This is a genomic window from Primorskyibacter flagellatus (genome assembly GCF_014638275.1).
Classification (GTDB): Bacteria; Pseudomonadota; Alphaproteobacteria; order Rhodobacterales; family Rhodobacteraceae; genus Pseudooceanicola; species Pseudooceanicola flagellatus_A.
In genome coordinates, this window is the sequence record NZ_BMFJ01000001.1 from 2,486,138 (window position 1) to 2,706,884 (window position 220,747).

Genomic DNA, 220,747 nt, shown 5'->3' on the forward strand with positions numbered 1-220,747 from the left:
GAAGATATTTCCACCACATATTGTGGCCGGGTGCGCATAAATTGCAAAGGAAACGACCGGCACCCACACCGCATCTGCGGAAGGGGCCCGATCAATTCAGGATGTAGGTCGGTTTGCCAGAGGCACGGCGGTATACAGTCGAATCGTAGTAGATGCGCAGCATCTCCGCCTTCAGCCCCTCCTTGTTGCCGACGAGGCTCTGGTCGCGGCAGATCCGGTTGGCGATGGCCTGTGCCGTCGGATAGTCGTAGCCGATCCGCACGAGGTCATCGAGGAAGACCGGTTCAGGGCGATCCCAGATCACCTCTTTCCACGGTCCGCGCCAGCAGCCGACAGTGATGACGTGGCCGGTCTGGAAGACGTAACGGTAGACGAGGCGGGTTTCGTGGGCAGAGACCGCCGGGGCCAGCCCGAGAACGACGGCAGCAGCAATCAGGAGGGACTTCATGGCAATGCCTTTCGATTGTGCGGGCGCGAAGCCGCGCCCGGATCAAACGTTAATTAATGGTTAACGTTCTAGCGCACAGGCTGTCGGAGTGAGATGCGAATTCTGCAATACCGCAATCTTGTCGCGCACGCGGAAACAGTAAGGCCTGTTCGACCAGCACTGTTTCGGATCAGGCGCACGGCGCAGTCTGGCTGACCCTCCGCCCGTTAAAGAACCCGAAGTGTGCCGACTCAGACCGCCTCTGCGGCGAGCGAGTTCGGCCCGCTTTCCGTCACCCGCACGCGCAGGAGTGTGCCCGGCGCGGCGGCGGTCTGCACGTGGACGGCATGCAGGTGGTCCGACTTGCCCGCCATCTGGCCCGGCAGCCGCCCGGCGCGTTCGATCAGCACGCCGACCTCGCGCCCGACCATGGCGTCCTGCGTGGCGCGCTGCTGGCGGGTGATAAGCGCCTGAAGTTCGTGCAGGCGGGCGGTCGACACGTCCTCCGGCACTTGCGGGCGTTCTGCCGCCGGAGTGCCGGGACGCGAGGAATACCTGAAGCTGTAGGCGGCGCCGTAACCGACCTGTTCGATCAGGTTCAGGGTATCGCGGAAATCGGCGTCGGTCTCCTCCGGAAAGCCGGTGATGAAGTCCGAGGTCATCAGGATGTCGGGCCGGGCCGCGCGGATGCGGTCGATCAGCCGGAGATAGCTGTCGCGCGTGTGGGACCGGTTCATGCGCTTGAGGATGCGGTCGGACCCGGACTGCACGGGCAGGTGCAGGTAGGGCATCAGAACCGGGCAGTCGCCATGGGCGGCGATCAGGTCGTCGTCCATGTCGTTCGGGTGGCTGGTGGTATACCGGATGCGGATAAGCCCGTCGATTTCGGCCAGTTCACGGATCAGCCGGGCCAGGGTCCAGTCGCCCCCCTCCGGCCCCTCGCCGTGATAGGCGTTGACGTTCTGGCCGAGCAGGGTGATCTCGCGCACGCCACGGTCAACCAGATCGCGCGCCTCGGCCAGCACGCGGGCGGCAGGGCGGGAGACCTCGGCCCCGCGGGTGTAGGGCACGACGCAGAAGGCGCAGAACTTGTCGCAGCCCTCCTGCACTGTCAGGAAGGCGGTCGGCCCCCGTTTCGCCTTGGGCCGGGCGACAAGGTGGGCAAACTTGTCCTCTTCGGGAAAGTCGGTGTCGATGACCTTCTCGCGCCCCCCCGCGCGCGCCTCCATCTCGGGCAGGCGGTGATAGCTCTGCGGGCCGACGACGAGGTCGACCATGGGCTGGCGGCGCATGATCTCCGCGCCCTCGGCCTGCGCGACGCAGCCGGCGACACCGATCTTGAGGTCGGGCTTCGCATCCTTCAATTCGCGGTAGCGGCCGAGTTCGGAATAGATCTTCTCGGCCGCGCGTTCGCGGATGTGGCAGGTGTTGAGGAGGATCATGTCCGCCTCCTCCGGCGCGCCGACCTCGACGTAGCCGTTGGAGCCAAGCGCCTCGGCCATGCGTTCGCTGTCATAGACGTTCATCTGGCAGCCATAGGTCTTGATGAACAGCTTGCGGGGCGGCGTCATGGGCGGGCTCAATTCGTATCGGGGATCTGGGGCTGGGTAGCCGAAAGCGCCGCCTCTTGCAATGCGGGGCAAAAGACGGGACTCTCCGGGCAGGCAAGACAACCCGGACAAGTTCATGCGTTTCAATACCCTGTCGGCCTTTCTCTCGGCCAAGCCGGAGGCCTTCCTGCGCGGCCCGTCGGCAATGATCTTTGCCGAGGATCCGGTGGAGATCGACAGCACGCTGCGACACCATCTGGACGCCGGATTCCGCTGCGTGGTGCTGCTGGCGCATCCTGAATTCCGGATCGACCCCAGGCTCGACGCGCGGATCGAAAGGGTGGATTACGACCTGACGCGGGGGGAGTCGCTGGAGGCGGCCGTCAACCGGATGATCGCCATCGCGCCGGGCGCCTGGCTTTACTACTGCTACAACGCCGAATACCTGTTCCATCCGTTCTGCGAGACCCGCAGCGTGGGCGAGATGCTGGCCTTCCATACCGAAGAGCGGCGTGATGCCATGCTGACCTACGTGGTCGACCTTTACGCCGGGGACCTCGACGCCGCGCCGGATGCGGTGTCGCTGGAGGACGCCTGGCTGGACAAGTCGGGCTATTACGCGCTGGCCCGCAAGGACGCCGCCAACCACTATCACCCGAAGGAGCGTCAACTGGATTTCTTCGGCGGCCTGCGCTGGCGGTACGAGGAGCACGTGCCCCACAACCGCCGCCGGATCGACCGGATATCCCTGTTCCGGGCGCGGCCGGGGCTGACGCTGTTGCCGGACTTCACCTTCGACGACGAGGAATACAACACCTACGCCTGCAAGTGGCACAACAACCTGACTGCGACGATCTGTTCCTTCCGGGTGGCCAAGGCGCTGAAGCGGAACCCGGGATCTACATACGAGATCGGGAACTTCCGCTGGCACAACTCCGCCCCGTTTGAGTGGCAGTCGCGACAGCTCCTCGACCTCGGGCTGATGGAGCCAGGGCAGTGGTTCTGAGGGCTGAGGGGCCTGAGATCCTCGGATCAAGTCCGACGATGGCCGCAGGAGGCCACCCGTGCGACGGCTCAGTCGAGGTCTTCGACCACGATCCGACTGTCGCCGACTCCGAGGTCTTTCAACGCCTTTACCACATCCTCGATCATCGGCTCGGGGCCGCAGACGTAGAACCTGCCGGTCTTCGGGTCGACGTGATCGGCCAGAAAGGCGCGGTCGATCCTGCGGGTTTCGATCCCGGGCGACGGATCGGGGTCGCCGGTCACCGTGTAGACTGTCTTCAGGCCCGGCATGGCGTCGAAGGTATCGCGCAGGATGATGTCCTTCTCCGTCTTGTTGGAGAAGATCAGCGTACTGCCGGACAGGGTCCCGCGCTCCTCAAGCCGCTGGCGGAGGATGGCGACGAAGGGTGTGACGCCCGCCCCGCCGGCGATGAACCAGCCCGGCCCCTCGTCGCTGATCGCGCCCCAGGGATCGTCGATCAGGATACGGTCGCCGGGCTGCATCCGGCCGATCTGTTCGGTCACGCCGTTGTGGTCGGGATAGGATTTGATGACGAACTGCAGCGTATCCTCACCGGGAAGGGAGACCGGGGTGAAGGGTCGTTTTTCCTCCCGCCAGTTGTCGCGGTCCAGCGCGAGGTCGATGGCCTGGCCGGGGGTGTAGTCAAGGTCGTCGGGCTTCTCGAACCAGAGGCGGTGCGTGTCAGGTGTAACGGGTTCGATCTTTTTCAGGGTCAGGGTACGGGACATCTGCGTTCTCCTTTGGGGAGAACGGGGGCGGCGCGGCTGTGGTTCCCACTTCACCTTGCCCCGAGAGGAGGTGAAGCCGCGCGGGGCGGTGCCACGTCACCCGCGGACTGGTTCCGAGGTTCTCATGCAGTCCCGTACGTCGGCCAGAGGATCCTCGGGTCGGAGACGAGGATGACAGGGCACTGGCGTTCGACGCCGACCCTACAGGTTCTCCGGCTGCGGCATGCCGAGCACGTGGTAGCCGCCATCGACGCGGATGATCTCTCCGGTCGTGTAGGCCCCGGCGTCGGAAGCGAGGTAAACCGCCGTGCCGCCAACCGCCTCGAGCGTGGCATTGGCGCGCAGGGGGGCGTTCGCCTCTGTCTGGCGGAAGGTCTTGCGGGCGCCGGAAATCGCGGCCCCGGCCAGCGTCTTCATCGGGCCGGGAGAGATCGCGTTGACGCGGATCCCGTCCGGGCCGAGGTCGTTGGCGAGGTATCGCACCGCCGCCTCAAGCGCCGCCTTGGCCACGCCCATGACGTTGTAATAGGGTGTCACGCGGGTCGACCCCTGGTAGGTCAAGGTCAGAACGGTGCCGCCGTCCCTCATCAGGGGGGCCGCACGGCGCGACACCTCGATCAGGGAATAGCAGGAGATATCCAGCGAATTCTTGAAGTTGGCGCGCGTCGTGTTGATGAAGCGTCCGGCAAGCTCATCCTTGTTGGAATAGGCGATGGCATGCACGATGAAGTCGATCGTCGGCCATTTCGCCTTGAGCTCCCTGAACCCCCGGTCGAGGGAGGCATCGTCGGTCACATCCATGTCCACGATGAAGTCGCTTCCAAGACTCTGGGCCAGCGGCAGGACACGCTTGCCGAAGGCTTCCCCCTGGTAGGAGAACGCCAGTTCGGCCCCCGCCGCCGCCATGGCCTGCGCGATGCCCCACGCGATGGAGCGGTCGTTCGCCACGCCCATGATGAGCCCGCGTTTGCCCTGCAATTGTCCGGTCATTGGATTATCCGTGATAGCGGCTCAGCAGCATGGACCCGTTGGTCCCGCCGAAGCCGAAGCTGTTGGTCATCACCGTGTCGAGTCCCGCGTTTTCGACGTAAGCCGTTGCGATCTCTGCCGGTTCCAGCGCGGGGTCGAGCGTTTCGACATTGATCGACGGGGTGATGAAATCCTTGTCGAGCATCAGCAGGCAGAAGATCGCCTCGAGCGCGCCCGCCGCCCCCTGGGCATGCCCGGTCATCGACTTGGTGGAGCTGATCGGCGGCGTCGCCTCGTTTCCGAAGACGCGGCGCACGGCCTCCACCTCGCCCACGTCGCCGACGGGAGTGGAGGTGCCATGGGCGTTGATATAGCCGACCGTCCGACCTTCGGGCAGGGTGGACAGCGCGAGGCGCATCGCCCGCTCCCCGCCCTCGCCCGATGGCGCGACCATGTCGTGCCCGTCGGAGGTCGCGGCGTAGCCCGTGACCTCGGCGTAGATCTTCGCGCCGCGGGCCTTGGCATGCTCCAGTTCTTCGAGCACCACGATGCCGCCGCCGCCGGAGATGACAAAGCCGTCCCGATTGGCGTCAAAGGCGCGGGAGGCCTTTTCGGGCGTGTCGTTGTACTTGGAGGACATCGCGCCCATGGCATCGAACAGGCAGGACAGGGTCCAGTCCAGTTCCTCTCCGCCGCCAGCGAACATAACGTCCTGCTTGCCCATCATGATCTGTTCGGCCGCGTTGCCGATGCAGTGCAGTGAGGTCGAGCACGCGGAGGTGATGGAGTAGTTGATGCCCTTGATCTTGAACGCCGTCGACAGGTTCGCCGACACGGTCGAGGACATCGCCTTGGGTACGGCAAACGGCCCGATCCGCTTTGTCGCGCCCGAGGACAGGACCGTCTGGTGCGCCGCGAACATGGCGGAGGTCGAGGGTCCGCCGGATCCGGCGACGACGCCGGTCCGCGGGTTCACTATGTCGGATTCCTCAAGCCCCGCGTCGGCGATGGCCTGCTGCATGGCGATGTAGGAATAGGCGGCGCCGGGGCCCATGAAGCGCAGGGTGCGCTTGTCGATATGTTCGGAGGGGTCGATCTTGAGCGTACCGGCCACGCGCGACCGGAAGCCGTGCTCCGCCATCTCCGGAGAGGCGACGATGCCGGATTTGCCCGCCTTGAGCGACGACAGGACCTCTTCGGCAGTGTTCCCGATCGAGGACACGATGCCCAGACCGGTGACGACGACTCGGCGCATGGCGCCCTCCCCTAACCCTTGGTCAGCTCTCGGACAGAGCGACCTTCATGTCCTTCACCACGTAAATTTCCTCGCCGTCCGCTTCAACCCTGCCGTCGGCGACGCCCATGGTCAGGCGGCGGGTCTGGATCGCCTTGGTGAAATCCACGTGGTAGGTCAGCATCTTGCGGTCGGGCCGCACCATGCCGGTCAGCTTCACCTCGCCGACGCCCAGAGCATAGCCGCGTCCCTGCCAGCCGCGCCAGCCGAGATTGAAGCCGGTCAGCTGCCAGAGCCCGTCAAGGCCAAGGCAGCCGGGCATGATCGGGTTGCCGGGGAAATGGCAGTCAAAGAACCAGAGATCGGGGCGGATGTCGAATTCCGCAACAACATGCCCCTTGCCATGCAGGCCGCCGTCGCCGCTGATGTCGGTGATCCGGTCCATCATCAGCATCGGCGGTTCGGGAAGCTGGGCGTTGCCGGGGCCGAACAGCTCTCCGCGCGCGCATTTCAGCAGATCTTCCCGGTCGAAGCTGGACGGATAGTCGGCCATGCAGGCGGCACCTTTCCCAAGTGGCAAAAACTCCGCCCCCTCTAGCACCCGGGTCCCGCGCCATGCAAGGGCGGGGGTGCAGGCGGACGGAGGGAGGCGTTTCCGCCTCAGTCCCGGAGAGTTCATCGGGCGAATCCGGGCAAAGGCGTTGAAAATCACGGGCCGATGGAAATATAGTGGCCAACGACCGGAGAGAGTGCCCCTATGACCGACACGCTTCAGACCAACGGCTTTGCATGGCTGACCCACGGCGGGCTGCGCCCGACGCGGCAGCGCGCGCTGCTGGCGGAACTGCTGGTCGGCGACGGCAAGAACCGTCACGTCACGGCGGAAAGCCTGTTCGCCGCCGCGCAGGACAGCGGGCAGTCGGTGTCGCTGGCAACGGTCTACAACACGCTGCGCGCCTTCTGCGAGGCGGGGCTGATGCAGGAAATCACGGTGGACGGGTCGAAAAGCTATTTCGACACCAACACCCACGACCATCCGCATTTCTACTGGGAAGACTCCGGTCAGCTGACCGACGCCCCGGCCGAGGAGCTCGAGATCGCCCGCCTGCCCAAGGTGCCCGAGGGTGCGGAACTGTCCAAGGTCGACGTGGTCATCCGCCTGCGCCGCCGCTGATCGTCTCGCCATTCTGACGTCCCGGTTCATCCGGTCCGGCGGTGCCTCCGGCCCGTTCCCGTCCGGCGTGCGCATTTGGAGGGCGCGTTTGCACGGAAACCGGCTTCCCTGAATCGTTCGGGCTGGTATTGTTTCCAACGGAGGTCCAATGCCCTTGAAAGCCTGCATATTCGACGCGTACGGCACCCTATTCGACGTCAGCGCCGCCGCGCGTGAAGCGGCGGGGGAACCCGGTCGCGAACGCCTCGCCTCTGTCTGGCCCGCGCTGGCGGAGGACTGGCGGCGCAAGCAACTGGAATATTCCTGGCTGCGCGCGATCACCGGAGCGCACTGCGATTTCTGGCAGGTCACGCAGGACGGGCTGGACTGGGCGCTTGAGGCGCAGGGTCTGACCGACCCGGCCCTGCGCGACCGCCTGTTGCAGCTTTATCGCGAGCTGTCCGCCTATCCGGAGGTTCCCGCGATGCTGAAAGCGCTTCGCACACAGGGCCGCCGGACCGGCATCCTGTCGAACGGGTCTGAAGGGATGCTGGCGGATGCCGTCCGCTCTGCCGGGATCGGTGATCTGCTGGACGTGGTGCTGTCGGTCGACCGGGTCGGCGTGTTCAAGCCCGCGTCCCGTGTCTACGACCTTGTCGGGCAGGCCCTGTCGCTGGACCCGGGCGAAATTCTTTTTGTTTCATCAAATGGTTGGGATGCGGCTTCGGCCAGGTCCTACGGGTTTTCAACCGCCTGGGTGAACCGGCAGGGCGTCCCGATGGACCGTCTGCCGGGTCAGCCAGATTACGTGCTTTCAGACCTTTCCGGAATTCCAGACATTGAGGACTAACCTTGCCCCATTTCAGTGCCGCCGACGGAACCAAGATATACTACGATGTGACGGGGGACGGCATACCCCTGCTCTGCCTGTCGGGGCTAACGCGCAACGCGCGGGACTTCGATTTCGTTCTGCCGCACCTGTCGGGCTTCCGGGTGATCCGGATGGACTATCGCGGGCGGGGGCGGTCGGACTGGGCCAGCTACCTGAGCTATGACGTCCCGACGGAGGCCACCGACGCGCTGGAACTGCTTGATGTGCTGGGAATCGACAAGGCGGCCGTGCTCGGCACCTCGCGCGGGGGGATCATCGCGATGTACCTCGCCGCGACGGCCGGGGACCGGCTGCGCGGGGTGGCGCTGAACGATGTCGGGCCGGTGATCGAACGCGCGGGGCTGGAGGCGATCAAGACCTACCTCGGGAAGCATCCGCATTATTACACGCACGGCGAATTCGCACAGGCGCGCATGATCGACCCGAAATTCCCCGGCGTGCCGGAGGATCGCTGGATCGCCTATCTTTCCCACACCTCGGTCGAGACGACCACGGGGCTGCGCAACAATTACGACCCGAAGCTGCGCGACGCGGTGGCGCCGGGGTTCGACGCCCCTCAGGCCGATGCCTGGCCGCTGTTCGCCGCGATGGAGGGAATGCCGCTGGCCATCATCCACGGCGCGAATTCGGACCTGCTGAGCGCTGAAACGGTGGCGGAAATGGCCCGCCGCCATCCCGGCGCCATCGTTGCAACCGTCCCGGATCGCGGGCATATCCCTTTCCTGGATGAACCCGAGGCGCTGGCCGCGCTGAGAGCCTGGAAAGAACAGCTTGCATGAACCTCGACATGATCGAAGCCGCCGCCGGGCGCCTTGACGGGCACCTGCGGCGCACCCCTCTTCTGTCTTCGCCCTTTCTGGACGACATCGCCGGGCGGCGGGTCTTCGTGAAGGCCGAATGCCTTCAGCACACCGGCAGCTTCAAGGCGCGCGGGGCCTGGTCGGCGCTGTCGGCGATGGACCCCGACCTGCGGCGCAAGGGCGTCATGGGGTTCTCCTCAGGCAACCATGCGCAGGGTGTGGCGTGGGCGGCGTCGGCGCATGGCGCGCCCTCCGTCATCCTGATGCCCGCCGATGCGCCGGCGCTGAAACGGGCGAACACGGCGGCACTGGGCGCGGAGGTTGTGCTCTATGATCGCGCGACGGAGGACCGGGAGGCGCTTGGCACGACCCTGGCGACAGAGCGCGGGCTGACGCTGGTCAAGCCCTATGACGAACCGCTGGTGATCGCCGGACAGGGCACCGTGGGTCTGGAAATCGCGGCACAGGCGGCAGAGGCGGGTGTGACGGAGGCCGAGGTGCTGGTCTGCTGCGGTGGCGGCGGCCTGACTTCGGGCATCGCGCTGGCACTTGAGGGACATGCGCCGGGCCTGCGCGTTCGGCCCGTGGAGCCGGAGGGGTTCGACGACGTGAAACGCTCTCTCGCCGCCGGATCGATCCAGTCGAACAACCGGATGGACGGGTCGATCTGCGATGCCATCGTGACCCCGCGCCCCGGCGACATCACCTTTCCGATCCTCAGCCGCCTGTGCGGTCCGGGTCTGGCGGTGTCGGATGAAGAGGCGCTGAGGGCCATGGCGCTCGCCTTCCTGCGGCTCAAGCTGGTGGCGGAGCCGGGCGGCGCGGTGGCGCTGGCGGCGGCGCTTCTCCGAACGGAAGAAATCGAGGGCGATACAGTGATCGCGGTCATCTCGGGCGGGAACGTGGATCCGGCGATGTTCAACCGGGCGCTGACCAGCTACGGATCGGCCTGATGTATTTCGAAGATTTCGAGGTCGGATACCGTTTCGAGACACCGGTGCGCGCGCTGAGCGAATCAGAAATCGTGGACTACGCCCGCGTCTACGACCCCCAGCCCTTCCACGTGGACCCGGAGGCCGCCGCGCAATCGATCTACGGCGGGATCATCGCCAGCGGGCTGCAGACCTGCGCCGTCGCCTTCGCGCTGACGCTGAAGGCCGAGGTGTTCAACGAATCCTCAATGGGATCGTCCGGCATGGACCGGATTCGCTGGCTGAAGCCGGTGCGACCGGGCGACCTGATCGGCGTCACCGGAGAGGTGACGGAGGTCACGCGCTCTGCCTCCCGCCCTGACCGGGGGCGGATCGTCATCGACTATACGGTGACGAACCAGACGGGCGAGGTCGTGCTGACCTATGCAATCACACATCTGTTGCGGTGCCGCCCCGGCATTTGATTGACAAAGACAACTATCTTGCGGCACTCTCTCCCGAAACGGAGGGGCCATGCGCACACAGGTTGTCATCATCGGCGGCGGGCCGTCCGGACTGCTGCTGTCGCAGCTTCTGCTGAAGGCGGGCATCGAGTCGGTCGTGCTGGAACGGAAGACGCGGGCGTATGTGCTGTCGCGCATCCGGGCCGGGATCCTCGAACAGGGCATGGTCGGCCTGATGCGCGAGGCGGGTGTTTCGGCGCGGATGGACGCCGAGGGCTTCGTGCATGACGGCACGCTGCTGGCGACCGAGAACACGACCTTCCGCATCGACTTCGCCCGCCACACCGGCACGTCGGTCATGGTCTATGGCCAGACGGAGGTGACGCGCGACCTCTACGACGCGCGGGAGGCGGCGGGCGGTGCGATCGTCTACGAGACCGAAGGCGTCACGATCCATGACCCGAAGACCGACGCGCCTTACGTGACCTATGTCACCGGCGGGACGGAGCACCGGATCGACTGCGACTACATCGCGGGCTGCGACGGGTTCCACGGGGTCAGCCGGGGGACCATCCCGGCTTCGGTGCGACGCGAATACGAGAAGGTCTATCCCTTCGGCTGGCTCGGCATTCTTTCGGAAACGCCGCCGGTGGATGACGAACTGATCTATGCGTCCTCCGAACGGGGGTTCGCGCTGTGTTCGATGCGGAACGCGCATCTGTCGCGCTACTACGTGCAGTGTCCGCTGACCGACACGCCGGAGGACTGGTCGGACGACGCCTTCTGGGACGAACTCAAGCGGCGGATTCCGGAGGAGGCGGCGGAGCGTCTGGTCACCGGCCCATCAATCGAGAGAAGCATCGCGCCGCTCAGGTCCTTCGTGACCGAACCGATGCAATGGGGGCGGCTGTTCCTCTGCGGGGACGCGGCGCATATCGTGCCGCCGACCGGGGCGAAGGGGCTGAACACGGCTGCATCCGACATCCATTACCTCTATCATGCACTTCGGGATCACTATCTCGACGGGTCGGAGGAGGGGATCGCGCGCTATTCCGAACGCGCCCTCGCCCGTGTCTGGAAGGCCGAACGGTTCAGCTGGTGGATGACCACCCTGCTGCACCATTTCCCCGACCAGACGCCGTTCGACCTGAAAATGCAGCAGGCCGAGCTTGCCTTCCTGCGCGACAACGAGGCCGCGCAGAAGGCCATGGCCGAGAACTACGTGGGGCTACCGTACTGATGCAGATCGCAGAACTTGACGGGCTGGCGGTGCATTACCGCGATGAGGGCGACCCGAAGGGGCCGCCGGTGGTGTTTGCCAATTCGCTCGGCACCGACCTGAGGCTCTGGGACAAGGTGATGCCGCTGCTGCCGCAGGGGCTGCGCTATATCCGGTACGACAAGCGCGGGCACGGGCTGACGGAAGGCACGCCGCAGCCCTATTCCATGGGCACGCTGGTGCGCGATGCGGAGCAGCTGATGGACCATCTGGGGGTGAAGGAGGCGCTGTTCGTCGGGCTCTCCATCGGCGGGATGATCGGTCAGGGTCTGGCGGTCAAACGGATGGACCTGGTGCGGTCGCTGGTGATCTCGAACTCGGGCATGAAGATCGGAGTGCCGTCGATGTGGCAGGACCGGATCGACGCGGTAAATGCCTCCGGCATCGAATCGCTGGCCGATGCGGTGATGGAGCGGTGGTTTTCCAAGTCCTTCCGCGCGACGCCGGAACTCACTGCCTGGCGCAACATGCTGGTGCGGCAGACTGCGGACGGCTACGCGGGCTGTTCCGCCGCGATTTCCGGCACCGATTTCTACACGCCGACCTCCGGCCTGCGTCTGCCGGTGCTTGGCATCGCGGGGACGGAGGACGGATCGACGCCGCCCGATCTGGTACGCGAAACCGTCGATCTCGTTCCGGGGTCAAAGTTCGCGCTGATCCGGGGCGCGGGCCATCTGCCCTGCGTGGAGAAACCAGAGGAATACGCCCGCATCCTCACGGATTTCATCAAGGAGACCGGCCATGCCTGACCGCCGCCCCGCAGGGGAAGCCACCAGACGCGCCGTCCTGGGTGAGGCGCATGTGAGCAAGTCGCAGGGCAACGCCACCGATTTCGACCGGGGGTTCGTCGACCTGATCACCGAGGGGGCCTGGGGCACAGTCTGGGCCTCGGACGCGATCACGAAGCGGGAGCGGTCGATGCTGACGCTCGCCCTGCTTGCCGGGCTCGGCAACTTCGAGGAGTTCGAACTGCACCTGCGCGCCACCGTCAACACCGGCGCGACGAAGGAGGACATCCGCGAGGTCCTGCACCACGTCGCGATCTATGCCGGGGTGCCGCGTGCCAACCACGCGTTCAAGCTGGCGCGAGCGATCTACGCGGAACTGGAGGAGACGAAATGACGGATCTCGGACCGCTGATCCCGCGCAACCGGGCGATCCATCCGCCTGCCTATGATGTGGATTACAAGACCTCTGTCCCGCGCAGCCCGCGCTGGTCCCTGCTGTCGATGGAATCGGGCGCGGGAGAGGAGACGGGGCCGACCTTCGGACATTCCGTTCTTGGCCAGTGGGACAACAACCTCGTCATGAACTTCACGCGCGGCAAGGCTCCGGCGATCGGCGAACGGATCCTCGTGCATGGCCGGGTGCTGGACGAAAACGCGCGGCCCGTAACCGGGGCGCTGGTGGAAATCTGGCAGGCCAATGCAGGCGGGCGGTATCGTCACAAGAAGGACACGTACTTCGCCCCGCTGGACCCGAACTTCGGCGGCTGCGGGCGGACGATCACGGATGATCAGGGGTATTACGAATTCCTCACGATCCGCCCCGGTGCCTATCCCTGGCCGAACCGGGGGAATGACTGGCGGCCGATGCATATCCACTTCTCGATCTTCGGGCATTCGTTCGGCCAGCGCCTGATTTCCCAGATGTATTTCGAGGGCGACCCGCTGATCTACCGCTGCCCGATCGCCGCGACGGTGAAGGACCGCAGTCAGCTTGACCGGCTGGTCGCGCCCCTCGACATGGCGAAGGCGCGGCCGATGGATTTCCTTGCCTACAAGTTCGACATCGTGCTGCGCGGCCGGCGCCAGACCATGTTCGAGAACAAGCCGGAGGGGATGTGATGGTGCAGAAACTCGACAGGCTGCAGGAAACCCCGTCGCAGACCGCCGGGCCCTACGTGCATATCGGCTGCATGCCGACCTATGCCGGCAACGGTGGATCCTATGACATCGAGATCGGGGAAAGTCCGATTGCCGAGGGCGCGCAGGGCGAGGTGATCGAGATCACCGGAGAGGTGCGCGATGGCACGGGCTGGGCCCTTCGCGACGCGATGCTGGAAAGCTGGCAGGCGGATGCGTCGGGCCTGTTTCCGGGGCAGGAGGGGGCGGATCCGAAGGTCACGGGCTTCTGCCGGTTCGGTGCGGATGCGGAGACCGGCAAGTTTACCCTGCGCACCGTGAAACCCGGTGCCGTCAAGGCGCGGGGCGGGGCAATGCAGGCCCCGCACATCTCGCTCTGGATCGTTGCGCGGGGGATCAACACGGGCCTCCAGACGCGGATCTATTTCGAGGATGACGACCTCTCCGGCGATCCCCTGCTCAACCGGATCGAACAGAAGAACCGGGCCGGGACGCTGGTTGCGAAGAAGACAGGACCGGGCCAGTATGCCTTCGATGTCGTCCTTCAGGGCGACGGAGAGACGGTGTTTCTGGATATCTGAATGGCCCGAATAATCCTTGTCCACGGCGCCTGCCACGGTGCCTGGTGCTGGCGCGACGTGATCCCTGCGCTTCAGGCGGAGGGGCATGAGGTCACGGCGCTCGACATGCCGGGGCGCGGCGGCGGGGTGGCGGGGCTGACGCTGGCCGATCAGACGGACACGATCCTGTCCGCTTACGAGGGCCGCGCGGTTCTGGTCGGGCATTCGGCGGGCGGGTTTTCCATCTCGGCCGCGGCGGAGGCCGCGCCGGAGCGCGTTTCGCGGCTGATCTTCGTCACGGCGCTGCTGCCGGTGGATGGTGAGGTGCTGGGGCGAAAGATGCAGGGGCTGAAGGGCACGCGCGCTCCGGTCCCGCTGGTGGTGGCCCCGGACCGACTGTCCTACAGTTTCGACCTGAGCAGCGCGGGCGAGGCGCTTTACAACGGTGTGTCTCCAGAGGGAATCGACTGGGCGTTGACGCAGGTCTGCAATGAACCCTCCGATCCGCACCGCGAACCCATCCGCGTCGGTGCGGCCTTCGCGTCGGTGCCGAAGTCCTACGTCATCTGCACGGAGGACCGGATGATCCCGGCGGTGGACCAGGAGGCGATGGCCGCGGGTCTTAGCGACGTCGTGCGGATCGCCACCGGTCATTCGCCCTTCCTGTCGACCCCGGCCGAACTGGCGGGGCACCTGTCGCGGATGGCCGCCTGATGGCCGGGTCGGCGCATGACAGCGCGATCTACGCGCGGCTGTTCGATGCGGGCGAGGCGTCGAAGCTGTTCACCGACACCGCCGAGGTCCGCGCGATGCTGATCGTGGAGGGGGCCTTGGCCAAGGCGCAGGGCGCGCTTGGTATCATCCCGGAGCTTTCGGCGGCCGCGATCCACCGCGCGACGCTGGAAATCACGCTGGACCCCGGCGGGCTTGGCCCTGCGGCGGCGGTGAACGGTGTGCCGGTGCCGGGGCTGGTCGAGGCGTTCCGGAAAGAGATGCAGGCGCCGGAACATGCGCAATACCTGCACTGGGGCGCCACGTCGCAGGACATTGTCGATACCGGGCTGATGCTGCGGCTTCGGCAGTTGCTGGGGCTGGTCGAGGGCAATCTTCGTGAGGTTCTGAAATCCCTGTCCGATCTGGCGGCGGCTCATGCCGACCTGCCCATGGCCGGGCGTACCTACGGACAGTACGCCACGCCGGTCAGCTTCGGATCGGTCGTGGCGCAGTGGGGAAACCCTCTGCTGGACTGTCTGGACGATCTGGAGGGGGTGAATCGGTCCCTCCTCGTGTCGCTCTCCGGGGCCGCCGGGACGGGCAGTGTTTGGGGGGCAAAGGCCCCTGCCCTGCGCGCCGCACTGGCCGAAGGTCTGGGGCTGACCGATCCGGGGCGCAGTTGGCATTCCGACCGGGGGCCGCTGCTGCGGATCACCGGATGGCTGACCGCTGTCGCCGTGGCGCTCGGCAAGATGGGCGAGGATCTGATCCTGATGGCACAGTCCGGCGTGGGAGAGGTGCGGCTTGGTCAGGCGGGCGGGTCGTCGACCATGCCGCAGAAACAGAACCCGGTGCAGCCGTCGGTTCTGGTCGCCGTGGCGCGGCAGGTCATCGGACTGAACGCGACGCTTCAGGGGGCAGGTCTCGCGCGGCAGGAACGCGACGGGGCGGCGTGGTTCACCGAATGGCTGACGGTGCCGCAGCTCTGCCTCTCTGCCGCGACGGCGGCGGAGGTCGCAAAGGCGCTCGCCCCCGGTCTCACCCCGCAGCCGGTGGCGATGCGTGCCGCCTTCGACCAGAGCCAGGGCCTGATGCAGGCGGAGGCGCTGAGCTTCCATCTCTCCGCCCACATGCCCCGGCCCGAGGCGCAGGCAGCGGTGAAGAAACTCTGCAGGCAGGTGATCGCGGAGGGCGGCGATCTAGGCACCGCAGCGCGCGCGGACTTCCCCGGAATCGACCTGTCCCCTGTGTTCGACGGCACCGCGCAGCTTGGCGAAGCTCCCGCCTTCGCTCGGAAATTCGCGGTTCGTGTCCGCAACGCCTGAGCCTTGCGAAATTGCGTTCCGACTGGTGGAATTTCCAGAAGGCATTGCCTATGGTGCCGCGACAGGTTCACGGTCAGCATGACCACGGGAGGATGACATGACCAAGATTCGCGCGGCCGTCTGCCGGGAATACAACACGCCCCTGAAGATCGAGGAGGTCGAACTGCGCGGCCCCGGCATGGGCGAGGTGGAGGTTGAGATCGAGGCGGTGGCGATCTGCCATTCCGATATCTCGTTCCAGCAGGGCGGTTTTGGCGGCGCGCTTCCGGCGGTCTACGGTCACGAGGCAGCGGGCACCGTCCTGTCCGTCGGAACCGGCGTCGTCGGCATCGAGCCTGGCGATTCCGTCTGTGTCACGCTGATCCACGCCTGCGGCCACTGCACCACTTGCCAGTCCGGCAAGCCGACGATCTGCGAAACGCCGCCGGATAACATGGCGGGATCTCCGATCTCCTCGCCCGAAGGCGAACCGATCTACAAGGCGATGGCCTCCGGTGCCTTTGCCGAGCGGGTGGTGGTGGACCAGAGCCAGCTCTGTGTGATTCCGGACGACATCTCCAAGGACGTCGCCTCCCTGATCTCCTGCGGGGTCATCACCGGTGTCGGTGCGGCGGTGTTCTCCGCCGGTCTCGAGGTCGGGCAGGATGTCGTGGTGATCGGCGCGGGCGGCGTCGGGCTGAACGCAATCCAGGGCGCGCTGATTGCCGGGGCGCGCCGGATCATCGCGGTCGACATGCTGGAAAGCAAGCTGGAGGTCGCGAAGGAATTCGGCGCCACCCACACCGTGCTGGCCGAGGGCAAACCGTGGTCCGAGGTGAAGAAGATCCTCGGGCGTGGGGCGGACGCGGTGCTGGTCACGGTCGGCGTCGCGCAGGTCTATGACCAGGCCCCGAAATACCTGGGCTGGGGCGGCAAGGTCGTGATGGTCGGGCTGCCGCATGGCGACAAGGTATCGACCTATTCCCCGCTGCTGATGGCCAACCAGGGCCAGGTCATCGTCGGCTCCAAGATGGGCGACATGGTCATCAAGCGCGACATTCCGTGGATCGTGGACATGTACAAGCAGGGCCGGCTGAAGCTGGACCAGCTGATCTCGGGCCGCTGGACGCTGGACCAGATCAACGAGGCGATCGAGGATACCAAGTCCGGCGCCGCCCGCCGCAACGTCATCATGCTGAAATAGGGACACAGGTGAAGCTCGACAGCTGCGACGTCATCGTTACCGCCCCGCCCGCTCCGGGATGGGGCGGGCATTACTGGATCCTCGTCAAGCTGGTGACGGACACCGGGGTGACGGGCTGGGGCGAATGCTACGCGGCTTCGGTCGGGTCCGAGGCGATGCGCGCGGTGATCGCCGACGTGTTCGACCGGCACATGGCCGGGGAAAACCCCGAGAATATCGAACTGATGTTCCGCCGGGCTTATTCCTCAGGCTTCACGCAGCGCCCGGATCTGACGGTGATGGGCGCGTTCTCGGGGCTCGAAATCGCCTGCTGGGACATCCTCGGCAAGGATCGCGACCGTCCTGTCTGGGCGATGCTGGGCGGGAAGATGAACGACAGGCTGCGCGCCTATTCCTACCTCTACCCCCTAGCCCGGCATCCGGTGGCCGAGTTCTGGAGCTCTCCGGCGATGGCCGCCGAAAGCGCCGTCGACCTGGTGTCGCGCGGCTACACGGCGGTCAAGTTCGATCCGGCGGGCCCCTACACGATCCGCGGCGGGCACATGCCGGCGCTGTCCGACCTGGACCTGTCGGCACGGTTCTGCAAGGCGATCCGGGCGGCGGTCGGTACGAAGGCGGACCTGCTCTTCGGTACGCATGGCCAGTTCACGCCGGACGGGGCGATCCGCATGGCGCAGGCCATCGCCCCCTACGATCCGCTCTGGTTCGAGGAACCGGTGCCGCCCGATGACCTCGACGCCATCGCCGCGGTGCAGGCGGCGACGCCGATCCCGGTGTCGGCGGGCGAGAGGCTGACCACCAAGGCGGAATTCGTCGCGCTGCTCAAGGCCGGCGTGCGCATCCTGCAACCCGCGCTCGGCCGCGCGGGCGGAATATGGGAAGGCAAGAAGATCGCCACCCTCGCCGAGGCGCACGGCGCCCAGATCGCCCCGCATCTCTACGCCGGGCCGGTGGAATGGGCCGCGAACATTCACCTCGCCGTGTCCTGTCCCAACCTGCTGATGATCGAGACCATCGAGACGGATTTCCATACCCGTCTGGTCAAGGGCGCGATCACGGTGGAGGATGGCCATGTCCGCCCGCCCGAGGCCCCCGGTCTCGGCATCGAAGTGGACGAGGATCTGGCCCGCGCGCATCCCTATTCCGGCACCGCATTGCACCTGCAGATGCAGGAGGCGCCCTGCAACTACGCAGAGGACAACCGCTTCCAGGGCGGCGCCCCGCGCGATCCGGCGTGAACTCGCCAAGCACCACCGGCTGTGATAGTATTTTCGTGTAGTAACCCGGGACCCCTGATTTGACCGACGCCGACCTTCACGTTTCCCCCCGAGAAATGGAAGAGAGCGCCCGCGACGCGGCCGCCTTCCTCAAGACGCTCAGTCACGAAGGGCGGCTGATGATCCTCTGCCATCTTGGCGGAGGAGAGCGGTCGGTCGGGGAACTGGAAACCCTGCTCGGCATGCGCCAGGCGGCGGTAAGCCAGATGCTCGCACGCCTCCGGGACGAAGGTTTCGTATCGACGCGGCGGGACGGGAAGACTGTGTACTACAGCCTTGCCGACGAACGGATCACGGCGGTGATCAACCTGCTCTACGGGCTGTTCTGCAAGCCGTCGCAATGACCGCCCCCGCCCTGCCCGCACCGCAGCTGTCCCATGTCTGCGACCTGCATGTGAAACTCGACCCGATCACGGAGATGGGGCCGGGCCGCGCCGGGCACCGACGCATCATCCCGATCATCGGAGGGGACGTCACCGGCCCGCGCCTGACCGGTCGGCTGCTGAACCTCGGGGCAGACTGGCAGACGATCTGGGCGAACGGCGTGGCGGAACTCGACACGCGCTATGCCATGGAAACCCACGACGGCGCGGTGATCGAGATCGTCAACTACGGCTACCGCCACGGCCCGGCAGAGGTCGTCGCGCGGCTCATGGCCGGAGAGATCGTGCCCGCGGACCAGTACTACATGCGCACCCAGGCCCGGCTGGAGACCGGGGATGCGCGGTATGACTGGGTGAACCGGACGGTGTTCATCGGAACCGGCACACGGCAGAAGCTGGGTGTCACGGTATCGCTGTTCGCTGTGGACTAGGGGGCTCTGCCCTGTTCGCGGCGGACCTGGGGCTCCGCCCCGTCGCGCGGGCCGCGCGACTCCCCGGGATATTTCATGCAAGATGAAGGCCTTTTCATCTTGCTCCAAATATCCCCGCCGGAGGCGACGCGGCAGAGCCGCGTCAGGTCATGCGCGACTTCAGGGCCGAGATGTCCCGCACCATCGAAGAGATATCCGTGCCGATTGCGGTGAAGCCGGACCCGAGTGTCCGCAGGCGTTTCGCGAAATCCTCGTTCAGCGTCAGGATGCCCGACGGGACATTGACCGCCTTGAGCCGGGTGAAGGCGTCCTCGATCGCGGCGACGACCTCGGGGTGGGCCTGGTTGCCGGGATGGCCCATGGACCCTGAAAGGTCGGCGGGGCCGATGAAGACCGCGTCGACGCCGTCGGTGGTGCCGATCTCCTCCAGATGCGCAAGGGCGTCGATGGTTTCGACCTGCACGATCAGGCAGAGTTCCTCCTCCGCACGGGTCATGTAGTCCCTGACCATCCCGAAGCGCGAGGCGCGGGTGCCGCCCGCCATGCCGCGCATGCCCCTGGGCGGATAGCGCATGGCGTGCACGGCGGCGGCGGCTTCCTCCGGCGTCTGGACATACGGGATCATCAGGGTCTGCGCGCCCATGTCGAGGTAGCGTTTGATATAGGCCGGGTCGTTGGAGACGGGCCGGACGACGGCGGACACCTCCGGATAGGCGGCGATGGCCTGAAGGGAGTGGTGGACCTGAAAGGCCTCGGTCGTGGTGTGTTCGGTATCGACGACGATCCAGTCGAAGCCGATAGCCGCCAGCGCCTCGGGGACGATCGGTCCGGCAATGGTGTTCCAGAAGCCAAGCTGGTGGCGGCCGTCCTTCAGGGCGGCCTTGAAGCGGTTTCTCGGCAGGTCCATCGGTTTCAGCCTTTCAGAAGGGTCGCGACGCGATGCAGGGCCAGCGCGTAGCCCTGGGTGCCGCAGCCGGCGATGACGGCGTCGGCGCGGGCGCTGACGTAGGAATGGTGGCGGAAGCTTTCGCGCTTGTGCACGTTGGAGATATGCACCTCGATCACCGGGCCGTCGAAGGCGTTCAGCGCATCGAGGATGGCCACGGAAGTGTGGGTGTAGGCCGCCGGGTTGATCACGATGGCGGCGGCTTCGGCGCGGGCCTCATGGATCATCTCGACCAGCGCGCCTTCGTGATTGGACTGGCGGAATTGCGTTTTCAGGCCAAGCGAGGAGGCCGTTTCGGCGCAGAGCCGTTCGACATCGGCAAGGGTTTCGCGGCCGTAGACCTCGGGCTGGCGCTGGCCAAGCAGGTTCAGGTTGGGGCCGTTCAGGATCAGGACGGGCTTCACGGGCATCTCCGGTTGTCTGAGGCGGTGATAGCACGTTTGCCGGGGCGCGCCACGGCTTTGGCATGTGGCTTGCCGGATTGCATCCATGTGGATACACAAGGATGCATGAGCGACGTCATCCCCCTTCCCCGCGACGAGGACGGTTCCATCCGGGGCCGTGTGGTCGCCATGCTGCGCGCAGGCACGCTTGGTCCCGGCGACCGGCTGATGGAGGCGGATCTGGCGGCGCGGTTCCGGACCTCGCGCACTCCGGTACGGGAGGCGCTGCGGCAGCTTGAGGCGGAGGGGCTGGTGTCCCATGTGCCGCGTGTCGGTGCCACGGTACGACGGCTGGATTATTCTGAAGTGGTAGAGCTTTACGAAATGCGCGCGGTCATGGAGGGCACGGCGGCGCGGCTGGCGGCGCGCATGGCCTCGGCCGTGGAACTGGCGGCGCTGGCTGAGGTCAACCTGGCCCTGGCGGAAGCGACCGAGCCCGCGCGGGCGGCGGCGCTGAATCGGGTATTTCACGCCCGCCTGCTGGACGCGGCGCGGAACCGCTTCCTGAGCCAGGCGGCGCTTGGACTTGAACGGACGATGTCGATCCTCGGGCCGTCCACGCTTGGCGATGCAGCGCGGGCGGCGGCGGCGGTGGAGGAACATTCGGCAGTGCTCGACGCCCTTTCGGCGCGGGACGGCGCGCAGGCGGAGGCGCTGATGCGACGGCATATCGAGGGTGCGCAGGCGCAGCGGATGCGGCAGATGACGGCGGGGGCCGGGGCATGACCTGGGATCTGGTGGTGATCGGCGGCGGCAACGCGGCGCTCTGCGCTGCGATCACGGCGGCGGAGGCCGGGTGCCGGGTGATCGTGCTGGAAGGCGCGCCGAAGCCCTATCGCGGGGGCAATTCGCGGCACACGCGGAATTTCCGCTGCATGCATCGCGGGCCGCTGTCGGTGCTGACGGATGAATATGGCGAGGACGAGTATTACGAGGACCTTCTGAAGGTCACCAAGGGCCAGACCGACGAGGCGCTGGCGCGGCTGGCGATCCGGGGGTCGGAGGAGTCGCTGCCATGGATGGAGGCGCATGGCGTCCGGTTCCAGCCTTCACTGTCGGGCACGCTGTCCCTGTCGCGGACCAACGCCTTCTTCCTTGGCGGGGGGAAGGCGCTGGTGAATGCCTATTACGCCTGTGCGGAGGATCTGGGGATCACCGTGGTCTACGAGGCGCAGGTGAGCCATGTAGCCATGGACAATGGTCTGTTCGAAGGCGTGGATGTGGCCGTTGCCGGGGGTCCAATCGAACGGATCGCGGGGCGGGCCTGCGTGATCGCATCGGGCGGGTTCCAGTCGGACGTCGACTGGCTGGCGCGGGCCTGGGGGCCGGCAGCGCGGAACTTCCTGATCCGGGGGACTCCTTACAACCGGGGCGTGGTTCTCAAGGACATGCTGGATCAGGGGGCGGAGAGCGTGGGCGATCCGACGCAGTGCCATGCGGTGGCCATCGACGGGCGGGCCCCGAAGTTCGACGGCGGGATCGTGACCCGGCTGGACTGCGTGCCCTTCTCGGTCGTGGTGAACCGGGACGGGAAACGGTTCTATGACGAGGGCGAGGACGTCTGGCCCAAGCGTTACGCGATCTGGGGGCGGCTGGTCGCGGCACAGCCGGATCAGGTGGCCTATTCGGTGATCGACTCCCGGTCGCTCGACCTGTTCATGCCCTCGGTGTTCCCTCCGGTCGTGGCGGACACGGTAGAGGAACTGGGGGCGAAGCTGGGGATCGACGGATCGGCGCTGGCGGCGACGGTGACAGAGTTCAACGCGGCCTGCCGGGAGGGCGCTTTCCGTCCGCAGGAATTGGACGGGCTGAGCACCGAAGACCTGGACCCGCCCAAGACCAATTGGGCGCGGCCGATCACCGACCCTCCGTTCTACGGCTATTCGCTCCGGCCCGGCGTGACCTTCACCTATCTCGGGCTGAAGGTGGATCGGAATGCGCAGGTGGCGGGGCCGGAAGGCAATTATCCCAATATCTGGGCCGCCGGTGAGACGATGGCGGGCTCGATCCTCGGCCAGGGATATCTGGCCGGGTTCGGCATGACTATCGGCACGGTCTTCGGACGCATCGCGGGACGGGAGGCCGCCGCCTATGTCGCTTGATACCATTCCCGAAGCGCGGCGGCAGATCGAGATCTGCAACGCCTGCCGCTATTGCGAGGGCTATTGCGCGGTCTTTCCCGCAATCACCCGGCAGAAAGCCTTTGCGGACGGGGACATCACGCAGCTGGCGAACCTTTGTCACAACTGCCGGGGCTGCTACTACGCCTGCCAGTATACCGAGCCGCACGAATTCGCCCTGAACCTGCCGCGCGCGCTGGCCGAGGTGCGGACCGAAAGCTGGGAGGACTTTGCCGTGCCTGCCCCGCTGGCGCGTGTGTTCCAGCGGCACGGCGTGGCGTTGGCCGGGCTTCTGGTGCTGGCAGTGGCGGTGATGGTTCTGCTGGCGCGCGGCGGCGGGCGGACGTTCTATGACGTGATCCCGCACGGGGTGCTGGTGGCGATCTTCCTTCCGGCTTTCCTCGCCCCCTTGGCGGTCATCGGGGTGTCACTGCGGCGCTACTGGCGGAAGGTTGGTGGCGGGCCGGTGCGGCTGGCGCATGTGGTATCGGCCGCGCGGTCGGCGGGGCGGATGCGCAATCTAGACGGCGGACAGGGACAGGGCTGCAACTTCGAGAAGGAAGAGCGGTTCTCCAACGCCCGTCGCGCCATGCATCAGGCGGTGATGTGGGGGTTCCTGCTGTGCTTCGCCTCGACCCTTTCGGGGACGGTGCTGCACTACCTCGGCTGGCCCGCGCCTTACGGGCCGTTTTCGGTGCCGAAGCTGTTCGGGGTGCCGGGCGGGCTGCTGCTGACGCTAGGCGCTGTCGGGCTGGCGGCGCTGAAGCCCAAGGGCGACCGCGGGCTTGGCGATCCGGCGGTCTGGGGCGGGGAGATGGCGTTCGTGCTGCTGCTGGCGCTGACCGGCGGGTCGGGCCTGCTGCTTTACGCGGTGACGGGAACGGGACTGGTGGCGCCGGTGTTCGCACTGCACCTCGGCGCGGTGATGACGCTGTTCCTGCTGATGCCCTATTCGAAGATGGTGCACGGGTTCTTCCGGTTCGCCGCCTTGGTGCGGGATGCGCAGGGGCGGTGACTGCGCGGTTTTGGCGGGCGGTGTCGCCCCCTCCCTGGCCCTCCCCCTGACTGGGGGAGGGGAGTGCTTCGAGTGTTGGCTTCGCGCGCCTACCCGCCCCAGGTCGCGCGCAGCACCCGGAGCCAGTTGCCATGCGCCAGCTTGGTCAAAAGCGCCTCTCCGACACCGTGATCCAGCAGGCCCGTGCGCAGGTTCGCCAGCCCGCCGCAGTGGTTCATCCAGTCCGGCACGATCGCCCCGTCGAAGTCCGACCCGAAGGCGACCCCGTCCTCCCCGAGGATCGACAGGAGGTGGTCGAGGTGGCGCAACAGATGCTCCAGCGGGCAGTTGGGGACAAACTTGCCGTCCGGGCGCAGGAAACAGGTGCCGAAATTGATGCCGACCACGCCGCCGGTTTCAGCGATGATCCTCAGTTCCCCCTCGGTCAGGCAGCGGGCGGAGGGAGTCACGGCATGGGCGTTGGAATGGGTGGCGACCAGCGGCGCGTCCGAAATCCCGGCGACGTCGCGCAGGCCCGCCATGTTCAGGTGGCTGAGGTCGATCATGATGCGGCGGCGGTTGCATTCGCGGATTAGCGCCTTGCCGGCCCCGGTCAGCCCCGGCCCGATGTCCGAAGTCGCGGGATAGCGGAAGGGCACGCCATGCCCATAGGCCGTCGGGCGCGACCAGACCGGGCCAAGCGACCTGAGCCCCGCCGCGTACAGGTCGTCGAGTTCGGCAAAGTCCGGACCGATGGCCTCCGCCCCTTCCATGTGCAGGACAGCGGCGAGGGCGGGACCGGGCAGCGCGGCCTCGACCTCCGCCGCGGTGGTGCAGGGAACGATAACACCCAGTTCCGCCAGCCGGTTGAAATGGGCGATACCTTCGCGGACCTTCGTCAGGGCATGGGCGTGGTCGACCGCGGCCGGCAGGGGCAGATCGTAGCTGTCCTGCCGCATCGCCTTCATGTCCATGCCAGGCCCGCCCGGCGTCGGCACGAAGAGAGCGAAAAACCCGCCGCCCAGGCCTCCGGCCTGCGCGCGGGGCAGGTCGATCTGGCCGTTGCGATGGCCGTCGCGCACTTCCTCTGCCGTGACCCGGCCGAGGGTCATCTTCAGCAGCAGGTCATTGTGGCCGTCGAAGAAGGGGATCGTCGCGCCCATGGGTCCGGTCACTTGCCCGCCCTGACGTCCGAGAGGGTCTTGGCGATTGTCAGAGCCTCGGGATCGAGGAAGCAGTGGATCAGCGCGGGCCTGCCCGACTCCGTCGCGCGGTTGAAGGCGGCGGCGAAATCGGCGGTGTCATGCACCGTTTCGGCGTGGCACCCCATTGCGGCGGCCATGGCCGCGAAGTCCGGGTTCTTCAGGTCGGTGGCGGAGACGCGTCCGGGGTATTCCCGCTCCTGATGCATGCGGATCGTGCCGAACATGCCGTTGTCGATGACCAGCACGATGACGGGGATGTCGAACTGCGCCGCCGTCGCCAGTTCCTGCACCGTCATCATGATGTCGCCGTCCCCGGCCACACAGACCGACACCGCCCCGGGCCGCTGCCGTTTCGCCATGATCGCCGCCGGAAGGCCGTAGCCCATGGAGCCGGAGGTCGGAGCCAGCTGGCTGCCGTGATCGCGGAAACGGTAGTGCCGGTTGATCCAGGTGGCGAAGTTGCCCGCCCCGTTGGTGATCGCCGCGTCGGGGCCGAGGGTGTCGCGCAGCCAGCAGATGACCTCTCCCATCTGGAAGCGGCCGGGCAGAGGCAGTGGATCGGTGGACCAGTCGAGATAGTTCTGGCGGCAGGCATCGACCCAGTCGGAGTTGCGTTTCGGCGCGGGCAGGCCGGCGATGGCCTCGACAAAGCCGTCGGCGGTTCCGATCAGGCCGAGGCCAGGCTGGTAGACGCGGCCGACCTCCTCCGGATCGGGGTGGAGATGCACCAGCCGGTCGTCCCCCGGACCGATCGGCAGGAGCGTGTAGTTCTGCGACGGCATCTCCGACAGCCGCCCGCCGAGCAGAAGAAGCAGGTCGGCGTCCCTGATCGCCTTTACCAGCTTCGGGTTCGCGCCGATGGAAAGGTCACCGGCATAGTTCGGATGATCCGCCGGAAAGCTGCCGCCACGGCGGAATTCGACACAGACCGGCAGGGCGTGGCGTTCTGCAAAGCCGATCATCGCGTCGCGGGTCGCGCCGTGCCAGCCGCCGCCGCCAAGGATGACCATAGGGCGTTCCGCCTGTGCCAGCCGCTCGGTGAGGTCGGCTATCCCGGAGGCCGACGGGGTGATCGCGATCGGGGCTGCCTTCGGGGCGTCGGGCACCTCGGCCTCATCGACAAGCATGTCTTCGGGCAGGGCGATCACCACGGGGCCGGGCCGGCCCTGCGTGGCAACCCGGAAGGCGCGGGCGAGCAGTTCGGGGATACGGGCGGCGTCGTCGATCTCGACCGCCCATTTGGCGATGGTGCCGAAGACCTGACCGTAGTCCCATTCCTGGAAGGCTTCGCGGTGCCGCATGTCGCGCGCGACCTGGCCGACGAACAGGATCACCGGCGTGGAATCCTGCGCCGCGACATGGACCCCCGCCATGGCATTGGCCGCGCCGGGGCCGCGGGTGACGAAGCAGATGCCGGGGCGGCCGGTCAATTTGCCGTAGGCTTCGGCCATCATCGCCGCGCCACCTTCCTGCCGGCAGGTCAGCAGATCGACGCCCGATCCGATCAGCGCGTCCAGCACGGAGAGATAGCTTTCCCCCGGCACGCAGGTGGCGCGGTCGACGCCCTGTATCAGCAGCTGGTCGACGAGGATGCGGGCACCGGTGCGGGTCATGTCTGGGGGTCCTTCGATTGGTCGCGCGCACCTTGGCGGGATCGTCGGGAAATGACCAGAGGGCGAGGCGTGTCGGACGCATCGCTGCGCCTTCGTCAGCCATGCACCCCCTCACCTCAGCCCCCATTCCCGTAGACGAGAGGGAGCCCGGCGGGCGTCACTGTCCCTTTCTCTTTGGTTTCGCAAATATCCCGGGAGGGGGAGGCGCGTGAGCGCCGGGGGAGGGCAGCGCCCTCCCCTGCCGACGGTCGGGATCAGACCTCGACCTCGACCTTGCCGATCGGGTGCGAGCAGCAGGCGAGGATCCAGCCGTCCTCGATGTCGTCGTCGGAAATGCCGCCGTTGTGCACCATGTGCACCTCGCCCGACAGCTTGCGCGTCTTGCAGGTGCCGCAGACTCCGAAGGTGCAGCCCGAGGGGATGTTCAGCCCGTTGGCGCGGGCCGCGGCGAGGATCGTGTCGGTCTCCCGCACCTTGGCGGTGACGCCCGACGACGCGAAGACCACCTCGGCCTTGGTGTCGTCGTCCGGGATCACGTCGTCGAGTTCCGGCAGGTCGGAGGCCTTTTCCACCGGCGCCTGGAAGCTTTCCTGATGGTAACGCTCCATGTCGAAACCCAGCCCCGCCAGCGCCTCGCGCACGGCGGTCATGAAGGGTTCGGGGCCGCAGCAGAAGACCTCCCGCTCAAGGTAGTCGGGCGCCATCAGGCCCAGCATCAGCTGGTTGAACTGCCCCTCGAACCCGGTCCAGGGCTTGTAGGGTTCCGGCCCCTCGACCACCCATTTCAGGTGGATGCCGGGGACCCGGGCGGCCATGTGTTCCAGCCGGTCCTTGAAGATGATCTCCGACGGGCGGCGGGCGCAGTTGATGAAGACGATGTCGGGCGCGTCGCCGAGATCCCACATGAAGGTGGTCATCGACATGACGGGCGTGATGCCGGACCCGGCGGAGATGAACAGGTATTTCTCGGCAGGGTGATTGAAGTGGGTGAACAGCCCCGCTGGCGGGAAGGCGCGGAGGCGCACGCCGGGCTTGAGGTTCTCCATCATCCATCTGGTGCCGACCGAATCCGCCTGCGCCTTGGCCGTCACGGTGATCGAGCGGGGCCGCGAGGGGGACGAGGAGAGCGTGTAGGTGCGATGCACCGGCCCGCCCTCAACCGGGATTTCCAGCGTGATGAACTGGCCCGGCAGGTAGTCGAACAGCGCCCCGTCCGCAGACCGGAAGGTGAAGGAGGCCGTGTTGTGGTTCTCGGGCACGACAGTCACGCAGACGAGGTCCTGCGTACCGTCCCAGACGGGGCCGGAGGGGGATGGGATCAGGTCTTTCATGCTCACTCCGCCGCCATGGCTTTCGGGTCGGTGCGTTCCGCCATCGTCCGGCAGTACCAGTCGACGAACTGTATCACGCCGTCCTCGTGGGTCTTGGAATAGGGGCCGGGCTGGTAGGCGGGCGAATTTATGCCCTTCTGGTTGTTCTCCACGACGATTCGGTCCTCATCGTTGGTATGCTCCCAGACCTCGGTCAGGCGCTTGAGGTCGTAATCCACGCCTTCCACCGCGTCCTTGTGGACCAGCCAGGTGGTTGTCACGCGGGTTTCCTGCGGGCCGACCGGGGTGACGCGGAAGGTCAGCGAATGATCCGGCAGGAAGTGGTTCCAGGTGGTCGGGTAGTTGAACATCAGCAGCGTGCCGGAGTCGTTGAAAGGCACGCGCCCCAGCTTTTTCTTCACCGCCAGCTTGCCGTCCATGGTGTAGCTTTCCGCACCGTCAAGCAGCGGCATCCGGGCGATGCGGAACTGCCCGCCGTCGTCCAGCACGAAGCGCGAGGGCGCGCCGGCGGCTTCGTTGCGCTGGAAATGCGCCTCGACCTTCGGGGGGAAATTGCCGTCGGCGGCAACGCCGGAGATCGTCGGGTCTTCGGGATAAGTGCGGCAGAGCGAGGGGTGGTTGCCCGCGCAGTGATAGCACTCGCGATTGTTTTCCCAGACCAGTTTCCAGTTGCCCTTCTCGATGATCGAGGACTGGAAGGCGACCTTGGCATTGGCGAGGTCGTGGATTTCCAGGTAGGGCGTGACCAGCGATGCGAAGGCGTCGAAATCCGGCGCCTCGGCGGCGAGGCAGATGTAGACGAGACCGGCGACCTCGCGGCAGTGCACCGGCTTGAGCCCGTGTTTCGTCGGGTCGAACTCCGGCCCCATGTCGCGCGCCCAGAGCAGGCGGCCGTCCAGTTCGTAGGTCCACTGGTGATAGGGACAGACCAGTTTCGGCACCGTGCCCTTCGCGGCGGAACAGATGACCGAGCCACGGTGGCGGCAGGAGTTGTGGAAGGCGCGGATCACCCCGTCCGCCCCCTTGACGATGATGACCGAATAGCTGCCGACGTCGTAGGTCACGTAGGACCCGGTCTTGACCAGTTCGCAGGCGGGAATGGCGAACAGCCAGTCGCGGTAGAAGATCGTCTCCATGTCCGCGGCAAAAATGTCGGGGTCGGTGTAGAACGGCTGCTGGAGCGCATGGCCGGGGGTCCGCCGCGCGAGAAGCTGGGTGAGTGCGGTCATCGACTGACCTCCTGACGCCCGTTGGTGAACAAGTGCGGGATAGCCGGATCTCCGGGGCACGCGGCGGGGCGAAGCACCGCGGGCCCGTGTCGGGATCCGTCCGCCACCCGCGGATCGACGTCATGGCGGTTCCGGGGCGCGGGCTTGGCCGTCTTCCCTTGCGGGGGCGGCACCTTGTCCGGCGGGGCTCCTCCTCCCGGCGGGGTGCTGCGCGGACGGTCCTACCGTTGCGGGGGCAGCGCCGGGTTCGCACCGGCTTCCCGGAAAGCAGCGCCGAAGCCCTGCCTTGCCTGGGCCGGTGATAGCGATGCGTCCGGACCCAGGATGCGCGATTTGCGACGCAGCAGAAATTGAAAGAGACAAGCGCGGCAAAACTGTGCCCGGCGGACGGGCAGGCGCCGTCGATTCCCGCGAGGGCGTGCCGGAATTTTGGGCGGTGGCGGGCCACCCTGCGCGGCATTGATCCCGGCGCGGCTTTCCCGGAAGGTCGGTAAAGGGCGCTGCCCGCCCGGAACGACATGAAAGGCCCGCCATGCATTACGGCTCCGACCGCCCCGCCATCCTGCCGCACGATCCGTTCAAAGCCATCGTCGCGCCGCGCCCGATCGGCTGGATCGGCACCTTGAATGCCGAGGGGATCCCGAACCTCGCCCCTTATTCGTTTTTCATGCCGCTCGGGAACAATCCGCACATGATCGGCTTTACCAGCGAGGGGATGAAGCATTCGCCCGCCAATGCGCAGGCGCAGGGGGAATTCACCTTCTCTCTCGCGACGGAGCCGTTAAGCCACGCGATGAACGTCTCCTCGGGCGCACATCCGGACGGGGCCAACGAATTCGCCCTCGCCGGACTGACCGAAGGCACGCCGGTCGAAATCCGCACCCCTTTCGTGGCGGAGAGCCCGGCGGCGCTGGAATGCGTGACCGTTTCGGTAGAGCCGCTGAAGGACCGGCACGGCAGGGCGCTGAACCGTTTCCTCGTGATTGGAGAGGTCGTCCGGACCCACATCCGCGACGAATATATCCGCGAAGGGCGCTTCGACACCGCCGCCGCCGCGCCGCTGGCGAGACTGGGCTACCGGGACTACGCGACGACGGATTCGCTCTGGGAACTGGCGCGACCGGACGACTGAGAGGACTGCCCCACGGGGAAGTGGTGACCCCGACAGGATTCGAACCTGTAACCTGCCCCTTAGGAGGGGGCTGCTCTATCCAGTTGAGCCACGGGGTCGGCCGCGGACCTCTTAGCGGACCGGGGCGGGATTGTCATGCCCGCATCCGCCCCGGGGATGACAAATTCGCCGCCCCCCAAAGGTGGCGCACCGGGTGTGCCGGCCTTCACGCTTGATCGGTCCGGCGCTGCGGGTTATCGTTCAAGTCCAATCTACAGGACAATTTTCGTGCCCCCATCCGACCGCCGTCCGCTGACGCTCCGCGATGTATCCGAAGCGTCAGGCGTTTCGGAAATGACTGTCAGCCGGGTGCTGCGCAACCGGGGCGACGTGTCCCCAACGACCCGACAGAAGGTACTGGAGGCCGCGCGCCAGCTTGGCTACGTGCCGAACAAGATCGCCGGCGCACTGGCGAGCCAAAGGGTCAACCTCGTCGCGGTCATCATCCCTTCGATGTCCAACATGGTGTTTCCGGAGGTGATGACCGGGATCAGCCGCGTGCTGGAGGAAACGGAGCTTCAGCCGGTCGTGGGCGTCACGGACTACCTGCCGGAAAAGGAGGAGAAGGTCCTTTACGAGATGCTCTCCTGGCGGCCCTCCGGCGTCATCATCGCGGGGCTGGAGCATTCGGATGCGTCGCGCGCGATGCTGGCGGCAGCCGGGATCCCGGTGATCGAGATCATGGATACGGACGGAACGCCGGTTGATTCCGCCGTCGGGATATCGCACCGCCGCGCGGGCCGGGAGATGGCGAAGGCGATCCTTGCCGCGGGTTATCGGCGGATCGGCTACATGGGCACGCGGCTTGGCCTGGACCACCGCGCGCGCAAGCGGTTCGAGGGATTCACCGAGGCGCTGGCCAAGGGCGGCGTGGAGATCGAGGACCAGGAATTCTATACGAACGGCTCTGCCCTCGGGAAGGGGCGGGAGATGACGGCGGCGATGATGGCGCGGTCTCCGGAACTGGATTTCCTGTATTATTCCAACGATATGATCGGAGCCGGGGGGCTGCTCTGGATGCGCGAACAGGGGTATGACGTGCCCGGCGCGGTCGGCATGGCGGGGTTCAACGACGTTCAGCTTCTGCACGGGCTGCCAAGCAAGCTGGCCACCATGGACAGCTGCCGGCAGGAGATCGGGCGGCGCGCGGCGGAAATCATCCTTGCCCGGCTGAACGGCGAGGACGCGCCTTCGGGCAAGGTGGAACTGACGCCGGTCATCAACCCCGGCGACACGCTGCGCGCGCCCTGAGCCATGGCGCGCCCGGTTCTGGACAATCGCGCCGCGCGGCGGCTGTTCCTGCACCGGCATCTGCTTGGCGAAGCTCCGGCGGGGCCGGGCAAGGGGGAGGACCTTCTGTCTGTCATCCGGGCACTTGGTTTCGTCCAGGTGGATTCGGTCAGCACGGTCGAACGGGCGCATCACATGATCCTGTTCGCCCGCCGTCCCGCCTATCGCCCCAAGGCGCTGGCGCGGCTGATCGAGAAGGACAGGGCGCTGTTCGAGCACTGGACGCACGACGCCTCCATCATCCCGGCGGAGTTCTACCGCTACTGGCACCTGCCGTTCGAACGGTCGCGGGCGAGCCTGACGGAAAAATGGAAGAACTGGCAGGGTGAAGCCTATGTGGACGAGCTTGACAGGGTGCTGGCGCATGTCGGCGATCACGGGCCGGTGCGGTCCTCTGACCTGATCGCGGAGGAGCACCGCGGGCAGTCGGGCGGCTGGTGGAACTGGCATCCTTCAAAGGCTGCGCTGGAGTTCCTGTGGCGGACCGGATCGCTGGCCATTTCGGGGCGTCAGGGATTTCAGAAATTCTATGATCTTCCGGAACGCTGCTATCCCCTGCCCTGCGCCGAAGCGCGGCCAGAGCCTGAAGAGGCGGTCGAATGGTTCTGCCGTGAGGCGCTGAACCGGCTTGGTTTCGCGACCTCGGGAGAGATCGCGGCCTTCTGGGCACATGTCACGCCGGCGGAGGCGAAGGACTGGGTGGCGCGGGCCCTAGCAACGGGCCGGGTGCAGGAGGTCGACGTGATCGGCCACGACGGCAAGGCGCGCCGTTCAGTCGCCTGGCCGGGTGTGGCGGAGGAGGCGGCGGCCTTGCCGGAGGCCCCGGGGCGGGTGCGGGTATTGTCGCCCTTCGACCCGGCGCTGCGCGACAGGAACCGGGCGGAGAGGCTGTTCGGCTTCTTCTATCGCATTGAAATCTTTGTGCCTGCGGAGAAACGCCAATACGGGTACTACGTCTTTCCTATCCTCGAAGGCGAAAGCGTGATCGGGCGGATCGACATGAAATCGGACCGGGAGGCCGGGGTCCTGGAGGTCAGCAAGCTGTGGCTGGAACCGGGGGTGCGGGCGTCGAAAGGGCGGCTGGCGAAACTGGAGGCGGAGCTGGGCCGGATGGCGCGGTTCGTCGATTGCGCAGAGGTCAGGATCGCGCCGGACTGGGTGCAGTAGGCTGATGCCGGAACGAGGGGCGCTGCCCCTCGTGCTCCCCGGGATATTTCCGGCAAGATGAAAGGGGGGCCGTCGCCCCCCGTTTCAGTTATTTCAGCAGGCGGCGACGGCGCGGCCGGTCAGCACCTTTACGAGATGCGCGCGGTATTCGGCAGAACCGTGCAGATCGGAGATCATGTCGTCCGATGGCACCGACAGGCCTTTGATCGCATCGGCGGAGAAGTTGGACGCCAGCGCCTCCTCGGCTTCCTTCCAGCGGAAGACGCCGTTGTTCGAGGCACCCGTCACGCCGACGCCGACCCGGTCGCCGTATTTCGCGACAAACACGCCGGTCAGCGGGAAGCGGGAGGCGGGCTGTTCGAACTTCTGGTAGTTCGAGGCGGCGGGGATCGGGAATTTCACGCCGGTCACGATCTCTCCCTCCTCCAGTGCGGTGGCGAACATGCCCTGGAAGAAGTCATCCGCCGGGATTTCGCGCGCATTGGTCATCACGGTGCCCTGGCAGGCCATGATCGCGGCGGGATAGCAGGCGGAAGGGTCGTTGTTGGCGACCGAACCACCGATGGTGCCGCGGTTGCGGACCGCCGGGTCGCCGATCTTCGCCACGAGAGCGGACAGGCCGGGAAAGGTCGACGCGGTCTCTTTTACGACCGTGGCATGGTTGGTGGCGCCCTTGATCGTGAGGGTTCCTCCATCGGAGGAGACGCCAACGAGGTCCTTGATGCCAAGCAGGCTGACCAGCGTACCGGGCTGGTTCAGGCGCTGTTTCAGCGTCGGGATCAGGGTCTGGCCGCCGGAAAGGGGCTGGGCATCCTCGTCCTTCAGCGCGGCCAGCGCCTCGTCGAGCGTCGCGGGTTTCACGAATTCGAAATTGTACATCTTATCAACTCCCTGAGGTGGAGCGCCGCCCCTGTTGCGGGGCAGCGTAGATCATTTGTTCATGGCCGACCAGACGCGGGACGGCGAGAGCGGCATGTCGATATGCGCAACCGCGTGGCCATTCCGGTTCAGCGCGTCGAGCACCGCGTTTACCAGCGCGGGCGGAGAGCCGATCGCCCCGGCCTCCCCGCAGCCCTTCACGCCAAGCGGGTTGTGCGTGCAGGGGGTCTGGCAGGAGTGGTCCACGGTGATCATCGGCAGGTCCGCCGCGCGGGGCATGGCGTAATCCATGTAGGAAGCGGAGAGGAGCTGGCCGTCCGCGTCGTAGGAGCAGTTCTCAAGCAGCGCCTGACCGATCCCCTGCCCCACGCCGCCCTGCACCTGACCTTCGACGATCATCGGGTTGATGACGTTGCCGAAATCGTCCGCAGCGGTGAAGGAAAGCACGTCGACCTTGCCGGTGTCCTCATCCACCTCGACCTCGCAGATGTAGGTGCCGGAGGGATAAGTGAAGTTGGCCGGGTCGTAGAAGGCCGTCTCCTCAAGCCCCGGTTCAATCTGGTCGAGCGGGTAGTTGTGCGGGACGTAGGCGGCCAGAGTCACATCGCCCCAGTTCAGCGACTTGTCGGTGCCCGCGACGGTGAACTTGCCATCTTTAAGTTCAATATCGCTGTCAGAGGCCTCCATGATATGGGCGGCGATCTTCTTGGCCTTGTTGATGACCTTCTCCGCCGCGCGCACCATGGCCGAACCACCGACCGCGATAGAGCGGGATCCGTAGGTGCCCATGCCCATGGGGGTGTTGGCAGTGTCGCCGTGCACAATCTCAACCTGATCGGCGGAGATGCCGATCATGTCGGCGATGACCTGCGGGAAGGTCGTCTCGTGTCCCTGTCCGTGGCTGTGCGATCCGGTCATGACGACAATTCCGCCGGTCGCGTTGACGCGCACGGTGGCGGATTCGTAGAGCCCGGCGCGGGCACCGAGCTGACCAACGAGGTTGGAGGGCGCGATGCCGCAGGCTTCGATATAGTTCGAAATCCCGAGGCCGCGCAGTTTGCCCTTCGCCTTGGACTCGGCGGCGCGGGCGTCGAAGCCCTTCACGTCCGCCAGCTCCAGCGCCTTGTCGAGCGTGGCGTGGTAGTTGCCGGTGTCGTATTCGACGGCCACCGGGGTGGCATAGGGGAACATGTCCGTCGTGATGAAGTTCTGGCGGCGCAGTTCGGCAGGATCGACACCAAGTTCGCGCGCGGCCTTGTCGATCACGCGTTCCAGCTGAAAGGTCGCCTCGGGCCGGCCGGCGCCGCGATAGGCATCGACGGGAACGGTGTTGGTGAAGACAGCCTTCACGTTCACGTAGACCAGAGGCGTGCGGTAGTTGCCCGCCATCAGCGTGCCATGCAGCCAAGTCGGGACCGAGGGCGCGAAAGTCGACAGGTAGGCACCCATGTTGGCGTAGGTGTCGGTGCGCACGGCGGTGAAGTTATTGTCCGCATCAAGCGCCAGTTCGATCTTCGTCACATGGTCGCGGCCATGGGCATCCGAGATGAAGGCTTCCGACCTGGTGGAGGTCCATTTCACGGGGCGTTTCAGCTGTTTGGCAGCGAAGGTGCAGAAGGCTTCCTCCGCGTAATGGAAGATCTTGGTGCCGAAGCCGCCGCCGACATCCGGGGCCACCACGCGCAGCTTGTGTTCCGGGATGCCGAGCACGAAGGCGCCCATGAGCAGGCGGATCACATGCGGGTTCTGCGAGGTGGTGTAGAGCGTCGACATGCCGTCGTGGGCGGTATAGTCGCCAACAGCCACGCGCGGCTCCATCGGGTTGGCGACGAGGCGGTTGTTCACCAGTTCCAGTGTGGTGACATGGGCGGCCTTGGCGAAGGCCTCCTCGACGGCCGCCTTGTTCTCTTCCACGAAGCCCCAGTCGTAGCAGAGATTCGAGGTCAGGTCGTCATGGACCTTGGTCGCGCCCTGCTCGCAGGCCTTCTTCATGTCGATGACGGCGGGCAGTTCGTCGTAGTCCACGACAATCGCCTCGGCGGCGTCGCGGGCCTCGTCGAGGCTGTCGGCGACCACGGCGGCGATGATCTCACCCACGTGGCGGATCTTGCCCTCGGCCATGATCGGATGCTTGGGTTCCTGCATGGGCTGGCCGTGTTTGTCCGTCACCTGCCAGCCGCAGGGCAGACCGCCGACGCCTTCGAAATCCTTCGCGGTGAAGATGCGGTGCACGCCGGGCATGTCAGCGGCCGAGTCCGTATCGACCGCGTTCAGCGTGGCATGGGCCACGTCGGCGCGCAGGAAGTGGACGTGAAGCTGTTTGGCAAGGTTGATGTCGTCGGTGTAGCGACCGGTTCCGGTCAGAAAACGCAGGTCTTCGCGCCGCTTGGTGCTGGCGCCGATGCCGTCCTTGGGCATGGTCATTCCTCCCTTAGTTCGGGTGCTCTCCCGTGCACCCCACGGTAGTGCCCGCGGCCGGCCCTCCCGCCTGCCGCGTCCCGTCGTCTTATTCGGCGGCGACCGCCGGGACCTCCTGACCGGAGGCCGCGAGGATGGCTTTCACGATGTTGTGGTAGCCGGTGCAGCGGCAGATGTTGCCCTGCAGATGCTCGCGGATTTCGGATTCGCTCGGCTTGGGGTTCACTTCGAGAAGCGAGGCGGCGGCCATTACCATGCCGGGTGTGCAGAATCCGCACTGGAGCCCGTGGTGATCCTGGAATGCCTGCTGAATCACGTTGAGCGAGCCGTCCTTGTTCGCCTGCCCCTCGATCGTGCCGACTGTGGCGCCATCGGCCTCGGCGGCGAACATGGTGCAGGCCTTCACCTGCTTGCCGTCGACATGGACCGTGCAGGCGCCGCACTGACTGGTGTCACAGCCGACATGGGTGCCGGTCAGGCCCAGCTCCTCGCGCAGGAACGTGACGAGAAGCGTGCGCCCCTCGACCTCGCCGGACATGGACTTGCCATTGACCGTCATCGTGACTTTCATCTGTTTCCTCCCGTTGCTGGCCGGTCTTTCCGGCTTGCTGCGTTCAGGACGTGATGCGTTTGAACCAGCCTTTTTTCGGCTGGTCGCCGTCCTGATCTGGTGCGTCGGAGGCATCGTTGCCCTCGACGACATTCTCGAAATTCTCGAAGAACTGGTCGGCCATTTTCTTGGCGAAACCGTCGATGATCCGGCTTCCAAGCTGGGCCAGTTTTCCACCGACCTTTGCCTCGACCTCGTAATGCAGGCGGGTGCCGCCCTCGATCTCTTCCAGCCGGACATTGGCCCCGCCCTTGGCGAAACCGGCCGCGCCGCCCTTGCCCTCGCCCGACAGCGTCAGGCTTTCCGGTTCGTTGAGATTGGAGACAGTGACCGCGCCCTTGAAGGTGGCCTTCACGGGGCCGACCTTCTGCACCACCGTGGCCTCGAACCCGTCGTCCGGAGAGCCGGTGAGTTCCTCGCAGCCCGGCACGCAGGCTTTCAGCACCTCGGGCGACAGCAGTGCGGCGTAGACGGTGGCCCGGTCCGCAGAGATCTCGCGGGAATCAGTCAGTTGCATGGCGGGCCTCCTCTTTGCTCCGACCCTAGCGCGTCGGGGCGCGGGTGCAAACGGAAACCCGCATGGCGGAATTCTGCGGGCCTTCCGGCGAGGTCATTCAAATTGGCAAAGGCGGGCATGCAGAAGTCAAATCTTGTCCTAAGAAATACCTTATTTCGCCTGCATACAGGTCCTTGAAAAATGTACCAGTTTACCGGGAGGCGGATCGCCGAAAGGCGGAGTATCCACAAGATAAAGTGCCGACGACCTTTGAAGTCATATATCTGGGGACGCTCTCCAAGATCGACACGTCCCAAGGGAACGAGATCGCAGAAAGCGCCTCCGCGATCCTGGGCAGCTATGGCAGCGCGGCGGCACCGCTTTATTCCCAGATCCGGACGCTTTCCGCCGTCGATCTGAGCGAGGACGACAACAGCAGCTACGACTTCGACAACGGCGGCGGCTACGACACGTTCCGGATCAACGGCGGGTCGATCCAGTCCTTCGACGGCGCAGCCCGCTACAACATCACGCTGACCTATATCGACGGCACCACCGCCAACGTGCGCGCCTACGTGCTGCAGGATACGGCGGGGCGCAGCTACCTTGTGCCGGAACTGTCCTACAACTCCGATCAGGCGCAGCTCGAGGCCAAGCCGATCGAGTCGCTGATCCTGACCTCCGTCCACAGCAACACGGGCGACGACAACGGCGATCTGGCCGGAAGCCGCTATGCCGCCGATTTCGCAAGCCCGACGGAGGGCACCTCGGGCAGCGACTCCATGTCGCTTGGCTACACGGACGCCAATGGCAACCAGATCACCACCGGGGCCGACTGGATAAACGCCTATGGCGGCAACGATACCGTCAGCGGCGACGGCGGCAGCGACCTGATCTACGGCGGAGCCGGGCATGACGTCGTCTATGGCGGGTCGGGCGGTGACGCGATTCACGGTATGAGCGGGGACGACCAGCTTTTCGGCGGGTCGGGCAACGACAGCCTCACCGGCGGGTCAGGCAATGACACGATCAACGGGGATTCCGGCAACGATACGCTTCAGGGCGGTACCGGCAACGACAGCCTCACCGGCGGTGACGGCAACGACGTCTTCCAGTACCAGCCGGGGGACGGGATCGACACGATCACCGATTTCAACACCGGCAACACCGGCGCGCTTGGCGACGGCAACCTGCTGAACAACGACTACATTCACCTTTACGAATATTACGACAACCTTGCCGAACTGCGCGCGGACTTCGACGACGACGGGATCCTGAACCAGTCGAACTCCGGTACGGTCGACTATTCCAACAACACGCTGTTCGCCGGAGGCGGGTTGGTGTTTCAGGGCGTCGACCGGTCGGCCTTCCGGACCGACAACGTCGGTGTCGCCTGCTTCACTGCCGGGACCCGGATCCGCACTCCGGGCGGAGAGGTACGGATCGAGACGCTGCAGCCGGGCGACCTGGTCGAGACACGCGACAACGGTCCGCAGCCGCTGCGCTGGATCGGCACGACCCGGCTTGGGCAGGCGCGGCTGGACGCGGACGAACGGCTGCGACCGGTGGCGATCAAGTCCTGGGTGCTCGGGTCGCAGCGGGATCTGCTGGTGTCGCGCCAGCACGCCTTTCTGGACGGCACAGGCGGGCGGCTGATCCGCGCGGCGCAGATGCTCAAGGAGAACTGGCGCGGGGTGCGCGCGGCGCAGGGTCGCAAGAAGATCACCTATGTGCATCTGATGTTCGACCGGCACGAACTGGTCTTTGCCGAGGGCATCGCGACCGAAAGCATGTACCCCGGCCCGATGGCGCTTTCGGGCCTGAAGCGGGAATGCCGCGAAGAACTGCTTAATATCTTCCCGCAGCTGACGCTCGTCACGCGTGACGTGCCGCCGGAGCTGCTGTACGGCCCGCCCGTGAGACATATCTCGGGACACGACCGGCCGCACTGACAGACCCGCGCCGGCCCGGCGTCGTTATGCCACTGCCCCGTTTTCCAGTTGTCGAAACCCTTTCGCGAGAGTATGACCGGCGGCGGGACACCCCTCCCCAACGAGGGGCGTATGACTGGAAGGTTACTACCAATGGCGAACAACGCTCCGGCATCGCGGCCGGCAAATCCGCGATTCTCCTCTGGCCCCTGCGCCAAGATCCCCGATTTTGACCTGAACATGCTTTCCGACGCCGCGCTTGGCCGGTCGCATCGCGCTGCCGTCGGCAAGGAAAAGCTGCTCGCCGCGATCGAAGAGACGCGCGACCTGCTTGGCGTGCCGGCCGACTACAAGATCGGCATCGTGCCCGCGTCGGACACCGGCGCCGTGGAAATGGCGATGTGGTCCCTGCTCGGCCCGCGCAAGGCGACGATGCTCGCCTGGGAAAGCTTCGGCTCCGGTTGGGTCACCGACGTGATCAAACAGCTCAAGATCGACGCGGAGAAGATCGAGGCCGGGTATGGCGAGATCGTCGATCTCTCCTCGGTCGATTTCGACACCGACGTGGTCTTCACCTGGAACGGCACGACCTCCGGCGTGCGGGTGCCGAACGGTGACGCGATTCCGGCGGACCGCGCGGGTCTGACGATCTGCGACGCGACCTCTGCGGCCTTCGCGCAGGACCTGCCCTGGGACAAGCTCGATGTCACCACCTTCTCCTGGCAGAAGGTCATGGGTGGCGAGGCGGCACATGGGATGCTGATCCTGTCGCCGCGTGCCGTGGAACGGCTGGAAAGCTACATCCCCGCCTGGCCGATGCCGAAGATCTTCCGCCTGACGAAGGGCGGCAAATTGATCGACGGCATCTTCAAGGGCGAGACGATCAACACGCCCTCCATGCTGGCGGTCGAGGATTACCTCGTCGCCCTGGCCTGGGGCCGCAAGGTCGGCGGGCTGAAGGGCCTGATGGCCCGTGCGGATGCCAATGCCGGCGCGATCTGGGACTTCTGCGAGAGCCGCGACTGGATCGCGAACCTCGCCGTCGATCCGGCGACGCGGTCCAACACCTCCGTCTGCCTGAAGTTCACGGATGCGCGCATCAAGGACGGCGCCGCCTTTGCCAAGGCCGTTGCGAAACGGCTTGAGAAGGAAGGCGTGGCGCTGGATGTCGGCGCTTATCGTGACGCCCCGGCGGGTCTGCGGATCTGGTGTGGCGCGACGGTGGAGACCTCTGACGTCGAGGCGCTGCTGCCGTGGATCGAGTGGGCCTTCGAGGCCGAAATCGCCGCGCAGGTCGAAACCGCGTGACAGGCGCGGTGTCCGTGGTGCCGGGCTGAAGCCCGGCCTACGCACACCGCAGGACATATCTTAGGGCGGGCTTCAGCCCGCCTCCCCCAGACATTCCCATAAGGAGCGCCACCATGGCCCCCAAGGTTCTCATCTCCGACGCGCTGTCGGACGCCGCAGTTCAGATCTTCAAGGATCGCGGCATCGAAGTCGACTTCCAGCCCGCCCTTGGCAAGGACAAGGAAAAGCTGGCTGAGATCATCGGCAATTACGACGGTCTCGCCATCCGGTCCGCCACCAAGGTGACCGCCGCCCTGCTCGAAAAGGCCACCAACCTCAAGGTGATCGGCCGTGCCGGGATCGGCGTCGACAACGTCGACAAGGACGCCGCGTCGAAGAAGGGCGTGATCGTCATGAACACTCCTTTCGGCAACATGATCACCACCGCCGAACATGCCATCGCGATGATGTTCGCCGTGGCGCGGCAGATCCCCGAGGCCTCGGCCTCGACCCATGCCGGGAAATGGGAAAAGTCCAAGTTCATGGGTGTCGAACTCACCGGCAAGGTGCTGGGCGTGATCGGCGCGGGCAATATCGGCGGCATCGTCTGCGACCGGGCGCGCGGGCTGAAGATGAAGGTCATCGCCTACGATCCCTTCCTTGGCGAAGAGAAGGCCGACAAGATGGGCGTGGAGAAGGTCGAACTGGACGACCTGCTCAAGCGTGCCGACTTCATCACCCTGCACGTCCCGATGACCGAGCAGACGAAGAACATTCTGTCGCGCGAGGCGCTGGCCAAGACCAAGCCGGGCGTCCGCATCATCAACTGCGCGCGTGGCGGGCTGGTCGATGAAGAGGCCCTGGCGGAGCTGCTGAAGTCCGGCCATGTCGCAGGCGCGGCCTTCGACGTGTTCTCGCAGGAACCGGCTACCGAAAACGCGCTGTTCAACCTGCCGAACGTCGTCTGCACCCCGCACCTCGGCGCCTCGACCTCCGAAGCGCAGGAGAACGTGGCGCTGCAGGTGGCGGAGCAGATGTCGAACTACCTGATCGACGGCGCGGTCGAGAACGCGCTGAACATGCCGTCCATGACCGCCGAAGAAGCCAAGGTCATGGGTCCGTGGGTGAAGCTTGCCGGTCATCTGGGGTCGTTCATCGGCCAGATGACGGACGAGCCGATCAAGGCCATCAACATCCTCTATGACGGGGTGGTGTCGCAGATGAACCTCGCCGCGCTGAACTGTTCTGTGGTCGCGGGGATCATGAAGAAGTCCAACCCGGACGTGAACCTCGTCTCCGCCCCGGTCGTGGCGAAAGAGCGCGGGATCCAGATCTCCACCACCAATCAGGACAAGTCCGGCGCTTTCGACGGCTACGTCAAGGTGACGGTGGTGACGGAGAAGCGCGAACGCTCCATCGCGGGCACCGTGTTCTCGGATCACAAGCCGCGCTTCATCCAGATCAAGGGCATCAACATCGACGCCGAGGTGGGGAGCCACATGCTCTACACCACGAACGAAGACGTGCCGGGGATCATCGGTACGCTTGGCGGGACGCTTGGCAAGAACGGTGTGAACATCGCGAACTTCACGCTCGGCCGCGCGGCGGCGGGCGGCGAGGCGATTGCATTGCTCTACCTCGACGAGGCGCCGAACCCGGTTGCACTGCAGGAACTGGCCGCCACCGGAGCGTTCCGCCAGATCCAGCCGCTGACCTTCGACGTGGCGTGACAGGGCCGTGACAGGGCCGTGACAGGGGCCTGACACGAGCCCGATACCGCGGGCAAGACCCTCAGGACGCCGCCCGGAGCAATCCGGGCGGCGTTTTTGTTTTCCGGCGTCGTTATTCGGTCCGGGCCGGATCAGGCGGTGCGACCGCGCGTCGCGACGGTGAAGACGAAGATCAGCATCGACAGGATCGTCAGGATCGACCCGATGGCCGCCAGTGCCTCACCACCACCGCTGATGGCGATGGCGATGCCGGGGGCCATGATGACAACGCCGGCCACGGCAAGGGCGAGATGGATTTTCGCCAGCAGCGTTTCGGCTGCGGACGGAACCAGGTGGTAGAAGGTGCCGAACAGGGCCAGCGTGACCCATCCCACCAGGTTCAGGTGCGCATGTGCCGGGGACAGCACGTGGTCGTGGGACATCGACATCTTGATCCCCCAGCCCATGCCGATCAGCGCGCACAGGGCGCCGGACAGGAAAAACAGGAACGGAACGGTTTTCATGGTCGTCTCTCCTCAGTTGCCCAGGGGCGGGCCGGTGAAGCGCAGGTTGAACCTGGCGGCGGATTGTTCGATGGCGGCCATGTCCTCGGGAATGCGGCACTGCTGGCGGGCCATGTCGTAGAAGAACCCCTCGAAGCCGCCGGGGGTCAGGATGACGAGGTGCCGGCAGGGCTTGTCGCCGATCACGCGGTAGGTGTGTTCGACACCGCGCGGCACGAAGACGGTTTCCCCGGCGGAGCGGGTGAACATCTCACCATCGGCCCAGAATTCACAGACGCCGGAGAGCAGCACAAAGATCTCGTCCTCCTTGTCATGCACATGGCGGGGCGGGCTGGCGTTCACCGGCGACAGGGTGTCGACGATGGACATCGCGCCCCCGGAATCGGATGGGGCCATCAGGGTGTGATACCGGACGCCGCCCCATTCGGCAGCGTCCGGGGACAGGGGAAAGAATGACATGGCAATACTCCTTGAATCGCCGATCCCGGGAGGATCGGAATGCTCGGTTGGCCGTAACGGCCTGAAACGGTGACTGTTTCGTCGCCAATTCGCGACGGGTCCAACTTGGCACATCAAAACGAAAAGGAGAAATTGCATAAACATATGATAAGAATCCGTCCCATGAATTTGGCGGCTTTCGATCTGAACCTTCTCAAGGTGCTCGACGCGCTCCTGCGCGAAGGGTCCACCGTGCGTGCAGGGCAGCGGGCCGGGCTGTCGCAGCCCGCGGTGTCGGCGGCCCTGTCGCGGCTTCGCCATGCCCTGAACGATCCGCTTTTCGTGCGCGAGGGACGTGGCCTTGTGCCGACGGATTACGCGCGGTCGCTGGAATCTCCCCTGCGCGCGCTGCTCGAGTCGGCGGAGACAATGCTGGCAGGTCCCGGTGATTTCGATCCGGAGCGTGCCGACATGAACTTCCGCCTGTCGGGCAGCGACTTCTTTGCAGAGATGCTCATGCCGGGTCTGGCCGACCACCTGGGCCGGGCCGCGCCGAACATCCGCGTGCAACTGGTCGACCTGGTACCGGACAGCTATGTCGACACGCTGGACCGGTACATGGTCGACATGGCGCTGATCCCGCGCGGCGACTTTCCCGAATGGGTCGACCACCGGGTGGTGTTCCATTCCGGCTTTACCGCCATTGCCCGGCGCGGCCACCCGGCGCTGGTGGCGGCGGGGGTGGCGGACGGCGACCCGATGCCGATCGACCTGTTCTGCGCCCTGCCCCACGTGCTGTTTTCGCCCGAGGGCAAGCTGTACGCCATGGGGGACGCGGCGCTTGAGCGGTTCGGGCGGCGGCGGCACGTGGCGATGACCCTGCCGGTATTCTCGGGCGTCTACCGCGCGGTGGCCGGCAGTGACCTGATCGCGCTGCTGCCGGAACAACTGGCCGATCACGTCGCAGAACGTGAAGGCCTGACCCGTCATCCGCCGCCGATCCCGGTGGACAAGGCGGCCATCTGCATCGTCTGGCACAAGCGGTCGACCAACGCCCCGCCGCACCGCTGGCTGCGTGAGCAGATTGCGCGGGTCCTCTCCCCGCTCGACACCGGCGCGCCCTGCTAGCCGCTTCCCGTCTGGACTCGCGCCGGCGCACCCCGCATCAAGGCGTCGGGAAAGGCGGGCCGCATGACCATCTACGCAATCGGCGACATCCATGGACAACGGGCCCTGCTGGAACAGGCGCTCGACCGGATCGAGGCGGATGGTGGCGCCGGGGCGGAGGTCGTATTCCTGGGCGATTATACCGACCGCGGGCCGGACAGCCGCGGGGTGATCGACCTGCTGGTCGCGGGCCTGGCAGAGGGGCGGCGGTGGACCTGTCTCATGGGGAACCATGACCGGATGTTCCACCGTTTCGCGACCTCCGGCGTGGCCACGGACGACAATATCAAGTCCGGCGCGCCCTGGACACACGAACGCCTTGGCGGCCTCGCGACCCTTGCGAGCTACGGCATCCGCCGGGCGGAGGAGCGCAGCGCAGCGGACCTCTGGCAGGCGGCCCACGACGCAGTGCCGGAGGCCCACGTCGCCTTCCTCGCCAGCCGTCCGCTGCATGCGGAGCGTGACGGCCTGCTTTTCGTGCATGCGGGGATCCGCCCCGGTCTGGCGCTTCGCGATCAGGTGGAGGACGACCTGATCTGGATCCGCTCTCCCTTCCTGGAACACTCCGCGCCCCATCCCTGGCTGGTCGTGCACGGTCACACGGCGGGCGACGGGATCGAACATGCGGGCAACCGGGTGAACCTGGACGGCGGCGCAGGCTACGGACGCCCGCTGCGAACCGCCTGTTTTGAGGGGGATGCGGTCTTCGAACTCACCCCCTCCGGACGGGTGGCCCTGACCGTGAACGGCTGACCGGGACCCGCACAGGCGGTTTCGCGGGTCGCAAATGCCGGTTTCGCAGGGCGGCAAGCTCGGGTAGAACTCGAACCGCGGCGGCGGCCTGCCGCAGAGGAGCAGGGACAGGGAGACCCCAATGGAAGATATCGTCATTCTCAGCGGCGCGCGCACCGCGATCGGCACCTTCGGCGGGGCGCTGGCCCAGACCACCCCGATCGAGCTGGGCACCGTCGCCGCAAAGGCCGCGCTGGAACGGGCCGGGGTCGCGGGCGAACAGATCGGCCATGTCGCCTATGGCAATGTCATCAACACCGAACCGAAGGACATGTACCTGTCCCGCGTCGCGTCGATGCAGGCGGGTGTGCCGAATTCCACCCCGGCGATGAACGTGAACCGTCTCTGCGGCTCCGGCGTGCAGGCGATCGTGTCGGTCGCGCAGTCGCTGATGCTGGGTGATGCGGACTTCGGCCTTGCGGGCGGGGCGGAGTGCATGTCGCGCTCTCCCTTCATCGTGCCGGACCAGAGATGGGGCGCGAAGATGGGCGACGTCAAATCGCTCGACATGATGCTGGGCGCGCTGAACTGCCCCTTCGGAACCGGCCACATGGGCGTGACGGCGGAAAACGTTTCAAAGGAACATGACATCAGCCGCGAGGCGCAGGACGCCTTTGCGCTGGAAAGCCAGAAGCGCGCCTTTGCGGCCATCGAAGCTGGACGGTTCAAGGACCAGATCGCGCCAGTCATGGTGAAGGTCCGCCGCGACGAGGTGGCCTTCGACACCGACGAACATATCAAGCCCGCGACCACCGCCGAAGGGCTGGCCGGGCTGAAACCCGCTTTTGCGAAGGACGGATCGGTCACCGCGGGCAACGCCTCGGGCATCAACGACGGCGCGGCGGCCGTGGTTCTGGCGCGCGCCTCTGCCGCAGAGAAGGCGGGCCTGAAACCGCGGGCGCGCATCCTCGGCTATGCCCATGCGGGTGTGCGACCCGAGGTCATGGGGATCGGTCCGGTTCCGGCGGTGGAGATGCTGCTCAAGCGGACCGGCCTGTCGGCGGAAGACTTCGACGTCATCGAAAGCAACGAGGCCTTCGCGGCGCAGGCGCTGGCGGTGAACAAGGAACTCGGGCTCGACCCGGCGAAGGTAAACCCGAACGGCGGTGCCATCGCGCTTGGCCACCCGGTCGGGGCAACCGGAGCGATCATCACCGTGAAGGCGCTGTACGAGCTTGAGCGCATCGGCGGCAAACGCGCGCTGATCACGATGTGCATCGGCGGCGGGCAGGGCATCGCCCTCGCCATCGAGGCGCTCTGACGTCAGGCCCGGAGGGCTCTGCCCTCCGGACCACCCGAGATATTTGCAAAACCAAAGAGAAAGGGCTTCTTTGGTTTCGGAAATATCCCGGGGGGAGGCCGCAGGCCGGGGGGCGGAGCCCCCGTGCCGTCACTCCAGCATCACCTGCACGCGGGCCGAACGCCCCGAGGCGTCGATCACGGAGAGTTCCGTGAATCCCTTTCCCAATCCCTCCAGCAGAACATCGCGGCTGCGCCGTCCGGTTTCCACGGGCCGGCCGTTGACCATCCATGTGAAGGGCGGGTGCCCCTCGCGCACGCGGGCGGGGATGGCTCCGGTCGTGGCCAGCACCGCGCCCTCGGGCGGGAAGGCCAGTTCGGGGCGGTCCGGATCGGTGGCATAGCCGTCGCGGGGGCGGAAACGTTTCAGCGGTTCCGGCAGGAGGGCGGCGGCGATCAGCAGGGTTTCCGGCGGCGGCGGAGGCGGCAGGGCCAGGGAGGGCTTGAGGCGACCGAAGGCCTCGAACAGGATCGGCGCGGCGAGGTCCCCGCCGAAGGCGCCGGGGACGGGCGTGCCGTCGGGACGGCCCATCCAGACGCCGATAACATGCGCGCCGTCATAACCGATGGCCCAGGCATCGCGGTGGCCGTAGCTGGTGCCGGTCTTGTAGGCCAGCCGGTTCGCCGGGGCGCCGGGCGGGGGGGCGAGCCCGGCAAGGATGTGCCCGACCTGCCAGGCCGAGGCGCGTGAGAGGACGCGGGATGCGGGGGCTGCGGCCTCCTCGGTCTGCCAGTGCAGCGGTCGAGCTGTGCCGCCGTTGGCGAGACCGGCATACAGCTGGACGAGATCCGTCAGTGTCATGCCAAGGCCGCCGAGCGCCACGGCCAGCCCCGGCACACCTCCGGGCACCTGCGGGTCGGTCCCGGCGCGACGCAGGGCGGCGATCAGGTTGCGCGGACCGACCGCCTCTGTCAGCTGCACGGCCGGAAGGTTCAGGGACAGGCGAAGTGCGTCGGCCACACGGATGTCGCCGCGGAAGATACCGTCGAAATTCTGCGGGCGGTAACCGCCGAAGTCCATCGGCTGGTCCGCGATCATCGTCTCGGGATGCGCGAGACCGGCGTCGAAGGCCAGCCCGTAGATCAGCGGTTTCAGGGTGGAGCCGGGCGAGCGAGGCGCGCGGGTCATGTCGACATAGCCCTGCCCCCGGTCACCGAGGCCCGGGGAACCGACGGAGGCAAGGATCTCTCCGGTCGCATGGTCCGCGACCAGCAGCGCGACGGAGAGCCGGTCGGAGCGCCCCCTGACCGCGCGGGTGGCGAGGGCTTCGAGGCTCTGTTGCAGCGTGGCATCCAGCGCAAGCGTCCGGACCGGCGCGTCCGGGGCTGACTGGCGCGCAGCGTCGGCGAGATGCGGGGCAAGCGCCGGGAAGGGGCGGCGCAGACGGGGGGCGGTGTCGGTCTTCGCGGCAGCCACGGTGGCGTCGTCCAGCACACCGTCGCGGGCCATGCGGTCGAGCACGCGGTCACGGGCGGCAGCCGCCGCGAGGGCATCGCGGTCGGGCCGGCGGGCTTCGGGCGACTGCGGCAGGGCGATCAGCAGCGCGGCCTCCGCCGGGGTCAGGCGCGCGGGTTCCTTGCCGAAATAGGCCAGCGTCGCGGCGCGCAGCCCTTCGAGATTGCCGCCCATGGGTGCGAGGTGCAGGTAGAGGTCGAGGATCCGGTCCTTGCCGACCCGCCGCTCCATGGCCAGCGCCACGCGGATCTGCCGCAGCTTGCCGGCCCATGAGCCGGTGCCGCTGTCCTCAAGCAGTCGGGCGGTCTGCATGGTCAGGGTCGACCCCCCCGACACGATGCGCCCCGCTTTCAGGGACTGCCAGGCGGCGCGGACCAAAGCGCGGGTGTCGACGCCGGGGTGGGTCGCAAAGCGGCGATCCTCATAGGCGCGCAGCATGTCGAGGTAGAGCGGATCGACCTGCGGTGCGGAGGTGCGCAGCCGCCAGCGTCCGTCCGCCACCGTGTAGACGCGGAGCAGCGCGCCATGTCGATCGCGGACCTCGACCGAAGTTTCGGTGACGAGCGGCGGCAGATCGGTCGCTGCGACCCAGTCGTCCAGCCGGTCGCGGGCCAGCGCGGCGGTCCAGAGCGTCAGCACCAGGATCAGCAGGAGGCCCGGCGCGTGTCTAGTCATCGACCCAACCTTCCCAGAGGCCGGGGTAATGGGTAACGAAGCCGGAAGGATGTACGGTCAGATCAGCAGCATAGCCGACGGAGGGCGCGGCATAGGTGACAGTGGAACCGGTGCCGGAATAGATTTGCGACAGGGTCTTCAGATGCGTCATCTCCGGCACCAGCCACGCGGCCGGGGCGGTAACGGGCGCGGTGAGGCTGCGCGGCAGGCGTCGCAGGGGCAGCAGATTGGTCGCGGGGGTAAAACCGAGGTCGAGGTCGGTGTGGTCCTCCGCCTCGGGCTGCGGGGTGCCATTGACGCTCCAACCGCCGGGGGTGCGCTGGATGGACAGTCCGATCTGCGCGTCACGGTAGGTGCCGGTGACGTCCCCCGACAGGGTCGCCCACTCCGGTCCGCAGCGCACGCAGTAGTCCAGCGCGCCTTCGTCCCAGGCGGCGTGCCCGACCAGCATCCAGCCGTTGTCCAGCCGCGACAGGGTGCAGCGGTCGGTGCCGGCCCGGTCCAGCCGCCGCCAGTGGGCGGTGACAGAGGGATGCGTGGTCATTCTCCGATCGTGACCGTCCCGGCATCGGTGCGGGCGCGGTAACGGGGCCGGTACATATCCTCTACCGTCGCGGGCGGGTGGCTGTAGGTGCCGGGTGTGATTGCGCGGACCACATAGGCCAGCGTGAAGGGATCACGCGACCGCCAGTCGATCGCCGTTAGGAAGCGGTCGGAGCGGAATTCGCTGTGCTCCCCGCGTTCCGGCTTCAGCCAGTCGAGGGCCGAGATGTCCCCGGCGCGGAGCAGGTTCGGGTTGTCGATCTCGAACCCCGCGGGCAGCGGGTCGTCGACCATGAGCCGCGCGCCGGTCTCCTCGAACGGTGTCACGGTCAGGACCGTGACCAGCCGCGTGCCGCGTGTCACGCGCGCCGGATCGGCGGGGGCGCCTTCCATCGTGTAGTAGTCGCGGGAGATGGCATAGCCGTAGCCGCCCGCCGCTTCCGGCACCATGGGCACGCCGATGGTGGTCAGGGTGATGTCGGCGGTCTCCGTCCCCTCGTTGCGGATGGCGACGGGGGTTAGGGTCGCGGCTTCGGCGCGGCGGACGAAGGGTCCGGCGACGGGGGCTCCGTCCAGCGTCAGGTTCGCCATGGCCGGATCGGCGATCAGCGACTTCGCGGCCAGCAGCGTCCAGGCGCTTTCCTGCGTGGACATCGGCCCCTCCCGTCCCATCACCCGCGTCACCAGCGCGGTGCGGTCCACGGCGGTGGACCCGGCTTCGACCGCCAGCGACAGGAGCCCCGCGGCGTCCCTTAGAGAGGTGCCGTAATCGGCGCGGTAGGTCTGTGTCTCCGGCGCCTCCGAGGTTTCGGCGAGACGGCGGGCGGCAATGGCGAACATCGCGTCGGCACGGGTCGGGTCGCCGTACATCGCCAGTGCAGCGCCAAGCTGGGCCGCTGCGAGCGGGGTGGCAAAGTCGTCGCCCTTCACATCGGCATAGTAGCGCAGGTCGCCCATGTTGGCCGCACCTTCACGGGCGAGCACCATCAGGGCATAGGCCAGATCCTCGCCGCCGTTATTGATGTCACGCGCGAAGTCGGGGGCGTAGTTCACCCGGTTGCGCAGGTTGTCGAGCGCCATGCGGAAGGCGATCGGGGGGACGGCATGTCCCTCGGCCTGAGCGCGGGACAGGAAATCGGTGACGTAGGCGTCCAGCCAGAAATCGCCGGAATAGGCCCCCCACAGTCCGAAAGCCCCGTTGGAGGCCTGTCGGGTCAGGATCCGGGTGACGGCCTTTTCGATGCGTTCATCGACCTGGCCGGGACCGGCGAGTCCCATGGCCTCGGCGACCGAGGACAGGTAGAGCAGTGGCATCGCCTGGGAGGTCACCTGTTCGGTGCAGCCGTAGGGGTAGCGGTCCAGCGTGGCGAGCAGTTCGGGCGCATCGATACGGGCCAACGGACCGGCAGAAATCACGACCTCTCCACTGCCCGGGCGGAGATTGGCGAAGACGTTCGCATCCAGCGTGAAGGTGTCCCCGGCGGCGAGGGTGAAGCGCCGCGTCGTCGCGGATTCGGGCGTGTTGTCGCGTACCGGCAGGGTCAGGGTGCGCGTCAGCTGGCGACCGCCGGGGGTGGCAAGGGCGACGGTGATGCTATGATCCCCGATGAGGCCGGCGGAAAGTGGCAGGCGGACGGTCTGCGTCTGCTTGTCGGCGAGATCGAGGCCGGAGGGCACGGGGCCGGTCAGGGTCACGCCCTCCGCCACCACGTCCAGCCCGACGCGGCCCGTGGGGCCGGTGGCATGGGTGATCTCCAGGAGAATCGACGACGTGTCGCCGGGTTGCAGGAAGCGTGGCAGCGTGGCGGTCAGGACGACAGGGTCGCGCACCAGCACGTCCGCCTCAGCCGATCCGACGCCGGTGTCGGTCCAGGCGACGGCCATCAGGCGGACAGTTCCGTTGAAGGCGGGCAGGTCGAAAGTGACATCTGCCTTGCCGTCAGGGCCGACTGTCAGCGGGCCGGTGAAGAAGGCGACCAGATCCTCGGTCGGAGGCGGCGACCGGAATTGCGCGCCACCCGACGCATCGCCGCCTGAACGGACATTGCCAAGCGCGCCCTGCGTCGGGTCGATCAGGCGGCCGTAGAGGTCGCGGATCTCCATCCCCAAGCGGCGCTGGCCGAAGTAATGCCCTTCCGGGTCCGGGGTTTCGAAGCCGGTCAGGTTCAGGATGCCGACGTCGACAGCGGCGACGGTGACATAGGCGGTGTCGCCCTCCGCCAAGCCAGGCACTGTGACAGAGGCGGTCAGTGGTCCACGCGGATCGGCGGCGTCCGGCGCGTCGATACGGACCGCAAGCGCCCTGTCGCCGGGATCGACCCCGGCATGGGCGAGGCCCATGGCACGCGTCGGCGCACGGTCCGCCGGTTCGTCCAGCGGGCGGATGACGGAGGCCGTGACATAGGCCCCTGCCCCCCAGTCTGCGGTGACGGGCAGGTCGATGGTGGTCGCGCCTTCGGGCACCTCGACCGCCTTCATGTCGATCAGGCGGTTGGCGATCACGGTGACGATCGCGGTTCCGGCATGGCGCGGAACGATGCGCAGATGTGCGGTGTCGCCCTCGCGGTAGGCGGGTTTGTCCAGCGACAGGTCCAGCATGTCCGGCGTCGTGGTCACGTCGGCGGGGGCATACCAGCCCGCGCTGAACCCTTCGGAGGACGCGGTGTAGGCGCCGTCCGTGCGTTCGACGACGATCTCGTAGCTGCCCCAGTCGGTCGGGGCTGAGACCTCCACCGGATCGGCTCCGAGCGTGGCGGTGCCGGAGGCGATTTCCCTGCGGGTCGTGTAGGGTTCCCAGTTCCAGTCACCGTACTGACGGTACCACTGATAGCGGGTTTCCACTCGGTTGACCCGCCATTCCACCTGCATCGGGACCGGGCCAAGGTCCGGACCGATGGCGGTCAGGGCGAAGGCGGCGGTGCCTCCTTCAGGCACGGCATCCGTGAACAGCGGCTTAATCCCTATGGCGGGGCCGTCGGGGCCGACGACACGTTCGATCCGGCGTTCGACAGGGCGGCCGGAGCCTTCGGCAACGCGGACGGTGGCCGAGAGGGTGAAGGCGGATCCGGTGTTCTCCTCCGCCCGCTCCGGGTCGAGGTCGAGCGTGGCGCGACCCTCCGCATCCGTGCGTCCGCCAAGATAAGCAGCGCGGGTGCGGGTCTCAGCGTCATGGCGACCGAAGACGTAGCCCGGCATGGTGTCGATGCGGCGAGCGGGGGCGAGGCGCAGGTCGCCTTCGATCTCCAGATCCGCGCCGGGGGCGCCGAAGAGGTAGTCCGCCTGAACCTCAAGCTGTGGCAGGTCGGTCAGCGTCAGCGGGCCCTCGGGCAGGTCCAGCGCGACGTCGATGCGTTCGGGCAGGAAATCCTCAACCAGCACCCTTTCCGAGGCGAGCGGCGGCGTGTCCACATCCGCCTTGATGTCGATCCGCCAGCTGCCGCGCGGCACGGTCTGTCCAAGCGGCATGGCAAAGACGTGTCCCCCTGCGGCATCCCGGGTGGAGGTCATGCGGGCGTATTCCACCCCGTCGGGCCGGGTCAGGATGGCGGTCACGGGCAGGCCGTCGATGGCTTTTGCCAACGCGTCGCGGGCCAGGGCGGTGACATGGATCACCTCTCCGGCGCGGTAGGCACCGCGGTCGGTCACAAGAAAGACGTCGACCGGCGGCGCGGGTTCGCGCCCGGCAACACCCCGGTCGGACAGGTCGAAGGCCGGATCCTTCAGCGACAGGAAGGCGAGGTCGTCGCCCATGCGCGCGGTCAGCATCGCCGGGCTGGCCCCGCCGGTACCGCGGGTCAGGCCGGGATCGAAGCGGGCATAGCCGTCGGCGTCGGTGGTTGCGGTGCCGAGCACGCGGTTGGCCTGCCCGATCAGCTCCAGCGTCACGCCGTCGCGCGGGGCCGCGTCGCCGAGGCCACGCAGGAAGACATGCAGCCCGTCGGTGCCCTGCATGGTCGTCAGGCCGAGGTCGGTCATCACGAACCACTGTACGGCCAGCTGGTCCTCGTCCCCGCCGGGCACGGCGGCGGCCAGCGCGTAGGCGCCGGGAGCAAGTCCGTCGAGCGCCTCGCGCATCGGCAGGCGGGTGGTCATGGTGCGGTTGAGTTCGTTGCCGGTTTCCCCCGTGCCGGTCCAGACCTTCTCGGCCACGCCGGACGCAAAGTCGTCGAGGTCCCAACGGTAGAGCCGTTCGCCGAAATAGCCGCTCTGGATCGAGCGCAGAAGATTGCGGTCAGTGACGCGGTAAAGCGTCAGGTCGACGGAATCGAGGTTCACCGTCTCCACCGGCAGGGCGGCCTCTCCGGCGGAGGGCAGAACATAGGCGCGTCCCGGAAAGGCGATCTGGGGGGCACGGTCGCGGACATAGACGCGGATTTCGACGTCCCGGGCGAGGGTTTCGCCACTTTCGGCGGGCAGGCCCTCGCGGAAGGTGACGGTGTAGCGCTGCCCGTGTTCCGCCCCGCGCAGGCAGAGCCGGCTGCCGGAGGGCTCCACGGACATGGACTGATCGGGCAGGCGCACGTAATCGGCATAGTCGACCCCGGCCTTGACCAGCGGCTCGGTGAATTCCGCGCAGATGCGGGGATCGGCGAGGTCGCTGTCGACCTGATGCTCCGCGATCCGGAAGCCGTATTTCGCGATGGCGTCGTCCAGCGCGGCACTGATCGTGTCGCCGGGTTGCAGACGATGTGCCAGCCGCAGTGCCGGGATCGTGTCGCGGCCCCGGTCATTGGCGCGGAGCACGTCGGCCAGAGCGGTCAGGGCGTTGGCCCTCACCGGATCGGTCGGGGCACGCAGGTAGGCGTTGGCGGCAGCGGCCACGGCCCGCTGCCGATAACGGTACTGGTTGTTCCCGGCGATCGGCGCAGCGTCGAGCAGCAGGCGGGCGTAGTCGGCCCACTGGTCGGGCTGGTCGGTCGCCGCGACGATACCGCCCGTCCAGCGCATGGCGTTCAGCGTGTCGCCCTCGGCCCGGCGGGTGCGGACGATCTCCTGCATCTCGGACACGCCATACTGGCCCGCCGGATGGATGGAGCCGATGTCGCGCGCCAGATCGAGTGCCTCGCGGAGGGTGCCCTTCCCGACGAATTCTATCTCTCCGGCCCGGGTCCGGGCCAGTGTCTTCGTCGCGTCGGAGACGGGTTCGATGCGGGCGGAACGGGCCCCGACATAGGGCGTCGTCCCGGTAACCGCGCTTTTCGGAAAACAGGACCCGGCGCGGCTGTTGAAGGTGAAAGCGACGCAGGCGGATTCGGCCACGCAAGCGCTGCGGCAGGCGTCGAAAGTCGTGTCGAACATCTGGCGAAGGTCGGTGCCCGCGAAGTCCTGATCCTGTGTCACCACCATGCGCTTGTCAGGCACCGGCGCGTCCGGGGTCTGCGCCCACGCGGGGCCGGTGAGGGCAGGCATGGCAGAGGTGGCAAGGGCAACGATCAGGGGTATGAAACGGGTCATGAAATCTCCTCCGCCCCGTCGGGGCCTGTTGGCGAGGGTCGCATGGCCGTTCCGCCACTGACAAGGATTCGGTCGGACCCCGGAGCGGGATGCCGCCGGGCCTAACGGATATTTTACCAACATCGCCGAACGTGACCCGAGCAGACGGGAGAGAGTCGATGAGCCTGGCCAACAAGCTTGCGGAGGAACGGCGCGCCCGGCTCGCCGCGGAACGCTTGCTGGAACAGAAACAGGCCGAACTGCATGCCGCCAACCGCAAGCTCGGCCGCCACGCCCGTGCCCTGTCCGAGGAGATCGTTGAAACGCGGGCAGAGGTCCGCACGGTCCGCGACGAAAACCAGCGGGTAAAGCTGGACCTGTCCGCCGCCAACGAAAAGGTGCAACTGGCGGAACGGCGACTCTGGCATTCGATCCGGGCGATCCGCGACGGCTTTGCCTTCTTCGACGCGGATGGCTGCATGATCGCGGCCAACGATTCCTGGCTGGAGGTCTTCGACGGGCTGGAGGAGGTCACCGCCGGGGTCTCCTACGTCCGGTTGCTGCAGCTGGCGACGGAGGAGGGGATCGTCGATACCTCTCCTCTGCCGCCGACGGAGTGGCGGCGAATGATGATGGACAGGTGGCAGACCGCGGATCCCGAACCGACGGTCGTGCGGCTGTGGAACGGGGCGTTCATCCGGCTGATGGACCGGCGCGGACATGACGGCGACCGGGTGTGCCTTGCGCTCAACATCACCGACACGGTGCGCCACGAACGGGTGCTGAAGGAAGCCCGGCGCAAGGCGGAGGCCGCGAACCGCGCCAAGAGTGCCTTCCTCGCCAACATGAGCCACGAGATCCGGACGCCGATGAACGGGGTCGTGGGGATGAGCGAACTGCTCTCCGACACCGACCTGAGCGACGAGCAACGGCTTTACGTCGATACCATCCGCAATTCGGGCGAGGCACTGCTGGTCATTATCAACGACGTGCTCGACTACTCCAAGATCGAGGCGGACAAGCTGGACCTGCATCCGCAACCCTTCGATCTGGAACGCTGCATCCACGAGGTGATGATGCTGCTGCAGCCTGCCGCGCGGGACCGGGGGCTGTCGCTGATGGTGGATTACGACCTGTTCCTCCCGACCGGTTACATAGGCGATCCCGGGCGGGTCCGGCAGGTGCTGACCAACCTGCTTGGCAACGCGGTGAAATTCACGCTTGAGGGGCATGTGCTGATCCGCGTCGTCGGGCTGCCCGATCCGGACGGCGGGCAGGTGCATCTGCACATCACGATCGAGGATACCGGCATCGGAATTCCGCGCGACAAGCTGGACCTGATCTTCGGCGAATTCAGTCAGGTGGAGGACAGCCGCAACCGCAATTTCGAAGGCTCAGGCCTGGGGCTGGCGATCTCACAGCGGCTGGTCGCGCTTATGGGCGGGCGGATCTGGGTGGACAGCGAGGAAGGCACCGGTTCCTCCTTCGGCTTCCAGATCACCCTGCCGCTTGCGGGGGACGAGATACCCGACATGGCGCCGCCGGACCTCTCGGGCTGGCCGGAACGGGTGCTGCTGGTCGACGACCATCCGGTCAACCTGTCGATCCTTGAGAAGCAGATGGAGGTGCTGGGCGCCGACTCCGTCAGCTGCGAGTCGGGGGCGGAGGCGGTCGGGCGGATCGGCGAGGGCTTCGACCTCGTCATCACCGATCACAACATGCCCGGCATGGACGGGCTGGAACTGGCCGAGACGATCCGCGAGCGCGGCCATACCCTGCCCATCCTGTTGCTCTCCTCCTCAAGCCACTACGCGGACAGCGATCCGGCGCGGCGCCACCTGTCTGCGGTGCTGCAGCGGCCCACACCGCGCGCCGACCTGTTCCGTACGCTCGACCACATCCGGGGGGAGGCCGTAGCTGCGTCGCCGCCGCCCGTGCCCGCCCCTGCGCCCGGTCGCCCCTCGGTGCAGGCGCCGGTGATCCTGGCGGCAGAGGACAACGCGACCAACCGGCTGGTGCTGTCCAAGATGCTGGGGGGCGAGACGCTCGACCTGCATTTCGCCGAGAACGGGGCGGAGGCGGTGGAAAGCTGGACCAGCCTGCGGCCCGACCTGATCCTGATGGATATCTCCATGCCCGGCATGGACGGCACCGAAGCGACCCGCCGCATTCGTGCCGCCGAAGCTGACCGCGGCCTGCCCCGCACCCCGATCATCGCCGTCACTGCCCATGTCACGACAGAGGGCGGAGAGGGGTTTCACGGCGCGGACATGGACGGCCAGATCGGCAAGCCGATGCGCAAAGTCGATTTGCTGGCGGTCATCGCGGACTATACCGGCAGGGGTGCCGATCGGGCCGCGGCGGGATGAACCGGTGGCGGCGAACGACCGCGGGCGGGGGCCGAAAGGCTTTCGATTCGCAAACAATGCGGTTAGTATCGGAAACAATCAGAATGACGAACACAGTCAGACACAGGCCGGCAGCCCCCATGCGTACGCACCATCTGGTGACATTCGTGTCGCTCTTCGCCTTATCCACAGTTTCCGTCGGGGCCGCCGAGCCGGTCAGCCGTTCGCTACGCCCCGTGCTGCGTCCGGCGGCGGCAGTCACGCCCGCGGTGGCCAGCGACTTCGACATCAAGGCGATCGCGGCCACCCTGGCGAGCGAGGCGCTGAAAACCGCCGCGCCCGCGCCTGCGCCCACCCCCGCCCGGTCGCTGCGCCCGCGTCTGCGCCCCGCCGGTATCGCGACCGCCCCCGTCACGGCCCCGCCGGTTGAGGAGACCGCGACCGACCCCTCCGGCTTTTCCCGCTGGATCGCCGATTTCCGCCCCCGCGCGCTGTCGCAGGGGATCAGCGCCACCGTCTTCGACCGCACCTTTGCCGAGGTCCGCTACCTGCCGCAGGTCGTAAAGCTGGACCGCAAGCAGTCGGAGTTCACCAAGTCCACCGGAGAGTACCTGGCCAGCGCCGTATCGGACACGCGGGTGACGAACGGCCGCGAAAAGGCCGGGCAGCACGCCCGCACGCTCGATGCGATCGAGGCGAAGTTCGGCGTCGACAAGCGCGTCGTCGCGGCAATCTGGGGGATGGAAAGCGCCTATGGCAGTTTCCGCGGGTCCACCCATATCCCTTCGGCTCTGGCGACGCTGGCCTTCGACGGCCGCCGCGCCAGCTTTTTCGAGGATCAGCTGATCGAGGCGCTGAAGATCCTTCAGCACGGCGACACGGTTCCCGCCGCGATGACGGGAAGCTGGGCCGGGGCCATGGGGCACACGCAGTTCATGCCAACCTCCTACCAGGCCTATGCGGTCGATTTCACCGGCGACGGGAAACGCGACATCTGGTCGGACGACCCGACGGATGCGCTGGCCTCCACCGCCGCCTACCTGGAAAAGATGGGCTGGGAACGGGGCGTGCCCTGGGGCCGGGAGGTCGTGCTGCCCGCTGGCTTCAACTTCACCCTGGCGAGCGGGCCGACGAAGTTCCCCTCCGAATGGGCGCGGCTAGGCGTGCTGCCAGCGGCGGGCGGACCGATCCCGGACTATGGACCGGCCCGGATCCTGCTGCCCGCGGGGGCGAAGGGCGTGGCCTTCCTAGTGTTCCGGAACTTCGACGTGATCAAGCGCTACAACAATTCCGACGCCTACGCGATCGGTGTCGGCCATCTTGGCGACCGGATCGGCGGGGCGGGGGCGCTGCGCGGGTCCTGGCCGGCGGGGGAGCGCGCCCTGAAACGCGCGGAACGTCAGGAACTGCAGAGCCTGCTGACCCAGGCGGGCTATTCCACCGGCGGCGTGGACGGGCGCATCGGCCCCAACACGGTGGAGGCGATCCGCGGCTACCAGAAACGCGTCGGGATGGAACCGGACGGTCACCCCTCCGTGGCGCTGCTGACCCGCCTGCGCGGCTGATCCCGGCCCGTTCATCGCGCAGACCACGGGCTCCCCGACGCTACCCTGGGCACCCCTGCCGGGGCCCGCCTCTCTTCTTGCCAGTCGTATCATTGGGTGGGCGCGTGCCCCGTGCGCGAGGGGCGGCCCACCTGCCCCGGTCCTGCTTCCGTGGCGCGCCCGGTTTCGGCCTCGGGCTGTCCCGCCAGCTGCGCCGCCGCTGCCCGCCGTGACTTCCAGTCGGCGTGGCCGGGCGTCAGGATCTCCCTCAGGAAGGCCACCGGATGCGCGCGGAGCGACAGGCGCATGGCGACAAAATCCTCGACCACCGCCTCTCCCGGCGTCATCTCGGGCAGCAGGGCGGCGGGTTCGGTGATCCCCTCTCCGTCGATGTCGCCGTCGAACAGCGGCAGGGGGGCGCCGGGACGCAGGGCCTTGGCCTCCCAGATCGCGGCGCGGCGGGAGATTCCAAGCGATCCGAAGGCATCCGCCGCCGCCAGCCGTTCGACCTGCGCCGGGGCCACCCCGGCGCGGCGCCAGACATCCCCGACAGAGGTATAGCCGTTGCCGCGTGCGGCAGTGATCCACTCGCATTCCTCCTCGCCCATGCCGCGGATCTGGCGGAAGCCGAGTCGCAGGGCCAGCCGGGGGCCGTCCCGCTCCATCGTGTTGTCCCAGTGGGAGGTATTGATGTCGACCGGCCGGACCTCCACCCCATGCTCGCGGGCGTCGCGGATGATCTGGGAGGGGGCGTAGAACCCCATGGGCTGCGAATTCAGCAGGGCGCAGGCAAAGATGCCGGGGTGGTGCCGCTTGATCCAGCTCGACGCATAGACCAGCAGCGCAAAGCTCGCCGCATGGCTTTCGGGGAAGCCGTAGGAACCGAAGCCCTCGATCTGCGAAAAGCAGCGGCCGGCGAAATCCTCGTCATACCCGTTCTTCGCCATGCCCCGCATGAACCGGGTTCGGAATTCAGACACATTGCCGTGCTTCTTGAACGTCGCGAGGGACCGACGGAGCCTGTCGGCCTCCTCCGGCGTGAAGCCCGCGCCGATGATGGCGATCTGCATCGCCTGCTCCTGAAACAGCGGCACGCCCAGTGTCTTGCCCAGCACCCGGCCGAGGTCGTCGGAAGGGAATTCCACCTTCTCCTCCCCGTTCCGGCGGCGGATATAGGGATGGACCATGTCGCCCTGGATCGGCCCGGGGCGGATAATCGCGACCTCGATCACCAGGTCGTAGAAGCAGCGTGGCCGCATCCGGGGCAGGAAGTTCATCTGGGCGCGACTTTCCACCTGGAAGACTCCGATCGTATCGGCCTTGCAGAGCATGTCGTAGACGCGCGCGTCCTCCTTCGGCACGGTGGCAAGATCGAGCGCCATCCCCTCGTGCCGTGTCAACAGGTCGAAGGCCTTGCGGATGCAGGTCAGCATGCCAAGCGCCAACACGTCGACCTTCAGGATTCCAAGCGTGTCGATGTCATCCTTGTCCCAGCAGATGACTGTGCGATCCTCCATCGTTGCGTTTTCAATCGGGACGAGTTCGTCGAGCCTGCCCTCGGTCATGACGAATCCGCCGACATGCTGGGAAAGATGGCGGGGAAATCCTTCTATTTCGTGAATCAGCGCCATGGTCTGTTTCAGGCGCGGATCGTCCGGGTCGAGTCCGATTTCGCGCATCCTCTGATCCGCCAGACCTCCGGCGGCAAAGAACCCCCAAAGCTGTGATGACAAAGCGGAAATCGTATCCTGCGTCAGGCCCATGGCGCGGCCGACCTCGCGGATCGCACGTTTGCCGCGGTAGTGGATCACGGTCGCGCAGAGCCCCGCGCGATGGCGGCCGTAACGCTGATAGATCCACTGGATCACCTCCTCTCGGCGTTCGTGTTCGAAATCGACGTCGATGTCGGGCGGCTCGTCGCGCGCCTCGGAAACGAATCGCTCGAACACCATGGTGCCGACCTCCGGCGAGACAGAGGTCACGCCAAGCGCGTAGCAGACCACGGAATTGGCGGCGGACCCCCGGCCCTGACACAGGATGTTGTTGGAACGGGCGAAGGCGACTACATCATGTACGGTCAGGAAGTAGGGTTCGTAGTTCAGCTTCGCGATCAGATCGAGCTCATGTCTCAACATGGCGCGGACCCTGTCTGGGGCGCCGTGCGGATAGCGCCAGTCCAGCCCGGCATGGGCGAGTCGGGAGAGCCGCGCGGAGGGGCTCTCTCCTTCCGCGATTTCGCTAGGATATTCGTAACGAAGTTCGTCCAGAGAGAAGGTGAGGCTGCGGGCAAGGTCGATGGCCCGGTCGACCGCGTCCTCGTGCGGCCCCATTATGCGCCGAAGCTCGGCTTCGGAACGCAGGCGCTGTTCGCCGTTCGCCAGCGCGTCGCGTCCGAGGGAATCGACCGTGCGCCCGGTGCGGATCGCGGTCATGACGTCCGCCAGCTTGCGGCGGCGGGCGTGATGCATCACGGGACGGCCGGTGGCAACGGTCGGCAGGCCGAGCCTTCGGGCAAGCATGGCCTGTGTATTCAGACGCGCCGTGTCCTGGCCGTCGTAGGCGGGGGCGAGCGCAAGCGACATCTGCCCGCCAAGGCGGCGCGTCAGGCGGTGCGCCCCCTTCAGCCAGGCACCCGCGCCGCGCGGAGACGTCAGACCCCGTGGCGGGTGCAGAAGAAGGCGGAGCGCGGTCAGGTCTTCGTCCAGCAGGTCGGCGGGGTGCAGGATGCAGTCCCCCTTCTCTGCCCGTCGCTGGCCCAGGGTCAGCAGGCGGCAGAGCCGGGCCCAGCCTGTCCGGGTTTCGGGCAGGGCGGTGATCTCTGTCCCGTCGGACAGGAGCAGGCCTGTGGCGGGGATCAGGCGCGGCGCGCGGGGCCGGGGCGGGACATGGCCCGGCCTGAGCGGCCCCATGGGGCCGTGGGTGTTTTCCCAGTCCTCCCGTTCACGGATGGCGCGGGCGATGTCGCGGGCCTGCTGGTGCGCCCGGACGATGCCGGCGACGGAGTTCACATCGGCAATCGCCAGGCCCGCCATGTCCAGTTCTTCGGCACGGATCATGTAGTCCTCGGGGTGCGACGGCCCGGAGAGAAAGGTGAAGCAGGAGGTGGCGGAAAGCTCTGCGAACATGGCGACTCGCAGTATATTCACGTTTTGTTCTACTTTGAACCGTATCGTGAAGAGTATCAGACGCGGCGAATCGAAAGGAAACCGGCGACGACACGGGACAGGGCAAAGCAAGCGACGGACACGGCCACGACGGAGGGACCGGCCGGGCTGTCGATCCGGTAAGACAGTACAAGTCCTCCAAGCGCGGAAAAGGCGCCGATGGCGATCGCGGCGCCCAGCATAGCTTCGGGCGAGCGTGAAAGCGGCCGGGCGGCGGCCGCGGGGATGACAAGCAAAGCGGTGATCAGAAGGGCACCGACGACCTTGATTGCCAGGGCAACCAGAAGGGCCAGGGCAAGGGTCAGAATGCGCCGGTCACGGTCGGGATTGAGGCCGGAGGACCATGCAAGATCAGGGTTCACGGTGGCGGTCAGAAGGGCCTGCCACCGGGATCCGACAAGAACGGCGATGACGATGGCTCCGGCCCAGATCACCGCAACGTCAGACCAGGAGACGGCGAGAATGTCACCGAAGAGAAAAGCTTCGAGATTGAGCCGTGCACCCGGCAGGAAACTGACGGCGATCAGGCCGATGGCCAGTGCGCCGTGCGACAGGACACCGAGCAGGCTGTCGGTTCCGAGCCCGGACCGGCCGTCCTCAAGCGCCGCCACGACCAGTGCCATGATGACGGCGATGCCGGCGACACCGACATATACGGGAAGGTGCAGCATGAGGGACAGGGCAACTCCGAGAAGTGCGGCGTGAGCGGTCGCATCTCCGAAATAGGCCATGCGGCGCCAGACCACGAATACGCCAAGCCACGGCGCGGTTACGGCGACCCCGACGCCTGCAAGCGCGGCACGGATCATGAAGTCGGCAAAAAGACCGCTCACGGTTCTGACCCCTCGGGAAAGGAACGGGGCGCGACCGGGATCTTCGCCGATGCCTTGCGCGCCGCTCTGGCGCGATCGCCCGCTGCATTTCCGGCCGCGCCGGGCGAGGCGGGATGGACGTCGCCAGCAGGATGGAGCGCGTCATCTCGGTGCGCGACGGAAGGAATACCCGCGTCGGGCACCGCTTGGTCCGTGACAGGAGATTTGCCATGTTCGTAATCCGGGGCGCTGGAGGTCAACGAAGGGCTGCCTTCCGTCGCCGTGCCTTTCCCTGTCGGCGCATCGCCCTGACGGGTATGCGGCGATGGCACGCGCTGACCGTCGCGGCCGGGATATATATCATGGTCGTGATCGCAGCCAGTATGGGCGGCGCCGGACGACATCAACGCGGGCGTTCCGGGACTCTCGCCGATACCCCGAGCCTTCTTACCCAAATTCCCGACATCGGTCTCTGCGACCGGGGCCTGCAGGTCGGGACCGATCCCTGCGCGATGGCTTACGGAACCACGGCCCGGGCCGCCGCTATGCGCATGCTCCGATCCATGAGGCGCATGCTCCCGGAAATGCTCATGCGCGTTATGGTGCCCGGCGTCGTGATCGTGAGAATGGTCGTGGGAATGCCGGTACAGCGCAAGGGCGCCATGCGTCCCGGTACCGAAGAGCGCCCGGTATTCCGGAGCGGAGCGCACGATTTCCGGCGACCCTTCACAACACACGTGCCCGTTAAGGCAAATCACGCGGTCCGAAGCGCTCATCACCACGTGAAGATCATGGCTTACCATGAGAACGGCGACACCGGTTTCGGCCCTGAGATCTGCGATCAGAGCGTAGAAGTCGGCCGAGCCCCGCTGGTCCATGCCCTGTGTCGCCTCGTCCAGGATCAGCAACTGCGGCCGGGCGAGCAGGGCGCGTGCCAGGAGCGCGCGCTGGTACTGCCCGCCGGACAGCCCGGACAGCGGACGGGTCGCGATCCCCCGGATGCCGAGCCGATCCAGCACGCGGTCCCTCTCCTGCCGTTCAGCGCGGCGCGGAAGGTCGAGAAAACGGCTGACGGTCAACGGAAATGTCGGATCCAGCGAAAGCTTCTGTGGCACGTAGCCAAGCCGCAGGCCGTCTGCCCGGGCGATCGTTCCGGCAGAGGGTTGCAAGGCGCCGGTCAGGGACTTCATAAGGGTCGACTTGCCGGACCCGTTCGGACCCACAACTGTCACGATCTCCCCGCCGTCGATCTGAAAATCAACGTGCTGCAGGACGTCAGCGCCCTGATAGCGGACCGACAGTCCGCGGGCTTCGATAAGACGTGTCACGTCGCCGGGCCGTCGGCGCAGGCGGTACAGAGGCCGACCGCCTCGATCGTGGTCTGTTCGACCTGGAAGCCTGCAGGCAGTGGCGGGGGGGCCGAGGGCACCTCTGCCACGGTGCCGCAGTCCCGGCAGATCAGGAAGGCCGCGACGTGGTCCTGCCCCGATGGGTGCGGGCAGGCAATAAAGGCGTTCAGCCGTTCGATCCGATGCGCAAGCCCCTGATCGACTAGGAAACCAAGGGCGCGGTAGGCCACCGGAGGCTTGGAGCCGAGACCTTCGGCATCCAATCTCGAGAGGACATCGTAGGCGCCCATGGGGCGGTGCCCCTCCAGAAGAATCTCCAGAACCCGCCGCCGGACCGGGGTCAGCCGCGCACCGGATTCCGCACATAGAGACTCCGCCGCCGCCATGGCGTCGGAAACACAATGCGCGTGATCGTGTGGCAGGAATTCCCGCGGCGTGGCCTCTGGGTCGGCTTTCGACATCTTGAAGTGTTACTTTGTATCATGTACGGATCGTCGTTACTTTATAACAAACGGACGATCCGATGTACAAGCCGCTTCTCTCGGGCGCTGCGTTCCTGCTGCTCGGCACCTTTTCCGCGCTGGCTGCCCCGCCGAAAGTGATCACCGACATTCCCGCCGTGCATTCCCTTGTTGCACAGGTCATGGCGGGTGCCGGGGCGCCGGAGCTGCTGTTGCCACCGGGGAGTTCGCCGCATGGGCACCAGCTGCGCCCTTCGGAAGCGGGCCTGCTGAGCCAAAGCGAGCTGCTCTTCTGGATCGGACCGGAACAGGCGCCATGGATCGAGAACGCGCTGCACGACATTGCACCCGATACGGAGTCCGTGCCGCTGCTTTCGGTCCCGGGCACGCGTTTGCGGACCGGCGGCCATCATCATGACGACTCCGCGCCGGGATCTGCCCCCCGGGACGGGCATGGCACCGACGAAACCGAGGGTACCCATGATGACGACGACGCGCACGGCCACAGTCACGGAGGTGACCACGCTCAGGGCCAAGCAAACGACCACGCCGGAGAGGCCGGAGGGATGCGGGATGAGGACCACACGGCCGGCGACGGGCATGTGCACGAGGGGATCGACACCCACGCCTGGCTCGACCCGGACAATGCGCGGATCTGGTTGCCCATAATCGCTCAACACCTCTCGGCAGCTGACCCGGAGAACAGCGCGCTTTATGAGGCAAACTCCAAGGCTGCAATACAACGGGTGGCGGCGCTGACTGACCGTATCGCGGGAACCCTGGACGGGCTGGACGGCGGCTACATCGTGTTTCACGACGCCTATGGCTATTTCACAGACCGGTTCGGCCTGCCTCCTGCAGGTGCGATTTCAGGCGGCGATGCGGCCCCTCCCGGTGCGCGGCGGCTGGCGGAGTTGCAGCAGAGCGCCCGTGACAACGACGTGCGTTGCCTGTTCACCGAACCGCAGTTCGACGGGCGCATTTCGGGACGTCTGGCAGAGGCGCTTGGCTTGAAAATTGCGGTGCTGGACCCGGTCGGCGCGACGCTGCCCCCGGGGCCCGACCTTTACGAAGGGTTGCTTACGGGCATCGCGGACAGCCTGCGAACCTGCCTCACCGACTAGGGTCAGCGGATCAGTATCGCCCTGAAATCGTTGACATTCGTGCCAGTAGGTCCGGGCACGAACAGCGCATCGCAGGCGTCGAAGGCGCCCCAGGCGTCATTGGTGGCCAGCGCCTCTGCCGGGTCGACACCGGCGGCCCGGATGGCCGCGCATGTATCGCCGTCGGCAAAGGCACCGGCGTTGTCCTCACTGCCGTCGATTCCGTCCGTATCGGCCGCCAGCGCCGCGATCCCGGCAACGCCTTCCGTGGCAAGAGCGAACGCGAGGAGAAATTCGCTATTGCGGCCACCTCGTCCCTTCTGACGCAGGGTGACGGTGGTCTCGCCGCCCGACAGCAGCAGGCAGGGGCGTTGGAAGGGGCGGTTGTTCCGGGCAATTTCCCGCGCAATGGCGGCATGGGCGCGGGCGATGTCGCGGGCCTCGCCTTCCATCGAATCGGAGAGGATGTGAGTCGGCACGCCACGCGCGGCGGACAGCGCGGCCGCGGCCTCGAGAGAGCGGGCGGCGGAGGCAATGACGTGCACCTCGTTGCGGGAAAAGGCCGGATCGTCGGGCGCGGGCGCGTCCTCGACTGCGGTGGATAGATACCGCGTTATGCTCTCCGGCAGGGTGATATTCCAGGCTCGGATCGCGGCGCGGGCGGTGTCGCGGGTTGCCGGGCCGGGCACGGTCGGGCCGGAGGCGACCTCTGCCGGGTCATCACCGGGAACGTCCGACACCACGAGCGTAACGACGCGGGCCGGGGCGGCGGCAAGCGCCAGACGGCCGCCCTTGACCCGGCTCACCTGCTTGCGGATTGCGTTCATCGCCCCGATCGGCGCGCCGGAGACCAGAAGCGACTCGTTCAGCGCCTGTTCGTCGGCCAGTGTCAGACCCTCGGGCGGGGCGGCCAGCAGGGCGGAGCCGCCGCCGGTGATGAGCGCCACGACAAGGTCGTCTTCCGTCAGGCCCTCCAGCGCGGCGAAGACCTCGCGCGTGGCGGCTTGTCCGGCGGCGTCGGGGACGGGATGCGCGGCCTCGATTACCCTGAGGTGCTGGCAGGGCGCGGCGTAACCGTAACGGGTGACAATCACGCCCGACAGGGGACTTGGCCAGAGCGTCTCGAAAGCGCGGGCAAGCTGCGCGGCGCCCTTTCCCGCACCGATCACCACGGTGCGGCCCTTCGGCGGGTCCGGCAGGTGGCCGGCCAGCGCACGGGCCGGATCTGCGGCGGCGACGGCGGCGTCGAAGAGGTCGGTCAGGAAGGATTTGTCCTCGGGCGTCATGTGGATAGCGTAGTGGACCGGGTGTTGCGCGCAAGGGGCTTCGAACCGGCTTCCGCCCGGATTGCCAAGGCTCCTGCGCAGGCGTAACCTCCGCCCGACCCCAGCCATCAGGAGCCCGCCATGGACGACGCATTCCGCGACAACGACATCTCCCGCATCGTCGAGGCCGACAAGGCGCATGTCTGGCACCACCTGATTCAGCACAAGCCTTTCGAAACGGGCGAGCCGCGCATCATCACCGAGGGCAAGGGCATCCACGTCTGGGACCAGAAGGGTACGCGCCTTCTGGATGCCGTGTCCGGCGGGGTCTGGACCGTCAACGTCGGCTACGGGCGGGAAAGCATCGCCAACGCGGTGCGGGACCAGCTGATAAAGCTCAACTATTTTGCCGGGGCGGCGGGCACGATCCCAGGCGCGGTCTTTGCCGAGAAGCTGATCGACAAGATGCCGGGGCTGACGCGGGTCTACTACTGCAACTCCGGTTCCGAGGCGAACGAGAAGGCCTTCAAGATGATCCGCCAGATCGCGCACAAGCGCTATGGCGGGAAGAAGACCAAGATCCTTTACCGCGACCGCGACTACCACGGCACCACGATCGGCGCGCTTTCGGCCGGCGGTCAGGATCAGCGCAACGCGCAATACGGTCCTTTTGCGCCGGATTTCGTGCGCGTGCCGCATTGCCTTGAATATCGTGCAGGCGATCAGGGCGCGCCGGTGGAGAATTATGGCGAATGGGCCGCCGACCAGATCGAACAGGTGATCCTCGCCGAGGGGCCGGAGACGGTCGGCGGGCTGTGCCTGGAACCGATCACCGCGGGCGGCGGCGTCATCACCCCGCCCGAAGGCTACTGGCCGCGCGTGCAGGAGATCTGCCGCAAGTACGACGTGCTGCTGCATATCGACGAGGTTGTCTGCGGAGTCGGGCGCACAGGCGAATGGTTCGGCTACCAGCACTACGGAATCGAGCCGGACTTCGTCACCATGGCGAAGGGCGTCGCATCGGGCTACGCGGCGATTGCCTGCTGTGTGACGACCGAGCGGGTGTTCGACATGTTCAAGGACAATGCCGACGATCCGATGAACTACTTCCGCGACATCTCCACCTTCGGCGGCTGCACCGCCGGTCCGGCCGCGGCGATCGAGAACATGCGCATCATCGAAGACGAGGGTCTCCTCGCCAACACCAATGCCATGGGCGAACGCCTGCTGGCGAATTTCGAGGCGCTGGCCGAAAAGCACAGGGTCATCGGACAGGTCCGCGGCAAGGGGCTGTTCGCGGGAATCGAACTGGTCGCGGACCGTGCGACACGCGAACCGGCGGATGAAAAGCAATGCGCGAGGATTGTCGCGGAATGTGCGGCGCGCAATGTGATCATCGGGGTCACCAACCGCTCCGTCCCCGGCTACAACAACACCCTGACCTTCAGCCCGGCGCTGATCGTGACCGAGGCCCAGATCGACGAGATTTCGGCCGCGGTGGACCATTCACTGACGGCGGTCTTCGGCTAGAACCGCGGCACCTCTTTGGTCTGACAAATATCCATGGGGGCGATCCGTCCGCAGAACGGGTCGCAGGGGGCAAGCAGCCCCCTGCGCTCTTCAACCGATCGCTGTCAGTCGGCCTTGGCCAGCATCCGGCCCAGAACACGCCCGCCAAGGATATGCAGGTGAAAATGCGGCACCTCCTGCACCCCGTGCGCGCCGGAGTTGGAGATGAACCGCGCCCCCGGCCCGCTGTCAGAAGTCATGCCGGCGTCCGCACAGATCTTCGCCACAGCCCGGTGGAAATCGACAATCTCGGCCTCCGAGGCCTCTGCCGCGAAGTGATCGTAAGTCACGTAGGGCCCCTTGGGGATCACCAGCACATGCACGGGGGCCTGCGGGCGGATGTCATCGAACGCGAGCGTGTGTTCGGTTTCAAGAACGGTCTTGTTGGGGATTTCACCCCGCAGGATCTTCGCGAATATGTTCTGGTCGTCATAGGCATAGGCCATCGGAAACCTCAGTCGTCAAAAAGGTGGGGCAGTTGCGCCAATTGATGCGCGACCTCCGGGGAAACCGCAAGGAACTGCTCCAGCGCGCGGGCGTTCTGTTCGGTGGTCGCCGACTGGCGGATGCGGGTATAGTTGGCGAAGCCGGCGTCGCGGATGCGGTCGGCCTCCATGGTGATCGCGTTGCGCACCGTGGGGATCAGCCGGTCCAGCGCCTCCTCCGGCGTGCGTTCCGAGGCCAGCCCGATACGGCGCGCATGGCCTGCCAGATAGGCTTCGTCCAGATCGCAGTCGATGTGCAGCAGCGTGGTGACCGCGCGGTCGGAACAGAAATCCTGAAGCAGGTCGAGACTGCCCGGATCGAGGCAGATCACCATCCGGCTGGTGCGAAAATATTCGAACAGCATTCGCATGAGTGACCGCCGGTGCCGCGTCCGCTTGGACAGCGACGACTGGATGCCGCCCAGTTCGGGCAGCGGCGTCTCTTCCTCGTGAAACAGGTATTCGACCGCCGGAATCCCTGTCTTTTCGCGGATCGCAGCAACCAGCCGCTTGGCGATGTGCCACTTCTTGCAGATCACGATCAGCAGTTCCCGATCGCGCCCGAGGCTCGCCTCGTTTTCCCAGAACCGGGGGGCAAAGCGGTGGCCGATGCGTCCGCGCCCGGTCAGGAAGGCGAAGAGCGAACGGCCCTCGTTGGAAATGGCGAATTCCGCCGTATCGTCGTTGTAAAGATGGCCGAGCCGGTCCTTGAGCGTCTCCGCCTCCGGGCTGACCTTGCGGGCAAAGAGAAAGTCCTGGCCAAGAAGCAGGTCATAGTGATCGTCGTAGAAGGTGACCGGCATGCCGTAGTCGGTGAACATCAGGAAGGTCGGGGTGCGCGAGCGGATCTCGCTGTCGGGCACGAGGTGGCGCACCAGCGTCTGGAAGAAGGTCTCGTCCGGGATCCAGGTGGTCGAGAAGAAACGGAGCACGTCACGGCGCGCGGCGACGAATTCCATGACCGCCTCCACCGTGCGGCGGCGCAGGCACCACCACTGGCTGCCGATCTGAACCTGGATGTCGGCCGGGATCGCACGTTCCAGGCCAAGGCGACGCTGCCATTCCATGCTCTGATAGAACAGCCACTTGGTCTTTCGCTCGTTGAAGATGTGGCGATAGATCAGCCGCTCTTCCTTGATGCCGGTCTTGATCCAGTCGCTGTGGAAGAAGTCGAAGCTCTCGATATAATCGACCTCCTCGCGGTCGAGGAAGGCATGGGCAAAGCGCGCGGATTTGATCGGCACACAGTCCCCCGACAGCATGTAGAGATGCGTGGCGCGCGGAAACGCCTCGAGCGCCGCAGAGATCGCCTGAAGCGTGGCATCGACAAGAGACCATTCGCCCCAGCCACAGCGGACGCGGCGTCGGGCAAAGGTGACGTTGGGATTGTCGGCCAGCCCGTTGCGGATGATCCGGTAGGAGTCCGCACTGGCCGAGCCATCGAAGTGGATCGCCATGCAATCGCCCGCCGCGGTCAGGCGGTTGGCCTGGGCGATGATCGCGTCGGGATCCTTGTGACACAGAAGTATGTATGCGATCGTCGCCATTTCAGGAACAATAACCAAAACTTAGGCTGCTTTGTCGATAGCCGTGCTTAGCAAGACACGTTGCTAAATCATCTATTTTTTGTTTTCTGTACCGCATAATGTAGGGGGACGGGCAAACCTGCCCCGATTTAGGAGGCTTGAGCAGATGGGTTTTCCCGGCGTCTGGATGACCGAAAGTGAAAGCGTGGTCTACCGCGTCGTTCCCAAATGCGCCTGTTCGACCATCGGCCAGATCATGTTCTATTCCGATCATGGCCGCTTTTACGACGGGGACATCCACGATTCCACCGAGGGTCTGCACAAATGGGCGCAGGACCACAGCCAGCCGGTGATCGAGGCGAACGTTTCCGCACATCGCAGCTACGCCTTCACCTGCGTGCGCAATCCCTACACCCGCATCCTGTCGTCCTTCTTCGACAAGATCTGCGGCATCCAGCGCAACGGCAACCGGTATCGCGGCAACCTCGTCCCCCTTCTGGTGCAGAAATACGGGATTGAGGTCGGCGGCGACGACGGCAAGCAGGAGTTCGACCAGATCAAGAGCTTCCGCCGCTTCCTGCTGTTCGCCCGCGACACCATCCGCTGGCGCCGCCCGATGGAGCCGGACATCCACTGGTCGGCCATGTCGGGCCATATCTCGACTTTCATCCACAACGGCGGGCGCTACGACCAGATCTTCTGGACAGAGGCGTTCAACGACGGGATGCAGCAGGTGCTCGACCATATCGACACGCCGCATCCGATCGTGCTGAACGACATCCCGCGCTTCAACGAAAGCGAAGGCCACGGACCCAAGCGGGCGCATCCGGTGGAGGATTATTTCGACGATCTCTCGATGCATCTGGTTTACGAGATGTACAAGCGCGACTTCGACCTGTTCAAATACGATTTCCATAATCCCGCCAACAAGATGCCGATCGGTGAGATCGACCTCGACGAGGTTCACGCCAAGCTCGGCGAATAACGCCCCGGCTTTCATCTTGCTGAAAATATCCTGGGGGTGCGGGGGCAAGGCCCCCGCTGCCTCCGGCGGGGATATCTGGGGCAAGATGAGGTCTAGCGCGGCAGCTTCGGCGAGGCCTTTTCAAGCTTCAGTTCCGCGTCCGAGAAGCGGAAAGGCGCGCGGACGCCCGGCACACCCTCGGGGTCGATGCGCATGTTCCGGGCGACGACCTGCGGGTCCTCGAAGACCTCGGCCATGTCGTTGATCGGGCCGGCGGGGATGCCCTGCGCCTCGCATTGCTCCAGCAGCGCGGCCTTGGTGAAGCGCAGGCAGGCCTCGGACAGGCGGCGGATCATTTCGGGCCGGTTGGCGACGCGATCGGAGTTGATGAGGTAGTCCGGGTCGTCCTTCATTTCCGGCAGGCCAAGCACGTCGCAGAGGCGGCGGTATTGGGCATCGTTGCCGGTGGCGATGATGATGTGGCCGTCCGCGACCTCGAACACCTGGTAGGGCGTGAGGTTGGGGTGCCAGTTGCCGGTGCGCACCGGCGGGGTGCCGGTGGAGAGGTAGTTCATCGCCTGGTTCGCGGTAACCGAGACCGCAGTGTCCAGCAGTGCCATGTCGATATGCTGGCCGCGTCCCGTCGTGGCGCGCTGGTGCAGCGCGGCGAGGATCGCGGTGGCCGAATAGACGCCGGTGAAGAGGTCGGTGATGGCGACGCCGGCGCGCAGGGGTTCGCCATCGGGTTCGCCGGTCAGGGACATCAGGCCGGACATGCCCTGGATGATATAGTCATAGCCCGCGCGATGCGCATAAGGACCCGTCTGGCCGAAGCCGGTGATGGAGCAGTAGATCAGGCGGGGGTTCACTGCTGCCAGGCTGGCGTAATCGAGGCCGTATTTCGTCAGGCCGCCGACCTTGAAATTCTCGATCAGGATGTCGGCGTCCCGGACGAGGTCGCGGACGATCTGCTGGCCTTCCGGTGTCCGGAAGTCCGCTGTTACGCAGGATTTGCCGCGGTTGCAGGAGTGGTAATAGGCGGCCGTGTGGTCGTCCTCGCGGTCGATGAAGGGGGGACCCCATTTGCGGGTATCGTCGCCTTCGGGGCTTTCGACCTTGATGACCTCCGCGCCGAGGTCGGACAAGGTCTGGCCGGCCCAGGGTCCGGCCAGGATACGGGCGAGTTCGACGACCTTCAGGCCGCCCAGGGGCGTGGCCATCAGCTCTCCAGTTTCTTGTCGAGAATGGCCTTGAGGTCGGCGTAGGACATGTTGGAGTGCTTCTCACCGTCGATCAGGATCGTCGGCGTGGCGGTGATGTCATCCGCCTTGGCGTTTTCCTGGAACCAGGCGACAAGCGCGCGGGCGTTTTCCTCGTCTGCGAGGCAGGCTTCCATCTGGTCGTTCTCAAGCCCTGCGATCCGACCCAGCTTGCGCAGGCGGTCGGCGATGCCCGCCGGGTCGCCGTCGCCGATCCAGTCCTTCTGCTGGTCATAGAGCATGTCGGAGATACCGAAGAACCGCGTCGGTTCGCAGCGGGCTATCATCGCCCCCCAGAGCCCGAACTGGTCGAAATAGACGTCGCGGTAGATGAACTTCACCTTGCCGGTATCGATGTAGTCCGCCTTCAGGTCCTTGTAGACCGTCTTGTGGAAATTGGCGCAGTGCGGGCAGGTGAATGAGGCGTATTCCACGATCGTCACCTTGGCATCGTCACTGCCAAGCGTCATCTCGACGATGCCGGAGGTGTCCACGCCCTCGGCCGCGGCCGGGGTGATGTTGGCGATCGAAGTCTCTCCGGGGCGGCGGGTCGAATACCAGACACCGGCGGCAGCCAGGAGCGCCGCGGCTGTGCCGCTGGCGAGGAGGGTTCTGCGGTCCATGATCGGTCCTTCTTAGCGTTTGTGTTTGCTTATGACATTCCGCGCCAGGGCCTCAAGCGCGGATCTGAGGCCTTCGTCGCCGACGCCGGTGGCCACGTCGCGGGCTTCGGCGATGATTTCGGGGCTCGGCGGCTGTTTTTCGGTCCGCACGGGGCGGGTGGTGAAATCGACCTGCCCCTCGGCAAAGCCGGTGGCGGCGGTCTGCGTCACTCGGATGCGGGCGATGGCGTTGTAGCCATAGACCGCGTTTACCTTTTCGCGCAGCGCTTCCTTCTGCATCTCGACCATTGGGGCAAGCGAGCCGGTCGTCAGCAGCGTCAGGGTGGCGCCAAAGCCCTGCCGGCCATATTTCACATCGACGGGACGGGCCATGGCGGCAAGGTCCCCCGCGATCTCCTCCCAGTGGGTGAGCAGGCGGGTGACGGCGAAGCCCCGGCTTTCCCCGGCCTTGCGGATCCGGTCCTCCAGCAGCTTGGAGGTGCGGGCGAAGCCATATGTGGTCGTGGAGCGACGGGTCATCTTTTGCCTTTGGCGGTTCGGCCCTATCCTATTCGGAAATCGCGCGGGGGCCAGTGCCTCGCGCGGGACATAAACAAAGCGTGACGAGGGGCGATGAGCGGGGCAAGGGCAGAGGATCTGCTGGAGTGGTACGATGTCCACGCACGGGTGCTGCCCTGGCGGGTGCCGCCGGGGGCCGGCCTGCGCGCCGATCCCTATCGGGTCTGGCTGTCCGAGGTCATGTTGCAGCAGACCACCGTGGCCGCCGTGAAGGACTATTTCACGCGGTTCACGACGCTCTGGCCGACCGTGGACGACCTCGCGGCGGCGGAGGATGAGCGGGTCATGGCGGAATGGGCGGGGCTGGGCTACTACGCCCGCGCCCGCAACCTGCTGAAATGCGCGCGGGCGGTGGCGGCGGCGGGCGGGTTTCCGGATACGGAGGCCGGTCTGATGGAATTGCCGGGGATCGGCCCCTACACGGCGGCGGCGATCTCTGCCATCGCCTTCAACCGGCCCTCCGTCGTGATGGACGGGAATGTGGAGCGCGTGATGGCGCGGCTCTTCGATATCCACACCCCGCTGCCCGGCGCGAAACCGGAACTGAAGGCGAAGGCGGCGGCGCTGACTCCGGCGATGCGACCCGGCGACTATGCGCAGGCGGTGATGGATCTGGGCGCGACGATCTGCACGCCGCGCTCGCCCGCCTGCGGGATCTGCCCATGGCGCGCGCCGTGTCTGGCACGGGCACACGGGACGGCGGCCGGTCTGCCCGCGAAGACACCGAAGAAGGCCAAGCCGGTGCGTTTCGGGATCGCCTATGTCGGGCGGACGCCCTCCGGCGAGTGGCTGATGGAACGGCGACCGGAGCAGGGCCTGCTTGGTGGCATGATGGGATGGCCGGGGACCGTCTGGGCGGAGGAAGCACCGGCAGAGGCGCCTCCCCTGTCCGCCGACTGGCGCGATGCGGGGGCTGAGGCGCGGCATACCTTCACGCATTTCCACCTGCGCCTGTTCCTGCGGGTGGCAGAGATCGATCCGGGCCGCGTGCCGGAGGGGCTGCGTCTGGTGCCGGCCTCGGACTTCCGCCCCTCGGACCTGCCGACGGTGATGCGAAAGGCGTTTGACCTGGCGCGCGGGGCGATGGAGACTCCGGGCCAACGCAAGGACGACACATGACTGACAGCCAGCCCCTCACCCTCTCCGGTGCCCTGCCCTTCTGGATGGTCATGGCAAACGTGCCGCTTGCTGTGATGGGCACGCTCTGGGGCGGGCTTTGGCTGCTGCTGCTGCCGGCCTACGGCTTTGTGCTGGTGACGATCCTCGACCGGCTGACCGGGCTGAACGAGGAAAACCCCGACCCGGAGACGGAGGATCAGGCGCTGTTCTGGTATCGCGCGGTGACGCTGGTCTGGGTCCCGGTGCAGGTCGTGCTGGTGTTCTGGATCCTCTGGTACGTGCCGGCGCATCGTCACCTGAACGGGCTGGAGTTGGTCGTGCTGCTGTACGGGGTCGGGATCATGACCGGCGCCTCGGGCATCGTCTATGCGCATGAGCTGATGCACCAGAAAAACCGGACGGAGCGGTGGTTGGGCGATATCCTACTGTCGATGGTGCTGTATTCGCATTTCCGGTCGGAACACCTGCTGGTGCACCACGCTCATGTCGCCACGCCGCGCGATGCGGTCACGGCGCGATACAACGAAAGCTTCTTTCGCTTCTTTCCCCGTGTGCTTGTCGAATGCCCCCGGTCGGCCTGGGCGGCAGAGGTCGCAATGCTGAAACGTCGGGGGCTGTCGGCCCTGGACCGCAGGAACCCGTTCTGGCGCTACGCGGCGCTGCAACTGGGGATGCTTTTGGCCGCGCTGATCCTCGGCGGCTGGATGGGGCTGGCGATGTTCCTGGTGCAGGCGTTCTTTGCGATCTGGATGCTGGAGCTGACGAATTACATCGAACATTACGGGCTGACACGGAAATACCTTGGCAACGGCAAGTTCGAACATGTGAAGCCGCAGCATTCCTGGAACGCCGCGCATCGGGTGTCGAACTGGTTGCTGATCAACCTGCAGCGCCATTCCGACCATCATTACAAGCCGGACCGACGCTTCCCCCTGCTCCAGACCTACGGAGAGGACGAGGCGCCGCAGCTGCCCTACGGCTACCCGCTGATGGCCGCGCTGGCCATGGTGCCGCCGGTCTGGCGGCGGATGATGAACCCTCGGGTGCGGAAGTGGCGGGCGATGTATTACCCGGAGATCACGGATTGGGCGCCGTATCGCAAGGGCAATCACGCCTGATATTCAGGCAGCAATGCCATAATTCTTGCGCGCCGGAGCTAAGCTCATCGAAAAGCGAGTTCAATTCCCGCGATCGCGGGAGATGATATTTAATGTCATTCAACAGAATCAACTTCATGACATTTTATCACAGCAGCCAGGACTTCATTCACAAGGGAGCACATGAAAATGAGACTCGTATCCGCGATCGTGGCCGCCGCAATCGGCCTGTCGGTTGCCAATGCCGCCAAGGCCAAGACCGTCGACATCAATTTCGATGACCTGACTACCGGAACGGAAGTAGGGGCAGCTTACAGCGCCCTCGGCGTCACCTTTTCGAACGCCCTCGTATACACTCCGACGATCAACTCGTCCAAGATCGGCATGACGCTGCCGAACGCGATCTATTCCGTCAACATGGGCGGGAAACCGCAGCAGATCGATCCGATCTCGGCCAGCTTTTCGGTTGCCGCGACATCGGTGACCCTGCGCGGAATTGACATCGGCGCGGGCGGTTTCATCTTCAAGGCGTTCGATGCCGCAGGCACCATGATCGACACGGTCTCCTACGTTGGCACGGGCACCGGACCGGGCGTCTTCAGGGACCTGACCGTAACCGGAGAGGCCATCGCCCGCGTCGATTTTTCCCAGGTCAACCTGGCCGGCGCGGACGGCATCTGGTTCGACAACTTCTCGTTCGACTACACGCCGGTTCCGCTTCCTGCGGGGGCCGTCCTGCTGATCGGCGGTCTTGGCGCACTGGCCGGGTTCCGGAAGCGGGAGGCGGACTGATCTTCACGGATCACCGACAGGACGCCGCGGCGGTGCGGCGTCCTGACGGCATTGCGATTCAACCCCGGCGGCGCATTGCCAACGCGCCCAGACCCGAAATCAGCAGCACGACCCCCGCGGGCAGCGGGACCGGGTCGAGCGACGGGTCGGAGACTTCGGCGGTGAAGCCGATATTCTGGAAGTCGACCTGCCGGTTGGTGCCGGTCAGGAACGCCTTGACCGAGCGGGTGTTCAGCGGAGAGGTCAGCAGGTAATCCTGCGCGGCGATCCCGCCGGCGGACCCTTCGTTCGGAAAGATCGTCTGTGTGCCGATCACCGCGTCCAACGCGTTGTAGAAGGTGAAGTCCACCTGATCGACGCTGTAGTCGTCGGAGGTGTAGTTCCAGAAATGCAGGGTGGTGATGTCGTAGGACACGCCGAAGTCAAAGATCAGCTCGAGCCCGCCACCGACTTCGTTGGCCGTGTACCAGAAGTGGGTGCCTTGATTGTGAAACTCCAGTGCGTCGGCAGACGGCGCGTCGATCACCTTGTCCACGGTGGCTCCGCCATCGAAGGTGTTGTGGAAATCGCCGGGACTGGTGCCCGCGCCGACGGAAACGGAGATGTTGGTGTAGTTGAGGTAGACCGGTGCGGCCGCAACCGGAGCCGCGAGTATGCAGGAAAAAGCCACAATGGCGGGAAATGTTCTCATCGTATCAATCCTTCTGGAGCAATGGGCCGGGGCATCGCCCCGACCGGTCGTGAATCAGCGGCGGCGGAGCGCCAGTCCGGCAAGGCCGCTCAGCAGGAGCAGACCGCCAGCAGGCAGCGGCACGGCGGGGGTGGCAAAACTGTAGACCAGATCGTCCATCTCGAGATTGCCGCTGAGGTTGGTGATCGACAGCGACCAGATCTCCTCTCCTGCCTCGGTCTGGAAGCCGAGAAACCGGTCGATGTTGTAGTTGGGCGACGGCACGGATTCCTGATCGCGGAAGGTCGCGATCTCGATTCCGTTCTTGTCGTAGATCGTCAGCCGGTCCTTGTCGGGTGAAGTGTTGATGATGCCGACCCGGCTCAGCCCGCTGGTGAAGCTGTAGGTCTGGGTCCCGCCCGACGAATAGGCCGCAACGGAGCCGGAAGCCGCCCCGCCGTAGACGGAGGACGAGAAGACCGCGCCCGAAACGGTGAAGTCCGGCAGGTACTGGGTGGAAATGGCGCCGCCGGACCCGAAGCCTTCGAAATCGACAGTCGAGGCGTCGGCTGCAAACCCGAACAAGGTGGGATCGACGCTCGGCAGGGTGGTGAATTTCCCGCCCGTCCCGTCGGCAACATATTCGAAAGTGGTGGCGGCGATGGCAGGCGTGGTGAGTGCAGTCAGCGCCGCAAACGACGCGATACAAATTCTTGAGGTCATCTGAGAGTCCTGAACAAAAAGTTGAATTAAATTGCGCCGATGGTGCCGGGCCAATCGATTCGACTCAAGGTTTGGGACAGAAAAACCGCCTGTTCCGCAAAAAAAAGGCCCCGCCTGGAGGGGCGGGGCACAAGGTTGGCGCCCCCGCAGGCGGAGCGGGGCACCCTGGCAAACTGTTGCGGAAACGGTCGGGCGACCGCCGGATCAGGTCATTTCGGAGCGGATCTGCTGACGCAGAAGGTCGATCGGAATGGTCTGGCCGTCCTTGCGGAAATGCCAGTAGGTCCAGCCATTGCAGGACGGTGCGCCTTCGATATGGGCTCCGACCTGATGGATCGATCCATTGAAGCCGTCGGTCGCCAGCGTGCCGTCGGCGCGGACGCGGGCGGCCTGGCCGCGCTGGTTCACCAGCATCTCGCCCGGACGCAGCATCCCACGCTCGACCAGCTGGCCAAAGGGAACGCGCGGTTCGGCACGTTTGGAGGCGGTGACGGTCAGGGCCTCGCGGTCGAACTTGCGCACCTTGGCGATGCGGGCGGTCGCGACCTCGCGGTAGGCGGCTTCGCGTTCGATCCCGATGAATTCGCGGCCCAGCATCTTGGCCACCGCGCCGGTCGTGCCGGTGCCGAAGAAGGGGTCGAGCACCACGTCGCCGGGGTTGGTCGATCCGATCAGGACCCGGTGCAGCAGCGCTTCGGGCTTCTGTGTGGGGTGCGCCTTTTCGCCCTGCGCGTCCTTCAGGCGTTCGCCGCCGTTGCAGATCGGCAGGACCCAGTCGGAGCGCATCTGGATACCCTCATTCAGGGATTTCAGCGCCTCGTAATTGAAGGTGTACTTGGCCCCTTCGGATTTCGACGCCCAGATCATCGTCTCGTGCGCATTGGTGAACCGCTTGCCACGGAAGTTCGGCATGGGGTTGGACTTGCGCCAGACCACGTCGTTCAGGATCCAGAAGCCCGCGTCCTGCAGCGTCGCGCCGACTCGGAAGATATTGTGATAGGACCCGATGACCCAGATCGCCCCGTTCGGTTTCAGCAGGCGGCGCGCGGCGGCCAGCCAGTCGCGGGTGAACTGGTCATAGGCCGCAAAGCTGTCGAACTGGTCCCAGTGGTCGTCCACGGCGTCGACCTCGGAATTGTCCGGGCGGTGCAACTGGCCCTTGAGCTGAAGGTTGTAGGGCGGATCGGCGAAGATGAGGTCGATCGAGGCTTCGGGCAGAGAATTCATCATCTCCACGCAGTCGCCGGCCAGAATGGTGTTGAGCGGCAGAATCTCTGCCGGTTTGGTCCGAATCGTCATCTTTTGCCTCTGAAGGGTGGGCCGTTAGCCGGCGCTCATTGGATGGTCAAAGGATGATTCAAAGCCGATTCGCGGTCAATTTCTTTTTTGATTCAATGGGTTACTAATCAGGCTTTACACAAGATATTGTGGACCGGTTTGAAGGACGTCCTATGGTGTGGGGTGACACCAAGAGATTGAAGCGCGGAAATATGGCTTTTTGAGGGATAGCCGGCGTTCGCCTCCCAGCCGTAGCCCGGAAACTGTTGCGCCAAATCCCGCATGATCGCGTCGCGGGCGATCTTGGCGGCGATGGAGGCGGCGGCGATGGAAACGGAGCGCGCGTCACCCTTGACCACCGCTGTCGCGGGCAGGGTCAGGCCGCGCGGGATCAGGTTGCCGTCGATCAGAAGGTGATCGGGCGGAACCTTCAGCCCGGCCACAGCCCGCTCCATCGCGAGATGCGAGGCACGGAGGATGTTCAGCGCGTCGATCTCCTCCACACTCGCGTGGGCGATGCAGATCTCGGCGCAGTCCTCCAGCGCCTCGAGCAGGGCAAGGCGGCGCTTTTCGGTCAGCTTCTTTGAATCGTTCAGCCCTTCGGGGATGCGGGCGGGATCAAGGACCACTGCGGCGGCGGTCACGGGACCGGCGAGCGGGCCGCGCCCGACCTCGTCCACCCCGGCAACGCGCGGCAGGCCGCGGGCGATCAGGTCGGTTTCAAGTGCGAAATCGGGGCCGGGCATCTGTTCGGGCGGGGCTTTTGTCATGCCATCGGACTAGCAACCGGACCCGCCGCGCGGAAGGCCGGAAATGAGGAGGGAGGGCGCATAGGCCCTCCCTCCCGCTCGAACCGCCGGGGAATGGATCCGGCGGGCCAAACCTTTCAGCTCAGGCGTTGAAGCCGAACTGGCGCAGGCACTGCGGCGCGTAGTAGAGCCGCGGACCGTTGGCGAAGTTGCGCCGGACGCAGTCGTTCGGGAGCTGCGCGCGGGTGTTGTGCTGGGCGCAGCGGGTGGCGTAGCCCTGTGTCCAGCCGTTCTGACCGCGCACGTTGGTCAGGCATTCGCGGGCGACGATCGGACGGCGGTTGTGCCCGGAATTGATGTGTCCATCGCCCTTGCGGCCGTCATAGCGGCGGTCGTCGTAACGGTTGCCGTGGCGGTAGTACTGCGGTTCGTTGCGGTAGCTGCGCGTGACGGTCTGGTTGTTGCGGTTCTCGGCGGCGAGCGCGGAGCCGATAATGGCGAGCGCGGTGGCGCCGACGATGATCTTCGCGACGTCGCGATCGCCCGCCTGGGCGGTCCCGATGTTGACGGAGGTAATGGCCATGGCGGCGGCGAGAACAGTGGCAATAAGTTTGCGGGTCATGTCTTGGGTGCTCCTGCTGGTGCGTCTTTGGTGGGGGACCGTGTGTGGGGTCCGGAGAGGTACGATCAGACAACTCCCGAGAAGCGAAATCGGGCAATAACGCCACGCTGTTATCGGATAACCATCGCGCCGGACCCCTTTGGTTATTGAATGACAGCACCGGCAGGGGCATGTTCCCGCTCATGACACGCATCCTCCATATCCTCGGCCTATGCGCCGTTTTCCTGGCCGCCCCCGTCGTGGCGCAGGCCGCATGCACTGCCGAATACAAGGCCAAGCAGGACAACCCCCTGCGGCTGCAGCACGGAGAGATGCAGGTGTCGTCCTGCGATCCCTCCGCCGCCGCGGCGGAGGTGCAGGCAAGGCTTGCGCAACAGGGGTGGATCCTGCTCAAGATCGTCTCGCTGAAGGGATGAGCCCTTGGGGATGATCGTTTGACCGCACCTGCCGAAAAGACCGAATTCGCCGCCGACCTGCGGCGTGTCGGCACGCGCGCCGTCGCCATCGGTATCGGCGCCATCGCCGCGCTGCTGGTGATCGGGGGCGTGGTGCTGTTCCTGACGCTGCCCGGCGCCGGCGTGTTCAATGACCGGGTGGAGCGGCTGTTCATCGAGAACGACACGCTGACCGGCGATGCGGAGATCAAGCTGCTGGAGATTCTCGCCCAGTCCGGCACCGCCTTCGCGGAGGTCCTGTCGGGCTATCGCATCGTGATTTTCGTGCTGCTCGTGTTCTCCACCGCCCTGCTGGTCGCCGCACTGGTGTTCCTCGTGATCCTTATCACGCTCAATCGCCGGATGGCGGAGATAGAGCGCTCGGGGATCGAGGTGAACTCCCTCCTCATCAGCCGGGACGAGAAGACAGTCTACCTGAACAACCACGGCTTCAAGCTGACCGACGCAGCGATGGAAACCCTGTCGATCCTTGCCGAGGCACGGATGGACGACGAGATGCTCTCGGGCGCGCAGATCGAGGCGATGATCTCCGGCCGGAAGGTCGAGGATTGCGATGAAGCCGCCGGGGCGACCCGGATCAAGCGGCTGCGCGACACGCTCGGCAATCAGCTGGTATCCGAACTGCTGGTCCGCAACATCGCGCGGCGGGGCTACATGCTGGCCGTCGGCAAGGACGTGATCCGGGTGGTGTGATACAGCGATCCGCCCGGATACAGGCGCGCAGGTCCCTTCCGGGTCATGCAGTATAACTTTCAGCCCCCGCAACGCTTGCACCGAAGTGCCTGACCGGACTACACTTTCTGCAATTCAGGACGCAAGACAAGGCTACCCGGTGCTGGCAGATCAGGCCCGCAGGCTCGAAGACCTCTCTGACCTCGGACAGATCTGGGATGCCGTGCAGCAGACACTCCGCGAAGAGGGAGTCGATTTCGTCATCTACCTGTCGGTGGAAGAGGATTTCTCCCGTCCTCAGCTCTTCACCAATATCCCGGCGATCTACGACGGCTATGCGCCGGAGCGGGACCCGTTTCTCAGCCATTGCTGCCACAGCTATGCGATCACGCCGACCGGGGTGGGGTATCTGGCCGAGCATGACTACCTGCCCGATCCGGCCAAGGCGTTCATCGCCCGGGCCCGCGAGACGGGTTTCCAGACGGGAATGGGGATACCGATGCGGCTGCAGGGCACGTCGCGCTTCGGCGGGTTCAACCTCGGCACGCGGCTCGACCGGGCGGCGTTCGAGGCGCGGCTGCTTCCCCGACGCGAGGAATTCCGGCTCTACTGTCTGCTGGCGCATCGCCGGATCGAGGAAGTGCTGCAGGGGCCGGTTGCGGTCGCTGGCGAATTCCCCCGCAAAATGATTGCCCCGCAGCATCAGGAGATCACCGCGCTGACGCCCCGGGAACGGGAGATCGCCTATCTGGTCGCGCAGGGGTTCAGCCGGAAGGAATGCGCACGACTCTGTTCCATTTCGCAGCATACGGTGTCTGACTACCTCAAGTCGATCTACGGCAAGCTTGGCGTGAACGACCGGGTGCGGCTGGCCCAGGTGTTCCTTTCCGCAGGCGCCACGCCTGATTGACCCCCCCATCCAGGGGGGTGGTTCTCTGGCAGTACGGCGGGCAAAGTTGTGCCCGGCACCGGCAATCCGCCGGACGGCATTCAGCCCGGTTAAGTCCTTTTCAGCACGCGCCTGCCTCCGGCCCGTCCCTTGTGAGTGGGGGACGGGTCGTTTTCGTTTGATCCCGAGGTTTTCCAAGCGGAAAGCCAAGACACGAAAAAGCCGGCCACGGGGCCGGCTTTTCGGTCTAAGTGGTGAGCCGTGCAGGACTGTGCGGGGTGAGGGAAATCAACGGCTTGCGCTGGCGAACCGGAAAATCCCACCCCTTGATTTGATTGGGCTTTTCGGGCCTCTGGCGAACCGTTTCAGGGGCCTTAGAAACCGAAAGGCCGCTGACCGGGCTGGCACCCGCGTCAACGGCCAAATCGAAAAGTTTGCACGGAACGAATACCAGATCGCGCCCGTGATCGCAATCGCGGGAGGGGACGGTGTCTGAGCTTCTGCCCTTTTGCAAGATCAAGCTGCAATACCTTCTTGAGATGGTCACCGACCACGAACTGGACGACAACGCCCTGCGAGTCGCCATCTACCTGGCGCTGGCACATGCCGACCACGAGACCGGCGAGAGCCGCCCCTCGTTCGAGACCATCGGCGCAGCCATCGGCAAGCACGTCAAGTCGGTGAAACGCGCACTGAACAAGGTTGAGGCGGCGGGCTACATGACCGTGGAGCGCGGGACCAATAAGGGGAAATCCTCGCGCTACCGCCCGACCGAAGAGGCCCTGAAACGGGCTACGGATCGCCGCCGGGAGGGGGACAAGGTTGTCCCGCTTGGCCGCGCCAAAGGGGGACAATCCTGTCCGCAAAGCGGGACAGACCTGTCCGACAAAGGGGGACAGGATCGCCCCCCGAACAGAGAACAAGAACTTAGAAAGGAACAGAGGCGCGCGTCTGCACCGGATTTGCCCGATGAAGGGCAATCCGGCGGAACGCGCCCGGACCTGGTGTTTGTCCCGAGGGGTATCTGCTTCGTCCGGGACTGGGATGCGCGGCTGGCCCGGGAAGGGATGACCACGCTGGAACGCAGCTTGCCCCTGTCACCGCACGAGCATCACCTGGGCTTCTGGCTTCCAGCGCGAACACCGGCCCCGGTGGACAGCGCGGAATGGCAGGCGCAGTTGCGTCTTTTGCGGGATGTCATCCGTCAGGCGCAGGACGGCGCATGTGCTGCGCATTTTGCACCCCGCATCGCGTCCTTTGCACCGCGTCAAATGCAGCGTGCATCGCGTCTTCCGCAGGATGTTGCCCCGACCGTGGGGGAGAACCGCCATGCGGTCTGAGGAAACAGCAAGGCGACCCATGTCATACGCTGGCGCTTCTGACACGGGACCTTGCGAGGGGCGGCAAGCCTCCCCTTCGAACCCCACCGGCGCGGGCAAGACCCGCGCAAAGGAGCCGCTGACGGAGACCTTCGTCTTCCGTTGCACGGCCACCGAGAAGGCCCAGCTGCGCGCCAAAGCCGAGGCCGCTGGCCTGCCCGCCGCAACGCTCCTGCGTGAGGCGCTTGGCTTGACCGAGGCGCGCCGTCGCAAGCCCGTGCCGCGCGTCGATCCGGCGCTGGTGCTGGCGGTCGGACGGATCGGCGGCAACCTCAACCAGATCGCGCGCTGGCTGAACCGCGCGATGCAGGTGGGCGCACCGACCTCGACAGCCTGACCGTCGCGCGCCGCCTCTTGGTGATCGAACGCCAGCTTGCCCAAATCCTCGACGAGGCGCGGCGGTGCTGATCAAGTTCTTCCCAAACGGCAAGGGCGCAGGCGCGGGGCCGGTCGGCTACCTCGTGGCCGAGCGCGTGCTGGCCTATGACGGCAACCGCGACTTGGTCCGCGATGCCGACGGCCAGCCCTTAATGGTGACGCGCGATCCCTTGCCCGAGGTCTTGCGCGGCGACCCCAGCCGCACCGAGGCGCTGATCGACGCCAGCCGCCACCAATGGACCTACCGCGCGGGCGTGATCAGCTTCGCCGCCCAGGACGCCCCCTGCGAAGCGCAACAGGCCGAGGTTATGGACGCTTTCGAGAAGCTGGCCTTTGCCGGGCTGGACGGCGAGCAATATGACATGCTCTGGGTTCGTCACAGCCACGAGGACCGCATCGAGATGCACTTCTGCACCCCGCGCCTGGAGCTGACCCCGGGGCGCAGTCTCAATATCGCGCCCCCGGGCTACCAGGACGCCTATGACAGCCTGCGGGACCTGATGAACCAGCGCCACGGCTGGGCCGACCCGATGGAGCTGGAACGCGCCCAGGAGGTGCGCGACACCATCGAGGCCCCGACCCGCGCGCAAGGCCGGGACGAGCTGCATGCGTGGATCCTCGATCAAATATCGATGGGTCTGATCGAGGATCGCGCCAGCATGCTAGATGCCCTTGCCGATGCGGGTTTCGACCTGCCGCGCGTCGGCAAAGCCTACCTGACCGCCCAAGACCCCGACACCGGCGAGCGCGGGCGCCTGAAAGGAGAGATTTTCCATGAAGACTGGCAAGCCGACCCGGCTGAGCGAGAAATTGAACGCGGAACTCGACACGATACGCCAGGACTACGCCGCCTCGATGGCATCCCAGCTGGAGAGCTTCAGGAGCGATTTGACGGCCATTGCGACCGACGCGCGGCGTACCATCAAGAACGATACGCGCCGCTTCCTGAACGAGAACAGGAGCTTGTTCGAGACGCGGACAGAACAGATCAGGCGCTGGCTGACGATCTCGCCTTGGGTGATCTCGGGGATAGTCGTGACGGGGATCGCCTCGATGATGGCCGCGAGCTGGTTTTGGACGTCGCTGCTGACGCGCTCGGAACTGACGGAACTGGGCCTGACGCGGATCGACCAGGGGGAGCAGACCTGGCTGACGCTGGACCCCGACAGGACCGAGCTGAAGACCTGCACACTGGCCGGAACTCCGGTCATCTGCATCAAGATCGAGGAGAGATGAATGACGACGCCCCTGACAGCCTTGGAGCGCGACTTGCTCGCCTGCGTCGAGCGGTTGGTGACGGCCTGCGAAACCTCAGCGCAAGAATTGAGCGTCTTGGAAGCGCGCTCGACGAAGAGGCTGCAAGCCCAGTTGGATGGTATCGCGGGTTGCGCGACGTTGCTCATACGCTCGCAGATCGCGTCAATGCAGGCGTTGCGTGGCTTGCTGAGCGAAGAGGCCACCTACAACGCGTTGGACGCGAAGTTGAACGAGAGCTTGAGCTTAGCGAGGGACGCCGAAGGGAGGCTGAGACGGAGTTAGAGGCGCGGGATCGGGATATGGACCGGGGGCTGACGCATTGAGTTTGAGCCCCTTATTCCCAGGACTTAGAACTCACCGTCGTTATCCGCACTGACTTGGGTATTACTCAGTTATCGGTTTTTGCTTGACTGTTTACATTGGACACAATATCTGTGTCCAATGTAAACAACGAGGTTCGTCCGTGAGTGAGCAAAATGACTTGGTTGGGATCAACGAGATCGCCTCAATGGCAAACGTATCGAGGCAGGCAGTTACCAACTGGCGCTCCCGCTTTCATGACTTCCCAAGCCCAGTGGTTGAGCTAGCGGCCGGTCCAGTTTTCAAGACCACCCAAATACGCTCATGGCTTAGAAGAAGGAAAATCCCGATGGCGCGCGTTATTTCATTGATTAATCTTAAAGGTGGCGTCGCAAAGACAACCACGACTGTAGCGCTAGCCGAAACGCTTGCATCGCAATTCGGCAAAAGAGTGCTTGTGATCGATCTCGACCCACAAACCAATGCGACGACAATCTTGCTTGGGGAAAAAAAGTGGAAAAAGATCAATGAGAAGGGTTGGACGTTGGCAACACTGTTTAAAGACGCCCTCGATCCCGACAACAAATCGTTCGACTTGAAAAAGTCGCTTCAAAAGGGCGTTTCAGACGTGCAGGGGGCTACGACCGTTGACCTTTTGCCCTCAAGCTTGGACTTGATCGATGTGCAGGACAAACTTGCGAGTGCGCCAACTGGTCAGTTTTATTCGGTTACGCCAATTGATTTGTTGCGCCTTGCGGTGAAGCCGATCTTGGACGACTACGATATCGTTTTGATCGATTGCCCGCCCAATCTAGGCATTATCACGCTGAATGGCCTACGTATCTCAGAGGGTTACATAATCCCAACCGTACCAGACGTTCTCTCGACTTATGGTATCCCTCAGATCGTCACCCGTGTGGGCAACTTCTCGAAAGAAGTGGGTGAGGACATTGAGCCTATTGGGATCGTCATCACCAAGTACCAGGAAGCCAGCACCATTCATGTGAACGTATCCCGCGACCTCCGCCGCCGTGGCGATCCCCCTGTTTTTGAAACCGTCGTGCGACAAGCCAATCAAATTGCTGCCTCAGCTGAATTTCAGACTGAGCGCAGAACAATCAAACAGAAATATGGATATGGTGACTTGGCGACACGCTATATCGACTTGGCAAGAGAACTAATCGACCGATTGGATATGGAACAATGAAACTCAAAACGAGGCTCACCAGGTTAGCAGCGGCCATTGCCGAACAAGCATCACGAAACCCAGAATTCGCACAGCAGCTTGAAGAGATTCTAGGATGCAATCCCGTGGCTGGACCGAAATCCAGTACCAAGAGCCAGGGAACTCGCAAGGGAGGAAGGCGCGCGCCAGCTGTAGTCGACCCGGTGGCAATCGCTGAATCTGATCCAACCGGGTTGCGCAACGCACTTGAGCCACTCGAACTAGGTCAACTTCTTGATATTGTAGCAGAATATGGCATGGACCCCGGCAAGCTTGTTATGAAGTGGAAGGATAGAAACAAGGTGATTGAGCGCATCATCGACGTTTCGACATCTCGCGCCACAAAAGGCGACGCATTTCGGTCAGATTGAGCTCTCTAGGCCCTCATTCCACGCGAGGGTCGGTGGACGACGTCGTCATAACCCAAACTAGAAAGAAGGCTAACGCATCATACAGCCTATCCGCACACACGGTTGTGACAGAGCTGGCCGAAACCCTGCGCGGCTGTGAAGAGGTGATCGAGGACGCGGCGCGCGACTTTGCTTTTGACAGGCCACGCGACCTCTGGTGAGCGTGAAGCGTGAGCGAAATCGCCCTCTCTTAGTCGCGTCGAGGCATTTTTCGCAGGAAAATGGCGCTTCTGGCAGTGCAATCACAGCCCGTCCACATTACAAGATCGAGTAAAATAAGATGATACCATGACCCAACTACCCGTCACAGAAATCCCCAAGGACCCAAACCGCTCAACACAAAACGCGGTTTCTCCCTTCCGTTACCCTGGCGGCAAAGGGTTCATGTCGGCTTTCCTGAAGCAGCGCATGTCGAAACTGGACAAGGCGTCAGACAAGGTCTTGGCGGAACCTTTTTGTGGTGGGGCCGGGGCCGCGCTGATCCTCTTGGCCGACGGTGACGCAGATGCGGTGATGCTCAACGACGCCGATCTGCGCATCTTTTCCGCATGGCACGCAATTCTAGAAGAGCCTGAACGCTTTGTAGCAAAGCTGCGCGATGTGCGCCTGGACATGGAAGAGTGGTATCACCATCGCGATCTGGTTTCCGGGTTCTCTGACAATGAATACGACTTCGACGTCGGGTTCTCGACATTTTACATGAACCGCACAACCAGGTCAGGGATCATTTTGAACGCTGGCCCTATCGGTGGATACGATCAGCGCGGGAAATGGAAGCTGGATGCTCGGTTCAATGTCGAGCGCCTCGCCAGCCAAGTGGAATGGCTTGCCACCAACCGATCCCGGATTGAGCTATCGAACATGGACGCATTGTCTTTCATCGACCGAGTACGGCGCAAACCTACATCGGATAACACGCTGTTTTTCATCGACCCTCCGTATGTCAAAGCGGGAGGTCGTCTATATTTCGATGGCATGAGCGAAGCGAAGCACGTCGCTTTGTCCGATATTCTGACGAGTGGAACCGTCAAGCATTGGGTTCTCACCTATGACGATGCGCCTCTGATCCGGCAATTGTACCAATCGCAGAAATGTTCAAATATTTCAGTAAATTACAGCCTTCAATCCAAGCGCCGTGAAAACGAAATACTTGTGGAACCGAGCTACCATTAAGCGAGGGCAGTTGCACGGAAATCATCCAGCCAAGCAAGCACTTGGGGCATGTTCTCCGCTTCGTCCATTTCGACACCACCCCGAGCAAGCGCTTGCCCTAGAACTGCATGCTTAGGCAAGCGGGTCCGATCCAGCAATACTCCGTGCACCTTGCTTTCGTGGTTCCACAGGCCTTCGTCCGCCACTCGGAACGGTAAGAGCGTGGCATAACTCACGTTTCCTCGATGTGCGTCGTCTAGGTAGTTCTGCTCAAATAATTCGGCGTGGGTTCGAACAGACTTCCCCTGCCAATCATGCCCGCTTGCAACCTGAGCGAAATAGAACAGAACCGGAGGAGGGCGCACACCGATTTCCCATGCTATTACGTCTACGCCGCCATCTTTGGCTTTTGGCGGTGCATAACGTCCAGGTTCCTCCCTAGTTAAAAAACCCGCGCCGCGGGCTTCAGCTCGTTTTAGCGTCGCAATGATGTCTGCTCTATCAGCGCGCGGCCAGCCTACGCTAGCCGCACTACCATTGGCCAATCCAGCCATCGCAAGTGTAGAAAGAACTTGAAAAACTCGGTTTCTAAGCTGGGAAATTAAGCCTCCATCCACTGCGAAATCAAACAGGCTATTCTGCGTCAGGTGGGTCGTGATGAGGCAGGTCAGGTAGGGAGTAAACCTGTCATCTTGCCAATCTTCCACCAAGACCAACTCCTCTGCATCTGCTCCCAGACGAAAGGGGTACGCGTTGTCACAGTCTTTGAGCCGAAAATCGACTTCATTTTCGATCCGCTCCCGAACTCTTTCCTTTTCCGCGTCAACTCTTGCGATGTTTCCCGCATCATCATCACCGAGGTCATCATTCTCGTCTTCAGGCTCATCATCCTCAAGGGCTTCAAATTGCTCTTCGATGGCTGCATCAAGCTCGTCCAACCTTGCGGTCCGAAACTCGTTGAAGAAGGCAACCAGTTCCAGCCAGTCCACCAAAACATGGTCCTCGGCGTTCAGGCCGGGTGTCACTACAGGTTCGATCGGCATGCTAGTCTTCAATAGTCTTTTCGAAATCAGCCATTTGGCTATCAACAGTGGCTTTGATTACCTGAATGCGCTTCGATGCCGACGCGATGATCTCTTGAAGCTCAGATTGGGACTCAGGATCGAATCCATCTAGGGTCTCCAGCGCCAATCGAAGTTGACCATTTGCCTCAACAATGTGTTTTGAGAACCTTAAGTCTTTTGGTGTTGCGGTAATCAAAGCATCGTCGAGGTGACTTGTTTGCTCAAGAACCTTGGTTCCAGGCTTTGACTTGAGAACTTCCCGAACTCTACCCAGATCAGGGTTCTGGCTGCGCACCACAGGCTGGATTTCACGCTCTTTCGAGCCATAGAGCCAGGTCAGGACATATCCCAGTTTTTCGTAATGCTCAGGGCTAACAGGGTCCCTTGAAGGGTCTTGATCTCTCTTTGGCCGCGGCATCCCGAGATAGTCTGTGAACTCGCTATAGGACAAGCCTGTGTACAAGTGTGAAAAACTGAACGCTCGCTTGTACCTGTCTTCCATGCGAAAAATGTCGTTCCTCTCAGCCTGCATCAAAACATAGTAGGCCGTGACCATCCTATGAATGGTAGCGTGCTTGTCTCCCATCCGGTTCGCTATCTCAAAAAGCTTCAACGGCTTTTGTTCATTGGCTTGGGAATCCAGCCATCGCGCGGCGAAAGTCGCTTTCGCGAATGCGTCCCATGCTTGAGGTCCGTTGATGTGCTTGAACCCAATTAGTTCTCGAGCATCCGCTTCTTTCTCGACACGGTAGACGAGAATGTTGTCCATGGTGGCCCGAATCTCGTTATCGAAATCTGGCGGGGTCAGTTTTGCGTGCTTTGCCAGCTCTTCATCGCGAAGAGCTTTGAGCGCGGCTAGTCTTCTATTGCCTTCAAGGACAACCAGTTTATCGCCTCGGACGACAACGACTAGCGGTTCGATATTGATGTAACCGCTGGTTCCAATTGATTGCACCAATTCAGACAAATCAGCTGTGCGGGCCAACTCATCCACAATTGCGGCATCAGTATCCTCGTCGGGGCGTTTGTCCGGTGTGAAGCGGGGGTTATTCGTGTCAAAATTCAAGAGTTCGACATCAACCAGCTTCGTTTCTTTAATTCCGACGACCGTGTCCCAGTCCATTTTTGCCTCCAGTCCTACTCCACTGCCTAGTTGGCGCGGGCGAGCAGGTTCATTATGCCTTGTTTATACTTTGTAATTCGTTTCCGCCACACGGGTGTTCGAACGCCTCCAACAGGCGTAGACGACGGCAAAAATAGCGCTCAACTCCGACCGCAAACGCGAAGGCCGGGGCAGTCAGGGCGACAATGCATGCGCAGATTGCCGCGGTCAGGAGCGGAAGCCACGGCATGTTGCCTGCCTCCCAGAACGCAACGAGCGGCCCCCAAGTCATTAGGTATGCCATAGAACTGACGCCCATGATGCTCATCACCGGCCGCGTATAGCGGCCGAGGTCAGCCTGCATCCGCTCAATTGCTGCCAGTTGATGGCGCTGCCATGTCTCGGGTTGCCTCACGTTCATCCTCATTCCCTCAGTAGTTCAATCCATGTGTGGACGTCGTCCATGGCGATTTCCTTCCCTTCCAGAAAGGATCGGTACCAGCGCGCCGCAATCGCCCCGCGCTTCTCGCTTTTCAGTTTTGTCCCGCTGTCTGACAGGTATTTGTCCAGCGCGACTTCGAATTCTTCCAGCGCGGCCAGGTCATGCTCCAGCCGGACGGCCTCGACCCCCAAGAGGATCCAGTTCAGGTCCACCAGGAACTGACGGTGCATCTTGACCAACGCCTCGACCGGGATCGAGCGCTTGCCCAGCTCATAGCTCTGGTAGGCGCGTAGCGAGATTCCGAGAGCTTCAGCCAGTTTCGCCTGCGACATACCCAACTCGTTGCGCGCAATCGCGATGCGCGCGCCGAGGGCACTCAGATAGTCATAGGGACGATCCGCCATTTTCTATAGCAATCCACTTGCGGTTGCGTTCATATGAATGCTATACGCACAAATGAACGTTATTCACCGTGTTTCGTTATCGGACCACCGGACACGAGCACTTTCAACCCGATTCGCACTACCTTATGAAAAGGAGAGGGTTTTGGCACAGGAAAAACTGCTTTCATCGAAAGAGCTGGGTGATCTCGTCGGATTAAGCGCCGCGCAAGTTCGCGCGTTGATGAACGATGGGCGGCTGGAGTTCGTAGAAATTTCCGCGAAAACCAAGCTTCTGACCATGAGCGGCTGGGAGCCGTTCCAGAAGAACGCGACCAGAGTGAAACGCCCGGAAGGCGACCAGCCGCGCTTGCCCTTGGGCGAGCCACAGCATCACAGCCACTGACGGAAAGGGACATCCCATGGCTATGCCCCGCGCGACGCTGACGCAGAGCGAATTGACACGATACCTCAAGGCGTACCGGGATGCAGGCATTCCAGTTGTTCGGTCCGAGATCAGCCGCGATGGGAAGGTCGTGATCTACAGCACCGGGAAGCAGTCCGACGAGGTCAACAACCCATGGGATCGCCCGTGAAACGCCGCAAACAGTTTCCCGGTGCGACGGCATATTTCGACCGGCACCGGAAGCGCCGGTGGCGGTTTCGGAAGGGTGGGTTTTCTGCGGAGTTGGGGAGTGATTACGGGTCCGAGGATTTCGTTCGCCGGTATGAAGACGCGGTCAACGGCCACAAGACGCGTGGGCTGATCGGGGCGGACCGGACCAAACCTTACAGTGTCAGTCAGCTTGTGGCGCTCTGGTATCGGTCGCCCGAGTTCCTCGATCTCGCGCCGAGCACGCAGAAGGTCTATCGCGGAATTGTCGAGAAATTCCGGGAAGAGCATGGCGACAAGCCGGTGCGTTTGATGCGGCGGCGGCATGTGCAGACGATCCTCGCGGAGAAGGCCGAGACACCCACGGCGGCGAACAACCTGCGCAAGCGACTGATCCAGTCGATGGATTTCGCAATCACGTTGGACTGGCGCGGAGACAACCCTGCACGCGCGACGAAGCCGTTCCGTGTGGGCGGTGACGGCTTCCACACCTGGGACGAGGACGAGCTGGCGCAGTTTTTCAAGACCCACAAGCCCGGCACGCTGGCGCATACGGCAGTGACGCTGATGCTCTACACCGGCGCGGCGCGGGTCGATGCGGTGAAGTTAGGGCCGAAGAACGTCCGCAACGGCAAAATCGAGTACCGGCGGCAGAAGACGCAACGGTCTGGCGGTGTTCTGGTGTCCGTGCCGATCCACCCGGACCTGGCGGAGGTTCTGGACAAGTTGCCGAAGGACCGCCCCTTCCTGGCCACCCAGAAAGGCACCATACGTTCCGCCGGTGGGCTGGGCAATCTCATGCAGCGATGGACCGAGGACGCTAAACTGCCCCAATGCTCCGCTCACGGCCTTCGGAAGGCGTGTGCGCGTCGCCTGGCCGAGGCCGGAGCCACGGCGCACGAGATTGGTGCGGTCACTGGCCACAAAACACTGGCCCTCGTGCAACGCTACACCGAGGCCGCAGGCCGCGAAGGCATGACCGATTCCGCGATTGAGAAACTGATCGCCCGCCCGAATGGCGAGCGCAATTTGGCGAACCCTCCCAAAAGGTTCGTCAAATCCGAGACCAACCCCAAGCAGGGAAAGGATAATCTATGAGAAGTGGTGAGCCGTGCAGGATTCGAACCTGCGACCCACTGATTAAAAGTCAGTTGCTCTACCAACTGAGCTAACGGCCCACTAGAGCCGCCCTATTAGATAGGGACCGGCAGGGGGTCAACCCCGTTTTCGGTGAAATTCCGGGGAACTTACGCGGGGTTGCGCACGGGGCATGGCGGGGCGTCCCCCGGCGACGCTTCCAAAACGCCTGCGCCGGGCGTATATGGCGCGGGATGCAGACGCGCGCGATCCCCTCCGCCGGTCTTCCGTTCCGCAAGATGCACGGGGCCGGCAACGATTTCGTCATCCTCGACAGCCGGGGTATGGCGCCCGTCGTCACGCCTGCCCTTGCGCGGGCGATCGGAGACAGGCACCGGGGCGTCGGCTTCGACCAGCTGGCCGAGATACGGGACGGGGAGAATACCGACATCTCGCTCGACTTCTGGAATTCGGACGGGTCGCGCGCCGGGGCCTGCGGGAATGCGACACGCTGCGTGGCGTCGGAGTGGATGGCGGAGACCGGGCGCGACTCGGTCACGATCCGGACCACGCGCGGGGTGCTGCGGGGCGAGATGCGGGGGACGGAGGTCTGGGTGAACATGGGTCCGCCGGTGCTCGACTGGGCGTCGGTACCGCTTGCACGCGACGTGGACCTGCTGCACCTGCCGATCGAGGGCGATCCGGTGGCGGTCGGGATGGGCAATCCGCATGCGGTGTTCTTCGTGGACGACATCGGCGCGGTCGACGTTGCGGCGCGGGGGGCTTCGGTCGAACACGATCCGCTCTATCCGCAGGCGACCAACGTAGAGTTCGTTGAGGTGCGGAGCCGCGACGAGGTGCGGATGCGGGTCTGGGAACGCGGCACGGGAATCACGCTGGCCTGCGGGTCGGGGGCCTGCGCGGTCGCGGTCGCGGCGCATCAGCGCGGGCTGACGGAGCGCCATATCCGCATGGAGGTCGACGGCGGCTGGCTGGAACTCGACTGGCGCGAGGACGGCGTCTGGATGACCGGGCCGGTGGCTCGGGTCTTCGACGGGGTGCTTTCGCCGGAGATCGGGGCATGAGCGCGCCGGTCTTCGCCACGCTCGGCTGCCGCCTGAACGCCTATGAGACCGAGGCGATGAAGGAACTGGCCGAGGCCGCCGGGGTCGAGAACGCCGTGGTGGTCAACACCTGCGCGGTGACGGCGGAAGCAGTGCGCAAGGCGCGGCAGGACATCCGGCGGCTGCGGCGCGAGAATCCGTCGGCGAAGATCATCGTGACCGGCTGCGCGGCTCAAACGGAGCCCGAGACCTTCGCCGCCATGGCCGAGGTCGACCATGTCATCGGCAATACCGAGAAGATGCAGGCCGACACCTGGCGCGGATTTGCGCCCGACCTGATCGGCGAGACGGAGCGCGTGGTCGTCGACGACATCATGTCGGTCACCGAAACGGCAGGACATCTGATCGACGGCTTCGGGCGGCACCGGGCCTATGTCCAGGTGCAGAACGGCTGCGATCATCGCTGCACCTTCTGCATCATCCCCTTCGGGCGGGGCAATTCCCGGTCGGTTCCGGCGGGTGTCGTGGTGGACCAGATCAAGCGGCTGGTGGATCGCGGCTTCAACGAGGTGGTGCTGACCGGGGTAGATCTGACCTCCTGGGGGGCGGACCTTCCTGCCGCGCCGCGGCTCGGCGACCTGGTGCGGCGGATCCTGAAGCTGGTCCCGGATCTGGCGCGGCTGCGGATTTCCTCGATCGATTCGATCGAGGCGGACCCGGCGCTGATGGAGTGCATCGCCACCGAACCGCGCCTGATGCCGCATCTGCACCTGTCACTGCAGGCCGGGGATGACATGATCCTCAAGCGGATGAAGCGGCGGCACCTGCGCGACGACGCGATCCGCTTCTGCGAGGAGGCGCGCGCCCTGCGCCCCGCCATGACCTTCGGCGCGGATATCATCGCCGGCTTCCCGACCGAGACGGAGGCGATGTTCTCCAACTCGCTGAAGCTGGTGGAGGACTGCGGGCTGACCTGGCTGCATGTCTTCCCCTATTCGCCGCGCCCGGGCACCCCGGCGGCGCGGATGCCGCAGGTGCGCGGCCCGGCGATCAAGGAGCGTGCGGCGCGGCTGCGGGCGGCGGGCGACCAGCGGGTGGCGGCGCATCTTGCCGCACAGGTCGGGACAGCGCAGACCGTGCTGACCGAGGGGCCGCGCATGGGCCGGACGGAGCAGTTCGCTGAGGTCCATTTCGCCTCTGACCAGCCGGAGGGGCGTATCATCACGGCCCGGATTACCTCGCATGACGGGAAATCGTTGGCGGCCTGAGGGTGGCCCGGCGTAGGATGGGCGGCGCCGCCGGGTGCCTCCGGCGGGGATATTTCAGGCAAGATGAAAGGTGGAGTCGTGCATCCTAATCCGATGTATCATGTGGGCAGCCGGGAGGACTGGCTGAGTTTCGCGGCAGAGACCGGATTCGGCGTGCTGGCCGTGTCCGACCCGGCGGGGCCGCCCGCCCTGGCGCACGTGCCCTTCGTGATCGACGGCGACCGGGTGGAGATGCACCTGATGCGCTCCAACCCCGTGGCGCGGGCGGCGAAAAGCCCGGTCCCGGCGCGGCTGGCGGTGCAGGGACCCCATGGCTACATCTCTCCGGACTGGTACGGGATGGAACATCAGGTGCCGACCTGGAACTACGTCTCGGTTCATCTGACCGGGCGGCTGGAAGCGCTGCCTCAGGATGATCTGCGCGGCGCGCTGGAACGGCTGTCGGACAGTTTCGAGACGCGGCTGGCGCCCAAGCCGGTCTGGAAAATCGACAAGGTGCCGGAGGAGGTGCTGGCGCGGCTGTTCCGCATCATCCAGCCCTTCGTTCTGCATGTCGAGGACGTGGACGGCACCTGGAAGCTGGCGCAGCACAAGCCGGAGGCCGCGCGGCTGGCGGCGGCGGAGGCGCTGGCGGCAGACGGCTTCGGGTCCGAGGTGGATGCGCTGGCCGCCCTGATGCGGTCGGCTCAGGCGATCTGAGGGGCATGGACAGTGCGGGACGCGCTGACTACGGTTCGCGCGACCCCAAGGGAGGCCCATGTCATGAAGCTGTTCTATTCCCCCGCATCGCCCTTTGTCCGCAAGGTCATGGCCGTGATTCACGAGACCGGGCAGGAGGGGAAGGTGGAGCTTCTGCCGACCTCGACGACGCCCGTGGCGACGGATGCGGCGCTGAAGGCGTCCAACCCGCTTGGCAAGCTGCCCGCGCTGATCCGTGAGGAAGGCCCCGCGATCTACGACAGCCGGGTCATCACGCGCTATCTCAATTCGGTCGGCGGCGGGTCGCTGTACCCCGAGTCGCGAATCTGGGACGTGCTGACGCTGGAGGCGACCGCCGACGGGCTGATGGAGGCCGCCGTGCTGATGATCTACGAGACCCGCGTGCGGCCTGAGGACAAGGTCTTCGATGACTGGATCGAGGCGCAGTGGAGCAAGGCCATGGGTGCGGTTCAGGCGATCAACGACCGCTGGATGGGGCATCTGGCCGGTCCGGTCGACGCGGGGCAGATCGCGGTTGGCTGCGCGCTCGGCTATCTCGACTTCCGGCACGGGGCGCGCGGGTGGCGGGACAGCTGCCCGGACCTGGCGGCCTGGTACGAAAGCTTTGCGCAGCGTCCGTCGATGGCGGCTACCGCGCCGAAGGCATGAGCCTCGGGCAGCCGGTCGCGGAGATCCCGGTGCGGGACCTCGCGACGGCGCGTGCCTGGTATGCCGAGGTTCTGGGATTTGAAACGCGCTGGATTCGGGCGGAGGCCGGGCTGGCCGGCATGGCCCTGGGCGACAGCGTGCTGTTCCTGCGCGAGGTGACGGGGCCGGTCACACCGCTCACCTTCTGGGTCTTTGCCGAGGATGTGGATGCGATGTGCCGCCTTGTGACGGAGCGGGGCGGGGAAATCGTCGATCCGCCGTCCGACAAGCCTTGGGGTATGCGGCAGTTCACCCTGTGGGATCCGCAGGGCCACCTGTTCCACGTCCACCACGATCTCTGACAGGTCGCAGCAGGTCCGCGTCAGAAGCTGAAGCCGACCCCGACGTTCAGGGCATTGGTGAAGATGCGGGTTTCCATCGACCCGCCGCCCGTCAGGTCCGCCTTGTTCTGCGAGGCAGTGAACTGATATTCGCCGAAGACGGACCACTTTTCGTTGATCTCGTACTTGGCGCCGGCGGTCACGCGCGCGGCAGGGCCGGTGTACTGGTAGCCGAAGGTGCGGTTGGTGCCCTCTGTCACGTCGACATGGGGCACGGCGATGCCGACACCGCCGATCACGTAGGGCGTCACCGCCCCGCCCCAGAGCCCCGGCCAACGTTTCGCGACGTTGGCGGTAAGGATGTTCAGACCGTCGGTGAATTCCAGCCGGGTGAAACCCGCGGGCATCTCGGCATTCGGGGCGTAGACCTTGTTGTGGCTGAACTCGAGCCCGTAGCCGATGTTGTTCTGCTGCCACCAGGTGCCGCGCAGGCCATAGTAGGGCGGAGCTTCGAAGCTCTTGCCCTGCCAGCCGATCAGGTTGTCGAAGGCCGTGCCGCCCGAGGACGCGCCCCGGTTGCCCTTGACCCGGCTGTGCGGCGCGGTCTGGTAACCGGTATAAAAGCTGAGCTCGATCTCGGCCGCGGCGGGCGCGGCAGAGAGGGCGGTGAGGCCAAGCGACAGGGCCGCGATGGTTTTCGGGAAGGCTTTCAACACGATCCGGGCTTTCAGTGGTCCACGGCTAGATATAACCTGCCTACACGTTCATCAAGAGAGGCTCAAGCGCGACAGATGATCGCCCCCCTGCCGGACATTCCATTGTATGCTGGACGGGGCGAAAAACCGCCGTTAAACACCGCCTCGGACCGGCAGAGCGCGTGCGCTCGGCCCCAAGATTCATATCTGGCCCGACGGGGCCTAAGGATGGAGCAAACCTCGTGTCCCACGCAGAAGACCACGAAGGCACCCGGAGGGACTTCCTCTATTACGCCACAGCCGGCGCAGGTGCCGTCGCAACCGGGGCGGCCGTCTGGCCGCTTGTGAACCAGATGAACCCCTCCGCCGATGTGCAGGCGCTCGCCTCCATCCGGGTGGACGTGTCGGGCATCGAGCCGGGGACACAGCTGACGGTCAAGTTCCTGGGCAAGCCGGTCTTCATCCGTCACCGGACCGAGGACGAGATCGCGGCGGCCAATGACGTGGACGTCAGCACCCTGCCCGATCCGGATGCCCGCAACGCCAACATCGACGCCGGTTCGCCCGCCACGGACACCAACCGCGCGCTCAAGCCCGAAGGCGAAGAAACCGAGGAATGGCTGGTCATGATGGGCGTGTGCACGCACCTCGGCTGCGTTCCGCTCGGCAACGGCGCCGGTGACTTCGGCGGGTGGTTCTGCCCCTGCCACGGATCGCACTACGATACCGCGGGCCGCATCCGCAAAGGCCCCGCGCCGCAGAACCTGCCCGTTCCGACCGCCCGTTTCGAGGGCACAGAGATCGTTCTGGGCTGAGGGAGAGAACACACATGTCCGGCATTCCCCACGATCATTACGAACCGAAGACCAAGGGCGAGAAGTGGCTCCACTCCCGCCTGCCGGTGCTCGGCCTGCTGTATGATACCCTCTTCATCCCGACGCCCAAGAACCTGAACTGGTGGTGGATCTGGGGCATCGTCCTCGCGTTCTGCCTGGCGCTGCAGATCGTCACCGGAATCGTCCTGGTGATGCATTACACGCCGCATGTCGACATGGCCTTCGCCTCGGTCGAACACATCATGCGCGACGTGCGCGGCGGGCACATGCTGCGCTACCTGCATGCCAACGGCGCCTCGCTGTTCTTCTTCGCCGTCTACATCCACATCTTCCGCGGCCTGTTCTACGGGTCCTACAAGGCCCCGCGCGAAATCACCTGGATCGTCGGCATGATCATCTATCTGCTGATGATGGCCACCGGCTTCATGGGCTACGTGCTGCCCTGGGGTCAGATGTCCTTCTGGGGCGCGACGGTGATCACCGGCCTGTTCGGCGCGATTCCCTTCATCGGCGAGACGCTGCAGACCTTCCTTCTGGGCGGGCCGGCCGTGGACAACGCCACGCTTAACCGGTTCTTCTCGCTCCACTACCTGCTGCCCTTCGTGATCGCGGGCCTCGTGATCGTGCACATCTGGGCGTTCCACTCCACGGGCAACAACAACCCGACCGGGGTGCCGGTCCGTACCGGATCGAAGGAAGAGGCGGAGAAGGACACCCTGCCCTTCTGGCCCTACTTCGTGATCAAGGACCTCGTCGGCCTGGCGATCGTTCTGGTGGTGTTCTTCGCGGTTGTCGGCTTCATGCCGAACTACCTCGGCCACCCGGACAACTATATCGAGGCGAACCCGCTCGCGACCCCCGCGCACATCGTGCCCGAATGGTACTTCCTGCCGTTCTACGCGATCCTGCGTGCCTTCACTGGCGACGTCTGGATCGTGATGTTCCTCAGCTGGATCACCGGCGGGATCATCGACGCCAAGTTCTTCGGCGTGCTGGCGATGTTCGGCGCGATCGCGGTGATGGCGCTGACGCCCTGGCTCGACACCTCCTCGGTGCGGTCGGGCCGGTTCCGGCCGATGTTCAAGTGGTGGTTCTACCTGCTGCTGATCGACTTCGTCGTCCTGATGTGGTGTGGCGCGATGCCGGCGGAACCGCCGTACTCGACCATCTCGCTGATCGGCGCGACCTACTGGTTCGCCTACTTCCTCGTGATCCTGCCGCTGCTTGGCGTGATCGAGAAGCCGCTGCCGCAACCGGCGACGATCGAGGATGACTTCAACGCGCATTACTCCAAGCACGGCGGCACCAAGACCGTCGGCAGCCCTGCCGAATAAGGAAAGGTCAGAGAACATGATCCGCAAGCTCACTCTCTCTGCCCTCGCAGCTCTGGCGCTTGGCGCCGGGGCGGCCCACGCGGCGGGTGACGAGGCCCACATTCACGACGTGGACTTCTCCTTCGAGGGTCCCTTCGGGGCCTTCGACCAGATGCAGCTGCAGCGCGGGCTGCAGGTCTACACGGAGGTCTGCTCGGCCTGCCACGGCCTGCGCTACGTGCCGATCCGCACACTCGGCGACGAGGGCGGCCCCGGGCTGCCCGAAGACCAGGTGCGCGCCTATGCGTCGCAGAACTTCGAAACCTTCGATCCGGAACTGGACGATACCCGCCCGGCGACCCCGGCGGACCATTTCCCGGCCTCCAACCTGGAAAACGCGCCCGACCTGTCGCTGATGGCAAAGGCCCGGGCCGGGTTCCACGGGCCCTACGGACTGGGCATCAACCAGTTCTTCCAGGGCATCGGCGGACCGGAGTACATCGTCAACATCCTGACGGGCTACACCGGCGAGACCAAGGAAGAGGCGGGGACGACCTACTACGGCAACAAGGCCTTCCCCGGTGGCTGGATCGCCATGGCCCCGCCGCTGTCGGACGACCAGGTGACCTTTGCCGACGGCCATGCCGCCGACGTGCACCACATGGCCGAGGACGCCGCCGCCTTCCTGATGTGGGCCGCGGAGCCGCACATGATGGCGCGCAAGCATGCCGGTTTCGTGGCGGTGCTGTTCCTGGCGATCCTGACCGTTCTGCTCTACCTGACGAACAAACGGCTCTGGGCGCCCCATAAGGGCAAGAAGCACGCCTGATCCTTCCGGAACGATTGCGATACCAAAAACCCCGCCGCATCGGCGGGGTTTTTATTTGCGGGTCTGAACCCCTTCCCACACCTCTCCCGAAACGGGGAGCGGGCGTCCCGGGCGCACCGCAGACGCTCCCCTCCCCCTGCAAGAGTGAGGGAGAGGGAGCCCACGGGAAGGGCGAGGAAGTGGGACCAGCGGCGTTCGGCTTAGCCGAGGTAAGACCGCAGCGACTCCGGCGGGTCCGCAAAGAGGGCTCCTGTCGCCACAGGCGCCTCCGCCCTGCCCTCCGCCACGACCGCGGTCAGCCCGGCCATGCGCCGCGCATCCTCCGGATCATGGGTCACCATGATGAGTGTCGCGCCAGCCTCCTCCGCCACCTCGCCGACAAGGTCCAGCATCTCGCGCCGGAGCGCGGGGCCTAGGGCGGAGAAGGGTTCGTCCAGCAGCAGCAGCGGTCTCTGCATGACCAGCACTCGGGCCAGCGCGGCGCGGCTCTGCTGCCCGCCGGAAAGCTGGGCGGGGCGGCGATCCTCCAGTCCGGTCAGCCCGACGCGGGAGAGCGCGTTCGTCACGGCGCCGCGGTCCTCATCGGTCAGGCGCAGGTCGGGTCTCAGGCCGAGGCCGACGTTGCGGGCCACGGAAAGGTGCGGGAACAGGTTGCCGTCCTGGAACAGCATGGCCACGGGGCGTTTTCCGGGCGGCAGCGGGGCGAGGTCCTCTCCCCGCCACAGGACCCGGCCGGAGGCGGGCGCTAGGAATCCGGAAATGGCGGCGAGAAGGGTCGATTTCCCCGCGCCGGAGGGTCCAATCAACGCCAGCCGCGCGCCGGCAGGCAGCGACCAGTCGGCGGTCATACCGAAGTCGCCCTGACGGAGGGTCAGGTTTTCAAGCGTCAGCATGGCGGCCGATCCTGTCGAAAAGGGCAAAGATGCCAAAGCTGAGCGCCACCAGCAACAGCGAGGCGGCCGCAGCCGTCTCCATCCGGTAGGCGCCCATGAGGCGGTAGATCTGCAGCGGAAGTGTCGCGGCATCGGGCGGCGGGAAAAGCGCGATCACGCCGAGGTCCCCCATGGACAGCGCCGCCGCCAGCCCCGCGGCGAAGCCCAGGGGGCGGCGCAGGCGGGGCAGGATCAGGCAGCGCAGGCGGGACCAGCCGGTCAGGTTCAGGCTGTCGGCGAGACGACCCCAGTCGGCCTCTGCCGCGCGCAGGTCGGGGGACAGGGATCGCAGCACGAACGGCAGGGCGGAGGCCGCGTTGACCACGGCGGTGATGGCGAGGACATGATTGCCGGGATAGGTGAAGGGGCGCAGCAGCAGGAACAGCCCGGTGCCGAGCACGAGGGCACTGGCCGCGTGTGTCATCATGCCGATGCTCTCGATCCCGTTCCGACGCGGCAGAGCGAGCGCGAGGCCAAGCAGCACAGACAGGGCCGCCGAGGCCAATGCGACGCCGACGGAGATCAGCGCGGCGGTCCAGATCACCGGCGGCATGTCGGTCAGGCTGCCCGCGCCCTGCGTCAGCAGCATGAGGATCGGCAGGGCGACGAAGACCGTGGTGGCGATCAGCACGGCGGCATCCTGCAGGCGCAGCAAGGGCGAGACCGGCGCGAACACGACCATCCGGTCCAGCCCGGCGCCCGGCCCTTCGGACCGCGACAGGGACAGCGCGGCGGCGGCGGCGAAGGTGACGATGACCAGTTGCAGGGCCGCCAGCGTCGCCGCCTTGCCGAGGTCGAAGTCGAAGGTGAAGGCCTGATAGATGGCGAGTTCTATCGTGGTTGCCGCCGGTCCTCCGCCCAGGATCAGCACGACGGCGAAGCTGGACAGGCAGATGGCAAAGACCACGGCGAGGATGCCGGGGATGCGGGCGCGCAGCATCGGCCATTCGATCAGGCGGAAGACCGTCGCCGGGGGCAGGTCCAGCTGCGCGGCAAGGCGCAGGCGTTCGCCGGGGATTGCCCGCCAGCCGTCCAGCAGCAACCGCACCGCGAGCGGCAGGTTGAAGAAGACATGGGCAAGCAGGACCCCGTGCAGGCCGAAGATGTCGATTGGTCCGCTGCCAACTGCCTCCAACGCGCGGTTGACCAGACCATTGCGTCCGAAGATCGCCAGCAGCCCGGCGATGGCCGCGATGACCGGCAGGATGAAAGGCGCCCCCATGAGCAGGATCAGCGCGTCCCGTCCCGGAAAGCGGCGGCGGGCCAGCGCGCGGGCGACGGGGATCGCCAGCAGCGCGCTGAACAGCGCCGAAAGGGCCGCCTGCAGGACGGTGAAGCGCAGGGCCGACCAGTCGGCGGGCGTCGGCCAGCCCGCGCCCCCGGCACGCCACAGCACGGCGACAAGGGGGGCGAGGACAAGCACGGCGACCGCGAGGGCCGCCGCGCCGCCGATCCTCAGCGCGAGAGAGCCGCGCGCCATTCTTCCAGCGCCGCGTCACGGGTCGCGGGGACCTCTTCGGGCGCGATCAGGAGGGACTGGTCCGGCTGAATGAGCGATCCGAACCCTTCCGGCAGACCATTTTCCGGCATCACCGCGGGATACATCCAGTTGGTCGTCGGGATCACCGACTGCGCCGCATCCGAGACGAGGTAGGCGAGGAACTGTTTCGCCAGATCCGGCTGGTCGGTGCCCGCGACCATCCCGGCGACTTCGATCTGCATGTAGTGGCCTTCCTCGAAGGGCAGGGCGACCTTGGACTGATCCTCCTCCGCGATGATGTGATATGCGGGCGAGGTGGTGTAGGAGAGGACGAGATCGGCCTCCCCGTCGAGGAACATTCCGTAGGCTTCCGACCAGCCGGGGGTGACGGTGACGATGTTGTCCTTCAGCGCGGACCACAGCTCCCCTGCCTCCTCACCGTAGGCGTATTTCACCCAGAGCAGCAGGCCGAGCCCGGGGGTGGAGGAGCGCGGGTCTTGGATCACCACACGCAGGTCGCTGTCGGCGAGGTCCCGGAAGGTCTTCGGCGCAGCGGCGCCGGCGTTGCCGACAAAGGCGAAATAGCCCCAGTCGAAGGGGACGAAGGTGTCGTCCGTCCAGTCCACCGGCAGGTCGAACTCTGCCGAGACGCCGTGCGGGGCGAAGAGGCCGGTGTCGGCGGCGGCGGCGGTCAGATTGGTGTCGAGACCGAGCACCACGTCGGCCTGCGTCCCCTCCCCCTCAAGCCGCAGGCGCGAGAGCAGCGCGGCGCCGTCACCCGCGGTGACCCACTGGAGGTCGCAGCCGCAGTCGGCCTCGAACCCCTGTTCGATCTGCGGGCCCGGCCCCCATTCGGTGGCAAAGCTGTCGTAGGTGTAGATGGTGAGCACGGGTGTCTCGGCCACGGCCTGCGTGGCGAGGATCACACCCGTGGCGGCGATGAGATGCTTCATGGCATCCTCCTCTCTGCTACGGGGCGAAAGGAGGAATGCGGGTGGTGCCCGCGTGACCTTCCCTCCGCCGGTTCTAACCGGTTCAGGTTCTACGGGTTCGCTGGATTGCATCTCAGCCCTTGCGGGCACCCCGAGGTGAGGCCGACGGTAGTGCGGGCGCGGGGGGATGGCAAGGGGGCGCCGTTCGGGGGCGCTGCCCCCCTTGGCCTGCGGCCAATTCCCCCCGGGATATTTCGGGCAAGATGAAAGGGCGGCCTGCCTCGGGCCGCCCTTCGTTTTCAGTGGGGCCGGGCGTATTGGGCGAGGTCGCGTTCCGCCGTTTCGTCCATGTCGAGATCGTCGTCGTCCATCACGCCCGCGTCGGGGTCGTTGAAGACGGCCATGTCGATCTTGCCCTCCTGCTTGCCCACGATGGTGGAGACGACCGCGTCGCCTGTGATGTTCACCGCCGTGCGGATCATGTCCATCAGGCGGTCGACGCCGAGGATCAGGGCGATGCCCTCGATCGGCAGCCCGACCTGGCCGAGCACCATGGTCAGCATGACGAGGCCGACGCCGGGGACCCCTGCCGTGCCAATGGAGGCGAGCACCGCCATGGCGATGACGGTGATGTAGCCGCCTAGGCCAAGGTCGATGCCGTAGACATTGGCGAGGAAGACCGTCGCCACGCCCTGCATGATCGCCGTGCCGTCCATGTTGATCGTCGCACCGAAAGGCACGCAGAAGGACGCGACGGAGTTGTCGACGCCGATCCGCTTGGTCACGGAGCGGAGCGTGACCGGGATGGTGGCGTTCGACGATGCCGTGGAGAAAGCGAAGATCTGGGCCGGGCGCATCTTCTTCATGAAGGTGAAGGGATCGAGGCCCGAGAAGACCTTGAGGATGATCATCAGGGTCACGAAAAGATGCAGGAACAGCGCCGCCACCAGCGTGAGCACATAGGCGAGCACGGGGCCGAAGAGTTCGATGCCCTGTTCGGTGAAGGTCTTGCAGATCAGGCAGAAAACGCCGATCGGGGCGAAGGCCATGACGATGGTGACGACCTTCATCATCACCTCGTTCATGTATTCGCAGGCCTCGATGAAGGGTTTCGACTTTCCGCCCAGCATCAGCACGGCGACGCCGAGGATCACGGTGTAGAAGATGACCTGAAGCATGTCGCCATTGGCGAAGGCGGCCACCGGATTGGTCGGAACGATGGCGGCGAAGACATCCCAGACAGCCGGGGCGTCCTTGCCCTCGATCCCCGAGGTATCCACGCCCGCCATGTCGAAGCCCACACCGGGCCCGACGACAAGGGCCAGCAGGATGGCGATGGAGATCGCGAGGCCGGTGGTGAAGATGTAGAGCACAAGCGAACGCCCGCCGACACGGCCAAGCACGCGGATGTCCCCGATGCCCGTCACGCCGCAGATGAGCGAGAAGAAGACCAGCGGAACGACCAGCATCTTCAGCGCATTGACGAACATCTTGCCGATCATGGCGAATAGCCCGCCGACGATGTGGGTGTTGATGAATGCGCTGTCGATCATGTTGAAGACGACGCCGAGGACGAGCCCCGCCGCCATGCCGATCAAAACCTTGACGGTCAGGGAGGTCTTCCCGCCTCCGTCCGGGGTTGTGGCTGCTTCGGCCATTTTCTCTCTCCTGCTGGTTGTGTGACGCCAGTGTGACACCTGTTTCCCGGATCTCTCAGGCCTAATTGGGTTTTTGGGGCGAATTGGTCGCGAAAAGCCGGAATTGCGCCTCCGAGAGGGATCCGTTAGTCGGTTCGGGACGTTCTCCGAAAGGCCTTTGCCATGTCTCTCAACAGCTTCGGTCATCTGTTCCGGGTCGCCACCTGGGGCGAAAGCCACGGCCCCGCGCTTGGCGCGACGGTGGATGGCTGCCCTCCGGGCGTGGCGGTGGACGAGGCGATGATCCAGCACTGGCTGGACCGGCGGAAACCGGGGCAGAACCGCTACACCACGCAGCGGCAGGAGGCGGATCAGGTGGAGATCCTTTCGGGCGTGTTCGAGGGGAAGACAACCGGCACGCCGGTGCAGCTGATGATCCGCAACACCGACCAGCGGTCGAAGGACTATTCGGAGATCGCGGAAAAATTCCGCCCTGGCCATGCCGATATCACCTACTGGCAGAAATACGGCATCCGGGACTATCGTGGAGGCGGCCGGTCCTCGGCCCGGGAAACCGCGGCCCGGGTGGCGGCCGGCGGGCTGGCGCGGGCGGCCCTTGCGGCGCTGGCACCGGAGGTGAGGATCACCGGCTACATGGTCCAGATGGGGCCGCACCGGATCGATCGGGACCGGTTCGACATGGGCGAGGTCGAGCGGAATTCGTTCTGGGTGCCGGATGCAAAGGCGGCGGAGGACTGGGCGGGATACCTCGACGGTCTCCGCAAGTCGGGCAATTCCGTCGGCGCGGTCATCGAAGTGGTCGCGTCCGGGGTGCCGGCGGGTCTGGGCGCGCCGATCTACGGCAAGCTGGACACGGACCTCGCGGCGGCGATGATGTCGATCAACGCGGTCAAGGGGGTCGAGATCGGCGAAGGCATGGCAGCGGCGGAACTGACCGGCGAGGCGAATGCGGACGAGATTTTCCCCGGAAACGACGGCAAGCCGGTCTATTCGTCGAACCATGCCGGCGGGATCCTCGGCGGGATCTCTACCGGGCAGGACGTCGTGGTGCGGTTCGCGGTCAAGCCGACCTCGTCGATCCTGAAGCCGCGACAGACCATCACCAAGGCGGGACAGGCGACGGAGATCATCACCAAGGGGCGTCACGATCCCTGTGTCGGCATCCGGGCCGTGCCCGTGGGAGAGGCGATGATGGCCTGCGTGATCCTCGACCACCTGCTGCTGCATCGCGGGCAGATCGGCGATGCCGGGGGGCGGATCGGGTAGCGACCTTGCTGGGCGTCCTCTCCATCACGCTGCCCGTCTTTGCGGTCATGGCCGTTGGCTATGTCGCCGTTCGCTACGGGCCGCTGACCTCTGTCACCATGAAATCGCTCGGCGAATTTACCCTGCTGGTCACGCTGCCCTTCGCCCTGTTCACCGCCGTATCGACCCGCAGCTTCGCGGAGGTGGTCAACCCGTCGTACCTGCTGACGCTGGCGGCGGGCGGACTGGCGGCGCAGTTGCTGATGTGGGTGATCGTGCGATTGCAGTCGGTCGGGCCGAAGCGGCGGGCGCTGGCGGTTCTTTCCTCGGCAACGCCGAATACCGCGTTCCTTGGGTTCCCGATCTACCTCATGGTCATTCCGGAGCACGCCGGGCCCGTCCTCGCGATGAACCTGCTGATCGAGAACGTGCTGCTGAACCCGATCGGGCTGATCCTGCTTGGACGGGCGGAGTCGGAGGGAGAGGTCTCCCCGCTGCGGCTCATGGGCCGGATCGGGCTTTCGGTGATCCGCCGGCCGCTGATCATCGGGCTGATGGCCGGGTTTGCGCTGGTCTTGCTGGGCGTGACGCCTCCGGACGGGGTGATCCGGTTCACCGGGCTGCTCGGGCAGGCGGCGGCGCCGATTGCGCTGGTCGTGGTCGGGGGGACGCTGGTCGGGCTGAACCTGAAGGGCGATCTGGGCCTCGCGTCGCAGATGGCTCTGGTCAAGCTGCTGGTTCATCCGGCGCTGGTGATCGGGGCGCTGGCGCTGCTGACCGGCGCGGGGCTGGTCCAGATGGGGCCCGAGCTGCGGACGGGGCTGATCCTGACTGCCTGCCTGCCGACCTTTTCGACGCTGGTGCTGTTCGCGCAGGAGGCTGGGCACGAGGGGCTGGCCTCGATCGCGCTGATGCTCTGCACCTGCCTGTCCTTCGTGACGGTAAACCTGGCGCTACTGCTGCTCGCCGGTTGACCGAATCTTTACCCCGTCCTGTCAAGCTCGTCCCATCCCGGAACGGAGGATGCGGATGCCACGCACAGCCGAACACCGGGCCCTTGGAACAGGGCTCACCTTTGTCGCCGTCATCGCGGGCACGCTTGCCTGGTCGATGGGATGGTTCCCGCTACCTACGTCGCCACCTTTTCACCGGCCCTCTTCCGGCCTTGCTGCGGAGACCCCGGTCCTGAGCACGCCACCTGAGGTCACGGTTTCGCGACTCGTACCGGCGAGGGTGCCGGACGGGTGAGACAATCTCCCAGGCCAAAAAGTCCGACAGAGCCGGTTGAGCGTGTGCTTCCAGTCCGGCGGGTGCAGTTGCCGGTATTCTCGCACTGGTCGGCGCTGACGACCGACGTTCGGCTCAGGCGGTGGCGGCGCTCAGCGCGGTGTCGAGCAGGGCCTTGATCTGGTCCTCTCCGGTCTCCGCCACGAGGCGGCCCAGCTCTGCATCGCCCTTGAGCACGACTAGGGTGGACCGACGGGGGATTTTCAGGCCGCGGGTGAAGTCGGCTTTTCCGTAGGTGTCCCAGTCGACATTGACGAAGGTGATCGCGGTTTCATAAGCGGGATTGGCGGCCTTGAGCTTGGTCAGAACCCTCTCCTGCGCGGCGCATGTGGTGCACCAGCTGGCCTTGAAGTCGACAAAGACGGTACGTCCCTCGGCCAGCATCTTTTCGACCACACCGGGGGCGTAGTCCACGGGCGCTGCGGTCGCGACCTGCGGGAGGGCAATCCCGGCAGCAGCGGCGGTCAGGAGAAAATCTCGGCGGTACATGAGAGGTCCTTTCGGTTCATGGCGGGTGTAAGGTCGGACGTCTGGCGGGTTCAAGGCCGGAAAATAGTTGTGTTTCAGATCGGATACGCAGCGAGAGTCATGCCGGATGAAAGGCGGTGGCGGGCCGAGGCCGGAGTCGGTGCTGCTCGGCCCCTGCCCTTTGCGCAGGGCCGCGTATATGCCACCGCCCGGCCATCACAGGGACACGGAGAGGTCGAGGAGCCAGGCGGGCAGGACCTGAAGCGCCCAGACCTCGGCGAGGTGGTGCAGGCGGAACAGGATGGCGAGGCCGGTCGCCAAGAAGATCGCGCCGAGCAGTGGACGGGACAGGGTCGCGATGCGTCGCATCAGCGTCTGGTGGCGCATCAGCGTCGCCCGGGCCCCATAGCCGAGCGCAAGGATGAGGGTGGAGACACCGGCGGCGAAGGCCAGCATGATCGCGGAGGCCCACCACAGGGACTCGCCCTGGCTGGCGAGGGAGATCGCGCCGCCGAGGGTCGGGCCGACGCAGGGGCTCCAGACTGCGCCAAGCAACAGGCCGCCGAGGAACTGACCGCCCGCGCCGCGGGTTTCGATCCCGGCGATGCGGCTGTCGGCCCCGGCTGCAACGCCCGCGGTGGCGGTCGAGAAGGCCATGGAGAACCGCGGCACCAGCAGGACGGCACCGAAGGCGATCATCATGACAGCCCCGGCGCGCGCAATCGTGTCCGCATCCAGCCCGAGGGCGTAGCCGAAGCCTGCCACGAGGATCCCGAGCGTGACGAAGCTGACCGACATGCCGGCCGCCAGTGCCGCCGGTCCGCGCGGGCTGGCCTGCAGGGCGGAGCCGAGCACGATCGGCAGGACCGGCAGCACGCAGGGATTTATCAGGGTCAGCAGTCCCGCGAGGTATCCGAACACCAGTTCCATGGCCAGCAGGCTTGCCCGCCACGAGGCGCCCCGTCACCTGACGAAGCCGTGAGCCCGGTCACGTCCGCGTCGGACAATGTTTCAGATTCGCGGACCCGGGGCGGGACCGGGCCGCGCAGGCACGGCCCCCGGCTGCTTGGCGATCTGCACCGCGAGAATGCCGAGCGCGATCACCACGGCCCCCACGATGTCGAGAAGGGAGACGGCCTCTCCCAGGACCAGCGCGGCGATGACCACCCCGAAGAAGGGGTTGAGGAAATGGTAGGTCGCCGCCCGGACCGCCCCGATCCGGTTGACCAGAACGAACCATGTCAGCGTCGCCAGCAGGCCGGGGATCAGGGTGGTGTAAAGGAAAGCGAGGACGAGGCGGAGGGACCAGGTGACCTCCCACGTTTCGAAGACCAGCGCGGCGACGGTCAGCGCGGCGCTGCCGACCAGCATCTGAAGCCCGACGATCATCAGCAGGTTGCCGCCCCCGCTGGCGGTCCTGACGGACAGGGTGGCCACGGTCAGCGCCAGCGTTCCGACGATGCAGGCGGCGATGCCGACAGGGTCCGCGCCTCCGGTCAGGCGGCTGCCCATGATGAGCGCGACGCCCCCGATGCCGAGGACGAGGCCGAGGATCGCGAGGGGGCGCAGCCGGTCTCCCAGGACCAGCCATCCCGCGAGACCGACGAAAAGGGGCATGGCGGCGGCGACGATGGCAGCGAGAGAGGCCTCGACTGTCTGCATGGCGAAGAAGAACAGCCCGAGGTAGAGCGCGTTCTGACAGATGCCGAAAATGAAGGTCGACCGCCACTGCGGCCGGGTCAGGTGCCAAGTCTGGCCCATGGCACGGGCGATGACGACACCAAGCACGCCGGAGAGCAGGAACCGTAGGGCAAGCGCGGTGAGCGGCGGCGCCTCTGTCACGATCATCCGGGCCGAGGTGAAGGCCGACGACCACATGAAGGCAAAGGCCAGTCCAAGCCCGAGCGCGCGCAGATCCATCGTGATGTCCCTTTCCGGGCGCCCCAAAGGACAAGGGCCGCCGTTTTCGGGCGACCCTTTCGAATTCCGTTGCCGAGGGCAAGGGCGGACCGGTGACGGTCCTTGCAAGATCAGGCGTTCACGCTGTCCTTCAGCGCCTTCGCGATGGTGACCTTGACGACCTTGTCGGCCGGTTTGGAGATCTGTTCGTTGGTGGCGGGGTTGCGCACCATGCGCTCGGGGCGCTCACGGCAGTAGAACTTGCCCACGCCGGGGATTGCGACGGCACCACCGCCGGCCACTTCCTTGGTGATCACCGATGCCAGCGCGTCGAGTGCTGCGGTTGCGGACTTCTTGTCCGATCCCAGCTCATCGGCCAGAGCGGCCACCAGTTGGGTCTTCGTCAGAGGTTTTGCCATTTCTGGTCTCCTTGGTAGTGCCCGATCAGTTGGGCTTGGTGTCAGGCATTTAACCGGATGTAGTGGAACGACACAAGAAATTGTAAAGCCGTTTGCCCCTTAAAAAGCAGGATTCTCGCGTTTTTTGGCTCACAGGAAGGCCGTTTCGTCGAAAGATCTGAGTTTTCGGCTGTGGATTCGCTCCAGAGGCATGTCGCGAAGCTTCTCCATCGCGCGAATCCCTATCATCAGATGGCGCGAAACCTGTGTCTTGTAGAAGTCGCTGGCCATGCCCGGAAGCTTCAGTTCGCCATGCAGCGGCTTGTCCGAAACGCACAGGAGCGTGCCGTAGGGGACCCGGAAGCGGAAGCCGTTTGCGGCGATTGTGGCGGACTCCATATCTAGTGCCACCGCGCGGGACTGGGACAGTCTCTGAACCGGGCCGGAGGTCTCGCGCAGTTCCCAGTTCCGGTTGTCGAGGCTGGCGACGGTGCCCGTCCGCATGATCCGCTTGAGGTCATAGCCTTCCAGCTGGGTCTCGGCCTCCACCGCCTCTTCCAGCGCGATCTGGATTTCGGCCAGCGCGGGGATCGGCACCCAGACCGGGAGGTCGTCGTCCAGAACCTTGTCCTCGCGCAGGTAGGCGTGGGCCAGGACGAAGTCACCGAGGGACTGGGTGTTCCTGAGCCCGGCGCAGTGCCCGACCATGAGCCAGGCATGGGGACGCAGCACGGCGATGTGGTCCGTCGCGGTCTTGGCGTTGGAGGGGCCGACGCCGATGTTGACCAGCGTGATACCCGCGCCACCTGGCCGTTTCAGGTGGTAGGTCGGCATCTGCGGCATCCGGGGCGAGGGCGGCAGGTCGCCAAGGGGATCGGTGATCTCCGCGTTGCCGGTCGAGACGAACGACGTGTAGCCCGAGGATTTGTCGGCCAGCATCCGGCGGGCGTAGGATTCGAACTCCGACACGTAGAACTGGTAGTTGGTGAACAGCACGTGGTTCTGGAAATGGGCCGGGTCGGTCGCCGTGTAATGCGCGAGCCGGGCGAGCGAATAGTCGACCCGTTGCGCGGTAAACGGGGCCAGCGGCTGCGGTTCGCCGGGCAGCGTGATGTGGGTGCCGTTGACGATATGATCGTTGGTGGTGTTAAGGTCTGGAACGTCGAAGACGTCGCGCAGGGGGAAATCCGCCGCGCCCTCCTGCGGGATTGTGACGTCGTCATTGCGGGCGACGGCGAAGTGCACCGGCATAGGCGTGTCGGACATGCCGACCGTCACCGGGACCTCGTGATTTTCCAGCAGCAGGCCGATCTGCTGTTCGAGGTAATGGCGGAACATGTCGGGCCGGGTGATCGTCGCCGCGTAGGTTCCGGGTGCGGGCACGTGACCGAAGGCAAGGCGGCTGTCGACGTGAGAGAAGGTCGTCGTGGTGATCCGGACCTCGGGGTAGAAGGCGCGGACGCGGCCCTCCGGCCGACCGTCGCGCAGGGCCCGGTTGAAGGCGTCCTGCAGAAATCCGGCTGAAAGATCGTAAAGCTCGTTCAGGCGATCCACGGCGGCGCGGGCGTCCCGGAAGGCTTCGGGCGCGGGGGCGTCGGGGGTCAGGATGGTCATTCGGCTCTCCGGTCCTTTCCGGTCATCTGTTGCCGCAGATGACCGGGAAGGCAAGGGGGCCGTACCGTCAAATAAGGCCTTCGGCGCGGAACAGGGCCTTGAGATCGGTCTCGGGCCGGGCGCCGTAATGCGAAATCACCTCGGCCGCGGCGACACAGCCCATGCGGCCGGAGGTGGCGAGATCGGCGCCGGTGGCCAGCCCGTAGAGGAAGCCGGCGGCGAACTGGTCCCCTGCCCCGGTGGCGTCAACCGGCGTGACCATCTTCACGGGGGCGGAGGCATGGTCGTTGCCCTGCACCAGCACGACGTCATGGCCCGACCGCGTGCAGACGATCAGCCCGGAGTCCCCGGCGGCCTTTTCCAGCGCGGTGGACAGGTCGTCGGTCTGGTAGAGCGACTTCCATTCGTGTTCGTTGCCGATCACGTAGTCGAGTTCCTTCACCAGTTTGCGGAAGTCGTCGCGGTGGCGATCCACGCAGAAGGGATCGGACAGCGCGATCCCCGCCTTGCCGCCGGCGGAGCGGGTCAGACGCGCGGCGGTTTCGAAGGCCTTCTTGCCACCGTCCTTGTCGTAGAGATAGCCCTCGAGGAAGAGGATGCGCGCCTCGTTGCAGACCTCTTCCGGCACATCGGCGGGGCCGACGTTGGAGGAGATGCCGAGGTAGGTGTTCATCGACCTCTCCCCGTCCTTGGAGACGAATATCATGGAGCGGGAGGACGGCAGTTCGCCGCCCTTCACCGGATCGTTGGGGCAGTCCGTTCCGGCGGCGCGGGTTTCCTCGACATAGGCGCGGCCGATCTCGTCATCGCACACCTTGCCGATGAAGGCGGTCTTCAGGCCGAGGTTGCCGCAGCCCGCCATGGTGTTGGCGACCGAACCGCCGGGAACGCGGCGGTGCGTACCCATGGCAGAGAAGAGCATGTCGGAACGCTCCATCTCGATCAGCTGCATGATGCCTTTCTGGATCCCCATTTCGGTCAGGAAGCTGTCCTCCACCGGGGCAATCATGTCCATCACGGCATTGCCGATCGCGATGACGTCATATTTCACAGGGTCTTCTCCTCGTATTCGCAAAGATCGCGGATGATACAGGCCGCGCATTTCGGTTTTCTTGCCACGCAGGTATAGCGTCCGTGCAGGATCAGCCAGTGATGGGCGTGGCGCTGGTATTCCGCCGGAACGTTATCCTCGATGGCGCGCTCCACCGCATCCACGTCCCGGCCCGGCGCGATGCCCGACCGGTTGCCGACGCGAAAGATATGGGTGTCGACCGCCTGCGCCGGGTGGCCCCACCACATGTTCAGCACCACGTTCGCGGTCTTGCGCCCGACCCCCGGCAGGGACTGGAGCGCGGCGCGGGAGGAAGGGACCTCTCCGCCGTACTCGTCCACGAGGATGCGGGCGGTCTTCATGACGTTCTTAGCCTTCTGGCGGTAGAGGCCGATGGTCTTGATATGTTCAAGCAGCCCTTCTTCGCCGAGGGCGAGCATCTTTTCCGGCGTATCCGCGATCCGGAACAGTGCGCGGGTGGCCTTGTTCACGCCGGCATCGGTCGCCTGGGCCGACAGGGCGACGGCGACGACGAGGGTATAGGCGTTGACATGCTCAAGCTCTCCCTTCGGTTCGGGTTCGGCCGCGTGGAAGCGGTGGAAGATCTCCTGAAGGGTCCGATAGGGCAGTTGCTTGGCCATGGCGGGCGTTATTGCGTGGAAAACAGGGGCGGGCAAGCGGTTGGACGGGCATGTGCCCCTGACTGAGCCTTTGACCATGCGGGTGTGCCAAGAGAAACACCTCCGAAACCGCCGCCCTGACCCCGCGATGCGCGGCTCTGCTATCCGCAGGTTCCGGGTCGCGCGGGCGGCAGGGTGGCACTAGATTGGGCCCGAAAGGATCACCGCCATGCAGACCGATACCGAACAGGGCTACCACTACCACGTCATCCGCCGCGCGATCGAAGAGATCGACGCCGCGGACGCCCCCCTGTCGCTGGACGCGCTGGCAGGCCGGATGGGAATGAGCCCGGCGCATTTCCAGCGTGTCTTCTCGGCCTGGGTCGGGGTCAGTCCGAAACGGTTCCAGCAATACCTCGCCCTTGGCCATGCCAAGGCATTGCTGGCGGAACGGTTCTCTACTCTGGAAGCGGCGGCAGGGGCCGGTCTTTCGGGCGGCGGGCGGCTGCACGACCTGTTCCTGAGGTGGGAGGCGATGAGCCCCGGCGATTTCGCGAAGGGCGGCGCGGGGCTGACGATCTGTTACGGCTGGCTCGAGTCGCCATTCGGGGAGGCGCTGGTGATGGGGACGGACAAGGGGCTCTGCGGGATCGGGTTCGTCGGAGAGGCGGGGCGGGACGCGGTATGGACGGATCTTGCCGGGCGCTGGCCGGCCGCCACGCTGATCGAGGACCCGGAGGCGCTGCGCCCTTGGGCGGAAGCCGCCTTCGGACGGACGGGCGAAACCCGTCTGCACATGATCGGCGCCCCGTTCCAGATCAAGGTGTGGGAGGCGCTGCTGCGCATCCCCTCGGGGCAGGTCACGACCTATGGCGAAATCGCGAAGAGCATCGGATCGCCCAAAGCCGTCCGCGCAGTCGGTACCGCGGTCGGGCGCAACCCGGTCAGTTGGCTGATCCCCTGCCACCGTGCCATACGTTCGACCGGGGGTCTGGGCGGTTACCACTGGGGTCTGCCGGTCAAACGCGCCATGCTGGCCTGGGAATCCGCGCGCGCCGAGGGCATCGCGGCGGAGTAGGCCGCACATCGGCGGCGAACCGCTTGGAACTTTTTCGTGATCCGAATGGTTTTGACTAAGTCGCCGGAATATCCGTTCCTGCGCACCTGTGTGAACGACCTATTGAGGCACTTTATGACCCCGACCCTTTCCGCGCCCGCCGGCCGCCGCGTGACCCGCCCGCTGCTTGCGCTGACCGCCACCGCCCTGCTGCTGACAACCGCCTGCACCGAAACGCAGATGAACGACGGCCAGCAGAACACCCGCGCCGGGGTTGCCGGCGGTGCCGCCCTCGGTGCCCTGACCGGGGCCATCGTGTCCAAGGACAAGGGCAAGGGCGCGATCATCGGGGCCACCGTCGGTGCAATCGCCGGGGGAACCTACGGCAGCTATCTCGACAAGCAGGAAGCGGCGCTGCGCGGCCAGCTTGGCAGCAACGTGCAGATCGTGAACACCGGCGACCGGCTGATCGTAACCATGCCGCAGGACATCCTGTTCGCCACCGACAGCGCCTCGCTTCGTCCTGACCTGACCGGAGACCTTGTGGCCGTGGCGCGCAGCCTGAACGAATATCCCGCGACAACCGTGCAGGTGGTCGGCCACACCGACAACACCGGTGCCGCGGCCTACAACCAGCAGCTGTCGGCGCGCCGGGCGAACACCGTCGCCTCCGTGCTGATCCAGAACGGCGTGTCCGCAGGGCGCGTGCAGTCCTTCGGGCGGGGCGAAGACCAGCCGCGCGCATCCAACCTGACGCCGGAAGGCCGGGCGCAGAACCGCCGGGTGGAAATCGTCATCCTGCCGACCGGCTGACCGGCTGACCTGCCGCCAACGGACCGCGCAGCCTGTATACACCCCGCCACAATCCGTGGCGGGGTTTTTGTTTTCATTCATAAATTTCTGGTACGGTGACCGCAATCTAAACGCAATGTCCCCATAGTAAGGACAAAGCCCCCCGGTACACAGGCATTGTCCGGAGACCAAATACAGTGCCAACGCAGTCGCTCTACTTCTTCGATCTCTCGTATATCTCGACGGATGATCCGGACGGGTTCAGCAACAATGGCGGCTACCAGTTCGACCTCAATGTCAACACCGTGACCATCGCGCCGGGCGCGACGGAGACCCCGCTTTCGGTCGACGACGACGATACCTTTTTCGACGACGACGACCTCGGGCAGACGCTGAACGGGCCGCATACCCTGAACGGAACCGGCTATCCCTCGGGCACGATCATCGAATCCGAGTACGTCCTGACCGTCCGCGACAGCGACAACAACGACTACACCCTGCAGTTCATCTCGGTGAACAATGACGCCTTCGACATCGTCGGCTTTGTCATCCAGGGACCGAACCCGCCGTTCGGTGAGGCGCTGACGATCGTCGGGCGGGCCGACAACACGACCGGCACCCATTCCTACGCGACCTCCTCTCCTGCCTGTTTCGCGCCGAACGCCCGGATCGAGACGCCGCGCGGGCATGTGCGGGCGGGGCAACTGCGCGCGGGCGACGAGGTCTGCCTGGCCGACGGCGGTGTGGCGCGGGTGGCACTGGTGCTGAAAAGCCGGGCAGAGGACACGGAGGATCCGGATCGCTGGCCGGTCCGCATCCGAGCCGATGCGCTCGGTCCCGGATGCCCAAAAAACGATGTCGTCCTGTCGCCGCAGCACCGGGTCTACGTGCCGGCGCTGCAGGCGCTGGTGCCCGCGCGGGCGCTGACCTTCCTGCCACGGGTCGGTCCCGTGAAGGACGGGTCGGTGCGCAAACTGGTTCACATCGTGCTGCGGACACATGAGGTGCTGGTAGCCGACGGAATGCCCTGCGAAAGCTTCTGGCCCGGCGCCATGGCGCTGGCGCAGTTGCCGGAGGCCTCACGCCATAGGGTTGCCGCGATCATGGGCCCGGCGCCGGAGCGCGCGGCGCCCTTCCTGAAGGTCCGGCAGGCCATCGCGGCGCTTGGCGATCCGGATGCGCAACCGGCGTCCGGCGCGCTGGCCGCCTGACGGTCAGGACCCCCGGTAGGTCGAAAAGCTGAACGGCGAAAGGAGGAGCGGCACGTGATAATGCGCTTCCGGATCGGACATGCCGAAGCGGATCGGGATGAGGTCGAGGAACAGCGGATCCGCTCCCGCCTGGCCCGTCGCGCGCAGGTAGTCGCCCGCGTGGAACAGCAGTTCGTATGTGCCGGTACGGAAGGCAGAGGCGGGCAGCACCGGCCCCTCCGTCCGCCCGTCGGCATCGGTCACGGTGTCGGCCAGCAGGGTGCGGTCGTCGCCGTCGATCCGGTGCAGCGTCAGCCGCATGCCCTCGGCCGGGCAGCCGCGCGCTGCATCCAGCACATGAGTGGAAAGGTAGCCTTCGGGCATCGCGGGTCTCCGGATTTGGTCTTGCGCCTCGGTGGATTGCGGCATGAGATTGCCCCGCACCCCGGAAGGAGACAAGCCCATGACCCGTTATCCGCGCAATCTGATCGGCTATGGCCCGACGCCTCCGGATGCGGCGTGGCCGGGCGGGGCGAAGATCGCGCTGTCCTTCGTGCTGAATTACGAAGAGGGCGGGGAGAACAATATCCTGCATGGCGATCCGGCGTCCGAGGCCTTCCTGTCCGAGATCATCGGCGCGGTGCCCTTCCAGGGGCAACGGCACTGGAACATGGAGTCGATCTACGAATATGGCGCGCGGGCGGGGTTCTGGCGGCTCCACCGGCTGTTCAGCCGGCTCGGGGTTCCGATCACCGTCTACGGCGTGGCCGAGGCGCTGGCCCGCAGCCCCGAACAGGTTGAGGCGATGCAGGCTGCGGAGTGGGAGATCGCCTCACACGGGCTCAAGTGGATCGAACACAAGGAGATGACCGAGGCGGAGGAGCGTCGCCAGATGGCCGAGGCCGTGCGCCTGCATGAAGAGGTCACCGGCGCGCGCCCGACCGGCTGGTACACCGGGCGCTGTTCGATGAACACCGTGCGCCTGGCGGCGGAAATGGGGTTCGACTGGGTATCGGACGCGATCGACGACGACCTGCCCTACTGGCTGGAGGTCGAGGGCACGGACCGGCATCAGCTGGTCATTCCCTATACGATGGACGCCAATGACATGCGGTTCGCGGTCCCCGCCGGGTTTTCGACCGGGGAGGAATTCTTCACCTACCTCAAGGATTCCTTCGACTGCCTGTATCGGGAGGGTCAGGAAGGCTCGGCCAAGATGATGTCCATCGGCATGCATTGCCGACTGCTTGGCAGGCCGGGGCGGATCGAGGGGCTGCGGCGGTTCCTCGACTACGCGCGTGGCCATGACGGCGTTTGGTTCGCCACGCGGGAGGATATCGCGCGGCACTGGTCTTATGCGCATCCGCCGGCGACGCGGGCGATGGTGCCCTCGCGGATGGAGCGGGACGCGTTCGTCGCGGCCTTCGGGTCGGTCTACGAGCATTCGCCCTGGGTGGCAGAGCGTGCCTTCGCGCTGGAGCTTGGCCCGGCCCATGACCGCCCGGCGGGGCTGGCAAATGCCATGGCGCGGGTCTTCCGGACGGCGACGGAGGAAGAGCGGCTTGCGGTGCTCGTGGCCCACCCCGACCTAGCCGGCAAGCTCGCGGCAGCGAAACGGCTGACCGCGGAAAGCACGGCGGAGCAGGCCTCTGCCGGGCTGGACGCGCTGACGGATGCGGAACGCGCCGCCTTCGAGGCGCACAACACGGCCTATACGGAAAAGTTCGGTTTCCCCTTCATCATCGCGGTGAAAGACAATACGAAGCAGTCGATCATGGCCGCCTTCGAAACCCGGCTGGCCCATGACCGCGCCACGGAGTTCGCCGCCGCCTGCGGCCAGGTCGAACGGATCGCGTGGCACAGGCTGAGGGATCTGCTGGCTTGACGACCGAATACTACACGCCCCATGGCGGACTGCCCGGACAGGGCGAAGAACTTTACGCCCCGGCGCGGTTCACCCCCGCCTACGCGATCATACCGGCCGCCTGCATGAGCGATATCGTGACCTCGGCCCTGCCGGGGTGGGGCAACACGCGGGCCTGGATCCTTGCCCGGCCGCTGTCGGGTTTTGCCGAGACCTTCGCGCAGCTGATCGTGGAGGTCGGCGTGGGCGGCGGATCGAACGATCCGGAACCGTCGAAACGGGGCGAGGGCGTGATCTTCGTCACCGACGGGATCCTGACCCTGCGGGTGGAAGGGGCGGAGCATCGGCTGACGCCCGGCGGCTACGCCTACCTTCCGCCGGGCTGCCAGTGGCAGGTGCGCAACCAGACGGATCATACGGTCAGCTTTCACTGGATCCGCAAGCGCTACATTCCCGCGCCCGGCACCGCCGCGCCCCTGCCCTTCGTCACACATGACCGGCTGCACGACCCGGTGGCCATGCCCGAGACAGAGGGCAAGTGGGCGACGACGCGGTTTGTCGACCCGCTGGACATGCGCCACGACATGCACGTCAACATCGTGACCTTCCAGCCGGGCGGGCGCATTCCCTTTGCCGAGACGCATGTGATGGAACATGGGCTTTACGTGCTGTCGGGCACCGGGCGCTACCTGCTGAATACCGACTGGGTCGATGTCGGACCGGGCGATTTCATGTGGTTGCGCGCCTTCTGCCCGCAGGCCTGTGTGGCGACGGGCAACGCGCCGTTCCGCTATCTGCTTTACAAGGACGTGAACCGGCATCCGAGGCTCGGGATCACATGATCCGGGCGCGTCCCCTCACGGCCGGGGCCTTTGCACCCTTCGGCGACGTGCTGGAGTGCGGGCCGGGAGAGGTGCGGGCGATCAATGCCGGGATGTGCGACCGGTTCCACGACCGGGCGCGGATGGATTTCGGCCCCGGCGGGCGGGCGGGGATCAGCCTGTTCCGCGCGAAACCCCGCGCCCTGCCCTATCGCTGCGATCTGCTGGAGCGGCATCCGGAGGGGTCGCAGGCCTTCATCCCGATGTCGGAGGCCCCCTGGCTTGTCATCGTTGCGCCCGACGACGGCGGGCGACCCGGCGTGCCACTCGCCTTTCTGCCCGCGCCCGGACAGGGCGTGAACCTGCTGCGCAACACCTGGCACGGGGTGCTTACGCCTTTGGCAGAACCGGGGCTGTTCGCGGTGATCGACCGGATCGGGGATACCGCGAACCTGGAAGAATGCTTCCTTGATGAGGCTTTCACTGTAACCTCCTGAGCCAGCCCCTCCGGTCAGAGGGGGGCGCAACGGACAGGACGGGACAATGACGGACACATCACTCGGGACGCCGGAACAGCTTCGCGACCCCAACTATATGCCCCCCATAGGCAAGGCGGTGCCGCTTGGCATTCAGCACGTGCTGGCGATGTTCGCGTCCAACGTCACACCGGCGATCATTGTTGCGGGGGCTGCGGGGTTCGGCTTCGGGTCGGATCAGGGGGCGCTCGGCTTTCCGGACATGACCTACATGATCCAGATGGCGATGCTCTTCGCCGGGATCGCCACGCTGTTCCAGTCCATCGGCTTCGGCCCCGTCGGGGCGCGGCTGCCGATCGTGCAGGGGACGTCTTTCGCGTTCCTGCCGGTGATGATCCCCGCGGTCGCGGGCGGCGGACCCGAGGCAATGGGCGGGCTGATGACCGGCGTGGTCATCGGCGGGATTTTCCACTTCTGCCTCGGCACCTTCATCGGGAAACTGCGCTTTGCGCTGCCGCCGCTGGTCACGGGGCTGATCGTCCTGATGATCGGGCTGGCGCTGCTGAAGGTCGGGATTCAATACGCCGCCGGGGGTGTTCCGCTGCTTGGCAAGCCGGAGTTCGGGTCGCTCGCCATGTGGTTTCCGGCACTGGTGGTGATCGTGGTCTCGCTGGCGCTGAGCTTCTTCGCGAAGGGGCTCTTGTCGGTTGCGGCGGTGCTGGTCGGGCTGGTCGCGGGTTATGTCGTGGCGTTGCTCATGGGGCAGGTGAATTTCGCGAACGTGGGCCGGGCGGCCCTGTTCGACCTGCCGATGCCGTTCAAGTGGGGCCTTGATTTCAACGCGGCGATCATCCTCGGCATGTGCTTCATGGCGGTAATCTCGGCCATCGAGACGGTCGGCGACGTGTCGGGGATCACCAAGGGCGGCGCGGGGCGCGAGGCAACGGATACGGAGATTTCGGGCGCGACCTTCGCGGACGGGCTGGGCACGGCGGTGGCAGGGATCTTCGGCGGGCTGCCCAACACCTCGTTCAGCCAGAATGTCGGCCTGATCTCCATGACCAAGGTGATGAGCCGGGGGGTCGTCACCATCGGCGCGATCTTCCTGATTGTCTGCGGGCTGGTGCCGAAATTCGGCGCCATCGTGTCGACCATCCCGATCAACGTGCTGGGCGGGGCGGTCATCGTCATGTTCGGCATGGTGGCGGCGGCCGGGGTGACGATGCTGTCCGACGTGACGTGGACCCGGCGCAACATGGTGATCTTCGCAATTTCCCTGTCGGTCGGGTTCGGGCTGCAACTGGAGCCGACGGCCTTGCAGCACCTGCCGAACACCGCGCAGATCCTGCTGACCTCGGGCCTGCTGCCCGCGGCGGGTCTGTCGATTGCGCTGAACCTGCTGCTGCCCGACGATCTGGAGTAGGCACGGGTGCGGGGTGCCGGGCTGAGGGCCCGGCCTACCGGAGCGATGCGCGCGTCGCAGACAGGATGTCGTCGGCGAGGCCGGGATCATCTGTCGCGCGGGCCAGCACCAGAGCGCCGACCATGGCGGACAAATGACGCAGCGCCTCGTCGCGCGGTGTGTCCGGCGCGGTCAGTAGGGCCACACTCTCCTCGATTGCACTGGTAAAGGCGGCCCGGACCGGCGCGGGCTGGCGCGGCGCTTCGGAGGCGAGCGCGGCGAAGGCGCATCCCTCGGCCCGCATTCCGGCGTGCTGGGGCGACAGATACCAAGCGGCCAGCGCGGCGGCGGGCGTGATGTCCTTGCCCTGCCCCGCGGTTGCAATCACCCCGGACCATTTCTCGCGGTTGCCGGCCAGCGCGGCTTCGGTCGCCTCGGCTGCCAGTGCCGCCTTGTCCTCGAACTGCTTGTAAAAGCCGCCGTGGGTCAGACCGGCGGCCTTCATCAGGGCAGCGACGCCGATCCCATCATAGCCATTTTCCCGAAAAAGACGCGATGCGGTGTCCACAACACTCTTCCGGTTCTGCTCTGCGACTTCGCGACTGACGCGCATGGTTCGCCCCTTTAAGATTTCGATCATCATCTAATCTTGACGCCATTTAGATTGCAATCATAATCTATATTCGATCCCGAGTCGCAGCGTGCTGTGGCTGTCGGGAGCGGACAGACAGAAAGGATTCCCCATGTCTCTCGATACAAGACCCCCTGCGGACACTGCCTATACCGATGTTGACGGCACCCGGATCGCCTGGCGCAGCCAGGGCGAGGGGCGGCCGCTTCTCATGCTCAACCGGTTCCGCGCCGCGATGGCCGACTGGGATCCTGCACTGATCGACGGGCTTGCGCGCAATCACCGCGTCATCACCTTCGACAGCGCGGGCGTCGGTGCCAGCGACGGTACGGTGCCCGAGACGCTGGAGGGCGCGGCGGACGTGGCCATGGGCCTGGCGCGGGCAATCGGGCTTGAGACTCCGCATGCGCTCGGCTGGTCCATGGGCGGGATGACGGCGCAGATCCTCGCGGCGAAATACGGTGACGGGCTTGGCGGCGTTGTACTGGCGGGCACGACGCCGAGTTTCGCGGTCGATGGCGCCACCCCGGTGCCCGACGAATGGCTGAACGTCGCGACCACCCCCAGCTACACGGTCGATGACATGCTGTTCCTGTTCTACACCGACACGGACGCGGGCCGGCTGGCCGGTCGATCCTCGCTTGCCCGCATCGGCGGCGGAGACCCGGTGGCCGGGGCGACACCCAAGACCACCCTGCAGACGATGGCCGGACAGGGTGTTCCCACGCGGAAGTTCTTTGCCGGAGAGGACGGGGCCTTCCGCATGCTGAAGGACATCAAGGTGCCGGTTCTTGTTGCCAACGGTGACCGCGACCGGGCCTTTGCGGTCGAGAACTCGGTTGCGCTGGCCAAGGCGATCCCGGGGGCGCAGCTGTCAATCTATCCGGACGCGGGCCACGCCTTCCACTTCCAGTACGCGGACAGGTTCGCGGATGAGGTGACGGACTTCCTGAAGGTCGCCTGAGCGGCTGGCGGGGGCGGGATCCGTCGCGTCCGCCCCTACCGCCCCGGAATGTCGCCCCGCTTGGTCCCCGCCCCGGGCCAGCCGTCGATGGCGGCCAGTGCCTCGTCGCTGGTCTCCACGAAACGAAAAAGGTCGAGGTCCTCGCGCGCGATGGTTCCGGCTTCGGCCAGCGCCTCCCAGTTGATGATCTTCTCCCAGAAGGCGCGGCCGAACAGCAGGAAGGGCACGCGCTCCATCCGGCCGGTCTGGATCAGGGTCAGCGCCTCGAACATCTCGTCCAGGGTGCCGAAGCCGCCGGGAAAGACGCAGACGGCGCGGGCGCGCATCAGGAAGTGCATCTTGCGGATCGCGAAATAGTGGAAGTTGAAGCAGAGCCCCGGCGTCACATAGGCGTTCGGCGCCTGTTCATGCGGCAGGACGATGTTCAGCCCGATGGACTGGCCGCCCGCGTCGTCGGCGCCGCGGTTGCCGGCCTCCATCACGCCGGGACCGCCGCCGGTGGCGACGACCCACTCCTTGCCGTAGGTGGCGAGCGAACGTTCGGTGATGCGCCGGGCGAATTCCCGCGCCTCGTCGTAATAGGTCGACAGCTCCGCCAAGGCTGGGGTCTTCGCCGAGTCCTTCATCGCCGGTTCCGGGATGCGCGCGCCGCCGAACAGAACGACAGTGGATTCAATCCCCTTCTCGTCCATCACCATCTGCGGTTTCAGCAGTTCCAGCTGCAGCCGGACGGGGCGCAGTTCCTCGCGAAGCAGGAACTCTCCGTCCGCGAAGGCCAGGCGGTAGGCGGGGGCGCGGGTCTGCGGCGTGTCGGGCACCTCATGCGCGGTGCGGATGTCCGAATGTGCGTCCCGGAAAGAGGTCTGACGCTCGTCGTTCATGGATGGCTCCTTGTGGGGCTTCGCCCCCGACTATAGGGTCGGGGACGATAACCTCCAGACATGGTGAGAAAATGACCCAGTGGCGCGACGCAATTGCCGCAGCGGCGGACCGCATTTCCGGACACGCGCGGGTGACCCCGGCCGGATCGGTGACGATCGACGGGGCCGAGGTGCAGATCAAGTTCGAACAGATGCAGCATACCGGCAGTTTCAAGGTGCGCGGCGCGTTCAACTCGCTCCTGTCCCTGCCGATCCCCGACGCGGGCGTCGTCGCGGCGTCCGGCGGGAACCACGGGGCGGCAGTGGCGCATGCGGCGGCGTCGCTCGGCATCCCGGCGCATATCTTCGTGCCGGAGATGGCCGGACCATCCAAGATCGCCCTGATCGAACGCACCGGCGCGACGCTGCATGTGGTGCCGGGCGCCTATGCGGATGCGCTGGCCGCGGCGCGGGCGCATGAGGCCGAGACGGGGGCCGCCCAGATTCATGCCTATGACGCGGAGGCCACCGTCGCCGGTCAGGGCACCCTGATGCGGGAGTGGGAAGCGCAGGGGCTGGACGCCGACACGGTGCTGATCGGGGTCGGCGGCGGCGGGCTGGTCGGCGGCGCGCTCGCCTGGACAGGGCGGACGCGGAAGATCGTCGCCGTGGAACCGGCGCTGTCCTGCTGTCTGCATTCGGCGCTGTCCGCCGGGGAGCCGGTGGATGTGGAGGTCAGTGGAGTCGCTGCCAACTCTCTCGGCGCGAAACGGGTCGGGCAGATCTGCTTCGACCTGGCGCGCGATCTCGGGACCTCCGTCACGCTGGTCAGGGATGACGCAATCACCCAAGCCCAGCTCTGGGCCTGGCAGGAGCTGCGGCAGATGCTGGAACCCGGCGGCGCGGCGGCGCTCGCCGCGCTGCTCTCGGGGGCCTATGCGCCGCAGCCGGGCGAAAAGGTGGCCGTCCTGCTTTGCGGAGGGAACGTCGCGCCCGATCCGATGACGGCCGGCACTTCGGGCTGACGATTGCACGATGCGCCGGGATGGTGTCTAAGCCCCGGCGACACACGCCACACCAAGGAGGGTCCCGCCCATGTCCAACGCCCAGCTCGAATCCGCCATCGAAGCCGCCTGGGACGCGCGCGACAAGATCACGCCCGCCACCACCGGTGAAACCCGCGAGGCGATCGAAGATACGCTGAACGCCCTCGACTCCGGATCGCTGCGCGTGGCCGAACGCGGCGCGGACGGACAGTGGAGCGTGAACCAGTGGGCCAAGAAGGCGGTACTGCTCGGCTTCCGCATCAAGGACATGGAAACCCAGTCCGGCGGCCCGCAGGGCGGCGGATGGTGGGACAAGGTCGACAGCAAGTTCGCGGGCTGGGGCGACAACCAGTGGAAGGCCGCGGGCTTCCGCGCCGTGCCGAACTGCGTGGTGCGCAAGTCGGCCTATATCGCGAAGAACGTGGTGCTCATGCCCTCCTTCGTGAACCTCGGCGCCTATGTTGACGAAGGCACGATGGTCGACACCTGGGCGACCGTCGGATCCTGTGCGCAGATCGGCAAGGGCGTGCACCTGTCGGGCGGTGTCGGGATCGGCGGCGTGCTGGAACCGATGCAGGCCAATCCGACGATCATCGAGGATAACTGCTTCATCGGCGCCCGGTCCGAGGTGGTCGAGGGCGTGATCGTGCGCGAGGGGTCCGTGCTTGGCATGGGTGTCTTCCTCGGCCAGTCGACCAAGATCGTGAACCGCGAAACCGGAGAGGTCATGTACGGCGAAGTGCCACCCTATTCCGTCGTCGTCTCGGGGTCGATGCCGTCGAAGAACGGCGTGAACCTCTACTGCGCGGTGATCGTGAAGACGGTAGACGCGCAGACACGGTCGAAGACCGGCATCAACGAACTGCTGCGGGACTGAGGCGGCACGGGGATGTCGCCGGACACGCTGGTCTCCTGGCTCGATCTCCTCGGTACCTTCGTCTTCGGTCTGTCCGGTGCGATGCTGGCGGTGCGGCGTGATCTCGACGTCTTCGGGATCGCGGTGCTCTCCGTGGCGGCGGCGCTTTCGGGCGGGCTGATCCGCGACATGGCGCTTGGCGCGACGCCGCCCGCCGCGCTCGCCACGTCCTCCTATCTGCTGGCAGCCCTTGCCGCCGGTGGTGCCGCCATGATCGCCCACCCCCGCATTGAACGGTTCACCAAGCCGGTGATGGTTCTCGACGCGCTCGGTCTCGGGCTGTTTGCCGTCACCGGCGCGCGCAAGGCGCTGGATTACGGGCTTGAGCCGCTGCCCGCCGTTGTGCTTGGCGTGCTCTCGGCGGTCGGGGGCGGTGCGGTGCGCGACATCCTCGTCGCCGAGATCCCGCGCGTGCTGCGGGAGGAGGTCTATGCCCTCGCCGCCCTGCTCGGCGCCGCGATCGTGGTGATCGCCGACCTGGCCGGCCTCGCCCCGACACCCGCCGCCATGGCCGGGGCCTTCGCGGCGGCGGCGATCCGCATCCTCAGCGTCAGGCTGAACTGGAAAGCCCCGAAGGCACCGCGCCGCCGGGACTGATCCGTTTCATCTTGCCAGAAATACTCCCCGCGCGGAGCGCATGGCCCGGCATCAGCCGGGCCACACCTTTCACTCCGCCGGTTTCTTCATCGCGTCCGGCCAGGCGGTCGGATCGGTGTCGAGGTCCGGGAACTTCGCAGGATCGAAGACCGGCCGCTTGATTCCCGCCGACAGCTGCGCGCGGTAGTCGTTGATGATCCTCAGCGCCACCGGGAACAGCATCATCAGCGCCAGCAGGTTCACCACTGCGAGGATGCCCATCATCGGGTCGGAGAAGGAGAAGACGAAGGTCGCCCCCGGTGCCACGGCGCCAAGGAAGACGATGCCCATGATCGCCACCCTCAGCACGTTCAGCGCCATCGGATTGTCGGTCATGAAGGCCAGCGCGTTTTCACCGAGGTAGTAGTTGTACATGATCGACGAGAAGGAGAAGAGGAAGATCGCCGCCGTCAGGTAGTACTGCGCCCAGGCCCCGACGTGATCGACCATGCTCTGCTGCGTCAGCGCCACGCCATCAATGCCTTCGGCGCCCGGCTGGTAGACATCGCCAAGCAGGATGATGAAGGCCGTGCAGGAGCAGATGATGATCGTGTCGATGAAGACCGAAAAGCTCTGCGTGATACCCTGGCTCACCGGATGGCGGACATAGGCCGTTGCCGCGACGTTCGGGGCGGACCCAAGCCCCGCCTCGTTCGAGAAGAGACCGCGGCGCAGGCCCTGCGCGATGGCCGCGCCCATGCCGCCCGCAACCGCTTCGCGGAAGCCGAAGGCGTTGGCGACGATGTCGATGATGACGCCGGGCAGGCTGACGATGTTGATCAGGATGATCAGCAGCGCCATGGCGAGGTAGCCGATCGCCATGACCGGCACGACGATGTCGGCGGCCTTGGCGATGCGGTGGATCCCGCCGAAGACGATGAAGCCGGTCAGCAGGGCCAGCACGATCCCGGTCCAGAGCCGCGGTATGGCCAGCGAATCAAGCGCCGCCCCCGCCACGGTGTTGCCCTGGAAGGCGTTGAACCCGATCGAGAAGGAGGCGATCAGGCAGACTGCGTAGACCACCGCCAGCCAGCGGTAATTCGCGCCGAGCCCGTGGATGATCGACCGGGCCGGTCCGCCGCGATAGTCGCCCTCGGGCGTGGTGCGCTTGTAGAGCTGGGCAAGCGTCGCCTCGATCAGCGCGGAACACATGCCGACCAGCGCGATGGCCCACATCCAGAAGACCGCGCCCGGACCGCCCGCCGTGATCGCCACGGCCACCCCCGCGATGTTGCCGCCGCCGACCCGTCCGCCGACCGACACGAACAGCGCGGCGCGGGCGCTGATCTTGTTCGGATCCGCATCGGGGTCGCCTTTCAGCACCCGGAACATGCGTTTGAAGAAGCGGATCTGCACGAAGCCGCTGGCAATCGTGAAAAAGACGCCAAGGACCACAAGGAACGGGATCAGCGCCCATCCCCATGTCAGGTCATTGATCGCATTGAAGATGACGTCGAGAAATCCCATGTCCCTGTTCCTTTTCGAGGCTCCGGTTTTCCGGTTCGCCGTCCACTGGTCGGAAGGCCATGGGCGACAACCTTTACGCTAGTCCCGGAATTCCCGGTCTGGCAACGGTTTATGCGACCCGACCGTTCTCCTGTCGGAACCCGGAGCGGTTGCGCATCGTTTTCCGACGAATGGACACAATCGGAGACTGAAGATGCAAGGACTTGGATGGATTGCCGCGATCATCGTCGGCGCGCTCGCGGGATGGATCGCGGAAAAGATCATGAAGGCCGATCACGGGCTGCTGACGAACATCGTGCTCGGGATCGTCGGCGCGCTGGTGCTGAACTTCATCCTCGTCGCCGTTCTGGGCGTCGGCACGCTTGGCGGCTGGATCGGCCAGCTGATCATCGGCGTGATTGGTGCCTGCCTGCTGATCTGGGGCTACCGGGCGATACGCCGGACCTGAGGATCGAGGCCGGATTTAATCTTTCCTGGCGGGCTTCTCTCCCACGGGGGCGCCCGCCTTTTTCCAGCCACCGAAGCCGTCGGTGATGTGACTGACGTTTTCCAGTCCCATCTCCTGCGCGGTACGCGCCGACAGGGCCGACCGCCAGCCCGATGCGCAGTAAAACACAAAACGGTTGCCGGTCTGGAACTGCGGCTTGGCGTAGGGGCTTTCCGGATCTATCCAGAATTCCAGCATGCCGCGCGGGCAGTGGAAGGCGCCGGGGATCATTCCGTCACGCTCAAGCTCCCTCGGATCGCGCAGGTCTACGAAGGTCACGCCATCCTGGCCGTGCAGGGCCTTCATCTCCTCTGCCGGGGCGTGGGTGACGACCGCGTTGGCCTCGGCCACCATGTCCTTGATGCGTTTCATGTCGCTCTCCTCGTGCTGGTTGGTGGCGAGAATGGCCCTCGCGGCGGTCATGGGCAAGGGGGGTCGTCTGCACGCCCCCCTTTACTCCGCTCTTTACTCGGCCGACGCGATCTGAGAGCGAGAGCCGGACAATCGAGGGGAACCGCCATGAGCAAGGACAGGAAGGAACCGCGCCGGCAGCAGGTCTTTACCCTGCTGGTCGAGGTCGGGCGCGCGAAGGGCGACGGCCTGCCCGAGGGCAGCACCGGGGCGGCGCTGATGTGCTATGCCAGCGGCGTGGACGAAGCAGAGGCGGTGCGCGAAACGGTGGCGATCCTCAAGCAGGCGGAGATGGCTCCGCTGGACGTGACCGGTTACGGCACCATCGAAGAACGGCTGGCCGAGGGGCACGACATCCCGGACGAGGAGCGCGAGTTGATGGACCGGGCTCTGGAAGAGAATGCCGTCATCGTCGCGCAGGTCACCCCCTTCTTCGGCGATCAGCGCGACATCTGAGCCAGCAGCGCCGCCGCCTCGTAGTCCCTGAGCACCGGGAAGGAGGAAGCCGCGTGGTGCGGCAGGGCGCGGCGCGGAATGGCCGACAGCAGGCTGGCCGCATGCGCTTCGGGCGAGCGTCGGAGAGAGCCGACGTGCAGGCTCTCCATCTCGCATCCGGCGACGGTCAGCTGTTCCTGTTCCGGCAGAAGCAGCTGATGCCAGATCGCGGTATCGGCGGAATCGACGAAATGCCCTGTGGTGGTGGACACGAGGTGCCTTGCCGGGACCAGCACCCTTTCGCGGGCATAAAGGTATTCGACGTCGCTGCCGTCGATCACCACCTTCTTGTTCGCGGCCACGAAGGTATCCGCCGTCAGTCCGAAATAGGGCGCGTGCAACAGCACCGGGCGGAAGGCCCCGCGTGCGGGCAGGCGGGCGCGGATGGTGGCGCGGACCTCCGTCGGGACGCGGCGGCCCTCGACGTTGCGGGCAAGCACCATGTCGCCGGGCCGGATCCGGTCGGTGCGCACCAGACCCTGCGGCGTTTCGATCAGCGCGTTTGCCGCCAGCGCAGGCCGGGGGCCGACCGCGTGCAGGCGGTTGGAGACGGCGAGGTGGTTCACCTCCTCCCCCCAGTGTCCGGCGACCGGAGAGAGCGCGGCGAGGCAGAGCGCGTCGCGCGGCGGGCGGAAGGGGCCGGGAATGTCGCACCAGAGGGGGGAGGCATCGATATCCGGCGCCTCGACCCAGAGCCGTGCGAGTGCGGTGGCAGCGTCCCAGGTCACGGAGATGCGCAGGATTGGCGTCCGGGACAGGCGGGCGATGTCGACGCGGGCCTCGCGCGCGCCCTCGGCTGTGTCGAGCGTCAGCAGGATGGTCGCACCCGGCAGGTGCCGGACCGACATGTCGAAACCGGGGGCCTCGATCCGCAGAAGCACCGTCTCCCGGTCGGGGAGCGCGGCGTAAAGCTCCGTCATCAGGGTACCGGTCGTCAGGACGGGCGACAGATGCGCGGCGCGGGCGAGGGCTTCGCCGATATCCGCCTCCGTCGGCGGGCGGGTGCGGACGGGGCGCAGGGGGGACACGGCGAACCAGCCCAAGCCTCAGCCCCCGGCCCGGCAGCGGGGCAGGCAAAGCCTCTGGCCGCGCTGCATCTGCATACGTCGGTCCGTCACGTTATCTTCCGATCTTCTACCCATTGGCCCGCCGCGGGTTTTCCCGTCGGGGGCAGGCACCGGACCGGTCTGCGCCAGCCTGTGCCTTCGGGAATCGTGGCCAGCCGGCAGCGTGGGGTCAAGATCGGGTTTGAGTCAGCCGTGAACCGGCAGAGAGCTGCCCGGCGTTTGCGCTTTCCCGCGCGGCGGGCTAGCCAAGGGCAGCCCTGCCTTAGGAGAGACGCCCGTGACCACCGACCCCGTAGCCCTGACCGCCGACCTGATCCGCTGCCCCTCTGTCACGCCTGCCGAGGGCGGGGCGCTTGTCCTGCTGGAAGGCCTGCTGTCCGCCGCCGGGTTCACCTGCACGCGGGTCGACCGCAACGGCACCTCCAACCTGTTCGCGAGATGGGGCAACCGGGGGGCAAACCGCAGCTTCGGGTTCAACGGGCATACGGATGTCGTCCCGGTCGGGGACGAGTCCGCGTGGACCGTGCCGCCCTTCGGTGCTGTGGAAAAGGACGGGATGCTCTGGGGGCGCGGGGCGACGGACATGAAGTCGGGCGTGGCGGCCTTTGCCGCGGCCGCGGCGGATTTCGTGACCGAGACTCCGCCGGACGGGGCGGTCATCCTTGCCATCACCGGGGACGAGGAAGGCGACGCGACCGACGGAACCGTCGCGCTGCTCGACTGGATGAAGGAGAACGGGGAGGCGATGACCGACTGTCTGGTTGGCGAGCCGACCTGCCCAGAGATCATGGGCGACATGATGAAGATCGGGCGGCGCGGTTCCATGTCCGCGTGGTTCGACGTGACCGGAGTGCAGGGCCATGCCGCCTATCCGCACCGGGCGAAGAACCCCCTGCCCGCGCTGGCGCGGTTAATGGACCGGCTGGCGAGCCATGAACTGGACAAGGGAACAGACCATTTCGACGCCTCGACCCTTGCCGTGGTGACGATGGACACCGGCAACACGGCGACCAACGTGATCCCTGCCGCCTGCCGGGGGGCGGTGAACATCCGCTTTACGGACGCGCATACCGGGGCGAGCCTGACCGACTGGCTTCAGTCCGAAGCGGATCGCGTGGCGGAGGAATTCGGGGTGAAGGTGGCGATGCGGGTGAAGGTCTCGGGCGAAAGCTTCCTGACGCCGCCGGGGCCTCTGTCCGCGATGGTGGCCAAGGCCGTCAAGGCGGAGACGGGGGTGACGCCCGAGATGTCGACATCCGGCGGGACCTCGGATGCGCGCTTCGTGAAGGATCACTGCCCGGTGGTGGAATTCGGACTGGTCGGCAAGACCATGCATGCGGTGGACGAGAGGGTTCCGGTAGAGGACATCCGCGCGCTCAAGGCGGTCTACACGCGGATCCTGAGGGACTATTTCGCCTGATGCGCCAGCGCCTCGTGGTGATGGTCAAGGAGCCGCGCCCCGGCCGCGTGAAGACCCGGCTGGCGCGCGGGATCGGGACCGTTGCGGCGGCATGGTGGATGCGGCATCAGGTGGCGCGGCTGCTTCGGCGGGTCCGCGATCCCAGGTGGGAGGTCTGGCTGGCGGTGTCGCCGGACCGGGCGCTGCGCAGCGCGGTGTGGCCGGGCGACCTGCCGCGGGTGGCGCAGGGTGGCGGCGATCTTGGCGCGAGGATGGGGCGGATATTTTCCCGGCGCGGCGACCCGAGCGGCAGTCCGACCCTCATCATCGGCTCTGACATTCCTGGTGTAAACCGCGCCCACATCGCCCGCGCCTTCCGCGCCCTCGCGTCCCACGAGGCGGTCATCGGCCCTGCTCCGGACGGCGGCTACTGGGCGATCGGGATCCGCCGCGCGCCGCCTGCTGGAATGTTCGACGGGGTCAGGTGGTCCACCGGACACGCGATGGCCGACACGCTTGCCTCGATCCCCTCTCTGCGCGTCGCCGTCACCGACACGCTGTCGGACGTGGACGAACCCGGGGACCTAAAGATACCCGCCGACCCCTGACCACAGCAGCTTGACCGAGGCGACGACGAGGATCGCGTAGCACACCGCGTAGAGCTTTTTCTGATCCAGCCGGGCGTGCAGCCGCCAGCCCGCCCAGATCGCCAGCGGGATCGTGGGAACGCAGAGCGCCATGAGCACCAGCATCCCCCTGTCCGGCGGCGTGATCAGCAGCCATGGCACCACCTTGGCGATATTGCCGAAGGTGAAGACGATGGAGGTCGTGCCCGCGTACTGCTCTTTCGGCAGGCCGCGACCAAGGAGGTAGACGGCGACCGGCGGACCTCCGGCATGGGCAATCATGGAGGTCGCGCCCGAAGCCGCGCCTGCCGTCAGCGCCAGTCCGGGCCGCGCGGGCCAGCCCTGCGCCGACACGCCGCCGGACAGCCAGAACAGCGCGAAGCCGAGGCCGAGCACCCCCATGAGCACCGCCACCGCCCTTTCGTCCAGTCCCATGAGCAGCCAGGCCGCCAGTGCCGTGCCGATCAGCGTGCCGGGGATCAGCCAGGGGACATCGGCGCGGGACCAAGTCTTCGGGCTCCAGTAGCGAAGCGCCACGGCATCCATGACGAGGAACAGCGGGGCGAGCACGGCCCCGGCGGTCAGCGGGTCCATGGCAAGCGACATCAGCGGAATGCCGATCATGGCGATGCCGCCGCCGAAGGCGCCCTTGGCGAAGGCGATCAGGGACACGGCGGCAAGCGCGGCGGCGATGGCGGCGGGAGTCAGAAGGTCGGTCATGCGGGCGGTCCGGTTGGTCGGGCGGATGTCACTCCGCCCGGCGGGCCGGGTCAAGTGCAGGTGCGGGGGTGCGGGGGACGGTGCAGGACGGCACGGTGAGAGATACGCTAGCGGCCGGTGTCTGCCCCCTGCCGGCGTCATACTCCCCTTTTGCCGTCACCCTACCCCCTCTATAGCCGTCATCCTCCGGCTTGACCGGAGGATCTCCCCGACCCGCGAGATCCTCCGGTCAAGCCGGAGGATGACGTGGTGTGGGGACGGGTCCGGTCCCGCATTTCCATGTGACGCCACCCGCGCCGCGTGATACGCGGAAAGGCATGAGCCAGATCCCCTCCAAGGACGAGATCCTGCAATGGATCTCAGACAATCCCGGCCTCTCGGCCAAGCGCGACATCGCCAAGGCCTTCGGCATCAAGGGCGCGGCCCGGATCGACCTGAAACGGGTGCTGCGGGAGCTTGAGGAGGAGGGTCATCTCGAAAAGCGCAAGAAGACCTACCGCGATCCCGACCGCCTGCCCCCCGTCTCCGTGCTTGAGGTGCGGGGCCCCGACAGCAACGGCGACCTGACCGCCCGCCCGCTGGAATGGCAGGGCGAGGGAGAGGAGCCGGTGGTGCATCTGATCGCCCGCGCCTCGGACCCGGCGCTCGGGGCCGGGGACCGGATCCTCGCACGGCTGACGCTGATCGGGCACGGTCCTGATTACGAGGGGCGGCTGATCCGGCGGATCGGGGCGAACCCGAAGCGTATCCTCGGGGTGTTCCGCGCCGGGTCCGAAGGTGGCCGCGTGGTGCCGATCGACAAGGGATCAGACCTGGAATGGATGGTGCCCGCGGGCGCGACCCATGGCGCGAAGGACGGCGAACTGGTGGAGGCCGAACAGGTCGGACCCAAGGCCCGCATGGGCCTGCCCAAGGCGCGGGTGGTGACGCGGCTAGGCGATCCGTCCGCCCCGAAGGCGGTGTCCCTGATCGCCATCCATCAACACGGAATCCCCGACGATTTTCCCGACGCGGCGGTCGAGGAGGCGGATCGCGCGAAACCGGCGGGCCTGTCGGGGCGCGAGGATCTGCGGGACATGCCCTTCGTGACCATCGACCCCTCGGACGCGCGCGACCATGACGACGCCTGCTATGCCCATGCCGATGACGACCCGAAGAACGAGGGTGGCCATGTGCTCTGGGTCGCGATTGCGGACGTCGCGCATTATGTCCGCCCCGGCTCGGCGCTGGACCGGGAGGCCCGCAAGCGGGGGAATTCGACCTATTTTCCCGACCGGGTCGTGCCGATGCTGCCGGACCGGCTTTCCGGCGACCTGTGTTCCCTGCATGAAGGCGTCCCACGCCCGGTCATCGCCGTGCGGATGCGGCTGGATGCACATGGCGAGAAGCTGGGGCACACGTTCCATCGCGGACTGATGCGGTCCGTCGCGTCGCTGCATTACGAAGAGGTCCAGGCGGCGATGGACGGCGCGCCCTCGGACCGGGCCGGGGCGCTGATGGAGGAGGTGATCCGCCCGCTCTACGCCGCCTACGCCGCGCTGAAGGAGGCGCGCGAAAGGCGCCAGCCGCTCGACCTCGACCTGCCTGAACGGAAGATCGAGCTGTCGGACGAAGGCGAGGTCCTGTCGGTGAAGTTCCGCGACCGGCTCGACGCGCACAAGCTGATCGAGGAGTTCATGGTGCTGGCCAACGTCGCCGCTGCCGAGACGCTGATCGCGAAGAAATCCCCCCTCCTCTTCCGGGTGCACGAGGAGCCGCCGGTCGAGAAGCTGGAGAGCCTGCGCGACACCGCGCAGTCCGCCGGGTTCAACCTCGCCAAGGGTCAGGTGATCCGCACCGCGCACCTGAACCAGCTGCTGAACGCCGCCGCCGGGACGGATCACGCGGAACTCATCAACATGTCGACGCTGCGGTCGATGACGCAGGCCTATTACGCGCCGCAGAATTTCGGGCATTTCGGGCTGGCGCTGGCGAACTACGCGCATTTCACCTCGCCGATCCGGCGGTATTCCGATCTTGTCGTGCACCGCTCGCTGATCGCCGCGCATGGATGGGGTCCGGAGGGGCTGGACGGCGAGCAAATTTCGGAACTGGAGTCCGTCGGCGCCCATATTTCGGAGACCGAGCGGCGGTCGATGACGGCGGAACGGGACACCACCGACCGCTACCTCGCCGCCTACCTGTCGGAACGGGTCGGGTCGGAGTTCACCGGCCGGATCAGCGGCGTCGCGCGGTTCGGGGCTTTCGTGCGGCTGGACGAGACCGGGGCGGACGGGCTGATCCCGATCCGGTCGCTCGGCGATGAATATTTCCATTTCGACCGGGAGGCGGCGACGCTCATGGGCTCGAACTCTGGCCGGGTGATCCAGCCGGGACAGCGGGTGACCGTCAAGCTGGCCGAGGCCGCGCCGGTCACGGGCGGGCTGATGCTTGAGCTGCTGTCTCTGGATGGCGAGACGATGTCACACGGCCCGGTGGACGGTTTCCGGCGCGGGCGGGGCGGCAAGGGCGGGCCGAAGCGGAAGCTGGTGCACGCCAAGCGCAAGGACGACAAGATCAAGCGCAAGCTGAAGCGGCGGCGCTGAGGGGTCGCTGCCCCCGGCCCTGAAGGGCCTCCCCCGGAATATTTTCAGCAAGGTGAACGGGTTATCCGGCGGGACGGGAAAAGACCGGTGCGTCGGGGGTGGAGGCGTCCCTGTCGTAGGCATAGCCGCCGAGGTCGAAGTCGGGGATGCCGTCAGGCGTGGTGACACGGTTGGTCGTCAGGAAGCGCGCCATCGCGCCCCGGGCTTTCTTTGCGAAGAAGGAGATGGTCCTGGCGGTGCCGTTCTTCTCTTCGAGGAACACCGGGGTGATGACGCGGAGGCCGAGTTTCTTCGTATTCACGGCGCCGAAGTATTCCTGACTGGCGCAGTTCACCAAGGTGTCGGTGCCGAGCGTTTCGGCCTGCTGTTTCAACGCCTTCGCGGGGGCGTCGCCCCAGTAGTCATAAAGGTTGCCGCCCCGGCGGGTCTTCAGCCGCGACCCCATCTCGAGCCGGTAGGGCTGGATACCGTCGAGCGGGCGCAACACGCCGTAGAGGCCGGAGAGGATGCGCAGGTGATCCTGTGCAAAGGCCAAGTCGTCGTCGTCGAGCGATGCGGCGTCGAGCCCCATGTAGGTGTCCCCCGCAAAAGCCAGCGCGGCAGGGCGGAGGAGGTCATCGGCAGGCGCGTCCTCATAGGCGCGGAAGCGGTCGCGGTTCAGCCGGGCGAGGTCGTCGGAGAGATCCATCAGCCCCCTGAGTTCGGTCAAGGTACGCGCGCGCATCGTCCGGGCGAGGCTGTTCGCCTCGGCCAGGAAATCCGGCGTGGTCATCGCGTTCGGGCGCTCGGCCCAGTCGAGCCGCTTGGCGGGGGAAATCACGGTCAGCATGTCGGTGGTCTATCCGGCCTCGGCAATGGCGTCCAGAAAGGCGGCGCCGAAGCGTTCGGTGCGGCGGTCGCCGAGAATGCGTTCCAGCGTCGCCGGATCGCGCGGCTTCATCTCGACCAGTTTCGCGATGATGGAGGCCGAGCAGGAGAGAGGCTTTTCCGTCCCGTCCTCTCCGTGATGCAGGTCGCGCTGCAGGTCCATCAGCCGGTCGTAGAGCGCCCCGCCCTCACGGCCCGCCAGCTTCATGCGCTTGGGATGCATCTCCTCCTCCACGCCGGTGATGACCGACAGGAATGTCGCGCCATAGGTGTCGAGCTTCTTGGCCCCGACCCCGGCGATGCGCGCCATGGCGTCGAGCGTTGCGGGGCGCTGTTCGGCCATTTCGATCAGGGTGCGGTCGGTGAAGACGATATAGGCGGGCACGCCCTGCTGTTCCGCCAGTTCGCGGCGCTTGGCCTTGAGGGCGGAAAGCAGCGGTTCGTCCTCCTCGTTCACCAGCGTCCTCGCGGGGGCGCGGCGGTCCTTCGCGGCGGCGATGGTGTCGCGGCGCAGGCGGATCGTGTCCTCTCCGCGCAGGATCGGGCGGGCGGCCTCGGTCATGGTCAGCGCGCCGTGGCGGTCGGGATTTGGGCGGATCAGGTCGTGGCCCATCATCTGACGGAAGACGGCCTGCCATTCGTTGCGCGTGAGGTCGCGGCCCACGCCGAAGGTCGGCAACTGATCATGCCCGCGCGCCTGCACCTTGTCGGTGGCATTGCCGGTCAGGATGTCGATCAGATGGCCGGCGCCGAACCATTCCTCGGTCCGCAGCACGGCGGAGAGCGCCTTGCGCACGGCTTCGGTGCCGTCGAAGACCTCGGCCGGGCGGTCGCAGAGATCGCATTTGCCACAGGTGATTTCGGTCTCGCCGAAGTAGCGCAGCAGGGTCGCGCGGCGGCAGTCCAGCGCCTCTGCCAGCCCAAGCAGGGCGTTGAGCCGTCCGTGGTCGGCCATGCGGCGTTCCGGCGGGGCGAGGCCCTCGTCGATCTGCGACCGGCGCAGGCGGATGTCGTCGGGGCCGAAGAGCGTCAGCGTCTCGGCCGGGGCGCCGTCGCGGCCGGCGCGGCCGATCTCCTGATAATAAGCCTCGATGGACTTGGGCAGGTCGGCATGGGCGACCCATCTGATATCCGGCTTGTCGACGCCCATGCCGAAGGCGACGGTGGCGGCGACGATCAGCCCGTCCTCCTGCTGGAACCGGGTCTCGGCGATGCGGCGGGCGTCGGGGTCCATGCCGCCGTGATAGTGTATCGCGGCATGACCGGCCTCGTTCAGGGCGCGCGACAGGCTTTCCGTCTTGGCGCGGGTGCCGCAGTAGACGATTCCGGACTGTCCCTTGCGCGCGGCGGCGAAGGCGAGGATCTGGCGGCGCGGCTGATCCTTGGCGGCAAAGGCGAGGTGGATGTTGGGGCGGTCGAACCCGCGCAGGAACTGCTCGGGCGGGTGATGCGGGAACAGGCGGGCGACGATCTCTTCCCGCGTTTCGGCGTCGGCGGTGGCGGTAAAGGCGGCGACGGGAACGTCGAGCGCGGCGCGCAGGTCGCCGATCCGCAGGTAGTCCGGGCGGAAGTCGTGGCCCCACTGGCTGACGCAATGGGCTTCGTCCACGGCGATCAGGGACACGTCCATCCGCCGCAGCATGTCCTGCGTCCCGACGGAGGCGAGCCGTTCCGGCGCGAGGTAGAGCAGCTTGAGCCGGCCATCGGTCAGGGCGGACCAGACCGCTTCCGTCTCCTCCTCCGTGTTGGCGGAGGTCAGCGCCCCGGCCTCCACCCCGGCAGCGCGGAGTGCCCGCACCTGGTCCCGCATCAGCGCGATGAGAGGAGAGATAACAACCGTCACGCCGCCGCGCATCAGGGCGGGCAGCTGGAAACACAGTGACTTGCCCCCGCCGGTCGGCATGATCGCCAGCACGTCGCGGCCTGCCGCCACGGCGTCGACGATCTCTTCCTGGCCGGGCCGGAAGGCGTCAAAGCCGAAGACGTCGCGCAACAACTCCGTGGACTCGGCCATGTGCCCCCTAATGATCCGGTGTGACTGCTCTTATTCGGACTCACGGTCCGTTAAGGTCCAGTAAACCAAAATATGGGGGTCGGGTTCAAGCCGAAGACGGCATCTTGTGGCCAGTTTCCCTGCCACGCGCGGTCTCCGGCTTCATCTTGCCGAAGATACTCACGGCACTCCGCTGACGCCGGGCGGGAGTCAGTAGAAGGCGGCGGCGTTGTTGGCGAGGATGATGCGCAGCGCGTAGAGCCCGATCAGCACGACCAGAGGCGCGAGGTCGAGCCCGCCCATGGGCGGCAGGATGCGGCGGATCGGGCCGTAGATCGGCTCCATCAGCCGGTTCAGACCATACCAGATCTGCCCCACGAGTTGCTGGCGCACGTTCAGGACCTGGAATGAGATCAGCCAGCTCATGATCACATGGGCGATCACGAAGAACCACACGATGTCGAGGATCAGCATGAGGATCTGAAAGAGCGACTGCATCCATGGTCTCCTGTTGCGGGCTGTGCCTACCTATGGGCCGGTGCCGATTTGTGCAAGTGCGGCGTGGCAAATGAGGTGACGCAGGGTTCGAAGTTGACCTTCGCGTCAACGCGGAGAGAGTGCGCCGCAGGAGGTGGCCCATGTATCCGTTCCTGCGCCTGACCAAAGAGATCATCAAGTTCCGCAACGCCCCGCCGCTCGGGATGTGGGACGTGCATGTCAGCCATCACCGGATCTGGCCCTGGGACCTCGACTTCATGTCCGAACTGAACAACGGGCGGACACTGTCGATCTTCGATCTCGGACGGATCCCCTTTGCCATGCGGTCGGGCCTGTTCAAGGTGCTGCGCAAGCGGAAATGGGGGCTGACGGTGGCGGGCAGCATCGTGCGCTACCGGCGGCGTCTGACCAACCTCGAGCGGATCGAGATGCAGTCGCGGCTGCTCGGCTGGGACGAACGGTTCATGTATATCGAACAGTCGATGTGGACCAAGGACGGCACCTGCGCGAACCACGGCATCTTCCGCACCGCGCTGGTCGGCAACCGCAAGATGGTGCCGACGGCGGATGTGGTGGCCGAACTGGGCCGCACCGCCGAACCGCGTCACCTGCCCGACTGGGTCGCGGCGCTGTTTGCCGCCGACGACAGCCGCCCCTGGCCGCCGGAAAAGGTCTGACACCCGGCTAAGACCGCCGTTACAAATGATTTTGTTGCCCCGCGCCGCCTTTCCGCGTCATATCGCCGGAAACGGGGGACAAAGATGACGCTGCGCAAACGGATCTGGGGCTGGTTCTTTTTCGACTGGGCCAGCCAGCCCTACAACACGCTGCTCATCACCTTCATCTTCGCCCCCTACGTCAAGGAACTGATCGGCGACGGCGCACAGGCGCAGGCGGCCTGGGGGTTCGGGATCGGGCTGGCGGGGTTCCTGATCGCCGTGCTCGCCCCCGTGCTCGGCGCGATCTCCGACGTGTCGGGCAACCGGATGCGGTGGATCTGGGGCTTCTCGGTGCTTTACGTCGCGGGGGCCTGGATGCTGTGGTACGCGGCGCCGGGGGACTTCAACCTTTATGCCACGCTGTTCTGGTTCGGCATCGGCATGATCGGGATGGAGTTCGCGACGATCTTCACCAACTCCATGCTGCCCGACCTCGGCACGAAAGAGGAGATTGGGCGCATTTCCGGCAATGGCTGGGCCTTCGGCTATGCGGGCGGGCTGGTGACGCTGGTGCTGATGCTGGTGCTTTTCGCCGAAAACGCCACGACGGGGCGGACGCTGATCGGCATCCCTCCGATCTTCGGGCTGGACCCCGAGGCGCGGGAGGGCACGCGCTTTGTCGGGCCGCTGACGGCGATCTGGTACGCGGTGTTCATGATCCCGTTCTTCCTTTATGTGCGCGACCCCAAGCCGGTGAAGCCGCCGAAAGGGGCGGCGCGGGCGGCGCTGAAAGGCCTGAGGGGGACCATTGTTAACCTTCCGAAGACGCCGTCGCTCTTCGCCTATCTCGGGTCCTCGATGTTCTACCGGGACGCGCTGAACGGGATGTATTTCTTTGGCGGCATCTATGCCTCGGGCGTTCTGGGCTGGTCGGTGGTTTTCATCGGGGTGTTCGGCATCGTGGCCATCATCGCGGGCGCGGTCTTCGCGGTGATCGGCGGGCGGCTCGACGAACGGTTCGGGCCGAAGCCGGTCATCACGGTCTGCATCCTCGTGCTGACCTTCGTCGCCGGGTCGATCGTCTTCGTGTCGCGCACGTCGGTCTACGGCATCCCGGTGGCGGAAACCTCGATGCTGCCCGACATCACCTTCTTCGTCTTCGGCGCACTGATCGGTGCGGCGGGCGGCGTGATCCAGTCCGCCAGCCGGACGATGATGGTGCGCCAGGCCAATCCGGCACGCATGGCCGAGGCGTTCGGGCTTTACGCGCTGGCGGGAAAGGCGACCTCCTTCCTCGCCCCGACGCTGATCGGGATCGTCACCACCATCAGCGGGTCGCAGCAAATCGGCGTGTCCCCCCTGATCTTCCTCTTTCTCATCGGGCTGATCCTGCTAGCATGGGTCAAGCCCGAAGGAGAACCGTCCCAATGGTCAGAATCCCCGCCCTCGTCCTGACGATCCTGCTTGCCGCCTGCGGAGGGCGGAGCACGCCGGAACAGACGCAGGTGTCCTCGAAACAGGAAATCCCGGCGTCGATGCAGGGCAAGGCCGCCAAGCAGTTCTTCGGGGCCGCCGCCGCCGGGTCGCAGAACCGTCCGCAGGCCTATGGCGGCTATTCCAAGGGCTGTCAGGACGGGGCCGTGCAACTGGCGGAGTCCGGGCCGACCTGGCAGGCGATGCGGCTGTCGCGGAACCGGAACTGGGGCCAGCCGGAGATGATTTCCTACCTGCATGATCTCAGCCGCAAGGCCGCGGCGCAGCCGGGTTGGGCGGGGCTGTATATCGGGGATATCGCGCAGCCGCGCGGCGGGCCGATGACCTCGGGCCATGCCTCGCACCAGCTTGGTCTGGACGCGGACATCTGGATGCTGCCGCCGAAGCGCCTGAACCTCAGCCGGGCGGAGCGGGAGAGCCTGTCCTCGATCTCCATGCAGCGGGCCGGGGGGGCCTACGTGAATTCCGACTGGACGCGGCAGCATCACGAGGTGCTGAAAGCCGCCGCCTCCGACCCGCGTGTCGCGCGGATCTTCGTCTTCGCCGGGGCGAAGGTGCAGATGTGCAACGACGAGAAAGGCGACCGGAGCTGGCTGCGCAAGATCCGGCCCTGGTACGGGCACCACTACCATTTCCACGTGCGTCTGAACTGCCCCAAGGGGGCGAAGGGCTGTGTCGACCAGACCCCGCCGCCGCCGGGCGACGGCTGCGCGGATGCGCAGCAGTGGGTCAACAACATCCTGAACCCGCCACCGCCGAACCCGAATGCCCCCAAGCCGAAACCGCGCCGCGACCTGACCATGGCCGACCTGCCCGGACAATGCGTCTCCGTCCTGCAGTCGCGCTGATCCTCTGGGCGCTGGCCGCCTGCTCGTTCGTCGTGACCCCCGGCTTCGGGGCGACGAGCACGGCCATCGACAGCAAGGTCGGCCGGATCGGCGGTCTTTCGGGGATCGAGGTCACTGACGGCGGGGCCGGCTTCGTTGCGATCAGCGATGCCGGTTACGTCGTGCGCGGAACGATCACCCGCAGCGGCGGGCGTCTGACAGGCGCGGTCGTGACCGAACTGATGCCGCTGCGCGACAAGAACGGCAAGGCGCTGGATCGCGGCAAGGGACGCGGCGATGCCGAGGGGCTGGCGATGGAGCCGTCCGGTCGCCTGCACGTGTCATTCGAGGGGATGAACCGCGTGCTGGCCTACGATTCCGGCGACAAGGGCCTGCTGCATCCGCCGCTGCCCAAGGTGCCGGGGCTGGGCTCGAACGCGGGGTTCGAGGCGCTTGCGGTGGACGACCAGCGCCGGCTCGTCACCGTTCAGGAGGAATCGCCGGACGGTGACCCCACCCCGATCCTGCGGCTGGAGCGCGGACGCTGGCGCGAGGTCGCCGCGCTGGTCCGCAGCGGGGACTTCCGGCCGACGGGCGCGGATTTCGGACCGGACGGCGCGCTCTACCTGCTGGAGCGGGAGGTCCGCACGCTTGGCTTCCGCTCCCGCATCCGCCGGATCGACCTGTCCGAAGGCGGGACGGTCGAGGGCACCGTCGTCTGGGCGCCGCCCATATCCTGGGGCAATCTCGAAGGGCTGTCGGTCTGGACGGACGAAGAGGGGCAGACGCGCATGACCATGGTGGCCGACGACAACTTCCTGTCGATCCTGCCAGGCGGTCTGGTGGAGATTGTGCTGGACAACTCAGGCCGGGGCCTGTAGCTGCCCAACCCGCGCCATGGGGGCGCACAAGTCTCCGCGACCTTGTCTAAAAAACGGACCGTAAACATGACCCGCATTCTTCCCGGCGTTCTCGCCATGGCCGCCGTCGTTGTGGCCTCCAACATCCTCGTCCAGTTCCTGTTCGGCCAGTGGCTGACCTGGGGCGCCTTCACCTATCCGATCGCCTTCCTCGTCACCGACGTCATGAACCGCGTCTACGGCGTCGCCAGCGCCCGCCGCGTCGTGCTGGCCGGTTTCGTCGTCGGCGTCGCCTGTTCGCTGATCGGCACGCAGATCATGGGCGAATTCGGCCCGCTGGTGACCCTGCGCATCGCGGTCGGATCCGGCCTCGCCTTCCTGACCGCGCAGCTGATGGACGTCGCCATTTTCGACCGCCTCCGCGCGGGGTCGTGGTGGCGGGCGCCGCTGGCTTCGACCCTCGTCGGATCGGCGCTGGATACGGCGATCTTCTTCACCGTCGCCTTCTCCGGAGCCCTTGTTTTCCTGGAGCCGGGCAATGACGTGAGCTGGGCGAACGAGTCGCTGCCGCTGCTCGGCGTCGGGCCTGTGGCGCCGCTCTGGGTGTCGCTTGCCGTGGCGGACTGGCTGGTCAAGCTGGCCCTCGCCATCGTGGCTCTGCTGCCTTTCCGTGCAATTGTCAGAAAACTTTCACCAGACCTTGCGTGAAATGTTTTGACACACACGAAATCTGTGGCACCCTTTGATTATCGGAAACAGATGAAAGGAGGTGCTCTAGTGTCTATTGAGGCTTTGGAGAGAGGTGTCGGAACAGTCTGGAAGGGGAAATCCTGAGGCAGCCCTTGGGGTGACATTGACCAGATTGGTGCACGCCTAACCGGCGCACCTCCTGAACTCGAGGGGGCTATCCGAACCGATCGGATAGCCCTTTTGCTATCTTTCCCGACCGGTCAAAAATGACCGGATTGACGATTTGGGTCATTTGGTCATTTTTCATGCTGCGCATCACAGATCAGATATCGATCGAGGACTGGGAGATCACGGAGCAGTTCGTCCGCGCCTCCGGCCCCGGCGGTCAGAACGTGAACAAGGTCTCCTCCGCCGTCGAGCTGCGGTTCGAGGCGGAGCGGTCTCCGTCCCTGCCGGAGCCCGTGAAGCGGAGGCTGCGGCGGCTCGCCGGGCGGCGCTGGACCAAGGACGGCGCGGTGGTGTTGCAGGTGTCGGAGGAACGCTCCCAGGCCCGCAACCGGGAGATCGCGCGGGAGCGGCTGGCGGAGTTGGTGCGGAAGGCGCTGGTCGCGCCGAAGCGGCGGATCCCGACAAAGGTCTCGGCCAACCAGAAGCGGAAGCGGGTGGAGGCGAAGAAGGCGCGGAGCGAGGTGAAGGAGGGGCGGGGGTGGGAGAGGTAGGATTGTCTCAAGATATTGGCGAATCAGGTACTTTGAGGCACCGATACACAGGCTCTCAGTATCTTACCGGAGACTGTAGGAAAACTTACAAGCCATTGTTTTCCGTATGCTAACAGTGGTCCATGGTACTTGTCGTGGTTCATCGTACGCATCGTTAAGTAATTTGGAACCAAACGCTGCGATTTTCGTTGACTTACCGAGGCTTAAAAGGCCTACTTGAAGTGAGGGTAGTACTTATGCCTTCACGATGGCGACATCTAGCTTGAGGTTAGAGATCTAGTTGCCATATAACAGCCCGACAACGGGACGCTACTAAGGAGGCCTGTCTTGCTGAAGAAATTCCCAACCAAGTTTATGAAGCCTGGTCGCCCGTAACGCTTGGCGCCAAGCTGACATAACCTCTAGAGACGTACTCGTCATGTACGACTTTTGAGACCTCGGACGGAAGCGGCTTAAGGTAAACCTTGAGCCGCTTTTTTGTTGCCAACGAGGATATGATGTCTATTCCTTTTGCCTGCATCGCGGCATCACCAGACAAACGACCAACATGCACATAAAAGAAACCGCACGTTTCCGCAGCCTCCCACCAACTGTACTCCTTTGAAGCCATAAACTCTCCCAAGCCAATTTCCAGCAACTCGTCCACTATACTGTTCAGTTGCCCAATAAGCATTGAGCTAGGGCACTCTCCAAGCAAAATAGCCCGTGACGTTTGCGCATAAATTTGCCCGTTCAAGAGATTTAAGTAAGGGTGCAATGTTTCGAAATCACTCTTAAAGTCTGACAAATCCTTACCATCAAGCTCCCTAACAAAGATAAGCGCCCTATTCACCAGTTGAATTGCCAAATCCACAGAAGATAAGGCCGCGAAAATCTCCGATTTTTGAGTGCTCGACTCAAGAGGAGCATTTAGCCTATCCAAACACTTCTGAACAGTTGGCTCATATATCCTCCATTGACCAAATGAGTCTTCGTTGTAGGAGAAAGCCAAGAAATGCGCCTTGGAAAACCTCAGCTTTGAAGATAAAATAAGCTTGTAATCTTCATCAACTTTTCTTCTAAGTATCTCGTACAAACCCACTCCAGCGATCCCAGCTACAGCTGCAAGTATCGTAAGAACTGTGGCAAAAATACCAATGAACTTTCCGTAAATCTCCTGCTTAACTGCCAATAGAGCTAGCTGTGTCTCATCAGTAATTGGAGTAACCACCAGCGTTCTATTCAAATTCACAGAAACGTAGAGAGAGCCGAAAGCCAAAGCGAGTGATAAACAGCACAAACCACCAAATACCCAGAAACGCCTCGGAAAACGAGACAACATCTTCTTTCCACCAGCAATCATTCAACGCACCTCTCTCAAAAAAGCTATCCCAGCGCAATTGTCGGCTATCATACCAGCAAATTTGAGCTGACCTGCTCCCCCACCCCAAACACCCGCTTATACCTAGCGATCTCCCCCTCCGGCCCCATGGCCTTCTCCGGGTTGTCCGAGAGCTTGACAGTCGGCCGCCCGTCCGCCGCGACCGCCTTGCACACCAGCGAAAACGGCGCCAGGGCGTCCCCGGGCACCAGCCCCCGGAAATCGTTCGTCAGCAGCGTCCCCCAGCCGAAGGACACCCGGACGCGGCCGGAGAACTGCCGGTGGAGTTCCTCTATCTTCTCCACATCCAGACCGTCGGAGAAGATGACGAGCTTGTCGCGGGGGTCCTCTCCGCGGGCCTTCCACCAGTTGATTGCCGTCTCGGCCCCGGTGGCGGGGTCTCCGGAATCGATGCGGATGCCGGTCCAGCCGGCAAGCCAGTCGGGGGCGTTCCTGAGGAAGCCGGCCGTGCCGTAGGTGTCGGGCAGGATAATGCGGAGGTTTCCGGAATGCTCCTCGTGCCAGTCGGCGAGGACGTCGTAGGGGGCCCGGGCGAGCGCGGCGTCTCCGTCGGCGAGGGCGGAGTAGACCATCGGGAGTTCGTGGGCGTTGGTGCCGACGGCCTCGAGATCGCGGCGCATGGCGATGAGGCAGTTGGAGGTGCCGGTGAACTTGGGTCCCAGCCCCTCGATCATCGCCTGCACGCACCAGTCCTGCCAGAGGTGGGAATGCCGCCGCCGCGTGCCGAAGTCGGCGATGCGGAGGCCATCGATGTCGCGCAGGCGTTCGATCTTTTCCCAGATCTTCGTCATCGCGCGGGCGTAGAGCACCTGCAGTTCGAAGCGGCCCATGGTGTCGAGGATGGCGCGGCCGCGCAGTTCCATCAGGATGGCAAGGGCGGGAATTTCCCAGAGCATGACCTCGGGCCACTTCCCCTCGAAGGTCAGTTCGTACTGATCGCCGACGCGTTCCAGGTGGTAGGGCGGGAGGCGCAGGGCCTCGAACCACTCCATGAAGTCGGGGCGGAACATCTGGCGCTTGCCGTAGAAGGTGTTGCCGCGCAGCCAGGTGGATTCCCCGCGGGTCAGGGAAAGGGAGCGGACATGGTCAAGCTGTTCGCGCAGTTCGCCTTCGTCGATCAGGTCGGCGAGGGGGACGTGTCTGGAGCGGTTGATGAGGGAGAAGGTGACGGTGGTGTCAGGCCGGTTGCGGAAGACCGACTGGCACATCAGGAGCTTGTAGAAATCGGTGTCGATGAGGGACCGGACGATCGGGTCGATCTTCCAGCGGTGGTTCCAGACGCGGGTGGCGAGGTCGGTCATCGGGCACTCCTTCACGGGCCCGGCGACTAAAGCAAGCGGCCCCCGGCTTGTCCAGCCGGGGGCGCGAGATGGCGGGGCGGCCTGTGCGGCCGGGGGCGCGGGCGGATTACAGGTTCATGCCGCCCGAGGCCTCGATCCGCTGGCCGGTGATCCAGTTGGAGGGCGACAGGACCAGCGCCGCCATGGCCGGGCCGATGTCGGAGGGCAGACCGACGCGGCCCAGGGCGGTGACCCCGGCGACATGGGCGTTGAGGTCGGCATTGTCGCGGACGGCGCCCCCGCCGAAGTCGGTTTCGATGGCGCCGGGGGCGAAGGCGTTGACGGAGATGCCCCGGTCGCCCAGTTCCCTCGCCTGATAGCGGGTCATCACCTCTACCGCGCCCTTCATCGCGGCGTAGGCGGAATAGCCGGGCATGGAGAACCGCGTCAGTCCCGAGGAGACGTTGAGGATGCGCCCGCCGTCCGCGATCAGGGGCAGGAGGGTCTGTGTCAGCAGGTAGGGGCCCTTGAGATGTTCGCCGTACATCCGGTCGAGCGAGTCGGCGTCGGTATCGGCGTAGGGCACGAAGACGCCCGAGCCCGCGTTGTTGATCAGCCCGTCGATGCGGTCGCGCCCCATCCCGGCGAGGGCGTCGCGCAGGGTGTCGGCGAAGGTCGCGAAGGTTCCGGGCTGCCCGATGTCGAGCCTGAAGGCGCGGGCCATGCGGCCCTCTGCCTCGACCGCGGTGACGGCGGTGGCTGCCTGCGCGGCGTTGGAGTGGTAGGTGAGGATCACATCCGCCCCGCCAGCGGCAAGGGCGAGGGCAGCCGCGCGTCCCAGGCCGCGCGAGCCGCCGGTGACGAGGATCAGGGGAGATTGGGTCATGTCGGGTCCTTTCGATCAATCCGATGCTCCGGTATCTGCGGCCCGACGCCGCGGATTGCCTGCCGGTTCCTCGGCAGGATCTGCCCGATCCTCCGAAACTCGGGTCACGGCACTTTGCCTGCACCGCCTGCGCGGGGTAGAACGGGGCATGACGACGACCACCCCATTTGCCGACCTTCACGCCGGACTGGCCGCGGCGGTACTGCGCCATGCGGATGCCGGGGCGATGCCGGAGGAGCCGACGGAGACGGCCCTGCCCGGCCTGTTCCTGACCCGCGCGCGGGCGCCGCAGAAATTCGACCTGACGTGGTACGAGCCGGTGTTCTGCCTGGTTCTGCAGGGGCGGAAGGAAAGCGATCTGGGCCACCGGCGCGTGCATTTCGCCGAGGGGACCTCGCTCATCATCGGGCTGGAGATGCCGGCCGTGCCGGAAGTCACCGTGGCGAGCGCGGGGAAGCCCTATCTCGCTGTTGGCGTGGGGATCCGGCTGTCCCTGCTGCGGGAACTGGCGGCCGAGATCGGGCCGGACCGTCTGCAGACGGCGCGGGAAGACGCCGTGTCATCGGGGGCGGCGGAAGAGGAGATCGTGGATGTCTGCCGCCGGATGGTGGCGGCGTTGGACAGCCCGGTCGCGGCACGGACCCTTGGCGAGGGGCTGCTGCGCGAGGTCCATTTCCGTCTGCTGCTGGCGGAACACGGCGGGATGCTGCGCGAACTTGCCATGGCGGACAGCCAGGTCAGCCGGATCGCCCGCAGCATCGCGGTGCTGCGGCGGCGGTTCCGCGACAAGGTCACGGTCGGCGAACTGGCCGCCGAGGCCGGGATGAGCGCGTCGAGTTTTCACGACAGGTTCCGCAGCGCCACCGGGTCGACCCCGCTGCAGTACCGCAAGCGGCTGCGGATGATCGAGGCGCATCGGCTGCTGGCGCAGGGGCGGGCGGTCACGGAAACGGCGTTCTCCGTCGGGTACGAAAGCCCGACGCAGTTTGCACGGGAATTCAAGGCGGAATTCGGCGAGCCGCCCTCGGCCCGGCGCGGCGTTCTGGCGGGGGCTGCCTGAGGCGGTCCTTACCGGATCTCGACCCCGGCCTGCGCCATCCCTTCCATCGCCGCCTTTAGCGACCCGTCAAGGTCGATGCCGCGGCAGAGGTCGGTGCGCACGGTGACCTTGAAGCCGAGCCGCGCCGCGTCGACGGCGGAGAAGTTCACGCAGAAATCCGTTGCCAGCCCGACCATCGTCAGGTCGTCGATGCCGCGGGTTCTCAGGTAGCCCTCCAGCCCGGTCGGGGTGCTGTGATCGTTTTCGAAGAAGGCGGAGTAGCTGTCGATCGCCGGATCGAAACCCTTGCGGACCACCAGATCAGCGCGGTCCGTCGTCAGGTCGGGGTGGAACTGCGCCCCCAGTGACCCCTGAATGCAGTGGTCGGGCCAGAGCACCTGCGGGCCGTAGGTCATTTCCGTCATGTCGAAGGGCGATGCACCGGGATGGGAGGAGGCGAAGGAGGAATGCCCCGCCGGATGCCAGTCCTGCGTCAGGATCACCGCCGGGAATTCGGTCATCAGCGCGTTGATGCCGGGGACGATGGCGTCGCCTTCCTGCACCGCAAGCGCCCCACCGGGGCAGAAATCCGTCTGGACGTCGATGACGATGAGCGCGCGTGTCATGTGGTTTTCCTTCCCCGGACCCGGCGGACCGTAGCAGGCGGGGGGCGGGCGTCAATCTTGGTGCGCCGGTGCAGGGGCGGTGTGCCGCCGCCCGCGATGGACGGGGGACGATGGTGGCTTACCTGTCTGGCAACACAGGAGATGAGACATGAGCACACTGAACATCGTCGGACTTGTCGGGTCCCTGCGCCGCGGCGCGTTTACCCGGCAGATGATGGAGACCCTGCCCGACCTTGCACCCGAAGGCATGCGGATCACCCTTGCCGACATCGGCCACCTGCCCTTCTACAACGAGGATCTGAAAGAGGACGGCAAGGGCCCTGAAGCGGTGCGCGCCTTCAACCGCCTGATCGGAGAGGCCGACGGTCTGATCGTCGGATCCCCGGAATACAACCGGTCGCCCCCGGCGGTGCTGAAGAACGCGATCGACTGGCTGTCGAAGGAACCGGAGGCGGTGCTGGCGGGCAAGCCGGTGATGATCGCCACGCAATCGCCCGGCCAGCTTGGCGGGATCCTGTCGAACTATCACCTGCGGCAGGTGCTGTCGGTGACCGGAGCGATCTTCATCACCGGCGGAGAGGTCGCAATCACCGGCATCGGCAAGAAGGTTTCGGACGGGAAGATCAGCGATACCGACACGCGGGATTACCTGACCTCGCACCTGCGCAGGCTGTCGGCACTGATCGAGGCGCATCGGTAAGCGGTTTCGCCAGCCGGGCGGGCGGCCCGCCACTTGCGCGCGGGGCAGACGGGTCGTAGATCGCGGGGCATGTTCACCGTCGCCGCGCTTTATCATTTCACCCGGTTTCCCGACCCGGCCGCCCTGCGCGGGCCGCTGCTGGACCTTTGTCTGGCAGAGGGGGTGACGGGAACGCTGCTGCTGGCCGGCGAGGGGATCAACGGCACCATCGCAGGCACGCGCGCCGGGATCGACGCGGTGCTGGCGCATGTCCGTGCCCTGCCCGGCTGCGCGGGGCTGGAGTGGAAGGAAAGCACAGCGGCGGACCAGCCCTTCGGCCGGATGAAGGTCCGCCTGAAGAAGGAGATCGTGACCATGGGTCAGCCGGATGTCGATCCGCTGGCCCGCGTCGGCCACTATGTTGACCCGGCGGACTGGAACGCGCTGATCCGGGCGCCGGACGTGGCGGTGATCGACACCCGCAACGACTACGAGGTCGCGATCGGCACCTTCGAGGGTGCGGTGGATCCGCAGACCGAGAGCTTCCGTGATTTCCCGGCGTGGTGGGAGGCGAACAAGGCGCGGTTCCACAACAAGCGGATCGCGATGTTCTGCACCGGCGGTATCCGGTGCGAGAAGTCGACGAACTATCTGCTCGGCCAGGGGGTGGAGGAGGTCTATCACCTGAGGGGCGGCATCCTGAAATACCTCGAGGAAATCCCCGAGGCAGAGAGTGCCTGGCAGGGCGACTGCTTTGTCTTTGACGGCCGCGTTTCGGTCGGGCACGGGCTGGCGGAGGGGCCGCACGAGCTCTGCCACGCCTGCCGCCGCCCGATCCTGCCCGAGGACCGCGCGCGCCCGGGTTACGAGCACGGGGTGTCCTGCCATCTCTGCGTCGATCGGACCTCTGACGCGGACAAGGCGCGGTTCCGGGAGCGGCAGAAGCAGATCGCCCTGGCGCGGCAGCGCGGCGAGCGGCATCTCGGACGGGCGGAGGGCTGAGGGACGCGCCTTGCGGCGCGCGGCCTCCGGCGAGGATATTTCGGAGGCAAAAGCGCGGGCGGCGGCGCGCCCTGCCCCGGTCAGGCCAGCACGGCCCCGGCGCGGCGGGTGCGCAGCAGGATCATCAGCACGATGCCGAAGTTCAGCAGGTTCCAGGCGATGCCGTTGACGAAGGCGAGGAAGTAGCTGCCCGAGACGTCGTAGATCCAGCCCGACATCCAGCCGCCAAGCGCCATGCCGACGATGGTGGTCATGATGACCAGCCCGACCCGCGACCCGGCCTCGCGCGCGGGGAGGTATTCGCGCACGATCACCGCGTAGCTGGGGACGATCCCGCCCTGGGAAAGGCCGAAGATGGCGGAAACGAGGTAGAGCGAGGTCAGGCCGCCCGACGGCAGGTAGAGCACCAGCGCCATGGTCTGCAGGGCGGAGCCGATGAGCAGCGTGCGCACCCCTCCGATCCGGTCGGCGACGAGGCCGGAGACGACGCGGGACACGACGCCGCCAAGCAGCATGAGGGAGAGCATCTGCCCCCCGACCGCCGGGCCGTAGCCGAGGTCGACGCAGAAGGCGACGATATGAACCTGCGGCATCGCCATCGCGACGCAGCAGCCGATCCCGGCCAGTCCAAGCAGCAGGGTCAGGGCGTTCGGCGAGAAGCCCGAGGATTTGGCACGCGCAAGGCTGATGCGGTCGGACTGGGCGGCGGCCTCGTCCGGCAGCCGGCGGCGGAGGAAGAGCGCGCCGGGGATGACGGTGACGAGGAGGACGATGCCGAGCACGGTGTAGGCGGCGCGCCAGCCCCCCGTCGCAAGAACGCCCGACAGGACCAGTGGCCAGAACGCGCCGGAGAGGTAGTTGCCAGACGCGATCAGCGCCACCGCGATGCCGCGCCGCTTCAGGAACCAGAGCGAGACGTCGGCGATCAGGGGGGCGAAACAGGCGGCGGCCCCGAACCCGACGGCGAGGTGCAGCAGCGTGACCGGCAGGATCCCCGGCATAGCCGCCGCGCCGAGAAAGCCGAGCGCCTGCATGACCGCCGCGCCGATCAGGGCGTAGGCGACACCGTAGCGGTCGACGATCCGGCCGATCAGCCCGTTGCCGATGGCGAAACCCGCCATGGTCAGCGTGTAGGGCAGGGTCGCGTCCGCGCGGGCGAGCGAGAATTCCGACGCGATGGAGGGCAGCACGACGATCACCGCCCACATGCCGACGTTGCCGACAATGGCGATGGCCAGCGACAGCATGAGCCGTCGCCAGGAATATCCGCTGTCGAGAATGTCCTCGTCTCCCATGGCGCGGACGCTAGGGCCGCCCCCTGCCCTCCACAATCGGAAAATCGGTGCGCAGAAGCGCAGTTGCGGCTAGCGTCGGGTGCAAAGGGAGGCCTCTCATGAAACTCATCGATCTAGCCCGTCCGCTGGAGAACACGCCCCATGCCGACCCGCCGGGGCTGGCGCCGGCGATCACCTATCTGTCGCATGACCAGACCGCCGACATGATCCTGAAGTACTTTCCCGGCGTGACGCGCGACGGATTGCCGGGTGGCGAAGGCTGGGCGGTGGAGCGGATCCAGGTCTCGACCCACAACGGCACGCATCTGGACGCGCCCTATCATTACCATTCGACGATGGACGGCGGGGCGCGGGCGATCACCATCGACGAGGTGCCGCTGGAGTGGTGCATCGGGCCGGGCGTGAAGCTGGACTTCCGGCATCTGCCGGACGGGCATGTGGTTACGGAGGACGAGGTCGCGGAGGAGTTCGACCGGATCGGGCATGACCTGCAGCCGGGCGACATCGTGCTGGTGAACACCGCCGCCGGGGCGGCCTATGGCACGGCAGAGTACGTGGCCACGGGGTGCGGCATGGGCCACGCGGCGACCTGCTGGATGACCGAGCGGGGGATGCGGGTCTGCGGCACCGACGCCTGGAGCTGGGATGCGCCCTTCGTGCACACGGCCCGGAAGGTGGCGGAAACCGGCGATGCCTCCCTGATTTGGGAGGGGCACCGGGCGGGGATGGTGCGCGGTTATTGCCACATGGAGAAGCTGGCCAATCTCGACCAGCTTCCCGCGACCGGGTTCCAGGTGCAGTGCTTTCCGGTGAAGATCAGGGCGGCCTCGGCCGGGTGGTGCAGGCCGGTGGCGATGCTGCCCTGACCGGTCAGGTCATGCGGGACAGCAGGTTTGTCTTCCACCAGACCTGGTGGACGATGACAGCCGCGATATGCAGGACGACGATGATCTGGAGCAGGGTCGTCATCGTTTCATGCGCGCCCGCCGCCGCGCCGACCTGGCCGAACCACGCGACCAGACCGGACAGGGGGATCAGGATCAGCAGGGCATAGATCGCCCAGTGGGCCAGTTTCGACAGGGTGCGAAACGGCGCGGGTTCGGCCACGGGCGGGGGCGGTACGCCGTCGCGCAGGCGCAGGACGATCCGGGCGAGGGCCAGCAGCAGGACAGCAGAGCCGATCACGACATGGGCAACGGAGGTCACGGTCCAGGGCATCGCGCCGGTGTCCATCAGGGTGTGGAACAGGCGGCCCATGGCGTCGAACAGAAAGTACTGGAAGACCAGCAGCAGGACGACGGCCCAGTGCAGCGACTTCTGCAGGGCGGTGAAGCCCGCGGCGGCGGGGGTTGCGGTTGCGGTCATCCGGGTCTCTCCTTCGATCTTGTCGGAAGGTGATACGCGCGGGCACGGCGGTTCTGTCGCGGGGATGCGTCCACAGCAGGGCCGGATCGCTGCAAGGGCGAGGATGCGGATTGCGTGTTGGGGGAAACTGGTCGGAGTGAGAGGATTCGAACCTCCGACCCCCTGCTCCCGAAGCAGGTGCGCTACCAGGCTGCGCTACACTCCGACCGTGAGGCTGCGGGGTAGCGCCTTTGCCTCAGCTTGGCAAGGGGGTTTTGGCCGGGTTTTCCCGATTCACCCGGGGTGTCACGGACGGCGGGCCGGGAGGGGGACGGGGACCTCCTCCTCCGCCTTGCGACCGGCTTCTCGGAACACGATGTAGAGCCCCGATCCGATGATGAGCACCGCGCCGATCAGCGTCGGCCCCTCGGGCCATTCTCCGAAGAAGACAGCGCCGAAGAGCGTGCCCCAGATCAGCTGGGAATACTGCATGGGCGCGACCAGCCCGGCCTCTCCGCGCTTGAAGCCCTCGATCAGGCAGAGCATGGCGGAGAAGCTGAGAAAGGCGAGGATGGCGAGACCGCCGAAGGTGGCCCCGGTCAGCGGGCGGAAGTCGAACGGCAGGACAACGGCGAGGATCAGCACGATGCCGAGCATCGGGTAGAGGATCATCAGCGGCAGCCGTTCCTCGGGCCCGATGCGGCGGGCAGTGATGTGGACCATGGCGTTCCCGGCGGCGGAGAGCAGCGCGGCGACATGACCCAGACCGATCGGCGCGGAGCCGGGCTGAAGCACCACGATCACGCCGATCAGCCCGACGATCACCGCCGAGGCGCGTCGCCAGCGCAGGGTTTCGCCCAGGATCGGCACGGCGAGCACGGTGATGATGAGCGGGGCGGCGAAGAGGATGGTGTAGGTTTCGGCCAGCGGCAGGACGAGGAAGGCATAGAAGGCGCCAAGCGTGGCGACCAGCACCGACAGGACGCGCACGGCCATCCAGCCGGGATTGGCGGGGCGCAGGGTGCCGGGGGATGTGTCGGCGATCAGCAGGGCGACCACGAAGGGAATGCCGAGCAGGTAGGCGAAGAAGGCGATCTGCACCGCCGGCAGCCCGGCGCCGAGCGCCTTTATCAGCGCATCATGGGCGGAGTAGAGCGCGCAGCCGGCGAGGGCGAGCAGGATGCCTTGGATATTGCGGGACATGGGGGCTCCGGAGGCGTGGTCGGGTCCACCCTTGGCGGAGGAGCCCTTCGGGGGCAAGAGGTTGATGTTTGCGGCACGCTCGGGTCTGATCGGGTGCGGCTATGGAGGGGACGACATGAAGATCGCGATCATGGGCGCCGGGGCGCTTGGCGGGTATTTCGGCGCGCGGCTGGCGCAGGCGGGGCATGACGTCTGGTTCATCGCGCGCGGCGCGCATCTGGCGGCGATGCAGGCGGGCGGGCTGCGGGTCATCAGCCCCAAGGGCGACATGGTGCTGGACCCGGTGCAGGCGGTCGGCGATCCGGCAGAGGTCGGGGTGGCCGACGTGGTGCTGTTCATGGTCAAGAACCGTGACGTGGAAAGCGCGGGAGACCAGATTCACCCGATGCTGGGGCCGGAGACCTTTGTCGTCACCTGCCAGAACGGGGTTTCGGCCTGGGAGCGGCTTGGCACGGCAATCGGAGCGGAGCGGGTGGTGCCCGGCGTGGCGCGCATCCCTGGCGAAATCTCCGAACCCGGCGTTATCCGCCATACCGCGCCGATGGACACGCTGATCTTCGGAGAGACCGACGGGTCGCGGTCCGCCCGCGTGGACCGGCTGCACGAGGCGCTTGCGGCAGCGGGGACGACTCCGGTGGTGGCGGGGAACATCCTGCACGAGCTCTGGGGCAAGTTCTGTTCGCAGAGCGCGCTGGCCACGCTGACCACCCTGATGCAATGCGACATCGGCCCGATCCGCGACTGCCCGGAGTCCGCCAAGCTGTTCCGCGACGCGATCGCAGAGGCGGAGCGCGTCGGGCGCGCGGTGGTGGACGGCCTGCCGGAGGACATGCTGGAGCGGGACTGGGCCTTCGTGTCGAGCCTGCCGCCGACGATGCATGCCTCCATGCTGGACGATTTCCGGCGCGGGAAGCCGCTGGAGCACGAGTATCTGAGCGGCGACGTCGTCCGGCTTGGCGCGCGCCACGGGGTTCCTACGCCCATCCATTCGGTGCTGTATGCGGCGCTGAAACCGGCGGCGGACCGGCTGGCGGCGGGGTAGGGTCGCCGCGGGTATGACGATCCGGGGAGCGTCCGGGTGTTTTCGTTCGCCCCTTTCCTGACCTTCCCCTTCACCCCCTCCGTGACCCGCCCCCCTCGCAGGGGGTGGGACGCGCATCGGGCGGGTGTTTCGCGCGGGCCCCTACCGGATCACGCCGCGCAGGCGCAGGATGGGGCCGATGCGCAGGGCGGCGGGGGTGCCGACGCGGGAGCGCGAGCGCAGGACGGGCGTGTTGTCGGACACCCCGGCGCGGCTTTCGCGGAACACGATGTAAAGCCCGCTGGCGATCACGATCCCCGCGCCGATCAGCGTCGTCCCCGAGGGGATTTCGCCGAACAGCAGGGCGCCGAAGATCAGGGCCCAGAGGATCTGGGAATACTGCATCGGCGCGATCAGCGCGGCCTCTGCATGGCGGTAGGCGAGGATGATGCAGGACATGGCGCAGAAGGCCAGCAGAGCGATCAGCGCCACCTTGCCGAGGTCGGCGACCGGCATGGGTTCGTAGACCACCGGCAGCATCAGCCCCATGACGAGGAAGTTCGCCACCATGGGGTAGAGCAGCAGCACGACGCTCCGCTCCTCGCGCCCGATCCGGCGCACCACGACCGAGGCGAAGGCGCCGCAGATGGCCGACACCAGCGCGGCGAGGTGGCCAAGGGTCAGCTCCGCCTGCCCGGGCTGCAATACGACGATGATGCCGGACAGGCCCACCACGATCGCCAGCCCCCGCCGCAGGCGCACCCGTTCGCCCAGCACCGGGATGGCCAGCAGCGTGATGAGCAGGGGGGAGGCGAACATGATCGCATAGGCATCGGCCAGCGGCAGGACCGAAAAGGCGTAGAAGGCGCAGATGCTGGCCAGCACTGCGGCGATGGTGCGGGCGATCACCCATTTCGGATGCACGGGAAGCAGGGTCCCGGCGGTCGCATCGCGCATCAGCACGACGGTGGTGATCGGGAAAGAGAAGAGAACGGAGAAGAAGATCACCTGAAACGGCGCATAGGTTCCGCCAAGCGTCTTGACCACGACGTCATGGGTCGAGAACAGCGCAAAGGCGAGAAGGGCAAAAAGGATGCCGGGAAGGGGTCCGCGCACGGGCTGGCTCCTTGCTTTGCGTCAGTTTTCTCCCGCCGTGCAGGGTGCGGGGTGGCCGCGACGAGGTCAACCCGGTGCGCCCGCTTTCGGCGGAGGGACGCGGTTCGCCCTGTGGCGACGCGACGACCTGCCGGATATCGCGCCGATTGTATACGTGTGCCGCGGTTTCCGGCTGATGACCCCGACGGAGCACATCGGGACCTTACGCAACGTAACTCTCACCCTACCCTTCGGCAGTTCGCATGCCCGTGCGCGGCCTATTTCGAATTTTCCGATGTCTGGCGAACGCCCCGGCGAAGACCCTTGGGCCGGGGACGACGATTTGAAAGAAAGGTCCGATATGTCCCGTTCATTCCGTATCCGCGCGACGCGCCTGCTTGCCGCCTTCATCCTGGGCCTGACCGGGCCCCTGTCTGCCGCACAGGCCGCCGTCATCATCCAGAGCGCCAATGTCTCCGACCCGAAATCGGTTCACGCCCAGATCGACGGCGCGTCGCTTGTCGGGATCAACGACGTGAACGAGGCGATCAAGTCCGAAAGGCCGCCGGAATTCTTCCGCTATTTCGAAAAGTTCGACACGACGCTCGGAACGCTCGACAGCGTGACATGGTCGGGCTTTGCGCGGCACATCGTGGAAGTGGAGAATTTCGCGGCCTGTTTCGGAGTCGGCGGGATTCCCGGCGTCAGTTGCTATATCAAGACCGAAGCCAAGTCGTCGCAGTTCAATCACCTGTACCTGTTCCGCGGCCCCGGTTTCGGGACGATCACCGCGTTCGACGGGACGGATTTCAAGACCGGGATTTCCGCCAACGCCAACGTCGGTACGCTGGCGACTCCGTTTGCCTGTATCTTTTCCCTGCCAAGCTGCCAGAGCAGCGGTTCTGCGAGCAGTTCCGCCTCTTTCTCGTTCGAGGATACCTATCTCGACGCCTATCTCAAACCGCTCACGCCCTCTGCGGATTTTCGCGAGGACAGTGTGGCGATGATCGTCAATTCGGACCTGCTGCTGCAGGTGACGACGACCTGCCGCGCCTACGCGGTCTTCGGCGTCTGTCAGAGCCTTTCGGACGCCTCGTCGGTCACCGACATCCAGGTGCAGCTGACCCATAACTATACGCCGTTCGCAACGGCTGTGCCCCTGCCCGCCGCGGGCTGGGGCCTAGCGCTGTCGCTGGCGGCGCTGGCCGGGCTGCGGCGCAGACGCCGGCGGTTCTGACCGCCGGCAGATGCCGCCGGGGTGTCAGAGCGAGGCGTCGAGCGCCTTGATCACCGCATCGCCCATTTCCGTCGTGCTGGCCGGGGTGATGCCGTCCTCGTTCAGCAGGTCCGCCGTGCGGACGCCCGAGGCGAGCACGTCGTTGACGGCCTTTTCCAGCCGGTCGGCCTCGTCCCCCATGTCGAAGGAGTAGCGCAGCGCCATGGCGAAGGAGAGGATGCAGGCGCAGGGGTTGGCCTTGCCCTGCCCCGCGATGTCCGGCGCGGAGCCGTGCACGGGTTCGTAGAGCGCCTTGGGGCGGCCGTTGTTCATCGGTGCGCCGAGAGAGGCGGAGGGCAGCATGCCGAGCGATCCGGTCAGCATCGCGGCGAGGTCGGAGAGCAGGTCGCCGAACAGGTTGTCGGTCACGATCACGTCGAACTGCTTGGGCCAGCGGGTCAGCTGCATCGCGCCGGCGTCGGCGTACATGTGGCTGAGCTCGACCTCGGGGTAGTCCTTGCCGACCTCGGTCACGACCTCGCGCCAGAGGATGCCGGACTCCATCACGTTGGCCTTTTCCATCGAGCAGAGCTTCTTGCCGCGCTTCATGGCGAGGTCGAAGGCGGAACGGGCGACGCGGTCGATCTCGCTCTCGGTATAGCGCTGCGTGTTGATGCCGACGCGTTCGTTGCCTTCCTCGAAGATGCCGCGCGGTTCGCCGAAATAGACGCCGGAGGTCAGTTCGCGCACGATCATGATGTCGAGGCCGGCGACCACGTCCTTCTTGAGTGAGGAGAAGTCGGCCAGCGCGTCAAAGCACTGGGCCGGGCGGAGGTTGGAGAAGAGGTCCATCTCCTTGCGCAGGCGCAGCAGGCCGCGCTCGGGCTTCACGGAGAAGTCGAGGTTGTCGTACTTCGGGCCACCCACGGCACCGAGGAGGACGGCGTCGACCTCCTGCGCCCTGGCCATGGTGTCGTCGTGCAGGGGCGTGCCGTGCTTGTCGTAGGCGCAGCCGCCGACCAGATCCTCGGAAACATCGAAAGCGATGCCGCGCTTGGCTTCGAACCAGTCGATGATCTTGCGGACCTCCGCCATGACCTCGGGGCCGATGCCGTCACCGGGCAGGATGAGAAGCGAGGGATTGGGCATGGGTCTGGTCCTCCTGAAGGTGCCGCAAATGGCTGCTGTAGCGGGGTAAACCGGCGCGGCGACAGGGTCAAGGAAACCCCGGCTTATCGGATCAGAAGGGGGGCGAGGCCCTGCACCAGCATCTCCCAGGCGAGCGCGACGCGGGGGGTGCGGCGCAGGGTTTCGTGCGCGGCCAGCCAGACGGGCAGCGCGGGGATGTCGAGGTCGGGCAGGACGCGGGTGACCAGCGGATCGGCGTCGCCAATGGACTGCTGGCCGAAGCCGATTCCGCACCCCGCGCGGACCATTTGCCAGTAGGTCACCTGATCGTCGCAGCGCAGGGCGAAACTGCCCTGCTCCGCCTCCAGCCCCATGTCGCGCATGGCCCGCAGGATCAGATCGGAGCGGTCGAAGCCGATCACGTCATGCGCGGCAAGGTCGGCGAGGGTTTGCGGATGCCCCCTGCGGTCGAGGTAGTCCTGCGCCGCATAGGCTCCGACGGCCAGCGCGCCGAGGCGGCGGGTCACGATTTCCTGCTGGTCGGGGCGGTACATGCGTACGGCAATGTCGGCGTCGCGGAACAACAGGTTCTCCGTGGTGTCGGAGGGCAGCAGCACGATCTCCAGCCCCGGCGCGGCCTCGCGGATTCGGGACAGGATCGGCGGCAGGTGGTGAAACGCGACGATTTCGGAGGCCGTGATGCGCAGCGCGCCGGTCAGCCCGTCACCCATCCCGGCGGTGGCGAGGGCCAGCGCGCCGAACCCCTCGGCCATGCGGCGCGCGGCGGGCAGCAGGGCTTCGCCCTGTTCAGTCAGGATCAGGCCGCGCGGCTGGCGGTGGAAGAGGTCGAGACCCGTCGCCTCCTCCAGCCGCCGGATCTGGCGGCCGAGCGTGGGCTGTGACTGGTCCAGCGCCCGGGCGGCGGCGGAGAGCGATCCGGTCTCGGCCACGGTGACGAAGGCCTGGATCAGCGACCAGTCGAGGGTCCGGAGGTCCTGCGGCATCTATTCAGTTCTGAATGTCAGACATGCGAAACGGGAGAATATTGATCCATTCATGAATGGCTTATTCAGGGGCCATCTGTCAACCTGAGGAGATCGCCATGACCCGTACCATGCCCGAAACCGTTCTTGTTCTTGGCCCGACCGGAAAGTTCGGCCGCCACGCCGCCGCCGCCTTCGAGGCGCGGGGCTGGCAGGTCCGGCGGTTCCGGCGCGGGGTGGATGACCTGCGCGCTGCCGCGACGGGGGCGGCAGTTATCGTGATGGGCTGGCACCCGCCCTCCTACGAGGACTGGGCACGGGAGATGATGCCGATGCATGCCCGTGTGATCGAGGTGGCGAAGGCGACCGGGGCCAGCGTGATCGTGCCGGGGAATGTCTATGTCTACGGGCCGGATGCACCCTTCGGCTGGACGGCGGAGACGCTTCACCTCGCCTCCAATCCCCTTGGCCGGTTGCGGATCGGGGTGGAGGCCGAGTATCGCGATGCGGGCGTGCGGACCATCCTGCTGCGCTGCGGGGATTTCATCGACGACCGTGCCTCGGGCAATTGGTTTGACCGCTTCATCACTCCGAGGGCCGCGAAGGGGTCCATTTTCTATCCCGGTCCGGTGGATGTGCCGCATGCCTGGGCCTTCCTGCCGGATGTGGCGCGCGCTGCGGTGCTGCTGGCGGAACGCCGCGACAGCCTTGCGACCTTCGAGGACGTGCCGTTCGCGGGCTACACCCTGACCGGCGCGGAGCTGGCCAACGGGATCGGGCAGGCGCTTGGTCACGAGGTCCGTCCCGGGCGGTTCGCCTGGCTGCCGCTGCGACTTGCGCGGCCGGTGATGCCGGTGCTCAGAGGGGTGTTCGAGATGCGGTATCTCTGGTCCCTGCCGCACCGGCTGGACGGCGGTAAGCTGGCGCGGCTTTGCCCGGAGTTCGTGCCGACGCCGCTGGACGACGCGCTGCGGGCCGGGCTGGCGCATCAGTCCGGCGGGGCGGTCGCGGCCTGAAGGTCGATGTCGATCCAGATCGCGCGGTGGCGGCTGGCGGGGGAGTCCGGGGCCAGCCCGCTGCCGGTCAAGATCAGGTCGGCGGAGGGGAGCAGGTAGTCGACGCGAAGCCGGCCCGGCCCCGGATCGGGCCAGTCGACCGTCGCCTTGCCGGTCAGCCCGGGCGGATCGCGCAGTCGGGGATCGCTCAGCAGGCCGCGGATCGCCGCACCGCGTCCGTCCCCGCCGGAGGGGTCGAGGTTCGCGGCCCCGGCGATGACATACGGCGGATCGGGGGCCGGGCCGAAGTCACCGTCGAGCCGGTGTTTCCAGAAGATCACCTCGTCATGGTTGCGGCGGCCGTTGCGGTCCTCGGGCCCGTCGAAGACCGGCGGGGTGGCGTGGAAGATCATCAGCGTGACCGGCTTTCCGCGGGGCGGGGTGACGCGCAGTTCCCAGTGGGCGGTGGAGGAAAGGCGCTGGACGTCGGCGCCTGATGCCTGCGCGCCCTCCCTCCCCTCTGCGTCGATCAGCAGGGTGTCGGGCATGTCGCGCCAGAGCCGGGCGGAGTGGTCAACCATCAGGTCGACCGGCCAGCGGGAGATGACGGCGAGCCCGCCCTGCCCCGAGAAACGCCCGTAGCCCTGTGCGTCGCCGGGCCCGCCGTGGCGCCCGTCGCCGTCGAGGTCGAGGCCGGTCTGCAAGCCGGTATTGGGTAGGGTGGTAAAGGTGTGGAAGGCGGGAGGCGCTGCGCTTGCCTGCAGTGCTCTGGCCGTCGGGGCAGGCGGACTGCGCTGAGGACATTGGCCGATCCGAGAGGGACGCGGCAACGACGCCCGCCATGCCGGAGGTCCGCCGGTTTCGGGCGGGGCGGACCCGGTTCGGCGGGGCGGGTCGATGCGGGAAAAATGCGTGTCCGGGGGGAAAGGCGACGGATCGCAGGGATCGGGGCGACCGGCATGCTCCGCCAAGGCTCTCTCCACCGCCCCGGCCAGCGCCGTCAGCGCCGCGCCGCCGCGGTCGTAGTCGATGCCGGCGAGCACCGCGACATCCGGGGACAGCCCCGCTAGTATCTCTGCCACCGCCATTGGACCGGGATCGCCTGACAGGAGGGCGTCGAGAAACAGCCCCGGCCCACGCGCGGCCTGTTCGGTGTGCCAGAAAACGATGCGAAAACGGTCGGAGGGGGACGGATCAGCGCGAAGGGGATCGGCCGCCAGCGTGGCGACCAGCGGGATCAGACAGCCTGCAAGCCATCCTCCGACCGCGCCTCTGCGTAGGTCCGGCGGCGCTTTTCCTCGATGATATCGGCCACGCGGGCGAGCGCCACGCCGCGGATGATCAGGTTTGCCGGGACAAAGGCCCATATCGTCATCACCCAGATCAGGGTGTGGGGATTGCCGATTGCCGACATGTCCACCAGCGCCCCTGCCAGCTTCACCAGTGCCGGGAGAAGGAATGGCAGGAGAAACCCTAAGACCGCGTTAACGATGCTGTCGCGCTTGAGGCGGGCCAGCACGTCTCCGCCGCCCGTGGGGTCGAAGAGGGGCAGGTTGATCCAGACGTTGAACGCGCCGTAGCGCACGGGCCAGCCGTAGATGCGGACCAGCACGCCAAAGCCGACAAGGCCGAGCAGCGACATGACATAGGCGATGCCGGCGGCGTCGCGCACCATCTCCACCACCTCGGGTTCGGTGCCGGACGGCAGGGCCAGAACGACCAGGCGCACCGGGGAGAAGGGGAAATCGACGGCGTTGGCCATCAGCGCGGCCAGCTTCATCAGCAGGGAGGCGATCGGGGTCTCGAGCGCGGCGCCGGAGAAATAGACCGTCAGCATCAGCACGATGGCGAACATGGTGAAGTAGCGCAGGCGGTTGACCGGCGGGGCAAAGCGGAATTCGAGGATCGAGGGGAACTGGCTGAAGTATTCCATGAAGGTGAAGGCCCCGGCCGCCAGCGCCACGAGGACGACGACCTGCGCGGTATCCGCCCCCACCTCCGGAAGGAGGAGCGAGGGCGTGGCGATTGCCAACGCGATCAGGAGGGCGCGAAGAAACGCGCCTGTCAGACGGACGATCACTGCTCTATCCCCTCAAACTGGCCCGGAGCGATGCTTTGCCGCCCCAATGTCCCAACTTGATGCCGCATGATGCGGTGCCTCATTGTTGCCCCAATCCTGCCGCCCTTTCGCCGAACGCTCAAGAGCCGACCCCATAAGGCGCGGAAAATAGGGCGAATCCGTGGTGCAACTGGTGCTATCTTGCATCAATAGCAGAACGGAAATGGGGCCAGACGGCCCCATTTTACTAAATCTGGTGGTATCGGGGGCGGCCTTACATAGACCGCGGGAGGCTCAGACCCAGGGACGGGCCTGGGCTGCCTGCGCCTCGAACGTGTCGATCGAGGCGGCCTTTTCCAGCGTCAGGCCGATGTCGTCGAGCCCTTCGAGCAGGCAGTGCTTCTTGAAGCTGTCGACCTCGAAGGAGAAGGTTTCGCCATCAGAGGTGGTGATGGTCTGCGCCTCCAGATTGACGTCGATACGGGCGTTCGCGCCCTTCTCGGCGTCCTTCATCAGCACGTCCACCTGTTCCTGCGGGAGCACGACGGGCAGCATGCCGTTCTTGAAGCAGTTGTTGTAGAAGATGTCCGCAAAGGAGGTCGAGACGATCACCTTGATGCCGAAATCCGCGAGAGCCCAGGGCGCATGTTCGCGCGACGAGCCGCAGCCGAAATTGTCGCCCGCGATCAGGATCTGGGCGTCGCGGTAGGCGGGCTTGTTGAGCACGAAATCGGGGATCTCGTTGCCCTGCCGGTCATAGCGCATCTCGTCGAAGAGGTTCACGCCGAGGCCGGAGCGCTTGATGGTCTTCAGGAAGACCTTGGGGATGATCATGTCGGTGTCGATGTTGACGAGCGGCATGGGGGCGGCGATGCCGCTGAAGTTTTCGAATTTGTCCATTACATCATCTCCCGTACGTCGGTGAGTTTGCCGGTGACCGCCGCCGCTGCCGCCATCGCCGGAGAGACGAGGTGCGTGCGACCCTTGTAGCCCTGCCGCCCCTCGAAGTTGCGGTTTGACGTGGAGGCGCAGCGTTCGCCCTCGGCCAGCTGGTCGGGGTTCATCGCAAGACACATGGAGCAGCCGGCGAGGCGCCATTCGAAACCGGCGTCCTGGAAGATCTGGGCGAGGCCCTCCTCCTCGGCCTGTGCCCGGACGAGGCCGGAGCCGGGGACGACCATGGCGCGCATGCCGTCCTTCACCTTCTTGCCCTTGAGGATCGCGGCGGCAGCGCGCAGATCCTCGATCCGGCCGTTGGTGCAGGAGCCGATGAAGACGGTGTCGATCTCGATATCCGTCAGCTTCTGACCGGCCGTCAAGCCCATGTAGTCGAGCGACCGTTTGACCGCGTCGACCTTGCCGCCCTTGAACTGGTCGGGCGAAGGCACGAGGGCGGAGATCGGCAGCACGTCCTCGGGTGAGGTGCCCCAGGTCACGACGGGTTCGATATCCTCGCCGCGAATGGTGACGACCTTGTCCCAATGCGCGTCGTCGTCGGAATAGAGCGTCTTCCACCAGTCCATCGCGGCTTCCCACTGGGCACCCTTCGGCGCGTGCGGGCGACCCTTGACGTAGGCGTAGGTGGTTTCGTCCGGGGCGATGAGGCCGGCGCGGGCGCCGCCTTCGATCGCCATGTTGCAGACGGTCATGCGGCCTTCCATGGACAGGCTGCGGATCGCCTCGCCGCAGTATTCGATGACGTAGCCGGTGCCGCCGGCCGTTCCGGTCGCGCCGATGACCGAGAGGGTGATGTCCTTGGCGGTGACACCGGGGCGGAGCTGGCCGGTGATCTCGACCTTCATGTTCTTGGACTTCTTCTGGATCAGGGTCTGGGTGGCGAGCACATGCTCGACCTCGGAGGTGCCGATCCCGTGGGCAAGCGCGCCGAAGGCGCCGTGCGTGGCCGTATGGCTGTCGCCGCAGACCACGGTCATGCCCGGCAGGGTCCAGCCCTGTTCGGGGCCGACGATGTGCACGATACCCTGGCGGATGTCGGACACGGGGTAGTAGTGCACGCCGAATTCACGCGCGTTCTTGTCCAGCGCCTCGACCTGGATGCGCGATTCCTCGGTCATGGAGGCGGGGTTTTCGCGGCCCATGGTGGTGGGGACGTTGTGGTCGGGCACGGCGATGGTCTTTTCCGGCGCGCGGACCTTGCGGTTCGACATGCGCAGACCTTCGAAGGCCTGGGGGCTTGTCACCTCGTGGACGAGATGGCGGTCGATGTAGAGCAGGCAGGTGCCGTCGTCGGCTTCATGTGCGACATGGGCATCCCAGATCTTGTCGTAGAGCGTCTTGGCGGATGGCTTGGGGGACATGGGTCCTCTCCCGTTTGCTGGCTGTGAAATGGCTGTGACCGGAGAACCGCGCGCCCGGACGGGCGGCGGGGCGGGGCCTCATAGCGAGGCCAGCACCGTCAGCGACGCACCGAAGAACCGCCAGGGCAGGCGCGCGCGGTCGTCCATGTCGAAAATCCGTGTCATGCGGGCTGGGATACACCCGGGCGGCGTCTCAGGCAAGCGGGCTTGGCGTATCAGGCCCCGGCGGCCCATGTCTCGGCCTCGGGCAGGGTTTCGAACTGTTCCAGCTGAACCTGCGCGAGATCATAGGCGTGACCGGCGAGCATCCGGCCCATGCCGTGCCCGAAGGAGCCGGGCCGGGAGACGATGGCGATCCGGAACGGCCCTGTGCGGTCCGGCATGTGCCGCGCGATCTGCCGGTCGGTCCGGCTGAGGAACGCGCGGGCGCGGGCGGCGGTCAGGATGGAGCTTTGCTGGAGGCTCAGGTCCAGCACCACGGCATGCAGGCGGCGTTGGTCGACAAGGGAATGGATGAGCGCGCGCGCCTCGTCGCCTTCGTCCCGGTCCGGGGGCGAAATGATGGTGATGACGAGGACACCCGTGTCCGCGCGCAGTTCCGACTGAAGACCCATGGCAACACACCCGATTGCCGACCAGCGTAGCGCAGCCGGTGTTGTCTGGCCAGTCGCGACCGGAAGGCCGCTGGCGGTCCGGGTCCGCGCGTCAGATGCCGCGCAGATACCAGCGCCGCCCGGCGCGGCCGAAGCTGACCGCAAGGGCGCGGTCACGGTCGGCGTCGCGGGTGGCGCGTTTCAGGATGCCACCTGCCGCCGCTCCGGTGCCGAGCAGCGCGCGGCGGTAGCGGCGCAGCTTTTCGGTCCGGTCGGCGGCACGGGCGGGTGCGGTGATCCGGCTTGGCGGGGCGTTGTGCGAGTCTGTATGTCTCATGGACCCAGTATGCCACGTCCGCCGTCCCCGTTCACGCGGCGGCGCGGCAAGAGGCGCGGGACCGGCGGAACCCCGCGAACCTTGCCAAACCTGTCGTCCGGCGTGCAGACTGGCGGCCTTCGGGAGACCACAACGGCATGACACCGCTCGACATCATCTCGGAAATCGCGACGGGACTGTGGGCGCAGGCGCATCTGTTCCTCACCGGCATGATGCGGGTGTGGAACCTGTACCAGCTGGCCATCCTTGCCGGGCTGATCGTCGCGGCAGTCGGGCTGTCCTACGTGGTCGGACCGCTGCTGCACAACTGGCTGCGCGCGCAGGAGGGCTGGCCGAAGTGGCGGCTGCGGCTGTTCCTCGTCCTGCACCGGCGGCTGCGGCTGATCCTGTTCGTCGCGCTGATCTGGCCGGTCGTCTGGGTGATGCGGGAGGTGACGTGGCCGTCGCGGTCCTATCTGCTGGCGGCGGCGGGGAGCCTGGCCTTCGCATGGCTGGTGATCGCGCTGCTGACGCGGCTGATCGCGAATACCTTCCTGCGGGGGATCGTGCGGATCGTCGGGTGGATCTGGGTGACGCTGGTTATCGTCGGCCTGACGGATGAGACGCAGCGCCTGTTCGAAAGCGTCGGTCTGTCGTTCGGGGAAACCCGGCTGACGCTGTGGACCGTGTTGCAGGCGATGGTGCTGCTGACGGCACTGTTCACGCTGGCGCGGTTCCTGAGCCACGCGTCGGCCGCCAATATCAGCCGGGTGGAGGATATCTCTCCTTCCATGCGGGTGCTGGTGGTCAAGTTCCTGCAACTGCTGCTGTACGGGCTGGCGCTGTTCATCGGGCTGAAGTCGGTCGGGGTGGATCTAACGGGGCTTGCCGTGCTGTCGGGGGCGATCGGCGTCGGGCTCGGGTTCGGGTTGCAGAAGGTGGTGTCGAACCTTGTGTCGGGGGTCATCATCCTTCTCGACAAGTCGGTGAAGCCGGGGGACGTGATTTCCCTGGGTGAGACCTTCGGCTGGATCAACTCGCTCGGCGCGCGCTACGTGTCGGTGGTGACGCGGGACGGGAAGGAGTACCTGATCCCGAACGAGGATCTCATCACCGGGCAGGTGGTGAACTGGTCGCATTCGGACGATTTCGTCCGGCTCGACATCTTTTTCGGCACGGCCTATGGCGACGACCCGCATCTGGTGCGGAAGGTCGCGGTGGAGGCGGCGGCGAGCGTGGACCGCGTGCTGACCCACAAGGCGCCGGTCTGTCATATCGTGGGGTTCGGGGACAGTTCGGTGGACTATATCCTGCGGTTCTGGATCCGGGATCCGACGCAGGGGCTGACGAATATCCGGGGGAACGTGTACCTGGCGCTCTGGGATGCGTTCCGGGCCAACGGGATTTCGATTCCGTTCCCGCAGCGTGAGGTCCGGATGCTGAAGGATGAAGAGGCCGGTCCGGGGTTCGAGTTGCCCGACTGATGCGCTGATGCCCGCGCGTCGCCGCCATACGGCGGCGAAGTGCTCCAGTTTCATTGAAATGACATCCCCGCGCTGTTACCTTACAGGTACGTCCAGCGCCGGGACATTGGCGGCGCGCAGCAAGGAGGACAATGTCCTGTCACTTGACACTGTTACGGCGAAGCCCGTTTCCAAAGGAGCCAGCGTGATGGCTCACTCCCAGTCGATCAGCGAGTCCCTGCTGGACCTGATCCTCTCCTCCCTCGACAGCGACAAGGCCGAAGAAATCGTGCAGATCGACCTGCGCGGACGGTCTTCCATGGGTGATTTCATGGTCATCGCGTCCGGGCGCTCCTCGCGTCAGGTCGCCGCGATTTCCGAAAAGCTCGTGGAGCGCATCAAGGAAACCTACGGCTTCACGGCCAAGGTCGAAGGCAAGGAGACCGGCGACTGGGTACTGATCGACACCGGCGACGTCGTCGTTCACGTGTTCCGCCCCGAGGTCCGCGACTTCTACCAGCTTGAGAAGATGTGGATGCCGGCATCGAACGACCGCTCTCACGCCTGAGCGGACGTGAAACTGACGATCTGCGCCGTCGGGCGCCTGCGCAAGGGGCCCGAGGCCGATCTGATTGACGACTACCTGACCCGGGCGACACGTTCGGGCCGCGCCCTCGGTCTCGGTCCCGTTTCGGTGGCCGAGGTGGAAGACCGCAAGGGCGGCGGGATGGCCGCGGAGGCGGTCCTGCTTGAGAAAGCCCTGCCCGACCGGGCGCGCGTAATCGCGCTGGACGAACGCGGCGTGGTGATGAGCTCTCCTGACTTTGCCGAAGTGCTGGCCCGCTGGCGGGACGAGGGCGTGTCGGACTGCGCCTTCGTGATCGGCGGCGCGGACGGGATCGATCCTGCGATGAGGGCGCGGACGGATCAGGCGCTGTCCTTCGGCAAGATGGTCTGGCCGCACATGCTGGTGCGGGTGATGCTGGCGGAACAGATCTACCGGGCGGTGACGATTCTGGCGGGGTCGCCGTATCATCGGGTGTGAGATGTGGCGCTTGTCCGGTACGGGGCGTCATCTCCGGGCCGGAACCGAGGATCTCTGGGCCTTGGCACGGGCGACGGGTGATCCTCGGGTCAAGTCCGAGGATGACGAGGTCGAAAAAATTGGCTGTGGGAACCTGTCACCGACAGAGGGCCCGAGCATGTCCGCCGGGCGGGCGAACAATGCCTGAGGTCTTTACTTTATCCAGTCGTGACAGCGGATAGATTGATCTCGTCGCAAACGGCGGCGCAGCGCCCGCCCGAGGGGGCGGACGGGCGCTGGCCCGGCGGCCCTTCTGGCCTCGTTCCGGGCCTTACGCACATGCCGATCCGAAGGAGTTTGGCTCCATCGTCACAGTTGGCGCTAACGCGTCCCATCCCGCCTTCACCCCCGCGACCATCCCCGTTACACAGGCGGCGAAGCAGGCCGGAGCCCACCGATGACCATCCCGAAACCCGTCGTCCTGTGCATTCTCGACGGATGGGGCCTTTCCGACACGACGGAGGCCAACGCGCCCGCGCTGGCGGACACGCCGACCTATGACCGGATCATGGCGACCTGTCCGCATGCGACGCTGGTCACGCACGGGCCGGACGTGGGGCTGCCTTCGGGACAGATGGGCAATTCGGAGGTCGGGCATACCAATATCGGCGCGGGGCGCGTGGTGGCGATGGACCTTGGCCAGATCGACCTGGCGATCGAGGACGGGTCATTTGCCGCGAACCCCGCCCTGAACGCGTTTATCGACCGGATGAAGGGCACGGGCGGGACGGCACATGTCATGGGGCTGATGTCGGACGGCGGGGTGCATGGCCATGTCTCACACATCCGCGCGGCCATCGGCGCCATCGCGGGCAGCGGGGTGCCGGTTGCCTTCCACGCGGTGACGGACGGGCGGGACGTGGCGCCGAAATCGGCCTACGGCTACCTCGCCGAACTTGAGGAGACGCTGCCGGAGAAGGCGCGGATCGCGACGCTGTCGGGCCGCTACTACGCGATGGACCGGGACAACAGGTGGGACCGGGTGGCGGAGGCCTACGGCGCGATGGTCCGCGGTGAGGGCGGGAAGTCCGCGACGGCGCATTCCGCGATCACCAGGGGCTACGAGAACGGGGAGACGGACGAATTCATCACCCCGACCGTCATCGGCGGCTATGCGGGCGCGCAGGACGGGGACGGGTTCTTCTGTCTCAACTTCCGGGCCGACCGCGCGCGGGAAATCCTGCGGGCCGTAGGGGAACCGGGGTTCGATGCGTTCGACACCGGGACACGGCCGGAGTGGGCGGCGCTGCTCGGCATGGTGGATTATTCCGAGGCGCACAACGCCTACATGACCACCTGCTATCCCAAGCAGCAGATCGTGAACACGCTTGGCGAATGGGTGGCGAAGCAGGGGAAGACCCAGTTCCGGCTGGCGGAGACGGAGAAGTATCCGCATGTGACCTTCTTCCTCGACGGCGGGGTGGAGCAGGAGAAGGCCGGGGAGGACCGGTACATGCCGCTCTCACCCAAGGTGGCGACCTATGACCTGCAGCCGGAGATGTCGTCGGAGGAGGTCACGGACCGGTTCGTCGCCGCCATCGAAAAGGGGTACGACCTGATCGTGACCAACTATGCCAATCCGGACATGGTGGGGCACACGGGCGATCTGAAGGCGGCCATGGCGGCCTGTGCGGCGGTGGACCGGGGGCTGGCGCGGGTAGTCGCGGCGCTGGAAAAGGCGGGCGGGGCGATGATCCTGACGGCGGACCACGGCAATTGCGAGGTCATGGTCGATCCGGTGACCGGCGGGCCGCATACGGCGCACACGACGAACCTTGTCCCGGTGGCGCTGATCGGCGGACCGGCGGGCGCGGGGCTGCGGGCGGGGCGGCTGGCGGATCTGGCGCCGACGCTGCTTGCGCTCATGGGGCTGCCGCAACCGGAGGAGATGACGGGGGAGAGCCTGCTGTCATGATGCTGCGCGCCCTCGCTCTGCTGGCTGTCGTGATCGCGCTGCCCGGCGCGGGGCGGGCGCAGGATGACACGGTGCAGGCGGCCACCCGCGCGGCGGAACAGCTGGACAGGGCCATCACCCTGCTGGATGCGGCGGAGGAGGCCCCGGACCGCGTCGCGGCACTGACCGAAACGACGCGGGCGTTCGAATCCGGGCTGGCGGCGATGCGCGAAGGGCTGCGGCAGGTGTCGGCCCGCGAAGCGGTGCTGAGCCGGGACCTGCAGGCGCGGGAGGGCGAGATCGCGCGGCTTCTGGGCACGCTGCAGGTCATGGGCGGAGCGGGATCGCCGGTGGTGTTCCTGCACCCGGCGGGACCGGTCGGCACGGCGCGCTCCGCGATGATCGTGGCAGATGTGTCGCGTGGGCTGGACGAGCGCGCGGCGTCCCTGCGCGCCAAGCTGGACGAGGTGCGGGTGCTGCGTGAGCTTCAGGAAAGCGCCGCCGCCCGGCTGTCCGAGGGGCTGCGGGGCGTGCAGCAGGCGCGCACCGACCTGTCCAAGGCGGTGGCCGAACGCACCGACCTGCCGCGCAAGTTCACCGAGGATCCGATCAAGACCGCGCTGCTGATCGCATCGACCGAAACGCTGTCGGCCTTCGCCTCGGGCCTGACCGACATCGGGGATGACGAACGCGCGGTCGACCTGCCGACGGTGCGCGACCGCAAGGGTGACATCCCCCTGCCCGTTCTTGGCCGGGTGCTGCGTGGCTTCAAGGAGGCCGACGCCGCCGGCATCACCCGTCCCGGCATGGTGCTGGCGACCCGTCCGCGTGCCATCGTGACCTCACCCACGGCGGCGACGATCCGGTATCGCGGCCCGCTTCTGAACCTCGGAAATGTGATGATCCTTGAGCCCGAACCCGGCATTCTTTTCGTGTTCGCCGGTCTGGACGTGGTCTATGGTGGCTCGGGCGACATTCTGCCCGCCGGGGCGCCGGTCGGGCTCATGGGAGGCAGGGATCCGGACCTCGGGGCTGTTCTCTCGGTCGCGGATGCGTCAGAAGACTCTGGATCGGGGCGCAGCGAAACGCTCTATGTGGAAGTCAGACAGGATAACGTCCCAGAGGATCCGGCAGCGTGGTTCAGGGGCATGAAGGATTGATGAGCATGAAAAAGCATATCGTGGCGGGCATCGTCGGGGTGACGGCCGGGCTTCTCGGTTCGACGCAGGTCGCCGGGCCGCTTCTGGCACAGGACACGGCGAAGAACAGCAGCGTCTACGAACAGCTCGACCTTTTCGGGGACATCTTCGAACGGATCCGCGCGCAGTATGTCGAGGAGGTCGAACCCTCCAAGCTGATCGAGGCCGCGATCGACGGGATGCTGACCTCCCTCGACCCGCATTCCAGCTATCTTTCGCCCGAGGATGCGACGCAGATGCGGGTGCAGACGCGGGGCGAATTCGGCGGGCTCGGCATCGAGGTGACGCAGGAAGAAGGCTTTGTTAAGGTCGTGTCCCCGATGGACGGCACGCCCGCCGACGAGGCGGGGGTCGAGGCCGGGGACTTCATCACCCATGTGGACGGCGAAAGCCTTCTGGGCCTGACGCTGGACGAGGCGGTGGACATGATGCGCGGCCCGGTCGGGTCGGAAATCGTGGTGACCATCGTGCGCGAGGGTGAGGCAGAGCCGTTCGACCTGTCGATCATCCGCGACACGATCAAGCTGACGGCGGCCCGCGTGCGGACCGAAAGCCACGCCATCGTGGCCCGCGTGACCACCTTCAACGACCAGACCACGCCGAACCTTGTCGAGGGGCTGCAGAAGGAAATCGAAGCGGCCGGCGGCATGGACAACGTGAACGGCATCGTGCTTGACCTGCGTAACAACCCCGGCGGTCTGCTGACCCAGGCCATCAAGGTGGCGGATACCTTCCTCGAGAAGGGGGAAATCGTGTCGACCCGGGGCCGGAACCCGCAGGACGGCGAACGGTTCAACGCGACCGAAGGCGACCTGATCGACGGCAAGCCGATCGTGGTGCTGATCAACGGCGGCTCGGCCTCGGCGTCGGAAATCGTCGCGGGGGCGTTGCAGGATCACCGCCGCGCCATCGTCGTGGGCACCAAGTCCTTCGGCAAGGGATCGGTGCAGACGGTCATGCCGCTGCGCGGGGACGGGGCGATGCGCCTGACAACGGCGCGTTACTACACGCCGTCGGGCCGGTCGATCCAGGCGCTTGGCGTGTCGCCTGACATCGTGGTGGAACAGCCGCGCCGGGTCCCGGAAGACGAGGAGGCGGAGGAGGATACCTCGCCCGCCCGCCGTGGCCGGTCGGAGGCGGAGCTTCGCGGCGCGCTGAACAACGACAGCCTGTCCGAGGACGAAATCCGGCAGATCGAGGAAGAGCGCGCCGCGGCAGAGGCCTCTGCCAAGATGCGGGACGAGGACTACCAGCTGGCCTATGCCATCGACATCCTGAAAGGCCTGCACGCGCTCAAGCCGTAATGGCCTGACCCGGCCCCCCGCCGCTTCGGAGGCCGGGCTAGATCTCCAGCGTTCCGGTGATCCGGGACGCGACCTCTCCGCCGACCCAGATGTCGCTGCCATCCGTGGTGATGTGGATACGGCCCTCGCGGCCAAGGGCGTGGCCCTGTGCCGCGATGTAGTCGCCCGTCGCGATCCCCGATCCGATCAGCCACTGCGCGACCCCGGCGTTGAGCGACCCGGTCACCGGATCCTCGTAGGCGCCGGTAAAGGCGCGCAATTCGAACTGGCAGGGATCGTCCGCCCCGGCGGGTGCAACGACACCCAGCTTGAGACCGTTGAAGGCGGCGTAGTCCGGGACGATGGCGCGCAGCACCTCCACGTCCTTCAGCAGCAGACCAAGCCAGCCCGGACCATTGTCGATCCACTCGGCAGCGGCGACCTGCGACTCCTCAAGCGACAGGGCCCGGCAAGCGGCGGCGCGGGTGTCCTCTGCTGCCGGTCCGGAGCGCAGGAGCGGCGGGGCGCGGAACGCCAGCCTGGACCCGTCGCGGCGGACCGGCACCTGACCGGCGGCGCAGTGCTGGAGGATGATGTCCCCCTGCGGCTGCCCGCCTGCGTCGAGCCAGGCCTGACAGGAACCGAGCGTCGGATGCCCGGCGAAGGGCAGTTCGCGCGCCGGGGTGAAGATGCGCACGGCATAGTCCGCGCCTTGGGGCGGCGGCAGCAGGAAGGTCGTTTCGGACAGGTTGGTCCAATTGGCAAAGCGCGCCATCTGTGCCTCCTCCAGCCCGCCCGCGTCATGCACGACGGCAAGCGGATTTCCCCCGAGCGCACGGGAGGAGAAGACATCGAGCTGCGTGAACCTGTAGCGCTCCATGGGACCCCCGGTCTGACTGTCGGGGGCCAGAATGCGCATGTCCCCGGCCGGCGCAACCCGCCGTGTGTCAGATGGCAGAGGAGTGTCGGGCCCCGGTCATGTCATAGGCATCGAAGGCGCGCGCGACGAGCCGGGTCAGGACGCGCAGGTCTTCGGGGATGGTCAGCCCGTCCGGCGTCACGCGCAGCAGACCGTCGAAGCGGGCGTTCGCCCGTTCGAACATCTGCAGCGCCGTGTCCGGGTGCAGGCGGAAACGTCGGCCCAAGTCGTCTGTGCGGACGGTGAAGTCACACATCAGCGCCTCGATGATCCGGCCGCGCAGCAGATCGTCGCGGGCAAAGACATGGCCCCGCGCGGTGGAGAAGCGCCCGTCGCGGATCGCTCCGACATGGGCGGAGGTGGCGGCGGCGTTCTGCGCGTAGCCCTGCGGAAAGCGCGAAATGGCCGAGGCGCCGACACCGATCAGCACGTCGGCCGGATCGTCGGTGTAGCCCTGGAAATTGCGTCTCAGCTTCCCGTTATTCCGGGCGATGGCCAGCCCGTCGTCCGGCTGCGCAAAATGGTCGATGCCGATCGGCAGGTATCCGTCCCAGAGAAACAGGCGGCGGGCGGTTTCGTCCAGCGCCATGCGTTCCGTCGGGGTCGGCAGGGCCTCCGAGGGCAACATGGACTGCCGCCGCGCCATCCAGGGCACGTGGGCATAGCCGTAGAGCGCCACCCGGTCCGGGGAGAGCGACAGCAGTTTCTGCACGGAGTCGGTGATCTTCACCGGTGTCTGATGCGGCAGGCCGAACAGGATGTCGGCGTTCAGGCTGGTAACCCCGGCGGCGCGGATGGCGTCGATGGCGTCGCGGGTGACCTCGTAGCTCTGGTCGCGGCCGATGCTGGACTGGATCGCGGGGTCAAAGTCCTGCACCCCGACGGAGGCGCGGTTCATGCCCGCCCCGGCAAGGGTGTCGAGGCGGGGAGCGTCGATTTCGTTCGGGTCGATCTCGACGGAAAATTCGTAGCCGGGGGCGAAGGGCGCGACGTCGCGGATCGCCCCTGCGAGGTCGCGCACCATCCCGGGTTCCAGCAGGGTCGGCGTGCCCCCGCCCCAGTGCAGGCGAGACAGACGCACGCCCCGGGGCAGGTGCCGTGCCAGCAGCGCCAGTTCCAGCTTCAGCGTTTCGACATAGGACGCCACCGGCGACAGAGTCGCCGTGCCCTGCGTGCGGCAGGCGCAGAACCAGCAGAGCCTGCGGCAGAAGGGCACATGCAGGTAGAGCGAGATCTCCGCCCCTTCGGGTATCGCACCGATCCAGTCGGCAAACCGCGCCGCATCCACGCCTCCGCCGAACTGCGGGGCGGTCGGATAGCTGGTGTAGCGGGGCACCCTGGCATCGAACAGGCCAAGTCGGGAAAGTTGTACAGCGTTGCTCATGGCGGTATGAATGGGGCAAGGGGCAGGTCCTTTCCTTGACCCAGATCAAGCGCAGAGAAGGGGCACATGCTTCTGTCCGACACACTGATGGCGAAAGAGGGCTGTTCGGCCTGCCCGATCCGGCACCGGGCGGTCTGCGCGCGCTGTGACAGCGACGAGCTCTCGCGGCTGGAGGAGATGAAGTACTACCGCACCTACGAGGCCGGGCAGCACATCATCTGGTCCGGCGACCGGATGGATTTCGTCGGCTCCGTGGTCAAGGGGATCGCCACGCTGACCCAGACGATGGAGGACGGGCGCACCCAGATGGTCGGGCTGCTGCTGCCCTCGGATTTCGTCGGGCGGCCGGGGCGCGAGGGATCGGCCTATGACGTCACCGCGACGACGGAGGTGGTGATGTGCTGTTTCCGCCGCAAGCCGTTCGAACGGATGATGGAGGAGACACCGCATGTCGCGCACCGCCTGCTCCAGATGACGCTCGACGAACTGGACGCGGCGCGGGAATGGATGCTGGTTCTCGGCCGCAAGACGGCGCGGGAAAAGATCGCCTCACTCCTGTCGATCATCGCGCGGCGCAGCACGCTTCTGGAACAGCAGGCCGCCGACGACGGGGTCGCGATCGACCTGCCGCTGACGCGGGAGGCAATGGCGGATTACCTCGGCCTGACGCTGGAAACGGTGAGCCGGCAGGTCTCTGCGCTCAAGCGCGACGGGGTGATCGTGCTGGACGGCAAGCGCCGCATCCTGATCCCCGACATGGAACGTCTTTTGGAAGAGGCCGGCGACGACAGCGACGGCGGCCTGCCGGTCTGAGCGTCATCCAGGCCGGGCAGTGCGCGCCGACCGCACCGTTGCGTATCTGCCGGTCCGCCTTTGCGGGGCCTGTCACAAAGATATGCGGGTACGTTGACCTGGACGTCGCAAAACCGTCCTAGCCCTTGCCGCGGGGGCAAACAGCGCCCCTCCAGACACAACAAAAACAAGGGAAACCTGATGACCCGCAATCTTGTTGCCGGGACTGTCATTGCGCTTGCGCTGACGACTCCTGCCTTTGCTGCCACCTACAACACGCTCTCCGGCCAGGCGCCCCTGGTGATCGCGCATCGCGGTGCCAGCGGCTACCTGCCCGAACATACGCTTGGCGCCTATGAGCTCGCGATCCGGATGGGCGCGGATGTCGTCGAACCTGACCTTCAGACCACCCGCGACGGTGTGCTTGTCGCGATGCACGACAGCACGCTGACCCGGACGACCAACGTCGAGGACCTGTTCGCGCCCCGCAACGGTGGCTATCGTGTGTCCGATTTCACCCTAGCCGAGATCAAGACGCTGACGGTCGAACCGACCCGCACCGCGTCGACCAGCTATCCGGGCTACACGCCGAGCATGTCCGATCCCTTCACCGTGCCGACCTTTGCCGAGGTGATGGAGTTCGTGAACGCGCACAACACAACTTCGGGCGCGAAGATCGGGATCTATCCCGAGGCCAAGACGCCGAACAGTTTCGCGATGAATGCGCAGATCCTCGAGGAGATGCAGTCCCACGGGTTCACCGACCGGTCCGACAACAGCTTCATCCAGACCTTCAGTCACGAAGGCGCGCGGCAGCTGTCCCTGATGCAGGACATCCTTGGCATGGACAATGCCATCGCCGCCCTTGGTTACGCGCAGCTGACGCCGGAGGGTTACGCGCTTTACGACTCCACCACGCGCACCTCCAACCTGCTGAGCGACCTGGCGCTGTTCGTCGACGGGCTGGGCGTCAGCCTGGGCGGTGCGCTGAGCGCGGAGTTCATCGCCGAAGCGCATGCCCTCGGTCTGCAGGTTCATGGCTGGACGTTCCGTCCGACCACAGCGGAAGCGGCGGAGGAGCAGTTCCTGCCGTGGCTCGAAGCCGGGATGGACGGGTTCTTCACCGACTATTCCCTGCTGGCGGTGGAATTCCTCGAGGCGCACGAACTGAACGCCGTGCCGGTTCCGGCAGGCCTGCCGCTGCTGGCGGGCGGGTTCGGGGCGCTGGCCCTGTTGCGCCGCCGCCGGACGGCCTGAACCACGGGACCGGAGGCCGCGTGGCGGCCTCCGGTCTCCGCCCCGGCGGGCGGTCCCGTCAGTGGGCCATGAGGACCGGGACGCCGGTTTCCTCGAGCATGTCGCGAGTCGCACCGCCAAGGATCGACTCGCGGAAGCGGGAGTGGCCGTAGGCGCCCATCACGATCAGATCGGCCCCGGTGTCGGTGGCATGGCGGCGGATCACGTCCGAGACACGGGGCATGGTGCGGGCCAGCACGTCGATGTCGGGGCGGATGCCGTGACGCGACAGCCAGGCGGCGAGCTGCCCTCCGGGGTCGGAGCGGCCGGGGCCGTGCACCGGCGGATCGATGACGACGATCTGCACCGACTCCGCCTCTCTCAGCAGCGGCAGGGCGGCGCGGATGGCAGACAGCGCCTCGGCGCTTTCGTTCCAGCAGAGCAGCGCACGCTTCGGCGTGGCGGACAGGTCCGCGCGGTCGGGCAGGACCAGAGCGGGGGCGCGGCCGCCGAACATCGCGGCTTCGGTCAGCGGCTCCATCTCAACCCCACGCGATTTTCCGTAGGGTTTCGGCAGGATCACGAGGTCCGAGAAACGCGCGTGCAGGGCCACGTGGCGCGACAGGTCGGTCAGCTGGCAGACGCCGGTGTCGGTGCCCCAGGTGGCCTCGGTCCGCGACAGGATGCGCTGCGCCTCGGCCTCCAGCTCCTCCGCCTCCTCGCCAGCGCGGGTGATGGCCTCCTGCAGGATCAGGGCGTTGGCCCCGGCGTAGTAATAGCCCATCTGGCTGCGGTCGACACCCAGACACAGCACGTCGAGATGGGCCTCGTGGCGATGCGCCATGGCGGCCGCGGCCTCCAGCACCGGCGCGGCCAGTGTCTTGTCGGTCAGGATCGTTGAGAGGGTCTTCAGGGTCATGTCGTCCTCCTCGGGCGGGGTTCCGGTATGCCGGACAGCCTGCGCCCTCCGGGGGACGCGCGCCTTGACCAGGGTCAAATCCAGCGGCGGAAAAACTTGACGCAGATCAAGGCCGCCGGTCGGCGCAGCGCCGATAAGCGGGGCGTCAACACGGCCGGATGCGGCCGGGCGCGGGATGCCCGATTCCCGACGCCGAACGGACGAAGGGACGCGACATGACAGATACACTGAAGCTCATCGCGCTTGGCCTGATTGCCCTATTCGCGGCAATCGCGGCCAACCATGCGCGCGATCTGGCGTATATGGTGAACGCGCTTGTGGTCATGCTGACCGCCGGCGGCCTGTTCCTCTACACGCTGCGGATGACCGGAGAGGAGCGCCCCGTGCGTGACGTCTCGGGCGAATACATGGACGATGTCGTCCGCTACGGCGTGATCGCCACGGCCTTCTGGGGGGTGGTCGGGTTCCTTGTCGGGGTGGTCATCGCCTTCCAGCTGGCCTTTCCGGCGCTTAATTTCGACTGGGCGCAGGGGATGGCGAACTTCGGGCGCCTGCGTCCGCTGCATACCTCGGCGGTGATCTTCGCCTTCGGGGGGAACGCGCTGATCTGCACCTCCTTCTACGTGGTGCAGCGGACGTCGGCGACGCGGCTCTGGGGCGGCAACCTCGCCTGGTTCGTGTTCTGGGGCTATAACCTGTTCATCGTGCTGGCGGCGCTGAGCTATGTGCTGGGCGGGTCGCAGTCCAAGGAATACGCAGAGCCCGAGTGGTATATCGACCTGTGGCTGACGGTTGTCTGGGTTGCCTACCTCGCCGTGTTCCTCGGCACGATCATCATGCGGAAGGAACGCCACATCTACGTGGCCAACTGGTTCTTCCTGTCCTTCATCGTGACCGTAGCGATGCTGCACGTGGTCAACAACCTCTCCGTCCCGGTGTCGCTGTTCGGGTCCAAATCGGTGCAGGTCTTCGCGGGCGTGCAGGATGCCATGACCCAGTGGTGGTACGGGCATAACGCCGTCGGCTTCTTCCTGACGGCCGGGTTCCTGGGAATGATGTACTACTTCATTCCGAAGCGCGCTGAGCGGCCGGTCTATTCCTACAAGCTGTCGATCATCCACTTCTGGGCGCTGATCTTCCTCTACATCTGGGCCGGGCCGCACCACCTGCACTACACCGCCCTGCCCGACTGGGCCTCGACCCTCGGGATGGTGTTCTCGGTCGTGCTGTGGATGCCGTCCTGGGGCGGGATGATCAACGGGCTGATGACGCTGTCGGGGGCCTGGGACAAGCTGCGCACCGATCCGGTGATCCGGATGATGGTGATCGCCGTCGGCTTCTACGGCATGTCGACCTTCGAGGGCCCGATGATGTCGATCCGCGCGGTCAACTCGCTGTCGCATTACACCGACTGGACCATCGGGCACGTGCATTCCGGCGCGCTTGGCTGGAACGGGATGATCACCTTCGGGGCGCTCTACTTCCTCGTGCCCAAGCTGTGGAACCGGGCGGAAGTCTATTCGCTGAAGCTGGTGAACTGGCACTTCTGGCTCGCCACCATCGGCATCGTTCTCTACGCGGCGTCGATGTGGGTGACCGGCATCATGGAAGGCCTGATGTGGCGCGAGGTGGATGCCAACGGGTTCCTCGTGAACTCCTTCGCCGACACGGTTGCCGCGAAGTTTCCGATGTACGTGGTGCGGGGCCTCGGCGGGGTCATGTACCTGACCGGCGCGATCATCATGTGCGTGAACCTGTGGCTGACGGTGCGCCGTCAGCCGGAAGAAGCCAGCGCCAACGGCCTCGTGCCCGCGGAATAAGGAGACCTGACAATGGCACTTGAAAAAGACCCCCTACCGGCTTCGGCGACGGGGATCGGCGACCGGCCGAAACGGCGCTCCTTCCTCGACCGGCACAAGGTGCTCGAGAAGAACGCGACGCTGCTGCTCGCCCTGTCCTTCGCCGTGGTCACCGTGGGCGGGATCGTGGAGATCGCCCCCCTGTTCTACCTGGAAAACACCATCGAGGACGTGGAGGGCATGCGCCCCTACACCCCGCTGGAACTGACAGGCCGGGACATCTACATCCGGGAGGGCTGCTACGTCTGCCATTCCCAGATGATCCGCCCGATGCGGGACGAGGTGGAGCGCTACGGCCACTATTCGCTGGCGGCGGAGAGCAAGTACGACCATCCGTTCCAGTGGGGATCGAAGCGGACCGGGCCGGACCTGGCGCGGGTCGGCGGACGCTATTCGGACGAATGGCATGTCGATCACCTGCGCGATCCGCAGTCGGTGGTGCCGGAATCGGTGATGCCGAAGTACGGCTTCCTCGAGGATACCCTGATCGACGGGCGCTACGTGCAGGACCTGATGGCGACCCATGCCTTCGTCGGCGTCCCCTACACGGAGGAGATGCTGGAGAACGCGCAGTCGGACTTTGCCGTACAGGCCGATCCCGACAAGGACTACGACGGGTTGCAGGGCCGCTATGGCGAGAGCGCGCAGGTGCGCAACTTCGACGGCAAGCCGGGGGTGTCCGAAATGGATGCGCTGGTGGCCTATCTCCAGATGCTCGGGACGCTGGTCGATTTCTCGACCTTCACGCCCGACGCCAGCCGGTAAGGGGGCGATCATGAACACCTATTCTCTGCTCAGAGAATTCGCGGACAGCTGGATGCTGCTGGCGATGTTCACCTTCTTCGGGGCCTGCGTGCTCTGGGTGTTGCGGCCCGGGTCCCGGCGGACCTACCGCGATACCGCCGCGATCCCCTTCCGCAACGAAACGAAACCTGCCGCCGGCGCGGATGCCGGCAAGGAGGTCTGAGATGAGCGACGATCTGAGAAAGCAGCACGGCACGACCGGCCACAGCTGGGACGGGATCGAGGAGCTGAACACCCCCCTGCCCCGATGGTGGCTGTGGACCTTCTACGCCTGTATCGTCTGGGGCATCGGCTATACCATTGCCTACCCGGCCTGGCCGATGATCAGCCGGGCGACCGGCGGGGTGCTGGGCTATTCGACCCGTGGGGAAGTCGCGGCAGAAATTGACGCGGTGGCGCAATCCAACGCGGCGATCAACGACCGGCTCGCCTCGGTTCCCCTGACGGACATCGCGGGGGACCCGGAGCTGAACCAGTATGCCGTTTCGGCGGGCGGTGCGGTTTTCATGACCTGGTGTGCGCAATGCCACGGGTCGGGCGCGGCGGGGGCCAAGGGGTATCCCAACCTGCTGGACGACGACTGGCTCTGGGGTGGCGACATGGAGGCGATCCACCAAACCATCGCCAACGGCGTGCGCAACGAGGAGGGCGACGATCCGCGCTATTCCGAGATGCCGGCGTTCGGGCGGGACGACCTGCTCGAGAAGGGCGACATCGAGGCGGTGGTGAACTACGTCATGTCCCTGTCGGGTACGCCGGTGGACGCGGGGCAGGTCGCGGCCGGGGCGGTGGTTTTTGCCGACAACTGCGCCTCCTGTCACGGCGAGAACGGGACGGGCGACCGCGACCAGGGGGCGCCGAACCTGGCGGATGCGATCTGGCTTTACGGCGGGGACTATCCGACCCTGATCGAAACGGTGAGCAATGCCCGCTTCGGGGTCATGCCCGCCTGGGGTCCGCGTCTGAGCGAGGCGCAGATCCGCGCGGTTTCCGCCTATGTGCATCAGCTTGGCGGGGGCGAATAGCCCCTGCCCCACGGCTCCCCCGCCGACCAGAGGGGGCTTGCACCGGCCCGTCCGCGCCTCCCGCGTCTCCCGGATGGGCCGGTTTTCATTCGCTATCGGCGGTATCGGGTCCGGGTCCGGCGTGTCTGCTACCACTTGGGCGGGTGTCATCCTCGGGCTTGACCGGAGGATCACGGCTTTCGGATTGGCAGCACTTCCGCCACCACCCGAGCCATCGCGGATCCCTCTCCCCTCGGGGGAAAGGGCCGGGGTGAGGGGAACGCCGCGTTATTCCGCCGCCAGCGGCAGGGCGCGGCCGATCTCCGTCACTTCGGCGATGACGGCTTCGATCACCTTGCGGAATTCCTCGAAATCCGGGCGAGGGGTGATCGTGCGTTCATCCATGTAGAGCGCGCGGTCGATCTCGATCTGCACCGCGTGCTGGCGGCGCGAGGGTCGGCCGTAGTGCTGGGTGACGAAAGCCCCGGCGAAGGGCGCGTTGCGGGCGACGGCGAGTCCGGCGCGGGTCAGGATGGCCTCGATCTCTCCGACCACGGCGGTGGAGGCGGAGGCGCCGAACCGGTCGCCCAGCACCACGTCGGGACGGCGCGCGCCGGAGCGTACGACACAGTCCACCGCCTCGTGCGGCATGGAGTGGCAGTCGATCAGGATCGCCTCGCCGAACATCTCTTGCGCGGTGACGATCCGGGACTGCAGCGCGCGGTGATAGGGGTGCCAGTAGCGGGTCAGGCGGGCCTGCGCCTCGGACAGCGGGATGCGGCCGCGATAGATCGCGCGTCCGTTGGACACCACGCGGGGGATGACCCCGAGGCCGGAGGCGATACGCGGATTGTGCCCGCCGCGCCGGACGCCCTCCACCACCGAACTGTCGAGTTCGTCCGCCCCGCGGTTCAGGTCGACAAAGGCGCGCGGCACGCGGGCGGCGAGCAGAGGCGCGCCGTGGTCCACTGCGGACATGAACAAACGGTCGACGAAGGCATCTTCGGAGGACCGGATCGCGCGGTCGTCGAGAACGGATGCAGCGCGGAAAGAGTCCGTGTAGTCGCAGCCCGAATGCGGGGATGCGAAGACCACCGAGGTGGTCAACCGCGCGGGCAGGTACAGGTCGAATCCGGGTGTCGTCATGGGCCTTCCGATCGCCGCAGCATAGCGCAAAAACTTTCACCGCCAAAAGGCTTGATCCCCCTCCCGACTCTTATTATAGACACGCGAACCGGCGCGGGACCCCCGCGCCCCTTTTGCTTGAAGGGGGCGGACCAGCGCAGGGACATGGGCGGTTAGCTCAGCGGTAGAGCACTTCGTTGACATCGAAGGGGTCACAAGTTCGATCCTTGTACCGCCCACCATGTTTCACCGGCCCAAGGCTGCAAGGTCTCGGGTCAGATTGCGAATCAGGCGCTCGCCGCGCCGCGAAGAAGGAGATGGCCGATGAAGGTCCGTAACTCGCTCCGCTCGCTGAAGCAGCGCCACCGCGATTGCCGGATCGTGCGCCGCAAGGGCCGCGTCTATGTGATCAACAAGACGCAGCGGAAGTTCAAAGCCCGCCAGGGCTGAGACCAGCGACATCACGACACTGAAGGCCGCCCTCCGGGGCGGCTTTTTGTTTGGGTATCTTCATTGAGAATCGGGTCCGCCGCGCAGGCGCCGTTTTCGTGACCGCAGTCGGGGCAAAGGGAAATCGGGCCAGATTATGGCGGAGATTCCCTGACAATGCGCGGGTCTCGCCTGAATTTTGCCCCATTTGTGTACAGTACGCCTAAAAATTTGACGCTGTGCGAACGCATGGGCTCCAATGTTTAATCTTTTGTAAATATTGGAGCCGATCATGCTTGCGGCCCGCATCCTTGCCCCCGCCCTTGCACTGGCGCTTTTCCCCCTGATCGCGACGGCCTCGACCCGTCCGCCGGCGCCGCTTGAGGCCGGAGAGCTGATCGACGTCCCCGGAAACGCGGACCGGACCCTGTTCGGCGCCGCCGCCGGTGACCTCCTGACCTGGACCTGGCAGCCGTCGCACATGCTCAGACCCGGACCGGAGTGGCTGTTCGACGCGCTGTTCCGTGGCGCACGGCGCGACGGCGGCACTGGTGGCGTGGTGGTCGGGCCGTCGGGCTATTACAAGATCGTGCTCGAAGGGACGGTGCCGGGCGCTTCCGGTCCGGAGGCCCGGTCGGGCGGCGGTTCGTCGCGCAGGCCCGAGGGGCCCGGCGCGTCCAGCCGGCGCGGCTTCGGCGGCGGTGGCGGAGGGGGCGGTGGCTTCGGCTCGCTGCCGCAGCTGTCCGGCGGTTCCTCTGCCGGGGCCGGAGAGGACACGACGCCGTCGGATGGCGATCCGTCCTCGCCCGGTGTCGTGCCGTTGCCGCCCGGCCTGCTGTTGCTGGCATCCTCGGCGGCTGCCCTTGCCGGGCTGCGCCGCCGTCGCCGCTGATCAGGCCCCGGCCGCTTCGGCGCCGGTGTTGCCCGCATCGATGTGGAAGGTCTGGGTCTTCCCGTCCTTGGATTCGCCAAGATAGATCGTCTGGTGCGGGAAGGGGATCTCGATGTTGCGGGCGTCGAAGACCTTCTTGCAGATCTCGTTGTAGGTCCGCCCCACGCCCCACTGTGTACCCGGCACACACTTGATCCGAGCGCGGCAGACGACGGCGCTGTCGGCCAGGGACTGCACGCCGAACCATTCCATGTCGGACATAATCTTGGCGCCGGTGTCGGGATCGGAGCGCAGCTCCTCGAAGGCGTCGAGCATGGCCTGTTTCACCTCATCCACGCTCTCGCGGTAGGCGACGCCCATGTCGGCGACGAAGTAGCCGTAGTCGCGCATGTAGTTCGACACCATGTCGACGGAGGAGAAGGGGATGATGTGGAACACCCCCGACACGTCACGCAGGGAGACGGAGCGGATGGTCAGCCGTTCGACCGTGCCGGTCGTGCCACCGACAGTCACCACGTCGCCGACGTTCATCGCGTTCTCGAACTGGATGAAGATGCCGGTGATGATGTCCTGCACCATCTTCTGCGCACCGAAACCGACGGCAAGGCCCAGCACCCCGGCGGAGGCGAGCAGCGGCGCAATGTCGAGCCCGATCTCGGAGAGCACGAACATCATCGTGATGATGATGAGCGCGATGGTCGCGGCGTTGCGCAGCAGGGTCAGCAGGGTACGCTCGCGGGCCGAGGCGACCTGGCCGAACTCCGGGTTCAGGCGGTAGTCGACCCAGGACGTCAGGGCGAGCCAGATCACGAAAGACACCAGCAGCACTGCGGCGACGGAGAACAGGGTGGAGGTCAGGCGGATGCCGATCTGGCTGGCCAGCCAGCCGCGCAGGTCCAGAAGGTCGATGGCGTTCAGGGCCAGCGCCACGACAACGGCGAAGATCAGCAGACGCAGGACGAACAGCACGCGGGGGACAAAACGGTTCAGCCGGGTTTCCAGCAGCGGCATCCGGGCGGTCATGCCCTCGGGCAGGTGTACGCCGCGGACCATGGCCCGGCTGATCACGCCGGAGATGGCCACGCCAAGCAACCCGATCAGCGCCACCTGAGCCGAGGCGACGAAGGTGCGGAACGCGGCATCGCCGGGGCGCACCAGCACGATCATGAACATCGCGAAGATGTAGATCAGCGCGGCCCAGTGCCAGTGCGTCGCCATGAAGTGCAGCGGGCCGCGGCGCGGGGCGGGGCTGGGGTCGGCGGTCAGGGTATCGGCCATGCCTGCGGCGTCGGTTGCAGGGGTCGCGGCCTCGGCCGCAACGGCGGTCATCGGGTCACCGACCAGGGGCGATTCAGGCGGGCGTGGCGTCGTGTCGTCCAGCATCCATGCGGTCACGGCCTTGCGGTTGCGCAGGACCAGCCACACGGCAAAGCCCAGCACGGCAATGGCCACGAGTGCCGCGACCGCCCGCCCGGCGGCGTAGGAGACGTTGGCATTGATGATCGGCACCACCAGCAACTGTCCGTAGCCACCGATCCCGACCAGCAGGCTGAGCCGCGATGTCAGGTATTTCGCCGCCCGGTCCGATACCGGCAGCGGGCGCAGGTGCGTGGCCGAAGGCGACAGGACAAGGCGCAGTCCGACCTTGGCCATTTCGACGATCAGGAAGGCGTTGAGGTAGAGCGTCTGGCGGATGCCGATCGACCCGAAATCCCCGAGGGCAAGCAGCGCGATGGCGTAGCCCGCGGCCCACGCCAGAACCACGTTCAGCGCGTCGATGAAGCCCGACGCGATGTAGAGCGATACGGTACGCGCCACCCCGCCTTCACGGGCGGAGGCCCCCATGCGGGCGTAGATCGACTTGCCGATCCGGCGCAGGCCGATGAAGACGACCACGGTCGCGACGATGACGAAGGCCAGTTCCTTGAGCGCGTCGAGAAGGACGGCAAGCTCTCCGCCGCTCAGCCCGTCCAGCACGCCGGGGCCGGAGGTCAGCTGCGACCAGAGCGCGGTCGCCTGCCCGGCCAGTCCTTCCGCCGCCTCCTGCGTGATGATCGCGATGCGGCGGCCGAAAGACAGGTTCTCCGACGGCGGGGTGCCGTCGGACAGGCCTTCGACGATGGCATCCGGCGTCACCTCGTCCGTCGCACCGGCGGCGCGCAGCTGTTCGATCAGCTTCTCGCGGGCCGCGTCATCCTCGATCACGTCGAGCAGCAGGTCGAGGCTGGACCTGTCGGCCGGGGTGTCGGCGGTCTGCTCTGCAGGGGCATCCTGCGCGAGGGCCGAAAGCGGGAGGAAGAGGATAACGAGGAGAATCTTGAGAAGATGCATCGGGCCTTCGCGGGTCGGAAACGTGTTTCCGGCCAATAGGTAAGGCGATGGTCCGAGATTCAACCTCTGCGTGGGCTTTTCCGCCGCCGCCGCCGCGTCACCCGGCCAGAAGGCGCACTAGTGTGGCCTGGGTGACATAGCCTGTTACCTCAATACCACGCGAACTCTGGAAGCGGCGGATGGCGCGGCGGGTCTCCGCATCGAACGCGCCGTCCGGGGTTCCCGGCTCCATTCCGAGCTGGAGCAGGCGGCGTTCGACGAGCAGGCGGGTAACCTGATTGCCGACGACGCGGGCCTCCTCCGCCTCTGCCGCACGCTCCGCGCTGTCGTCACGCGGCGGCTCCCGCAGTTCGGTGATGCGCTGGCGGGCGGCATCCTCGAACGGGCTGTCGGGATGGGCGCGCAGGAAGGCGATGTAGGCCTCCTCGGTGTCGGCTTCGGTTGCGCGCAGCCATGCGGCGCGGGCCTCGGCGGTGGCGCGGTCCTGTTCGGCCTGCGCAATCCGGGCGAGCCGTTCCTTCGCCGTATCGGCAAAGAGCCCGTCGGGATAGCGGTCGAGATAGGCCTGCAGCCCGGCCTTGTCCCCGGTCGATCCGGTGCGGGCCCAGTAGTCGCGATCCTTCTGCTCCTCCGCCGCGCGGCGGGCTTCGGCTTCGCGCTCCAGCTCGGCGGCGCGGGCGGCGCCTTCGGAACGGAGCGTGGCGAGCTGCTGCGCGTCGAGATAGCCATCGGCGCCAAACCGGCGGGCGGACTGCCAGTCGGTCAAGGCCTTGCGGGTGGCGGGGCCGAAGATGCCGTCGGTGCCCCGCGTGTTGAATCCGAGGATCGTCAGATAGCGCTGCACCTCCCGGCGGGCCTCGCGGGTCAGGGCAAGGTCGTCCTCGGCATCCTGCGCGCGTTTCAGCGGGGCATCCTTCAGGGCGGCGATGCGGGCGCGGGCATCGGCGGCGAACGTGCCGTCCGGGTAGCGGTCGAGATAGGCGCGAAGGGCCGCTTCCGACCCGATGTCCTGTGCAGCGTTCCAATAGGCGAATTCACCGGGGTCTGGCCGGCTCGGACCGGGGGCCGCCGGTGACGCGCCGGTGCGCAGGCCGATGGCGGACGACAGGAAGCCGTCGTAGGTCACCCCGCGCGGCGCACGGGCGGCGGCGCTGGCATAGGTCGCGTCGGCGGGCAGCAGGCCGTCGCGCAGGGCGGAGAACAGCGCACGTACCTCGCCCGTCACGCGGGCCACGCCCTGAGGCACGGCGATTTCTCCGCCGCCCGGGGACAGGGCGATACCGGTGTCGCCCGCGTCGCCGGATGGCGCGAGAAGCACGGCGGCGCGACCCTGCGCGGTTCCGGCGAGAGCGAACAGCGGGGACAGCGCCTGCCCCATGGTGGCGACGGTGAAACCGTCGGGATTTCCGGCGTCTTCGGCCAACAGGTAGGTCTCTGCCCCGGTATGGGCGAGGTGGCCGGAGAGGATGATGACGATGCGGTTGTCGCGGTCGGCAGCCACGGCGGCGGCAAAGTCCCGAACCATGGCGGAGGTTTCGGCGGCCGTTCCGTCCTGCAGCGCGAATGTGGTGAAGCCTGCGCCCTCAAGCTCCGATTCAAAGCGCGCGGCGTAACGGTCTCCGGAGAGGTCGTCGAGCGTGGCGTAGTCGGAGTTCACCAGAACGAGGGCGAGGTCCTCTGCCGCGACTGGTCTGGCAGCAGAGGCGGTTACGGCGATGGCGAGGATGCCAATTGCACTGCGGATCATGTCTCCGGTCCTCCTTCCCGCGCGGTCCGGAGGGCCGGGCGGTATTCAGTCGTAGGTCCGCTGATCCTCTATGACCTTGCCGTCATTGGGCAGCGCACCCGGTGTAACAACCTCGATACGGCCCTTCAGTTTCAACAGGTCAATAACAGACTTCTGATAGTCGATAACATCGCCGCCCTCGGCCTCGACCTGAACGACCATGACGTCCATCTCTCCCTCACGCTGCGCAAGCACGCGGGCGCGGCGGATTTCGGAGTGGCGGGCGACGAACTGGGCGACCTGTTCGGGGCGCACGAACATGCCCTTGATCTTGGTTGTCTGGTCGGCGCGGCCCATCCAGCCCCTGATGCGCAGATTGGTCCTCCCGCAGGGGGAGATCCCGGGCATCACGGCAGACAGGTCGCCGGTGGCGAAGCGGATCAGCGGGTAGTCGGGGTTGAGTGTGGTGACGACGACCTCTCCGACCTGACCGGGTTCGACGGGATCGCCGGTGCCGGGGGTGACGATTTCCACGATCACGCCCTCGTCCACGATCATGCCCTCCATGGCGTCGGATTCGTAGGCGATGTTGCCGAGGTCGGCGGTGGCGTAGCTTTGCAGGCAGGCGATGCCCCGGTCGGCGTATTCCTTGCGAAGGGACGGGAAGAGCGCCCCGCCGCCGACCACGGCGCGCATGATCTTCAGCGGCAGGCCCATCTCGTCGGCCTTGTCGAGGATGATCTTCAGGTAGTCGGGCGTACCCGCATAGGCGGTGCAGCCGATGTCGTGCGCGGCCTGGGCCTGAAGCTCGGTCTGGCCGGTCCCGGCGGGCAGCACCGCCGCGCCGACGGCGCGCGCGCCGTTTTCAAAGATCATGCCGGCAGGGGTCAGGTGGTAGCCGAAGCAGTTCTGCACGATGTCGCCCTTGCCGATGCCCGCCGCGTGCAGGAAGCGGCCCATGCGCCACCAGTCATGCCCGACGCCACCGGGTTCGTAGATCGGTCCCGGCGACTGGAAAATATGGGCGAAACCGGCCGTCGGCAGGGTGGTCAGCCCGCCGAGGGGGGCGGATTTCTTCTGGGCGGCGCCAAGGTCGGACTTGCGCAGCACGGGCAGCGCGGCGAGGTCGGCGACGGTGCGGATGGCGGCCGGGTCCACGTCGGCCAGCGTTCCGGCATAGCCCGGCAGGGCCTTTGCGGCGGCGATCTGGCGCGGCAGGTCGCCCGAGATGGCCTCGGCCCGTTCGTCAGCGGTGCGGGTTTCCAGCGTGTCGAAATATGTCATCGGTCGGCCCTCCCGGTCGCGGTGATGGTACATCAGCTCAGCCAGCGCTTGCGGCGGCGATAGGAGCGCACGTCACGAAAGGACTTACGCCCCTCATCGCTCATGCCAAGGTAGAATTCCTTCACATCCGGGTTTTCACGCAGCTCTGCCGCGGGTCCGTCCATCACGATGCGGCCGGATTCCAGAATGTAGCCGTAATGGGCGAACCGCAGGGCGACGTTGGTGTTCTGCTCCGCCAGAAGGAAGGTCAGCCCCTCCTTCTCGTTCAGGTCCTTCACGATGCCGAAGATCTGTTCCACCAGCTGCGGGGCAAGACCCATGGACGGTTCGTCGAGCAGGACGGTTTCCGGCTTGGACATGATCGCGCGGCCGATGGCGACCATCTGCTGTTCCCCGCCCGAGGTGTAGCCGGCCTGGGATTTCCGCCGCTCCTTCAGGCGTGGGAAATATTGGTAGACCATCTCGAGATCGGCGTCGATTTCACCCTTGGATACACCGCGGGTGTAGGAGCCGGTGAGCAGGTTTTCCTCAACCGTCAGGTGTTCGAAGCAGTGGCGCCCCTCCATCACCTGAATGACGCCCTTCTTCACCAGCGCGGCGGGGTCGAGATTGGCGACCCTTTCGCCGCGGTAAGTGATGGTGCCCTTGGTGACCTCACCGCGTTCCGAATGCAGCAGGTTCGACACCGCCTTGAGCGTAGTGGTCTTGCCCGCCCCGTTGCCGCCGAGCAGGGCGGTGATGCCCCCCTTGGGAACGGAGAGGGAAACACCTTTCAGCACGAGGATCACGTGGTTGTAGATGACCTCGATGTTGTTGACCTCGAGGAGCTTTTCCTGGGTTTGTCCGGCATCCAGCATCTGGGCGGTCCTCTTGCAGAAAGGTGGGGGTGCCCCGGCCGGGTGTGTGGCCGGCCGGGGCGGGGTCAGGTCAGTCGCAGTTCGGCGTGATGCCGGTTTCGTCGGCGTAGGCCTGGCTGTCCTCGGCGATCAGCGGCTGGATCACGTCCTGGTTGGACTCGATGTAGTCGGTGATGAGCACGAACTTGTCCGCCGCCGCATCCCACTGGGACACCGCGCCAAGACCCTGGCCGCCGTGGTTCTGGCAGGAGCCCTTGATCTCGGGGCCGAAGCCGGGCAGGCCGAGCGCCTCGTAGGTCGCCTCGGTAATCTCGAGGTTCTCGTAACCGTCACGCACCATGGCGGGCGTCACATCCGCGGTGCCGTGGATCTCCTGCGCCTTCTTGATGGCTTCCGCCGTCATCAGGGCCGAGTAAAGACCGCGCATGTAGAGCACCGTGCCGACCTGATCGCCCGCGCCTGCGCCCTTGCCGGCGTCATGCACGTATTTCTTCAGGTCCGCGAAGATCGGGTAGTCCTTTTCCAGACCGTTGAACGTCAGAGCCTTGTACCCGTTGGCACCTTCGCCTGCCGGACGCACGTCGTTCTCGGATCCGGACCACCAGATGCCGATGAAGTGGTCCATCGGGAAGCGGATGTTCACGGCTTCCTGCACGGCGACCTGGTTCATCACGCCCCAGCCCCACATGATGACGTAGTCGGGCTTTTCGCGGCGGACCTGAAGCCACTGCGACTTCTGTTCCTGACCGGGGTGGTCGACGGGCAGCAGGGTGAGCTCATAGCCGTGGATCTTGCCCAGTTCTTCCAGCGTCCGGATCGGCTCCTTGCCGAAGGCGGAGTTGTGGTAGACCAGCGCGACCTTCTTGCCCTTCAGATCGCCGCCTTCCTGGTCGAGGATGTGACTGATCGCATGGGACGCGCCGTCCCAGTAGTTTGCCGGGTAGTTGAAGATCCAGCGGAAGACCTCACCGTTCTTGGCGGAGGTCCGGCCGTAGCCGACCGAGTGGACCGGGATGCCGTCGGCGGTCGCCTTGGGGATCAGCTGGTAGGTGATCCCGGTGGACCAGGGGTGGATGGTCAGCGGGTTCTTGGACTTGACCGCCTCGTAACATTCCACGCCCTTCTCGGTGTTGTAGCCGGTTTCGCATTCCTCGAAGACGATCTTTGCGCCGCCGATGCCGCCGTCACGTTCCTGCAGCAGGGTGAAATAGTCGGAATACCCGTCCGCGGTCGGAATGCCGTTCGCGGCGTAGGGGCCAGAGCGGTAGGTGAGCGACGGGATGTAGAGATCCGCCAGCGCCGGAGCGGCGGCCATCATGGCGGCCGCGGCTGCGGTGATAAGGGTCTTGGTCTTCATCGGTAAGGTACCTCCCTAGTTTATCCGATGGTTTCGATGCGCCGGGGCTCCTCTCCCCGGTCGTTATGAGCCCGGCCCCGCCTCAGTGCGGGAAGGGCCAAAGTCTGAGCTTCTCCTTGCTGACGCGCCAGAGCTGGGCGAGCCCGTGCGGTTCGGCGATCAGGAAGATGATGATGAGCAGGCCGACGATCATCAGTTCCAGATGCGCGGCCAGATCGGTCGGCCAGCCGAGCGTGCCGACCAGCAGGTTCTTGAGCAGCACCGGCATGCAGACCAGGAAGGCCGCGCCCGCGAAGCTGCCGAAGATGGAGCCGAGCCCGCCGATGATGATCATGAAGAGCACGAGGAAGGACTTGTTGATGCCGTAGACTTCTCCGACCTCGACCGCGCCGAGGTAGACGGCGAAGAACAGCGCGCCCGAGATGCCGATGAAGAAGGACGACACGGCGAAGGCGGTGATCTTCGCGCCGAGCGGGTTCACCCCGATGATTTCCGCCGCGATGTCCATGTCGCGGATCGACATCCATTTCCGCCCCACGGTTCCCCGCGTGAGGTTCCGGGCGAGGATCGCGCAGCCCACGGTGAAGACGAGGCAGAACAGGTAGACCGCCCAGGGTTCGCTGGCCGGGCCGGAGATGGCATGGCCGAAGATGGTGCGCTCCGGCGCGTTGATCTGGCCCGAGGCGGAGTAGTTGTAGAACCACGGCACCCGGTTGAAGAGCCAGACAAGGAAGAACTGCGCCGCCAGCGTCGCAACTGCGAGGTAGAAGCCCTTGATCCGCAGGGACGGCAGGCCGAACAGCACGCCGACGACGGCGGTGATGCCCCCGGCGATGATGATGTGGAAGAACAGGTTGATGTCCGGGAAGGACGTCATCAGCTTGTAGGTCGCATAGGCGCCCACGGCCATGAAACCCCCGGTGCCAAGCGACACCTGCCCGCAGTAGCCGACAAGGATGTTCAGCCCGATCGCCGCGATGGCGTAGATCAGGAAGGGCAGCAGGACGGCATTGGCCCAGTAGTCGTTGATGATGAAGGGCACCACGCCGAAGGCGAAGGCCAGCACGGCATAGTAGCGCCAGCGATCGAACTTGATCGGGAAGGTCTGGTTATCGTCGACGTAGCTTGTCTTGAAGTCGCCGGCTTCGCGGTAGAACATTTCTCAGACCTTTCCGTTTTTCGGAGCACGCGCGGGCACCGGGGCTTCGGCGCGGCAAGGTGTCGGGATGGCGGTCAGGGCCAGCAGGGCGAGGGCCGTCAGGAAGAACGTCGTCATGCCTGCACCCTTTCCAGCGCCCTGTTCAGAGCGTCTTCGCCGGTGGCCTTCGCCTTGGTCCGTTCCTTGACGGGCCTGGCCGGCGCGGGGCGGTCCTGCTGCTGCTCTGCCGTCAGTTCGTTGATCGCGAGCGCGTGTGCGTCGGGAAAAGCCCACATGGTCAAACCCTCTCGATGATCTTCTCGCCGAACAGGCCCTGCGGCCGGAAGACGAGGAAGAGAAGCGCGAGGACATAGGCGAACCAGTTCTCGGTCGCGCCGCCGACCAGCGGGCCGATGAGGAATTCGAACATCTTTTCGCCCACGCCGATGATGAGCCCGCCGACGATGGCGCCGGGGATGGAAGTGAACCCGCCCAGCATCAGAACCGGCAGGGCCTTGAGCGCGATCAGGGAGAGCGAGAACTGTACCCCGGACTTCGCGCCCCACATGATGCCCGCGACCAGCGCGACGAAGCCCGCGATGGACCAGACCAGCACCCAGATGAAGTTGAGCGAGATTCCGACCGACAGTGCGGCCTGATGGTCGTCGGCCACGGCGCGCAGGGCGCGGCCCTGCTTGGTGTACTGGGAGAAGAGCATCAGCGCGATCACGAGGATGATGGCAATCGCCGTCGCCCAGAGATCGAGGTTGTCGATGAAGAAGCCGTAACCGAACAGGTTGAAGGTGAAGTCGTCGATCACCCCGTTGATCCCCTGCGGCAGGCCGACGTCGAGCTTCTTGATGTCGGCACCCCACATCAGGTCGCCCAGACCCTCCATGAAATAGGCGAGGCCGATGGTCGCCATGAACAGGATGATCGGTTCCTGGTTCACCAGATGCTTCATGATGAGCGTGTTGACCAGCCAGGCCAGCCCGACCATCACGGCGACGGTCAGGATGATCCCGACCAGCGCGGGGAAGTGCCAGCCGAAGTGATGCACCTCTGTCCCGAAGACCGCGTTGATGAGATGGGCGAAGGGCACCTGCCCCTCCATGATCCCGACGAGGGTCAGCGCGGCGAACAGCGCCATGACCCCCTGCGCGTAGTTGAAGATCCCCGACGCCTTGTAGATCAGCACGAAGCCGAGCGCGACGAGGGCGTAAAGCACCCCGGCCATAAGACCGTTCAGGAAGACTTCCATTCCGAAGAGAAGCTGATCAGGCATGTCCCGGTGCTCCGTTCATTTGCAATTGAGGCGACTCAGGGCGGCACGTATTGTCACGCCAGCACCCTTCCGAGGAAAGGACGCCGACCCCATGGCACAGACTGTGATGACAGGATCGAGGGGGCCGGTCGTGGCCTCCGTCCAGATCAAGGTGAATATCCGGCAGAACCCGACGCCGCTGCTTGTGGCGGACGGAATCTTCGGACCGAAGACCAAGGCGGCGGTTGTCGCGTTCCAGAAGGCGCGCAAGCTGGTCGCGGACGGGATCGTCGGCCCCAAGACCCATGCGGAACTTGACCGCCCCTCGCCCATTGTCGAGATCGAGCATCAGGTCACGCATATCCCGCAGCCGACCAACACGACCTGCTGGGCCGCGTCCACCGCGATGATGACCAAGTCCAACGTGCCCGCGGTGATTGCCAAGACCCCGCCCGACATGATCGGCGCAAGCGGCGGGCTGAAGAACAGCTCCGGCTCCGATCAGGCGATCGTCACGGGGACCAAGTACGGCATGGTTCACGGGCTGCGCTGTTACGCGCCGATGTCCTGGGGCACGCCCGCTTTCGTGGCGTTGATCCGGCGCGGTCCGATCATGCTGGACATGCTGTGGAAGGCGGACGAATACGCGGCGGGAAGTGCTTCTCCGGGGCACATGGTGGTGGTCGCCGGCGTACGCAGCGACGGCAATCCGACTGGCTCGGGCACCTTCGTCAAGGTACTGGACCCCTGGGCGCCCAATATCGGCAAGATCAGCTGGGAACGCTACGACACCTGGATGCAGGAGGTTCCGACGCGCACCTACCGGGTGTTCGAACGGCTCTGAGCCCGTTTTATCGCGGGCGCGGTCAGTCATGTGCCACGCCGAGATAGGCGTCGATGACGTCTTGGTTGTTGCGCACCTCATCCGGGGTGCCGTCGCCGATCTTTTTACCGTAATCCATCACGACCACCCGGTCGGAGAGGTCCATCACCACCCCCATGTCGTGTTCGATCAGGGCGATAGTGGTGCCGAATTCGTCGTTCACGTCGAGGATGAAGCGGGACATGTCCTCCTTTTCTTCGACGTTCATACCGGCCATGGGTTCGTCCAGCAGCAGAAGCGACGGTTCGGCGGCCAGCGCGCGGGCCAGTTCGACCCGTTTCTTCAGACCGTAGGGCAGGCGTGACACCGGGGTTTTCCGGATGTTCTGGATTTCGAGAAAGTCGATGACCTTCTCGACCACCTCGCGGTTGGCGACCTCTTCGCGTTCCGCCTTCCCCTTCCAGATCGCCTGCGCCAGCATGTTGGATTTCATGTGGTTCAGCCGCCCGGTCATGACGTTGTCGAGCACGGTCATGCCTTCGAACAGCGCGATGTTCTGGAAGGTTCGGGCGATGCCCTGACGCGCGACCTCGTAGGGTTTCATCGGCGGACGCGGCTTGCCCTTGTAGAGCACCTCGCCCTCCTGCGGGACGTAGAAGCCCGAGATGACGTTGAGCATGGAGGACTTGCCCGCGCCGTTCGGGCCGATGATCGCGCGGATCTCTCCCTCCCGAATGTCGAAGGAGATGTCCTTGATCGCCACCACACCGCCGAAGCGCAGGGTAATGTTCTTCATCTCCATGACCACGGGGCCGATCTGGCGGCCGTCGGCGGTCACATAGCCTTCGGTCTGGTCAAGCATGGGGAGCCTCCTGTCCTGCGCGGGTCATTCCGCCGCCACCTTCTGCGTCGTCACCGGCACGGTCTTCGCATCACGGATTTCCAGCGTGGCCGAGATGTAGCCCTTGCGGCCGTCCTCATATGTCACCTCGGTCCTGGTCGAGATCCGCTCGGACCCGTCGTAGAGCGCGGTGATGAGGTCGTGGTATTTCTCCTCGATGATGCGGCGGCGGACCTTGCGGGTGCGGGTCATTTCGCCGTCATCGGCGTCCAGTTCCTTGTGCAGGATCAGGAAGCGGTGGATCTGGCAGCCCGAGAGCATCTCGTCCGCGGCGACGGAGGCGTTGACCTCTTCCACATGCGCTTGAATGGCGGCGACAACCTGCGGATGCCCGGCGAGTTCCTGGTAGGACGAATAGGCGATGTTGTGGCGCTCCGCCCAGTTGCCGACTGCCGACAGGTCGATGTTGATGAAGGCGGTGCAGCGGTCGCGGCCATTGCCGAAGACCACGGCCTCGAGGATGTTCGGGTAGAACTTTAGCTTGTTCTCCACGTATTTGGGCGCGAACATCGACCCGTCGGCCATCTTGCCCACGTCCTTGGCACGGTCGATGATGCGCAGGTGGCCGGTGTCGGGTTCGAAAAAGCCCGCGTCGCCGGTGGCCACCCAGCCCTCCGCGTCCTTGGTTGAGGCGGTGCTTTCCGCGTTCTTGTAATATTCGACGAAGACGCCGGGAGAGCGGTAGAAGACCTCCCCGGTCTCGCCGATCTTGACCTCGACCTTGGGCGAGGGCACGCCGACGGTATCCGCACGGACCTCTCCATCCGGCTGCTGCGTGATGAAGACGGAGGCTTCGGTCTGGCCGTAGAGCTGTTTCAGGTTGATCCCGAGGGAGCGGTAGAACTGGAAGATTTCCGGCCCGATCGCTTCCCCCGCCGTGTAGCCGACGCGCACGCGGCTGAGGCCGAGCGTGTTCTTGAGCGGGCCGTAGATGAACAGGCCGCCGAGCATGTACTTGAACCGGTCCCAGGCACCGACGGACTTGCCGTCGAGGATCGCGGGGCCGACCCGCTTGGCGTGATCCATGAAGGTCTTGAACAGCCACTTCTTCATCCGGGTTGCGTCCTCCATCCGGATCATGACGGTGGTGAGCTGGGTCTCGAACACGCGGGGCGGGGCGAAGTAGTAGGTCGGCCCGATCTCGCGCAGGTCGCCCAGAAGCGTTTCCTCGCTTTCCGGGCAGTTGACGCAGAAGCCGGTCCAGTAGGCCTGCCCGATGGAAAAGATGAAGTCGCCGACCCAGGCCATCGGCAGATAGGCCAGCACCTCGTCCCCCCGGTTCAGGCTGTCGAAGTCCGAGGAGGCGATGGAGGTTTCGATGATGTTGCGGTTGGACAGCACCACGCCCTTGGGCTTGCCGGTGGTGCCGGAGGTGTAGAGCATAACGCAGGTGTCGTCGTAGGTGATTGCGGCCTGGCGGCGGTCGAGCTCTGCCGTCAGTTCATCGCGCATGGCGTGGCCCTCTTCCTGCACATGGGTGTAGGCGTGCAGGCGGGAATGGTCGTATTTGCGCAGGCCGCGCGGGTCGAGGTAGATGAGCTGTTCGAACTGTTGAAGCGTTTCCTGCACCTCGATGACCTTGTCGACCTGCTCCTGATCCTCGGCGATGACGAAACGCGCGCCGCAGTGGTCCAGCACATAGGCCATCTCCTCGGCCGCGCTGTCCTGGTAGACCGGGACGGGGATCGCGCCAACCATCTCGGCCGCAACGACGGACCAGTAGAGATGCGGTCGGTTCGACCCGATGATCGCGATAAAGTCGCCCTTGTTGACGCCGAGGTTGATGAGCCCGAGGGCGAGGTTGCGGATTTCGTCGCGCGTTTCGGACCAGGACCAGGTCTGCCAGATCCCGAATTCCTTTTCGCGGTAGGCGGCCTTCGTTCCGAATTCAGCGGCGTTGCGGTCAAGCAGTGCCGGTATCGACACGAATTCACCCGCGCCGGTGGACGCAGTTGCCATACGTTTTCCCCTCCCTTGTCCGGCGTCTCCTCACGCCGGTCCGCCGCTCTCGGGCGAATCCTTCCGTTACCGGAATGTCATCAAGGACTCGCCGGGAAGTCTTTCGGCATCATTTCGGGAATCTAACGAATTGTAACAATGGGTCGGTGGAACGGCCGGGCCACCGCGAAGCTGTCAACCGCGGGCCCAGGGTCCTTCGGTCAGGCCGTAGGGAACCGCGGTGAGGGAATTGCGGCAGAATACAGATGCAGGGTGGGTTTCCAAACCCACCACCCCCGCCAGCACACCGCTTCTTTCCCGCCCCCCTTGCCGATGCTACACCCTCCCCCTGACACATCCGGAGACCACGATGGACTTCGCGGCACGCGACAGCCTGACCCGCGCGGGGCTGAACCTGATCCAGCAGGCCCTGTCGATCTATGACGAGGACCTGCGGCTGGTGCTGTGTAACCGGCAGTTCGTGCAGATGTTTTCCCTTCCCTCCGCACTGACGAAACCTGGGGCGCGGTTCGACGACACGATCCGGCACCTTGTCGTTTCGGGCGAATACGGTCCCCCCGGCGACGTCGACGCGATGGTGGCGGAACGGGTAGCGCAGGCACAGGCCTTCGTGCCGCACTACTTCGAACGGCCCCGGTCGAACGGGCGGGTGATTTCGGTCGAAGGGTCTCCGTTGCCGCAGGGGGGATGGGTCACGGTCTATACCGACATCACCGACATCAAGCGACAGGAGGATCTTCTGCGCAGCCGGTCGGAGGAACTGTCGGACCAGCTCCTGAACCATGCGGAGGACCTCGCCGCGGCCAACCGCAAACTGCAGGCCACCAATGCGGCGCTGGAGGAGGCACGGGGCGAACTGACCCAGATGGAAGCGCGGATCCGGCTGACGACCGAAATGATGCCGGCCCACATCGCGCATATCTCGGCGGAGCGGGTCTACACCTATTCCAACCGGCGGCTGTCCACGATCATGCCGGGGCGGCCGACAAACATCCTCGGGATGCATATGGCCGACGTTCTGGGTGCGCAGGCCTACGGCGCGGTGCGGACCTATGTGGACGGCGCCTTCGATGGAAAGAGCGCGGCCTTCGAATTCACCGATGCGCTGAGCTCCCGCCGGATCCGGACCGCCCTGACCCCGGATGGCGAAGGCGGAGCTTATATCATGTCGACCGACGTGACGGAGGAATCGCAGACCCGCGCGGCACTGGCGCAGTCGCGGCGTCGGCAGCTTGCGGCGCAGGTGACCAGCGGGATGGCGCATGATTTTTCCAACCTTCTGACGATCATCCTCGGCATGCAGTCTCGGCTGGAGGCGATGTCGCTTGGCCCCGAGGCCGAGCGGCTGGTCGGGGCGACCATGGCGGCGGCGCGGCGCGGGGGCGACCTGCTGAACGGGCTCGCGAACATGACCGCCGAGCGGCGGCCTTCTCCGGCGCCGGTGGATATCGCGGAGGTTCTGGGCGATCTCGCCACGCTGACGGCGCCGACGCTCGGCGCCGGGGTGACACTGGAGATCAGGGACGACACCGGCAACGCACGGCTGATGCTGGACGTGGCGCTGCTGCAGGACAGCTTGTTGAACCTGCTGCTGAACGCCGGGCATGCGGTGGACGGGAGCGGCACGGTGGTGCTGCGCGCGCGCAACCTCAAAGACACCTGGCTGGAGCTGACGGTGAGCGATGACGGATCCGGCTTTTCGGACGCGGCGCTGGCCCATGCGCTGGACCCGTTCTTCACGACCAAGGGGGACGCGGGGACCGGGCTTGGACTGTCGATGGTCTATGACATGACCCAGACGGTCGGCGGGCGGATGAAGATCGGCAACGGGCCGCGCGGCGGCGGTGTGGTGACGCTGCAGCTGCCGTGGCGCCCGGCACAGGCCGCCGCCGCCCCCGGCCTCGCCCTGCTGGTAGAAGACAGCCCCGATCTGCGCCAGACCGTGCGCCGTCTGCTGCGGGCAGAGGGCTATTCGGTGATCGAGGCCGCCAGCGTGGAGGAAGCCCGGTCACTGGTCGCCGCCGTGCCCGGCCTGACGCTGATCCTGTCGGACATCACGCTGGAGGGATCGCTGACCGGCATCGACCTGTTCGACAGCTTGCCCGAGGATGCGCCGCCCTGTTACATGATGACCTCGCTCCGGCCGGATCATCCGCTGCACCTGCAGGCAGCACAGCGCACGCCGGTCTTGCGCAAACCTTTCGACGCTGTGACCCTGTCGCACCTTCTGAGTTCCGGAGCCCTGCCGCAATGACCGACAGCCCCCTTGTCACGATCCTCGACGACGAGCCCGAGATCCGGTCGATGCTGTCCGCCGCGCTGGAAGAGGCCGGCTATCGCACCATGGGCTTTTCCCGCGCGACCGAATTCGAGGCGGCGCTTCAGTCGATCACCCCGGACCTCTGCCTCCTGGACCTGTCGCTGCCGGACCGGGACGGGCTGACGCTGATTCACCGGCTGGCGCTGGAAAAGGGGGCGACGGTTGTCATCATCTCGGGCCGGGCGCAGGTGCAGGACCGGGTAACGGGGCTTGAACTGGGCGCGGACGACTACATCATCAAGCCCTTCGATCCGGCCGAGGTCGTCGCGCGGGTGCGCGCCCGGCTGCGGCGCGGTCGGGCGGCGGCAGAAACGTCCGAAGTGGCGCATTTCGAAGGCTGGATAGCGCGGTTCGACAGTTTCGTGCTTGAAGATGCGGCGGGGGAGGAAGTGCCCTTTTCCCACGCCGAGGGAGAGGTTCTTCGGCTGTTTCTGGAACGTCCGAAACGCCTGATCTCTCGCGCGATGATGCAGGAAACACTTGGCGGGGCGGCGGGCGACAGCTTTGACCGGGCGATGGATGTGCGGATTTCCCGGCTCCGGACAAAACTGCGCGAGGACCCAAAGAATCCCCGGCTGATCAAGACCATATACGGGGCGGGTTATATCTTTCTGGGAGACGTGAAATGGAGCTGAGCCATGTCGTGCTGGTCACCGGGCCGTTTGTCGGGCGCAGTTCCATGCTGGACACGGCGGAGGCGCTGCGCGCCGCCGGCGCCCTGGTGACGGAGCCTGATCCCCATGCTGCCCATCCCGACGCCCTGCCCTCGCTGGACGACTGGGCCCTGTCGATGCTGCCGGTTGTCCCGCGCGACCCGGCTCCGGTTGTGGTGGGCTATTCCGCCGGGACGGTGCTTGCGGCGTGGCTCGCCCCACAGGTCGGGGCATCGGCACTGATCCTGATGGACGGTGAGATTCCGGCGGAAAAGGGCCCCTGCCCCATCCTGCCGGAGCGGGTGACCTCCCTGTTGAAAGGGCGGACGGGGCCAGAGGCCCTGCCGCGCTGGTCGGACTGGTGGCCGGACGACATGGCGGAACCGCTCGGCCTCGGCCCCCTTGCCCGGCTGCGCCCCGATCTGGTGGAAGTGCTGCGCGGAGAGGAACGCCAGTTCCCGACCGGCTGGCTGGACCAGCGGCTAGACCTGCCTGACCGCAGCGGCATTCCGACCGCCTACCTGCGTCTGTCGCACTTCTACGACCACGCCGCCCGCGAGGCGGAGAAATTCGGCTGGCCGGTGGAGCATATTGACGGCAGCCACCTGCACCCGGCGATCATGGGCACCGAAACCGCCGGAGCGCTCATGGCACTGGCCGGGCGGCTGGAGTTCTAGGCTCCCGCCATCCTCTCCGCCGCGTGGGCCATGATCCTGAGGCCCGCGACGAGATCCTCTTCCGCCGTATCCTCCTCGAACGCATGGCTGATGCCGTTGATCGACGGGACGAACAGCATCGAGACCGGCAAGTGGGCAGCGACGGAAGTCGCGTCGTGCAGGGCGCCGGAAGGCATGGAGCGCCAGCGGCCGGGGGCGACGGCCTCGGCCCCCGTTTCGAGCGCCTTGCGGAAGGCGGGGTCCATCGGGACTGGATCGAGGGCGAGCATTCCGGTGGTTTCGGCGGTGAGGCCCAGCTCTTCGGCGGTTTCGGCGATGGCCTCGCGGATGATTTCCTCCATCCGTTCCAACCGGTCGCGGTCGCCGTCCCGCCACTGCATCGAGAAGGTGCAGCGGCCCGGAACGATGGAGTGGGAACCGGGGTAGAGTTCGACGTGGCCGGTCGTCCATACCGTTTCGGGAACCACCACGTTGCGGAAGCGGTCGATGATCTTCTGCTGGTAGGCCAGCATCCCGCGATAGGCATCCCGGCGCAGGTGCATGGGTGTTGTCCCGGCGTGGTTCTGCTGCCCATGGAAGGTGATGCGCATGTCGCGGATGCCGACGATCGACGTCACGATGCCCGCCGCCTCCCCCGCCTTGTCGAGCCAGGGGCCCTGTTCGATGTGGCATTCGAGGAAGCCAAGGAACCGCTTTGGGTCCGGGAAGTCACCGGCGAGGTCTGCCATGCGGGCGCGTGCCTCGGCGAAGGTGGTGCCGGAGGTGTCGGTCAGCCTGTCGGCGTCGTCGAGCGAGGTGAAACCGCCCCAGACCCGGCTGCCGGTGGTCACCCCGAAGCGCCCCTCCTCGTCCTGGAAGGAAACGGCCGAGATCGGCACACCGGCCTCCGCCCCCGCGCGGGCCAGTTCCAGCCCGCAGATCACGCCAAGCGCGCCGTCGAGCCAGCCGCCCTCGGGCTGGCTGTCGGAGTGGGAGCCGACAAGCAGGGAGCGCCCCTCCGCCAGGCCCCAGACCGTGCCCACGGGGTCGAACTGCGTGGTCAGGCCAGCCTCCGCATATTGCTGCGCCAGCCACTTGCGGGCGGCGATGTCGGGGTCGGAGAAGGCGGGTCGGACAACGCCTTTCAGGACGCCGGAGGCACCGAAGCTGCGCAGGTGGTGCAGATCGGCCAGGAACCGTTCGGGATTGACGGGCAGCATGAGGGTCCTTTCGGCTGGCGGAATTTATCGTGATAAATTCTCCGTCCAGCGTATCAAGCCCCCGAGGAAGGTCAAGGCGGTCAGCCGCCCCGGATCAGGTCGTCCTCGTCCTCGCCGGCCGACAGGCCAAGCGCGTCGAGTCCGTTTTCGAGATGGTCGGAGAGGTGTGGCGAACCGAGCAGGTAATCCGCGGCGGAGTGGTCGGCCTCGTCCCGCGCGGTGCGCAGCGCTTCCTCCAGATCGTCGGCGTCGAAGGTGCCGCGCCCGATCCACATAAGTGCAACAAGGCTCTGCGCCTCCTCTTCCGTCATGTCGTCGATGAAGGCGCGCAGTTCCGGTTCGGCCCGGTCCAGTTCGCGTGCCATCAGGATCACCTGCGCCACCTTGTCGGTTGCTATCTCAAGACTGTCTTCGGCCATGTTCGTCTCTCCTTGCTGACAGGTCCAGTCTGCGCGGAGGTCGCGGGCGCGGCCTTGATCTTACGCAAACAGGCGGAAATAGAGCCATCCCGGCAAAAACCGCGCGCCCCGAAACAGGAACGAGAACCATGTCGGGAAGGCGCGCGAAAAGCTGTCCGAGTTCATGTGTTCAAAGCAGATGCGGGCGGCGTCCTCCGGCTCCATCATTCCGGGCATGGCGAAGTCGTTCTTCGCAGTCAGCCGGGTGCGGATGTAGCCGGGGTTGAGAAGCTGCACATCGATGTCCGTCCGCCGCAGGTCGCAGCGCAGGCTTTCGGCAAGCGCCATGATGCCCGCCTTGGTGGCGACGTAAGGGGCGGCGCCGGGCAGGCCGCCGTAGGCGGTGAGCGATCCGGTCAGAACGATATGCCCGTGCCCCCGCGCCTGCATTCCGGGCAGGACGGCTCCTACGGCGCGCAGGGAGCCGAGGAAGTTCACATCCCCCATGGTTTCGGCCTGCTCGGCATTCCAGTCTTTCGCACCGAAAGGCCAGTAGGCCCCGGCGAGATAGACCATGCCGTCGATCTCTCCCGCTTCCACCGCGGCGCGGGTGACGGCATCGCTGTCGGTCACGTCAAGCGGCAGGACACGGGCGGGGCCTGGCAGGTCGGCAGCCAGTTTCGCAAGCGCGTCTTCGGACCGGGCGGACAGGATCAGATGCACACCGGCGCGGCTCATCTGCCGGGCCAGGGCTGCGCCCAGCCCGTCGCTGGCCCCGATCAGCCAATAAGTCCTACCCTGCCAGTCCCGCATGCCTGTCTCCTTTCATGGTCAACGTCGCCCGCGCGGCGGGGTTCCTCAGCCCGACACGTCCTGCGCGGGGGCCGGCGGACGGCTGCGATAGCGTGCGCCGCCCAGTTTCAGCTTCAGCGCCTGCCAGTGGATCAGCGCCAATACGCGCAGGGACCCGAAGGGGCGGCGCAGGAATGCGGTAAGCAGCGCGCGGGTGGTCATCGGGATCAGCGCGCCGGTCAGGGTGGCGACGACCCCGCCCCCGTCGCGGTCATAGTCGATCCGGATGCCGATCCTGTCGCCGGCGATGTCGAAGCGGAAGCGGTAGGTCCCCTCCGTCGGCTGGAAGGGCGAGACATGCATCAGCTTCGCGGCCTGCAGGTCCCGGTCGCGGGTGATCGGGCCAAGATTGTCGTGACGGCAGAGATAGGCGTGGCGGTCGCCGAAAGTGTTGGTGACCTCCGCGATGATGCACCACGGCGTGCCGTCCGTCCCGTCACAGAGCCAGAAGGACACCGGATTGAAGACATGGCCGAGGATCCGGGGCTGGGTCAGCAGGCGGATGCGATGCGGGTCGGGCAGGCCGCGCGCCTTCAGCACATCCCGTATCCAGGCCGCGCCGCGCCCCCGCCCCGGCGGTCCGCCGTGATCCTTGTCATGCACTGCGGCGAAGGCGCGGGCGTTGCGGGCGAATAGCGGCGTCGGGCTTTCCGTATCCTCCGCGTCGATCAGCACGTAATCCACACCGTAGCGAAAGGCGTTGCGCTGTGCGCCCTTGCGGCCGTGCCAGGTATGGCCGCGCAGCATCTGGGGCGCGGGGACAGTCATTCCGCCGCCAGCGCCGGGCTGCGCCGTTCCCGCCGCTGAATGGCGTTCACGACGTCGGCCGCGCTTGCCAGCCCGTCTTCGTGGAAGCCGTTGCGCATCCAGGCGCCGCAGAACCAGGTGTCGTTGCGCCCGTTGATCCGCGCCATGTCCTTCTGGGCCCGCAGCGCCGCGAGGTCGTAAACGGGATGATGCAGGGTGACCTCATCATAGACTTTCGCCGGATCGATGCGGCGGGTGGCGTTCAGGGTGACGAACATCGGGTCGTCCTTCGGGATCGGCTGAAGGCGGTTCATCCAGTAGGTCAGGTCGATGGAGTCGCCCGTCTTCCCGGCACCCTCCCGGTAGTTCCACGACGACCAGGCGAGGCGCGAGCGCGGCATGACGGCGTCGTCGCAGTGCAGCACCACCCGGTTGGGCTGATAGCGAATGTCGCCAAGCGCCGCTGCTTCTTCGACCGTCGGATCGGTGAGCAGGCGGAGCGTGATGTCGGAATGGGTTGCGAGCACCACCTCGTCGAAGCTTTCCCAGCCGTGGCCGCCGGTCCGGATCTCGGGGCCGGTCAGCGTGCGGCGGACCGCCTGAACCGGCGTACCCGCACGGATGGACACGCCATCGCGGGTCAGGGCGGCGGCAACCCGGTCCACATATTGCACCGACCCGCCCTGCACCGTGTACCACTGATGCTGGCCGGTGTGGCTCAGCAGGGCGTGGTTCTCGAAGAAGCGGATCATTGCATCGGCGGGAAAATCGAGGATCTTCTCCTTCGGGGTGGACCAGATCGCCCCGGAAAGCGGCAGCAGGTAGTAATCCCGGAACCATACTCCGGTACCAAGCGCCTCCAGCAGCCCGCCGATGGTCATGCCCGGCGTCTGGGAGGTGTCCAGTGCCCGCGCATTGAACCGCATCACGTCGCGCAGCATGCCGAGGAAGCGGGGGCTCGCGGCGTTGCGAAGCTGGGCGAAGACCGCGCGCAGGTTGGTCAGCCCGTATTCCATCCGACCGCCCCGGACAGAGGCGCCGAAGCTCATGTCAGACTTGGCCACCGGCACGCCGAGGTCGTCGAACATCGCGGTCAGCAGGGGGTAGTTCACCTTGTTGAAGACGATGAAACCGGTATCGACCGGCTGGTCCCCGCGCTTGCCGGCCATCAGGGTCCGGGCATGGCCACCAAGACGCGGCTCCGCCTCGAACAGGGTCACATCACGGGTGGCGGACAGCAGGCGCGCCGCTCCGAGGCCGGAGATGCCTCCGCCCACCACGGCGATGCGGCGACGGAGAGGCGGGATGGCTTCGAATGGCATTCAGGGACCCTTTTTTCGGCGTTTCACAGACAGATACGGCGGCGAGCGCGCAGCGGATGCATCGCGGCGAAAATATTTCGCGGCCCCGCTGATCCGGAGCGATCAGGACCGCGTATCAAGGTCATGTTGCAGCAGATCGCAGATACCCCGGATCGCGCCTCGCCTGTGTCCGTTGCCCGTGCTAGGCCTCGGACCGGAACGAGGGGGAAGGCGCGCGTGACGGAAACACCGCCGGAGGAGACGGAGAAGGCCATTCTGATCAGCGACATGCTCCGCGTGCGCGATCAGCGCGACCGGGCGGCGTTTGCCCGGCTGTTCGGTCATTTCGCGCCGAGGGTGAAGGGGTTCCTGATCCGGGCGGGTTCTGACCCGGCGGTGGCAGAGGACTGTGCGCAGGATGTGATGGTGACGGTGTGGAACAAGGCGCATCTCTACGATCCCGCCCGCGCCAGCGTCGCCACCTGGGTCTTCACCATCGCCCGTAACCGACGGATCGACCTGGCCCGGCGCGACCGGCGGCCCGAACCCGAAGACCTGGGATGGGGGCCCGAACCGGAGACGGCCCAGGAAGACGGGCTGGTGCTGCAACAGGAAAGCGACCGGCTTGGCGTCGCGCTGAAGGGTCTGCCCGAGGCGCAGCGCGAGCTGATCGAGAAGTGTTATTTCGGCGACCTCTCGCACCGGGAGATCGCGGATGTGACCGGGCTGCCGCTCGGCACGATCAAGTCAAGGATACGGCTGGCGCTGGACAAGCTGCGCCATGCAATGGGGTGAGAGAATGACCATCAAGCATCACCTGACGGAACAGCTGCTCATGGGGTATGCCGCCGGCACCCTGCCGGAGGCGTTCAACCTCGTCGTCGCCAGCCATCTGTCGATGTGCGACGACTGCCGCGCTACCCTCGCCGCGTACGAGGAGATCGGCGGCGCGCTGCTGGAAGAGGCAGGCGTCGCGATGTCAACGGGCGGCCTGGATTCCGCGCTGGCGCGGCTCGACACCCGTGCGCCGGAACCTGTGCGCCCGGCGGCTCCGGGTGCCCTCCCCGCCCCGCTGCGCAGTTATGTCGGCGGCGACGTCGACGCGATCCGCTGGCGGTCGGTTGGCGGTGGCGTGAAACAGGCGATCCTGCCGACTTCAGAGTCCGCCTCCGCCCGGCTGCTGTTCATTCCGGCGGGCGCGGCCGTCCCGGATCACGGCCATCGCGGCATGGAGCTGACTCTCGTCCTGCAGGGTGCATTTGCGGATGAAACCGACCGCTTCGTGCGGGGTGACGTTGAGGTCGCGGATCAGGATCTCGAACACATGCCCGTGGCGGACATCGGTGCGGATTGCATCTGCCTCGCCGCGACCGACGCACCGTTGCGCTTCACCTCGCTGATTCCGCGCCTGCTGCAGCCGTTCCTGAAGATCTGACCTTCATCTTGCCCGAAATACTCCGGGGTGCGGGGCAGAGCCCCGCGGCCGTTCGTCTTTGACCGGTCAGTCCCGCCGGGTCAGCCGCGCAACCGTGGCACCGGCATCCTCGATGGCGTCCGGCGCGAGGTCCTCGAAATCGAAATTGTCCAACCGGGCGGCGCGTTTGCCTGCCCGCTCCGCCGCCGTGCCGATGCCGTCCAGGTCCGCGCGCGCCTGGTTGAAGTGGGTGTCCAGCTTCTGCACCCGCTCCACCACGATCTCGACATCCCGATGCAGCAGCTTCAGCGTATTGCGGATCGCGCCTGCCTGTTCGCGCATCCGGGCGTCCTTAAGGATCGCGCGCATGGTGTTCAGGGTGGCCATGCAGGTTGTGGGGGAGACGATCCAGACCCGCGCCGCGAACCCCTCGCGTACCAGTTCGGGGAAATTGGCGTGCAGTTCGGCGTAGACGGCTTCGGATGGGAGGAACATCAGCGCACCGTCGGCGGTCTCTCCCTCGATGATGTATTTCTCGGAGATCGCCTTGACATGCGCCCGGACCGAGGTGCGGAAGGCCTGAGCCGCCGCCCGCGCCTCACCGTCGGAGGCGGCGTTGCGCAGGGCCTCGTACGCCTCCAGAGGGAACTTCGCGTCGATCACGATCGGGCCCGGCGGGTTCGGCAGGTGGATCAGGCAGTCCGCGCGCTTGCCGTTGTTCAGGGTCTGCTGCAGGGAATAGCTGTCCTTTGGCAGCGCCTTGGAGACGATGTCGGTCAGCTGGATTTCCCCGAAGGCCCCGCGGGTCTGCTTGTTCGACAGAATGTCCTGAAGCGACAGAACATCGCCCGAAAGCCGGGTGATGTTTTCCTGCGCCTTGTCGATTGCGGCCAGCCGGGTCTGAAGTTCTGCAAGGCTCTTCGTCGTTTTCTCGGACCCGCCCGACAGCTGCTTGTTCACCTGTTCCTGCATGTCGGACAGTGCACGGGCAGAGCGCATGGCATTCTCGTGCAGACGGTCGCTCATCTGCTGCTGGACGGCGGCGAGGCGGGTTTCCATCGCCGAAAGGACCTGCGCCTGGCCTGTCGCCTGTGCGTTGGAGACAGAGGTCAGGCCCCCGGTCAGCTGTTCCTGTCCGCGCCCCAGCCCCTCGACCGCGCGGCCAAGCTGATCCATCTGGTAGATCAGCGGTTCGGCGGCACGGGCGGACCGTGCAACCCCCCGCAAGGCGAGGATCAGCAGGATCACGATCAGCAGGGCAAGCACGCCGCCGGCCAGCGCGGCCAGCGTCAGCGGATCGTTGAGGTCAAGCGTGACGGCACCGATCTGCATCATGTCCTCCCGAACAGGCGTTCGATGTCCGACAGTTTCAATTCTACATAGGTGGGCCGCCCGTGGTTGCACTGCCCGGAGAGCGGAGTCGCCTCCATCTCGCGCAGGAGGGCGTTCATCTCTTCGACCCGCATCCGTCGGCCCGAACGGATGGAGCCGTGGCAGGCCACCCGGGACAGGATCGCGTCGATGCGGGACTTCAGCGCGGTGCTGTCCCCGGCGTCGGTCAGTTCGTCCAGAATGTCCAGAACCAGCGCCCTGGCATCGACTTCGCCCAGGATTGAAGGGGTCTCGCGCACCGCGACTGCCGACCCTCCGAACGGTTCAATGGTGAGACCAAGGGTAGAAAGATCGTCCGCGACCTCTTCCAGACGCGCGCAATCGCTCGCCGAAAGCTCCACGATCTCGGGGATCAGCAAGGCCTGCGCAGCGACGCCCGTCCCCGCCATCTGGGTCTTGAGCCGTTCATAGACCAGACGTTCGTGCGCCGCGTGCTGGTCGACCAGCACCATGCCCCGATCGGTCTGGGCGATGATGTAATTCTCGTGCACCTGCGCGCGCGCGGCACCAAGGGGAAAGGATTCCAGCCGTTCAGACGCGACAGTCTCTTCTGTCACGACAGGTTCGAACCGGGCCGAGGGCTGATCGGCAAAGCCGTCGAAGACCTCCGGGGCCTGAGCCCGATACGCCTCCGCCCGGGCCTGACCTGACGGACGGTCCATCTGGTAGACCCGCGCCGGTCCCGCCGGTTCGGGCCGCATCGCACCAAGGGTCGCCCCGGCCACGGTTGTCGAGGCACGATGCCCCGCGCCCGCCAGCGCGTGCCGCAGTCCGGTCACCACCAGACCGCGCGCGGTACCGGGATCGCGGAAGCGCACCTCGGACTTCGCGGGGTGCACGTTCACGTCCACGAGTACCGGATCGCATGAGACAAAGATCGCCGCCGCCGGATGCCGGTCGCGGCTCAGGACGTCCATGTAGGCCGCGCGCAGGGCCCCGGTCAGCAGCTTGTCCCGCACGGGACGCCCGTTGACGAAAAGGAACTGCGCCACCGCCGCGCCGCGCGAATAGGTCGGCAGGGCCGCATAGCCGGTCATGCGCAGCCCCTCGCGCTCCGCATCGACTGGAATCGCGTTGTCCGCGAACTCCCGCCCCAGCACCGTGGCCAGCCGACCGTGCAGCGCGTCGAACATGTCGCCGCTCTCGGGATCGGCGCGGAAGACCACCCGACCCTCGCCTCCGCCGGTGGCATCGCGCAGGGTGAAGCCGACATGGGGTTCGGCCATGGCAAGGCGCTTGACGATGTCGGTGACGGCCTGCGCCTCGGCCCGGTCGGTGCGCAGGAACTTCAGCCGGGCCGGGGTGGCGTAGAAGAGATCGCGCAGCTCTACCTGCGTACCGGGGGACAGGGCGGCAGGGCGCACCGGCTCCATCCGCCCGCCGTTGACCGCGATCTCCGTCGCGGCCTCCCCCGCCACGCGGGAGGTGATCCGCAGCCGGCCGACCGCGCCGAGGGAAGGCAGCGCCTCTCCTCGGAAGCCGAAGGTGTGGATGTTGAGCAGATCCGACCCGTCGATCTTGGACGTCGCGTGCCGCGCGAGTGCCAGCGGCAGGGCGTCGGCGGGGATGCCGCATCCGTCGTCGCGCACGCGGATCAGGGTCTTGCCGCCATCGGCCACCGTCACCTCGATCCGGGAAGCTCCGGCGTCCAGCGCGTTCTCCACCAGTTCCTTGACGGCGGAGGCCGGGCGTTCGACCACCTCACCGGCAGCGATACGATTGATCGCGGCCTCGTCGAGTTGTCGGATGACGGGCTGATTACCGCTTATCTTGGGGTTGGTCTGAAGCATGCCCCCAGACCTAGCATGCGCCCCGCGATTCGACCATGGCATTCGCGGCTCGGGACAAGCAGAACCACAGGCAGATCCGCAACGACGCCGGGAAAAACCCCCGCATGCGGAGGGCGACTCTTTTCTTGAGGCAGGACCCAACATATAGTAGCGCCCACGAAAGCACCGGCAAAAGCCGGGCCAAGGGGACACGGGCATGGCGCATATTATCGTTGTCGGGAACGAAAAGGGCGGCGCGGGGAAATCCACCGTGTCGATGCATGTGGCCACCGCCCTGTCGCGCATGGGCCACCGGGTCGCAACGTTGGACCTCGACCTGCGCCAGAAGACACTCGGGCGGTACATCGACAACCGGACAAAGTTCCTTGCGAAGGAAGGGCTTGACCTGCCCTCCCCCGCCTATCTCGAACTTCCCGAGGTCGACAGGTCGCAGCTTCAGCCGGGTGAAAGCCAGTACGACCACGCGTTGTCCGCCGCCGTGTCGCAGCTGGATGCGGAGGCCGATTTCATTCTGATCGACTGCCCCGGCTCGCACACACGGCTCAGCCAGGTCGCGCATTCGCTGGCCGACACGCTGATCACGCCGCTGAACGACAGCTTCATCGACTTCGACCTGCTGGCCCATGTCGACAATGACGGTGAAAAGATCCTCGGCCCTTCGGTCTATTCCGAAATGGTCTGGAACGCGCGGCAACTGCGTGCGCAGGCCGGGCTGAAGCCGATCGACTGGGTGGTGCTGCGCAACCGGCTCGGCGCGCAGCAGATGGTGAACAAGGCGAAGATGGAAAAGGCGCTGGAGCGGCTGTCCAAGCGGATCGGGTTCCGCATCGTGCCGGGGTTCAACGAACGGGTGATTTTCCGCGAACTGTTCCCGCGCGGGCTGACGCTGCTCGACCTCAAGGACATCGGCGTCCAACAGCTCAACATCTCCAACGTCGCCGCGCGGCAAGAGCTGCGGGATCTCATCAAGGCGCTGAACCTGCCCGGCGTTACGGTCAGCTTTTAGTCGCTGACAAACCGCTTCATCTTGCCCAAAATACTCTCGCCGGAGGCTCCCGCAGCCGGAGCCGGCGCAGCAGGAGGGCGGATGACACCCTATCACCGGATGGCGCTCAACAACGCATGGGCCAATGCGACGCTCTACGCGGCCATGTCCCCGCTGGACGAGACCGCGATGATGGCGGAGCGGCCGGGCTTTTTCCCCTCTCTCGCCGCCACGATGGATCATATCCACGCAGTGGATCTCTATTACATCGATGCGCTGGAAGAGGGCGGGCGGGGTCGGTCGGTCTATGACCGCACGCCGCTCACCACGGTTGCGGCGCTGGCGGCGGCGCAGGCGGAGGCCGATCTGCGGCTCGCGCGGTACTGTTCCGCATTGTCGGACGCGCAGCTCTCCCGCCGCGTGCGGACCGCAAGACAGCATGATCCTGACGTGACCGAGCGGGTGGACATGCTGCTGCTCCACCTGTTCCAGCATCAGGTCCACCACAGGGGCCAGGCGCATGTGCAGCTTCAGCACGCCGGACTCGCGCCGCCTCAGCTGGACGAGTTCTTTCTCGAGGACGGCCGCGCGCCCTCCGCCCGTGCCTACTGGTCCGGCGCAACATGACGGCGCTTACGATCCTCTACCTCACCGTCGAGGCGCTGCTGTTCCTCGGCTGGACCGTGCTTGCCTTCCGTATCCTGTTCCGGCTGACGGAGATCGCGGTTCAGCGGCGCGGGGCGGCGGGACAGGGGCCGATCGGGATGGCGCAGACCTATGCGGTGTTCGTCGATTTCGCCCGCGGCCGCCTGTTGCGCAAGGACCGGCAGAGGCTGATCCTTGCGACGCTGGCACTGATGCTTGTGATCCCGCTCGGCCCCCTGTTCATCTGACGGCAGCGGCTATTTGCGTAGCGCGGGCAGACCCACCCCGGTGCTTTCGAACCCGCCATCCGCCGCGATGTGCTGGCCGGTGACATAGCTCGCCCGGTCCGAGCAGAGAAAGGCGATCACCTCCGCGATCTCCCGCTCGGACCCATAGCGGTTCAAGGGGATGGCATCGTGATAGGCGTCGATGATGTCCTGCGTGTGCACGGCCATGGCCAGCTTGGTCCGCACAGGGCCGGGGCAGACGCAGTTCACGCGCACCCCGTGTTCGCCCCATTCGGCCGCCTGCTGCTGCGTCAGGTGGATCACCGCCGCCTTGGAGGTGCCGTAGGCCACCCGCAGGGTCGAGGCGCGCAGCCCGGAGATGGAGGCGATGTTGACGACCGCGCCCTTCGCAGCCTTCAGCGCGGGGGCCAGCGCCTGTGAACACAGGAAGACCCCGTCCAGATTGGTCGCCATGACCCTGCGCCATGTGTCAAAGGAACAGTCGTCGATCGGGCCGAAATCGGCCACGCCGGCGTTGTTGACAAGGGCATGCACCTCTCCGAGGTCGGTCAGCGCGGCTTCGGCCATGGCGGCGACGGCGGCGGGGTCCGACACGTCGCAGGTCACCGGCAGGACGTTGGTCCGGGCTTCGGCGACGGCGGCGAGTTCGTCCGCATCGCGGTCGACCATGACGACGCGGCGGCCTTCGGCGAGAAACAGGTCGGTGGTGGCCAGCCCGATGCCGCGTGCGGCCCCGGTGACGATGGCGGTTGATCGGGTCATGTCATCCTCCGTTCGTGACAGGTGCAGGATGCGCCGGATCGCGGGCGGGGGAAAGGGTCAGCCCTGCCGCAGGATCAGGTCCGCGCCGCGGCTTTCGTCGCGCACGGTGCGCCCGTTCGGCAGGTCGTTTTCGTCGAGCTTGCGGGCGATCTGCTCCTCCGTCAGGCCGTGGTGCTGCCAGCGGGCGGTGAGACGGTCGCGCAGCACGTCCTCCGGCACGTCGATCATGACTGTGAGGTCGAAGAAGGTCGCCAGGCTCTGCCAGGGCGTGCGGTCGAGCAGGAGGTAGTTGCCCTCTACCACGATCAGCCTTGTCCGCCGTGGAATGATCCGCGCCGCCCCGCGCGAGATTTCGAGATCGCGGTCGAAGACGGGCACGGCAACCGCGTCCTCTCCGTCCCGCAGGCGCTTCAGGGCGGAAAGCAGCCCGCCGACGTCGAACGTGTCGGGCGCGCCCTTCCACGGCAACCGCCCGCGGTCGCGCAGCACCGCATCGTCAAAGTGGAACCCGTCCATCGGCAGCAGGGCCGCATCATCCTGGGCCAGCACCAGACCCTCGGCCAGCGTCGACTTGCCTGCGCCGGGCGGGCCGGCGACGGCGACGACAGAACGGTACGGCAGATCCGAAAGGCGGTCGTTCAGCTTGCGGAGGGTGGTTTCCACTATCGCCGCCAGCTGGCGAACCAGCGTGACAGGCGGCCCCGGCGTTCGCGGGCAGAGTCGGTCAGGCTGTCCCAGCCTTCGTCAACGTCCTCGACCAGCGGGTCGATGCGGCGTTCGCGGAAGCGGATCCAGCGCACCCTGATCGCCCAGAAAATCGCGAACAGTACGGTCAGGATGATGATGTTGAGCCAGGGGATGTAGAAGGCGTCGGGGTCATCCACCGGCTTCATGGCGATGGCGTTCGGGAAGATGGTCCAGAAGGTGATGCGCCAGCCGTAATGCGTCACGCGCACCCATCTCGGATTGTCCCCGGTGGAGCGCAGATCGCTGGCCTGTGCCTGCAGGTTGGAGGTGTCGAACTTGAAATAGGGCGGCCAGCTCCAGCCGGTATCCTCGTTCCGGTAGACCAGCGGCTTGCCGTTCTTCTTCACCGTCTGGATGAAAAAGACATCCCGGTTGATCTGGCCGGTCGCGGTACCGATGTCCTCTTTCGCCCAGAAGAGAGAGTTCTCGCCGAAATCCACCCGTTTTTCATAGGTGTCGGTGATCCGAACGATGTCGTGCTGCGGCAGGGTGTAGTGCAGGAAGGCACCCACGGTCAGCGCGATGAGGATCCAGAAGGTCCACTTGATGTATTTCATGCGTCCCGTCCCCTCAGGTGTAGTTCACGACGTAGATGATATAGGCGATCACGACAACCGGGACCACATAGACCAGCAAAATCAGTCGCCGGCGGAAGCTGTCGTCGTAGTCTTCCAGCCCCTTGCGGACATAGGCGTCGCGGATGTCGCCATATTCGCGGTCGCCCTCGTCGAAGTCCTCGCCAAGCTTGCGGCGGCGCGTGCGGCGCGACCAGATCGACAGCGACACGTAAAGCACCGTCAGCAGCACGAAAAGCAGCAGGAACAGGCGGGCGAGCGCGATCATGTCATGTCCTTTCCTTCCGGACCGCGCCCCAGGGACCGACTCGGGCGATCAGGTCGTCCTTCGGCGCGGCGGGCGGCGGGGGCGGCGGGGGCGGCTCCATCGCCGGCTCATGGCCGAACAGCGCGGCACGGGTGCCCGCCTTGTCGACCGCGTATTCGGTGGCGAGGAAGTCCGCGACGTAGCTTTTCTTGGTCTCGGTCCACGTGGCGTAGAGCCTGTAGAACAGCTCCTTGTGGCAGATGAACAGCTGGCGCACGTCCTTGGGCGTCAGTTCGGCGAGCAGCATGTTCACAAGGTCCGTGTCCTTATGGGCACTGGCGCGGAGCGTGTAGAAATAGGCCGGGTGGTCCGAGGTGATGCGCGGCCACTCCCCCCCGTCCTCCGCCCAGGCGACGAGGCGGCGCAGCGCGTGGTATTCCTCGGGCAGGTCGTCGGCGTGGCGGCGGGCCAGCATTCGGATGTCGCGCCGTGTCGCGCCGGTCAGGTCCATGCCGGCCCCCTGGGCTGCATCCACGACGATGAAATCCATCTTCTGGCGCAGGATGGCCGAGGCGTCGATGCCGCGCGCCTTCACGATCGGTTCGACCAGCGCGTTGTCGGTGAGGAAGCGCGCCAGCTTGTTCACATGCCCCTTCGCGATCACCGCGCCAAGGCCCGCGGCTTCCATCTTGTCCGGCTCCCCGGTGATGACCGTGGGCGTGGCGGTGGAGCGGAAGAGGTAGGACCCGCCGAAATGCGCGGTCCAGAAGTTCTCCTGCTCGAACACCATCTTCTTCAGCCGCACCGGGTTGCGCGTCACGTCGCCGGTGGACTTCGCCATGGTGATCATCTCGGCGATGAGCACATCGTCAAACCAGCCGTCCTCCTCCGTCAGGAAGCGGTCCGACAGCTGGCCAAGCTTTTCGGCGTCGCGGACAAGACCGGTGGTGGTGTCGGCCTCCACCTCGATCCTGCGGATGTCATTCAGCCGGTCGGGGTTGGTGACGGAGAAGACGGAGTTCAGCAGTTCCCCCGCCACGGCATCGCGGGCGGTGAGGGCGAAAAGCTGCGCCTCGTTCTCCTCGATGAACTGCCGAAGGATCCCACGCGAGGTGGAGAACGAGGTGTTCAGCAGCGGTGCGGTCTTCTGCCCCGTGGTCAGCAGGATGAACTGCCGGTTGCAGCCGTTTTCGTTGAGGTACAGCGGGTCGTCGAGTTCGTCCCCCACCTCGGGGGAAAAGCCGGAGATGTCGATGTGGAAATCGGTCAGGGCAGTCTGCCTGCCGGTGAGGTGTTTCAGCGCACGGTTGTACCGGTCGACCAGCGCGGGGCTGTCGACCGGGATCAGGTTGCCGAACATGAGGCCGAGGCGGATCAGGCGTTGCATGCCACCTCCGCTGGTCTGCTCAGACCCCTCTCATTCGCGATGCGTCGCCGCCCCCTCTCCCTAACCCTCTCCCCCGAGGGGAGAGGGGACCCTGTCGCGCCAGTCCCTCCGGTACCGCCCCCTCCCCACGGAACGGGGGGAGGGCCGGGGAGGAGGGATATCGCGCCTCCCAGCCCGATGTCGCCCCCTCTCCCCCACGGGGGAGAGGGTTGGGGTGAGGGGGCAGCGCAAACCATCACCCTTTCCCCTCCAGATACCGCCTCTTCGCCTCTTCCTGCCGGCCGAAGTCCCGCACCATTCCCTCGATGGCCACCTCGTCCGACTTGTCGGCATAGCGGAATTCCGAATCCGCGTAGCGGTTGATCTCCTGCACCACCATCTCCACGGTTATCGGCCTGCGCAGGTCCTCGATCATCGCGACCTTCTCCTCGTACCCCTTGAACAGGAACAGATCGGGCTGCTCCATCCACTCGTCCGGCAGTTCAAAATCCATCGCCCGGACCTTCACGGCGTCGGTGATGTTCTTGATCGCGCGGCCGGTGAACCTCGGGTCCGCCTCCTGAATCGCCTTCAGATAGGTGCCGAGCTTGGCAATCGTGTCGAAGCCGCCGATCTGCGCCTCCACACGGTCGAAAACCTCGACCAGCCCGGCCTCCTTCGGCCTCCCGTGCGCCTCGAAGGAGGCGGCGACGGCCTTCTGGATTGCCTGCGCGGCGTAAAGTTCGTGTTCCCCAAGCGGGATAGCGTGCTTCTTCCCCATGAGCAGGGCGAGGATGTCGATATAGTCCTCCCGCGTCTGCGGCCCGTCGACAAGGAACCGCGCCCCGGCACGCTGCCTTAACGCGTCATCCACGTTTTCGGGGTAGTTGGAGAACATGCCGAAGGTGCAGTTGCCGCGCACCACCGTGTTCGCCCCGGCAAAGGCCTCCATGAAGACGGCCGTCACCTCCTGCTGCCCGGCAGAGGACTGGCGATCGCCCCGCTTGCCTGCGATCTGGTCGATGTCGTCGATGGTGCCGAAACCGATGACGGACGGGTCGAGTACGTTCTGCACGAAGGCCTTGGCGTTCTGGCCGGATTTGCCCTGATAGCTGTCGATATTGTCGATGCCGAAGTTCTGGTAGCGGAAGGGATAGCCCGCGTTCTGGCAATACTCGTTGATCAGCCCGGCCATCATCTGGATCAGCGTCGTTTTCCCCGTCCCCGGTGCGCCGTCGCCCATGAAGGTGAAGATGAAGCCGCCGAGGTCGGCGAAGGGATTCAGCCGCCGGTCGAAATCATAGGCCATCAGCATCTTGGCCAGCTTCATCGCCTGATACTTGGCGATGTGGTTGCCGACGACCTCATGCGGTTTCTTGAACTGCATGGTCAACGCCGGTCCGCCCGCCTTCCGCGCCGGGGTAAACCCGCGGATCGTCAGGTCGTCCGCCTCCACCCGCCAGGACGCGGCTGAGAAGGCGGCGACTCGCGGCATGCCATCCGCCCGCCGCGCGGCCTTCTCCATCAGCGCCTCGGCCCAGGCGGTCACGGTCGGGACCAGCTTTTCCTCGTCGCCCGTCGCATGCACCGCCAGCGCCTGATCCAGCTGCCAGAGCGCGCCGTGCAGGGCGAGAGAGGCGTTGTCGGTCAGGAATTCTTCCACCTCCCCGACCTCGACGGAGACCTCGGAAGCGTGACCGGCGAGCAGCCAGACCAGTGCATTGGCCGAGGCATGCAGCACGATCAGCGCCTCCGCCTCCAGCAGCTCGGAAAACTCTGCCTTGCGGTCGGCTGCCAGAGCCCCCTCAAGGTTCTTCCGCTTCAGATCGGCCAGCCCGGTCCGTTCCGCGAACCCCTCGCCAAGCGCCAGCCCGATCGCCAGGCCCCGCCGCAGCGCCTGCAGAACCGCCGCCTGGCGCACCGACATCAGCGGGTCGTCGGCGTCGCAGGCCGATACACGGTCGATCAGGTGCACCCCTTCGGCGCGTGTCGTGCGCTGCGTCACCAGCCCCGGTGTGGTCGAGCGGAAGGCGCGGCGCGTGCCCACGCCCGGAGAGCGTTCCGGTGCCGCAACCGCCACCGCCTTCGCCACCCGGGGCGCATGGTCGAACCCGTCCAGAAGGGCCACGGCGGCGTCCAGGTGCCTTGCGATCTCTTCCTCGCGCAGCTCCATCAGGTCCGAAGTCAGCACTGCCCCCTCCCCTTCATCTTGTCAGAAATACTCAACACACCACCCGCCATCAGCGATAGCTCAGGACCCGGCCGCCCCGGCCAGCCACGAATTTCCGGATGCCGGCGAACCCCGGCGGATTGCGTTCGGCAAGCACCTGATAGGGGCGTTCGGGCAGGATGATCGCGCGGGTCTGTTCGCTGGCCCCGGTTTCGTTCCCGCCCGACAGCGGGTCGATGCGGAAGATCTCGCGCTCGTTGGTGCCGAACCAGCCGGCGCGCTCGGTGCGGACGCGGTCCGACACCAGCACCTCGTCCGTCCAGGCCAGCGCCCAGTCCTGCCCTTCGACCGATCCGGCATTCTCCAGAACGTCCCGAATTGGACCGGACTGCTGCGTGTAAGCGTGGGAATACATCGGGCCGATGTGGAACCGGCGCAGGCGTTTGGGGTGGAGTTCGTCGAAATCCTCGTCAAAGCCCTTGGCGATGGTCAACAGCTTCAGACCACCCAGGGACTGCGCCATCAGATGTGCCTGCACTTCGGGCCAGCGGCGTTCGTCACGGGGCAGCGCGGTCGGGTCGGTGTCCTCCAGTTCCATCAGGTAGATCACCGGCAGATTCAGCTGGCTGTCATAAACCGACCAGTGCAGCAGATAGTGCCGCCGCTTCGGGTCGAGGTCGCCGAGCCAGATCGCCTCCGGGTCATTGCGCGCCCAGAACAGGTTTCCGCGCAGCAGTTCCTCGTAATAAAGCCGCTGCGACAAGGCGAACTGCAGACGGGTCGGGATCGTCAGGTCGCCGATGATCTTGGCCAGCATGTCGCGCTTGAGTTCGTCGGCGGAGGGCATCTCGCGCAGGTGCCGGTC

The 220,747-nt window shown here is 66.0% G+C and carries 215 protein-coding genes, 4 tRNA genes, 1 pseudogene and 2 riboswitches (1 of these 222 only partly in view); of the genes and pseudogenes, 112 read left to right on the top strand and 108 right to left on the bottom strand.

From position 1 onward, the window contains the following. Positions 1 to 91: 91 nt before the first annotated feature. Both IEV87_RS12290 and miaB read right to left on the bottom strand, forming a co-directional pair. Positions 92 to 448: a hypothetical protein gene (locus IEV87_RS12290; RefSeq protein WP_188477960.1), complete on the bottom strand. Its 357-nt coding sequence runs from the start codon at positions 446 to 448 to the stop codon at positions 92 to 94. 230 nt (positions 449 to 678) lie between these two features. After that, positions 679 to 1,998, bottom strand: a complete 1,320-nt coding sequence (gene miaB, locus IEV87_RS12295; RefSeq protein WP_188477961.1) for a tRNA (N6-isopentenyl adenosine(37)-C2)-methylthiotransferase MiaB — start codon at positions 1,996 to 1,998, stop codon at positions 679 to 681. 115 nt (positions 1,999 to 2,113) lie between these two features. Here miaB and IEV87_RS12300 point away from each other — a divergent pair, with 115 nt between their 5' ends. Beyond that, complete coding sequence (locus IEV87_RS12300; protein WP_188477962.1) at positions 2,114 to 2,983, top strand: hypothetical protein; 870 nt, start codon at positions 2,114 to 2,116, stop codon at positions 2,981 to 2,983. Between the two features lie 68 nt (positions 2,984 to 3,051). On the opposite strand, the gene IEV87_RS12305 is transcribed toward IEV87_RS12300, so the two are convergent. The 4 genes from IEV87_RS12305 to fabA all read right to left on the bottom strand — a co-directional run bounded on the left by IEV87_RS12305 (position 3,052) and on the right by fabA (position 6,488). Continuing rightward, positions 3,052 to 3,732 (bottom strand): FAD-binding oxidoreductase, encoded by a 681-nt coding sequence (locus IEV87_RS12305; RefSeq protein WP_188477963.1) that lies wholly within the window; start codon positions 3,730 to 3,732, stop codon positions 3,052 to 3,054. A gap of 201 nt (positions 3,733 to 3,933) precedes the next feature. Further along, positions 3,934 to 4,722, bottom strand: a complete 789-nt coding sequence (locus tag IEV87_RS12310; RefSeq protein ID WP_188477964.1) for an enoyl-ACP reductase FabI — start codon at positions 4,720 to 4,722, stop codon at positions 3,934 to 3,936. A 4-nt stretch (positions 4,723 to 4,726) separates the two neighbouring features. Then, positions 4,727 to 5,956, bottom strand: a complete 1,230-nt coding sequence (gene fabB / locus IEV87_RS12315) for a beta-ketoacyl-ACP synthase I (RefSeq protein ID WP_188477965.1) — start codon at positions 5,954 to 5,956, stop codon at positions 4,727 to 4,729. A gap of 22 nt (positions 5,957 to 5,978) precedes the next feature. Then, complete coding sequence (gene fabA / locus IEV87_RS12320) at positions 5,979 to 6,488, bottom strand: bifunctional 3-hydroxydecanoyl-ACP dehydratase/trans-2-decenoyl-ACP isomerase (RefSeq protein WP_188477966.1); 510 nt, start codon at positions 6,486 to 6,488, stop codon at positions 5,979 to 5,981. A gap of 204 nt (positions 6,489 to 6,692) precedes the next feature. Between fabA and irr the strand changes: the two genes are divergently transcribed. The 16 genes from irr to IEV87_RS12400 all read left to right on the top strand — a co-directional run bounded on the left by irr (position 6,693) and on the right by IEV87_RS12400 (position 19,172). Next, a complete protein-coding gene (irr, locus tag IEV87_RS12325; RefSeq protein WP_188477967.1) occupies positions 6,693 to 7,109 on the top strand; it encodes a Fur family transcriptional regulator Irr in 417 nt (138 codons plus the stop codon). Between the two features lie 148 nt (positions 7,110 to 7,257). After that, on the top strand, positions 7,258 to 7,938 hold the full coding sequence (locus tag IEV87_RS12330) for a haloacid dehalogenase type II (protein ID WP_188477968.1): 681 nt from the start codon (positions 7,258 to 7,260) through the stop codon (positions 7,936 to 7,938). Between the two features lie 2 nt (positions 7,939 to 7,940). Beyond that, positions 7,941 to 8,759, top strand: a complete 819-nt coding sequence (locus IEV87_RS12335) for an alpha/beta fold hydrolase (protein WP_188477969.1) — start codon at positions 7,941 to 7,943, stop codon at positions 8,757 to 8,759. After that, positions 8,756 to 9,733 carry a threonine ammonia-lyase gene (locus tag IEV87_RS12340; RefSeq protein WP_188477970.1) on the top strand — a complete coding sequence of 326 codons (978 nt, stop codon included), beginning with the start codon at positions 8,756 to 8,758 and terminating at the stop codon, positions 9,731 to 9,733. The genes IEV87_RS12335 and IEV87_RS12340 overlap by 4 nt, the downstream gene beginning before the upstream one ends. Continuing rightward, the gene (locus tag IEV87_RS12345; protein ID WP_188477971.1) at positions 9,733 to 10,176 is read left to right on the top strand and encodes a MaoC family dehydratase; all 444 of its coding nucleotides are present in this window, start codon (positions 9,733 to 9,735) and stop codon (positions 10,174 to 10,176) included. Before IEV87_RS12340 ends, IEV87_RS12345 begins: the two co-directional genes overlap by 1 nt. Before the next feature lie 49 nt (positions 10,177 to 10,225). Then, positions 10,226 to 11,395 (top strand): 4-hydroxybenzoate 3-monooxygenase, encoded by a 1,170-nt coding sequence (pobA, locus tag IEV87_RS12350; RefSeq protein WP_188477972.1) that lies wholly within the window; start codon positions 10,226 to 10,228, stop codon positions 11,393 to 11,395. After that, a complete protein-coding gene (gene pcaD / locus IEV87_RS12355) occupies positions 11,395 to 12,183 on the top strand; it encodes a 3-oxoadipate enol-lactonase (RefSeq protein ID WP_188477973.1) in 789 nt (262 codons plus the stop codon). The genes pobA and pcaD overlap by 1 nt, the downstream gene beginning before the upstream one ends. Further along, positions 12,176 to 12,556, top strand: coding sequence for a 4-carboxymuconolactone decarboxylase (gene pcaC, locus IEV87_RS12360; RefSeq protein WP_188477974.1), 381 nt, complete (start codon positions 12,176 to 12,178; stop codon positions 12,554 to 12,556). Before pcaD ends, pcaC begins: the two co-directional genes overlap by 8 nt. Beyond that, a complete protein-coding gene (gene pcaH / locus IEV87_RS12365) occupies positions 12,553 to 13,281 on the top strand; it encodes a protocatechuate 3,4-dioxygenase subunit beta (RefSeq protein ID WP_188477975.1) in 729 nt (242 codons plus the stop codon). Before pcaC ends, pcaH begins: the two co-directional genes overlap by 4 nt. Next, positions 13,281 to 13,880 carry a protocatechuate 3,4-dioxygenase subunit alpha gene (pcaG, locus tag IEV87_RS12370; protein ID WP_188477976.1) on the top strand — a complete coding sequence of 200 codons (600 nt, stop codon included), beginning with the start codon at positions 13,281 to 13,283 and terminating at the stop codon, positions 13,878 to 13,880. Before pcaH ends, pcaG begins: the two co-directional genes overlap by 1 nt. Next, the gene (locus IEV87_RS12375) at positions 13,881 to 14,573 is read left to right on the top strand and encodes an alpha/beta fold hydrolase (protein WP_188477977.1); all 693 of its coding nucleotides are present in this window, start codon (positions 13,881 to 13,883) and stop codon (positions 14,571 to 14,573) included. Further along, positions 14,573 to 15,898 (top strand): class-II fumarase/aspartase family protein, encoded by a 1,326-nt coding sequence (locus IEV87_RS12380; protein WP_188477978.1) that lies wholly within the window; start codon positions 14,573 to 14,575, stop codon positions 15,896 to 15,898. Before IEV87_RS12375 ends, IEV87_RS12380 begins: the two co-directional genes overlap by 1 nt. A 97-nt stretch (positions 15,899 to 15,995) precedes the next feature. Continuing rightward, a complete protein-coding gene (locus IEV87_RS12385; RefSeq protein WP_188477979.1) occupies positions 15,996 to 17,081 on the top strand; it encodes a Zn-dependent alcohol dehydrogenase in 1,086 nt (361 codons plus the stop codon). Between the two features lie 8 nt (positions 17,082 to 17,089). Continuing rightward, on the top strand, positions 17,090 to 18,319 hold the full coding sequence (locus IEV87_RS12390; protein ID WP_188477980.1) for a mandelate racemase/muconate lactonizing enzyme family protein: 1,230 nt from the start codon (positions 17,090 to 17,092) through the stop codon (positions 18,317 to 18,319). Positions 18,320 to 18,414: 95 nt separating this feature from the next. Beyond that, positions 18,415 to 18,702, top strand: a complete 288-nt coding sequence (locus tag IEV87_RS12395; protein WP_188478430.1) for an ArsR/SmtB family transcription factor — start codon at positions 18,415 to 18,417, stop codon at positions 18,700 to 18,702. Next, positions 18,699 to 19,172, top strand: coding sequence for a DUF3237 domain-containing protein (locus IEV87_RS12400; RefSeq protein WP_188477981.1), 474 nt, complete (start codon positions 18,699 to 18,701; stop codon positions 19,170 to 19,172). Before IEV87_RS12395 ends, IEV87_RS12400 begins: the two co-directional genes overlap by 4 nt. A 142-nt stretch (positions 19,173 to 19,314) precedes the next feature. Here IEV87_RS12400 and IEV87_RS12405 read toward each other — a convergent pair whose 3' ends face one another. Together IEV87_RS12405 and aroQ are read right to left on the bottom strand one after the other, a co-directional pair. After that, positions 19,315 to 20,079: an HpcH/HpaI aldolase family protein gene (locus tag IEV87_RS12405; RefSeq protein WP_188477982.1), complete on the bottom strand. Its 765-nt coding sequence runs from the start codon at positions 20,077 to 20,079 to the stop codon at positions 19,315 to 19,317. Positions 20,080 to 20,084: 5 nt separating this feature from the next. After that, the gene (gene aroQ / locus IEV87_RS12410) at positions 20,085 to 20,528 is read right to left on the bottom strand and encodes a type II 3-dehydroquinate dehydratase (RefSeq protein ID WP_188477983.1); all 444 of its coding nucleotides are present in this window, start codon (positions 20,526 to 20,528) and stop codon (positions 20,085 to 20,087) included. 99 nt (positions 20,529 to 20,627) lie between these two features. Here aroQ and IEV87_RS12415 point away from each other — a divergent pair, with 99 nt between their 5' ends. From IEV87_RS12415 to tcuB, 3 genes are read left to right on the top strand one after another with little or no spacing between them, the layout of a single operon-like run. Further along, the gene (locus IEV87_RS12415; protein ID WP_188477984.1) at positions 20,628 to 21,287 is read left to right on the top strand and encodes a GntR family transcriptional regulator; all 660 of its coding nucleotides are present in this window, start codon (positions 20,628 to 20,630) and stop codon (positions 21,285 to 21,287) included. After that, positions 21,284 to 22,663 (top strand): FAD-dependent tricarballylate dehydrogenase TcuA, encoded by a 1,380-nt coding sequence (tcuA, locus tag IEV87_RS12420; RefSeq protein ID WP_188477985.1) that lies wholly within the window; start codon positions 21,284 to 21,286, stop codon positions 22,661 to 22,663. Before IEV87_RS12415 ends, tcuA begins: the two co-directional genes overlap by 4 nt. Further along, the gene (gene tcuB, locus IEV87_RS12425; RefSeq protein WP_188477986.1) at positions 22,653 to 23,696 is read left to right on the top strand and encodes a tricarballylate utilization 4Fe-4S protein TcuB; all 1,044 of its coding nucleotides are present in this window, start codon (positions 22,653 to 22,655) and stop codon (positions 23,694 to 23,696) included. Before tcuA ends, tcuB begins: the two co-directional genes overlap by 11 nt. 89 nt (positions 23,697 to 23,785) lie before the next feature. Here tcuB and IEV87_RS12430 read toward each other — a convergent pair whose 3' ends face one another. The 4 genes from IEV87_RS12430 to IEV87_RS12445 form a co-directional block, all read right to left on the bottom strand. Next, entirely contained in the window at positions 23,786 to 24,838 is a 1,053-nt protein-coding gene (locus IEV87_RS12430; protein WP_188478431.1) for a dipeptidase, read from the bottom strand. Positions 24,839 to 24,846: 8 nt separating this feature from the next. Then, positions 24,847 to 26,493, bottom strand: coding sequence for a thiamine pyrophosphate-binding protein (locus IEV87_RS12435; RefSeq protein WP_188477987.1), 1,647 nt, complete (start codon positions 26,491 to 26,493; stop codon positions 24,847 to 24,849). Between the two features lie 254 nt (positions 26,494 to 26,747). Continuing rightward, complete coding sequence (locus IEV87_RS12440) at positions 26,748 to 27,824, bottom strand: hybrid-cluster NAD(P)-dependent oxidoreductase (RefSeq protein ID WP_188477988.1); 1,077 nt, start codon at positions 27,822 to 27,824, stop codon at positions 26,748 to 26,750. 2 nt (positions 27,825 to 27,826) lie between these two features. After that, the gene (locus tag IEV87_RS12445) at positions 27,827 to 29,053 is read right to left on the bottom strand and encodes an aromatic ring-hydroxylating oxygenase subunit alpha (RefSeq protein ID WP_188477989.1); all 1,227 of its coding nucleotides are present in this window, start codon (positions 29,051 to 29,053) and stop codon (positions 27,827 to 27,829) included. Positions 29,054 to 29,269: 216 nt separating this feature from the next. Then, a riboswitch (cobalamin riboswitch) is annotated at positions 29,270 to 29,316 on the bottom strand. A gap of 269 nt (positions 29,317 to 29,585) precedes the next feature. Between IEV87_RS12445 and IEV87_RS12450 the strand changes: the two genes are divergently transcribed. After that, the gene (locus IEV87_RS12450; RefSeq protein ID WP_188477990.1) at positions 29,586 to 30,185 is read left to right on the top strand and encodes a flavin reductase family protein; all 600 of its coding nucleotides are present in this window, start codon (positions 29,586 to 29,588) and stop codon (positions 30,183 to 30,185) included. Positions 30,186 to 30,206: 21 nt separating this feature from the next. Here the strand turns inward: IEV87_RS12450 and IEV87_RS12455 are convergent. Then, positions 30,207 to 30,283: transfer RNA gene (locus IEV87_RS12455), tRNA-Arg, on the bottom strand. Between the two features lie 169 nt (positions 30,284 to 30,452). On the opposite strand from IEV87_RS12455, the gene IEV87_RS12460 reads away from it, so the two are divergent. Both IEV87_RS12460 and IEV87_RS12465 read left to right on the top strand, forming a co-directional pair. Continuing rightward, positions 30,453 to 31,475, top strand: coding sequence for a LacI family DNA-binding transcriptional regulator (locus IEV87_RS12460; RefSeq protein WP_269902645.1), 1,023 nt, complete (start codon positions 30,453 to 30,455; stop codon positions 31,473 to 31,475). A gap of 3 nt (positions 31,476 to 31,478) precedes the next feature. After that, a complete protein-coding gene (locus IEV87_RS12465; protein ID WP_188477991.1) occupies positions 31,479 to 32,681 on the top strand; it encodes a winged helix-turn-helix domain-containing protein in 1,203 nt (400 codons plus the stop codon). A 93-nt stretch (positions 32,682 to 32,774) separates the two neighbouring features. Here IEV87_RS12465 and IEV87_RS12470 read toward each other — a convergent pair whose 3' ends face one another. The 4 genes from IEV87_RS12470 to IEV87_RS12485 all read right to left on the bottom strand — a co-directional run bounded on the left by IEV87_RS12470 (position 32,775) and on the right by IEV87_RS12485 (position 37,105). Further along, entirely contained in the window at positions 32,775 to 33,560 is a 786-nt protein-coding gene (locus IEV87_RS12470) for an FAD binding domain-containing protein (RefSeq protein WP_188477992.1), read from the bottom strand. A gap of 51 nt (positions 33,561 to 33,611) precedes the next feature. After that, a complete protein-coding gene (locus IEV87_RS12475) occupies positions 33,612 to 35,978 on the bottom strand; it encodes a xanthine dehydrogenase family protein molybdopterin-binding subunit (RefSeq protein WP_188478433.1) in 2,367 nt (788 codons plus the stop codon). 88 nt (positions 35,979 to 36,066) lie between these two features. Continuing rightward, complete coding sequence (locus IEV87_RS12480) at positions 36,067 to 36,549, bottom strand: (2Fe-2S)-binding protein (RefSeq protein WP_188477993.1); 483 nt, start codon at positions 36,547 to 36,549, stop codon at positions 36,067 to 36,069. Between the two features lie 43 nt (positions 36,550 to 36,592). Next, positions 36,593 to 37,105: a CoxG family protein gene (locus IEV87_RS12485; RefSeq protein WP_188477994.1), complete on the bottom strand. Its 513-nt coding sequence runs from the start codon at positions 37,103 to 37,105 to the stop codon at positions 36,593 to 36,595. Between the two features lie 236 nt (positions 37,106 to 37,341). Between IEV87_RS12485 and IEV87_RS22980 the strand changes: the two genes are divergently transcribed. From IEV87_RS22980 to serA, 3 genes are all read left to right on the top strand, one after another. Beyond that, positions 37,342 to 39,036 carry a Hint domain-containing protein gene (locus IEV87_RS22980; RefSeq protein WP_188477995.1) on the top strand — a complete coding sequence of 565 codons (1,695 nt, stop codon included), beginning with the start codon at positions 37,342 to 37,344 and terminating at the stop codon, positions 39,034 to 39,036. Positions 39,037 to 39,168: 132 nt separating this feature from the next. Then, the gene (locus IEV87_RS12495; RefSeq protein WP_188477996.1) at positions 39,169 to 40,323 is read left to right on the top strand and encodes a phosphoserine transaminase; all 1,155 of its coding nucleotides are present in this window, start codon (positions 39,169 to 39,171) and stop codon (positions 40,321 to 40,323) included. A 113-nt stretch (positions 40,324 to 40,436) separates the two neighbouring features. Next, positions 40,437 to 42,032, top strand: a complete 1,596-nt coding sequence (gene serA, locus IEV87_RS12500) for a phosphoglycerate dehydrogenase (RefSeq protein WP_188477997.1) — start codon at positions 40,437 to 40,439, stop codon at positions 42,030 to 42,032. Between the two features lie 131 nt (positions 42,033 to 42,163). Here the strand turns inward: serA and IEV87_RS12505 are convergent, their stop codons facing one another. Together IEV87_RS12505 and IEV87_RS12510 are read right to left on the bottom strand one after the other, a co-directional pair. Beyond that, complete coding sequence (locus IEV87_RS12505; protein ID WP_188477998.1) at positions 42,164 to 42,535, bottom strand: hypothetical protein; 372 nt, start codon at positions 42,533 to 42,535, stop codon at positions 42,164 to 42,166. Positions 42,536 to 42,547: 12 nt separating this feature from the next. Beyond that, positions 42,548 to 42,994, bottom strand: coding sequence for a cupin domain-containing protein (locus IEV87_RS12510; protein WP_188477999.1), 447 nt, complete (start codon positions 42,992 to 42,994; stop codon positions 42,548 to 42,550). 162 nt (positions 42,995 to 43,156) lie between these two features. Between IEV87_RS12510 and IEV87_RS12515 the strand changes: the two genes are divergently transcribed. The 3 genes from IEV87_RS12515 (at position 43,157) to IEV87_RS12525 (ending at position 46,193) form a co-directional block, all read left to right on the top strand. Next, positions 43,157 to 44,101 (top strand): LysR family transcriptional regulator, encoded by a 945-nt coding sequence (locus IEV87_RS12515; RefSeq protein WP_188478000.1) that lies wholly within the window; start codon positions 43,157 to 43,159, stop codon positions 44,099 to 44,101. 63 nt (positions 44,102 to 44,164) lie between these two features. Next, positions 44,165 to 44,893 carry a metallophosphoesterase family protein gene (locus tag IEV87_RS12520; protein WP_188478001.1) on the top strand — a complete coding sequence of 243 codons (729 nt, stop codon included), beginning with the start codon at positions 44,165 to 44,167 and terminating at the stop codon, positions 44,891 to 44,893. 121 nt (positions 44,894 to 45,014) lie between these two features. Beyond that, entirely contained in the window at positions 45,015 to 46,193 is a 1,179-nt protein-coding gene (locus IEV87_RS12525; RefSeq protein ID WP_188478002.1) for an acetyl-CoA C-acyltransferase family protein, read from the top strand. A gap of 129 nt (positions 46,194 to 46,322) precedes the next feature. Here IEV87_RS12525 and pbpC read toward each other — a convergent pair whose 3' ends face one another. Genes pbpC through IEV87_RS12540 form a run of 3 tightly spaced genes read right to left on the bottom strand, consistent with a single transcriptional unit; the run spans position 46,323 to position 54,359 of the window. Next, entirely contained in the window at positions 46,323 to 48,362 is a 2,040-nt protein-coding gene (gene pbpC / locus IEV87_RS12530) for a penicillin-binding protein 1C (protein ID WP_188478003.1), read from the bottom strand. Beyond that, positions 48,355 to 48,906, bottom strand: a complete 552-nt coding sequence (locus tag IEV87_RS12535) for a putative glycolipid-binding domain-containing protein (protein WP_188478004.1) — start codon at positions 48,904 to 48,906, stop codon at positions 48,355 to 48,357. The genes pbpC and IEV87_RS12535 overlap by 8 nt, the downstream gene beginning before the upstream one ends. After that, entirely contained in the window at positions 48,903 to 54,359 is a 5,457-nt protein-coding gene (locus tag IEV87_RS12540) for an alpha-2-macroglobulin family protein (RefSeq protein WP_188478005.1), read from the bottom strand. The genes IEV87_RS12535 and IEV87_RS12540 overlap by 4 nt, the downstream gene beginning before the upstream one ends. A gap of 158 nt (positions 54,360 to 54,517) precedes the next feature. Between IEV87_RS12540 and IEV87_RS12545 the strand changes: the two genes are divergently transcribed. Together IEV87_RS12545 and IEV87_RS12550 are read left to right on the top strand one after the other, a co-directional pair. Then, on the top strand, positions 54,518 to 56,707 hold the full coding sequence (locus IEV87_RS12545; RefSeq protein WP_188478006.1) for a response regulator: 2,190 nt from the start codon (positions 54,518 to 54,520) through the stop codon (positions 56,705 to 56,707). 119 nt (positions 56,708 to 56,826) lie between these two features. Then, the gene (locus tag IEV87_RS12550; protein ID WP_188478007.1) at positions 56,827 to 58,251 is read left to right on the top strand and encodes a lytic murein transglycosylase; all 1,425 of its coding nucleotides are present in this window, start codon (positions 56,827 to 56,829) and stop codon (positions 58,249 to 58,251) included. 89 nt (positions 58,252 to 58,340) lie between these two features. Here the strand turns inward: IEV87_RS12550 and IEV87_RS12555 are convergent, their stop codons facing one another. From IEV87_RS12555 to IEV87_RS12570, 4 genes and pseudogenes are all read right to left on the bottom strand, one after another. Continuing rightward, positions 58,341 to 61,355, bottom strand: coding sequence for an error-prone DNA polymerase (locus tag IEV87_RS12555; RefSeq protein WP_188478434.1), 3,015 nt, complete (start codon positions 61,353 to 61,355; stop codon positions 58,341 to 58,343). Between the two features lie 56 nt (positions 61,356 to 61,411). Then, positions 61,412 to 62,203: a metal ABC transporter permease gene (locus IEV87_RS12560; RefSeq protein ID WP_188478435.1), complete on the bottom strand. Its 792-nt coding sequence runs from the start codon at positions 62,201 to 62,203 to the stop codon at positions 61,412 to 61,414. A 572-nt stretch (positions 62,204 to 62,775) separates the two neighbouring features. After that, positions 62,776 to 63,534 (bottom strand): annotated as a pseudogene (locus IEV87_RS22865) (metal ABC transporter ATP-binding protein); the annotation flags it as partial. Further along, positions 63,531 to 64,016: a Fur family transcriptional regulator gene (locus tag IEV87_RS12570; protein ID WP_188478009.1), complete on the bottom strand. Its 486-nt coding sequence runs from the start codon at positions 64,014 to 64,016 to the stop codon at positions 63,531 to 63,533. The gene IEV87_RS12570 and the pseudogene IEV87_RS22865, both read right to left, overlap by 4 nt. Positions 64,017 to 64,078: 62 nt before the next feature. On the opposite strand from IEV87_RS12570, the gene IEV87_RS12575 reads away from it, so the two are divergent. Continuing rightward, the gene (locus IEV87_RS12575; protein ID WP_188478010.1) at positions 64,079 to 65,140 is read left to right on the top strand and encodes a zinc ABC transporter substrate-binding protein; all 1,062 of its coding nucleotides are present in this window, start codon (positions 64,079 to 64,081) and stop codon (positions 65,138 to 65,140) included. 2 nt (positions 65,141 to 65,142) lie between these two features. Here the strand turns inward: IEV87_RS12575 and IEV87_RS12580 are convergent, their stop codons facing one another. After that, a complete protein-coding gene (locus tag IEV87_RS12580; protein WP_188478011.1) occupies positions 65,143 to 66,405 on the bottom strand; it encodes a glycerate kinase type-2 family protein in 1,263 nt (420 codons plus the stop codon). A 120-nt stretch (positions 66,406 to 66,525) separates the two neighbouring features. Between IEV87_RS12580 and IEV87_RS12585 the strand changes: the two genes are divergently transcribed. Then, the gene (locus IEV87_RS12585; protein WP_188478012.1) at positions 66,526 to 67,914 is read left to right on the top strand and encodes an aminotransferase family protein; all 1,389 of its coding nucleotides are present in this window, start codon (positions 66,526 to 66,528) and stop codon (positions 67,912 to 67,914) included. Positions 67,915 to 68,018: 104 nt separating this feature from the next. Here the strand turns inward: IEV87_RS12585 and IEV87_RS12590 are convergent, their stop codons facing one another. Both IEV87_RS12590 and IEV87_RS12595 read right to left on the bottom strand, forming a co-directional pair. Next, positions 68,019 to 68,399 (bottom strand): HIT domain-containing protein, encoded by a 381-nt coding sequence (locus IEV87_RS12590; RefSeq protein WP_188478013.1) that lies wholly within the window; start codon positions 68,397 to 68,399, stop codon positions 68,019 to 68,021. 8 nt (positions 68,400 to 68,407) lie between these two features. Beyond that, complete coding sequence (locus IEV87_RS12595) at positions 68,408 to 69,985, bottom strand: DUF5928 domain-containing protein (protein ID WP_188478014.1); 1,578 nt, start codon at positions 69,983 to 69,985, stop codon at positions 68,408 to 68,410. Positions 69,986 to 70,130: 145 nt separating this feature from the next. Here IEV87_RS12595 and IEV87_RS12600 point away from each other — a divergent pair, with 145 nt between their 5' ends. Then, the gene (locus tag IEV87_RS12600; RefSeq protein ID WP_188478015.1) at positions 70,131 to 70,949 is read left to right on the top strand and encodes a sulfotransferase family protein; all 819 of its coding nucleotides are present in this window, start codon (positions 70,131 to 70,133) and stop codon (positions 70,947 to 70,949) included. 92 nt (positions 70,950 to 71,041) lie between these two features. Here IEV87_RS12600 and IEV87_RS12605 read toward each other — a convergent pair whose 3' ends face one another. The 3 genes from IEV87_RS12605 to IEV87_RS12615 are packed head-to-tail and all read right to left on the bottom strand — an operon-like array spanning position 71,042 to position 73,329. Then, positions 71,042 to 72,148, bottom strand: a complete 1,107-nt coding sequence (locus tag IEV87_RS12605; protein ID WP_188478016.1) for a CaiB/BaiF CoA transferase family protein — start codon at positions 72,146 to 72,148, stop codon at positions 71,042 to 71,044. Next, on the bottom strand, positions 72,148 to 72,810 hold the full coding sequence (locus IEV87_RS12610; RefSeq protein WP_188478017.1) for a DsbA family protein: 663 nt from the start codon (positions 72,808 to 72,810) through the stop codon (positions 72,148 to 72,150). The genes IEV87_RS12605 and IEV87_RS12610 overlap by 1 nt, the downstream gene beginning before the upstream one ends. Before the next feature lie 12 nt (positions 72,811 to 72,822). Further along, entirely contained in the window at positions 72,823 to 73,329 is a 507-nt protein-coding gene (locus IEV87_RS12615) for a DUF721 domain-containing protein (RefSeq protein ID WP_188478018.1), read from the bottom strand. A gap of 93 nt (positions 73,330 to 73,422) precedes the next feature. Here IEV87_RS12615 and IEV87_RS12620 point away from each other — a divergent pair, with 93 nt between their 5' ends. The 3 genes from IEV87_RS12620 to IEV87_RS12630 all read left to right on the top strand — a co-directional run bounded on the left by IEV87_RS12620 (position 73,423) and on the right by IEV87_RS12630 (position 76,376). Next, complete coding sequence (locus IEV87_RS12620) at positions 73,423 to 74,487, top strand: A/G-specific adenine glycosylase (RefSeq protein WP_188478019.1); 1,065 nt, start codon at positions 73,423 to 73,425, stop codon at positions 74,485 to 74,487. After that, the gene (locus IEV87_RS12625) at positions 74,484 to 75,605 is read left to right on the top strand and encodes an alkane 1-monooxygenase (RefSeq protein WP_188478020.1); all 1,122 of its coding nucleotides are present in this window, start codon (positions 74,484 to 74,486) and stop codon (positions 75,603 to 75,605) included. Before IEV87_RS12620 ends, IEV87_RS12625 begins: the two co-directional genes overlap by 4 nt. Positions 75,606 to 75,773: 168 nt before the next feature. After that, on the top strand, positions 75,774 to 76,376 hold the full coding sequence (locus IEV87_RS12630; protein ID WP_188478021.1) for a VPLPA-CTERM sorting domain-containing protein: 603 nt from the start codon (positions 75,774 to 75,776) through the stop codon (positions 76,374 to 76,376). Between the two features lie 58 nt (positions 76,377 to 76,434). Here the strand turns inward: IEV87_RS12630 and IEV87_RS12635 are convergent, their stop codons facing one another. The 5 genes from IEV87_RS12635 to IEV87_RS12655 form a co-directional block, all read right to left on the bottom strand. Beyond that, positions 76,435 to 77,067 (bottom strand): VPLPA-CTERM sorting domain-containing protein, encoded by a 633-nt coding sequence (locus tag IEV87_RS12635; protein WP_188478022.1) that lies wholly within the window; start codon positions 77,065 to 77,067, stop codon positions 76,435 to 76,437. Positions 77,068 to 77,121: 54 nt separating this feature from the next. Then, positions 77,122 to 77,769, bottom strand: a complete 648-nt coding sequence (locus tag IEV87_RS12640) for a hypothetical protein (RefSeq protein ID WP_188478023.1) — start codon at positions 77,767 to 77,769, stop codon at positions 77,122 to 77,124. A 204-nt stretch (positions 77,770 to 77,973) separates the two neighbouring features. Further along, on the bottom strand, positions 77,974 to 79,068 hold the full coding sequence (locus IEV87_RS12645; protein WP_188478024.1) for a site-specific DNA-methyltransferase: 1,095 nt from the start codon (positions 79,066 to 79,068) through the stop codon (positions 77,974 to 77,976). Between the two features lie 107 nt (positions 79,069 to 79,175). Continuing rightward, complete coding sequence (locus tag IEV87_RS12650) at positions 79,176 to 79,793, bottom strand: ribonuclease HII (protein WP_188478436.1); 618 nt, start codon at positions 79,791 to 79,793, stop codon at positions 79,176 to 79,178. Between the two features lie 145 nt (positions 79,794 to 79,938). After that, positions 79,939 to 80,418 carry a hypothetical protein gene (locus tag IEV87_RS12655; protein WP_188478025.1) on the bottom strand — a complete coding sequence of 160 codons (480 nt, stop codon included), beginning with the start codon at positions 80,416 to 80,418 and terminating at the stop codon, positions 79,939 to 79,941. 182 nt (positions 80,419 to 80,600) lie between these two features. Between IEV87_RS12655 and IEV87_RS12660 the strand changes: the two genes are divergently transcribed. The 9 genes from IEV87_RS12660 (at position 80,601) to IEV87_RS12700 (ending at position 88,556) form a co-directional block, all read left to right on the top strand. Next, entirely contained in the window at positions 80,601 to 80,834 is a 234-nt protein-coding gene (locus tag IEV87_RS12660; RefSeq protein WP_188478026.1) for a hypothetical protein, read from the top strand. 18 nt (positions 80,835 to 80,852) lie between these two features. Continuing rightward, the gene (locus IEV87_RS12665) at positions 80,853 to 81,566 is read left to right on the top strand and encodes a winged helix-turn-helix domain-containing protein (RefSeq protein WP_188478027.1); all 714 of its coding nucleotides are present in this window, start codon (positions 80,853 to 80,855) and stop codon (positions 81,564 to 81,566) included. A 139-nt stretch (positions 81,567 to 81,705) separates the two neighbouring features. Then, a complete protein-coding gene (locus IEV87_RS12670) occupies positions 81,706 to 82,455 on the top strand; it encodes a helix-turn-helix transcriptional regulator (protein WP_188478028.1) in 750 nt (249 codons plus the stop codon). 467 nt (positions 82,456 to 82,922) lie between these two features. Further along, entirely contained in the window at positions 82,923 to 83,774 is an 852-nt protein-coding gene (locus IEV87_RS12675) for a helix-turn-helix domain-containing protein (RefSeq protein WP_188478029.1), read from the top strand. 19 nt (positions 83,775 to 83,793) lie between these two features. Next, positions 83,794 to 84,150, top strand: coding sequence for a plasmid mobilization protein (locus tag IEV87_RS12680; protein WP_229737552.1), 357 nt, complete (start codon positions 83,794 to 83,796; stop codon positions 84,148 to 84,150). A gap of 64 nt (positions 84,151 to 84,214) precedes the next feature. Continuing rightward, positions 84,215 to 85,771: a relaxase/mobilization nuclease domain-containing protein gene (locus IEV87_RS12685; protein ID WP_188478030.1), complete on the top strand. Its 1,557-nt coding sequence runs from the start codon at positions 84,215 to 84,217 to the stop codon at positions 85,769 to 85,771. Between the two features lie 140 nt (positions 85,772 to 85,911). Next, positions 85,912 to 86,955, top strand: a complete 1,044-nt coding sequence (locus tag IEV87_RS12690; protein WP_229737553.1) for a ParA family protein — start codon at positions 85,912 to 85,914, stop codon at positions 86,953 to 86,955. Continuing rightward, a complete protein-coding gene (locus IEV87_RS12695; RefSeq protein ID WP_188478031.1) occupies positions 86,952 to 87,344 on the top strand; it encodes a hypothetical protein in 393 nt (130 codons plus the stop codon). The genes IEV87_RS12690 and IEV87_RS12695 overlap by 4 nt, the downstream gene beginning before the upstream one ends. 327 nt (positions 87,345 to 87,671) lie before the next feature. Further along, positions 87,672 to 88,556 (top strand): DNA adenine methylase, encoded by an 885-nt coding sequence (locus IEV87_RS12700; RefSeq protein ID WP_188478032.1) that lies wholly within the window; start codon positions 87,672 to 87,674, stop codon positions 88,554 to 88,556. Here IEV87_RS12700 and IEV87_RS12705 read toward each other — a convergent pair. From IEV87_RS12705 to IEV87_RS12715, 3 genes are all read right to left on the bottom strand, one after another. Next, a complete protein-coding gene (locus IEV87_RS12705) occupies positions 88,553 to 89,578 on the bottom strand; it encodes a hypothetical protein (protein ID WP_188478033.1) in 1,026 nt (341 codons plus the stop codon). The genes IEV87_RS12700 and IEV87_RS12705 overlap by 4 nt on opposite strands. A 1-nt stretch (position 89,579) precedes the next feature. After that, entirely contained in the window at positions 89,580 to 90,722 is a 1,143-nt protein-coding gene (locus IEV87_RS12710; protein ID WP_188478034.1) for a hypothetical protein, read from the bottom strand. 402 nt (positions 90,723 to 91,124) lie between these two features. After that, entirely contained in the window at positions 91,125 to 91,547 is a 423-nt protein-coding gene (locus tag IEV87_RS12715) for a helix-turn-helix domain-containing protein (RefSeq protein ID WP_188478035.1), read from the bottom strand. A 142-nt stretch (positions 91,548 to 91,689) separates the two neighbouring features. Here IEV87_RS12715 and IEV87_RS12720 point away from each other — a divergent pair, with 142 nt between their 5' ends. The 3 genes from IEV87_RS12720 to IEV87_RS12730 are packed head-to-tail and all read left to right on the top strand — an operon-like array spanning position 91,690 to position 93,234. Then, the gene (locus IEV87_RS12720; protein ID WP_188478036.1) at positions 91,690 to 91,929 is read left to right on the top strand and encodes a hypothetical protein; all 240 of its coding nucleotides are present in this window, start codon (positions 91,690 to 91,692) and stop codon (positions 91,927 to 91,929) included. Positions 91,930 to 91,945: 16 nt separating this feature from the next. Further along, positions 91,946 to 92,119, top strand: coding sequence for a hypothetical protein (locus IEV87_RS12725; protein ID WP_188478037.1), 174 nt, complete (start codon positions 91,946 to 91,948; stop codon positions 92,117 to 92,119). Then, positions 92,116 to 93,234, top strand: coding sequence for a site-specific integrase (locus tag IEV87_RS12730; protein WP_188478038.1), 1,119 nt, complete (start codon positions 92,116 to 92,118; stop codon positions 93,232 to 93,234). Before IEV87_RS12725 ends, IEV87_RS12730 begins: the two co-directional genes overlap by 4 nt. A 4-nt stretch (positions 93,235 to 93,238) precedes the next feature. On the opposite strand, the gene IEV87_RS12735 is transcribed toward IEV87_RS12730, so the two are convergent. After that, positions 93,239 to 93,314, bottom strand: a tRNA-Lys gene (locus IEV87_RS12735). 153 nt (positions 93,315 to 93,467) lie between these two features. On the opposite strand from IEV87_RS12735, the gene dapF reads away from it, so the two are divergent. From dapF to IEV87_RS12760, 5 genes are all read left to right on the top strand, one after another. Continuing rightward, positions 93,468 to 94,298 carry a diaminopimelate epimerase gene (gene dapF, locus IEV87_RS12740; protein ID WP_188478039.1) on the top strand — a complete coding sequence of 277 codons (831 nt, stop codon included), beginning with the start codon at positions 93,468 to 93,470 and terminating at the stop codon, positions 94,296 to 94,298. Further along, positions 94,295 to 95,545 carry a tRNA (N(6)-L-threonylcarbamoyladenosine(37)-C(2))-methylthiotransferase MtaB gene (mtaB, locus tag IEV87_RS12745; protein WP_188478040.1) on the top strand — a complete coding sequence of 417 codons (1,251 nt, stop codon included), beginning with the start codon at positions 94,295 to 94,297 and terminating at the stop codon, positions 95,543 to 95,545. The genes dapF and mtaB overlap by 4 nt, the downstream gene beginning before the upstream one ends. Before the next feature lie 63 nt (positions 95,546 to 95,608). After that, the gene (locus IEV87_RS12750; protein ID WP_188478041.1) at positions 95,609 to 96,244 is read left to right on the top strand and encodes an FMN-binding negative transcriptional regulator; all 636 of its coding nucleotides are present in this window, start codon (positions 95,609 to 95,611) and stop codon (positions 96,242 to 96,244) included. A 63-nt stretch (positions 96,245 to 96,307) separates the two neighbouring features. After that, a complete protein-coding gene (locus tag IEV87_RS12755) occupies positions 96,308 to 96,913 on the top strand; it encodes a glutathione S-transferase (protein WP_188478042.1) in 606 nt (201 codons plus the stop codon). Further along, the gene (locus IEV87_RS12760; RefSeq protein ID WP_188478043.1) at positions 96,910 to 97,254 is read left to right on the top strand and encodes a VOC family protein; all 345 of its coding nucleotides are present in this window, start codon (positions 96,910 to 96,912) and stop codon (positions 97,252 to 97,254) included. Before IEV87_RS12755 ends, IEV87_RS12760 begins: the two co-directional genes overlap by 4 nt. A 20-nt stretch (positions 97,255 to 97,274) precedes the next feature. On the opposite strand, the gene IEV87_RS12765 is transcribed toward IEV87_RS12760, so the two are convergent. Continuing rightward, on the bottom strand, positions 97,275 to 97,949 hold the full coding sequence (locus IEV87_RS12765; RefSeq protein ID WP_188478044.1) for an outer membrane protein: 675 nt from the start codon (positions 97,947 to 97,949) through the stop codon (positions 97,275 to 97,277). Positions 97,950 to 98,170: 221 nt separating this feature from the next. On the opposite strand from IEV87_RS12765, the gene petA reads away from it, so the two are divergent. From petA to IEV87_RS12780, 3 genes are read left to right on the top strand one after another with little or no spacing between them, the layout of a single operon-like run. Then, positions 98,171 to 98,743 (top strand): ubiquinol-cytochrome c reductase iron-sulfur subunit, encoded by a 573-nt coding sequence (gene petA / locus IEV87_RS12770; RefSeq protein ID WP_188478045.1) that lies wholly within the window; start codon positions 98,171 to 98,173, stop codon positions 98,741 to 98,743. A 14-nt stretch (positions 98,744 to 98,757) separates the two neighbouring features. Further along, positions 98,758 to 100,098 (top strand): cytochrome b, encoded by a 1,341-nt coding sequence (gene petB, locus IEV87_RS12775; protein WP_188478046.1) that lies wholly within the window; start codon positions 98,758 to 98,760, stop codon positions 100,096 to 100,098. A 16-nt stretch (positions 100,099 to 100,114) separates the two neighbouring features. Next, positions 100,115 to 100,906, top strand: coding sequence for a cytochrome c1 (locus tag IEV87_RS12780; RefSeq protein WP_188478047.1), 792 nt, complete (start codon positions 100,115 to 100,117; stop codon positions 100,904 to 100,906). 200 nt (positions 100,907 to 101,106) lie between these two features. Here IEV87_RS12780 and IEV87_RS12785 read toward each other — a convergent pair whose 3' ends face one another. From IEV87_RS12785 to IEV87_RS12800, 4 genes are all read right to left on the bottom strand, one after another. After that, positions 101,107 to 101,799 carry a thiamine ABC transporter ATP-binding protein gene (locus tag IEV87_RS12785; protein WP_188478048.1) on the bottom strand — a complete coding sequence of 231 codons (693 nt, stop codon included), beginning with the start codon at positions 101,797 to 101,799 and terminating at the stop codon, positions 101,107 to 101,109. After that, the gene (locus tag IEV87_RS12790; RefSeq protein ID WP_188478049.1) at positions 101,786 to 103,318 is read right to left on the bottom strand and encodes a thiamine/thiamine pyrophosphate ABC transporter permease ThiP; all 1,533 of its coding nucleotides are present in this window, start codon (positions 103,316 to 103,318) and stop codon (positions 101,786 to 101,788) included. The genes IEV87_RS12785 and IEV87_RS12790 overlap by 14 nt, the downstream gene beginning before the upstream one ends. Next, a complete protein-coding gene (gene thiB / locus IEV87_RS12795) occupies positions 103,294 to 104,271 on the bottom strand; it encodes a thiamine ABC transporter substrate binding subunit (protein ID WP_188478050.1) in 978 nt (325 codons plus the stop codon). Before thiB ends, IEV87_RS12790 begins: the two co-directional genes overlap by 25 nt. Positions 104,272 to 104,313: 42 nt before the next feature. Further along, positions 104,314 to 104,414: riboswitch (TPP riboswitch) on the bottom strand. A 135-nt stretch (positions 104,415 to 104,549) separates the two neighbouring features. Next, the gene (locus tag IEV87_RS12800; protein ID WP_188478051.1) at positions 104,550 to 105,908 is read right to left on the bottom strand and encodes a dicarboxylate/amino acid:cation symporter; all 1,359 of its coding nucleotides are present in this window, start codon (positions 105,906 to 105,908) and stop codon (positions 104,550 to 104,552) included. Between the two features lie 162 nt (positions 105,909 to 106,070). Between IEV87_RS12800 and aroC the strand changes: the two genes are divergently transcribed. Both aroC and IEV87_RS12810 read left to right on the top strand, forming a co-directional pair. Beyond that, positions 106,071 to 107,174, top strand: coding sequence for a chorismate synthase (gene aroC / locus IEV87_RS12805; RefSeq protein WP_188478052.1), 1,104 nt, complete (start codon positions 106,071 to 106,073; stop codon positions 107,172 to 107,174). Positions 107,175 to 107,179: 5 nt separating this feature from the next. After that, positions 107,180 to 108,127, top strand: a complete 948-nt coding sequence (locus IEV87_RS12810) for an AEC family transporter (RefSeq protein WP_188478053.1) — start codon at positions 107,180 to 107,182, stop codon at positions 108,125 to 108,127. 388 nt (positions 108,128 to 108,515) lie between these two features. On the opposite strand, the gene IEV87_RS12815 is transcribed toward IEV87_RS12810, so the two are convergent. The 7 genes from IEV87_RS12815 to nth all read right to left on the bottom strand — a co-directional run bounded on the left by IEV87_RS12815 (position 108,516) and on the right by nth (position 114,511). After that, a complete protein-coding gene (locus IEV87_RS12815; protein ID WP_188478054.1) occupies positions 108,516 to 108,929 on the bottom strand; it encodes a thioredoxin family protein in 414 nt (137 codons plus the stop codon). A 195-nt stretch (positions 108,930 to 109,124) separates the two neighbouring features. After that, a complete protein-coding gene (locus IEV87_RS12820) occupies positions 109,125 to 109,838 on the bottom strand; it encodes a cytochrome c biogenesis CcdA family protein (RefSeq protein ID WP_188478055.1) in 714 nt (237 codons plus the stop codon). An 81-nt stretch (positions 109,839 to 109,919) separates the two neighbouring features. Next, positions 109,920 to 110,828: a DMT family transporter gene (locus tag IEV87_RS12825; protein WP_188478056.1), complete on the bottom strand. Its 909-nt coding sequence runs from the start codon at positions 110,826 to 110,828 to the stop codon at positions 109,920 to 109,922. A 110-nt stretch (positions 110,829 to 110,938) separates the two neighbouring features. Further along, on the bottom strand, positions 110,939 to 111,226 hold the full coding sequence (locus IEV87_RS12830; protein WP_188478057.1) for an HU family DNA-binding protein: 288 nt from the start codon (positions 111,224 to 111,226) through the stop codon (positions 110,939 to 110,941). A gap of 129 nt (positions 111,227 to 111,355) precedes the next feature. Continuing rightward, positions 111,356 to 112,819 carry an AMP nucleosidase gene (locus IEV87_RS12835; RefSeq protein ID WP_188478058.1) on the bottom strand — a complete coding sequence of 488 codons (1,464 nt, stop codon included), beginning with the start codon at positions 112,817 to 112,819 and terminating at the stop codon, positions 111,356 to 111,358. Between the two features lie 67 nt (positions 112,820 to 112,886). Continuing rightward, on the bottom strand, positions 112,887 to 113,834 hold the full coding sequence (locus tag IEV87_RS12840; protein WP_229737635.1) for an adenosine kinase: 948 nt from the start codon (positions 113,832 to 113,834) through the stop codon (positions 112,887 to 112,889). A 32-nt stretch (positions 113,835 to 113,866) separates the two neighbouring features. Beyond that, complete coding sequence (gene nth, locus IEV87_RS12845; protein ID WP_188478060.1) at positions 113,867 to 114,511, bottom strand: endonuclease III; 645 nt, start codon at positions 114,509 to 114,511, stop codon at positions 113,867 to 113,869. A 208-nt stretch (positions 114,512 to 114,719) separates the two neighbouring features. Between nth and IEV87_RS12850 the strand changes: the two genes are divergently transcribed. The 3 genes from IEV87_RS12850 (at position 114,720) to IEV87_RS12860 (ending at position 117,550) form a co-directional block, all read left to right on the top strand. Further along, complete coding sequence (locus tag IEV87_RS12850) at positions 114,720 to 115,568, top strand: bifunctional helix-turn-helix domain-containing protein/methylated-DNA--[protein]-cysteine S-methyltransferase (RefSeq protein WP_188478061.1); 849 nt, start codon at positions 114,720 to 114,722, stop codon at positions 115,566 to 115,568. A gap of 114 nt (positions 115,569 to 115,682) precedes the next feature. Next, a complete protein-coding gene (locus tag IEV87_RS12855) occupies positions 115,683 to 116,360 on the top strand; it encodes an OmpA family protein (RefSeq protein ID WP_188478062.1) in 678 nt (225 codons plus the stop codon). Positions 116,361 to 116,536: 176 nt separating this feature from the next. Beyond that, positions 116,537 to 117,550 (top strand): Hint domain-containing protein, encoded by a 1,014-nt coding sequence (locus tag IEV87_RS12860; RefSeq protein ID WP_188478063.1) that lies wholly within the window; start codon positions 116,537 to 116,539, stop codon positions 117,548 to 117,550. 3 nt (positions 117,551 to 117,553) lie between these two features. On the opposite strand, the gene uraH is transcribed toward IEV87_RS12860, so the two are convergent. Then, positions 117,554 to 117,913: a hydroxyisourate hydrolase gene (gene uraH / locus IEV87_RS12865; RefSeq protein ID WP_188478064.1), complete on the bottom strand. Its 360-nt coding sequence runs from the start codon at positions 117,911 to 117,913 to the stop codon at positions 117,554 to 117,556. A 79-nt stretch (positions 117,914 to 117,992) separates the two neighbouring features. Here uraH and puuE point away from each other — a divergent pair, with 79 nt between their 5' ends. From puuE to IEV87_RS12885, 4 genes are read left to right on the top strand one after another with little or no spacing between them, the layout of a single operon-like run. Next, on the top strand, positions 117,993 to 119,414 hold the full coding sequence (gene puuE / locus IEV87_RS12870) for an allantoinase PuuE (protein ID WP_188478065.1): 1,422 nt from the start codon (positions 117,993 to 117,995) through the stop codon (positions 119,412 to 119,414). Then, positions 119,411 to 120,235 carry a bifunctional allantoicase/(S)-ureidoglycine aminohydrolase gene (locus tag IEV87_RS12875; RefSeq protein WP_188478066.1) on the top strand — a complete coding sequence of 275 codons (825 nt, stop codon included), beginning with the start codon at positions 119,411 to 119,413 and terminating at the stop codon, positions 120,233 to 120,235. The genes puuE and IEV87_RS12875 overlap by 4 nt, the downstream gene beginning before the upstream one ends. Continuing rightward, entirely contained in the window at positions 120,232 to 120,711 is a 480-nt protein-coding gene (locus IEV87_RS12880) for an ureidoglycolate lyase (protein ID WP_188478067.1), read from the top strand. The genes IEV87_RS12875 and IEV87_RS12880 overlap by 4 nt, the downstream gene beginning before the upstream one ends. A gap of 46 nt (positions 120,712 to 120,757) precedes the next feature. Continuing rightward, positions 120,758 to 122,113, top strand: a complete 1,356-nt coding sequence (locus IEV87_RS12885; protein ID WP_188478068.1) for a uracil-xanthine permease family protein — start codon at positions 120,758 to 120,760, stop codon at positions 122,111 to 122,113. 34 nt (positions 122,114 to 122,147) lie between these two features. Here the strand turns inward: IEV87_RS12885 and IEV87_RS12890 are convergent, their stop codons facing one another. Then, complete coding sequence (locus tag IEV87_RS12890) at positions 122,148 to 122,735, bottom strand: TetR/AcrR family transcriptional regulator (protein ID WP_229737554.1); 588 nt, start codon at positions 122,733 to 122,735, stop codon at positions 122,148 to 122,150. 100 nt (positions 122,736 to 122,835) lie between these two features. On the opposite strand from IEV87_RS12890, the gene IEV87_RS12895 reads away from it, so the two are divergent. After that, positions 122,836 to 123,687, top strand: a complete 852-nt coding sequence (locus IEV87_RS12895; RefSeq protein ID WP_188478069.1) for an alpha/beta fold hydrolase — start codon at positions 122,836 to 122,838, stop codon at positions 123,685 to 123,687. A gap of 35 nt (positions 123,688 to 123,722) precedes the next feature. Here IEV87_RS12895 and IEV87_RS12900 read toward each other — a convergent pair whose 3' ends face one another. Further along, positions 123,723 to 124,568, bottom strand: a complete 846-nt coding sequence (locus IEV87_RS12900) for an LOG family protein (protein ID WP_188478070.1) — start codon at positions 124,566 to 124,568, stop codon at positions 123,723 to 123,725. Between the two features lie 71 nt (positions 124,569 to 124,639). Between IEV87_RS12900 and IEV87_RS12905 the strand changes: the two genes are divergently transcribed. The 3 genes from IEV87_RS12905 to IEV87_RS12915 all read left to right on the top strand — a co-directional run bounded on the left by IEV87_RS12905 (position 124,640) and on the right by IEV87_RS12915 (position 127,106). Next, positions 124,640 to 125,572, top strand: a complete 933-nt coding sequence (locus IEV87_RS12905; protein WP_188478071.1) for a serine/threonine dehydratase — start codon at positions 124,640 to 124,642, stop codon at positions 125,570 to 125,572. 70 nt (positions 125,573 to 125,642) lie between these two features. Then, the gene (gene dapD, locus IEV87_RS12910; protein WP_188478072.1) at positions 125,643 to 126,470 is read left to right on the top strand and encodes a 2,3,4,5-tetrahydropyridine-2,6-dicarboxylate N-succinyltransferase; all 828 of its coding nucleotides are present in this window, start codon (positions 125,643 to 125,645) and stop codon (positions 126,468 to 126,470) included. Between the two features lie 12 nt (positions 126,471 to 126,482). After that, a complete protein-coding gene (locus IEV87_RS12915; protein WP_188478073.1) occupies positions 126,483 to 127,106 on the top strand; it encodes a trimeric intracellular cation channel family protein in 624 nt (207 codons plus the stop codon). 69 nt (positions 127,107 to 127,175) lie between these two features. Here IEV87_RS12915 and IEV87_RS12920 read toward each other — a convergent pair whose 3' ends face one another. After that, a complete protein-coding gene (locus IEV87_RS12920) occupies positions 127,176 to 128,612 on the bottom strand; it encodes an alanine/glycine:cation symporter family protein (protein ID WP_188478074.1) in 1,437 nt (478 codons plus the stop codon). 193 nt (positions 128,613 to 128,805) lie between these two features. Between IEV87_RS12920 and IEV87_RS12925 the strand changes: the two genes are divergently transcribed. Continuing rightward, complete coding sequence (locus IEV87_RS12925; protein ID WP_188478075.1) at positions 128,806 to 129,060, top strand: GlsB/YeaQ/YmgE family stress response membrane protein; 255 nt, start codon at positions 128,806 to 128,808, stop codon at positions 129,058 to 129,060. 15 nt (positions 129,061 to 129,075) lie between these two features. Here IEV87_RS12925 and IEV87_RS12930 read toward each other — a convergent pair whose 3' ends face one another. Then, positions 129,076 to 129,471 (bottom strand): rhodanese-like domain-containing protein, encoded by a 396-nt coding sequence (locus IEV87_RS12930; RefSeq protein ID WP_188478076.1) that lies wholly within the window; start codon positions 129,469 to 129,471, stop codon positions 129,076 to 129,078. 147 nt (positions 129,472 to 129,618) lie between these two features. On the opposite strand from IEV87_RS12930, the gene IEV87_RS12935 reads away from it, so the two are divergent. Then, complete coding sequence (locus tag IEV87_RS12935; RefSeq protein WP_188478077.1) at positions 129,619 to 129,966, top strand: hypothetical protein; 348 nt, start codon at positions 129,619 to 129,621, stop codon at positions 129,964 to 129,966. Here IEV87_RS12935 and IEV87_RS12940 read toward each other — a convergent pair. Then, positions 129,951 to 131,048 (bottom strand): Hint domain-containing protein, encoded by a 1,098-nt coding sequence (locus tag IEV87_RS12940; protein WP_188478078.1) that lies wholly within the window; start codon positions 131,046 to 131,048, stop codon positions 129,951 to 129,953. The two genes, IEV87_RS12935 and IEV87_RS12940, sit on opposite strands and share 16 nt — an antisense overlap. 301 nt (positions 131,049 to 131,349) lie before the next feature. Between IEV87_RS12940 and dapE the strand changes: the two genes are divergently transcribed. Both dapE and IEV87_RS12950 read left to right on the top strand, forming a co-directional pair. Next, positions 131,350 to 132,492, top strand: a complete 1,143-nt coding sequence (dapE, locus tag IEV87_RS12945; RefSeq protein ID WP_188478079.1) for a succinyl-diaminopimelate desuccinylase — start codon at positions 131,350 to 131,352, stop codon at positions 132,490 to 132,492. Continuing rightward, positions 132,492 to 133,079, top strand: a complete 588-nt coding sequence (locus tag IEV87_RS12950) for a TIGR04282 family arsenosugar biosynthesis glycosyltransferase (RefSeq protein WP_188478080.1) — start codon at positions 132,492 to 132,494, stop codon at positions 133,077 to 133,079. The genes dapE and IEV87_RS12950 overlap by 1 nt, the downstream gene beginning before the upstream one ends. On the opposite strand, the gene IEV87_RS12955 is transcribed toward IEV87_RS12950, so the two are convergent. Then, on the bottom strand, positions 133,056 to 133,817 hold the full coding sequence (locus IEV87_RS12955; protein ID WP_188478081.1) for a sulfite exporter TauE/SafE family protein: 762 nt from the start codon (positions 133,815 to 133,817) through the stop codon (positions 133,056 to 133,058). The two genes, IEV87_RS12950 and IEV87_RS12955, sit on opposite strands and share 24 nt — an antisense overlap. A 317-nt stretch (positions 133,818 to 134,134) precedes the next feature. On the opposite strand from IEV87_RS12955, the gene rnr reads away from it, so the two are divergent. Next, complete coding sequence (gene rnr, locus IEV87_RS12960; RefSeq protein WP_188478082.1) at positions 134,135 to 136,402, top strand: ribonuclease R; 2,268 nt, start codon at positions 134,135 to 134,137, stop codon at positions 136,400 to 136,402. A 61-nt stretch (positions 136,403 to 136,463) separates the two neighbouring features. Here the strand turns inward: rnr and yaaA are convergent, their stop codons facing one another. From yaaA to IEV87_RS12975, 3 genes are all read right to left on the bottom strand, one after another. Next, positions 136,464 to 137,231 (bottom strand): peroxide stress protein YaaA, encoded by a 768-nt coding sequence (yaaA, locus tag IEV87_RS12965; RefSeq protein WP_188478083.1) that lies wholly within the window; start codon positions 137,229 to 137,231, stop codon positions 136,464 to 136,466. A 9-nt stretch (positions 137,232 to 137,240) separates the two neighbouring features. Next, on the bottom strand, positions 137,241 to 139,283 hold the full coding sequence (gene recQ, locus IEV87_RS12970) for a DNA helicase RecQ (RefSeq protein WP_188478084.1): 2,043 nt from the start codon (positions 139,281 to 139,283) through the stop codon (positions 137,241 to 137,243). Between the two features lie 189 nt (positions 139,284 to 139,472). After that, positions 139,473 to 139,760 (bottom strand): YggT family protein, encoded by a 288-nt coding sequence (locus IEV87_RS12975; RefSeq protein ID WP_188478085.1) that lies wholly within the window; start codon positions 139,758 to 139,760, stop codon positions 139,473 to 139,475. A gap of 140 nt (positions 139,761 to 139,900) precedes the next feature. Here IEV87_RS12975 and IEV87_RS12980 point away from each other — a divergent pair, with 140 nt between their 5' ends. The 6 genes from IEV87_RS12980 to arfB all read left to right on the top strand — a co-directional run bounded on the left by IEV87_RS12980 (position 139,901) and on the right by arfB (position 145,009). After that, positions 139,901 to 140,437, top strand: a complete 537-nt coding sequence (locus IEV87_RS12980) for an acyl-CoA thioesterase (RefSeq protein WP_188478086.1) — start codon at positions 139,901 to 139,903, stop codon at positions 140,435 to 140,437. Between the two features lie 84 nt (positions 140,438 to 140,521). Beyond that, positions 140,522 to 141,874, top strand: a complete 1,353-nt coding sequence (locus IEV87_RS12985; RefSeq protein ID WP_188478087.1) for an MFS transporter — start codon at positions 140,522 to 140,524, stop codon at positions 141,872 to 141,874. Beyond that, the gene (gene mepA / locus IEV87_RS12990) at positions 141,847 to 142,761 is read left to right on the top strand and encodes a penicillin-insensitive murein endopeptidase (RefSeq protein ID WP_188478088.1); all 915 of its coding nucleotides are present in this window, start codon (positions 141,847 to 141,849) and stop codon (positions 142,759 to 142,761) included. Before IEV87_RS12985 ends, mepA begins: the two co-directional genes overlap by 28 nt. Then, positions 142,734 to 143,621 carry an esterase-like activity of phytase family protein gene (locus IEV87_RS12995; protein ID WP_188478089.1) on the top strand — a complete coding sequence of 296 codons (888 nt, stop codon included), beginning with the start codon at positions 142,734 to 142,736 and terminating at the stop codon, positions 143,619 to 143,621. Before mepA ends, IEV87_RS12995 begins: the two co-directional genes overlap by 28 nt. A gap of 66 nt (positions 143,622 to 143,687) precedes the next feature. Beyond that, positions 143,688 to 144,308 (top strand): queuosine precursor transporter, encoded by a 621-nt coding sequence (locus IEV87_RS13000; RefSeq protein ID WP_188478090.1) that lies wholly within the window; start codon positions 143,688 to 143,690, stop codon positions 144,306 to 144,308. Positions 144,309 to 144,595: 287 nt separating this feature from the next. Further along, entirely contained in the window at positions 144,596 to 145,009 is a 414-nt protein-coding gene (arfB, locus tag IEV87_RS13005; protein WP_188478091.1) for an alternative ribosome rescue aminoacyl-tRNA hydrolase ArfB, read from the top strand. 352 nt (positions 145,010 to 145,361) lie between these two features. On the opposite strand, the gene IEV87_RS13010 is transcribed toward arfB, so the two are convergent. From IEV87_RS13010 to IEV87_RS13020, 3 genes are all read right to left on the bottom strand, one after another. Beyond that, positions 145,362 to 146,351, bottom strand: a complete 990-nt coding sequence (locus tag IEV87_RS13010) for a hypothetical protein (protein WP_188478092.1) — start codon at positions 146,349 to 146,351, stop codon at positions 145,362 to 145,364. 47 nt (positions 146,352 to 146,398) lie between these two features. Then, entirely contained in the window at positions 146,399 to 147,691 is a 1,293-nt protein-coding gene (gene pncB, locus IEV87_RS13015) for a nicotinate phosphoribosyltransferase (protein WP_188478093.1), read from the bottom strand. A gap of 106 nt (positions 147,692 to 147,797) precedes the next feature. Further along, on the bottom strand, positions 147,798 to 148,556 hold the full coding sequence (locus IEV87_RS13020; protein WP_188478094.1) for an SDR family NAD(P)-dependent oxidoreductase: 759 nt from the start codon (positions 148,554 to 148,556) through the stop codon (positions 147,798 to 147,800). Between the two features lie 148 nt (positions 148,557 to 148,704). Between IEV87_RS13020 and IEV87_RS13025 the strand changes: the two genes are divergently transcribed. Continuing rightward, a complete protein-coding gene (locus tag IEV87_RS13025; protein WP_188478095.1) occupies positions 148,705 to 149,616 on the top strand; it encodes an AraC family transcriptional regulator in 912 nt (303 codons plus the stop codon). Between the two features lie 8 nt (positions 149,617 to 149,624). On the opposite strand, the gene pncA is transcribed toward IEV87_RS13025, so the two are convergent. Further along, positions 149,625 to 150,221 carry a bifunctional nicotinamidase/pyrazinamidase gene (gene pncA / locus IEV87_RS13030; protein ID WP_188478096.1) on the bottom strand — a complete coding sequence of 199 codons (597 nt, stop codon included), beginning with the start codon at positions 150,219 to 150,221 and terminating at the stop codon, positions 149,625 to 149,627. A gap of 148 nt (positions 150,222 to 150,369) precedes the next feature. Here pncA and IEV87_RS13035 point away from each other — a divergent pair, with 148 nt between their 5' ends. Further along, positions 150,370 to 150,921, top strand: coding sequence for an NADPH-dependent FMN reductase (locus IEV87_RS13035; protein ID WP_188478097.1), 552 nt, complete (start codon positions 150,370 to 150,372; stop codon positions 150,919 to 150,921). A gap of 69 nt (positions 150,922 to 150,990) precedes the next feature. Further along, positions 150,991 to 151,902 (top strand): oxygen-dependent tRNA uridine(34) hydroxylase TrhO, encoded by a 912-nt coding sequence (trhO, locus tag IEV87_RS13040; RefSeq protein ID WP_188478098.1) that lies wholly within the window; start codon positions 150,991 to 150,993, stop codon positions 151,900 to 151,902. Between the two features lie 80 nt (positions 151,903 to 151,982). Here the strand turns inward: trhO and IEV87_RS13045 are convergent, their stop codons facing one another. Beyond that, positions 151,983 to 153,197 (bottom strand): MFS transporter, encoded by a 1,215-nt coding sequence (locus IEV87_RS13045; RefSeq protein WP_188478099.1) that lies wholly within the window; start codon positions 153,195 to 153,197, stop codon positions 151,983 to 151,985. 98 nt (positions 153,198 to 153,295) lie between these two features. On the opposite strand from IEV87_RS13045, the gene IEV87_RS13050 reads away from it, so the two are divergent. After that, positions 153,296 to 154,063, top strand: coding sequence for a cyclase family protein (locus IEV87_RS13050; protein ID WP_188478100.1), 768 nt, complete (start codon positions 153,296 to 153,298; stop codon positions 154,061 to 154,063). Positions 154,064 to 154,067: 4 nt separating this feature from the next. Here the strand turns inward: IEV87_RS13050 and IEV87_RS13055 are convergent, their stop codons facing one another. The 3 genes from IEV87_RS13055 to IEV87_RS13065 all read right to left on the bottom strand — a co-directional run bounded on the left by IEV87_RS13055 (position 154,068) and on the right by IEV87_RS13065 (position 155,744). Beyond that, positions 154,068 to 154,562, bottom strand: coding sequence for a cytochrome b (locus tag IEV87_RS13055; RefSeq protein ID WP_188478101.1), 495 nt, complete (start codon positions 154,560 to 154,562; stop codon positions 154,068 to 154,070). Positions 154,563 to 154,690: 128 nt separating this feature from the next. Further along, a tRNA-Pro gene (locus tag IEV87_RS13060) sits at positions 154,691 to 154,767 on the bottom strand. Between the two features lie 80 nt (positions 154,768 to 154,847). Then, the gene (locus IEV87_RS13065; protein WP_188478102.1) at positions 154,848 to 155,744 is read right to left on the bottom strand and encodes a DMT family transporter; all 897 of its coding nucleotides are present in this window, start codon (positions 155,742 to 155,744) and stop codon (positions 154,848 to 154,850) included. A 115-nt stretch (positions 155,745 to 155,859) separates the two neighbouring features. Between IEV87_RS13065 and IEV87_RS13070 the strand changes: the two genes are divergently transcribed. Continuing rightward, positions 155,860 to 156,786 carry a ketopantoate reductase family protein gene (locus IEV87_RS13070; protein WP_188478103.1) on the top strand — a complete coding sequence of 309 codons (927 nt, stop codon included), beginning with the start codon at positions 155,860 to 155,862 and terminating at the stop codon, positions 156,784 to 156,786. A 141-nt stretch (positions 156,787 to 156,927) separates the two neighbouring features. On the opposite strand, the gene IEV87_RS13075 is transcribed toward IEV87_RS13070, so the two are convergent. Beyond that, complete coding sequence (locus tag IEV87_RS13075) at positions 156,928 to 157,881, bottom strand: DMT family transporter (RefSeq protein ID WP_188478104.1); 954 nt, start codon at positions 157,879 to 157,881, stop codon at positions 156,928 to 156,930. Positions 157,882 to 158,221: 340 nt separating this feature from the next. Here IEV87_RS13075 and IEV87_RS13080 point away from each other — a divergent pair, with 340 nt between their 5' ends. Continuing rightward, positions 158,222 to 159,097: a hypothetical protein gene (locus tag IEV87_RS13080; protein WP_188478105.1), complete on the top strand. Its 876-nt coding sequence runs from the start codon at positions 158,222 to 158,224 to the stop codon at positions 159,095 to 159,097. A 24-nt stretch (positions 159,098 to 159,121) separates the two neighbouring features. Here IEV87_RS13080 and leuB read toward each other — a convergent pair whose 3' ends face one another. Beyond that, complete coding sequence (leuB, locus tag IEV87_RS13085) at positions 159,122 to 160,225, bottom strand: 3-isopropylmalate dehydrogenase (protein WP_188478106.1); 1,104 nt, start codon at positions 160,223 to 160,225, stop codon at positions 159,122 to 159,124. A gap of 83 nt (positions 160,226 to 160,308) precedes the next feature. Then, positions 160,309 to 161,208 (bottom strand): LysR family transcriptional regulator, encoded by a 900-nt coding sequence (locus IEV87_RS13090; protein ID WP_188478107.1) that lies wholly within the window; start codon positions 161,206 to 161,208, stop codon positions 160,309 to 160,311. A gap of 98 nt (positions 161,209 to 161,306) precedes the next feature. Between IEV87_RS13090 and IEV87_RS13095 the strand changes: the two genes are divergently transcribed. Continuing rightward, positions 161,307 to 162,203: an epimerase gene (locus IEV87_RS13095; protein WP_229737555.1), complete on the top strand. Its 897-nt coding sequence runs from the start codon at positions 161,307 to 161,309 to the stop codon at positions 162,201 to 162,203. On the opposite strand, the gene IEV87_RS13100 is transcribed toward IEV87_RS13095, so the two are convergent. The 6 genes from IEV87_RS13100 to IEV87_RS13125 all read right to left on the bottom strand — a co-directional run bounded on the left by IEV87_RS13100 (position 162,176) and on the right by IEV87_RS13125 (position 167,489). Then, positions 162,176 to 163,264, bottom strand: coding sequence for an endonuclease/exonuclease/phosphatase family protein (locus IEV87_RS13100; RefSeq protein ID WP_188478108.1), 1,089 nt, complete (start codon positions 163,262 to 163,264; stop codon positions 162,176 to 162,178). The two genes, IEV87_RS13095 and IEV87_RS13100, sit on opposite strands and share 28 nt — an antisense overlap. A gap of 155 nt (positions 163,265 to 163,419) precedes the next feature. Further along, complete coding sequence (locus IEV87_RS13105) at positions 163,420 to 164,262, bottom strand: hypothetical protein (RefSeq protein WP_188478109.1); 843 nt, start codon at positions 164,260 to 164,262, stop codon at positions 163,420 to 163,422. 273 nt (positions 164,263 to 164,535) lie between these two features. Continuing rightward, positions 164,536 to 165,141 (bottom strand): 3-isopropylmalate dehydratase small subunit, encoded by a 606-nt coding sequence (gene leuD, locus IEV87_RS13110; RefSeq protein ID WP_188478110.1) that lies wholly within the window; start codon positions 165,139 to 165,141, stop codon positions 164,536 to 164,538. After that, positions 165,141 to 166,559 (bottom strand): 3-isopropylmalate dehydratase large subunit, encoded by a 1,419-nt coding sequence (gene leuC, locus IEV87_RS13115; RefSeq protein ID WP_188478111.1) that lies wholly within the window; start codon positions 166,557 to 166,559, stop codon positions 165,141 to 165,143. Before leuC ends, leuD begins: the two co-directional genes overlap by 1 nt. Before the next feature lie 215 nt (positions 166,560 to 166,774). Next, positions 166,775 to 167,173 carry a hypothetical protein gene (locus IEV87_RS13120; RefSeq protein ID WP_188478112.1) on the bottom strand — a complete coding sequence of 133 codons (399 nt, stop codon included), beginning with the start codon at positions 167,171 to 167,173 and terminating at the stop codon, positions 166,775 to 166,777. 91 nt (positions 167,174 to 167,264) lie between these two features. Beyond that, on the bottom strand, positions 167,265 to 167,489 hold the full coding sequence (locus IEV87_RS13125) for a hypothetical protein (RefSeq protein ID WP_188478113.1): 225 nt from the start codon (positions 167,487 to 167,489) through the stop codon (positions 167,265 to 167,267). A 137-nt stretch (positions 167,490 to 167,626) separates the two neighbouring features. Here IEV87_RS13125 and IEV87_RS13130 point away from each other — a divergent pair, with 137 nt between their 5' ends. From IEV87_RS13130 to IEV87_RS13155, 6 genes are all read left to right on the top strand, one after another. Further along, complete coding sequence (locus IEV87_RS13130) at positions 167,627 to 168,952, top strand: mechanosensitive ion channel family protein (protein WP_188478114.1); 1,326 nt, start codon at positions 167,627 to 167,629, stop codon at positions 168,950 to 168,952. Between the two features lie 58 nt (positions 168,953 to 169,010). Beyond that, positions 169,011 to 169,499, top strand: a complete 489-nt coding sequence (gene rsfS / locus IEV87_RS13135; protein ID WP_188478440.1) for a ribosome silencing factor — start codon at positions 169,011 to 169,013, stop codon at positions 169,497 to 169,499. A gap of 6 nt (positions 169,500 to 169,505) precedes the next feature. Further along, complete coding sequence (gene rlmH / locus IEV87_RS13140; RefSeq protein ID WP_188478115.1) at positions 169,506 to 169,976, top strand: 23S rRNA (pseudouridine(1915)-N(3))-methyltransferase RlmH; 471 nt, start codon at positions 169,506 to 169,508, stop codon at positions 169,974 to 169,976. 436 nt (positions 169,977 to 170,412) lie between these two features. Next, the gene (gene gpmI / locus IEV87_RS13145) at positions 170,413 to 171,930 is read left to right on the top strand and encodes a 2,3-bisphosphoglycerate-independent phosphoglycerate mutase (protein WP_188478116.1); all 1,518 of its coding nucleotides are present in this window, start codon (positions 170,413 to 170,415) and stop codon (positions 171,928 to 171,930) included. Further along, positions 171,930 to 173,069 carry a murein hydrolase activator EnvC family protein gene (locus IEV87_RS13150; RefSeq protein ID WP_188478441.1) on the top strand — a complete coding sequence of 380 codons (1,140 nt, stop codon included), beginning with the start codon at positions 171,930 to 171,932 and terminating at the stop codon, positions 173,067 to 173,069. Before gpmI ends, IEV87_RS13150 begins: the two co-directional genes overlap by 1 nt. Before the next feature lie 5 nt (positions 173,070 to 173,074). After that, positions 173,075 to 174,412: a S41 family peptidase gene (locus IEV87_RS13155; protein WP_188478117.1), complete on the top strand. Its 1,338-nt coding sequence runs from the start codon at positions 173,075 to 173,077 to the stop codon at positions 174,410 to 174,412. A 37-nt stretch (positions 174,413 to 174,449) separates the two neighbouring features. Here IEV87_RS13155 and IEV87_RS13160 read toward each other — a convergent pair whose 3' ends face one another. After that, positions 174,450 to 175,310 carry a PhzF family phenazine biosynthesis protein gene (locus tag IEV87_RS13160; protein ID WP_229737559.1) on the bottom strand — a complete coding sequence of 287 codons (861 nt, stop codon included), beginning with the start codon at positions 175,308 to 175,310 and terminating at the stop codon, positions 174,450 to 174,452. A gap of 28 nt (positions 175,311 to 175,338) precedes the next feature. After that, positions 175,339 to 176,694, bottom strand: coding sequence for an oxygen-independent coproporphyrinogen III oxidase (hemN, locus tag IEV87_RS13165; protein ID WP_188478118.1), 1,356 nt, complete (start codon positions 176,692 to 176,694; stop codon positions 175,339 to 175,341). 66 nt (positions 176,695 to 176,760) lie between these two features. On the opposite strand from hemN, the gene fnrL reads away from it, so the two are divergent. Both fnrL and IEV87_RS13175 read left to right on the top strand, forming a co-directional pair. Then, positions 176,761 to 177,507 carry a transcriptional regulator FnrL gene (gene fnrL, locus IEV87_RS13170; RefSeq protein WP_188478119.1) on the top strand — a complete coding sequence of 249 codons (747 nt, stop codon included), beginning with the start codon at positions 176,761 to 176,763 and terminating at the stop codon, positions 177,505 to 177,507. A gap of 180 nt (positions 177,508 to 177,687) precedes the next feature. Then, positions 177,688 to 178,743 (top strand): glycerophosphodiester phosphodiesterase family protein, encoded by a 1,056-nt coding sequence (locus tag IEV87_RS13175; RefSeq protein ID WP_188478443.1) that lies wholly within the window; start codon positions 177,688 to 177,690, stop codon positions 178,741 to 178,743. 58 nt (positions 178,744 to 178,801) lie between these two features. Here the strand turns inward: IEV87_RS13175 and IEV87_RS13180 are convergent, their stop codons facing one another. Next, entirely contained in the window at positions 178,802 to 179,641 is an 840-nt protein-coding gene (locus IEV87_RS13180; RefSeq protein ID WP_188478120.1) for a universal stress protein, read from the bottom strand. A 215-nt stretch (positions 179,642 to 179,856) separates the two neighbouring features. Here IEV87_RS13180 and ccoN point away from each other — a divergent pair, with 215 nt between their 5' ends. The 4 genes from ccoN to ccoP are packed head-to-tail and all read left to right on the top strand — an operon-like array spanning position 179,857 to position 183,329. After that, on the top strand, positions 179,857 to 181,461 hold the full coding sequence (gene ccoN / locus IEV87_RS13185) for a cytochrome-c oxidase, cbb3-type subunit I (protein ID WP_188478121.1): 1,605 nt from the start codon (positions 179,857 to 179,859) through the stop codon (positions 181,459 to 181,461). Positions 181,462 to 181,473: 12 nt separating this feature from the next. After that, the gene (gene ccoO / locus IEV87_RS13190; RefSeq protein WP_188478122.1) at positions 181,474 to 182,265 is read left to right on the top strand and encodes a cytochrome-c oxidase, cbb3-type subunit II; all 792 of its coding nucleotides are present in this window, start codon (positions 181,474 to 181,476) and stop codon (positions 182,263 to 182,265) included. A gap of 10 nt (positions 182,266 to 182,275) precedes the next feature. Next, positions 182,276 to 182,467 (top strand): cbb3-type cytochrome c oxidase subunit 3, encoded by a 192-nt coding sequence (locus tag IEV87_RS13195; protein WP_188478123.1) that lies wholly within the window; start codon positions 182,276 to 182,278, stop codon positions 182,465 to 182,467. A gap of 1 nt (position 182,468) precedes the next feature. Next, a complete protein-coding gene (gene ccoP, locus IEV87_RS13200; RefSeq protein ID WP_188478124.1) occupies positions 182,469 to 183,329 on the top strand; it encodes a cytochrome-c oxidase, cbb3-type subunit III in 861 nt (286 codons plus the stop codon). A 267-nt stretch (positions 183,330 to 183,596) separates the two neighbouring features. Here the strand turns inward: ccoP and IEV87_RS13205 are convergent, their stop codons facing one another. Then, on the bottom strand, positions 183,597 to 184,454 hold the full coding sequence (locus IEV87_RS13205; protein WP_188478125.1) for an N-formylglutamate amidohydrolase: 858 nt from the start codon (positions 184,452 to 184,454) through the stop codon (positions 183,597 to 183,599). Between the two features lie 146 nt (positions 184,455 to 184,600). On the opposite strand from IEV87_RS13205, the gene IEV87_RS13210 reads away from it, so the two are divergent. From IEV87_RS13210 to IEV87_RS13220, 3 genes are all read left to right on the top strand, one after another. Beyond that, positions 184,601 to 184,675: transfer RNA gene (locus IEV87_RS13210), tRNA-Val, on the top strand. An 82-nt stretch (positions 184,676 to 184,757) separates the two neighbouring features. After that, a complete protein-coding gene (ykgO, locus tag IEV87_RS13215; protein ID WP_090207947.1) occupies positions 184,758 to 184,883 on the top strand; it encodes a type B 50S ribosomal protein L36 in 126 nt (41 codons plus the stop codon). Positions 184,884 to 185,154: 271 nt separating this feature from the next. Then, positions 185,155 to 185,754, top strand: a complete 600-nt coding sequence (locus IEV87_RS13220) for a hypothetical protein (protein WP_188478126.1) — start codon at positions 185,155 to 185,157, stop codon at positions 185,752 to 185,754. On the opposite strand, the gene IEV87_RS13225 is transcribed toward IEV87_RS13220, so the two are convergent. The 8 genes from IEV87_RS13225 to IEV87_RS13260 all read right to left on the bottom strand — a co-directional run bounded on the left by IEV87_RS13225 (position 185,755) and on the right by IEV87_RS13260 (position 195,732). Then, positions 185,755 to 188,085: a mechanosensitive ion channel domain-containing protein gene (locus IEV87_RS13225; protein WP_188478127.1), complete on the bottom strand. Its 2,331-nt coding sequence runs from the start codon at positions 188,083 to 188,085 to the stop codon at positions 185,755 to 185,757. It lies immediately after the preceding gene. 97 nt (positions 188,086 to 188,182) lie between these two features. Then, the gene (locus IEV87_RS13230; protein ID WP_188478128.1) at positions 188,183 to 189,832 is read right to left on the bottom strand and encodes a peptidoglycan-binding protein; all 1,650 of its coding nucleotides are present in this window, start codon (positions 189,830 to 189,832) and stop codon (positions 188,183 to 188,185) included. Positions 189,833 to 189,877: 45 nt separating this feature from the next. Beyond that, a complete protein-coding gene (locus tag IEV87_RS13235) occupies positions 189,878 to 191,095 on the bottom strand; it encodes a phenylacetate--CoA ligase family protein (protein ID WP_188478129.1) in 1,218 nt (405 codons plus the stop codon). A gap of 32 nt (positions 191,096 to 191,127) precedes the next feature. Continuing rightward, a complete protein-coding gene (locus tag IEV87_RS13240; RefSeq protein WP_188478130.1) occupies positions 191,128 to 191,952 on the bottom strand; it encodes an ABC transporter ATP-binding protein in 825 nt (274 codons plus the stop codon). A 70-nt stretch (positions 191,953 to 192,022) separates the two neighbouring features. Further along, positions 192,023 to 193,309: an ABC transporter substrate-binding protein gene (locus tag IEV87_RS13245; protein ID WP_188478131.1), complete on the bottom strand. Its 1,287-nt coding sequence runs from the start codon at positions 193,307 to 193,309 to the stop codon at positions 192,023 to 192,025. Positions 193,310 to 193,391: 82 nt separating this feature from the next. Continuing rightward, the gene (locus IEV87_RS13250; protein ID WP_188478132.1) at positions 193,392 to 194,468 is read right to left on the bottom strand and encodes a branched-chain amino acid ABC transporter permease; all 1,077 of its coding nucleotides are present in this window, start codon (positions 194,466 to 194,468) and stop codon (positions 193,392 to 193,394) included. Positions 194,469 to 194,581: 113 nt separating this feature from the next. Beyond that, on the bottom strand, positions 194,582 to 194,743 hold the full coding sequence (locus tag IEV87_RS13255; protein ID WP_188478133.1) for a hypothetical protein: 162 nt from the start codon (positions 194,741 to 194,743) through the stop codon (positions 194,582 to 194,584). Positions 194,744 to 194,745: 2 nt separating this feature from the next. After that, positions 194,746 to 195,732, bottom strand: coding sequence for a branched-chain amino acid ABC transporter permease (locus IEV87_RS13260; RefSeq protein WP_188478134.1), 987 nt, complete (start codon positions 195,730 to 195,732; stop codon positions 194,746 to 194,748). 91 nt (positions 195,733 to 195,823) lie between these two features. Here IEV87_RS13260 and IEV87_RS22985 point away from each other — a divergent pair, with 91 nt between their 5' ends. Further along, the gene (locus IEV87_RS22985; protein WP_269902646.1) at positions 195,824 to 196,555 is read left to right on the top strand and encodes a peptidoglycan-binding protein; all 732 of its coding nucleotides are present in this window, start codon (positions 195,824 to 195,826) and stop codon (positions 196,553 to 196,555) included. Positions 196,556 to 196,577: 22 nt separating this feature from the next. Here IEV87_RS22985 and IEV87_RS13270 read toward each other — a convergent pair whose 3' ends face one another. After that, entirely contained in the window at positions 196,578 to 197,396 is an 819-nt protein-coding gene (locus tag IEV87_RS13270) for an ABC transporter ATP-binding protein (RefSeq protein WP_188478136.1), read from the bottom strand. A gap of 24 nt (positions 197,397 to 197,420) precedes the next feature. After that, positions 197,421 to 199,394 (bottom strand): AMP-binding protein, encoded by a 1,974-nt coding sequence (locus tag IEV87_RS13275; protein WP_188478137.1) that lies wholly within the window; start codon positions 199,392 to 199,394, stop codon positions 197,421 to 197,423. 349 nt (positions 199,395 to 199,743) lie between these two features. On the opposite strand from IEV87_RS13275, the gene IEV87_RS13280 reads away from it, so the two are divergent. From IEV87_RS13280 to IEV87_RS13290, 3 genes are read left to right on the top strand one after another with little or no spacing between them, the layout of a single operon-like run. After that, a complete protein-coding gene (locus tag IEV87_RS13280; protein WP_188478138.1) occupies positions 199,744 to 201,648 on the top strand; it encodes a PAS-domain containing protein in 1,905 nt (634 codons plus the stop codon). Further along, on the top strand, positions 201,645 to 202,349 hold the full coding sequence (locus IEV87_RS13285; RefSeq protein WP_188478139.1) for a response regulator transcription factor: 705 nt from the start codon (positions 201,645 to 201,647) through the stop codon (positions 202,347 to 202,349). The genes IEV87_RS13280 and IEV87_RS13285 overlap by 4 nt, the downstream gene beginning before the upstream one ends. Beyond that, complete coding sequence (locus tag IEV87_RS13290; RefSeq protein ID WP_188478140.1) at positions 202,340 to 203,044, top strand: hypothetical protein; 705 nt, start codon at positions 202,340 to 202,342, stop codon at positions 203,042 to 203,044. The genes IEV87_RS13285 and IEV87_RS13290 overlap by 10 nt, the downstream gene beginning before the upstream one ends. Here the strand turns inward: IEV87_RS13290 and IEV87_RS13295 are convergent. From IEV87_RS13295 to IEV87_RS13315, 5 genes are all read right to left on the bottom strand, one after another. Next, on the bottom strand, positions 203,041 to 204,243 hold the full coding sequence (locus IEV87_RS13295; RefSeq protein ID WP_188478141.1) for a hydantoinase/carbamoylase family amidase: 1,203 nt from the start codon (positions 204,241 to 204,243) through the stop codon (positions 203,041 to 203,043). The genes IEV87_RS13290 and IEV87_RS13295 overlap by 4 nt on opposite strands. Positions 204,244 to 204,323: 80 nt before the next feature. Continuing rightward, positions 204,324 to 204,662 carry a DUF3775 domain-containing protein gene (locus IEV87_RS13300; RefSeq protein ID WP_188478142.1) on the bottom strand — a complete coding sequence of 113 codons (339 nt, stop codon included), beginning with the start codon at positions 204,660 to 204,662 and terminating at the stop codon, positions 204,324 to 204,326. A 60-nt stretch (positions 204,663 to 204,722) separates the two neighbouring features. Next, positions 204,723 to 205,454, bottom strand: coding sequence for an SDR family NAD(P)-dependent oxidoreductase (locus tag IEV87_RS13305; protein ID WP_188478143.1), 732 nt, complete (start codon positions 205,452 to 205,454; stop codon positions 204,723 to 204,725). Between the two features lie 45 nt (positions 205,455 to 205,499). After that, complete coding sequence (locus tag IEV87_RS13310; RefSeq protein ID WP_188478144.1) at positions 205,500 to 206,261, bottom strand: DUF1365 domain-containing protein; 762 nt, start codon at positions 206,259 to 206,261, stop codon at positions 205,500 to 205,502. Beyond that, entirely contained in the window at positions 206,258 to 207,562 is a 1,305-nt protein-coding gene (locus IEV87_RS13315; RefSeq protein WP_188478145.1) for an NAD(P)/FAD-dependent oxidoreductase, read from the bottom strand. Before IEV87_RS13315 ends, IEV87_RS13310 begins: the two co-directional genes overlap by 4 nt. 267 nt (positions 207,563 to 207,829) lie before the next feature. Between IEV87_RS13315 and IEV87_RS13320 the strand changes: the two genes are divergently transcribed. Both IEV87_RS13320 and IEV87_RS13325 read left to right on the top strand, forming a co-directional pair. Beyond that, positions 207,830 to 208,336 (top strand): sigma-70 family RNA polymerase sigma factor, encoded by a 507-nt coding sequence (locus IEV87_RS13320; RefSeq protein WP_229737637.1) that lies wholly within the window; start codon positions 207,830 to 207,832, stop codon positions 208,334 to 208,336. Between the two features lie 4 nt (positions 208,337 to 208,340). After that, positions 208,341 to 208,976 (top strand): ChrR family anti-sigma-E factor, encoded by a 636-nt coding sequence (locus IEV87_RS13325; protein ID WP_188478147.1) that lies wholly within the window; start codon positions 208,341 to 208,343, stop codon positions 208,974 to 208,976. A gap of 66 nt (positions 208,977 to 209,042) precedes the next feature. Here IEV87_RS13325 and IEV87_RS13330 read toward each other — a convergent pair whose 3' ends face one another. Then, positions 209,043 to 210,290 carry a DNA recombination protein RmuC gene (locus IEV87_RS13330; protein ID WP_188478148.1) on the bottom strand — a complete coding sequence of 416 codons (1,248 nt, stop codon included), beginning with the start codon at positions 210,288 to 210,290 and terminating at the stop codon, positions 209,043 to 209,045. Next, positions 210,287 to 212,137: a DNA mismatch repair endonuclease MutL gene (gene mutL / locus IEV87_RS13335; RefSeq protein WP_188478149.1), complete on the bottom strand. Its 1,851-nt coding sequence runs from the start codon at positions 212,135 to 212,137 to the stop codon at positions 210,287 to 210,289. The genes IEV87_RS13330 and mutL overlap by 4 nt, the downstream gene beginning before the upstream one ends. Positions 212,138 to 212,333: 196 nt before the next feature. Here mutL and IEV87_RS13340 point away from each other — a divergent pair, with 196 nt between their 5' ends. The 3 genes from IEV87_RS13340 to IEV87_RS13350 all read left to right on the top strand — a co-directional run bounded on the left by IEV87_RS13340 (position 212,334) and on the right by IEV87_RS13350 (position 214,015). After that, entirely contained in the window at positions 212,334 to 213,143 is an 810-nt protein-coding gene (locus tag IEV87_RS13340) for a division plane positioning ATPase MipZ (protein WP_188478150.1), read from the top strand. A gap of 81 nt (positions 213,144 to 213,224) precedes the next feature. Further along, positions 213,225 to 213,749 carry a DinB family protein gene (locus IEV87_RS13345; RefSeq protein ID WP_229737561.1) on the top strand — a complete coding sequence of 175 codons (525 nt, stop codon included), beginning with the start codon at positions 213,225 to 213,227 and terminating at the stop codon, positions 213,747 to 213,749. After that, positions 213,746 to 214,015: a hypothetical protein gene (locus IEV87_RS13350; protein WP_188478151.1), complete on the top strand. Its 270-nt coding sequence runs from the start codon at positions 213,746 to 213,748 to the stop codon at positions 214,013 to 214,015. The genes IEV87_RS13345 and IEV87_RS13350 overlap by 4 nt, the downstream gene beginning before the upstream one ends. A gap of 9 nt (positions 214,016 to 214,024) precedes the next feature. On the opposite strand, the gene IEV87_RS13355 is transcribed toward IEV87_RS13350, so the two are convergent. The 7 genes from IEV87_RS13355 to IEV87_RS13385 form a co-directional block, all read right to left on the bottom strand. Then, positions 214,025 to 214,777 (bottom strand): SDR family NAD(P)-dependent oxidoreductase, encoded by a 753-nt coding sequence (locus tag IEV87_RS13355; protein WP_188478152.1) that lies wholly within the window; start codon positions 214,775 to 214,777, stop codon positions 214,025 to 214,027. 57 nt (positions 214,778 to 214,834) lie between these two features. Then, positions 214,835 to 215,440 (bottom strand): nucleoside/nucleotide kinase family protein, encoded by a 606-nt coding sequence (locus IEV87_RS13360; protein WP_188478153.1) that lies wholly within the window; start codon positions 215,438 to 215,440, stop codon positions 214,835 to 214,837. Further along, positions 215,440 to 216,081: a DUF1523 family protein gene (locus IEV87_RS13365; RefSeq protein WP_188478154.1), complete on the bottom strand. Its 642-nt coding sequence runs from the start codon at positions 216,079 to 216,081 to the stop codon at positions 215,440 to 215,442. Before IEV87_RS13365 ends, IEV87_RS13360 begins: the two co-directional genes overlap by 1 nt. Positions 216,082 to 216,094: 13 nt before the next feature. Continuing rightward, positions 216,095 to 216,367, bottom strand: a complete 273-nt coding sequence (locus IEV87_RS13370; RefSeq protein ID WP_188478155.1) for a hypothetical protein — start codon at positions 216,365 to 216,367, stop codon at positions 216,095 to 216,097. Position 216,368: 1 nt separating this feature from the next. Then, positions 216,369 to 217,733, bottom strand: coding sequence for a DUF6638 family protein (locus tag IEV87_RS13375; RefSeq protein ID WP_188478156.1), 1,365 nt, complete (start codon positions 217,731 to 217,733; stop codon positions 216,369 to 216,371). A 235-nt stretch (positions 217,734 to 217,968) separates the two neighbouring features. Beyond that, positions 217,969 to 219,885 carry an AAA family ATPase gene (locus tag IEV87_RS13380; RefSeq protein WP_188478445.1) on the bottom strand — a complete coding sequence of 639 codons (1,917 nt, stop codon included), beginning with the start codon at positions 219,883 to 219,885 and terminating at the stop codon, positions 217,969 to 217,971. Positions 219,886 to 219,952: 67 nt separating this feature from the next. Continuing rightward, positions 219,953 to 220,747, bottom strand: the 3' portion of a protein-coding gene (locus tag IEV87_RS13385) for a hypothetical protein (protein WP_188478157.1). It continues 330 nt past the right edge of the window; 795 of the gene's 1,125 nt are visible here — the last part of the coding sequence; its start codon lies beyond the right edge, outside the window; the stop codon is at positions 219,953 to 219,955.

Bases quoted from the DNA above. Each gene is read 5' to 3' on its own strand.
- pcaD (WP_188477973.1), top strand. From the start codon at position 11,395: ATGCAGATCGCAGAACTTGACGGGCTGGCGGTGCATTACCGCGATGAG.
- pbpC (WP_188478003.1), bottom strand. From the start codon at position 48,362: ATGACTAGACACGCGCCGGGCCTCCTGCTGATCCTGGTGCTGACGCTC.
- IEV87_RS12555 (WP_188478434.1), bottom strand. From the start codon at position 61,355: ATGTTCGCAGAGCTTTCCGCCACCTCCTGCTTCACCTTTCTCTCCGGG.
- IEV87_RS13080 (WP_188478105.1), top strand. From the start codon at position 158,222: ATGTCCCGTTCATTCCGTATCCGCGCGACGCGCCTGCTTGCCGCCTTC.
- uraH (WP_188478064.1), bottom strand. From the start codon at position 117,913: ATGCCCGAAGGCTACCTTTCCACTCATGTGCTGGATGCAGCGCGCGGC.
- IEV87_RS13250 (WP_188478132.1), bottom strand. From the start codon at position 194,468: ATGTTCTACCGCGAAGCCGGCGACTTCAAGACAAGCTACGTCGACGAT.
- IEV87_RS12935 (WP_188478077.1), top strand. From the start codon at position 129,619: ATGAGCAAGGACAGGAAGGAACCGCGCCGGCAGCAGGTCTTTACCCTG.
- IEV87_RS12290 (WP_188477960.1), bottom strand. From the start codon at position 448: ATGAAGTCCCTCCTGATTGCTGCTGCCGTCGTTCTCGGGCTGGCCCCG.
- IEV87_RS13310 (WP_188478144.1), bottom strand. From the start codon at position 206,261: ATGACTGTCCCCGCGCCCCAGATGCTGCGCGGCCATACCTGGCACGGC.
- IEV87_RS13235 (WP_188478129.1), bottom strand. From the start codon at position 191,095: ATGACATATTTCGACACGCTGGAAACCCGCACCGCTGACGAACGGGCC.
- IEV87_RS12515 (WP_188478000.1), top strand. From the start codon at position 43,157: ATGAATTTGGCGGCTTTCGATCTGAACCTTCTCAAGGTGCTCGACGCG.
- IEV87_RS12995 (WP_188478089.1), top strand. From the start codon at position 142,734: ATGCGTCTCCGTCCTGCAGTCGCGCTGATCCTCTGGGCGCTGGCCGCC.
- IEV87_RS13240 (WP_188478130.1), bottom strand. From the start codon at position 191,952: ATGCTGGATGCCGGACAAACCCAGGAAAAGCTCCTCGAGGTCAACAAC.
- IEV87_RS13280 (WP_188478138.1), top strand. From the start codon at position 199,744: ATGGACTTCGCGGCACGCGACAGCCTGACCCGCGCGGGGCTGAACCTG.
- IEV87_RS13275 (WP_188478137.1), bottom strand. From the start codon at position 199,394: ATGGCAACTGCGTCCACCGGCGCGGGTGAATTCGTGTCGATACCGGCA.
- IEV87_RS12660 (WP_188478026.1), top strand. From the start codon at position 80,601: ATGACACGCATCCTCCATATCCTCGGCCTATGCGCCGTTTTCCTGGCC.
- ykgO (WP_090207947.1), top strand. From the start codon at position 184,758: ATGAAGGTCCGTAACTCGCTCCGCTCGCTGAAGCAGCGCCACCGCGAT.
- IEV87_RS12405 (WP_188477982.1), bottom strand. From the start codon at position 20,079: ATGGACCTGCCGAGAAACCGCTTCAAGGCCGCCCTGAAGGACGGCCGC.
- IEV87_RS12450 (WP_188477990.1), top strand. From the start codon at position 29,586: ATGCATTACGGCTCCGACCGCCCCGCCATCCTGCCGCACGATCCGTTC.
- puuE (WP_188478065.1), top strand. From the start codon at position 117,993: ATGACCCGTTATCCGCGCAATCTGATCGGCTATGGCCCGACGCCTCCG.
- IEV87_RS12485 (WP_188477994.1), bottom strand. From the start codon at position 37,105: ATGCAACTGACTGATTCCCGCGAGATCTCTGCGGACCGGGCCACCGTC.
- serA (WP_188477997.1), top strand. From the start codon at position 40,437: ATGGCCCCCAAGGTTCTCATCTCCGACGCGCTGTCGGACGCCGCAGTT.
- IEV87_RS12950 (WP_188478080.1), top strand. From the start codon at position 132,492: ATGCGCCAGCGCCTCGTGGTGATGGTCAAGGAGCCGCGCCCCGGCCGC.
- IEV87_RS12640 (WP_188478023.1), bottom strand. From the start codon at position 77,769: ATGACCTCAAGAATTTGTATCGCGTCGTTTGCGGCGCTGACTGCACTC.
- pcaG (WP_188477976.1), top strand. From the start codon at position 13,281: ATGGTGCAGAAACTCGACAGGCTGCAGGAAACCCCGTCGCAGACCGCC.
- pncA (WP_188478096.1), bottom strand. From the start codon at position 150,221: ATGACACGCGCGCTCATCGTCATCGACGTCCAGACGGATTTCTGCCCC.
- miaB (WP_188477961.1), bottom strand. From the start codon at position 1,998: ATGACGCCGCCCCGCAAGCTGTTCATCAAGACCTATGGCTGCCAGATG.
- IEV87_RS12505 (WP_188477998.1), bottom strand. From the start codon at position 42,535: ATGAAAACCGTTCCGTTCCTGTTTTTCCTGTCCGGCGCCCTGTGCGCG.
- IEV87_RS13320 (WP_229737637.1), top strand. From the start codon at position 207,830: ATGCTCCGCGTGCGCGATCAGCGCGACCGGGCGGCGTTTGCCCGGCTG.
- dapD (WP_188478072.1), top strand. From the start codon at position 125,643: ATGTCCAACGCCCAGCTCGAATCCGCCATCGAAGCCGCCTGGGACGCG.
- IEV87_RS13065 (WP_188478102.1), bottom strand. From the start codon at position 155,744: ATGTCCCGCAATATCCAAGGCATCCTGCTCGCCCTCGCCGGCTGCGCG.
- leuB (WP_188478106.1), bottom strand. From the start codon at position 160,225: ATGCCCAATCCCTCGCTTCTCATCCTGCCCGGTGACGGCATCGGCCCC.
- IEV87_RS12580 (WP_188478011.1), bottom strand. From the start codon at position 66,405: ATGACGCCCGAGGACAAATCCTTCCTGACCGACCTCTTCGACGCCGCC.
- IEV87_RS12495 (WP_188477996.1), top strand. From the start codon at position 39,169: ATGGCGAACAACGCTCCGGCATCGCGGCCGGCAAATCCGCGATTCTCC.
- leuC (WP_188478111.1), bottom strand. From the start codon at position 166,559: ATGTCCCCCAAGCCATCCGCCAAGACGCTCTACGACAAGATCTGGGAT.
- IEV87_RS13175 (WP_188478443.1), top strand. From the start codon at position 177,688: ATGACCCGCAATCTTGTTGCCGGGACTGTCATTGCGCTTGCGCTGACG.
- IEV87_RS13375 (WP_188478156.1), bottom strand. From the start codon at position 217,733: ATGCAACGCCTGATCCGCCTCGGCCTCATGTTCGGCAACCTGATCCCG.
- nth (WP_188478060.1), bottom strand. From the start codon at position 114,511: ATGGCCAAGCAACTGCCCTATCGGACCCTTCAGGAGATCTTCCACCGC.
- IEV87_RS13130 (WP_188478114.1), top strand. From the start codon at position 167,627: ATGACACCGCTCGACATCATCTCGGAAATCGCGACGGGACTGTGGGCG.
- IEV87_RS12955 (WP_188478081.1), bottom strand. From the start codon at position 133,817: ATGACCGACCTTCTGACTCCCGCCGCCATCGCCGCCGCGCTTGCCGCC.
- IEV87_RS12750 (WP_188478041.1), top strand. From the start codon at position 95,609: ATGAAAGGTGGAGTCGTGCATCCTAATCCGATGTATCATGTGGGCAGC.
- IEV87_RS12625 (WP_188478020.1), top strand. From the start codon at position 74,484: ATGACTGACAGCCAGCCCCTCACCCTCTCCGGTGCCCTGCCCTTCTGG.
- IEV87_RS13295 (WP_188478141.1), bottom strand. From the start codon at position 204,243: ATGCTGCCCGTCAATCCCGAACGGTTCCTGGCCGATCTGCACCACCTG.
- IEV87_RS12330 (WP_188477968.1), top strand. From the start codon at position 7,258: ATGCCCTTGAAAGCCTGCATATTCGACGCGTACGGCACCCTATTCGAC.
- IEV87_RS12445 (WP_188477989.1), bottom strand. From the start codon at position 29,053: ATGACCGCACTCACCCAGCTTCTCGCGCGGCGGACCCCCGGCCATGCG.
- IEV87_RS13380 (WP_188478445.1), bottom strand. From the start codon at position 219,885: ATGGAGCTGCGCGAGGAAGAGATCGCAAGGCACCTGGACGCCGCCGTG.
- IEV87_RS12895 (WP_188478069.1), top strand. From the start codon at position 122,836: ATGTCTCTCGATACAAGACCCCCTGCGGACACTGCCTATACCGATGTT.
- IEV87_RS12615 (WP_188478018.1), bottom strand. From the start codon at position 73,329: ATGACCCGTCGCTCCACGACCACATATGGCTTCGCCCGCACCTCCAAG.
- leuD (WP_188478110.1), bottom strand. From the start codon at position 165,141: ATGGACAAATTCGAAAACTTCAGCGGCATCGCCGCCCCCATGCCGCTC.
- aroQ (WP_188477983.1), bottom strand. From the start codon at position 20,528: ATGCCCGTGAAGCCCGTCCTGATCCTGAACGGCCCCAACCTGAACCTG.
- IEV87_RS13325 (WP_188478147.1), top strand. From the start codon at position 208,341: ATGACCATCAAGCATCACCTGACGGAACAGCTGCTCATGGGGTATGCC.
- IEV87_RS13305 (WP_188478143.1), bottom strand. From the start codon at position 205,454: ATGCGGGACTGGCAGGGTAGGACTTATTGGCTGATCGGGGCCAGCGAC.
- irr (WP_188477967.1), top strand. From the start codon at position 6,693: ATGACCGACACGCTTCAGACCAACGGCTTTGCATGGCTGACCCACGGC.
- IEV87_RS12465 (WP_188477991.1), top strand. From the start codon at position 31,479: ATGGCGCGCCCGGTTCTGGACAATCGCGCCGCGCGGCGGCTGTTCCTG.
- IEV87_RS12780 (WP_188478047.1), top strand. From the start codon at position 100,115: ATGATCCGCAAGCTCACTCTCTCTGCCCTCGCAGCTCTGGCGCTTGGC.
- IEV87_RS12900 (WP_188478070.1), bottom strand. From the start codon at position 124,568: ATGAACGACGAGCGTCAGACCTCTTTCCGGGACGCACATTCGGACATC.
- IEV87_RS13285 (WP_188478139.1), top strand. From the start codon at position 201,645: ATGACCGACAGCCCCCTTGTCACGATCCTCGACGACGAGCCCGAGATC.
- IEV87_RS13365 (WP_188478154.1), bottom strand. From the start codon at position 216,081: ATGAAATACATCAAGTGGACCTTCTGGATCCTCATCGCGCTGACCGTG.
- IEV87_RS12840 (WP_229737635.1), bottom strand. From the start codon at position 113,834: ATGGACATGATTGCCCCGGTGGAGGACAGCTTCCTGACCGAAATGGGG.
- IEV87_RS12890 (WP_229737554.1), bottom strand. From the start codon at position 122,735: ATGATGATCGAAATCTTAAAGGGGCGAACCATGCGCGTCAGTCGCGAA.
- IEV87_RS13205 (WP_188478125.1), bottom strand. From the start codon at position 184,454: ATGACGACACCCGGATTCGACCTGTACCTGCCCGCGCGGTTGACCACC.
- IEV87_RS12395 (WP_188478430.1), top strand. From the start codon at position 18,415: ATGGAAGAGAGCGCCCGCGACGCGGCCGCCTTCCTCAAGACGCTCAGT.
- IEV87_RS13220 (WP_188478126.1), top strand. From the start codon at position 185,155: ATGCTTGCGGCCCGCATCCTTGCCCCCGCCCTTGCACTGGCGCTTTTC.
- IEV87_RS12550 (WP_188478007.1), top strand. From the start codon at position 56,827: ATGCGTACGCACCATCTGGTGACATTCGTGTCGCTCTTCGCCTTATCC.
- mepA (WP_188478088.1), top strand. From the start codon at position 141,847: ATGGTCAGAATCCCCGCCCTCGTCCTGACGATCCTGCTTGCCGCCTGC.
- IEV87_RS12695 (WP_188478031.1), top strand. From the start codon at position 86,952: ATGAAACTCAAAACGAGGCTCACCAGGTTAGCAGCGGCCATTGCCGAA.
- IEV87_RS13230 (WP_188478128.1), bottom strand. From the start codon at position 189,832: ATGATCCGCAGTGCAATTGGCATCCTCGCCATCGCCGTAACCGCCTCT.
- pcaH (WP_188477975.1), top strand. From the start codon at position 12,553: ATGACGGATCTCGGACCGCTGATCCCGCGCAACCGGGCGATCCATCCG.
- IEV87_RS12785 (WP_188478048.1), bottom strand. From the start codon at position 101,799: ATGCTGACGCTTGAAAACCTGACCCTCCGTCAGGGCGACTTCGGTATG.
- IEV87_RS12435 (WP_188477987.1), bottom strand. From the start codon at position 26,493: ATGACCCGCACCGGTGCCCGCATCCTCGTCGACCAGCTGCTGATACAG.
- IEV87_RS13300 (WP_188478142.1), bottom strand. From the start codon at position 204,662: ATGGCCGAAGACAGTCTTGAGATAGCAACCGACAAGGTGGCGCAGGTG.
- IEV87_RS13345 (WP_229737561.1), top strand. From the start codon at position 213,225: ATGACACCCTATCACCGGATGGCGCTCAACAACGCATGGGCCAATGCG.
- IEV87_RS12755 (WP_188478042.1), top strand. From the start codon at position 96,308: ATGAAGCTGTTCTATTCCCCCGCATCGCCCTTTGTCCGCAAGGTCATG.
- IEV87_RS12815 (WP_188478054.1), bottom strand. From the start codon at position 108,929: ATGTACCGCCGAGATTTTCTCCTGACCGCCGCTGCTGCCGGGATTGCC.
- recQ (WP_188478084.1), bottom strand. From the start codon at position 139,283: ATGGCCGAGTCCACGGAGTTGTTGCGCGACGTCTTCGGCTTTGACGCC.
- IEV87_RS12825 (WP_188478056.1), bottom strand. From the start codon at position 110,828: ATGGATCTGCGCGCGCTCGGGCTTGGACTGGCCTTTGCCTTCATGTGG.
- IEV87_RS12480 (WP_188477993.1), bottom strand. From the start codon at position 36,549: ATGAAAGTCACGATGACGGTCAATGGCAAGTCCATGTCCGGCGAGGTC.
- IEV87_RS12300 (WP_188477962.1), top strand. From the start codon at position 2,114: ATGCGTTTCAATACCCTGTCGGCCTTTCTCTCGGCCAAGCCGGAGGCC.
- IEV87_RS13255 (WP_188478133.1), bottom strand. From the start codon at position 194,743: ATGTGGGCTTTTCCCGACGCACACGCGCTCGCGATCAACGAACTGACG.
- IEV87_RS13120 (WP_188478112.1), bottom strand. From the start codon at position 167,173: ATGGGTCTTCAGTCGGAACTGCGCGCGGACACGGGTGTCCTCGTCATC.
- IEV87_RS12475 (WP_188478433.1), bottom strand. From the start codon at position 35,978: ATGCCCAAGGACGGCATCGGCGCCAGCACCAAGCGGCGCGAAGACCTG.
- ccoO (WP_188478122.1), top strand. From the start codon at position 181,474: ATGGCACTTGAAAAAGACCCCCTACCGGCTTCGGCGACGGGGATCGGC.
- IEV87_RS12620 (WP_188478019.1), top strand. From the start codon at position 73,423: ATGAGCGGGGCAAGGGCAGAGGATCTGCTGGAGTGGTACGATGTCCAC.
- fabB (WP_188477965.1), bottom strand. From the start codon at position 5,956: ATGCGCCGAGTCGTCGTCACCGGTCTGGGCATCGTGTCCTCGATCGGG.
- IEV87_RS12930 (WP_188478076.1), bottom strand. From the start codon at position 129,471: ATGAAACGCATCAAGGACATGGTGGCCGAGGCCAACGCGGTCGTCACC.
- IEV87_RS12380 (WP_188477978.1), top strand. From the start codon at position 14,573: ATGGCCGGGTCGGCGCATGACAGCGCGATCTACGCGCGGCTGTTCGAT.
- petB (WP_188478046.1), top strand. From the start codon at position 98,758: ATGTCCGGCATTCCCCACGATCATTACGAACCGAAGACCAAGGGCGAG.
- IEV87_RS12575 (WP_188478010.1), top strand. From the start codon at position 64,079: ATGTACAAGCCGCTTCTCTCGGGCGCTGCGTTCCTGCTGCTCGGCACC.
- IEV87_RS13225 (WP_188478127.1), bottom strand. From the start codon at position 188,085: ATGCATCTTCTCAAGATTCTCCTCGTTATCCTCTTCCTCCCGCTTTCG.
- IEV87_RS12400 (WP_188477981.1), top strand. From the start codon at position 18,699: ATGACCGCCCCCGCCCTGCCCGCACCGCAGCTGTCCCATGTCTGCGAC.
- IEV87_RS13055 (WP_188478101.1), bottom strand. From the start codon at position 154,562: ATGACCGCAACCGCAACCCCCGCCGCCGCGGGCTTCACCGCCCTGCAG.
- IEV87_RS12715 (WP_188478035.1), bottom strand. From the start codon at position 91,547: ATGGCGGATCGTCCCTATGACTATCTGAGTGCCCTCGGCGCGCGCATC.
- IEV87_RS13315 (WP_188478145.1), bottom strand. From the start codon at position 207,562: ATGCCATTCGAAGCCATCCCGCCTCTCCGTCGCCGCATCGCCGTGGTG.
- IEV87_RS12700 (WP_188478032.1), top strand. From the start codon at position 87,672: ATGACCCAACTACCCGTCACAGAAATCCCCAAGGACCCAAACCGCTCA.
- IEV87_RS12610 (WP_188478017.1), bottom strand. From the start codon at position 72,810: ATGGACCGCAGAACCCTCCTCGCCAGCGGCACAGCCGCGGCGCTCCTG.
- tcuB (WP_188477986.1), top strand. From the start codon at position 22,653: ATGTCGCTTGATACCATTCCCGAAGCGCGGCGGCAGATCGAGATCTGC.
- IEV87_RS12345 (WP_188477971.1), top strand. From the start codon at position 9,733: ATGTATTTCGAAGATTTCGAGGTCGGATACCGTTTCGAGACACCGGTG.
- IEV87_RS13095 (WP_229737555.1), top strand. From the start codon at position 161,307: ATGACCCGTACCATGCCCGAAACCGTTCTTGTTCTTGGCCCGACCGGA.
- IEV87_RS12760 (WP_188478043.1), top strand. From the start codon at position 96,910: ATGAGCCTCGGGCAGCCGGTCGCGGAGATCCCGGTGCGGGACCTCGCG.
- IEV87_RS12570 (WP_188478009.1), bottom strand. From the start codon at position 64,016: ATGTCGAAAGCCGACCCAGAGGCCACGCCGCGGGAATTCCTGCCACAC.
- IEV87_RS12905 (WP_188478071.1), top strand. From the start codon at position 124,640: ATGACCCAGTGGCGCGACGCAATTGCCGCAGCGGCGGACCGCATTTCC.
- IEV87_RS13125 (WP_188478113.1), bottom strand. From the start codon at position 167,489: ATGAGACATACAGACTCGCACAACGCCCCGCCAAGCCGGATCACCGCA.
- IEV87_RS12880 (WP_188478067.1), top strand. From the start codon at position 120,232: ATGATCCGGGCGCGTCCCCTCACGGCCGGGGCCTTTGCACCCTTCGGC.
- pobA (WP_188477972.1), top strand. From the start codon at position 10,226: ATGCGCACACAGGTTGTCATCATCGGCGGCGGGCCGTCCGGACTGCTG.
- IEV87_RS13155 (WP_188478117.1), top strand. From the start codon at position 173,075: ATGAAAAAGCATATCGTGGCGGGCATCGTCGGGGTGACGGCCGGGCTT.
- gpmI (WP_188478116.1), top strand. From the start codon at position 170,413: ATGACCATCCCGAAACCCGTCGTCCTGTGCATTCTCGACGGATGGGGC.
- IEV87_RS12980 (WP_188478086.1), top strand. From the start codon at position 139,901: ATGTATCCGTTCCTGCGCCTGACCAAAGAGATCATCAAGTTCCGCAAC.
- IEV87_RS12560 (WP_188478435.1), bottom strand. From the start codon at position 62,203: ATGATCCGTGCCGCGCTTGCAGGCGTCGGGGTCGCCGTAACCGCGCCG.
- tcuA (WP_188477985.1), top strand. From the start codon at position 21,284: ATGACCTGGGATCTGGTGGTGATCGGCGGCGGCAACGCGGCGCTCTGC.
- IEV87_RS13035 (WP_188478097.1), top strand. From the start codon at position 150,370: ATGAGCACACTGAACATCGTCGGACTTGTCGGGTCCCTGCGCCGCGGC.
- IEV87_RS12645 (WP_188478024.1), bottom strand. From the start codon at position 79,068: ATGACGATTCGGACCAAACCGGCAGAGATTCTGCCGCTCAACACCATT.
- pcaC (WP_188477974.1), top strand. From the start codon at position 12,176: ATGCCTGACCGCCGCCCCGCAGGGGAAGCCACCAGACGCGCCGTCCTG.
- IEV87_RS12850 (WP_188478061.1), top strand. From the start codon at position 114,720: ATGCAGACCGATACCGAACAGGGCTACCACTACCACGTCATCCGCCGC.
- IEV87_RS13370 (WP_188478155.1), bottom strand. From the start codon at position 216,367: ATGATCGCGCTCGCCCGCCTGTTCCTGCTGCTTTTCGTGCTGCTGACG.
- IEV87_RS13350 (WP_188478151.1), top strand. From the start codon at position 213,746: ATGACGGCGCTTACGATCCTCTACCTCACCGTCGAGGCGCTGCTGTTC.
- IEV87_RS12590 (WP_188478013.1), bottom strand. From the start codon at position 68,399: ATGGCCTATGCCTATGACGACCAGAACATATTCGCGAAGATCCTGCGG.
- IEV87_RS13010 (WP_188478092.1), bottom strand. From the start codon at position 146,351: ATGATTGCTGGTGGAAAGAAGATGTTGTCTCGTTTTCCGAGGCGTTTC.
- rnr (WP_188478082.1), top strand. From the start codon at position 134,135: ATGAGCCAGATCCCCTCCAAGGACGAGATCCTGCAATGGATCTCAGAC.
- hemN (WP_188478118.1), bottom strand. From the start codon at position 176,694: ATGAGCAACGCTGTACAACTTTCCCGACTTGGCCTGTTCGATGCCAGG.
- IEV87_RS12710 (WP_188478034.1), bottom strand. From the start codon at position 90,722: ATGGACTGGGACACGGTCGTCGGAATTAAAGAAACGAAGCTGGTTGAT.
- IEV87_RS12725 (WP_188478037.1), top strand. From the start codon at position 91,946: ATGGCTATGCCCCGCGCGACGCTGACGCAGAGCGAATTGACACGATAC.
- IEV87_RS13180 (WP_188478120.1), bottom strand. From the start codon at position 179,641: ATGACCCTGAAGACCCTCTCAACGATCCTGACCGACAAGACACTGGCC.
- IEV87_RS13025 (WP_188478095.1), top strand. From the start codon at position 148,705: ATGACGACGACCACCCCATTTGCCGACCTTCACGCCGGACTGGCCGCG.
- IEV87_RS12885 (WP_188478068.1), top strand. From the start codon at position 120,758: ATGACGGACACATCACTCGGGACGCCGGAACAGCTTCGCGACCCCAAC.
- IEV87_RS12925 (WP_188478075.1), top strand. From the start codon at position 128,806: ATGCAAGGACTTGGATGGATTGCCGCGATCATCGTCGGCGCGCTCGCG.
- IEV87_RS13290 (WP_188478140.1), top strand. From the start codon at position 202,340: ATGGAGCTGAGCCATGTCGTGCTGGTCACCGGGCCGTTTGTCGGGCGC.
- IEV87_RS13245 (WP_188478131.1), bottom strand. From the start codon at position 193,309: ATGAAGACCAAGACCCTTATCACCGCAGCCGCGGCCGCCATGATGGCC.
- IEV87_RS12800 (WP_188478051.1), bottom strand. From the start codon at position 105,908: ATGGCCGAAGCAGCCACAACCCCGGACGGAGGCGGGAAGACCTCCCTG.
- fabA (WP_188477966.1), bottom strand. From the start codon at position 6,488: ATGGCCGACTATCCGTCCAGCTTCGACCGGGAAGATCTGCTGAAATGC.
- IEV87_RS22985 (WP_269902646.1), top strand. From the start codon at position 195,824: ATGGCACAGACTGTGATGACAGGATCGAGGGGGCCGGTCGTGGCCTCC.
- IEV87_RS12915 (WP_188478073.1), top strand. From the start codon at position 126,483: ATGTCGCCGGACACGCTGGTCTCCTGGCTCGATCTCCTCGGTACCTTC.
- IEV87_RS12705 (WP_188478033.1), bottom strand. From the start codon at position 89,578: ATGCCGATCGAACCTGTAGTGACACCCGGCCTGAACGCCGAGGACCAT.
- fnrL (WP_188478119.1), top strand. From the start codon at position 176,761: ATGCTTCTGTCCGACACACTGATGGCGAAAGAGGGCTGTTCGGCCTGC.
- IEV87_RS12650 (WP_188478436.1), bottom strand. From the start codon at position 79,793: ATGCCCGGCCCCGATTTCGCACTTGAAACCGACCTGATCGCCCGCGGC.
- IEV87_RS13195 (WP_188478123.1), top strand. From the start codon at position 182,276: ATGAACACCTATTCTCTGCTCAGAGAATTCGCGGACAGCTGGATGCTG.
- IEV87_RS12820 (WP_188478055.1), bottom strand. From the start codon at position 109,838: ATGGAACTGGTGTTCGGATACCTCGCGGGACTGCTGACCCTGATAAAT.
- ccoN (WP_188478121.1), top strand. From the start codon at position 179,857: ATGACAGATACACTGAAGCTCATCGCGCTTGGCCTGATTGCCCTATTC.
- rsfS (WP_188478440.1), top strand. From the start codon at position 169,011: ATGACATCCCCGCGCTGTTACCTTACAGGTACGTCCAGCGCCGGGACA.
- IEV87_RS12585 (WP_188478012.1), top strand. From the start codon at position 66,526: ATGGACGACGCATTCCGCGACAACGACATCTCCCGCATCGTCGAGGCC.
- IEV87_RS13340 (WP_188478150.1), top strand. From the start codon at position 212,334: ATGGCGCATATTATCGTTGTCGGGAACGAAAAGGGCGGCGCGGGGAAA.
- IEV87_RS12680 (WP_229737552.1), top strand. From the start codon at position 83,794: ATGTCATACGCTGGCGCTTCTGACACGGGACCTTGCGAGGGGCGGCAA.
- IEV87_RS13330 (WP_188478148.1), bottom strand. From the start codon at position 210,290: ATGATGCAGATCGGTGCCGTCACGCTTGACCTCAACGATCCGCTGACG.
- IEV87_RS12385 (WP_188477979.1), top strand. From the start codon at position 15,996: ATGACCAAGATTCGCGCGGCCGTCTGCCGGGAATACAACACGCCCCTG.
- IEV87_RS12310 (WP_188477964.1), bottom strand. From the start codon at position 4,722: ATGACCGGACAATTGCAGGGCAAACGCGGGCTCATCATGGGCGTGGCG.
- IEV87_RS12305 (WP_188477963.1), bottom strand. From the start codon at position 3,732: ATGTCCCGTACCCTGACCCTGAAAAAGATCGAACCCGTTACACCTGAC.
- aroC (WP_188478052.1), top strand. From the start codon at position 106,071: ATGTCTCTCAACAGCTTCGGTCATCTGTTCCGGGTCGCCACCTGGGGC.
- IEV87_RS13050 (WP_188478100.1), top strand. From the start codon at position 153,296: ATGAAACTCATCGATCTAGCCCGTCCGCTGGAGAACACGCCCCATGCC.
- thiB (WP_188478050.1), bottom strand. From the start codon at position 104,271: ATGAAGCATCTCATCGCCGCCACGGGTGTGATCCTCGCCACGCAGGCC.
- IEV87_RS12835 (WP_188478058.1), bottom strand. From the start codon at position 112,819: ATGACCATCCTGACCCCCGACGCCCCCGCGCCCGAAGCCTTCCGGGAC.
- IEV87_RS13020 (WP_188478094.1), bottom strand. From the start codon at position 148,556: ATGACCCAATCTCCCCTGATCCTCGTCACCGGCGGCTCGCGCGGCCTG.
- IEV87_RS13160 (WP_229737559.1), bottom strand. From the start codon at position 175,310: ATGCGCATTCTGGCCCCCGACAGTCAGACCGGGGGTCCCATGGAGCGC.
- IEV87_RS12545 (WP_188478006.1), top strand. From the start codon at position 54,518: ATGAGCCTGGCCAACAAGCTTGCGGAGGAACGGCGCGCCCGGCTCGCC.
- IEV87_RS12470 (WP_188477992.1), bottom strand. From the start codon at position 33,560: ATGTACAATTTCGAATTCGTGAAACCCGCGACGCTCGACGAGGCGCTG.
- IEV87_RS12605 (WP_188478016.1), bottom strand. From the start codon at position 72,148: ATGGCCACGCCCCTGGGCGGCCTGAAGGTCGTCGAACTCGCCCGTATC.
- IEV87_RS12600 (WP_188478015.1), top strand. From the start codon at position 70,131: ATGGGTTTTCCCGGCGTCTGGATGACCGAAAGTGAAAGCGTGGTCTAC.
- IEV87_RS12595 (WP_188478014.1), bottom strand. From the start codon at position 69,985: ATGGCGACGATCGCATACATACTTCTGTGTCACAAGGATCCCGACGCG.
- mutL (WP_188478149.1), bottom strand. From the start codon at position 212,137: ATGCTTCAGACCAACCCCAAGATAAGCGGTAATCAGCCCGTCATCCGA.
- IEV87_RS12985 (WP_188478087.1), top strand. From the start codon at position 140,522: ATGACGCTGCGCAAACGGATCTGGGGCTGGTTCTTTTTCGACTGGGCC.
- ccoP (WP_188478124.1), top strand. From the start codon at position 182,469: ATGAGCGACGATCTGAGAAAGCAGCACGGCACGACCGGCCACAGCTGG.
- IEV87_RS12920 (WP_188478074.1), bottom strand. From the start codon at position 128,612: ATGGGATTTCTCGACGTCATCTTCAATGCGATCAATGACCTGACATGG.
- IEV87_RS12630 (WP_188478021.1), top strand. From the start codon at position 75,774: ATGAGACTCGTATCCGCGATCGTGGCCGCCGCAATCGGCCTGTCGGTT.
- IEV87_RS13270 (WP_188478136.1), bottom strand. From the start codon at position 197,396: ATGCTTGACCAGACCGAAGGCTATGTGACCGCCGACGGCCGCCAGATC.
- IEV87_RS12520 (WP_188478001.1), top strand. From the start codon at position 44,165: ATGACCATCTACGCAATCGGCGACATCCATGGACAACGGGCCCTGCTG.
- IEV87_RS12855 (WP_188478062.1), top strand. From the start codon at position 115,683: ATGACCCCGACCCTTTCCGCGCCCGCCGGCCGCCGCGTGACCCGCCCG.
- IEV87_RS12440 (WP_188477988.1), bottom strand. From the start codon at position 27,824: ATGAAAGACCTGATCCCATCCCCCTCCGGCCCCGTCTGGGACGGTACG.
- IEV87_RS13045 (WP_188478099.1), bottom strand. From the start codon at position 153,197: ATGGGAGACGAGGACATTCTCGACAGCGGATATTCCTGGCGACGGCTC.
- IEV87_RS12525 (WP_188478002.1), top strand. From the start codon at position 45,015: ATGGAAGATATCGTCATTCTCAGCGGCGCGCGCACCGCGATCGGCACC.
- dapF (WP_188478039.1), top strand. From the start codon at position 93,468: ATGCAGACGCGCGCGATCCCCTCCGCCGGTCTTCCGTTCCGCAAGATG.
- trhO (WP_188478098.1), top strand. From the start codon at position 150,991: ATGTTCACCGTCGCCGCGCTTTATCATTTCACCCGGTTTCCCGACCCG.
- IEV87_RS13000 (WP_188478090.1), top strand. From the start codon at position 143,688: ATGACCCGCATTCTTCCCGGCGTTCTCGCCATGGCCGCCGTCGTTGTG.
- mtaB (WP_188478040.1), top strand. From the start codon at position 94,295: ATGAGCGCGCCGGTCTTCGCCACGCTCGGCTGCCGCCTGAACGCCTAT.
- IEV87_RS12510 (WP_188477999.1), bottom strand. From the start codon at position 42,994: ATGTCATTCTTTCCCCTGTCCCCGGACGCTGCCGAATGGGGCGGCGTC.
- IEV87_RS13355 (WP_188478152.1), bottom strand. From the start codon at position 214,777: ATGACCCGATCAACCGCCATCGTCACCGGGGCCGCACGCGGCATCGGG.
- arfB (WP_188478091.1), top strand. From the start codon at position 144,596: ATGCTGCGCATCACAGATCAGATATCGATCGAGGACTGGGAGATCACG.
- IEV87_RS13150 (WP_188478441.1), top strand. From the start codon at position 171,930: ATGCTGCGCGCCCTCGCTCTGCTGGCTGTCGTGATCGCGCTGCCCGGC.
- IEV87_RS12540 (WP_188478005.1), bottom strand. From the start codon at position 54,359: ATGACCCGTTTCATACCCCTGATCGTTGCCCTTGCCACCTCTGCCATG.
- IEV87_RS13070 (WP_188478103.1), top strand. From the start codon at position 155,860: ATGAAGATCGCGATCATGGGCGCCGGGGCGCTTGGCGGGTATTTCGGC.
- IEV87_RS12655 (WP_188478025.1), bottom strand. From the start codon at position 80,418: ATGACCCGCAAACTTATTGCCACTGTTCTCGCCGCCGCCATGGCCATT.
- yaaA (WP_188478083.1), bottom strand. From the start codon at position 137,231: ATGCTGACCGTGATTTCCCCCGCCAAGCGGCTCGACTGGGCCGAGCGC.
- IEV87_RS12430 (WP_188478431.1), bottom strand. From the start codon at position 24,838: ATGGGCGCGACGATCCCCTTCTTCGACGGCCACAATGACCTGCTGCTG.
- IEV87_RS12415 (WP_188477984.1), top strand. From the start codon at position 20,628: ATGAGCGACGTCATCCCCCTTCCCCGCGACGAGGACGGTTCCATCCGG.
- IEV87_RS12535 (WP_188478004.1), bottom strand. From the start codon at position 48,906: ATGACCACGCATCCCTCTGTCACCGCCCACTGGCGGCGGCTGGACCGG.
- pncB (WP_188478093.1), bottom strand. From the start codon at position 147,691: ATGACCGACCTCGCCACCCGCGTCTGGAACCACCGCTGGAAGATCGAC.
- IEV87_RS12635 (WP_188478022.1), bottom strand. From the start codon at position 77,067: ATGAGAACATTTCCCGCCATTGTGGCTTTTTCCTGCATACTCGCGGCT.
- IEV87_RS13260 (WP_188478134.1), bottom strand. From the start codon at position 195,732: ATGCCTGATCAGCTTCTCTTCGGAATGGAAGTCTTCCTGAACGGTCTT.
- IEV87_RS12790 (WP_188478049.1), bottom strand. From the start codon at position 103,318: ATGGCGCGCGGCTCTCTCGCGCTGAGGATCGGCGGCGCGGCGGCCCTC.
- IEV87_RS13090 (WP_188478107.1), bottom strand. From the start codon at position 161,208: ATGCCGCAGGACCTCCGGACCCTCGACTGGTCGCTGATCCAGGCCTTC.
- IEV87_RS12375 (WP_188477977.1), top strand. From the start codon at position 13,881: ATGGCCCGAATAATCCTTGTCCACGGCGCCTGCCACGGTGCCTGGTGC.
- IEV87_RS12340 (WP_188477970.1), top strand. From the start codon at position 8,756: ATGAACCTCGACATGATCGAAGCCGCCGCCGGGCGCCTTGACGGGCAC.
- IEV87_RS12830 (WP_188478057.1), bottom strand. From the start codon at position 111,226: ATGGCAAAACCTCTGACGAAGACCCAACTGGTGGCCGCTCTGGCCGAT.
- IEV87_RS12975 (WP_188478085.1), bottom strand. From the start codon at position 139,760: ATGCAGTCGCTCTTTCAGATCCTCATGCTGATCCTCGACATCGTGTGG.